The 230,686-nt window shown below is 62.3% G+C and carries 201 protein-coding genes, 14 pseudogenes and 1 riboswitch (1 of these 216 cut by a window edge); of the genes and pseudogenes, 88 read left to right on the top strand and 127 right to left on the bottom strand.

The window, feature by feature from the left end:
* Positions 1-946 carry the 3' portion of a M14 family metallopeptidase gene (locus B0G57_RS00540; RefSeq protein WP_018438601.1) on the top strand. 47 nt of this gene lie to the left of the window's left edge, so only the last 946 of its 993 coding nucleotides appear in the window; the start codon falls outside the window, past its left edge; it ends in the stop codon at positions 944-946.
* Positions 943-1,287: a cupin domain-containing protein gene (locus B0G57_RS00545; protein ID WP_018438602.1), complete on the top strand. Its 345-nt coding sequence runs from the start codon at positions 943-945 to the stop codon at positions 1,285-1,287. The genes B0G57_RS00540 and B0G57_RS00545 overlap by 4 nt, the downstream gene beginning before the upstream one ends.
* A gap of 55 nt (positions 1,288-1,342) precedes the next feature.
* Here the strand turns inward: B0G57_RS00545 and B0G57_RS00550 are convergent.
* Positions 1,343-1,837: pseudogene (locus tag B0G57_RS00550) on the bottom strand (virulence factor); the annotation flags it as partial.
* Positions 1,838-2,175: 338 nt separating this feature from the next.
* On the opposite strand from B0G57_RS00550, the gene B0G57_RS00555 reads away from it, so the two are divergent.
* The 3 genes from B0G57_RS00555 to B0G57_RS00565 all read left to right on the top strand — a co-directional run bounded on the left by B0G57_RS00555 (position 2,176) and on the right by B0G57_RS00565 (position 4,317).
* Complete coding sequence (locus tag B0G57_RS00555) at positions 2,176-3,366, top strand: L-talarate/galactarate dehydratase (RefSeq protein ID WP_018438604.1); 1,191 nt, start codon at positions 2,176-2,178, stop codon at positions 3,364-3,366.
* Positions 3,367-3,535: 169 nt separating this feature from the next.
* Positions 3,536-4,036 (top strand): DUF4142 domain-containing protein, encoded by a 501-nt coding sequence (locus B0G57_RS00560; protein ID WP_051089950.1) that lies wholly within the window; start codon positions 3,536-3,538, stop codon positions 4,034-4,036.
* Positions 4,037-4,122: 86 nt separating this feature from the next.
* Positions 4,123-4,317 carry a hypothetical protein gene (locus B0G57_RS00565; protein ID WP_035468098.1) on the top strand — a complete coding sequence of 65 codons (195 nt, stop codon included), beginning with the start codon at positions 4,123-4,125 and terminating at the stop codon, positions 4,315-4,317.
* A gap of 119 nt (positions 4,318-4,436) precedes the next feature.
* Here B0G57_RS00565 and B0G57_RS00570 read toward each other — a convergent pair whose 3' ends face one another.
* The 5 genes from B0G57_RS00570 to B0G57_RS00590 all read right to left on the bottom strand — a co-directional run bounded on the left by B0G57_RS00570 (position 4,437) and on the right by B0G57_RS00590 (position 10,253).
* A complete protein-coding gene (locus tag B0G57_RS00570; RefSeq protein WP_018438607.1) occupies positions 4,437-5,387 on the bottom strand; it encodes a choline ABC transporter substrate-binding protein in 951 nt (316 codons plus the stop codon).
* 99 nt (positions 5,388-5,486) lie between these two features.
* Complete coding sequence (gene betA, locus B0G57_RS00575) at positions 5,487-7,193, bottom strand: choline dehydrogenase (protein WP_018438608.1); 1,707 nt, start codon at positions 7,191-7,193, stop codon at positions 5,487-5,489.
* A 100-nt stretch (positions 7,194-7,293) separates the two neighbouring features.
* On the bottom strand, positions 7,294-8,763 hold the full coding sequence (betB, locus tag B0G57_RS00580; RefSeq protein ID WP_018438609.1) for a betaine-aldehyde dehydrogenase: 1,470 nt from the start codon (positions 8,761-8,763) through the stop codon (positions 7,294-7,296).
* A 49-nt stretch (positions 8,764-8,812) separates the two neighbouring features.
* Positions 8,813-9,415, bottom strand: coding sequence for a transcriptional regulator BetI (gene betI, locus B0G57_RS00585; RefSeq protein ID WP_026229284.1), 603 nt, complete (start codon positions 9,413-9,415; stop codon positions 8,813-8,815).
* Positions 9,416-9,542: 127 nt separating this feature from the next.
* On the bottom strand, positions 9,543-10,253 hold the full coding sequence (locus B0G57_RS00590) for a TorF family putative porin (protein ID WP_317615646.1): 711 nt from the start codon (positions 10,251-10,253) through the stop codon (positions 9,543-9,545).
* Between B0G57_RS00590 and B0G57_RS31525 the strand changes: the two genes are divergently transcribed.
* Positions 10,237-10,503 (top strand): hypothetical protein, encoded by a 267-nt coding sequence (locus tag B0G57_RS31525; protein ID WP_223258581.1) that lies wholly within the window; start codon positions 10,237-10,239, stop codon positions 10,501-10,503. The two genes, B0G57_RS00590 and B0G57_RS31525, sit on opposite strands and share 17 nt — an antisense overlap.
* Positions 10,504-10,717: 214 nt before the next feature.
* Here the strand turns inward: B0G57_RS31525 and B0G57_RS00595 are convergent, their stop codons facing one another.
* The 10 genes from B0G57_RS00595 to B0G57_RS00640 all read right to left on the bottom strand — a co-directional run bounded on the left by B0G57_RS00595 (position 10,718) and on the right by B0G57_RS00640 (position 23,591).
* Positions 10,718-12,274 carry a DHA2 family efflux MFS transporter permease subunit gene (locus B0G57_RS00595; protein WP_018438612.1) on the bottom strand — a complete coding sequence of 519 codons (1,557 nt, stop codon included), beginning with the start codon at positions 12,272-12,274 and terminating at the stop codon, positions 10,718-10,720.
* The gene (locus B0G57_RS00600) at positions 12,271-13,518 is read right to left on the bottom strand and encodes an HlyD family secretion protein (protein ID WP_018438613.1); all 1,248 of its coding nucleotides are present in this window, start codon (positions 13,516-13,518) and stop codon (positions 12,271-12,273) included. The genes B0G57_RS00595 and B0G57_RS00600 overlap by 4 nt, the downstream gene beginning before the upstream one ends.
* Positions 13,519-13,553: 35 nt before the next feature.
* Positions 13,554-15,038, bottom strand: a complete 1,485-nt coding sequence (locus B0G57_RS00605) for an efflux transporter outer membrane subunit (RefSeq protein ID WP_018438614.1) — start codon at positions 15,036-15,038, stop codon at positions 13,554-13,556.
* A gap of 245 nt (positions 15,039-15,283) precedes the next feature.
* The gene (locus B0G57_RS00610; RefSeq protein WP_018438615.1) at positions 15,284-15,721 is read right to left on the bottom strand and encodes a MarR family winged helix-turn-helix transcriptional regulator; all 438 of its coding nucleotides are present in this window, start codon (positions 15,719-15,721) and stop codon (positions 15,284-15,286) included.
* A gap of 272 nt (positions 15,722-15,993) precedes the next feature.
* Positions 15,994-17,799 (bottom strand): FAD-dependent oxidoreductase, encoded by a 1,806-nt coding sequence (locus B0G57_RS00615; RefSeq protein ID WP_018438616.1) that lies wholly within the window; start codon positions 17,797-17,799, stop codon positions 15,994-15,996.
* A 173-nt stretch (positions 17,800-17,972) separates the two neighbouring features.
* Positions 17,973-19,874, bottom strand: coding sequence for a DUF3857 domain-containing transglutaminase family protein (locus B0G57_RS00620; RefSeq protein WP_018438617.1), 1,902 nt, complete (start codon positions 19,872-19,874; stop codon positions 17,973-17,975).
* Between the two features lie 92 nt (positions 19,875-19,966).
* On the bottom strand, positions 19,967-20,962 hold the full coding sequence (locus B0G57_RS00625; protein ID WP_018438618.1) for a sodium:calcium antiporter: 996 nt from the start codon (positions 20,960-20,962) through the stop codon (positions 19,967-19,969).
* A gap of 55 nt (positions 20,963-21,017) precedes the next feature.
* Positions 21,018-21,201, bottom strand: a riboswitch (yybP-ykoY riboswitch).
* 141 nt (positions 21,202-21,342) lie between these two features.
* Positions 21,343-21,744 carry a DUF6795 domain-containing protein gene (locus tag B0G57_RS00630; protein ID WP_018438619.1) on the bottom strand — a complete coding sequence of 134 codons (402 nt, stop codon included), beginning with the start codon at positions 21,742-21,744 and terminating at the stop codon, positions 21,343-21,345.
* A 60-nt stretch (positions 21,745-21,804) separates the two neighbouring features.
* Positions 21,805-22,413 carry a ProQ/FinO family protein gene (locus tag B0G57_RS00635; protein WP_018438620.1) on the bottom strand — a complete coding sequence of 203 codons (609 nt, stop codon included), beginning with the start codon at positions 22,411-22,413 and terminating at the stop codon, positions 21,805-21,807.
* Between the two features lie 212 nt (positions 22,414-22,625).
* Positions 22,626-23,591 carry a GlxA family transcriptional regulator gene (locus tag B0G57_RS00640; protein WP_018438621.1) on the bottom strand — a complete coding sequence of 322 codons (966 nt, stop codon included), beginning with the start codon at positions 23,589-23,591 and terminating at the stop codon, positions 22,626-22,628.
* Positions 23,592-23,709: 118 nt separating this feature from the next.
* On the opposite strand from B0G57_RS00640, the gene B0G57_RS00645 reads away from it, so the two are divergent.
* From B0G57_RS00645 to B0G57_RS00675, 6 genes are all read left to right on the top strand, one after another.
* Entirely contained in the window at positions 23,710-24,510 is an 801-nt protein-coding gene (locus B0G57_RS00645) for an SDR family NAD(P)-dependent oxidoreductase (protein WP_018438622.1), read from the top strand.
* Positions 24,511-24,612: 102 nt separating this feature from the next.
* On the top strand, positions 24,613-25,026 hold the full coding sequence (locus B0G57_RS00650; RefSeq protein ID WP_146013331.1) for a hypothetical protein: 414 nt from the start codon (positions 24,613-24,615) through the stop codon (positions 25,024-25,026).
* Positions 25,027-25,242: 216 nt separating this feature from the next.
* On the top strand, positions 25,243-25,560 hold the full coding sequence (locus tag B0G57_RS00655) for a DUF4148 domain-containing protein (protein WP_018438624.1): 318 nt from the start codon (positions 25,243-25,245) through the stop codon (positions 25,558-25,560).
* A gap of 353 nt (positions 25,561-25,913) precedes the next feature.
* Positions 25,914-26,615, top strand: coding sequence for a cytochrome c biogenesis CcdA family protein (locus B0G57_RS00665; protein ID WP_020565964.1), 702 nt, complete (start codon positions 25,914-25,916; stop codon positions 26,613-26,615).
* A 1-nt stretch (position 26,616) separates the two neighbouring features.
* Complete coding sequence (locus tag B0G57_RS00670) at positions 26,617-27,159, top strand: thioredoxin family protein (protein WP_102606759.1); 543 nt, start codon at positions 26,617-26,619, stop codon at positions 27,157-27,159.
* 29 nt (positions 27,160-27,188) lie between these two features.
* The gene (locus tag B0G57_RS00675; RefSeq protein ID WP_018438628.1) at positions 27,189-27,614 is read left to right on the top strand and encodes an organic hydroperoxide resistance protein; all 426 of its coding nucleotides are present in this window, start codon (positions 27,189-27,191) and stop codon (positions 27,612-27,614) included.
* A gap of 169 nt (positions 27,615-27,783) precedes the next feature.
* On the opposite strand, the gene B0G57_RS00680 is transcribed toward B0G57_RS00675, so the two are convergent.
* Genes B0G57_RS00680 through B0G57_RS00690 form a run of 4 tightly spaced genes read right to left on the bottom strand, consistent with a single transcriptional unit; the run spans position 27,784 to position 30,353 of the window.
* Entirely contained in the window at positions 27,784-29,103 is a 1,320-nt protein-coding gene (locus B0G57_RS00680; protein WP_018438629.1) for a sensor histidine kinase, read from the bottom strand.
* Positions 29,100-29,843, bottom strand: a complete 744-nt coding sequence (locus B0G57_RS00685; protein WP_018438630.1) for a response regulator — start codon at positions 29,841-29,843, stop codon at positions 29,100-29,102. The genes B0G57_RS00680 and B0G57_RS00685 overlap by 4 nt, the downstream gene beginning before the upstream one ends.
* A 7-nt stretch (positions 29,844-29,850) precedes the next feature.
* The gene (locus B0G57_RS32075; protein ID WP_018438631.1) at positions 29,851-29,973 is read right to left on the bottom strand and encodes a hypothetical protein; all 123 of its coding nucleotides are present in this window, start codon (positions 29,971-29,973) and stop codon (positions 29,851-29,853) included.
* The gene (locus B0G57_RS00690; RefSeq protein WP_018438632.1) at positions 29,970-30,353 is read right to left on the bottom strand and encodes a GFA family protein; all 384 of its coding nucleotides are present in this window, start codon (positions 30,351-30,353) and stop codon (positions 29,970-29,972) included. The genes B0G57_RS32075 and B0G57_RS00690 overlap by 4 nt, the downstream gene beginning before the upstream one ends.
* A 330-nt stretch (positions 30,354-30,683) precedes the next feature.
* On the opposite strand from B0G57_RS00690, the gene B0G57_RS00695 reads away from it, so the two are divergent.
* From B0G57_RS00695 to B0G57_RS00710, 4 genes are read left to right on the top strand one after another with little or no spacing between them, the layout of a single operon-like run.
* On the top strand, positions 30,684-31,811 hold the full coding sequence (locus B0G57_RS00695; RefSeq protein ID WP_018438633.1) for a substrate-binding domain-containing protein: 1,128 nt from the start codon (positions 30,684-30,686) through the stop codon (positions 31,809-31,811).
* A 49-nt stretch (positions 31,812-31,860) separates the two neighbouring features.
* Positions 31,861-33,411, top strand: coding sequence for a sugar ABC transporter ATP-binding protein (locus B0G57_RS00700; RefSeq protein WP_018438634.1), 1,551 nt, complete (start codon positions 31,861-31,863; stop codon positions 33,409-33,411).
* A 4-nt stretch (positions 33,412-33,415) separates the two neighbouring features.
* Entirely contained in the window at positions 33,416-34,435 is a 1,020-nt protein-coding gene (locus tag B0G57_RS00705) for an ABC transporter permease (RefSeq protein WP_018438635.1), read from the top strand.
* A gap of 7 nt (positions 34,436-34,442) precedes the next feature.
* Positions 34,443-35,438 carry an ABC transporter permease gene (locus tag B0G57_RS00710; RefSeq protein ID WP_018438636.1) on the top strand — a complete coding sequence of 332 codons (996 nt, stop codon included), beginning with the start codon at positions 34,443-34,445 and terminating at the stop codon, positions 35,436-35,438.
* Here the strand turns inward: B0G57_RS00710 and B0G57_RS00715 are convergent.
* Positions 35,432-37,183 carry an FAD-dependent oxidoreductase gene (locus B0G57_RS00715; protein ID WP_018438637.1) on the bottom strand — a complete coding sequence of 584 codons (1,752 nt, stop codon included), beginning with the start codon at positions 37,181-37,183 and terminating at the stop codon, positions 35,432-35,434. The genes B0G57_RS00710 and B0G57_RS00715 overlap by 7 nt on opposite strands.
* 177 nt (positions 37,184-37,360) lie before the next feature.
* On the opposite strand from B0G57_RS00715, the gene B0G57_RS00720 reads away from it, so the two are divergent.
* Together B0G57_RS00720 and fusA are read left to right on the top strand one after the other, a co-directional pair.
* Positions 37,361-37,903, top strand: a complete 543-nt coding sequence (locus tag B0G57_RS00720; RefSeq protein ID WP_018438638.1) for a DUF488 domain-containing protein — start codon at positions 37,361-37,363, stop codon at positions 37,901-37,903.
* Between the two features lie 187 nt (positions 37,904-38,090).
* On the top strand, positions 38,091-40,142 hold the full coding sequence (fusA, locus tag B0G57_RS00725) for an elongation factor G (protein ID WP_018438639.1): 2,052 nt from the start codon (positions 38,091-38,093) through the stop codon (positions 40,140-40,142).
* A gap of 66 nt (positions 40,143-40,208) precedes the next feature.
* Here fusA and B0G57_RS00730 read toward each other — a convergent pair whose 3' ends face one another.
* Positions 40,209-41,564, bottom strand: coding sequence for an MFS transporter (locus tag B0G57_RS00730; protein WP_018438640.1), 1,356 nt, complete (start codon positions 41,562-41,564; stop codon positions 40,209-40,211).
* Positions 41,565-41,732: 168 nt separating this feature from the next.
* Positions 41,733-42,578: a sulfotransferase family protein gene (locus B0G57_RS00735; RefSeq protein WP_051089952.1), complete on the bottom strand. Its 846-nt coding sequence runs from the start codon at positions 42,576-42,578 to the stop codon at positions 41,733-41,735.
* Between the two features lie 289 nt (positions 42,579-42,867).
* Here B0G57_RS00735 and B0G57_RS00740 point away from each other — a divergent pair, with 289 nt between their 5' ends.
* Positions 42,868-44,454 carry a DHA2 family efflux MFS transporter permease subunit gene (locus tag B0G57_RS00740; RefSeq protein WP_026229287.1) on the top strand — a complete coding sequence of 529 codons (1,587 nt, stop codon included), beginning with the start codon at positions 42,868-42,870 and terminating at the stop codon, positions 44,452-44,454.
* Positions 44,455-44,752: 298 nt separating this feature from the next.
* A complete protein-coding gene (locus B0G57_RS00750) occupies positions 44,753-45,871 on the top strand; it encodes a zinc ribbon domain-containing protein (protein WP_018438645.1) in 1,119 nt (372 codons plus the stop codon).
* Positions 45,872-45,969: 98 nt separating this feature from the next.
* On the opposite strand, the pseudogene B0G57_RS00755 reads toward B0G57_RS00750, so the two are convergent.
* Positions 45,970-46,392, bottom strand: a pseudogene (locus B0G57_RS00755) (ComEA family DNA-binding protein); the annotation flags it as partial.
* A 233-nt stretch (positions 46,393-46,625) separates the two neighbouring features.
* On the opposite strand from B0G57_RS00755, the gene B0G57_RS00765 reads away from it, so the two are divergent.
* A complete protein-coding gene (locus B0G57_RS00765) occupies positions 46,626-47,222 on the top strand; it encodes a nitroreductase family protein (RefSeq protein WP_018438648.1) in 597 nt (198 codons plus the stop codon).
* A gap of 31 nt (positions 47,223-47,253) precedes the next feature.
* Here B0G57_RS00765 and B0G57_RS00770 read toward each other — a convergent pair whose 3' ends face one another.
* The 3 genes from B0G57_RS00770 to B0G57_RS00780 form a co-directional block, all read right to left on the bottom strand.
* Complete coding sequence (locus B0G57_RS00770) at positions 47,254-47,988, bottom strand: TetR/AcrR family transcriptional regulator (RefSeq protein ID WP_018438649.1); 735 nt, start codon at positions 47,986-47,988, stop codon at positions 47,254-47,256.
* Between the two features lie 135 nt (positions 47,989-48,123).
* Positions 48,124-49,677 (bottom strand): carotenoid oxygenase family protein, encoded by a 1,554-nt coding sequence (locus tag B0G57_RS00775; RefSeq protein WP_018438650.1) that lies wholly within the window; start codon positions 49,675-49,677, stop codon positions 48,124-48,126.
* 143 nt (positions 49,678-49,820) lie between these two features.
* Positions 49,821-50,855 (bottom strand): LacI family DNA-binding transcriptional regulator, encoded by a 1,035-nt coding sequence (locus B0G57_RS00780; RefSeq protein ID WP_018438651.1) that lies wholly within the window; start codon positions 50,853-50,855, stop codon positions 49,821-49,823.
* 286 nt (positions 50,856-51,141) lie between these two features.
* On the opposite strand from B0G57_RS00780, the gene B0G57_RS00785 reads away from it, so the two are divergent.
* Positions 51,142-52,383, top strand: coding sequence for an ABC transporter substrate-binding protein (locus B0G57_RS00785; RefSeq protein ID WP_018438652.1), 1,242 nt, complete (start codon positions 51,142-51,144; stop codon positions 52,381-52,383).
* 79 nt (positions 52,384-52,462) lie between these two features.
* Positions 52,463-53,806: a sugar efflux transporter gene (locus B0G57_RS00790; protein ID WP_018438653.1), complete on the top strand. Its 1,344-nt coding sequence runs from the start codon at positions 52,463-52,465 to the stop codon at positions 53,804-53,806.
* A gap of 26 nt (positions 53,807-53,832) precedes the next feature.
* Here the strand turns inward: B0G57_RS00790 and B0G57_RS00795 are convergent, their stop codons facing one another.
* Positions 53,833-54,822, bottom strand: coding sequence for a GlxA family transcriptional regulator (locus B0G57_RS00795; protein ID WP_018438654.1), 990 nt, complete (start codon positions 54,820-54,822; stop codon positions 53,833-53,835).
* Positions 54,823-54,997: 175 nt separating this feature from the next.
* Here B0G57_RS00795 and B0G57_RS00800 point away from each other — a divergent pair, with 175 nt between their 5' ends.
* The 3 genes from B0G57_RS00800 to B0G57_RS00810 all read left to right on the top strand — a co-directional run bounded on the left by B0G57_RS00800 (position 54,998) and on the right by B0G57_RS00810 (position 59,572).
* Positions 54,998-55,684, top strand: coding sequence for a DJ-1/PfpI family protein (locus tag B0G57_RS00800; protein ID WP_018438655.1), 687 nt, complete (start codon positions 54,998-55,000; stop codon positions 55,682-55,684).
* Positions 55,685-56,056: 372 nt separating this feature from the next.
* Entirely contained in the window at positions 56,057-57,751 is a 1,695-nt protein-coding gene (locus tag B0G57_RS00805) for a porin (protein WP_083925471.1), read from the top strand.
* Between the two features lie 237 nt (positions 57,752-57,988).
* On the top strand, positions 57,989-59,572 hold the full coding sequence (locus B0G57_RS00810) for an inorganic phosphate transporter (protein ID WP_018438657.1): 1,584 nt from the start codon (positions 57,989-57,991) through the stop codon (positions 59,570-59,572).
* Between the two features lie 90 nt (positions 59,573-59,662).
* Here B0G57_RS00810 and ppk2 read toward each other — a convergent pair whose 3' ends face one another.
* Both ppk2 and B0G57_RS00820 read right to left on the bottom strand, forming a co-directional pair.
* On the bottom strand, positions 59,663-60,589 hold the full coding sequence (ppk2, locus tag B0G57_RS00815) for a polyphosphate kinase 2 (protein ID WP_018438658.1): 927 nt from the start codon (positions 60,587-60,589) through the stop codon (positions 59,663-59,665).
* A gap of 191 nt (positions 60,590-60,780) precedes the next feature.
* Entirely contained in the window at positions 60,781-61,209 is a 429-nt protein-coding gene (locus B0G57_RS00820) for a VOC family protein (RefSeq protein WP_018438659.1), read from the bottom strand.
* 196 nt (positions 61,210-61,405) lie between these two features.
* Between B0G57_RS00820 and B0G57_RS00825 the strand changes: the two genes are divergently transcribed.
* Positions 61,406-62,548 (top strand): patatin-like phospholipase family protein, encoded by a 1,143-nt coding sequence (locus B0G57_RS00825; RefSeq protein WP_020565969.1) that lies wholly within the window; start codon positions 61,406-61,408, stop codon positions 62,546-62,548.
* A gap of 86 nt (positions 62,549-62,634) precedes the next feature.
* On the opposite strand, the pseudogene B0G57_RS31530 reads toward B0G57_RS00825, so the two are convergent.
* Positions 62,635-62,742, bottom strand: a pseudogene (locus tag B0G57_RS31530) (carboxymuconolactone decarboxylase family protein); the annotation flags it as partial.
* 2 nt (positions 62,743-62,744) lie between these two features.
* Between B0G57_RS31530 and B0G57_RS00835 the strand changes: the two are divergent.
* Positions 62,745-63,524, top strand: a pseudogene (locus tag B0G57_RS00835) (helix-turn-helix domain-containing protein); the annotation flags it as partial.
* Between the two features lie 28 nt (positions 63,525-63,552).
* On the opposite strand, the gene B0G57_RS00840 reads toward B0G57_RS00835, so the two are convergent.
* Together B0G57_RS00840 and B0G57_RS00845 are read right to left on the bottom strand one after the other, a co-directional pair.
* The gene (locus tag B0G57_RS00840) at positions 63,553-63,951 is read right to left on the bottom strand and encodes a putative toxin-antitoxin system toxin component, PIN family (protein ID WP_233215958.1); all 399 of its coding nucleotides are present in this window, start codon (positions 63,949-63,951) and stop codon (positions 63,553-63,555) included.
* 16 nt (positions 63,952-63,967) lie between these two features.
* Positions 63,968-64,273 (bottom strand): type II toxin-antitoxin system Phd/YefM family antitoxin, encoded by a 306-nt coding sequence (locus B0G57_RS00845; RefSeq protein WP_223258568.1) that lies wholly within the window; start codon positions 64,271-64,273, stop codon positions 63,968-63,970.
* A gap of 198 nt (positions 64,274-64,471) precedes the next feature.
* Here B0G57_RS00845 and B0G57_RS00850 point away from each other — a divergent pair, with 198 nt between their 5' ends.
* On the top strand, positions 64,472-65,560 hold the full coding sequence (locus B0G57_RS00850; RefSeq protein ID WP_018438665.1) for a catalase family peroxidase: 1,089 nt from the start codon (positions 64,472-64,474) through the stop codon (positions 65,558-65,560).
* Entirely contained in the window at positions 65,557-66,108 is a 552-nt protein-coding gene (locus B0G57_RS00855) for a cytochrome b (protein ID WP_026229291.1), read from the top strand. The genes B0G57_RS00850 and B0G57_RS00855 overlap by 4 nt, the downstream gene beginning before the upstream one ends.
* Positions 66,109-66,130: 22 nt before the next feature.
* On the opposite strand, the gene B0G57_RS00860 is transcribed toward B0G57_RS00855, so the two are convergent.
* Entirely contained in the window at positions 66,131-67,054 is a 924-nt protein-coding gene (locus B0G57_RS00860; protein ID WP_018438667.1) for a LysR family transcriptional regulator, read from the bottom strand.
* 132 nt (positions 67,055-67,186) lie between these two features.
* Between B0G57_RS00860 and B0G57_RS00865 the strand changes: the two genes are divergently transcribed.
* From B0G57_RS00865 to B0G57_RS00880, 4 genes are all read left to right on the top strand, one after another.
* Entirely contained in the window at positions 67,187-68,488 is a 1,302-nt protein-coding gene (locus B0G57_RS00865; RefSeq protein ID WP_018438668.1) for an MFS transporter, read from the top strand.
* A 33-nt stretch (positions 68,489-68,521) separates the two neighbouring features.
* Entirely contained in the window at positions 68,522-69,424 is a 903-nt protein-coding gene (locus tag B0G57_RS00870; RefSeq protein WP_018438669.1) for an amidohydrolase family protein, read from the top strand.
* Between the two features lie 42 nt (positions 69,425-69,466).
* Positions 69,467-70,351, top strand: a complete 885-nt coding sequence (locus tag B0G57_RS00875; RefSeq protein WP_018438670.1) for an isocitrate lyase/PEP mutase family protein — start codon at positions 69,467-69,469, stop codon at positions 70,349-70,351.
* Between the two features lie 79 nt (positions 70,352-70,430).
* Positions 70,431-71,660, top strand: a complete 1,230-nt coding sequence (locus B0G57_RS00880; protein ID WP_223258567.1) for a YbfB/YjiJ family MFS transporter — start codon at positions 70,431-70,433, stop codon at positions 71,658-71,660.
* On the opposite strand, the gene B0G57_RS00885 is transcribed toward B0G57_RS00880, so the two are convergent.
* Positions 71,588-72,589, bottom strand: a complete 1,002-nt coding sequence (locus B0G57_RS00885) for a LysR family transcriptional regulator (RefSeq protein WP_018438672.1) — start codon at positions 72,587-72,589, stop codon at positions 71,588-71,590. The genes B0G57_RS00880 and B0G57_RS00885 overlap by 73 nt on opposite strands.
* 137 nt (positions 72,590-72,726) lie before the next feature.
* On the opposite strand from B0G57_RS00885, the pseudogene B0G57_RS31535 reads away from it, so the two are divergent.
* Positions 72,727-72,837, top strand: a pseudogene (locus B0G57_RS31535) (VOC family protein); the annotation flags it as partial.
* Between the two features lie 10 nt (positions 72,838-72,847).
* Here B0G57_RS31535 and B0G57_RS00895 read toward each other — a convergent pair.
* The 4 genes from B0G57_RS00895 to B0G57_RS00910 form a co-directional block, all read right to left on the bottom strand.
* On the bottom strand, positions 72,848-73,735 hold the full coding sequence (locus B0G57_RS00895; RefSeq protein WP_018438673.1) for a LysR family transcriptional regulator: 888 nt from the start codon (positions 73,733-73,735) through the stop codon (positions 72,848-72,850).
* 185 nt (positions 73,736-73,920) lie between these two features.
* A complete protein-coding gene (locus B0G57_RS00900) occupies positions 73,921-75,030 on the bottom strand; it encodes an NAD(P)H-dependent flavin oxidoreductase (RefSeq protein WP_018438674.1) in 1,110 nt (369 codons plus the stop codon).
* On the bottom strand, positions 75,023-75,817 hold the full coding sequence (locus B0G57_RS00905; RefSeq protein WP_018438675.1) for a LysR substrate-binding domain-containing protein: 795 nt from the start codon (positions 75,815-75,817) through the stop codon (positions 75,023-75,025). The genes B0G57_RS00900 and B0G57_RS00905 overlap by 8 nt, the downstream gene beginning before the upstream one ends.
* Positions 75,818-76,052: 235 nt before the next feature.
* Positions 76,053-77,564: a CoA-acylating methylmalonate-semialdehyde dehydrogenase gene (locus tag B0G57_RS00910; protein ID WP_018438676.1), complete on the bottom strand. Its 1,512-nt coding sequence runs from the start codon at positions 77,562-77,564 to the stop codon at positions 76,053-76,055.
* A gap of 110 nt (positions 77,565-77,674) precedes the next feature.
* Between B0G57_RS00910 and B0G57_RS00915 the strand changes: the two genes are divergently transcribed.
* Positions 77,675-78,616, top strand: a complete 942-nt coding sequence (locus tag B0G57_RS00915) for a LysR family transcriptional regulator (RefSeq protein ID WP_018438677.1) — start codon at positions 77,675-77,677, stop codon at positions 78,614-78,616.
* Between the two features lie 59 nt (positions 78,617-78,675).
* Here the strand turns inward: B0G57_RS00915 and B0G57_RS00920 are convergent, their stop codons facing one another.
* The 6 genes from B0G57_RS00920 to B0G57_RS00945 form a co-directional block, all read right to left on the bottom strand.
* On the bottom strand, positions 78,676-79,053 hold the full coding sequence (locus B0G57_RS00920; protein WP_018438678.1) for a superinfection immunity protein: 378 nt from the start codon (positions 79,051-79,053) through the stop codon (positions 78,676-78,678).
* Positions 79,054-79,274: 221 nt separating this feature from the next.
* Positions 79,275-79,814 carry a GNAT family N-acetyltransferase gene (locus tag B0G57_RS00925; RefSeq protein ID WP_018438679.1) on the bottom strand — a complete coding sequence of 180 codons (540 nt, stop codon included), beginning with the start codon at positions 79,812-79,814 and terminating at the stop codon, positions 79,275-79,277.
* Positions 79,815-79,953: 139 nt separating this feature from the next.
* Positions 79,954-81,702 (bottom strand): acid phosphatase, encoded by a 1,749-nt coding sequence (acpA, locus tag B0G57_RS00930; RefSeq protein ID WP_018438680.1) that lies wholly within the window; start codon positions 81,700-81,702, stop codon positions 79,954-79,956.
* A gap of 287 nt (positions 81,703-81,989) precedes the next feature.
* Positions 81,990-82,952, bottom strand: coding sequence for an SOS response-associated peptidase family protein (locus B0G57_RS00935; RefSeq protein WP_018438681.1), 963 nt, complete (start codon positions 82,950-82,952; stop codon positions 81,990-81,992).
* Between the two features lie 58 nt (positions 82,953-83,010).
* Positions 83,011-84,201 carry a TIGR03118 family protein gene (locus tag B0G57_RS00940; RefSeq protein WP_018438682.1) on the bottom strand — a complete coding sequence of 397 codons (1,191 nt, stop codon included), beginning with the start codon at positions 84,199-84,201 and terminating at the stop codon, positions 83,011-83,013.
* 136 nt (positions 84,202-84,337) lie between these two features.
* The gene (locus B0G57_RS00945; RefSeq protein WP_051089953.1) at positions 84,338-84,940 is read right to left on the bottom strand and encodes an isochorismatase family cysteine hydrolase; all 603 of its coding nucleotides are present in this window, start codon (positions 84,938-84,940) and stop codon (positions 84,338-84,340) included.
* Positions 84,941-85,407: 467 nt separating this feature from the next.
* Between B0G57_RS00945 and B0G57_RS00955 the strand changes: the two genes are divergently transcribed.
* The 5 genes and pseudogenes from B0G57_RS00955 to B0G57_RS00970 all read left to right on the top strand — a co-directional run bounded on the left by B0G57_RS00955 (position 85,408) and on the right by B0G57_RS00970 (position 92,841).
* Complete coding sequence (locus B0G57_RS00955) at positions 85,408-86,631, top strand: MFS transporter (protein WP_020565972.1); 1,224 nt, start codon at positions 85,408-85,410, stop codon at positions 86,629-86,631.
* 305 nt (positions 86,632-86,936) lie between these two features.
* Positions 86,937-87,797, top strand: a complete 861-nt coding sequence (locus B0G57_RS00960) for a TetR/AcrR family transcriptional regulator (protein ID WP_051089954.1) — start codon at positions 86,937-86,939, stop codon at positions 87,795-87,797.
* Positions 87,798-87,939: 142 nt separating this feature from the next.
* Positions 87,940-88,095 (top strand): hypothetical protein, encoded by a 156-nt coding sequence (locus B0G57_RS32315; RefSeq protein ID WP_018438687.1) that lies wholly within the window; start codon positions 87,940-87,942, stop codon positions 88,093-88,095.
* Positions 88,096-88,122: 27 nt separating this feature from the next.
* Positions 88,123-89,843, top strand: a pseudogene (locus B0G57_RS00965) (acyl-CoA dehydrogenase domain-containing protein); the annotation flags it as partial.
* Between the two features lie 433 nt (positions 89,844-90,276).
* On the top strand, positions 90,277-92,841 hold the full coding sequence (locus tag B0G57_RS00970) for an RNA-binding domain-containing protein (protein ID WP_018438688.1): 2,565 nt from the start codon (positions 90,277-90,279) through the stop codon (positions 92,839-92,841).
* Positions 92,842-93,107: 266 nt separating this feature from the next.
* On the opposite strand, the gene B0G57_RS00975 is transcribed toward B0G57_RS00970, so the two are convergent.
* A complete protein-coding gene (locus tag B0G57_RS00975; RefSeq protein WP_020565973.1) occupies positions 93,108-93,848 on the bottom strand; it encodes a DUF2971 domain-containing protein in 741 nt (246 codons plus the stop codon).
* 186 nt (positions 93,849-94,034) lie between these two features.
* Between B0G57_RS00975 and B0G57_RS00980 the strand changes: the two genes are divergently transcribed.
* Positions 94,035-94,805, top strand: a complete 771-nt coding sequence (locus B0G57_RS00980) for a hypothetical protein (protein WP_018438690.1) — start codon at positions 94,035-94,037, stop codon at positions 94,803-94,805.
* A gap of 438 nt (positions 94,806-95,243) precedes the next feature.
* Here B0G57_RS00980 and B0G57_RS00985 read toward each other — a convergent pair whose 3' ends face one another.
* Complete coding sequence (locus B0G57_RS00985; RefSeq protein ID WP_018438691.1) at positions 95,244-95,618, bottom strand: hypothetical protein; 375 nt, start codon at positions 95,616-95,618, stop codon at positions 95,244-95,246.
* 31 nt (positions 95,619-95,649) lie between these two features.
* Complete coding sequence (locus B0G57_RS00990; protein WP_018438692.1) at positions 95,650-97,227, bottom strand: FAD-binding oxidoreductase; 1,578 nt, start codon at positions 97,225-97,227, stop codon at positions 95,650-95,652.
* A gap of 449 nt (positions 97,228-97,676) precedes the next feature.
* On the opposite strand from B0G57_RS00990, the gene hfq reads away from it, so the two are divergent.
* Positions 97,677-98,168 (top strand): RNA chaperone Hfq, encoded by a 492-nt coding sequence (gene hfq, locus B0G57_RS00995; RefSeq protein ID WP_018438693.1) that lies wholly within the window; start codon positions 97,677-97,679, stop codon positions 98,166-98,168.
* 60 nt (positions 98,169-98,228) lie between these two features.
* Here the strand turns inward: hfq and B0G57_RS01000 are convergent, their stop codons facing one another.
* Positions 98,229-98,468, bottom strand: coding sequence for a hypothetical protein (locus B0G57_RS01000; RefSeq protein ID WP_018438694.1), 240 nt, complete (start codon positions 98,466-98,468; stop codon positions 98,229-98,231).
* A gap of 250 nt (positions 98,469-98,718) precedes the next feature.
* On the opposite strand from B0G57_RS01000, the gene B0G57_RS01005 reads away from it, so the two are divergent.
* Positions 98,719-98,934: a hypothetical protein gene (locus B0G57_RS01005; protein ID WP_083925474.1), complete on the top strand. Its 216-nt coding sequence runs from the start codon at positions 98,719-98,721 to the stop codon at positions 98,932-98,934.
* Between the two features lie 159 nt (positions 98,935-99,093).
* Here the strand turns inward: B0G57_RS01005 and B0G57_RS01010 are convergent, their stop codons facing one another.
* From B0G57_RS01010 to B0G57_RS01075, 14 genes are all read right to left on the bottom strand, one after another.
* Positions 99,094-99,864: a DUF2968 domain-containing protein gene (locus B0G57_RS01010; RefSeq protein ID WP_026229293.1), complete on the bottom strand. Its 771-nt coding sequence runs from the start codon at positions 99,862-99,864 to the stop codon at positions 99,094-99,096.
* Between the two features lie 57 nt (positions 99,865-99,921).
* Positions 99,922-101,316, bottom strand: a complete 1,395-nt coding sequence (locus B0G57_RS01015) for a sigma 54-interacting transcriptional regulator (protein ID WP_018438696.1) — start codon at positions 101,314-101,316, stop codon at positions 99,922-99,924.
* A gap of 21 nt (positions 101,317-101,337) precedes the next feature.
* Positions 101,338-102,966, bottom strand: a complete 1,629-nt coding sequence (locus B0G57_RS01020; protein ID WP_026229294.1) for a TadG family pilus assembly protein — start codon at positions 102,964-102,966, stop codon at positions 101,338-101,340.
* Between the two features lie 75 nt (positions 102,967-103,041).
* Entirely contained in the window at positions 103,042-103,437 is a 396-nt protein-coding gene (locus B0G57_RS01025; RefSeq protein ID WP_085952702.1) for a DUF3613 domain-containing protein, read from the bottom strand.
* A gap of 20 nt (positions 103,438-103,457) precedes the next feature.
* Entirely contained in the window at positions 103,458-104,399 is a 942-nt protein-coding gene (locus B0G57_RS01030) for a tetratricopeptide repeat protein (protein WP_146013330.1), read from the bottom strand.
* Between the two features lie 72 nt (positions 104,400-104,471).
* Positions 104,472-105,566: a type II secretion system F family protein gene (locus tag B0G57_RS01035; protein ID WP_018438700.1), complete on the bottom strand. Its 1,095-nt coding sequence runs from the start codon at positions 105,564-105,566 to the stop codon at positions 104,472-104,474.
* A 1-nt stretch (position 105,567) separates the two neighbouring features.
* Positions 105,568-106,566, bottom strand: coding sequence for a type II secretion system F family protein (locus B0G57_RS01040; RefSeq protein ID WP_018438701.1), 999 nt, complete (start codon positions 106,564-106,566; stop codon positions 105,568-105,570).
* Positions 106,559-107,899 (bottom strand): CpaF family protein, encoded by a 1,341-nt coding sequence (locus B0G57_RS01045; RefSeq protein WP_018438702.1) that lies wholly within the window; start codon positions 107,897-107,899, stop codon positions 106,559-106,561. Before B0G57_RS01045 ends, B0G57_RS01040 begins: the two co-directional genes overlap by 8 nt.
* Before the next feature lie 3 nt (positions 107,900-107,902).
* Entirely contained in the window at positions 107,903-109,213 is a 1,311-nt protein-coding gene (locus B0G57_RS01050) for a fimbrial protein (protein WP_026229296.1), read from the bottom strand.
* 76 nt (positions 109,214-109,289) lie between these two features.
* Positions 109,290-110,645: a type II and III secretion system protein family protein gene (locus B0G57_RS01055; protein WP_083925487.1), complete on the bottom strand. Its 1,356-nt coding sequence runs from the start codon at positions 110,643-110,645 to the stop codon at positions 109,290-109,292.
* A gap of 272 nt (positions 110,646-110,917) precedes the next feature.
* Positions 110,918-111,829 (bottom strand): Flp pilus assembly protein CpaB, encoded by a 912-nt coding sequence (cpaB, locus tag B0G57_RS01060; RefSeq protein WP_018438706.1) that lies wholly within the window; start codon positions 111,827-111,829, stop codon positions 110,918-110,920.
* 10 nt (positions 111,830-111,839) lie between these two features.
* Complete coding sequence (locus B0G57_RS01065) at positions 111,840-112,307, bottom strand: TadE/TadG family type IV pilus assembly protein (RefSeq protein ID WP_018438707.1); 468 nt, start codon at positions 112,305-112,307, stop codon at positions 111,840-111,842.
* Positions 112,304-112,804, bottom strand: a complete 501-nt coding sequence (locus B0G57_RS01070; protein ID WP_018438708.1) for an A24 family peptidase — start codon at positions 112,802-112,804, stop codon at positions 112,304-112,306. The genes B0G57_RS01065 and B0G57_RS01070 overlap by 4 nt, the downstream gene beginning before the upstream one ends.
* Before the next feature lie 126 nt (positions 112,805-112,930).
* The gene (locus tag B0G57_RS01075) at positions 112,931-113,125 is read right to left on the bottom strand and encodes a Flp family type IVb pilin (protein ID WP_018438709.1); all 195 of its coding nucleotides are present in this window, start codon (positions 113,123-113,125) and stop codon (positions 112,931-112,933) included.
* 621 nt (positions 113,126-113,746) lie between these two features.
* Between B0G57_RS01075 and B0G57_RS01080 the strand changes: the two genes are divergently transcribed.
* The 4 genes from B0G57_RS01080 (at position 113,747) to B0G57_RS01095 (ending at position 119,202) form a co-directional block, all read left to right on the top strand.
* The gene (locus tag B0G57_RS01080) at positions 113,747-115,171 is read left to right on the top strand and encodes a collagen-like triple helix repeat-containing protein (RefSeq protein WP_026229298.1); all 1,425 of its coding nucleotides are present in this window, start codon (positions 113,747-113,749) and stop codon (positions 115,169-115,171) included.
* A 149-nt stretch (positions 115,172-115,320) separates the two neighbouring features.
* Complete coding sequence (locus B0G57_RS01085; RefSeq protein ID WP_051089956.1) at positions 115,321-116,511, top strand: collagen-like triple helix repeat-containing protein; 1,191 nt, start codon at positions 115,321-115,323, stop codon at positions 116,509-116,511.
* A 194-nt stretch (positions 116,512-116,705) separates the two neighbouring features.
* The gene (locus B0G57_RS01090) at positions 116,706-118,451 is read left to right on the top strand and encodes a ShlB/FhaC/HecB family hemolysin secretion/activation protein (RefSeq protein ID WP_018438712.1); all 1,746 of its coding nucleotides are present in this window, start codon (positions 116,706-116,708) and stop codon (positions 118,449-118,451) included.
* Between the two features lie 265 nt (positions 118,452-118,716).
* Positions 118,717-119,202 (top strand): DUF2147 domain-containing protein, encoded by a 486-nt coding sequence (locus tag B0G57_RS01095; protein WP_026229299.1) that lies wholly within the window; start codon positions 118,717-118,719, stop codon positions 119,200-119,202.
* A gap of 78 nt (positions 119,203-119,280) precedes the next feature.
* On the opposite strand, the gene B0G57_RS01100 is transcribed toward B0G57_RS01095, so the two are convergent.
* From B0G57_RS01100 to typA, 6 genes are all read right to left on the bottom strand, one after another.
* Positions 119,281-119,685, bottom strand: coding sequence for a transposase (locus tag B0G57_RS01100; protein ID WP_020565974.1), 405 nt, complete (start codon positions 119,683-119,685; stop codon positions 119,281-119,283).
* 131 nt (positions 119,686-119,816) lie between these two features.
* Positions 119,817-120,914, bottom strand: coding sequence for a cell division protein ZapE (gene zapE / locus B0G57_RS01105; protein ID WP_018438715.1), 1,098 nt, complete (start codon positions 120,912-120,914; stop codon positions 119,817-119,819).
* 129 nt (positions 120,915-121,043) lie between these two features.
* Positions 121,044-122,474, bottom strand: coding sequence for a dihydrolipoyl dehydrogenase (gene lpdA, locus B0G57_RS01110; RefSeq protein WP_018438716.1), 1,431 nt, complete (start codon positions 122,472-122,474; stop codon positions 121,044-121,046).
* A gap of 12 nt (positions 122,475-122,486) precedes the next feature.
* Positions 122,487-123,761 (bottom strand): 2-oxoglutarate dehydrogenase complex dihydrolipoyllysine-residue succinyltransferase, encoded by a 1,275-nt coding sequence (gene odhB, locus B0G57_RS01115; protein ID WP_018438717.1) that lies wholly within the window; start codon positions 123,759-123,761, stop codon positions 122,487-122,489.
* A 131-nt stretch (positions 123,762-123,892) separates the two neighbouring features.
* The gene (locus B0G57_RS01120) at positions 123,893-126,748 is read right to left on the bottom strand and encodes a 2-oxoglutarate dehydrogenase E1 component (RefSeq protein WP_018438718.1); all 2,856 of its coding nucleotides are present in this window, start codon (positions 126,746-126,748) and stop codon (positions 123,893-123,895) included.
* Positions 126,749-126,999: 251 nt separating this feature from the next.
* Positions 127,000-128,826, bottom strand: a complete 1,827-nt coding sequence (typA, locus tag B0G57_RS01125) for a translational GTPase TypA (RefSeq protein WP_018438719.1) — start codon at positions 128,824-128,826, stop codon at positions 127,000-127,002.
* Between the two features lie 304 nt (positions 128,827-129,130).
* Between typA and B0G57_RS01130 the strand changes: the two genes are divergently transcribed.
* From B0G57_RS01130 to B0G57_RS01145, 4 genes are all read left to right on the top strand, one after another.
* On the top strand, positions 129,131-129,607 hold the full coding sequence (locus B0G57_RS01130; RefSeq protein ID WP_051089957.1) for a MarR family winged helix-turn-helix transcriptional regulator: 477 nt from the start codon (positions 129,131-129,133) through the stop codon (positions 129,605-129,607).
* Between the two features lie 26 nt (positions 129,608-129,633).
* Positions 129,634-131,133 carry an efflux transporter outer membrane subunit gene (locus B0G57_RS01135; protein WP_026229300.1) on the top strand — a complete coding sequence of 500 codons (1,500 nt, stop codon included), beginning with the start codon at positions 129,634-129,636 and terminating at the stop codon, positions 131,131-131,133.
* A 79-nt stretch (positions 131,134-131,212) separates the two neighbouring features.
* The gene (locus B0G57_RS01140; protein ID WP_018438722.1) at positions 131,213-132,475 is read left to right on the top strand and encodes an HlyD family secretion protein; all 1,263 of its coding nucleotides are present in this window, start codon (positions 131,213-131,215) and stop codon (positions 132,473-132,475) included.
* A gap of 36 nt (positions 132,476-132,511) precedes the next feature.
* Positions 132,512-134,074, top strand: coding sequence for a DHA2 family efflux MFS transporter permease subunit (locus B0G57_RS01145; RefSeq protein ID WP_018438723.1), 1,563 nt, complete (start codon positions 132,512-132,514; stop codon positions 134,072-134,074).
* 85 nt (positions 134,075-134,159) lie between these two features.
* On the opposite strand, the gene truB is transcribed toward B0G57_RS01145, so the two are convergent.
* The 7 genes from truB to scpB form a co-directional block, all read right to left on the bottom strand.
* Positions 134,160-135,113, bottom strand: coding sequence for a tRNA pseudouridine(55) synthase TruB (gene truB / locus B0G57_RS01150; RefSeq protein ID WP_018438724.1), 954 nt, complete (start codon positions 135,111-135,113; stop codon positions 134,160-134,162).
* A 22-nt stretch (positions 135,114-135,135) separates the two neighbouring features.
* Positions 135,136-135,504 carry a 30S ribosome-binding factor RbfA gene (rbfA, locus tag B0G57_RS01155; RefSeq protein WP_018438725.1) on the bottom strand — a complete coding sequence of 123 codons (369 nt, stop codon included), beginning with the start codon at positions 135,502-135,504 and terminating at the stop codon, positions 135,136-135,138.
* Between the two features lie 181 nt (positions 135,505-135,685).
* Positions 135,686-138,607, bottom strand: a complete 2,922-nt coding sequence (gene infB, locus B0G57_RS01160; RefSeq protein WP_018438726.1) for a translation initiation factor IF-2 — start codon at positions 138,605-138,607, stop codon at positions 135,686-135,688.
* Positions 138,608-138,754: 147 nt separating this feature from the next.
* Entirely contained in the window at positions 138,755-140,230 is a 1,476-nt protein-coding gene (gene nusA / locus B0G57_RS01165; protein ID WP_018438727.1) for a transcription termination factor NusA, read from the bottom strand.
* Positions 140,230-140,685 (bottom strand): ribosome maturation factor RimP, encoded by a 456-nt coding sequence (gene rimP, locus B0G57_RS01170; RefSeq protein WP_018438728.1) that lies wholly within the window; start codon positions 140,683-140,685, stop codon positions 140,230-140,232. The genes nusA and rimP overlap by 1 nt, the downstream gene beginning before the upstream one ends.
* Positions 140,686-141,070: 385 nt before the next feature.
* Entirely contained in the window at positions 141,071-142,732 is a 1,662-nt protein-coding gene (rluB, locus tag B0G57_RS01175) for a 23S rRNA pseudouridine(2605) synthase RluB (protein WP_026229301.1), read from the bottom strand.
* Positions 142,733-142,791: 59 nt separating this feature from the next.
* The gene (gene scpB / locus B0G57_RS32320) at positions 142,792-143,718 is read right to left on the bottom strand and encodes an SMC-Scp complex subunit ScpB (protein WP_018438730.1); all 927 of its coding nucleotides are present in this window, start codon (positions 143,716-143,718) and stop codon (positions 142,792-142,794) included.
* Between the two features lie 812 nt (positions 143,719-144,530).
* Between scpB and B0G57_RS01190 the strand changes: the two are divergent.
* A pseudogene (locus B0G57_RS01190) lies at positions 144,531-144,926 on the top strand (transposase); the annotation flags it as partial.
* A gap of 198 nt (positions 144,927-145,124) precedes the next feature.
* Positions 145,125-145,403 carry a hypothetical protein gene (locus tag B0G57_RS01195; protein WP_018438732.1) on the top strand — a complete coding sequence of 93 codons (279 nt, stop codon included), beginning with the start codon at positions 145,125-145,127 and terminating at the stop codon, positions 145,401-145,403.
* A gap of 271 nt (positions 145,404-145,674) precedes the next feature.
* On the opposite strand, the gene B0G57_RS01200 is transcribed toward B0G57_RS01195, so the two are convergent.
* On the bottom strand, positions 145,675-145,971 hold the full coding sequence (locus B0G57_RS01200; protein WP_026229302.1) for a hypothetical protein: 297 nt from the start codon (positions 145,969-145,971) through the stop codon (positions 145,675-145,677).
* A 253-nt stretch (positions 145,972-146,224) separates the two neighbouring features.
* Here B0G57_RS01200 and B0G57_RS01205 point away from each other — a divergent pair, with 253 nt between their 5' ends.
* From B0G57_RS01205 to B0G57_RS01215, 3 genes are all read left to right on the top strand, one after another.
* Positions 146,225-146,950, top strand: coding sequence for a YdcF family protein (locus tag B0G57_RS01205; protein WP_018438735.1), 726 nt, complete (start codon positions 146,225-146,227; stop codon positions 146,948-146,950).
* 203 nt (positions 146,951-147,153) lie between these two features.
* Complete coding sequence (locus tag B0G57_RS01210) at positions 147,154-147,396, top strand: hypothetical protein (protein ID WP_018438736.1); 243 nt, start codon at positions 147,154-147,156, stop codon at positions 147,394-147,396.
* Positions 147,397-147,616: 220 nt separating this feature from the next.
* Positions 147,617-147,874 (top strand): hypothetical protein, encoded by a 258-nt coding sequence (locus B0G57_RS01215; protein ID WP_018438737.1) that lies wholly within the window; start codon positions 147,617-147,619, stop codon positions 147,872-147,874.
* Positions 147,875-148,809: 935 nt separating this feature from the next.
* Here the strand turns inward: B0G57_RS01215 and bamC are convergent.
* The 3 genes from bamC to B0G57_RS01230 form a co-directional block, all read right to left on the bottom strand.
* The gene (gene bamC, locus B0G57_RS01220) at positions 148,810-150,039 is read right to left on the bottom strand and encodes an outer membrane protein assembly factor BamC (RefSeq protein WP_018438738.1); all 1,230 of its coding nucleotides are present in this window, start codon (positions 150,037-150,039) and stop codon (positions 148,810-148,812) included.
* A 186-nt stretch (positions 150,040-150,225) separates the two neighbouring features.
* Entirely contained in the window at positions 150,226-150,462 is a 237-nt protein-coding gene (locus B0G57_RS01225; RefSeq protein WP_026229303.1) for a hypothetical protein, read from the bottom strand.
* Positions 150,463-150,626: 164 nt separating this feature from the next.
* Positions 150,627-151,052: a hypothetical protein gene (locus B0G57_RS01230; RefSeq protein ID WP_035468129.1), complete on the bottom strand. Its 426-nt coding sequence runs from the start codon at positions 151,050-151,052 to the stop codon at positions 150,627-150,629.
* A gap of 667 nt (positions 151,053-151,719) precedes the next feature.
* Between B0G57_RS01230 and B0G57_RS01240 the strand changes: the two genes are divergently transcribed.
* Positions 151,720-152,940 (top strand): tyrosine-type recombinase/integrase, encoded by a 1,221-nt coding sequence (locus B0G57_RS01240; RefSeq protein ID WP_018438741.1) that lies wholly within the window; start codon positions 151,720-151,722, stop codon positions 152,938-152,940.
* Positions 152,941-153,075: 135 nt separating this feature from the next.
* Here B0G57_RS01240 and B0G57_RS01245 read toward each other — a convergent pair whose 3' ends face one another.
* Positions 153,076-154,032 (bottom strand): nucleotidyl transferase AbiEii/AbiGii toxin family protein, encoded by a 957-nt coding sequence (locus B0G57_RS01245; RefSeq protein ID WP_026229304.1) that lies wholly within the window; start codon positions 154,030-154,032, stop codon positions 153,076-153,078.
* Positions 153,995-154,420 (bottom strand): DUF6088 family protein, encoded by a 426-nt coding sequence (locus B0G57_RS01250; protein ID WP_018438743.1) that lies wholly within the window; start codon positions 154,418-154,420, stop codon positions 153,995-153,997. Before B0G57_RS01250 ends, B0G57_RS01245 begins: the two co-directional genes overlap by 38 nt.
* 1,038 nt (positions 154,421-155,458) lie before the next feature.
* Between B0G57_RS01250 and B0G57_RS01255 the strand changes: the two genes are divergently transcribed.
* The 8 genes and pseudogenes from B0G57_RS01255 to B0G57_RS01295 all read left to right on the top strand — a co-directional run bounded on the left by B0G57_RS01255 (position 155,459) and on the right by B0G57_RS01295 (position 163,529).
* Positions 155,459-155,752, top strand: a complete 294-nt coding sequence (locus B0G57_RS01255; protein WP_083925488.1) for a hypothetical protein — start codon at positions 155,459-155,461, stop codon at positions 155,750-155,752.
* 179 nt (positions 155,753-155,931) lie between these two features.
* Positions 155,932-157,812: an ATP-dependent nuclease gene (locus tag B0G57_RS01260; RefSeq protein ID WP_018438745.1), complete on the top strand. Its 1,881-nt coding sequence runs from the start codon at positions 155,932-155,934 to the stop codon at positions 157,810-157,812.
* A 2-nt stretch (positions 157,813-157,814) separates the two neighbouring features.
* The gene (locus B0G57_RS01265; protein ID WP_026229305.1) at positions 157,815-159,224 is read left to right on the top strand and encodes a DUF2130 domain-containing protein; all 1,410 of its coding nucleotides are present in this window, start codon (positions 157,815-157,817) and stop codon (positions 159,222-159,224) included.
* Between the two features lie 144 nt (positions 159,225-159,368).
* Positions 159,369-160,166, top strand: a complete 798-nt coding sequence (locus B0G57_RS01270; protein WP_146013329.1) for a hypothetical protein — start codon at positions 159,369-159,371, stop codon at positions 160,164-160,166.
* A 413-nt stretch (positions 160,167-160,579) separates the two neighbouring features.
* On the top strand, positions 160,580-160,936 hold the full coding sequence (locus B0G57_RS30735) for a hypothetical protein (protein WP_146013328.1): 357 nt from the start codon (positions 160,580-160,582) through the stop codon (positions 160,934-160,936).
* Between the two features lie 238 nt (positions 160,937-161,174).
* Positions 161,175-161,686: pseudogene (locus B0G57_RS31545) on the top strand (tyrosine-type recombinase/integrase); the annotation flags it as partial.
* A gap of 120 nt (positions 161,687-161,806) precedes the next feature.
* Positions 161,807-162,349 carry a hypothetical protein gene (locus B0G57_RS30740; protein WP_146013327.1) on the top strand — a complete coding sequence of 181 codons (543 nt, stop codon included), beginning with the start codon at positions 161,807-161,809 and terminating at the stop codon, positions 162,347-162,349.
* Between the two features lie 442 nt (positions 162,350-162,791).
* A complete protein-coding gene (locus tag B0G57_RS01295) occupies positions 162,792-163,529 on the top strand; it encodes a hypothetical protein (RefSeq protein ID WP_018438753.1) in 738 nt (245 codons plus the stop codon).
* 900 nt (positions 163,530-164,429) lie between these two features.
* On the opposite strand, the gene B0G57_RS01300 is transcribed toward B0G57_RS01295, so the two are convergent.
* From B0G57_RS01300 to B0G57_RS01315, 5 genes and pseudogenes are all read right to left on the bottom strand, one after another.
* Complete coding sequence (locus B0G57_RS01300; RefSeq protein ID WP_018438754.1) at positions 164,430-164,747, bottom strand: hypothetical protein; 318 nt, start codon at positions 164,745-164,747, stop codon at positions 164,430-164,432.
* 23 nt (positions 164,748-164,770) lie between these two features.
* Positions 164,771-164,965: a hypothetical protein gene (locus B0G57_RS01305; protein WP_018438755.1), complete on the bottom strand. Its 195-nt coding sequence runs from the start codon at positions 164,963-164,965 to the stop codon at positions 164,771-164,773.
* A gap of 264 nt (positions 164,966-165,229) precedes the next feature.
* Entirely contained in the window at positions 165,230-165,478 is a 249-nt protein-coding gene (locus B0G57_RS32080) for a GlcG/HbpS family heme-binding protein (protein ID WP_324603235.1), read from the bottom strand.
* A pseudogene (locus B0G57_RS32085) lies at positions 165,456-165,653 on the bottom strand (GlcG/HbpS family heme-binding protein); the annotation flags it as partial. The gene B0G57_RS32080 and the pseudogene B0G57_RS32085, both read right to left, overlap by 23 nt.
* 25 nt (positions 165,654-165,678) lie before the next feature.
* Complete coding sequence (locus B0G57_RS01315; protein WP_018438756.1) at positions 165,679-166,692, bottom strand: zinc-binding alcohol dehydrogenase family protein; 1,014 nt, start codon at positions 166,690-166,692, stop codon at positions 165,679-165,681.
* 97 nt (positions 166,693-166,789) lie between these two features.
* Here B0G57_RS01315 and B0G57_RS01320 point away from each other — a divergent pair, with 97 nt between their 5' ends.
* Entirely contained in the window at positions 166,790-167,728 is a 939-nt protein-coding gene (locus B0G57_RS01320; RefSeq protein ID WP_020565981.1) for a LysR family transcriptional regulator, read from the top strand.
* 248 nt (positions 167,729-167,976) lie between these two features.
* The gene (locus B0G57_RS01325) at positions 167,977-168,348 is read left to right on the top strand and encodes a YciI family protein (protein ID WP_018438758.1); all 372 of its coding nucleotides are present in this window, start codon (positions 167,977-167,979) and stop codon (positions 168,346-168,348) included.
* 346 nt (positions 168,349-168,694) lie between these two features.
* Here the strand turns inward: B0G57_RS01325 and B0G57_RS01330 are convergent, their stop codons facing one another.
* The 10 genes and pseudogenes from B0G57_RS01330 to B0G57_RS01370 form a co-directional block, all read right to left on the bottom strand.
* Entirely contained in the window at positions 168,695-169,348 is a 654-nt protein-coding gene (locus B0G57_RS01330; RefSeq protein ID WP_018438759.1) for a glutathione S-transferase family protein, read from the bottom strand.
* Between the two features lie 167 nt (positions 169,349-169,515).
* Positions 169,516-170,024, bottom strand: a pseudogene (locus tag B0G57_RS01335) (tyrosine-type recombinase/integrase); the annotation flags it as partial.
* Positions 170,025-170,031: 7 nt separating this feature from the next.
* The gene (locus B0G57_RS30745; RefSeq protein ID WP_146013326.1) at positions 170,032-170,682 is read right to left on the bottom strand and encodes a hypothetical protein; all 651 of its coding nucleotides are present in this window, start codon (positions 170,680-170,682) and stop codon (positions 170,032-170,034) included.
* A gap of 299 nt (positions 170,683-170,981) precedes the next feature.
* Positions 170,982-171,686 (bottom strand): SGNH/GDSL hydrolase family protein, encoded by a 705-nt coding sequence (locus tag B0G57_RS30750; protein WP_146013325.1) that lies wholly within the window; start codon positions 171,684-171,686, stop codon positions 170,982-170,984.
* Between the two features lie 25 nt (positions 171,687-171,711).
* Positions 171,712-172,569, bottom strand: a complete 858-nt coding sequence (locus B0G57_RS01340) for an MBL fold metallo-hydrolase (RefSeq protein ID WP_104489560.1) — start codon at positions 172,567-172,569, stop codon at positions 171,712-171,714.
* A 301-nt stretch (positions 172,570-172,870) separates the two neighbouring features.
* Positions 172,871-174,541 carry a GAF domain-containing sensor histidine kinase gene (locus B0G57_RS01350; RefSeq protein ID WP_018438762.1) on the bottom strand — a complete coding sequence of 557 codons (1,671 nt, stop codon included), beginning with the start codon at positions 174,539-174,541 and terminating at the stop codon, positions 172,871-172,873.
* 341 nt (positions 174,542-174,882) lie between these two features.
* Positions 174,883-175,731: a sugar phosphate isomerase/epimerase family protein gene (locus tag B0G57_RS01355; protein ID WP_018438763.1), complete on the bottom strand. Its 849-nt coding sequence runs from the start codon at positions 175,729-175,731 to the stop codon at positions 174,883-174,885.
* Positions 175,732-175,785: 54 nt separating this feature from the next.
* Positions 175,786-176,949: a dihydrodipicolinate synthase family protein gene (locus B0G57_RS01360; RefSeq protein WP_018438764.1), complete on the bottom strand. Its 1,164-nt coding sequence runs from the start codon at positions 176,947-176,949 to the stop codon at positions 175,786-175,788.
* Positions 176,950-176,965: 16 nt separating this feature from the next.
* Positions 176,966-177,736: a 3-ketoacyl-ACP reductase gene (locus B0G57_RS01365; RefSeq protein WP_018438765.1), complete on the bottom strand. Its 771-nt coding sequence runs from the start codon at positions 177,734-177,736 to the stop codon at positions 176,966-176,968.
* Between the two features lie 202 nt (positions 177,737-177,938).
* The gene (locus tag B0G57_RS01370) at positions 177,939-178,625 is read right to left on the bottom strand and encodes a TetR/AcrR family transcriptional regulator (protein ID WP_018438766.1); all 687 of its coding nucleotides are present in this window, start codon (positions 178,623-178,625) and stop codon (positions 177,939-177,941) included.
* A gap of 225 nt (positions 178,626-178,850) precedes the next feature.
* Between B0G57_RS01370 and B0G57_RS01375 the strand changes: the two genes are divergently transcribed.
* From B0G57_RS01375 to ligD, 5 genes are all read left to right on the top strand, one after another.
* Positions 178,851-180,362, top strand: coding sequence for an acyl CoA:acetate/3-ketoacid CoA transferase (locus tag B0G57_RS01375; RefSeq protein WP_020565982.1), 1,512 nt, complete (start codon positions 178,851-178,853; stop codon positions 180,360-180,362).
* Between the two features lie 45 nt (positions 180,363-180,407).
* Positions 180,408-181,181 carry an enoyl-CoA hydratase/isomerase family protein gene (locus B0G57_RS01380; RefSeq protein WP_018438768.1) on the top strand — a complete coding sequence of 258 codons (774 nt, stop codon included), beginning with the start codon at positions 180,408-180,410 and terminating at the stop codon, positions 181,179-181,181.
* Positions 181,165-182,016: a shikimate dehydrogenase family protein gene (locus tag B0G57_RS01385; RefSeq protein WP_018438769.1), complete on the top strand. Its 852-nt coding sequence runs from the start codon at positions 181,165-181,167 to the stop codon at positions 182,014-182,016. The genes B0G57_RS01380 and B0G57_RS01385 overlap by 17 nt, the downstream gene beginning before the upstream one ends.
* Before the next feature lie 92 nt (positions 182,017-182,108).
* A complete protein-coding gene (locus tag B0G57_RS01390; RefSeq protein ID WP_018438770.1) occupies positions 182,109-183,413 on the top strand; it encodes an MFS transporter in 1,305 nt (434 codons plus the stop codon).
* A 152-nt stretch (positions 183,414-183,565) separates the two neighbouring features.
* Positions 183,566-184,528: a non-homologous end-joining DNA ligase gene (gene ligD, locus B0G57_RS01395; RefSeq protein ID WP_018438771.1), complete on the top strand. Its 963-nt coding sequence runs from the start codon at positions 183,566-183,568 to the stop codon at positions 184,526-184,528.
* An 18-nt stretch (positions 184,529-184,546) separates the two neighbouring features.
* Here ligD and B0G57_RS01400 read toward each other — a convergent pair whose 3' ends face one another.
* The 4 genes and pseudogenes from B0G57_RS01400 to B0G57_RS01415 form a co-directional block, all read right to left on the bottom strand.
* Positions 184,547-184,762, bottom strand: a complete 216-nt coding sequence (locus tag B0G57_RS01400; RefSeq protein ID WP_018438772.1) for a hypothetical protein — start codon at positions 184,760-184,762, stop codon at positions 184,547-184,549.
* Positions 184,763-184,991: 229 nt separating this feature from the next.
* A complete protein-coding gene (locus B0G57_RS01405; protein WP_018438773.1) occupies positions 184,992-185,273 on the bottom strand; it encodes a hypothetical protein in 282 nt (93 codons plus the stop codon).
* Positions 185,270-185,752: a DUF2778 domain-containing protein gene (locus B0G57_RS01410; RefSeq protein ID WP_083925475.1), complete on the bottom strand. Its 483-nt coding sequence runs from the start codon at positions 185,750-185,752 to the stop codon at positions 185,270-185,272. The genes B0G57_RS01405 and B0G57_RS01410 overlap by 4 nt, the downstream gene beginning before the upstream one ends.
* 182 nt (positions 185,753-185,934) lie before the next feature.
* Positions 185,935-186,460: pseudogene (locus tag B0G57_RS01415) on the bottom strand (YdeI/OmpD-associated family protein).
* Between B0G57_RS01415 and B0G57_RS01420 the strand changes: the two are divergent.
* Positions 186,425-186,994: pseudogene (locus B0G57_RS01420) on the top strand (SDR family oxidoreductase); the annotation flags it as partial. The pseudogenes B0G57_RS01415 and B0G57_RS01420 overlap by 36 nt on opposite strands.
* Positions 186,995-187,109: 115 nt before the next feature.
* On the opposite strand, the gene B0G57_RS01425 reads toward B0G57_RS01420, so the two are convergent.
* The 3 genes from B0G57_RS01425 to B0G57_RS01435 all read right to left on the bottom strand — a co-directional run bounded on the left by B0G57_RS01425 (position 187,110) and on the right by B0G57_RS01435 (position 191,624).
* Entirely contained in the window at positions 187,110-188,276 is a 1,167-nt protein-coding gene (locus B0G57_RS01425; RefSeq protein WP_026229308.1) for a lipocalin-like domain-containing protein, read from the bottom strand.
* 4 nt (positions 188,277-188,280) lie between these two features.
* Positions 188,281-190,857 (bottom strand): FtsX-like permease family protein, encoded by a 2,577-nt coding sequence (locus B0G57_RS01430; protein WP_018438778.1) that lies wholly within the window; start codon positions 190,855-190,857, stop codon positions 188,281-188,283.
* Positions 190,858-190,937: 80 nt separating this feature from the next.
* Positions 190,938-191,624 carry an ABC transporter ATP-binding protein gene (locus tag B0G57_RS01435; RefSeq protein WP_026229309.1) on the bottom strand — a complete coding sequence of 229 codons (687 nt, stop codon included), beginning with the start codon at positions 191,622-191,624 and terminating at the stop codon, positions 190,938-190,940.
* Positions 191,625-191,988: 364 nt separating this feature from the next.
* On the opposite strand from B0G57_RS01435, the gene B0G57_RS01440 reads away from it, so the two are divergent.
* The gene (locus B0G57_RS01440; protein ID WP_018438781.1) at positions 191,989-192,612 is read left to right on the top strand and encodes a LolA-like protein; all 624 of its coding nucleotides are present in this window, start codon (positions 191,989-191,991) and stop codon (positions 192,610-192,612) included.
* Positions 192,613-192,720: 108 nt separating this feature from the next.
* Here the strand turns inward: B0G57_RS01440 and B0G57_RS01445 are convergent, their stop codons facing one another.
* Entirely contained in the window at positions 192,721-193,470 is a 750-nt protein-coding gene (locus B0G57_RS01445; protein ID WP_018438782.1) for an SDR family oxidoreductase, read from the bottom strand.
* Positions 193,471-193,567: 97 nt separating this feature from the next.
* Here B0G57_RS01445 and B0G57_RS32325 point away from each other — a divergent pair.
* From B0G57_RS32325 to acnB, 3 genes and pseudogenes are all read left to right on the top strand, one after another.
* A pseudogene (locus tag B0G57_RS32325) lies at positions 193,568-193,657 on the top strand (AraC family transcriptional regulator); the annotation flags it as partial.
* 107 nt (positions 193,658-193,764) lie between these two features.
* On the top strand, positions 193,765-195,555 hold the full coding sequence (locus B0G57_RS01450; RefSeq protein WP_026229311.1) for an FAD-dependent oxidoreductase: 1,791 nt from the start codon (positions 193,765-193,767) through the stop codon (positions 195,553-195,555).
* 179 nt (positions 195,556-195,734) lie between these two features.
* On the top strand, positions 195,735-198,320 hold the full coding sequence (gene acnB / locus B0G57_RS01455; protein ID WP_018438785.1) for a bifunctional aconitate hydratase 2/2-methylisocitrate dehydratase: 2,586 nt from the start codon (positions 195,735-195,737) through the stop codon (positions 198,318-198,320).
* Positions 198,321-198,508: 188 nt separating this feature from the next.
* Here the strand turns inward: acnB and B0G57_RS01460 are convergent, their stop codons facing one another.
* A complete protein-coding gene (locus B0G57_RS01460; RefSeq protein WP_026229312.1) occupies positions 198,509-199,294 on the bottom strand; it encodes an AraC family transcriptional regulator in 786 nt (261 codons plus the stop codon).
* Positions 199,295-199,455: 161 nt separating this feature from the next.
* On the opposite strand from B0G57_RS01460, the gene B0G57_RS01465 reads away from it, so the two are divergent.
* The gene (locus B0G57_RS01465) at positions 199,456-200,244 is read left to right on the top strand and encodes an alpha/beta fold hydrolase (RefSeq protein WP_018438787.1); all 789 of its coding nucleotides are present in this window, start codon (positions 199,456-199,458) and stop codon (positions 200,242-200,244) included.
* A 206-nt stretch (positions 200,245-200,450) separates the two neighbouring features.
* Here the strand turns inward: B0G57_RS01465 and aroQ are convergent, their stop codons facing one another.
* From aroQ to B0G57_RS01495, 6 genes and pseudogenes are all read right to left on the bottom strand, one after another.
* Positions 200,451-200,891, bottom strand: coding sequence for a type II 3-dehydroquinate dehydratase (gene aroQ, locus B0G57_RS01470; protein WP_026229313.1), 441 nt, complete (start codon positions 200,889-200,891; stop codon positions 200,451-200,453).
* 21 nt (positions 200,892-200,912) lie between these two features.
* Positions 200,913-201,749 (bottom strand): annotated as a pseudogene (aroE, locus tag B0G57_RS01475) (shikimate dehydrogenase).
* Positions 201,750-201,755: 6 nt separating this feature from the next.
* The gene (locus tag B0G57_RS01480; protein WP_018438791.1) at positions 201,756-202,970 is read right to left on the bottom strand and encodes a CaiB/BaiF CoA transferase family protein; all 1,215 of its coding nucleotides are present in this window, start codon (positions 202,968-202,970) and stop codon (positions 201,756-201,758) included.
* A complete protein-coding gene (locus B0G57_RS01485; protein WP_026229314.1) occupies positions 202,970-203,428 on the bottom strand; it encodes a MaoC family dehydratase in 459 nt (152 codons plus the stop codon). The genes B0G57_RS01480 and B0G57_RS01485 overlap by 1 nt, the downstream gene beginning before the upstream one ends.
* A gap of 2 nt (positions 203,429-203,430) precedes the next feature.
* Complete coding sequence (locus B0G57_RS01490) at positions 203,431-203,823, bottom strand: VOC family protein (protein ID WP_018438793.1); 393 nt, start codon at positions 203,821-203,823, stop codon at positions 203,431-203,433.
* The gene (locus tag B0G57_RS01495) at positions 203,820-204,770 is read right to left on the bottom strand and encodes a ketopantoate reductase family protein (protein ID WP_018438794.1); all 951 of its coding nucleotides are present in this window, start codon (positions 204,768-204,770) and stop codon (positions 203,820-203,822) included. The genes B0G57_RS01490 and B0G57_RS01495 overlap by 4 nt, the downstream gene beginning before the upstream one ends.
* 106 nt (positions 204,771-204,876) lie before the next feature.
* Between B0G57_RS01495 and B0G57_RS01500 the strand changes: the two genes are divergently transcribed.
* The gene (locus tag B0G57_RS01500) at positions 204,877-205,788 is read left to right on the top strand and encodes a LysR family transcriptional regulator (RefSeq protein ID WP_018438795.1); all 912 of its coding nucleotides are present in this window, start codon (positions 204,877-204,879) and stop codon (positions 205,786-205,788) included.
* Positions 205,789-205,897: 109 nt separating this feature from the next.
* Here B0G57_RS01500 and B0G57_RS01505 read toward each other — a convergent pair whose 3' ends face one another.
* From B0G57_RS01505 to B0G57_RS01525, 5 genes are all read right to left on the bottom strand, one after another.
* Complete coding sequence (locus B0G57_RS01505; protein ID WP_018438796.1) at positions 205,898-206,275, bottom strand: LuxR C-terminal-related transcriptional regulator; 378 nt, start codon at positions 206,273-206,275, stop codon at positions 205,898-205,900.
* A 369-nt stretch (positions 206,276-206,644) separates the two neighbouring features.
* Positions 206,645-208,126, bottom strand: coding sequence for a cysteate racemase (gene cuyB / locus B0G57_RS01510; protein WP_018438798.1), 1,482 nt, complete (start codon positions 208,124-208,126; stop codon positions 206,645-206,647).
* Positions 208,123-209,400, bottom strand: a complete 1,278-nt coding sequence (locus B0G57_RS01515; RefSeq protein ID WP_026229315.1) for a dicarboxylate/amino acid:cation symporter — start codon at positions 209,398-209,400, stop codon at positions 208,123-208,125. The genes cuyB and B0G57_RS01515 overlap by 4 nt, the downstream gene beginning before the upstream one ends.
* Before the next feature lie 185 nt (positions 209,401-209,585).
* Positions 209,586-210,500 carry a LysR substrate-binding domain-containing protein gene (locus B0G57_RS01520; protein WP_018438800.1) on the bottom strand — a complete coding sequence of 305 codons (915 nt, stop codon included), beginning with the start codon at positions 210,498-210,500 and terminating at the stop codon, positions 209,586-209,588.
* Between the two features lie 42 nt (positions 210,501-210,542).
* Positions 210,543-211,580: a LacI family DNA-binding transcriptional regulator gene (locus tag B0G57_RS01525; RefSeq protein WP_018438801.1), complete on the bottom strand. Its 1,038-nt coding sequence runs from the start codon at positions 211,578-211,580 to the stop codon at positions 210,543-210,545.
* Positions 211,581-211,896: 316 nt separating this feature from the next.
* On the opposite strand from B0G57_RS01525, the gene B0G57_RS01530 reads away from it, so the two are divergent.
* From B0G57_RS01530 to B0G57_RS01545, 4 genes are all read left to right on the top strand, one after another.
* On the top strand, positions 211,897-213,132 hold the full coding sequence (locus tag B0G57_RS01530) for an ABC transporter substrate-binding protein (RefSeq protein ID WP_026229316.1): 1,236 nt from the start codon (positions 211,897-211,899) through the stop codon (positions 213,130-213,132).
* Between the two features lie 17 nt (positions 213,133-213,149).
* Positions 213,150-214,097 (top strand): carbohydrate ABC transporter permease, encoded by a 948-nt coding sequence (locus tag B0G57_RS01535; RefSeq protein ID WP_018438803.1) that lies wholly within the window; start codon positions 213,150-213,152, stop codon positions 214,095-214,097.
* Positions 214,098-214,112: 15 nt separating this feature from the next.
* Positions 214,113-214,964, top strand: a complete 852-nt coding sequence (locus B0G57_RS01540) for a carbohydrate ABC transporter permease (protein WP_018438804.1) — start codon at positions 214,113-214,115, stop codon at positions 214,962-214,964.
* Between the two features lie 96 nt (positions 214,965-215,060).
* On the top strand, positions 215,061-217,064 hold the full coding sequence (locus B0G57_RS01545; protein WP_018438805.1) for a beta-galactosidase: 2,004 nt from the start codon (positions 215,061-215,063) through the stop codon (positions 217,062-217,064).
* A gap of 57 nt (positions 217,065-217,121) precedes the next feature.
* Here the strand turns inward: B0G57_RS01545 and B0G57_RS01550 are convergent, their stop codons facing one another.
* The 3 genes from B0G57_RS01550 to B0G57_RS01555 are packed head-to-tail and all read right to left on the bottom strand — an operon-like array spanning position 217,122 to position 219,713.
* Entirely contained in the window at positions 217,122-218,408 is a 1,287-nt protein-coding gene (locus tag B0G57_RS01550; RefSeq protein ID WP_018438806.1) for an NAD(P)/FAD-dependent oxidoreductase, read from the bottom strand.
* Positions 218,405-218,536 (bottom strand): hypothetical protein, encoded by a 132-nt coding sequence (locus B0G57_RS32090; protein WP_018438807.1) that lies wholly within the window; start codon positions 218,534-218,536, stop codon positions 218,405-218,407. Before B0G57_RS32090 ends, B0G57_RS01550 begins: the two co-directional genes overlap by 4 nt.
* Positions 218,537-218,564: 28 nt before the next feature.
* Positions 218,565-219,713: a branched-chain amino acid ABC transporter substrate-binding protein gene (locus B0G57_RS01555; RefSeq protein WP_018438808.1), complete on the bottom strand. Its 1,149-nt coding sequence runs from the start codon at positions 219,711-219,713 to the stop codon at positions 218,565-218,567.
* A 400-nt stretch (positions 219,714-220,113) separates the two neighbouring features.
* On the opposite strand from B0G57_RS01555, the gene B0G57_RS01560 reads away from it, so the two are divergent.
* Positions 220,114-221,535, top strand: a complete 1,422-nt coding sequence (locus tag B0G57_RS01560; RefSeq protein WP_018438809.1) for an aminotransferase-like domain-containing protein — start codon at positions 220,114-220,116, stop codon at positions 221,533-221,535.
* A gap of 27 nt (positions 221,536-221,562) precedes the next feature.
* Here the strand turns inward: B0G57_RS01560 and B0G57_RS01565 are convergent, their stop codons facing one another.
* A complete protein-coding gene (locus B0G57_RS01565; protein WP_018438810.1) occupies positions 221,563-223,191 on the bottom strand; it encodes an L-lactate permease in 1,629 nt (542 codons plus the stop codon).
* Between the two features lie 262 nt (positions 223,192-223,453).
* Between B0G57_RS01565 and B0G57_RS01570 the strand changes: the two genes are divergently transcribed.
* Complete coding sequence (locus tag B0G57_RS01570) at positions 223,454-223,795, top strand: DUF4148 domain-containing protein (protein WP_018438811.1); 342 nt, start codon at positions 223,454-223,456, stop codon at positions 223,793-223,795.
* 72 nt (positions 223,796-223,867) lie between these two features.
* Positions 223,868-224,203 carry a DUF4148 domain-containing protein gene (locus B0G57_RS01575; RefSeq protein WP_018438812.1) on the top strand — a complete coding sequence of 112 codons (336 nt, stop codon included), beginning with the start codon at positions 223,868-223,870 and terminating at the stop codon, positions 224,201-224,203.
* A gap of 120 nt (positions 224,204-224,323) precedes the next feature.
* Here B0G57_RS01575 and B0G57_RS01580 read toward each other — a convergent pair whose 3' ends face one another.
* From B0G57_RS01580 to B0G57_RS31235, 5 genes are all read right to left on the bottom strand, one after another.
* Positions 224,324-224,713: a type II toxin-antitoxin system VapC family toxin gene (locus tag B0G57_RS01580; protein WP_018438813.1), complete on the bottom strand. Its 390-nt coding sequence runs from the start codon at positions 224,711-224,713 to the stop codon at positions 224,324-224,326.
* Positions 224,710-224,979 carry a type II toxin-antitoxin system Phd/YefM family antitoxin gene (locus B0G57_RS01585; protein WP_020565984.1) on the bottom strand — a complete coding sequence of 90 codons (270 nt, stop codon included), beginning with the start codon at positions 224,977-224,979 and terminating at the stop codon, positions 224,710-224,712. Before B0G57_RS01585 ends, B0G57_RS01580 begins: the two co-directional genes overlap by 4 nt.
* 108 nt (positions 224,980-225,087) lie before the next feature.
* Entirely contained in the window at positions 225,088-225,831 is a 744-nt protein-coding gene (locus B0G57_RS01590; protein ID WP_018438815.1) for an SAM hydrolase/SAM-dependent halogenase family protein, read from the bottom strand.
* Between the two features lie 69 nt (positions 225,832-225,900).
* A complete protein-coding gene (locus B0G57_RS01595) occupies positions 225,901-227,103 on the bottom strand; it encodes an ammonium transporter (protein WP_018438816.1) in 1,203 nt (400 codons plus the stop codon).
* A gap of 1,091 nt (positions 227,104-228,194) precedes the next feature.
* The gene (locus B0G57_RS31235; protein ID WP_189595311.1) at positions 228,195-228,572 is read right to left on the bottom strand and encodes a hypothetical protein; all 378 of its coding nucleotides are present in this window, start codon (positions 228,570-228,572) and stop codon (positions 228,195-228,197) included.
* Positions 228,573-228,582: 10 nt separating this feature from the next.
* Between B0G57_RS31235 and B0G57_RS01600 the strand changes: the two genes are divergently transcribed.
* Positions 228,583-230,223, top strand: coding sequence for a hypothetical protein (locus B0G57_RS01600; protein WP_018438820.1), 1,641 nt, complete (start codon positions 228,583-228,585; stop codon positions 230,221-230,223).
* A 153-nt stretch (positions 230,224-230,376) separates the two neighbouring features.
* Here the strand turns inward: B0G57_RS01600 and B0G57_RS31240 are convergent, their stop codons facing one another.
* The gene (locus B0G57_RS31240) at positions 230,377-230,535 is read right to left on the bottom strand and encodes a hypothetical protein (RefSeq protein ID WP_018438821.1); all 159 of its coding nucleotides are present in this window, start codon (positions 230,533-230,535) and stop codon (positions 230,377-230,379) included.
* Positions 230,536-230,686: the final 151 nt, after the last annotated feature.

Consider the following 230,686-nt stretch of genomic DNA (forward strand, 5'->3'; position numbering starts at 1 on the left):
TGCGCCCGGCAATACGGGCGTCCCCTACGTCTACACGTTCGATTCCGGCGTGGCCGGTCCGCACGTGATGATCAACGCGCTCACGCACGGCAATGAAGTCTGCGGCGCGATCGTCGTCGATGAATTGTTGCGCGGGCAATTGCGCCCCCGCCGCGGCAAACTCACGCTCTCGTTCGCGAACGTCAATGCCTATGCGCGTTTCGATCGCGCGATACCCGACAAGGCGCGCTTCGTCGATCAGGATTTCAATCGCGTATGGACCGCCGCGAAGCTCGACGATCTCGCGACGCGCTCGTCGGAGCTCGATCGTGCACGCGCGATGCGACCCGTGGTCGATACCGTCGATCTGCTCCTCGATCTGCACTCGATGCACGAGAAGAGCTTGCCGCTGATCGTCGCGGGTCCGCTGAAAAAAGGCATCGAGCTTGCGGTGCGCCTCGGCACGCCTGCCACGGTGATCTGCGACGAGGGCCATCCCGAAGGCCGCCGCATGCGCGATTACGAAGGCTTCGGCGACGAAGCTAGCCAGAAGAACGCCCTTCTCATCGAATGCGGCCAGCACTGGGAGAAAAGCGCCGTCACGGTGGCTCGTGACTGCACCGCGCGCTTCCTGTTGCTGGCAGGGATCGTCGACGAAAACGATCTACCGTCCGGATGGATCGTGCCGCTGCCCGATGAAATGCGCGTCGTGCGCGTGACGCAACCGGTCGTCGCGAAGAGCATGGATTTTCGTTTCGCGGCGCCGTACACGGGCCTCGAAGTATTCGACAAGGCCGGCACGGTGATCGGCTGGTCCGACGGAGAACCCGTCGCCACGCCTTACGACGATTGCGTGCTAGTGATGCCGTCGCTGCGCCAGTTGCGGCCCGGCGTCACCGTGGTCCGGCTGGGCCGAATCGAACAGCGTATCGATCTCTCCACGCGCAAACAAGGAAAAGCAACGTGAAAGTCCAGCAAATCAAGCAAGCCGTTCGACTCGATGCGCTGGAGGACTGGGGCGTCGCCGGACTACCGGGAACGGAGCCGGCCCGGGTATCGGGCCGTCAGTACGTGATTCCGGGCAGCGAAGCAATCGATACAGGCGTCTTCGAGTGCACGCCCGGCACCTATCGGCGCTCGGTCAAGCAGGCGGAAGTGATGCACTTCATTGCCGGCTCGGGCACGTTCACGCCCTATGGTGAAGAGACGATTCACTTTCGCAGCGGCGATACCTTGTTCTTCGAAGCGAACACCGAAGGACTGTGGAAGGTCGACGAAACGATCCGGAAAGTCTATGTGATCTTTTAAAGGCTGAGTCTGGCGACCGCACGACCCATTACGTCGCTCATGTCGCTCCCCGTTGTCACCAAGACAATCCCTGGCGGTTGCCGTAGGTCTGGTCGTAGCGACGCCCCCACCAGGGCAGATATACGTCGTCCCCACCTCGCGCCCTGAACCAGTCGGCTTCGGGATCGATCGGGTTCAGCTTCTCGGGAGGAGTGATCACAACGGCGACTGGTTCGTCTGAATTCGTCGTGCCCGCCACGAGGACATTGCCGCCTAAATGGTTGACGCGCCCGATCGCAAGGACAACGTTGGTGAGTGCCGTCCCCGCGCCCATATAGCCAAGCAGGCCAGCAGTGTTGAATGTCTGCTTCTGGAACTCGAACTCCGGCAAGGTTTCCGTGAGCGTACGGCCGAGCGTGCCGATACGCTGCGACGCCTCGTCGCTGCCCTTGCCTGCGTCGTGAATGACGTAGTCGATGTCATTCACCGATACGTTCGCGTTGTTTGCCGCCGCCGCAATCGCCGCTTTCCACGCCTGGATTGCTCGTGTCGTGCCGACCGTTTTTTCGTAATTGCGCATATGCGAAACGCATGAAGCGATCGCATATGAACGAGGCGAACGATGCGCCGCGAACGCTATCGCGATCTTCTAGTGCGATCAAACTAGGACGAAATAACGGGAGGGACGACTCGGGTCCGCATCAACACGGGCGATGCGGATTGGGTGAGAGAACTGGCCTACCTGCTTCATTCGAGCGGCTCTTTCAATAGCGCGCTAGTCTACGTAGGAGGGCACGGGCTGGTTGCAGCCGGCTCGTATCTTTTCATCGTCGGCAGGATTCGCCGCCTCACGCCCGACGAACTGTGCCGCTAGTCCGCACACACTAATCTGTACTCGGGAGACTCAATATGGCTGACCAGACGCAAACTTTCAATCCGCCCGGAATCGCGAGCCTTCAGCCTGGCGAAGCGACGACAGACCGCATTGCATGGGTGAAGGTATCGCTGACTTTCCTGCCGCTCGCCGCGCCCATCAGCGATGCCAAGGTCCTCACCGGAAGACAGAAACCGCTCACGGAAATCGCGTTCATCTTCGCCGAAATCGAGAGTGAGCAGGGCCATCGCGGCATCGGATTCGGTTACTCGAAGCGTGCGGGCGGACAAGGGATGTTCGCGCACGCCAAGGAGCTGGCGCCCGCGCTGCTGGGCGAAGATCCCAACGACATTGGGAAAATCTTCAACAAGCTCCTGTGGGCCGGCGCGTCGATGGGGCGAAGCGGCCTCACGACACAGGCCATTGCCCCTTTCGATATCGCACTATGGGACCTCAAAGCCAAACGCGCGGGGTTGCCGCTCGCCAAGCTGCTTGGCGCTCATCGCGATTCCGTGCAGTGCTACAACACGTCCGGTGGCTACCTGTCGATGTCGCTCGATACCGTTCTGGAGAATGTCGACCGTTCGCGCGGCAGCGGCATCGGCGGCATCAAGATCAAGGTGGGGCAGCCCGACACGCGCGAAGACTTCCGGCGCGTGAAGGCCGTGCGCGATCTTCTCGGACCGGACTTCCCACTCATGGTCGACGCCAACCAGCAATGGGACCGGCTCAAGGCGCAGCGCGCGTGCCGCAAGTTCGAAGAGCTGGATCTGACCTGGATCGAGGAACCGCTCGACGCGTACGACTTCGAGGGGCACGCTGCACTGGCCGCATCGCTCGACACGGCTGTCGCCACCGGCGAAATGCTGACGAGCTTCGGCGAACACGCACAACTGATCGAAACCCGAGGAGCCGACTACGTCCAGCCCGACGCACCGCGGGTCGGCGGCATCACGCCATTTCTGCAAATCATGCATCTTGCCAGTCTGCGCGGACTGAAGCTTGCCCCGCACTTCGCGATGGAGATCCATCTGCATCTGGCAGCCGCGTATCCGGAAGAACCGTGGCTCGAGCACTTCGAATGGCTGGAGCCGCTCTTCAACGAGCGGCTCGAGTTGCGCGGTGGGCGAATGCACGTGCCCAGCCGGCCCGGCCTCGGCTTCAGCCTGAGCGAACAGGCGATCGCGTGGACGGCCGCGGGCGAAGAATACGGCAAGCGCCGGTAAGCCGCGGGACACGGCCATTGCGCCCGCTGCCTCCTCCGGCACGTTCGTTGCGACACAGAGATGCGCCTGCGTCTTCGCAGGCGCTAACCGCTTTGCGTCCCCGCAACCACGCTTCGAGGAGCTCGAATTGAAACTTCCGACATTTGTTCTCGCATGCTGCGTCGCACTGATGCCTGTTGCGACGGTGCATGCGCAGGAAAGCCAGGCCGCATCCACGACGGAGGCCAATCCGCTGCCGGCGCCCGATCGCGACTTCGTGCAGGCGGCCTCGATGTCCAGTTCCACGGAGATCGACGCAGCCAAGCTCGCGCAAAAAAACTCAAAGGACAAGGACGTCAAGTCGTTCGCGCATCACATGCTGCTGGATCATACGAAGATGACAGTGGAACTCAAGGCTGCCGCGCCGCATGACGTCAAGGTGCCGAAGGACAATTCGGATACGAGCGTGCTCGATTCGCTGCGCCCGTTAAAGGGCAAGGAGTTCGATGACGCCTATATCGACAAGGTCGGCCTGCAAGGCCATGAACAGGCGATTGCCGCGTTCAAGAAGGAAATCTCCGACGGGAAAAACGCCGACTTGAAAAAACTTGCGCAAAAGGGCCTGTCCATCATCGAGGAGCATTACCGCATGGCACAGTCGCTCGCCAAGAAGAAGGGAGTCAGCGGTTGAGCATGCCGGCGCCGCCAACGCCCGCCGGCGAGCGCGATCGAAAGGCGGCACGGCGAAAACGAAATGCAATGTGCAAGGAGCGAATCATGGCGACTGACCAGAAAGGACCGATTACCAAGCAACCGGACAATCCGGACAAGGACCAAGCAGCGGACGACTCGGAGACGTTCGAGACCGATATTTCAGAAACCGGCGAGGACGGAACCGAGGTCCGTCAGGCGGAAGTCAGGAAGGACGATCTATCGGAAACGAAGCCCTCGTCGGACGACAAGGGAAGTTGACGCTCGCGAGACGCCGCTGAGTTCGCGAATGATGCTTCGCGGGGGTGCGGGAGATCCTCCTCCGCGGGGCGCCCTTACGCCAACTCGAGCGCCGCCGCTTCCCGCTTTGTATTGCACGCTCAGTGCAAGGCGATATACGACTTCACGGCCTCGAGCCCATTCTTGCCGTCGAACGTCGTCACGCCCGCGAGCCATTTATCGAGCACTTGAGGATTCCGCTTAAGCCATGCTTCGGCGGCCTTCGTCGGCTCTTCCTTGTTCATGATCGGCACCATCACATGGTTCTCGATTTCCGTCGTGAACTGCAGATTCGACACGAGCTTGGCCGCGTTCGGGCAGCGCGCCGAATAATCAGGCGGTGTCGCCGTGAAGACTTTCGCCTCCCCGTAGTTCGGGCCGAAGACGTCATCGCCGCCGCTCAGGTAGTCGAGCTTCATCTGTACGTTCATCGGATGCGGCTCCCAGCCGAGGAAGACGATCCATTGCTTTTCGCGAATCGCCTTGTTGACCTGAACGAGCATGCCCGCCTCGCTCGATTCGACGAGCTTGAACTTGCCGAGACCGAATTGATTGTTCTTGATCATCTTGTCGATCAGCGCGTTGCCGTCGTTGCCGGGCTCGATGCCGTAGACTCTGTCGCCGAGCTTGTCCGCGTATTTCTGGATGTCGGCGAACGATTTGAGGCCGGCGTTATAAACGTAGTCGGGCACTGCAAGCGTGTACTTCGCCCCGGTCAGATTCGCGGGCTGCAGCACCTTGATCTGCCCCGCTTTCACGAACGGATCGATGATCGGATCCATCGTCGGCGACCAATAACCGAGGAACACATCGATCTGCTTACTCTTGATACCGGCGAACGTGATCGGCACTGAAGCGATCGTCGTCGTCGGATGGTAGCCGAGGCCTTCGAAGATCGTCGACGCAATGCCGGTCGTCGCCGCAATATCGGTCCAGCCGACGTCCGCAAAGCGCACATTGCGGCAAGCTGCCGCGTCGCCCGCGAACGCCGGTGCCGCCAACGCCGCGGTGGCAATCCACGCGCAACCGGCTTTGATCAAGAGCTGCTTCATCACCTTCTCCTCATTTCACTTTGGTTAGTACGTAGATTGCCCGCGTATCCGTAGGGCGATGGTTGTTACACACGTGTCGCGTCGAAAAACATGTGTCGCTCAGCTGGCGGGAGTCGTGGCCTCGCGCAGTGCGGCACCCCGCGCCGGCGCGCCATTCGCGACGTAGTACGGCGCGCTCGCGGGCGGCAGCGGCGCGCGGCTACGGATCCGGTCGGCGATCTTCTCCGCGATCATGATCGTTGGCGCGTTCAGGTTGCCCGTGGTGATCAGCGGCATGATCGATGCATCGACGACTCGAAGCCCTTCGAGCCCATGCACGCGACCTTCCGCATCGACTACCGACATTTCGTCGCTGCCCATCGCGCACGAGCACGACGGGTGATACGCGGTCTCCGCGCGTGAACGCACGAACGCATCGAGCTCCGAATCGCTCATGCATTGCGCCCCCGGATTCAATTCCTCACCCCGGAAGCGATCGAGCGCGGGTTGCCGCATGATTTCGCGCGTGATGCGGATGGCGTCGCGGAACTCGCGCCAGTCGAGCGGCTCGGCCATGTAGTTGAACAGGATGGACGGATGATCGCGCGGATCGCGCGAACGCAGCTTGACGCGCCCGCGGCTCGGCGAGCGCATCGAGCCGACGTGCGCCTGGAAACCGTGCATCTTGATCGCATTCGTGCCGTTGTAATTGATCGCGACCGGCAGGAAGTGATACTGGATGTTGGGCCACGGGTCGTCATCGCGCGTGCGAATGAAGCCGCCGGCTTCGAAGTGATTGCTGGCGCCGATCCCCGTGCCCTTCAGCAGCCACTCGAGGCCGATGCCCGGCTGGTTGTGCAGCAGCAGCGCGGGATAAAGCGACACGGGCTCTTTGCACGCGTACTGCAGATACATTTCCAGATGATCCTGCAAGTTCCTGCCGACACCGGGCAGATCGAACACCACCGGAATGCCGAGTTCTCGCAGCCATTCACCGGAACCAACGCCCGAGCGTTGCAGAATTTGCGGCGATGCAATAGCGCCTCCGCACAGCAGAACCTCGCGCCGGGCATGGGCGATCTCGATCGAGGCCGAATTGCCTTGCAGGTACGCGACGCCGCTGGCACGCTTGCCGCTGAAAAGAATCCGGTCCGCCGTGGCATGCGTGACGATCGTGAGTTCCCGGCGCGAGCGCGCCTGATCCAGATAACCGCGCGCGGTACTCGCGCGCCGCCCTTTCGCCGTGACCGTGCGGTCCATCGGCCCGAAGCCTTCCTGGCGGTAGCCATTCAGATCGTCAGTGCGCGGATAGCCCGCCTGGACGCCGGCCTCGACCATCGCCTCGAAGAGCGGATTGACGCCTGGCTTGCTCGTCATCACATGTACCGGGCCGTCGCCGCCATGGTAGTCGTTCGGACCGACGTCGCGCGTTTCCGCCTTCCGGAAATACGGCAGGCAATCGAGATAGGACCAGGTTTCGAGACCCTCGCGTTGCGCCCAGCCGTCGTAGTCGAGCGCGTTGCCGCGGATGTAGCACATGCCGTTGATAAGCGACGAGCCACCCAGCCCCTTGCCGCGTCCGCATTCCATCCGGCGGTTGTTCATATGCGGCTCAGGCTCCGTCTCGTACGCCCAGTTGTAGCGCCGGCCTTGCAGCGGATAAGCGAGCGCCGCCGGCATCTGCGTGCGGAAGTCGAAGCGGTAATCCGGGCCGCCTGCTTCGAGCAGCAGCACCGTCACGCCGGCGTCTTCGGTCAGCCGCGTCGCGAGCACATTGCCCGCGGAACCGGCACCGATGATGATGTAGTCGTATTCGTTCGAACCCATACTGAGTTGCCTCAACACGTTGGGCGTCACAGACCCGCTTCGGCCTGCCGCGCCGACGAGCGTGAAACGATGCTCATCGCCCGACCTCGATCTGCCTTGCTCAGAACAGCGGCTGATACCTGCCCAGTTCGATCTGGACGGACTTCAGCCGCGTGAAGTGCTCGAGTGTCGCGAGGCCGTTCTCGCGCCCCACCCCCGATTGCTTATAGCCGCCTACCGGCATCTGCGCGGGCGATTCGCCCCAGGTGTTGACCCAGCAAATGCCGGCCTCGAGCCGATGGATCACCCGATGCGCACGTGCGAGGTTTTCCGTGACGACACCCGCCGCGAGACCGTAGCGCGTGTCGTTCGCGCGTGCGACGACCTCGTCCTCCGTATCGAACGAAAGCAGACTCATGACCGGACCGAAGATTTCCTCCTGTACGATCTTCATCTCGTCGCGACAATCGGCAAAGACCGTCGGCTGCACGAAAAGGCCGCGCGCAAACTCGCCGTCGACGATGCGCGCCCCGCCTGCCACGAGCCGTGCGCCTTCGCGTCGACCGCTCTCGATAAAACCGAGCACCTTGTCGAGCTGCGCACGGCTCACGAGCGGACCGAACTTCGTCGCCGGGTCCGATGGCTTACCGATGCGGATCCGCTTCACGCGCTCGCCGATGCGTGCTTCGAAGGCTTGCTGAATCGAGCGATGGACGAATACGCGCGTGCCGTTCGTGCACACTTGCCCCGCGCTGAAGAAATTGGCGCCCATCGCGATATCGGCGGCGCGATCGAGGTCCGCGTCCTCGAACACGATCAGCGGAGACTTGCCGCCGAGCTCCATCGTCACTTCCTTGAGCGACGATCCGCCGGCGAGCGACATCACCTTCAGGCCGGTCTCGACACTCCCGGTGAACGACATCTTTGCGATATGCGGGTTAGCGCTCAACATCGCACCCACGCGGCCATCGCCTTGCACGACGTTGAACACCCCGGCGGGCACACCGGCTTCGATATAGATCTCGGCGAGCTTCAGTGCCGACAGCGGCGTCACTTCACTCGGCTTGAAGATCATCGCGTTGCCGGCGGCCAGCGCGGGCGCGGACTTCCAGCATGCGATCTGGATCGGGTAATTCCACGCGCCGATGCCGGCCGTCACGCCGAGCGGCTCGCGCCGGGTATAGACGAACGATTCGTCGCGCAGCGGAATCTGCTGACCCTCGATCGCCATGACAAGACCCGCATAGTATTCGATCACGTCGGCGCCAGTGACGATATCGACGGCACGTGTTTCCGCGATCGGCTTGCCGGTATCGCGCATTTCGAGCTCGGCAAGCTCATCGTTGCGGACACGCAATAGGTCGACCGCGCGCCGCAAAATGCGCGAGCGATCCATCGGGCTCAGTGCCGCCCATGCGCGCTGACCTTGCTGCGCCGATCGAACCGCGCGATCGACATCGGCCTCGCTCGCCTGCTGAACCGTCGCGAGCTTTTCGCCCGTTGCCGGGTCCAGCGTGTCGAAAGTCGCGCCGCTGGTGGCATCGACGTACTCGCCGCCGATGAAGAGTCGCTGCAAACCGTAGTCTGGCATCAGGGGTTTCCTCGCAAACCGGTAGGACGGCGCGGCCATGCCGCGCGGATCATTCGCGTGAGCCCTCGCGCTGCGCGAGCAGCAAGTCGATGTACTCGTTGGCGAGCCGCAACGCGGCTCGCGTATCGAACGGCTCGCCGCTGAGCGCGCCGCGCAGCCACAAGCCGTCGATCATCGCCGCGAGCCCGCGCGCGGCGCGGCGTGCGGCAGCGAGCGGCATCACTTTTCGAAACTCGGCGCACAGATTCGAGTAGAGGCGCCGCGTGTTGACACGCTGCAAGCGGCGCAGCGCATCCTCGTGCATGCTTTGCGCCCAAAACGCCAACCACGTTTTCATCACCGGCGTGTTCACCTGCGAGACGTCGAAGTTGGCCGCCACGATCGCGCGCAGCCGCGCGCGCGGGCCGGCCTTCGCGGCGACGAGGCGGCGACGCCTCGTCGCCGCCCAGAGATCGCGAAGGATATGGCGCATCGTTGCTTCGAGCAGCCCGCTCTTATCGCCGAAGTAGTGGCTGACGATACCCGTCGAAATGTTCGCGCGCTGCGCGACCGACGCGAGCGTCGTGCCTGACAGGCCGCACTGGTCGATACACAGCAGGGTGGCGTCGATCAGTTGCGCGCGACGCACTTCGCGCATTCCGACTTTAGGCATGGGTCAGCGGCCTCGGGATTCGATGCGGATACTCTAGTGTTTTTTGTTTGAACGATCAATCAATAAAGATGGGGACGATCTGCTGATGTCGTTTCGGGAAAGCATGGAATGAGCCCTGGGAAATGAATCAGAACGTCTTGGTCAGCGTCGCGAAAAACGTCGTCCGCAACGGATTCGAAACCGCGATGTTGCCCGCCGAATCGCGCGCACCCGTCGTGTAGTGGTCGTACACGTTCGTCGCGCCCCACGCCTTGGTGACCGCCCCTGTCAGCGTCCAGCCGCCGTCGAACGTCTTCGAGACGGCCACTTTCCCATCCTGCCAGTTGTACGCGGAGAAGTTTTGCACGCGCTCCCAGCCGTAATGGAGCAGGAGCGAAAAGCCGTGCGTGAGATCGATGTTGGTGTTCAAGTCGAGGTAGCCGGAGCCGCGACTGCCCTTGTCGTTGCCGATGCCAAGCGACTGGCTGTCGTAGCCGAAGTAGTTCGGCGTGTAAGTCAGCCAATAGCGCGCCGTGAACCACTTGTAAGTCAGCGCGGCAACGAATTCGCCGTAGTTGTAGTTCGTTGCGCTCGCTTCCATGCGCGCGCCGGGATACACGTAGTAGTAGACCGTGCCGGTGTAAGTCAGATCGCCGAGGGAGCCGCCGTAGCCCCCGTAGAGATCCCATTCGACCGTGCCGCCTTCGATGAATTTGCTGCTGACCGTGGACAGCCAGGTGCCGGCAAAGAGGCCGCTCGAGTGCGTGTAGTCGAAGCCGCCTTGAATCGCCGGCTTGCCCCATGTCTGACGAAACCCGCGCGAGACGTATTGCGAGGCCAGCGTGACATTTGCTGTCAATGGTGAGGCCGCCGGCGCCGATGCCGAGGCCGGAGCACTGGCGGGCGTCGGGGGATCCACGGCCGCGGTCGTTGCGGGAGCAACGCTCGCCGCGCTCGACGAATTCGCCGTGTTTGCTGAATTCGCAGTATCGGCTGCGCCCCTGGCGCCCGCGCCCGCGCCTGGGCTTGCGCTTGCCTGCGCGAACGCGCTTGCCGCGTACAGCGAGCCGAGACATAGAGCGGCGCAGCTAATGGCTGTGCCGAGTTGACGTGACTTCCCGTTGAGGTGGTCCATATGCGCTCCGTCGTCGTTGAAATCGATCGCTCTTCGAGTGGCGTTCTGTCATTCGCGGCCACTCTATGGTTTTTTTGTTTGAACGGTCAATCAATAAAAAAACGATGATGGGCTCGTGTCGCTTTTGGAAAAGAGAACGTCGGATGAGCAATCATCCGACGTCGTTCGCCGCTCGTGTTGCGGTGCGATCAGTGCGCGCCCGCGGCCGCCGCGCCACCTCCGCCCTTTGCCGGCTTGGTCAGCCAGATGAGCGGAATGATCGCGACAAAGATCCCGGCGGACAGCCAGAAAATGTCGTTCAACCCGAGCATCGCCGCCTGCGCGTTCAGCGAACGCTCGAAGAAAGCGACCGCCTGATCCACGCTGCCGCCCAGGACCGCATGCACATTCGCGATCGCCGCGCCATATGTGGGATTGTCGACACTCGACTGCTCGGCGAGTTGCGCGTGATGCAGAATCGTCCGATCGTTCCAGCCGGTCGTGATGAGCGAAGTGCCGGCCGCGCCCGCGAACACGCGCGCGAAGTTCGATACGCCGGCCGCCGCGGGAATCTTCTCCGCGGGCAGGCCGGACAAGATAATCGCCGTCAGCGGGACGAAAAAGAGCGCGGTCGGGATGCCCTGCAAGAGCGTCGGCAATACGAGGGTCCATTGATCGACGTCCGTCGTGTAGTGCGAACGCATCAGGAAGACGCCGGCATAGCCGACGAACGCCAGCGTCGCCAACACGCGCGGATCGGACTTCGGCATGATTTTCGCCATCACGGGCGCAAGCAGCACGGCGAAGATGCCGAGCGGCGCCGTCACTAGACCGGCATCCACGGCGCGATAGCCCAGATAGCCCTGAATCCACTGCGGAAGAATCACCAGGTTCGCGAAGAACACGGCGTAAGCGACGGAGATCGCAATCGTGCCGCCCCGAAAATTGCGTACCGCAAAAAGCCGCACGTCCACGATCGGGTTTTTCGCCGTGAACTCCCAGATCAGGAAGAAGACGAAGCTGACAGCGGCCACGGCGGCTAGCGTGCAGATGACAGGCGAGTTGAACCAGTCGAGGTCCTTGCCCTTGTCCAGCATGATCTGCAGCGATGCCACCCATGCAATCAGCGACAGCAGTCCGATTTTGTCGATCGGAAGCTTGCGCTTCGGCGATTCCCGGTCCCGATAGATCAACCACGTCACCCCCGCCGCGAAGAGACCGACTGGCACGTTGATATAGAAGATCCACGACCAGCTATAGCTATCGGTGATCCATCCGCCCAGCGCGGGGCCGGCGATCGGGCCGACCGTCGCCGTCATTGCCCACAACGCCAGCGCCGTGGAGCTTTTCTCTTTCGGATAGGATCCGAGCAGGATCGCCTGCGACAGCGGGATCAGCGGTCCAGCTACCGCGCCCTGCAATACGCGCGCCGCGAGCAGCACCATCAGGTTCGGTGCCACGCCGCACAGCCACGAAGAGAACGAGAACAGCAGGATCGCGACGACGAAGAGCTTGATTTGGCCGACTCGCTCAGTCAGCCATCCTGTCAGCGGAATCGCCACCGCATTGGCCGCGGCGAACAGCGTGATCACCCAGGTGCCCTCGTCGACCGATACGCCAAGATTGCCCGAGATCGTAGGGATGGCCACATTGGCGATCGAAGAATCCAGGACGTTCATGAACGTTGCAAGCGCAACCGCGATCGTCGCCAGAATCAGCTTGCCGCCTGTCAGCGGCGGCGGTGCGAGTCGAATCGGGGAATTCATGATGCGCTCCGATCAAGTTGCCGGACAGGCCTCGTGTTTTGCTCGATGATCTTTTCGATCTCGGCATCGGCCTGCGCGCCGTAGTTCGCGAATACATCCGTGCGGTAAGTCGTGTTCGAGGCTGCGCCGAGTTGCGCGCCGGCGTCGTCGTGCGTGTCCACGTCGACGTTCATCGATAGTCCGATACGCAGTGGATGGGCGTTCAGTTCTTTCTGATCGAGTTCGATGCGTACGGGCAGACGCTGGACCACCTTGATCCAGTTCCCGGTCGCATTCTGCGCGGGCAATGTGGCAAAGGCGCTCCCCGTACCCGCCGAGAAACCGACCACGCGGCCGTGATATTTGACCTTGCCACCGTAGACGTCCGCCTCGAGCGTCACAGGCTGGCCGATGCGCATGCCGCGCAGCTGGCTCTCCTTGAAGTTGGCATCGACCCACACCCCGTCGAGCGGCACAATCGCCATCAGCGGAGTACCCGGCGACACGCGCTCGCCGACTTGCACGGAACGTTTCGCGACATAGCCGGTGACTGGCGCGGGCAGCGTGTTGCGCGCGTATGCCAGGTACGCGTCGCGCACCTTCGACGCGACCGCCAGCACGCTCGGATGCTGCGTGATTGTGGTGTTGTCGGTCAGGACGTGGTTGGCTTGCGCCTGTTGCCGCACGGCATCGAGCGCCGCCTGCGCGGCCGTGACGGTGTCGCGCGCGTGAGCGATGTCTTCGGCCGACACGGCCCCCGTGCCGGCCACTGCCTGGCGGCGGCGCAGGTCGTCCTGGGCGCGGGCCAAGTCCGACTGCTTCTGAGCGATGTTCGCGGCGTAGAACTGGTTGTCCACGTAGAGTCTGCTGACTTGCCTCACGGTCTGCGCGAGTGTCGCTTCCGCGTTGCCGAGCGCGACTTTAGCGTCCGCGTCGTCGAGTCTCACGACCGGGTCGCCCTGCTTGACGATCTGCGTATCGTCGGCATTCACGGCGACGACGGTGCCCGTCACCTGCGGCGTGAGTTGCACGAGGTTGCCGCTAACGTACGCGTCGTCAGTGGATTCGTGATAGCGGGCGTAGGTCATGTAGTACGCGCCATAAGCTGCCGCCGAAACCACGATGGCAGCGCCGAGCAGGGCAAGTAGCAACTTCCTCGTTTGAAAGTTCGATTCGTTCGAGGTAACGGCTTTCGCCGATGTGGTCTCGCGTTTGGCGCTCGTCGCTTGCGACGATTCGAGCTCCGAGGTGTCGATTTCGCTCATCTGAGTTCTCCGAGTAGATGGGATGGGTTTGCCGTTCAACGTGGGGCAGCAACAGCCGGTCGCATCGAGGGAGCGCGGCCGTCAGGCAATGCCGCCGCCGGATAGGGCCGCGCGTCTTTTCCCGAGTTGGACGTATCGACAAACCCACCGCCGAGCGCGGAAGCCAGCGCGATTTGTTTGTCGCGGCGATCCATACGGAGATTGGCGACCGCCTGATCAGCCAATAGCGCGTTGACGTCCGCGTTCAATACTGTCAGTTGATTTGTGAGGCCCGCGTTGTATTGGATCAGCGCGAGTTCGTCGGCTTTGCGCGCGGCGTCCTGCGCCGCCTGCGCATCGACGAGTTGAGCCTCTGTCGAACGAACGCCGGCGAGTTGCGTGGCGACTTCGCTCAGCGCAGTCACGAGCGTCTGGTTATACGTCGCGACGGCATAGTCGAAGTCGGCATAGCGGCCCTTCAGGTTGGCCCGCAGTTCGCCCGCATCGAAGATCGGCAAATGGACCGCCGGGCCGACGGAAGCTGTCCGGCTCGCCGCCGTCAGGAATCGGCCGAAGCCGAATGCGTCGAGGCCGATTGCGGCGCTCAGGTTGATGTCCGGATAGAACTCGGCCTTCGCCTCCTTCACGTCGTGCGTCATCGCGTCGACGCGCCAGCGCGACGCAACGATATCGGGGCGGCGGCTCACGAGATCGGCCGGCAGATTGTCCGGCAGGCGAACGTCGTCGCCCGGGCCCAGTGTCGGCTGGGCAAGCTGCAAGCCGCGATCGGGACCGGCGCCGAGCAGCGCGGCGATCTGATAGCGCGTCGTCACGATTTGCCCATCGAGCGCTGTCAGCGCGGCGCGGCTCGTCGCCAGATTGGCCTGCGCGGTCTTGCGCTCGACTTCGGTATCCAGCCCCGTCGCAATCCGCCCTGCGGTGATGCGCTCGATCTGCTCCCGTCTGGCGACTTCCCGCTGCGCGATGTCGCGCAGCGCGTAGAGGCGTGCGAGCTGGTTGTATGTCCGAGCAATGGATGTCGTCAGCGTCAGTTTGACGACTTGCGCGTCGGCCTCGCTCGCCTGAAGCTGAGAGATAGCCGCCCTCAGCGCCTCACGATTCTTGCCCCACAAGTCGAGATCGTACGAAGCGCTGAGCAGCCCCTTGTTTTCGGTCTGCCAGGAGCCGCCGTAGGGCGGCGGCACGAGCGCCGTGCTCGAGAATTGCTGGCGCGTGAGCGAGTAGCTGGCATCGACGCGCGGCATCGTGTTGGCATTCGCCGTTTCGCTGTAAGCAGCAGCAGCCGCTACGCGGGCACGCGCCTGATCGAGCGTCGGGCTATCCTTCAACGCTTCGACGATCAGCGCCTTCAGTTGCGCATCGCCGAACTGGTCAGCCCAGTCGGCCGCAGGCCAACGGCCCCCGTCAGCGGAAATGCTTTGCTGCGTGGCGTACTGTTGCGGCTCGGCAGTTTTCGCATCGCTATGGATGCCCGCATAGTTCGCGCACGCCGATAGCACTGCGGCGAATATCACTGACATACCGATGCTCAGTACGGCTGAAACGCGCCGCCTGGGGTTCGGTTGAGCGTCATTTTTCCGACTTGTCAGATATCTGCGTAAAAAAATCGTGCCGGACATGTTCTCTCTCCAATCTGTGCACGCACAATAGTTGACCTGTCAGATATAGTCAACGGCGCGTTGATAACTCACAGTTTCGGTGGGATGAACAATCCGTCCTATTCGATGAGACCGGGGATGGTCTGGTGATGACCCGCGGTGTCCGGTCAGTCGCCGGCAAACTTGTGCAGCAGCCTGCGCAACTCGGCGACCTCGTCCTTCGTGAAAGCCTTCAGGCGGGCGTTCAGCACTTCCACGGCAACCTCCGGCACCTGGTCGGCGACGGCCGTCCCATCCTTCGTGAGTGATAGGTTGACGACACGCCGGTCTTGCTGATCTCGTGAACGAACGAGGAGCCCTTTCGCTTCGAGCTTGTCGAGCATCCGCGTCATCAGGCCCGTGTCCATTCCGAGCATCTTCGACATCTCGAAAGGTGTCGTTGCCAGCTTCCGCCTGAGCACCAGCAAGATACCCATCTGTTGGCTTGAAATATCGAATTCCTTAAGCGCGCCGTCCATCTCGGCGATGATGAGATTTCGCGCCCTGACGAGTTGGAAGCCAACGCTTTCGGTCACATTGAAGGTTGCTTTCGTGTAATGGCGCACGTGTCGGCTCCTATCGGTATCGCAATGCGACTGACCAGTCAGATACTAGCAGATCAGCTTTCGTTCGCACGCCGATGTGACCCTGCCCTCTCACAGACGCTGACCTACAGCTCTCGGATCTTGCCCTTTGAGACCATGCCCCATGGGAATGGCAGTTATGCCCGCTGGCTCCTATCCGCGCCGTTTGCGTTTCACCGATGATCGAGCCACGACGAATACAGATGTCGTGACTGCCGTAACGAAAGCCGCTGTGAACTACATCGCGTCACGCGTTACCGAACGTTGGCGGCGACTGCCGACGCACCGGTTGCTTCGGACTGCGCGGTCAAAAACTGGTGAATCTGCGCGACCACGGCGGCCCCTTCCCCTACGGCCGCCGCAACGCGCTTCGTCGAACCCGACCGGACATCGCCGATCGCGAACACGCCCGCGACGCTGGTCTGGAGCGGCAGCCGCGAGGCGCTCGGGCTGTCTTCCGCCCCCAGGTCAGCGCCTGTCAATACAAAGCCTTTCTTGTCCACCGATACACCGCAAGTGCGGAGCCAGCTCGTATTAGGCTCGGCGCCGATGAAGAGGAACAGATGATGAGTCGCGATGCTTTCGAGCGCACCGTCGCGCCGGCGATAACGGACGAGCTCGAGCCGCTCCTCGCCTTCGAGCGCGGCAACTTCGCAATTCGTATGGATCGTGACGTTCGGCAGCGATTGAATGCGATCGATCAGATACCGGGACATGCTCTGTTCGAGATCCGGGCCGCGGACGAGTAAATGGACATGAGCGGCGTGCGAAGCAAGAAACACCACCGCCTGCCCCGCGGAGTTGCCGCCGCCGACCAGCAGCACCGATTCGTTGCGACATAGTCGCGCCTCGATCGGCGTCGCCCAGTAGTAGATGCCGCGACCTTCGAAGCGCCCGAGGCTATCCACGGCCGGACGCCGATACTCCGCACCGCTCGCGATGATGACGGTGCGCGCCGTGACACGGCGTGAACCCGTCAACTCCACCTCGAGCGGATACTCTCCGCAATGCAGGGCCTTCACCTCTACCGGAATGGCAATGTGCGCACCGAATTTTTGAGCTTGAACGAACGCCCTCCCGGCCAGCGCCTGCCCGGAGATCCCCGTCGGAAAACCCAGGAAGTTCTCGATGCGGGCGCTCAAACCCGCCTGACCGCCTGGCGCGCGGCAGTCGAAAGCGGCCACCGACAGGCCCTCGGACGCGGCATACACGGCCGCCGCCAGACCAGCCGGTCCCGCGCCGACGATCGCGACGTCGTATAGGTGGGCGCGATCGAACTCCGGCAGGAGTCCTAAACAAGACGCGAGCTGCCCCTCGTCGGGATTGCGCAACACGGTGCCATCCGGACATACGACGAGCGGCATGTCATCGCACTGCGGCGTCAAGCGCTCGAGCAAGGCAATCGCATCGGCATCGCCGACGTCGAGCGCCATGTGCGGATACGCGTTGCGCCGCAGAAAGTGCTGCAGCGCGAGCAGGCGGGGCCCATCGGGCGAGCCCACGAGCACCGCCCCCTGCCCGCGCTCGATCGCCGCGACACGCCTCAAAATGAGCGCGCGCATGATCTTTTCGCCGAGCTCGGCCTCCGCGATCATCAGCGCGCGCAGCCTGTCCGGCGGGATTACGAGCGCTTCGACCTGCTCGATGACTTCAGCATCGACGAGGGCTGGCTTGCCGGACAGCATGCCGATATCGGCCGTGAATTCGCCGCGCAGAACATCCTCGCGAATCAAGCGTTGACGACCGAGGCCGTCGCGCGCGATGTAACGAACCTTGCCCGACAAGAGGACGAACATGCCAGGACTCGAGCTGCCCGTGCTATAAAGCATGTCGCCCGCCGCGTAGCAGCAGAGCGCACCAAAACGATGCATCCGATCGATCTCCGCATCGGTCAGCGTCGGAAAGATCTGGTGGAAACGCAGACTGCTGAACGGAGACTGCTCGTCTCCCGCGGCGGCACGACCCGCGCCGCCATTCGTACCGATTTGGCCTGGGTTCGCGGGGGCGCCGCTTTGCGAAGAACCGTCACTGATCATCAAATGCCTCTTGACCGCGAACATGAATCCTGTCGATGAGCTCAATGTGGGCGTCGTCGCGGTGTTCGAAACCCCCGAGCAGCTTAATACATCACGGCGAAGAGCGCTTCGGCGTTGACCTGCCGGGAACCGATTATTCCCGCACTCTTTAAAATCGCACGGTGATCGATACGTTCGATCGTGCATGTACGCGATCGCTATTGGCCACTGCCTTGCACGATGACCTGCGCCATGGCGTCTCGCTCGATTCGTTCGAGCGCGACGCGCATCTGCGCAAATTCATCCGGCGTGCAAACCTGTTTGCCGAAATCGGCCTTCAGCCAGCGCGTCACTTGAACGACGCGTGTCTGAGGATCGAAAATGTAATCGGACGCATAGGTCAAGCCGCCCGCGCTTATCGAAAGTGCTTCGGGGACATAGATCGTCTTGACGTTCGGCGGCAGATCGATCTGCCCTTCCTCTTCGAACGTGCCGCCGATGCAGACATAAGGTCGAGTTCGCCGCGGCACCGCGAGCCAGTCCTCGACCTGTGTCTCGATCCCGCCCGCCAGGCTCGAGAGCGCCGGCACGCCCGTCATGCCGTCGGGCCAGACGATATGCTCGATCGTGCCCGTCATCGTGACCGCAAACGGGCCGGCCGTCGCCGATACGTCGTCGGTGGACAGCGTCGCCGTGCCGCGTAGACCCGCTTTCTGCAACCGCTCATAGGCGATCTGCTGCACGCGCTCGCGCGTCGCGCGCCGGAAGGCGTTGCGCTCGAGTTCGGCGGTGAAACCGCTGTCCTCGACATGATAGGCGTAGCGCCCCGTGCCGCTCGAGTCAATGCCGATCTGCACGCGCGCATCGCGCGAGCGTTGTTGCGTCGCCGGCGTACGTACGAGCACGCCTTCGTCGACGAGCAGCGCCGGCCTATCCATGAGGCTCGACGGCAGATCGCCGAACGCGATGCCGCCCGCGGTGGTATCGGCGAAGCGCCCAAGCTCGGGAATCCATACGATCGCGTGATTGATCGCGCCCGCTCCGTAACCGGGCACCGAGGGTAACGTGTAGACGGGCCCGAGTGCGATCAGCGCAGGCTCGCTGCGTATGCCGACGGCCGCGAGCAGTGCGCCATAGAGCGCGACATGGTCCTTGCAGTCGCCATAGCGGTTGCGCAGGATGTCGGCGACATGGTGCGGCCGCGTCGCCGCTTCGCCGACGAACAGGGCCACATAGCGGATGTTTGCGCGCATCCAGTCGTAGAGCGCGCGCGCTTTCGACCAGGCATCGGGCGCATTGGCCGTCAGTGCGTGCGCGAAGGCAACGATCGCTGGATCGTTCGCGGTCGGATCGACGGCCCCCTCCTCGTAACGCTCCGCGAAAGCGGCGAAGCTCGGCGTCGTGGTGACCATCAGCCGATCGCCATACTGCGCATACCCTACCGCGCCGTGCTCGATCGGCGCATAGGGGCCGTGACGGTAATCGAACTCGTATCGTGTCCGCCCGCCCTCGGTCACAGGCGGCTTCGCCGCGTACCCGCGAGCGTCGGCATAAAGCGGCATGTCAGCCGGCAGATCGAAGACGAGTTGCTGATTCTCGACGGGAACGCGCTCAGGCTCGACGAAGTAGGCGAACGTGCCCGGCTCTATCGCCTTGAAGCGCGACTTGCGAAACGCGACGTGAATGCGCCACCCGGGCTCCACGCCGGGAAAGATCACGGTGCGCAGGATACCGTCCTCGAACATCGGCGCGCCGGCCGCGCGCGGTTCCTGCACGTCGCGAATTGCGTCGGGCCCCACCGGATGCCGATTGCCATCGGGATCGATCGATTCGGCCGCCACCAACGTCAATCTTTCGGTGTCCTTATCGAACCAGACATAGTGCTGCGCAATCGCATCGACGCCGGTTGCGGTGTTGGCGCGCAATGTCGTGTCGTCGTACTCCTCGAGCGTGCCATTGTGCTGGACGACAAATCGATGAACGTCGGACTCGATCGTCATCGGCGCCGCATCGTCCGCCTGGGCTCGCGCGCTCGGGATTCCGCCGATGGACAATGCCACCAGCAGCACGCATGCGAACGTCGCGCTTAGTCCCGGTGGAAGAACGGTTGCAACGAGCATTGGAGCGACACGTGAATCGCGCACGCAATAGATGACGGCATATATTGATGCCGCGTCTTGCCCGTTGCAAGCTTACGCTCGAACGCTGACGATCAAAATACGAGCAAAAGCGCCGCGAATACCGCGTACAGCCAACCGACGCGGACCAACTCCCGGCTATGCACCTGCGGCGCCTTGAAGGCTCGTTGCAAGAAAACGATGGCAACCGCCGTGACGCCCGCGGCGATGATCGACTGCGTGGCGAGATGCCAACTCGTGAAGAAGAGACCGAACGCAGTGGGCACAGTCGCTTGAATCATCATTGCGCCGCTGATGTTGGCGAGAGCAAGACGTTCCTTACGCTGCCGCACCCAGATTACCGCGTTCATGATTTCGGGCAATTCGGTCGCGATTGGGCTGAGCAGCAGCGCGGTGAGTTGCGGCGCAAGACCTAGCCAAGGTCCGATCACTTCGATTTGCCGCACGAACAGCCGCGACGCCAGAAAGATCACGGCCAGCGCACCGAGCGTCTGCACGGCGATCCAGAACATCGCCGGACTTGAATCATGCGGACGCAATTTAAGCGGTTCCAACTCATCGAGCCCGTCGATATCGTCGGTCGCCGTGAGTTCTTTCCAGCAATAAACGGCGTACGCCAACAGAAACGCGATACCCAGCACGGGCTTGAAGGAGAACACCACCAAGCCCAGCGCGATCTTGAAGACGAAGATCGCGAGAAACCACAATTGATCGCGCCGCAGTCGGCGCGTGTCCGCCTCGACGTGTGCCTTGTCCCGACCGATACGGCGCGCCGTTGCGAGAAGCGTGATGCCCACGACGGCATAGGCGACGGTGCTCAGGGCGAGCGGTCCGCCGATCGCGGCGCCGACACCGATCTCCTTCTGCGCGGCCGTACCGCCAAACGCAACCGCAACGAGTGTAACGACGCTCTCGGGCAACGCAGTGCCGAATGCGGCAAGAATGGTGCCGGTGGCCGTTTGACTCACGCGCAGTTTCTGGCCGAGCCATTCGACACCGTTGACGAATGTCTCGCAGGAAAGGTAGATGATTGCGGCGGAGGCGATGAGCAGTGCGACAGTCCAGATCATGACAGTCGCCCCGTGGCGCGGAGTTGGGAAAGCAGGCGCATCTCGGTGATGTTCCACGGGCCGGGACAAGAGAACCCAATGACGTCTCGCCTTCGCCCGGCCCGGGTAAGAAGGGATAACGTCACAGGTCTCGCCAAGCCGAGAAACGGCCGTCATCACCATGGCACAGGCGCGCCAATTATGTTGATGATGACGCTTCACCACGCTGGTGAAGCAGACTACTCCCCCACGACGGGGCAGATTATAGCGCAAGCCGGCATCGCGATACTTCGCAACTCGCGATCAGCGGCGTCAGAACCACGAGGAATGCCAACAAGAAAGAGAAAAAAGCCCCTTTTTCGATTGGCGCCATCGCACATCAGCCAAGCCGTCAGCAGATGTCAACGGGCCTCGCAGATTCCATAATGCGTTCCTTCGTGGCCAGGCTCTCGATTGAGCTCACATACGAGCTTGATCGGCCGGCCGTCCAGTTCGGTATTCGCATCCCAGCCGGTCTTGCCGTGCCGCCAACCGATATATTCGACGCCTTGGTAACGGATGACGATTCTCTGAAGCATCACCGGCTGCGATGGAACGAGCCTGTGCAGCCCTGCCCTGCGCTCAATAGCAGGGAACCAGAAAGCGCCGCTTGCGTCGGTCAGACAGCTTTGCGGCGGGATTTCATTCTCGTTTTCGGACCAGATGACTTTCTGAACCAGCTCGGCGCCTTTCACCGGCTCGCCGTCCATCAGCACAGTGCCGTGCACTTCGGAAAAAAGCACCAGACGATCGAACACCCGCATGGCCCGTTCCTCCGGACATACTTGGCTCGAGGCGGAATGACGGTGACGCTGGCGAAAATGTCAGGCGGCTCGATCCGACGCGGCTTGGTCGATAGACGGGTCTGCCGCCGACGGTTGTTCAGCCGACGGTTGTTCCGCCGACGGTTGCTCAGCCGCCGCATTGGCCGGCTCGGCTGCCCCTTCTTTGGCTTGCCGACGCGAAGCATGGGCGCCGTGCGCCTGCCTGCGCGCGAACGCCGCGTCGCGCGCGGTGACCGAGCCCGCCGCCGCGCCAGTCAGGTCGACGCGGGCCGCTCCGTCGACCAGGCATGCCCAGTAACGGCTGCCGCGGCACCAGGTGCTGACCGCGAGGCGGATTTCGTCTTCCTTGAGCTTGAGCTCTTCCGCGTGGGCTAGAAGGTCCGCCAGAATCCCGATCTTCAGCGGCACCTTGGGCGCCGGCTTCTTGGGGAAAGCCGCCGGAAAGCGCTTCTGCAGCTTGCCGATCGTGCGCAGAACCGGATCGACCGGCTCCGTCTTCGCGGCCGCCCGGGCGTTCGCCTTCGGCGCGGCGGCGGGCCGTGGGGGCCGAACAGACTTCGGCTTGGCCGCCTGCTGTTTCGCTTCCCGCTCTTCCTTTGCCGCTTTTTTCAGCTGTTGCTTAAGAACTGCCAGTTGCTCAAAACCCATGCTACGTCCCGTAACCGTCCTCCAAGAACTGGAATAGTACCGCCCTTTGCCAACTGACGTCGATCACGGCCCGCCGCGCGGGCCCGCGCTGGGGGCGTTGCTACGCCGAATCATCTGCTGCGCTCGACGCTGATCAGATCTCACTCGATACGTCACGCCGCTCCACCTCCGTACTCTTCGCTACGCCAGACCACGGCACAGGTCGTGGCTTCTCAACCACCACCGCCCGAAGCGGTCTCGACGCGCGCATCGCGTCGCACAGCCTGCGGCGGCAAACCAAAGCCGCGCATAAACGCCTCCCGCATATGTCGGCGATCGCGGAAACCCGTTTCCTTCGCGATCGTATCCAGCGGATGCCGGCTTTGCTCGATCATCAGGCGCGCCGCTTCGAGGCGTAGTCCTTCGATCGCCTTGGCCGGCGATTTGCCCGTTTCGAGCGTAAACACGCGGCTGAATTGACGCGGGCTCAAGTGGACAGCCTCGGCCAATTCCTCGACGGTCAATGTTCGGCTCAGGTTCTTGCGCGCATAGTCCAACGCGCTCTGGATACGATCGGACTTCGGCGCGAGATCCAGCATTTCAGAGTGCTGCGACTGCCCGCCCGACCGCCTCTGATGCATGACCAGCTTGTGGGCGACGGATCGCGCGACATCCGCACCGAGATCCTTCTCCACCATCGCGAGCGCCAGGTCGAGGCCCGCGGTCATCCCGGCAGACGTCCAGACGGAACCGTCCACGATATAAATGCGATCGTCTTCGACGCGAATGTCAGGAAAGCGCTTCTGCATTTCTCGCGCGAAAGCCCAGTGCATCGTTGCGCGCCGCCCGGCGAGCAACCCGGCTTCGGCCAGCACGAATCCGCCCGTGCAAATGCCCGCGATGCGCCGCGCGCGCTGGCCCGCTTTGCGCAGGAATGAGAGGACCTCGGCCGGCGCGGATGAAGTGGTCGGATCGATGACGCCCGCCACGATCCACGTATGAACTTCGCGGCGCTCACGCACCGACCGGGTGCCGACAACCATGCCCAATGACGAGCGCACGTCGCCTCCGTCGACCGAAAAATTGTCGAGCTCGTAGAACGGATCGCCCGTCGCCACATTCGCGCACTCAAAAACGGCCTGTGTGGCGAGCGCCATGACCTGGAAGCCGTCGCTCAGAAGAAAGCCAATCCGATGCATGTCCGTTCTCCCGCCCCTGTGTCTTGAATCAATACCTTATACGTCATTTACGCCACAGTCAAACCGCGTCAAAGTGTCCTCACGCAATTCCTTGCAACGTTCTAATCGGAGAAACGACATGAAGCAAGCACATCAAGGCACAGCCGTCATCACTGGCGCATCGTCGGGCATCGGCGCGGTCTACGCGAACCAGCTGGCCCGCCGCGGCTACGACCTCATTCTCGTCGCGCGCAACCGCGACCGTCTCGCCGCGCTCGCCGCGCGCATCGGCGACGAGACGCGCCAAAGCGTCGAGATCGTCGATGCAGACCTGAGCGACCGGAACGACCTCTCCGCCGTCGAAGCGAAACTCAGGCAGGACGCGAGCATTACGCTGCTGGTCAACAACGCCGGCGTGGGCACGCACACTCCACTGCTCGAGAGCGACGTCGAAGCGATGACGAAGATGATCGATCTGAACGTGACGGCACTCACGCGTCTCACTTATGCCGCGGTACCTGGCTTCGTGGCGCGCGGCAAGGGCGCCGTGATCAACATCTCATCGATTGTCGCGATTGCGCCGGAGGTTCTCAACGGCGTCTACGGCGGCAGCAAGGCCTTCGTGCTGGCCTTCAGTCAATCGCTGAACCACGAACTCGCCGACAAAGGCGTGCAAGTGCAGGCGGTTTTGCCGGGCGCCACGGCCACCGATTTTTGGCAGACAGGCGGTCTGCCGCTCGAAAACCTTCCGAAGGAAATCGTCATGTCGGCTGAAGCGATGGTCGACGCGGCGTTGACCGGCTTCGATCGGCGCGAACTCGTCACGATCCCGTCGCTGCATGCGGTGGAAGAATGGGACGCTTACGAGGCGGCGCGCTTGACCATGTCGCCGCATCTCACGAGCAACGTCCCCGCACCGCGCTATACGGTCGCGCAATGATGCTGCTTTCCGCAGTCGTATGAATCCCGCCGAGAGCGGTGCCCGGTGCGGCGTTGGCAACGCAACCCTTTATCGGCACGCCTTCGGCTCAACTAGAGAACCATGATGGAAAACGCTAAACGATGGATGACGGCGCTCATCGCAGCGCTCGTCACAGTGACGTTCCAGGCTGCCGAAGCTGCCGACGTCGAACGGCACGATCCGGCTCCGACGACGGTGGCGCGTCACGCTTCCGCGAATTCGCCGATCAGGTTGCGGGTCGAAGCTCCCACTGGGCGCATCGAGCAACTCGCCTATCGACCCGGACGAGGTTGGAGTTCCTCCGCGCCTGCTGGTTCCGACGCCGGGGCGGCCGCCACCCGCGCCGTACATGCGGATGCGGAAGGACGCGATCGGAACGCGGGCGGAAGCCAGCCCATGAGCGTATTCATCGACGGTCCGACTGGCTACACCTACGTTTGGAATCGCGACAAGGGCTGGACATTCGTGGGCCGCATCAGCAACCGCGTCGAGTAATCGGCGTGGTCGCGGCCAGGAAGCGGAGCGCTACGACGGCAAAGGCTGAAACGCCAGCGCTCCCTGCACGGCATCGGCCGGGATTGTTCTGCGCCGCGAGCCAGTGATTTCACGCAGCAGGTATTTAACTCATAAGCGAGCGTGCTTAGACTGCGAAGCACCTGCTGCTGATATCGAATCACAGCTCACTGGAAACAGAACTTAGGAGGTTACATCATGAACTCGCTCATCAAAGCCGTTGCTGTCGCGCTCGCCATCGCCGCTCCCGTCGCGTCATTCGCGCAATCGAATCAACCGGTCACGCGCGCACAAGTTCGCGCCGAACTCGTGCAACTCGAGAAGGCCGGCTACTCGCCGCTCCGTGGTGACGATCCGTACTATCCGGCCGACATCCAGGCTGCCGAAGCGCGCGTCGCCGCGCAAAACGGCGGCGTCGCAGGTACGACCGACATTGGCGGCGTAAGCGCGGGCGCGGCTGCTTCGGGCCATGCGGCCAATGCAACTGGCACGAAGTCCATTTACTTCGGGCAATAACCGCGTGGACGCAACAGCGGGGCGACTAGCCCGCCCTGCTCTCGCCCGCAACGTTGCGGCGCGGATTCGATACTAGAGGCCGGCACGGAGCGACCGCTCCGTCGCCGGCCTTTGCCATTTGGCTCATCCGTCGGGGTACGCAAGCATCCATCTCATCAACGCTTCGCTACTCCTCCTGTCCATCATTCGATTGACCAAGTCGGCCCCAAACACCTGGGCACACGCCGGATTGTGTCGCAATGTATCCGAGCCGAGTATCGATACAAAGCATTGCAACGAAGCGGCGTCGGCGACACAAGCGAGATACGTAAGGGCGCTCCAATACAGCATGCGCAAAACGAGGAGCGCCAATCATGCACAATCTGCTCGAACCCCCTCTGGCCCTGCTCGCAGGCCTCTTCACAGTAGCTTCGCCCTGTGTCCTGCCGGTCATGCCGATCCTGCTCGGTACGTCGGTGGAAAGGCCGAGCCGCGGGCGCCCGCTTCTCATCGTCGCGGGCTTCATCGTTACATTCACGTCCGTCGCGCTGATGCTCGGTGCCGTCTCTAGCGCGGTTCACGTCGCGCAGAGCGCACTGCGCGATACGGCTATCGCTTTGCTGGGATTGTTCGGACTGTTGCGCCTCTGGCCTCGCCCGTATGACTGGCTGGTCGCACGCATCGCCCCTTTGTTGCAAGTCGGCTCAGGCACGTCAGCCGGCAACGGCAACGCAGGCGGCTTCGTGCTGGGCATGTCGCTCGGCGCCGTATGGACACCGTGCGCGGGCCCGGTTCTCGCATCGATCCTGGTGCTCGTCGTCAAAGCGCAGAACCTCGAATGGTCCGCGCTGTTGCTGACCCTGTATGCCGTCGGAGCCGCCATTCCGATGCTCGCGATCATCTACGGCGGCCAATACATGTTCCGTCATGTACGGTTCGTCGCGCGGCACGCCGAGCGTCTCCAGCAATTGTTCGGTGTACTGATCATTCTCACTGCGCTCGCGATCTATCTGCAATACGACGTGCTCGTCTACGGCTGGATCTCGTCGTTCTTTCCTTCGTTCAAAGGAGTTTGACATGCTCGCTCGATTCAAGGCCCTCGCGGCGGCGGCGGTTGCCGTCGCGATCGCGGCCGCGGTAGCCACCGCCGGAGGCACCGCGACAGCCGGCCAGGCCGGCAACGGCAAGACCGCGCCCGAATTCACCGGCATCGACAACTGGATCAACAGCCCGCCGCTGACGCAGCAACAGCTTCGAGGCAAGGTCGTGCTCGTCGATTTCTGGACTTATAGCTGCATCAACTGCATTCATACGCTGCCGTACGTCAAGACCTGGTACCAGAAATACAAGGATCAGGGCCTTGTCGTGGTGGGCGTGCATACGCCCGAATATCCGTTCGAACGCAGCACCGATAACGTCAAAACCGCGATCAAGCGCTTCGGCATCGAATACCCCGTCGCGCAAGACAACGAGTACGCGACCTGGAACGCGTACAGCAATCAATATTGGCCCGCTTTCTATCTGATCGATAAGGAAGGCCGTGTGGTCTATACGCACTACGGCGAAGGCGAGTACGCCCAGACCGAGCAGCAAATCCGCAATCTTCTTGCACAAAAGTAAGCACCTTCTCAACACCCAACCAACGAGGAATGACAATGACCACGACTGTCCTTTACACAGCCAAGACTCACACGACATCCGGAGGCCGTGACGGCACATCGCGCAGCGACGACGGCCGGCTCGACATCGCGCTTTCGTCTCCCGGCAGTGCCGGCAACGGTACGAACCCCGAGCAATTGTTCGCGGCCGGATGGTCGGCTTGTTTCATCGGCGCAATAGGGCTCGCGGCCAAGAAAATGAAAGTGGCGTTGCCGCCTGATCTCGCCGTCGATGCCGAGGTCGACTTATGCAAGGCCGGCGACGCCTACTCTTTGCAGGCCCGCCTCAACGTGAGCATGCCCGGAGTCACACGAGACACCGCGCAGGCGCTCGTCAACGCCGCCCATGAAACGTGCCCCTACTCCAAAGCGACACGGGGCAACATCGAAGTGACGCTGAACGTCGTGGCAGCGTAGGACTCGTTCTTCCCACGCGAGAGTGTTTTTCCGCGTTTGTCCGCCGTGGGTGTTCGAAGTCGGACCCGGCGCGCTTGAAGTTCGATCCACCGAATCGATCGAATCGATCGAGTCGAACCATTCGAACGGCAAGCAGCCAAGTCCAATTCACTTCTTCAGCTTGCGATCTTCAACTAGCGCTCTTCAGTGTCAGCGTTGCAGCGAGCCCGCCCTCGGGCCGGTTCGCCAGGCTCAAAGTCGCATCCATCGCGCGTGCGAGTTGGCGAGCAATTGCGAGTCCGAGGCCGGTGCCGCCCGTATGGCGGTTGCGCGACGTTTCGAGCCGGTAGAACGGTTCGAAGACCGCCTCGAGCGATTCGGCCGGTATTCCGGGGCCGCTGTCGAGCACCGAAATGGCGACACGCCCATCGGGCAACGCGCTGACGTCGATGGTGGCGCCCCCCCCGAACTTGAGCGCGTTGTCGACAAGGTTGCCGACGATGCGACGCAACGCCTGCGGCCGCGCCGTCACCGCAAGCGCGGCGCGGCTGCCCATCGATACCTGCGCGCCTGCGTCCACATAGTCGTAGACGATGCTCTCGAGCAGCGCGTCGAGGTCGATCTTGCGGGGCTCCTCTCCGGTGCCGTGGAGCGTGCGCGCATAGGTCACGCCCTCCTTCACGAGGTTTTCCATTTCCCGCAGGTCCTGCTGAAGCTTGCCCGCCCGCTCCCCATCGTCATCGACGTCGAGCCGCAGGCGCATCCGCGTGATCGGCGTTTGTAGATCGTGCGAAATAGCCGCCAGTATCTGCATCCGCTCGGCCGTGTAGATCGCGATGCGCTCCTGCATTGCATTGAACGCCCGAGCCGCGCGCGCCACCTCCGAAGGCCCTTCCTCCGACAGCTTGGTCGGCTTCAGCTCGGGTCCGAGCGCATCGGCCGCGCTCGCAAGCGCCGCGAGGGGTCGCGTCGCGACCCGCACCGCGAGCCAACAGCAAGCAAGGAGCACCGCAAGCTGCAGGATCAACCCGAATGGCAACCATCCCGAGAGCGGGAGGCTCGACATGGGGTGGAAATCGATCGTGAGCGGCGTGCCGTCCGTGAGCCGCAGATGCACTTGCAGATGATCGTGCTCGCCAGGGACTGCGTTGGCGGTCACCGGATATCGGGTGCCGACGCCTTCTTCGATCGCTTGCGCGATTCGCGCCGAAAGCTTCTCGTCAGGCGTGCTGCCCGCGATGCCCGGGCCGAGCACGAAACGGTAGGTGCGTCTCGCGAGCCGCGGCAGCCACGCCTCCCTTTCATCCGGCCGCATCCGATCGAGCAAGGCGACTGAGGTCGTCACTTCCCTGTCGATGTAGCTGACCATCATGCTCGTCGTGGTCTGATCGCGCTCGGTCACCGTCAACCAGAACGACATGCCCTGGGCCAGCGCGAGTCCGATCGAGAGAATCAGCGCCAGTCGCGCGAATAGCGTGCGCGGCCAATGCCAGGCGCCGAAAAGCTTCATTGCCCCGGCCCGTCCACGGCCGTCACGGCCGCGGAGAAGACATAGCCTTCGCTGCGCAGGGTCTTGATGTAACGCGGCTCGCGCGCGACGTCGCGCAACCGCTGGCGCAACCGGCTGACGAGCAGGTCGATCGAGCGATCGAACGCGTCGGCCTGCCGTCCCTGCGTCAGATTCAATAGCTGGTCGCGCGTCAAGACGCGCTGAGGGTGATCGAGAAAGACGCGCAACAGACGATACTCGGCGCCGCTCAGCGAGACCATCATTCCTTCCGAATCGAGCAAGTGGCGTGCGGTGGTATCGAGCCGCCAATCGCCAAACGCGAGCATGTTCGCCGTTTCGGTCACCTGCATGCCCGGCGGCAGCATGCGCGTGCGGCGCAAGACGGCACGCACGCGCGCTAGCAGCTCGCGCACGGCGAACGGCTTCGCGAGGTAATCGTCGGCGCCCATCTCGAGCCCCACGATGCGATCGGTCTCTTCGCCGCGCGCCGTCAGCATCAATACGGGCGTCGCGCGGTGCTTGCCAGCACGCAGATCGCGGCAAAGGACAAGCCCGTCTTCGCCAGGCAGCATCAAGTCGAGCACGATCAGGTCAGGCGCTCCGCCTTCGAGCACCTGACGCATCTCGCGACCGTTCGCCGCCAGCGACACGCGCATGCCGTTTTTCTCGAGATAGTCGCCCACGAGCTCGCGGATACCGCGATCGTCGTCGACGACGAGCACATGATCGATTTTGTCCATGAGCAGATCATACGCCGCGCCGCTTGACGCGCACGGGACTGGCGCTGAGCAGCATGCACTGCACGGGATGCGCGAGCTCAGCGGCGAGGCCACCCACGAGCAACGCAGCGATCGCAAGGAGGCGTTTCATGCGTCCTCCGCGACAGACAGGCTCGCGCCATCGGCAACGGTAGCTTCGAGCGCATAGGGGTCGACGCCTTCCAGACAGCCCACATTGACGCGCCAGAGCTTCGGGTTCATCCGCGTCTGATGAAATGTATAAACACCGCAATGCCGGCAAAAATAGTGCTTGGCCACGTGCATGTTGAATTGATAGAGCGTCAGCGCATCGTTGCCGCGGACAATCGTCAGATGGTCCGCTTCGAACGGCGGCGACATCAGCGCGCCCCGGCGTCGGCAGAGGCTGCAGTTGCAGCGCGTCGCGGGCTGTAGCGCGGTGCGCACCTCGAACTGCACGGCCCCGCAGTGGCAGGATCCGTGCAGCGGCGCATCGTCATCGGTATGGCTCATAACACTCTCCAATGATGGTGATGCTCGCTTTATACCGCGAAGGCCGCCGCGGTTTGTATCTCCGTGTATCCGGCCGATCCGCCGACACAAAACGTTGCACTTGCCCGGCGAGCAAACGACTGGAGGTCCGTCCGGCTAGCGAAGCGGCGAACTCGCTACGCCTCGAGCCGAGCTATGGCGCCACCTTTCGATCACGCCACCTTTCAATTTCAGGGACGTCCCATTAATTGGTAGGGTTGCGGTGCCGCTTGACAGGTCTTTCGCCACTCATCTAACGTTTTCGGATCAGGCGGTACTCACCTGGTCGATGGGGGAAAATCAATGAGAAGCATGCAGAAAGTTCTGTATCCCACGGCAACTGCAATACTGATGACGGTGGCATTGTCATTATCGACGCCGGCTTTTTCCGCGGGTCCTAAGGTAGTCAATGGGCCCGGCGCGGAGCCAGGCTGCTTCAAGCCGGAATCGGCCAGCACGAAATTCTTCCAGTGGCCAGCGAAGCCGGGGCCTTACCGAATCGCGCTCGTGAATGGGTTCATCGCCAACGACTGGCGCGTCCAGATGATCCGGGTCGCCAAGGCCTATGTCGCCCAGCCCGCGGTGAAGAAGGACATCAAGGAATTCAAGGTCGTCTCGGTCGGCCAGGACGTCGCCGCGCAGATCGCCGCCGCCAACAATTTCATCGATCAGGGCTTCGACGCGATCATCGTCGACGCCAATAGCGCCGCGGCCTTCAAAAGCGTGGTCCACAAGGCGAATGCGAAGGGCGTGGTCGTCGTATCGTTCGACAACGTGATCGACAGCCCGGACCAGATCTCGGTCAACGTGAACCAGCTCGGTCTCGGCGAAATGGCCGCAAAGTTTCTGCTGGAAAAAGCCAAGAAGGCGGGCGATCTCACGTTCCTGCACGTCCGCGGCCCGTCCGGTCAGCCGGTGGACCTCGCCCGGGACAAGGGCTTTCATGACGTGCTCGACAAGTCGGGCCGCAAGGTCAAGGTGGTCGACGTCATCGGCAACTGGGCGCCCGGGGATGCGCAGAAGGCGACCGCCGACGCGATCGCAGCGGGTGGCGTGTTCGACGGCCTCTACGTTCAGGGCGGAACGCAAGGCGCGGTGCAGGCGATGCTCGACGCCAACAAGTTCAAGGCGCCGATCTCCGGCGAGACGGAGAACGCTTACCGCATGCTTTGCGACAAGGCCGATCTCACCTGCCAGTCCGGCGGCACGGGCCCGGCGCAAAGCGCCGTGGCCATCAAGACCGCGATTGCCGCGCTTAAGGGCGACGCAATCCCACAAAGCATCGCGCTGCCCACGTCGGTCGATTACTCACCGTTCAAGCCGGGCGAGAACGTCTTCCCGAAACTGCCGGGCAGCTTCTTCGCCGGCAACAACTTCCCAAGCTGCAATATCGGTTTCTCGGCCGAGGAAATCGCGACGCAGAGCGGCACGAACAACTGAACCGGAGAGCGGCGGCGATCGCCGCCGCGCGGGAGGGAGACGCGACACGATGGTGGAGCAAACGCCGGGCTCACTGCTACGGGTCGACGGGGTATCGAAGCACTACGGCGGCGTCCGGGCGCTGCAGGACGTGCGATTCTCCTGCCGCGCGGGCTCGATCCACGCCCTTTTGGGCGAGAACGGGGCGGGCAAGTCCACGTTCATCAAGATCCTCTCCGGCGTGGTGCGGCCGGACAGCGGCCGCATCTTTCTCGGCGGCGAGCCGGTCAGCTTCGAGACGCCCAAAGCCGCAGCGGACGCGGGCATATCCTGCATATTCCAGGAGCTTTCGCTGCTGCCCGATCTGACCGTGGCCGACAACATCTGCATCGCCGACCGGCGGCGCCGGTTCGGGCTGATCGATCGAGCGGCCGAGCGGCGGCGAGCTGAAGAGATGCTGGCCATCATCGGCGGGGAGGACATCCATCCCGCCGCCCCGGTCGGCAGCCTGCCTCTATCGCGCCAGCAGATGGTCGAAATCGCCAAGGCGCTGGCGCGGCGGCCCAAAGTGCTGATCCTCGACGAAGCGACGTCGGCGCTGACGGCCGCCGATGTGGCGAAGGTCTGCGCGCTTCTCAAGCGGCTCAGGGCGGAAGGGATGGCGATCATCTACATCTCTCACCGGATGCACGAGATCGCGGAGCTCGCCGACGAATGCACGGTTTTCCGCAATGGCCGCTACATCGAGACGTTCGCGGCCGGAACGCGTTCGGACGATGCGATCGTCGAAATGATGATCGGCCGGGAATACTCGAGCGCATTTCCGCCGCTCGGCGGGACCCGGCGCGAAGGAACGCCGGCGCTTGCTGTCCGCCATCTTTCCTGGGCCGGCGAATTGAACGATGTCTCCCTCGAAGTTCATCCGGGGGAGGTGGTCGGGTTAGGCGGGCTCGACGGTCAAGGCCAGCGCGAGTTCCTGCTGGCGCTCTTCGGCGCACTGATCGGTGTTGGCGGCGAGATCGAAGTGGCCGGCAAGCCGGTGAAGATCACGAGCCCCCGGCGCGCGAAGTCGGCTGAGCTCGGGCTCGCGTTGATTCCCGAAGATCGAAAGAACGAAGGCCTGATGCTGCCGATGACCGTGCGCGAAAACCTGTCCTTCGCCGCGCTCGACGCGGTCAGCCGTTTCGGCCGGATCGACCGCAAAGCCGAAGCCGCGTTGATCGACGCGCTGGTGCGTCAGCTCGCGATCAAGTCGGACGGGCTCGATGGTCCCGTGGCCGCGCTTTCAGGCGGCAATCAGCAGAAGGTCGTGATCGGCAAATGGCTGATGACTAAGCCGCGCGTCGTGCTGCTGAACGACCCGACGAGAGGCATCGACGTCGGCACGAAGCAGGAGATCTACCAACTGCTGCGGCGGCTGGCGGAGCAAGGAACGGCCATCCTTTTCTATTCCACCGATTACGATGAACTGATTGGATGCTGCGACCGCGTGGCCGTCTTCTACGATGGCACGATCACGCGGATGCTGGAAGGTGCCGAGCTGACCGAGCACAATCTGATCGGCGCCGCGCTGAACCTGACGTCGGCGGCCAGGCGGCCCGCTTCGTCCGTCGCGAGGTAGCCGAATGAGCGTCGAGCGAGGAATGATCATGACGAGCAGGCGGCGCGAGGGAAGCTGGCGCTACTGGTTGGCGGCGCATCGCGGCGCGCTTGCCGCCGCGGCCATCTTCGTCGCCATGTTCGGCGTCTACGGGGCGGCCCAGCCGATGGGGCTCACCGTCGATGTCGTCAATACGGCGGCCAACAAAGGCGCGCTGCTTGCGCTCGTGGCGATGGCTCAGACGTTGCCCGTGCTGACCGGCGGGCTCGACCTTTCGGTCGGCATGATCTTCATGCTCGCCAATTGCCTCGCATCGACGATCGTCACCGGCGATGCGGCGACGACCGCCCTCGGCATCGTCGGTGTGCTGGTCGCGGGCCTCGCTTGCGGCGGGTTGAATGGATTGATCGTCGTCTACGGCCGGCTGCAGCCGCTCATCGCGACGCTCGCGACCAGCGCAATTTATTTCGGCGTCGCGCTCGCCCTGCGTCCGCAGCCGGGCGGCGACATCAACGGCGATTTCGCCGACCTGATGACGCGCTCGACCTACGGCATCCCCTCGTCCGTGCTGTTGATCCTCGCCGCTCTCGTCCTCGTCTGGATGCCCTACCGCAATTGCACGCTCGGACGCGCAGCCTATGCCGTGGGCTCCTCAGAGCAGGCGGCCTACATGTCCGGTGTTCCGATCGCGCGCGCGAAGCTCTGCGCCTACACCCTTGGGGGGCTTTTCGCGGCGCTGGGCGGGCTTCTGCTCACCTGCATCACCTATTCGGGCGAGGCGCGAGCCGCGCTCGGCGGCGACTACACGCTCAATTCGATCGCCGCCCTCGTGATCGGCGGCACGTCGCTCTTCGGCGGCTCGGGCGGCGTGGTCGGCTCCGTCTTCGGCGCGTTCGTCATGCGCACGGTGGGCGATCTGCTCATCGTCTTCAACATCAATCCGGTGCTGCAGCCGCTGTTCGTCGGGGTCGTCCTGCTGTTCGCGGTCAGCCTCGGCTCGCTGCGCCTGCTGCGCATCCGCAACAAGCTCGACCTCTATCGGTAGAAGCCACATGCTTCGCTCCTTGCCCAAGATCGACGCCGCGACGCTGATCGCCTTCGGCTGCATCCTGCTGCTGCTCGCGGTGGGCGCCGCCGCCAAGCCGGGGTTTCTCTCAGTCGGATACCTCGCTCAGCAACTTCAAGTCGCCTCCTTCCTCGGCACGATCGCAACCGGGGAGATGATCGTGATCCTGATGGGGCAGATCGATCTCTCGATCCCGTGGACGATCGCCATGGGCGGCATGATGGCCACCGGTGCAACGGGCATTCTCGGCCCCGGCGTTGGCGTACCGCTCGCGATCCCGTTCGGGATTTTCTGCGGTATCGTCGTCGGCCTCGTGAACGGCCTGGGGGTCGCCTATCTGCGCGCGCCTTCGATGATCTTCACACTAGGCATGAATGCCGTCGCGCAGGGCCTGATGGTCTATCACACCGGCGGCTTCGCGCCGCAGGATCGCGCCACCGGCCTGATGATCGAGCTCGCCGGCGGCCAGCTCGTTCCCGGCATTCCCAATCCGCTGCTGGTCTGGATCGCCGTCGGGGCGGTCACGGTCTATATGCTGACGCGCACGAAGCTCGGCCGGCAGATCTATGCGATCGGCAATCGGGAGCGGGCCGTGTTTCTCTCCGGCGTCGACAGCCGGCGCGTGACGCTGATCGCCTTCGCGCTCTCCGGCGCCTGCGCCGCGGCCGGCGGCGTGCTGCTCGCCGGCTGGGCGAATCGCTCTTACCAGGCGATGGGCGATCCATATTTGCTGCCTACGATCGCGGCAATCGTGCTCGGCGGCACGAACGTGCTCGGCGGCCGCGGCACTTATCTCGGCACCATCGCCGGCGTGATCCTGATCACGCTCTTGCAATCGATCCTCTCTGTGCTGCAGCCGCAGGATTATTTCGCGGAAATCGGCGTCCGTCTGCCCGCCGATGTCTTTCGCCAAGTGGTGTTCGGACTCGTGATCATCGTGATGATGATGCTCTACGGTCGCGAGAAACTGATGCGTCAATGAACGGCGCGCTCGCCCTGCCTTTCGGCCAGGAAACTGTGAATTTGCGAGACCACGGCGGCGCCTTCGCCGACTGCCGATGCGACCCGCTTCGTCGATCCGGAACGAACGTCGCCGATCGCGAAGATCCCCGCCACGCTGGTCTGTAGGGGCATCAACGGCGAACCCTCGGCGCCGGTGCACGTGATGACGAACCCCTTTGTATCGACCGACACGCCGCAAGTGTCGAGCCAGCCGGTGTTCGGCTCGGCGCCGATGAAGACGAATAGATGATGGATCGCCACGCTGGCCTCCATGCCGCCGGCGCCGCGATAGTGGACGCGCTCGAGACGCGCGTCGCCCTCGAGCGACGTCAGCTCGGTGCGCGTATGCAGCGTTAGATTCGGCAGCGAGGTGACCCGCTCGATCAGATAGCGCGACATGCTGTGCTCGAGGCTCGCGCCGCGAATGAACATGTGCACATGTTCGGCGTGCGACGCGAGAAACACCGCCGCCTGCCCCGCCGAGTTGCCGCCGCCGACGAGCAGCACCGGCTCCTTGCGGCACAGCCTCGCCTCGAGCGGGGTGGCCCAGTAGTAGACGCCGCATCCCTCGAACTGCGCGAGACCGTCGACGACAGGACGCCGATATTCGGCGCCCGTCGCAATGACGACCGTGCGCGCGGTGACGCGCTTGTCGTTGGCGAGCTCGACGACGAACGGTTGCCTGTCGCAATACAACGCCTTCACCTCGCACGGAATGCCGATATGCGCGCCGAACTTCTGCGCCTGGACGAAGGCGCGGCCCGCGAGCGCCTGTCCGGTAATGCCGGTGGGAAAGCCCAGATAGTTTTCGATGCGTGAGCTGGTGCCGGCCTGGCCGCCCGGTGCGCGGCAATCGAATACCGCGACCGACAATCCCTCGGATGCCCCGTAGACGGCCGCCGCGAGTCCGGCCGGGCCGGCGCCGACGATCGCGACGTCGTAGATATGGGTCGGATCGAATTCGGGAATCAGACCGAGGCACGAAGCGAGTTGGCCCGCGTCGGGGTTCCGCAGGACCGTGCCGTCCGGACAGACAGCAAGCGGGAAGTCGTCGGCCTGCGGGGTCACGTGCTCGAGCAGCGCGATGGCTTCCGCATCCTGCTCCGCGTCGAGAACCGTGCTCGGAAAACCGTTGCGGCGTAAAAAGCCCTGCAGTGCCAGGAGTCGCGGGTTGCCGGCCTCACCGAGAAGCACGACACCCTGCCCGCTCTCGATCACCCAGACGCGCCTCAAGATCAGCGCCCGCATGATCTTTTCACCAAGCTCGGCTTCACCGATCATCAGCGCGCGCAGGCCGTCGGGCCGAACCAGCAAGACCTCGACATCTTCGACGACGTGCGCATCCACCACTGCCGGCTTGTTCGAGAGCTGACTCACGTCGGACGTGAATTCTCCGCGCAGCGTATAGGTGTGGATCAGGCGTTCGTGGCCCAGTCCATCGCGGCCGACTATGCGAATCTTTCCCGACAACAAGACGAACATGCCGGGGCAGAGGCTGCCGGCGCGGTAGAGCAGTTCGCCTTTCGCGTAGCGCGATAACGTGCCGAAGCGACGAATCCTGTCGAGCTCCGCATCGCCCAGGACCGGGAAAATCTGGTGGTACCGAGGATGCTCGCGGATGCCGGGGCCGTCCCCGGATTCAACGTCATCCGCATCCGGCGGGCCTGCATTGCCAGCCGGCCTGTCGACGGGCATCCCGCCGTCGGGCGTCGATTCGCTGCTCATCGTGGGTTCTCCGAGCGTCGTCGAATATCGAGTATCGCGGCCGATTCTGACATCTTTGTTTGTCGCCGGATAGCCGAGAATCGGCCGGCGCGCAGCGGCGCCGTTGCGAAACGGCGGGAATCAATCGTAGCTGGGATCGACAAACACTATGTGTCGATTCGACGAGCGCTGACCGCTATGTCGCAGCCCTTTTTCACGATCGGACATTCGACCCGGAGCCTGAGCGAGTTCATCGACTTGCTCAAGAACTCCGGGGTGGAACAGCTCGTCGACGTGCGCAGCTTCGCCAGGTCGCGCACGAACCCGCAGTTCAATGAAGAAACGCTGCCGGGCGCCCTCCAGCCGGAGGGGATCGGCTATCTGCATCTGAAACAGCTCGGCGGACGCCGTGGCAAGGCCGCGGGAGCGCCCGCTTCGCCGAACGCCTATTGGACCCATCCGGCGTTTCGCAACTATGCCGACTATGCGACGACCGAGGCGTTCAGCGAGGGGCTGCGCACGCTGATCGAGCTCGGAAGCAAGCGTCGTTGCGCGATTATGTGCTCGGAGGCCGTCTGGTGGCGCTGCCACCGTCGCATCATTGCGGATTACCTGCTGGCTCGTCACAAGGACGTCCGCCACATCATGGATGCGCACCACGTCACGTCCGCCACGATGACCCCGGCCGCTCGCCCTCAGTCCGACGGTACGCTGCTGTATCCGCCGGAAGAAGAGGAGTGACGCCTGGCGAGCCGTTACCGAGGCGCCCTTTCGTCTGAACAGAACCGCATGCCGGCAATCGTCTCGCCGCCGGCCTTTGTATTCGCGATCGAGGCGCGAGGTTCGATCAGGCACGAATACCCTAGCTAGCCGGCCGCGTCTTTTTCACCAATAATGCGCGATAACGATTGCAGGATGAGGGGAGGACATGGAATACCAACCCGAAGCCATCCGTACCATCGCATTGGTCGGCCACGCCGGTTGCGGCAAAACCTCGCTCGTCGAAGCGCTGCTGCACGAGGGCGGCGCCGTCCATACGGCGGGCAGTGTGGAGCGCGGCAGCACCGTCTGCGATTTCGATCCGCTCGAGCGCAAGTACCACCACTCGTTGAGCTCCGCGATCACCCACCTGCACTACCGCGACACCCGCATCTACCTTCTCGATACCCCTGGCTACCCCGACTTCTCCGGTCTCTCGATCGGCGTGCTGCCCGCTGTCGAAACAGCCGCAATCGTCATCGACGCGCGCACCGGCATCGAGATGACCACGCGCCGCATGATGGCCTCCGCCGAGGCGCGCAAGCTCTGCAAGATCATCGTCGTCAATGGCATCGACGCAGAGAAGATCGATTTGCCCGAGCTCCTCACGCAAATCCAAGAAACTTTCGGCAACACGTGTCTGCCGATCAATCTGCCAGCGCAGGGCGGACAGGCCGTCGTCGATTGCTTTTTCAATCCGTCGGGCGAGTCCGACTTTCTGTCCGTCGAGTCTGCGCACAACGCGCTCGTCGATCAGGTCATCGAGCTCGATACGAAGCTGATGGAGCTGTATCTCGAGCAAGGCGAGGCGATTCGCCCCGAACAGCTGCACGAGCCTTTCGAGCGCGCGCTGCGCGAAGGCCATCTCGTCCCCGTTTGCTTCGCGTCCGCCGCGACGGGTGCGGGCATAAGAGAACTGCTCGACGTGTTCGTTCGATTGCTGCCGAATCCGCTAGAGGGCAACCCGCCCCTCTTCTACCGCGACGTCGATAGTCGCCGCGAGACGGTGCAGGCCGAACCGGCCCCCGACAAGCACGTGCTCGCGCACGTCTTCAAGATCGTGATGGATCCCTACATCGGCAAGATGGCCGTCTTTCGGATTCATCAGGGCACCGTGCGACGCGACAATCAGCTCTATATCGGCGATGCGCGGCAGCCGTTTCGCGTCGCGCATCTGATGTTGCTGCAGGGCAAGGACCATGTCGACGTCGCGCAAGCCGGCCCCGGCGATATCTGCGCGACGGCGAAGGTCGACGAGATCGACTTCGATGCGGTGCTGCACGACGCGCCCGAAGACGGCAACATTCATCTCGCTCCCCTCGCCTTCCCGACGCCGATCTATGGGCTTGCGATCGAGCCCGAACGTCGAGGCAACGAGCAGCGTCTTTGGGAGCTTCTTCAAAAGCTGGCCGCGGAAGACCCGTGCCTGAGGATCGATCACCCGGTCGGCACGAACGAAACGGTCGTTCGCGGGCTCGGCGAGCTGCACCTGCGGCATATGCTCGAGCGCCTCACCGATCAGTACAAGCTCGCCGTCGTCACGCGGCCGCCGAAAATCGCCTACCGTGAGACGATCGGCACGAAGGCCGAGGGACACCATCGGCACAAGAAACAAACCGGCGGCGCCGGCCAATTCGGGGAGGTCATGCTGCGCGTGGAGCCCCTGCCGCGCGGCGTCGGCTATGAGTTCGTCGACGCCGTCAAGGGCGGCGCGATTCCGGGCCAGTTCATGCCGGCCGTCGAGAAAGGCATTCTTCAGGTGATCGATAGCGGGCCGCTCGCCGGCTTTCCGATGCAAGACGTGCGCGTGACGGTCTTCGACGGCAAGAGCCATCCCGTCGATTCAAAAGAAGTCGCGTTCGCCACCGCGGGGCGCAAGGCATTCATCGATGCGGTACTGAAAGCGCAGCCGATCCTGCTCGAACCGATCGTCAATATCGAGGTCATGGCGCCCGAGGCGGTGATGGGCGATATCATCGGCGATCTGTCGTCGCGGCGTGCGCAGGTTCAGGGCACGCGCAACCTGGCCGGTCACATGTGCGTCGTGATGGGGAAGGTGCCGCTATCCGAGCTGGCCGACTATCAATCACGTCTCAATGCGCTCGCGGGCGGGCACGGCAGCTACAGCATCGAGCTCAGCCACTATGACCCGGTGCCGCCGAACCAGCAGGAACGAATCGCCTCGCAATTCAGGAAGCAAAGCGAAGCCGCCGCCCAGTGAGTGCTCTTGCAACGGGGCCTCAGCCACTCATCGATTCGATGGCAGCGGCTGACGCCCCATGAGGACTCACGTATCGAGAACCCTTTTGTGACCTCCTTCGTCATGTCCCGCCGGTTCGCCGGCTCGGCCCTCGAGCGCGGAATCGTGATGCAGCAGCAGCGCCGCGACGACGCCGACCAGGCCCGCGCCCGCGAGACAAAGCAATCCCGGGCCGAAGCTGCCCGTACTGTCCTTGATCCAGCCCATCGCATAAGGGCCGAAGAACCCTGACAGGTTGCCGATCGAGTTCACGACCGCGATACCGCCCGCGGCGGCGGCGCCCGACAGGAACGCGGCCGGCAAGGTCCAGATGACCGGCAGGCAGCCGAAGATGCCGAAGCCCGCGATCGAGATCGCGATCATCTTGGCGACAGGATTGTCGATCACTGCCGCGCCCGCGATGCCGGCTGCCGCGATCAGCAACGCGACGGCGACATGGCGCTTGCGCTCGAGCTTGCGATCCGAGCGGCGTCCCCAGAAAATCATGCTGAACACACCGACTGCGTACGGCGCCGCGGTGACGAAGCCGGTCTGCAGGTTCGTGAGGCCGAAGCCTTTTACGATCTGCGGCAGGAAAAAGCTGAGGCCGTAGTTGGTGGCGACGGCACCAAAGTAGATCAGCGCAATGACGAGGACGCGCGGGTTAAACAGGGCCTCCACTACGTTGAACTTGCGCACTGCCTCACGTTGGCTGCGCTCACGCGCCAGCCGGGAGACCAGCCATTCGCGCTCGTCGGATTCGAGCCAGGTCGCATCGGCAGGCTTGTCCGTCAGGTAGAGCACGACGACGAACGAAAGCAGCAGCGCCGGCAACGCCTCGATCAGATAGAGCCACTGCCAGCCGGCGAGACCGGCAATGCCATCCATCGACAGCAGTGCCCCCGAAATCGGACTGCCGATCACCGTCGAGAGCGGAATCGCCACCATGAAGTAGCCCACCATCCGCGCGCGATACTTCGCGGGAAACCAAAGCGTCAGCAGGAAGATGATCCCCGGAAAGAATCCCGCCTCTGCGATGCCAAGCAGAATCCGCAATATGTAGAAAACGTGCGTGGTCGATAGCCCCGTATAGCGAGCGATGTTGGGGATGAATGCCATTGCGCCCGCAACGACACCCCATGTCAGCATGATCCGCGCGATCCAGCGGTGAGCGCCGAACTTTTCGAGCAAAAGATTCGACGGCACTTCGAAAAAGAAGTACGCAATGAAGAAAATGCCCGCGCCGAAACCGAATGCGCTCGCGGTAAGCCCGATGGCCTTGTTCATCTCCAACGCCGCGAAGCCGACATTGACGCGGTCGAGATAAGCCACGAAATAACAAAGGATCAGGAACGGGATGAGGCGCGCCGTGACGCGCGCGATAGTGCGTTTCTCTAAATCCATTGGTTGTCTCCTCTGGTTAGCGCGTCGAACGCATTGTCTCTCGACGCTTCGGTCGATGGATGGACCGGTTCCAAGACTAACCCCTCGCACGCGCCGCGGGAAGAACTGGTTTCCCACTAGTTGCCGGGCGTCGCGGGCGAAATGTTCAAATAGTGAGACGGCGCGGATTTAAAGCGCACCGAGGCCGGCTGCCGGTGGACGATCGAGCGGTCCCTTCGATGCATCCGCATAGCCGAGGTGAATGGCACCCGGTCCCGCGAGCTGAAGAAGACGATCGTCGTCCCGGTTGGCCGCCGGTATTGCGTAAAGGTCCGCGATATCGGTGATAGGCTCGCTGAACGGCGTCGGCAGCTCGCGCTGGCGCGCAAGGAAGTCGACGATCGGCGAAACATCGGCCAGATCGAGAAAATGCCCGATGCTCGTCGCTGTCGTTTGGGGGCTTTCGATCAAGTCCCTGTACGAAAACGTCAGTGCCTGTTCCTCCGGCAACTCGCCGAAGAATTCGACGATTTCGGAAACGTATTGCGCCCAGACGCGCACGCCGTCTTCAACCGACCCGATCCAATGCTTTCGAACCATCGATTTCGCGACATGCGCGGGATGGCGATGGAGGTGAATGAAGCGTGCCTGCGGCAACGTCTCGCGAATTAGGCGCAAGCATGAGCCGGACATAGGCAGATGCGCGACGGCGCCGGTGCGCGCCGACAGTATCGTAGGGTCGGCGTAAGGCGGATGCTTGTCGCCCCAGATCGGCGTGCTGACGCCAAGCTCCTCGCGATAGAAGCGCTCGACCCACGCGCCGAGCGTACGGCGACTGAAACGCTCGAATCGCTGCAGATATGTCGGCGTGAGCAAATCCGCTCGCCGACTGTCCACTTCCACCATCTGCTTCAAAAGCGCGAAGATCCGGCATTCGTTGGTCAAGTGAATAGACGGATGCACATTGAGCGTGGAGCACAGAAACGTCGTTCCCGATCTCGGCGCACCAATGATGAAAAGCGGGCAGGATTGCATCGTCGGCTCCGAGGCTCTCGCGAAAAAGGGGAGGTTCCGCCACGAATGAAGCATAGATGAAGCCAAGCGCCAGGTCGAAGCGTTGTCGCGCGCAAAACTCAATTGCGCTCCGCGGTGGGAGCACTCTGCTTACATTAGGTTGTGCACAGCCACCGCCACCCCATCGGCGATCTTGTCGCAATCCGACGGGCCGTACCCCTTTCCCTCGGCCCGAAAGTTGCTCGCGCAACCAACGCCGCTGGCGCATTCGCGCGCGCCCGCCGCGTTTTTCTCGATGGAGAACTCCCCGTTGAGCCAGCCCTCCACCGCAACGCCCGCTCCCTCATCGGCGCCGCCGCCTGCGCCTCCGCCACCGATGCACGGCGGCCAGCTCGTGCTTGCAACGTTTGCCGTCGCGCTCGCCACCTTCATGAACGTGCTCGACACGTCGATCGCGAACGTCGCGATTCCGACGATCGCCGGCGACCTCGGCGTCTCGGTCGACGAAGGCACCTGGGTCATCACGGTCTTCGCCGCGGCCAACGCCGTGTCGATCCCGCTGACGGGCTGGCTGACGCAGCGAATCGGCCAGATCCGTCTCTTCGTCGGCGCGATCCTCATGTTCGTGCTCGCGTCGTGGCTCTGCGGCATTGCACCGAATCTGATCGTGCTGCTCGGCGCGCGGGTGCTGCAAGGCGCCGTCGCGGGCCCGCTCATTCCGCTCTCGCAATCGATTCTGCTCGGCTCTTATCCGAAAGAAAAATCGTCGATGGCGCTCTCGCTCTGGGCGATGACGGCAACGGTCGGTCCGATCGCCGGACCCGCGCTCGGCGGCTGGATCACGGACAGCTATAGCTGGTCATGGATCTTTTTCATCAACATCCCCGTCGGGCTGTTCGCCGCCGGCGCCACGTGGATGCTCTATCGCCATCGGGAAACGCCAGTCCGCAAGCCGCCGATCGATGTCGTCGGGCTGGCTTTGCTGATCGCATGGGTCGCGCCGCTGCAGATCATGCTCGACAAAGGGAAGGACCTCGACTGGTTCGCCTCGCCCGTGATCGTCACGCTGGCTATCACGGCACTGGTCGCCTTCGCATTCTTCCTCGTATGGGAACTCACCGAGCGGGACCCGGTGATCGACCTGCGCCTTTTCGGCCAGCGCAATTTTCTCGGCGGCACGATCGCGATCTCCGTCGCCTATGCCGTCTTCTTCGGCAACCTCGTGCTGCTGCCGCAGTGGATGCAGGAGTACCTGAACTACCGCTCCGTCGATGCAGGCCTCGTCACCGCGCCGCTCGGCGTGTTCGCCGTCGTGCTGGCGCCGATCATGGGCCGGGTCCTGCCGCGCACGGACGCGCGGATGATCGCGACGCTCGCCTTCATCGGCTTCGCGGTCGTGTTTTTCATGCGCTCGAAATATGTCATCGAGGTCGACACGTTCCATCTCGTTCTGCCGACGCTGCTGCAAGGCATTCCGATGGCGCTCTTCTTCGTGCCGCTCACCGCGATCATTCTCGCGGGCCAGCCGCCGCATCGCATCCCGGCCGCGGCCGGGTTGTCGAATTTCGTGCGCGTCTTCTGCGGCGCCATCGGCACCTCGATCGCGACCAACGAATGGAACAACCGCACCGTGCTCCACCACGTGCGACTGACCGAGGTCGCCAACGCGGACAACCCCGTTTTTCGTCAGCAGATGCAATCGACGCAATCGCTGCTGCACATCGGCAATCCGTCGGCGAACGCGCTCTTCGACTTCACGGTCAATACGCAAGCCGCGATGATGGGACTGAATGACATCTTCTACATCTCCGCGGTCATCTTCTTGGTCATCATTCCGCTCATCTGGATCACGCGCCCCGTCAAGGGCGGTAAATCGGATGCGGGCGGGGCGCATTGACCCGTGAATTTTTCCGAGTCGTGCCCGCGCGCGCCGAACAGCGGCCATTGCCAGCGAATCGGCGCGCAGCGGCTAAGTTTTGACCGATGCGCGCTGCCTGGAACGACCCGCGGCGGTTGACGCTCGCGGGCTGCTGGCCGATATTGGCCACGTTGTTCGATTCGATTCCGATCGTCATAACGATCAGGCGACTTGTCTGCTGAATCGAGCCCGTACATGTGCTCGCGCACCGCGTCATGCACATCGTCCACCTCCGACGCATCGTTCGCGTCTTTCAGAGACAGGGGATAACTCAACGATGAGCGATCAAACCGCTCGCGGCCCGGCCATTGGCGGTACCACTTTTGGTGGCCCCACTTTTCCGACGACCTGCGCGCGCTGCGGCGGCAAGTTATCGGGGCCGGTTGCATTCTGCCCGCATTGCGGCACACCCGCGCGGCTCGCGTTCGGCGAACGCACGCCGCCGACGAGGCAGGATGCGGTCCGCTCACCGGTGCCGCCGCCGAACGGCACGGCCGGAACGCGGGCCGGCGCCTCGCGCGCCGAAATGCTCTGGCCGTCCCGGCCCACGCCGTTGTTCGCCTCCGCCGACAGCGACCCTTACGGCGACGCGCAGACACCGTCAGCCGAGAGAGCAGGCTCGGTTCGGTGGGGCATCGACCGCTGGGCCGGCACCATTCGCCGCGCCATCCATCGCTGGACTGCTGCCCATCGCTGGACTGCTACCCACCACTTGGCTGCTATCCATCGCTGGGCTGCTATTTACCGCTCGGCTGCTATTCATCGCTGGGCTGCTATCGGTCGCTCGAGCGACAGTGCTCGCTGGAGCGACAGTCGCTGGGGCATCAAGCGAGGCACCGCGCTGACGCTGCTGGCGTTCTTCGCTCTCTTCGGAGGAACCGTGCTATTGCACCGGTACGACGACGCCGAGACTCGCGAGCAGCAACAGCAGCAGACATCGGTGCAAGGCCCGGTGCAAGGCACGGCTGCCGTCCAAGGCACCGATGCGGCGCAACGCCCGGCGAGCGCGCCGACGACCGCACCGACCTCCGCCCATATCGCGCGCGAAACGAATCGCGCACCGCAATCTGTCGCGGCACCCGCCGTGCCGCAAGCGGCACCGCCGGCGCGTATCACGCAGCAAGCCGCCGAGCCGTCGCCGTCTCTCTCGAGGAAGGAAAGCTCGGCGACGAGCGGCAAGTACAGCGCCAAAAATCAGCGGCTGATATCGCTCGCGCTCGCGCGAGCTCATAGTGGATTCGAGAAAAACGACCTGCGCATGGCGCGCTCGGGCGTCTATTGGGCGCTCTCGCTGCAGCCCGACAACAGCGAAGCACTGTCGCTGAAGCAGGAATTGCTCGCACGGGAACGGGGGCATGTCGCCGCGTCGAAGGCCTTCGATAGCGGCGAAGAATGATCGAAAAGCCGCACGAACGCCAAACGCGCCCGTGCGTGCCGTTCGACGGCGGGCAAGTGGGCCGCACCGCCGCTTGCCTCTGCTTGCGCCGCTGGCTAGGCTCCCGACGCAGCCGCTGCCGATGCGGCCTTGCCCTTCTTGGACTTCTTCTTCCCCGTGGCCGGAGCCGCCGGGGACGAAGCGGCTGTCGCGGGCGCCGTTGCGGCGGGCGCGGCGCCCTTGGCCGATGTCGTCTTGCCGCTCGGCGGTTTCGCGGAGCCGTTGATCGTCAGGCCCGCCGCTTCGAGCTTGAGCACCGACTTCGGCCCGATGCCTTTTACGCGATTGACGAGGTCGTCCGCATCCTTGAACGGACCGTTCTTCGTGCGCTCGTCGATGATCGCCTTCGCGTGGACGGGTCCTATCCCCTTGACCGATTCGAGCGCGGCCTGATCGGCGGTATTGACTTCGACCGCCGAGGCGAATGCGGCGCACAGCGACAGGGTTAGGGCAACGCACAACATTATTAGCTTTTTCATCATGGCAATCGCTCCGTTAGACGTTAACCCGGTGCATTACGATATTGTTGCGTTCGCAGGATAGCTCAGTTTCGTGACTGGACAAAATCGCCGCTATTGCAAAAAGCAAATGACAAAATGTCCTATAACGTTGCCTATCCATTTTCGATGTAAAGTCACGTAGCTGCCGCGCGCTGCGCCGCGCGATGGCCGCACGCTTCATCGCCATGTCCTGAACCTTTACCATCGACACCTCTATGACGACATCGAATTCGCGCACAGCGGACCACGCGATCGACCGGCAGTTTCTCGATCGTTGGTCGCCTCGCGCGTTCACACCCGACCTGATCCCCGAATCGACGCTGCTGACTTTTCTCGAGGCGGCGCGTTGGGCGCCCTCCTCGTACAACTCGCAGCCGTGGCGCTTCGTCTACGCTCGGCGCGACACGGAGCACTGGACGCGCTTTTTAGGATTCCTCAACGAATTCAACCGTAGCTGGGCGCAACATGCGGCCGCGATCGTGATCGTCCTGTCGAAGCGCACGTTCACGCCGCCGGGCGCCACGGAAGAACGGCCGGCGCCGTCACACTCGTTCGATACCGGCGCCGCATGGGGCTACTTCGCCCTGCAGGCGAGCCTGTCAGGCTGGAAAGCGCACGGACTCGCCGGCATCGAGCGCGAGAAGATCCGCGCCGAGCTCGGCATTCCCGAAGGCTATGCCATCGAGGCCGGCGTCGCCCTCGGCCGGCCCGGCGACAAGGCATCGCTGCCCGAAGCGCTGCAGGCGCGGGAAGTGCCGAGCTCGCGAAACCCGCTCCCCGCCATCGCGAGCGAAGGCCGATTCGTCGCCTGACGAGAGCGCAACACGCGCGGCTTGGCTGAGTTCAGCGTCGGCGAGCGGTGCGAGTCGGTGCCCGCTCGTCGCGCTCGGTCAGCAAGCCGTTCAGCAACATATCGGTCTGCACGCGGATCAGCTCGTCCAACGGCTCCCATGGGAAGTGCGGGCGCGGCCGCGCGATCAGGATCGCGACGAGCCCGTGAATCGACGCCCACAGTGCCTGCGCGACCAATAGCGGCGGCCCGAGATCGGCGCGCACGACACCGGCCTCGATGGCCTGCTCGATTCGCTTCGTCAGCTGCATGAACACCGGCACGCCGACGCGCGTGCCCTCGCCAACCTCTTCGTTCTCGTCGAGTTGCTCGGCGTTGTAGGGCTTGCGGTAAGCCTTGATCACCATGAAGGCAAGCCGGTATTCGTCGGGATGGCTGAGCCCGAACGCGACATAACCGGTGACGCAACGGCGCATCCAGTCGCGCTCGTCGGTCGCGGTCCGATCACACTCGGCGAGCGCCTGCGCGAGCTCGCCGAACGCGTCGCGAATCAACTGGCCGAAGATGTCGTCCTTGGTCTTGTAGTACGCGAAGAGCGCCGTCTGCGAGATTCCCACGCGTTCGGCGATCTTGCGCGTCGAGACGTTTTCGAATCCGTGCTCGAGGAAAAGCGCCTTTGCCGCGGCGAGAATCTCTCGGAGCCTCTCGTGGCCCGATCCCCGCGCTTTGCGGTTCGCGAGCGAAATCGTATAGGTCTTGGCCGTCGTTCCGGTCTTCCTGGTCGGCATCTGATCTGTTATCGCGTCGAGGCATCGTGAATGAAGCCTCAACGATACGGCAAATCACCGCTTGCGCACAAAATGCATCGATGCGCAGGCCGTCGAAACGGCAACGCCGCGCTCCTGCCACGCGGGCGAGAGTGCTCAAGTTTGCGCCGCGTCCCACCAGCCGTGGAAGCTGAACGGCAGTGCATGGTGGAGCCGGACCTTCGCGAGCGGACCGTCGGCAAGCGCGTTCGCGTCGAACACGGCAATGAAGCTCGTGCCGCTGGCGCCTTCGAGCACTTCGGCGAGCAGCCACCCCGTATCGTGTTCGCCGTCGCCGCGCGCGGCCGGGTCGGGCGCGAAGACCGGCTCGCCGACGTAATACCCGCTGCCGAAGTGGAACGCCTGCTCCTTGCCGGACGTCACGTCGATCCGCGAGATACCGTCATGAAACCATCCTTGATCGGAGACGCGCGACGACGAAACATAACCATACCGATACGGCTGCCCGACACGGCGCTGTGGAACGAACGGAAATTCGTAGCGGCCTGCGAGGATCGTTTCGACTCGTGCTCGACGCGCCGCCAGGTCGATCGTCATGCGCCGCAGCGTGCCCGGCGATTTGGCGACACCCTCTCGGCCTTGCATGATTGCGCGGAAGCTCGCGTCGGGTCCGAGAAAATGATCGGGCGTGTCGTAGCCGACGAAGTCCGCGACGATCGTGTTTCCCGCCACGTGCGCGTTCAATGCATGCCACATCCACGACGCCGGGATATCGAGCACGAGCGGCGGCCTCGCACCGGTCGTATCGACGACGAACAGCATGCTGCCTTCTTCCGGTCGCCATTCAAGGCTCTCGGCAAACGTACGGGTGCCGATCAGCATCGGCAGCGGCGACAGCATCGCCGGTTGCAGGTGGAACACCGCGTAGGGATCGGCCCAGAAGAAATCATGAAAATACGCGCGGCCACGGGGGCTCGCATACGCAATGTGCCGCGTCTGATGTCCGGCGCTGTTCTTCACGACGACATGCAGTTCGGGTTTGCGCTGACCTCGCTGCCCCACGAGCACCCAGTCGCCCGTTTTCGCGTCCGTTTTCGTGTGCGCCTTGTAGTTCACGGGCCCGGTCCCGGCTTCGCCTTCGTACGGATTGGTTTCGCGGCCGGCGTCGAGCGTGCGCGGATCGATCGGATAGGGGCCGCCTACCTCGTCGAACGCATAGAGCACGCCGCCTTTGACCACCGGCGTGACACCCGCCTGGCTGCGGCTCGGGATGCAGGGGATGTTCGAAAAAAAGCCGGGCGCGGGTGTCGTCCACGTCGGGTAGAGAAACTCGCCCGCCGACTCCTCGGCCACATACTTCGTAGTCCGAACGAACCGATTGCGGAAGCGCACGCCGCCATCGCTGAACCGCGTCGCGCGGATCATCCCGTCGCCATCGAGAATCGTCCGCTTGCTGAAGCCGTTTCGCGCGAACATGCCGGGCCCGTTTCGGTACAGGGTGCCGGTCAGCCCGACAGGCAGCCGCCCTTCCACATCGGCCGAGTGGTCGTATTCCTTGTCCATCCCCTTGGCCAGTAACGTCAGCCATTTGCGGTCGGCCGGCAGCGGCGGCGCGCTGGATGCGTCGCCCATGTCGGTCCCGCAATCGGCGAGCGCGGTTGCGGCGACGCCGCCGGCGGCGGCTCGGATGAATTCACGACGGGTGAGCATGTCAGTGCCCTCCTTCTGTGACGTTTTCGCGGATCGAGGATCCCGGAACGGGACTGGACGGCAGGATATCGACCGTGTCCGTTCAACGATAACAGAGCATCGCTCAGTTATCAACGAACATTTTTGAGTGCCCGAGCATTCCGCTAGGTCGCGGATTTGCGTCGTGCGACGGGCGCGGGCCCGGTCGATTCGCGCACGACGAGCTCCGGCTCGCCAACGGTATAGACGCTCCGAGCGGCTGAACCGCCCTCGATCATCTCCAGCGTCAGCGCGATCGTTTGCGCGGCGATGCGCTGCGTGGGAAACCTGACCGTGGTCAAGGCCGGCCGGAACTGGTGGGCGAGATGAATGTCAGTCAACCCGACGACCGAAAGATCGTTCGGAACGCGCTTGCCAAGATCGGCGGCCGCCTGCATCGCGCCGATCGCCATCAAATCGTTGGTCGCGAAAAGCGATGTCAACGTCGGCCTCGCACGCAGCAGCGCACTCGCCGTTTCGTAGCCGCTTTCTATCGTATCCCGCGACTCCGCGACCGCGAGCGCTCGTTCCGGATGACCGCGTGCGGCGAGGGCCTGCGCGAAACCACCCAGCCGTCGCGACTGCGGCCCTCCCGACCCCACGCCCACGAGCGCGCCGAACTTCCTGTGCCCGAGTTCGGACAGATGCTCGGCGGCAAGCGAGCCGGCCGCCGCGAAATCGGCTGTCACGCAAGGCAGCGTGCGCGACGCCCTCACATGCTCCCACATGCAGAGCACCACTGCGGCGCCGTTGCGCGCCGTTTGGGCCAGCTCCCGCTCGCCCAGATCAGTGTTCATCACGATGACGCCCGCCGCGAGCGTGCCTGCGATCTGCTCGAGATAAGCCCGGGTAGTCGCCGGATCGTCGTCGGTATTGCAAACAAGCAGGAAGTAGCCGCGCTTGCGCGCTTCGCGCTCGGCCGCCAGCACGAATTCCGGGTAGAACGGGTTGGTGACGTTCGAAAGCATCAGCGCCAGCGTCGAGGTACGGCCCGAGGCAAGGGCGCGCGCGGTCAAATTCGGGCGATAGCCGAGCTCCCGGATCGCGGCCATCACGCGCTCGAGCGTCGCGGGCTTGACCTTCTGGGGGTTGTGCAACGCGTTCGATACTGTCGCGGCCGTTACCTTGGCCCGCCGTGCAACTTCGGCAAGCGTCACCATGACGGCCTCCGAGCGTCGGGGCCGTTCACGGTCGCCCGGGTGACCGGCAGCGTCAGCGGCGGCGCAAAACCATCGGCTCGGTGATTGCTCATTTGGTGGGACGATGTCTCAAAAGTTGCGCGACATTGATCGCTGCGCTAATGTCGTGAGCCATCACTATCGATGGCGCAGCGTCATGGTACGTCCATGAGGGTGCTTGATGCCATAAGAATTTAAGCGCTTAAATTCGCCGCGCTGCACTGATCGGACACGGCGCGGCATATAACGCCAAGTCAAGGAGACGGAGATGAGATTCGACGCACGCAGGCTCGCGCTCACCTGTATTGCCGCAGCGACGCTTTGCGCCGCGACCAGTGCCATTGCGGGCACGCTCGCGGTCAACGTATCGGCGCGCGGCAGTCAACGCGCCACCTGGCAAAACCTGTTCGATCAGTTCAAGAAGGCGAACCCCGACGTCGACCTGAAAGTCACGTATGTGGGCGAGGAAGCCTACAAAGTGCAGATCTCGGGGTGGCTTGCGACCGATCCGCCCGATGTGCTGAGCTGGCACAACGGAGAACGCATGGCCTACTTTGCCAAGCGCGGGCTGCTCCAGGACCTCAGCAGCGACTGGCAGAAAAACGGCTGGGACCAAACCTACGCGTCGGTGAAGCAATCGTCGACGTGGGCCGGCAAGCAATACAGCGTGCCGCTTGGGACCGATGCCTACGGGTTCTTCTATCGCAAGGACCTGTTTGAGAAGGCCGGCATTTCGGGCGAGCCGGCCACATGGGCTCAATTCCTCGACGACTGCAAGAAGCTGAAGGCTTCGGGCGTGGCGCCGATCGCCGTCGCCGCGCGCGATTCGTGGACGCTCGCCGCCTGGTTCGACTATCTGGACCTGCGCATCAACGGCTATGCGTTCCATCAAAAGCTGATGGCCGGCGACGTACCCTACACCGATGCGCGCATACGCAAAGTCTACGAGACGTGGAAAACCCTGATCGACGACAAGTACTTCATTGACAACGCGCTTTCGTACGACGTCGATTCGGTCGGGCCGCTGCTCGTCAACGGCAAGGCCGCCACCATGCTGATGGGCACGTTCTTCTCCGCTGTGTTGCCGGAGGCGACGCGTGGCGAAATGGGTTATTTCCGCTTCCCCATCATCGATGCATCGGTGCCGGTTGCCGAAGACGGCCCCGTCAACGTGCTCGTCGTGCCCGCGAAGGCCAAGAACAAGGTCGACGCCCGACGCCTCCTCGCCTTCATGGGCCAGCCCGAGATCAACGGCGAGCTCGCGAAAGGCTGGGGTCAACTGCCGTCGAACAACAAGGCACCCGAGCCGCAGGACCCGATTGCGAAGGTCGGTTTCCAGACTTTGTCGGGCACCACAGGAGGGATCGCCCAATTCTACGATCGCGATATGACGAAGGAGATGGCGGACGAAGGCATGAAGGCGATGCAGCGGTTCTTCTCCGATCCGACGCAGCTCGACGCAATCCTTCAACGCCTCGAGCAGACGCGCAAGCGCATCTACAAGAAGTAAGCAGCGTGCAGCGGCGAGCGGTTGTTACCATCGCGATAGACTTGGCCGCTTGTATAGTCGATTGAACACATATCGATCAGTGCATTCTCAACTGAGCCGCCTCGCGCGGATTCCGCATTTCCCGTCGCTTGCGATCGCCACGCTGATGCTCGGCGTGGCGATGTCTTTTACCGCGCCGTACCTCTCGCTTTTCGGTGTCGAGGAAGCGTCGATGTCGCCGGTAAGGCTCGGCATCTTCATGACGCTCATTTCCGCGAGCGGCGTATTGGCCAGCACCGCCGCGGGCCGCTGGTCCGACCGCCGCGGCAGGCATCGCGCACCGCTCATTCTTTCCCTCGTGGCGGCGGCGCTCGGCTTTCTCTCCTTTTGCTTTCTGCGCGACTATCGGTTGCTGACCGCGAGCGGCGTGCTGTTGCTCGGCACAGGCGCGGCTTCGTTGTCGCAGGTGTTTTCGTTTGGACGCGCGGCCTTGCCTGTCGCGGACAACGCTGAGCGCGATTTCGCTTCCGCCGCGCTTCGCACACTACTGTCGGTCGCATGGGTCTTCGGTCCTGCCGTCGGAGCGCTGATTCTCGCTCAGGCCGGCTTCAACGGTCTGTTCGGATTCGCCGCCGCCAGTTTCGCCGTGAGCGCGGCACTCGTCTCGCTTATCGTCGAGGCCCCGGCTGGGCGTCACGGGGAGGCAGCGGCGAAGGCTCCCGACGCGGACGTTGTACCTGCATCGCAAACCACGTCTACTTCGAATGAACATCGACACGCAAGCCGCCGCGTTGCGCTGCCTACGTCCGACGAGGTATCTCTCGGCCTGCTCTGGCGCGCACTTTTCGCATTGACGCTGATCGGACTCGCCGCCAGCGCGACGATGATCGTCCTGCCGCTCTATGTCGTTCATGCGCTCAAAGGCACACGCTTCACGGTATCGGCCACGCTCGGGCTCGGTGCGTTCCTCGAGATTCCGATGATGCTGTGGCTCGGCGCGCGCTCGTTGAAGTTGAACAAGCAGGGCTGGTTGACGACGAGCGCGGCCGTTCAGGCGGCCTATTTCGTCGCGGTGGCGGCCGTTCGCGAGCCGGCCGCCGTTATCCCGCTGCAGGCGCTCAGTGCGTACGTCGTCTCGGTCACATCGTGCCTCGGCATGACGTATGTGCAAGACCTGATGCCTCGCCAACCCGGCGCCGCGACCGCGCTCTTCTTCAATGCCTGGCGCGTCGGCTCGATCCTCTCGGGCGTGCTCTCGGGAACGATCATCGGCGCATTCGGATACCGGTCAGTATTCCTGATGTGCTTCGGCATCGCGCTCGTCGCATTCCTGCTGCTCGCGATCGACGCGCTGCCCGCGATGCGCTCGCGCGCGACGAGCTTGCTATTGCGGCTCTTTCGGCTAGCTGCCCGGTTGCGCGTAGGGTCGCGGCGCTCAAACTGAGCGGATGGCGGATCGTCACTCGACCCTCACGCCGAAGGCGTCGATCCCCCCGCAAACCGCTCCCGATACACCTGCGGCGTCACGCTCAGCACGCGCATGAAGCTACGCCGCATGGTTTCCTCGACGCCAAACCCGCAGCGGGCCGCGATGCGCTTCACCGGCCACGAGGTTTCGGCCAGCAACCGCTGCGCCGCCTCGACGCGAAATTGCTCGACGGCGCGCGCGGGCGTGCGGCCTGTTTCCGCACGATAGTGACGCATGAAGCTGCGCTCGCTCATGCCAATACGCTCGGCGAGCTCGGGAACCGACAGGTCGGCCGTCAGATGCTCGGCGATCCATGCATGCAATTCGCCAAAACGATCGCCCGCCTTTTGCATCGACAATGTCGCGCTGAACTGCGCCTGCCCGCCCGGGCGCTTCAAAAACACGACGAGCTCGCGAGCGACATCGAGCGCCATTGCGCGGCCGAGATCGTCTTCGACGAGCGCGAGCGCCAGGTCGATTCCCGCTGTGACGCCGGCCGACGTCCATACGTCCCCTTCGCGGATGAAAATCGGATCCGGCTCCACCCGCAGGCTCGGATAACGCCGTGCAAGCTCGTCGCAGTGGAACCAATGCGTCGCCACGCGGCGCCCATCGAGCAATCCCGCCTCCGCCAGCAAAAACGCTCCCGTGCATACGGAAGCGATACGCCTCGATCTCGCTGCCTGCCTGCGCACCCAATCGAGGAGCTTCGGCTCCTTGGACGCGGAATGGACACCTCGACCGCCAGCAATGATCAACGTGTCGGCTTGCCTGCCCGCCGATCGAAGCGAATCGGACATCAACGCAACGCCCGCTGATGTCGTCACGAGCCCTCCTTCGAACGAGACGACACGCGGCGCATACGGCCTCGCGAGCCCCTGTAGCACGGCAAGCTCGTTCGCTGACGCGAAGACCTGGAGCGGGCCCGTCACGTCGAGCAGTTGAGCGTTCGGGAACGCGAGAACGAGGATCGATCGCTTATCGGAATGCATGCTGAGGCAGTGGCAGAAATTGTTGGCGATATGGCATTTCCGCCAAACACTACGCGCATAGAATCGATTTGTCCATCGATGGCCGGGCGCGCCAGCCGTCGTCGATGGCCCACCCTCGCTCGTCGGCCGCCACCGGCGGTTGACGATACTCCCCGCATCCCCATGAGGTATCGATATGGCATTGCAAATCGGCTTTCTCGTATTCCCGCGTATTCAGCAACTCGACCTGACCGGGCCGCACGAAGTATTCGCTTCGTTGCCCGACGCAACGGTCCATCTGATCTGGAAAACGCTCGAGCCCGTCGTTTCGAGCAACGGCCTTGTCCTGACGCCAAACATGACATACGGCGATTGCCCGCCGCTCGACGTCATTTGCATCCCCGGCGGCAGCGGTGTCACGCCGCTGCTCGAAGACCGGGATACGATCGAATTCGTTCGCAAGCAGGCCGACAGCGCCCGCTATGTCACGTCCGTCTGCACGGGCTCACTGCTGCTCGGTGCTGCGGGTTTGCTGCATGGCCGCCGCGCCACGACGCACTGGGTATCGCATGGTTTCCTCGAACCGTTGGGCGCCATTCCGGTGCATGGCCGAGTGGTTCAAGACGGGAATTTGATCACGGGAGGCGGCGTGACGGCCGGTATCGACTTCGCCTTGTCGGTCGCGGCCGAACTCGCGGGTCAGCAAGAAGCTCAGGCCATTCAGCTCGAGCTCGAATACGCGCCTGCACCGCCGTTCGATGCCGGGAGCCCACAGACAGCGCCGAGGTCGGTCGTGGACCTCGTCAAGCAGCAATCGGCGCAGGAGTTCGCCAAACGCGAGCGCATCGTCAGCCGGATTGCCACCACGCGTGCCGGCCAATAAGCACCAGCAGCAGGAACCGAGGCGCTCGCGAGAGACCGCGAAGCGCCTGCGCACCACAATGGAACAAGCGATCCGCACCATCACGGAACATTTCGAAGTCCTAATAGAACCCATAAAAACGTTTGACTTTCCAAAATATTCCGTTCGTCCCAGACTGGCTGCCACGTCGTCGTAACAAATCGCAGGATCTCAATTCTTTATCCGAGCGAATTCTTCGCGATGCGAACGATTCGTATCCCTCGCATTCGCTCGCAAAATAGCAAGCGAATGAAAAGGTGCTCGGCCTACGGGAGGCGTCGGTCATACCTGATTTAACCATCATTCATTTCAAATAACTTTCTATACCGTACAAGAGATACGGAGGAGACATCGATGAAATCGCGAAAAAGGCCGCTTTACGCGGCGTGCCGGCTATTACTTTTTGCAGCCGGGGGGACCGCCCTTTCAGGAACCGCGCTCGCCCAAGCTTTGCCCGCGACGAACGAGAATCAGGAAATCCAATTGTTGAAGCAACAAGTGGACATGCTGAGCAAAAAGCTCGATTCGCTCATGGCAAAGCAGCAGCAACAACAGCAGCAGGCGGTGACGACCAATCAGAAGCCGGCCGTAACGCCCGGCGCGACTTCCAATCCCGGCGAAGTGCACGCGTCGAATGTACCGCCCGAGCCGGCGCCGAATGTCTCCTCGTCGGGCTGGGGCGCGGGCATGCCGCCCAAGCTGAAGTCGTTGTTGTCGTTTCTTGGCGAGGTCGATTTCTATGGCAACCTCGACCTTTCCGTCGACTATGCGACGAAAGGCTTGGCGAGCTCGTACACGCTGCCGGACGGCACGGTCGTCTCTCCGAGAGGTCACATGGGATGGCAGCCCGACATTTCGTCGAATCTTTCCTACATCGGTGTGCGCGGTAAGCGTCCGTTCGGCTCGTCTTCCGATCTGTCGTTCGTTTATCAATTGGAAACGCAGCTCGACGTATCGGCGACCTCCGGCACGGCGAATTCCAATTCCGCGCAGGATTCGACCGTCAAAGGCGCTTTGACTTCGCGCAATAGCTATATCGGCATCGCTTCCGCGAGGTGGGGCGCAATCAAAGCTGGTAAAACGGATGCGCCCTACAAAACATCCACCGCGCGCATGAATCCGTTTACCGGAACGCTCGGCGATTACTCCTCGATAATGGGTAATACAGGCGGCGATAATCGAGTCGAATTCGGCACGCGTCTCGATCATGCGATCTGGTATGAATCGCCGAATTTCCATGGTTGGTCCTTCAACGCGCTCGTTTCGCCGGGACAAAACCGCGGGTACGAGAATTCGACGCAGGCCGCCGGCGAATCCGACTGCACGGGCGGCAATGTTCCCGGCAGCGGCGGCAACCCGGTGGCCTGTAACGATGGCAGCTACGGTTCAGCGTATAGCGCGAACCTCGCGTACGCGAACGGCCCCTTCTATTTCACCACTGCCTATGAGTTGCACCGCGACGTGAATCGTTCGAGCGACGTGACAGCGAGCCCCGCCGCGCTTGCCTCGCCGGACGGCACCGATCCGAACGACATCGGCAACGAGTGGGCGTTCAAGGTCGGCGCGCAATACAAGCTTCCGACCCACACGATCTTGAGCGGCATCTACGAGTGGATACGCAGGGAGGTGCCCGCCTACCTCGAGGTGCAAAACGAGCGCAGCAGAAATGGCTTCTGGCTTGCGATCACGCAGGAGTTCACGCCGAAGGACAGCGTGAGCATCGGCTGGGCGCATGCCGGCCGCACGCCGGGCGATCCGGGGCAACACAACACGCCGCCGCTGACCAATGCGCTCGGCACCGCCAACCCTGACAATGCCGCCAACATGTTTACGGCCATGTACAAGCATGCGGTCGACAAGCACACGACCGTCTACGCCGACTACGCGCTCGTGCTCAATCACCCGGCCGCGCACTACGCGATGGGCGCGGGCGGACGCAGCGTGACGATCGATTGTCACGATGGCAGCTCGATCTCGCAAGGCGCGCCGTTTTGCTTTGCGGGCGGCAGAGAGATGGGGGTCTCGGTCGGCCTCGACTATAAGTTCTGAGAACGCTTACCTCCTCCAAGCGACGCCAACCGCCCTACCTCCGCGAGATGCAATCCTCGCGGGGGTTTTGGCGGTTCCAGCCTACCGAGCCTGCCGGCGCCGCATCGACCGGCCCGAACGCCAGCTGATTCCACCTTGCCAACCGCTGGCTGGAAGTTTCGTCATCGTGCTGTCATCTTAACGACACACGCGCCACGCAGCATGGGTTCTCCCTGCGACTCAACTCGGAGAACCGGCATGCCGGAACTTTCGTATCCGCAGTCCACCGCCACCCCGGCGCGCCGCGGCCTCGGCCTTCTCGTCTTCCTGCTCGCCATCGCGCTCGGTCTCGCCTATTGCACGACCCGTCTCGTCACCGATTTGCAGCCCGTGCGACTGCCCTCGGCGCTGCCGTACGTGCTGCTCGGCGTGGCCCTCTTGATTGCGCTCGGCTTCGAGTTCGTGAATGGATTTCACGATACGGCGAATGCCGTGGCTACCGTCATCTATACGCATTCCCTTGCGCCGATCCCGGCGGTGATTTGGTCCGGGACCTGGAATTTCCTCGGCGTGTTGACATCGACCGGCGCAGTCGCGTTCGGCATCCTGCAACTGCTGCCTGTCGAGCTGATCTTGCAAGTCGGCAGCGGCGCGGGATTCTCGATGGTGTTCGCGCTTCTCATCGCGGCAATCATCTGGAACTTGGGCACCTGGTATCTGGGCCTACCCTCGTCGAGCTCGCACACGCTCGTCGGCTCGATCATCGGCGTCGGCCTCATGAATCAACTCATGCACGGGGCTTCCGGTACGAGTGGCGTCGATTGGGGCCAGGCGCTCGGCGTCGGAAAGTCACTGCTCTTTTCGCCAATCGTCGGGTTTTTGCTCTCGGCGCTCCTGCTCGTCGTTCTGAAAGCCGCCGTGCGCGTCCCGCAACTCTACGCGGAGCCGGCCAGCAACGAGCCGCCGCCGTTCTGGATTCGCGCCTTGCTGATCCTGACCTGCACGGGCGTCTCGTTTGCGCACGGCTCGAACGACGGACAAAAAGGCATGGGCCTCATCATGCTGATTCTGATCGGCACAGTACCCACGGCCTATGCGCTGAATAAAGCGGTGACGCCCGCTCAAACGCAAACGTTCCTCGCCGTGGCGCAGCAAACATCGGCCGTGCTCTCGAAGTACACGAACGGCGTGCCGGCGCCGGCGGATGTGCGCGGTGGCGTCGAAGACTACGTACGGACCCGGCACTTGACGCCGACCACACTGCCCTCGCTGGAAGCGCTCGTCACGCGTATCGGCCAACAGGTCGGCAGTTCCGGAGCGATGGCCAATGTGCCGACAAACACTGTCAGCAACGCGCGCAACGATATGTACGTCGCCTCCGAGGCGATCCGGCTGATGGAAAAGGCGAAGCAACCGGCGTTTTCCGCGGACGATCTCAAGGCGGTCGACAACTTCAAGAAGCAGTTGGACGGCGCAACCAAGTTCATCCCAACCTGGGTCAAGGTTGCCGTCGCCATCGCGCTGGGGCTCGGCACGATGGTTGGGTGGAAGCGTATCGTCGTGACAGTCGGCGAAAAGATCGGCAAGCAGCATCTGACGTATGGGCAAGGCGCTTCAGCCGAAGTCGTCGCCATGCTCACGATCGGCGCGGCCGACGTTTATGGGCTGCCCGTCTCGACCACGCACGTGCTGTCGTCCGGCGTAGCGGGAACGATGGCCGCAAACGGCTCCGGTCTGCAATGGAGCACGGTACGCAGCCTCTTGCTGGCGTGGGTGCTCACGCTGCCCGCTTCGATTGCGCTCTCGGCCGGGCTCTACTGGGTGCTCAGACAAGTGGCTTGATCGAACGGTGCTCGAGGCCGGCATGCGTGGGCCTCGAGCACATCGTCTATGCCGGCACCATCTCAGTAGAGCCCCGGTGCCGGCAACGGCTCAGTAGATCTCGGGCACGATCATCGACGCCGGCACCGGCTGGCGGATGTAATCCTCGTTGTGCACGCGCTCGGGCAGCGTGACGACCGGGTGCTCGACCTCGTGGTACGGCACCTGGCTCAACAGGTGGTGAATGCAGTTCAGGCGCGCGCGCTTCTTGTCGACCGCCTGCACGACCCACCAGGGCGCCTCGGGAATATGCGAGCGCTGCAGCATCACCTCTTTCGCCTGCGTATAGGCTTCCCAGCGGCGCCGGCTCTCGAGGTCCATCGGGCTCAGCTTCCATTGCTTGAGCGGATCGTGGATGCGCGCCTGGAAGCGGATCTCCTGCTCCTCGTCGGTGATCGAGAACCAGTATTTGAGGATCTGGATGCCGCTCCTCACGAGCATCTTTTCGAACTCGGGCACCGAGCGGAAGAATTCTTCGTACTCCTCATCGGTGCAAAAGCCCATGACGCGTTCGACGCCCGCACGGTTGTACCAGCTACGGTCGAACAGCACCATCTCACCGCCGGCGGGCAGGTGCGCGGAGTATCGTTGAAAGTACCATTGCGTGCGCTCGCGGTTGCTCGGCGCGGGCAGCGCGGCGACGCGGCACACGCGCGGGTTGAGCCGCTGCGTGATGCGCTTGATCGCACCGCCCTTGCCCGCCGCGTCGCGGCCTTCGAAGATCACCACGAGCCGATGGCCGGTCGCGACGATCCAGTCCTGCAGCTTCACCAGCTCGCCCTGCAGGCGGAAGAGCTCGCGGAAATAATGCCTGCGGTCGCTGCGTGCCTCTGGAGTGAAAGCCGACGAACCATCGAGGAGGCGGTCGTCCACCTCCATTTCGAGTTCTTCGTCGTAGGCATCGACGAGATCTTCCTCGAAACGGCGCTGCCGCTCGGCGACAAGCTCCGCGTCGGATTTCCTGTCCTCTTTGTCCATCGTATCCTCCAAGGCAACCGGTAGGCGCCAACGGCCGCCATGCTGGCGGCGCAAAGCTAGTGATTATCGTTACGCCTGGTGTCAACCGTATTACTGCGAGCGGGCGCGCTCCGCCTCCCGTCGACCGGCCGCCACGCCGTTTACAGCCATGCCGGGGCGGACCCGCCGTTACGGCGGAGGCCGACGGCCGGCTAGCCAAGCGGTCTCGCAAAGCTGATTTCATGGCCGTCCGGATCGACGATATGAAAGTATCGCTCGCCCCACGGCGCGTCGAGCGGCGCGAACTCCGGCTCGAGTCCCGCGGCGAGCGCTTTCCGGTAAAGGCGATCCACGTCGGAGACGTAGACGATCACACGCCCCCACCATGCCGCCGGCGCGCGCGCGTCGGCGATGAGATTCAAAAACGTACCGCCGAATTCGAACGATGTGAAGGTTTCCGATGGCCCGCCATACTTGAGCGGGAAGCCAAGCGCTTCGTAAAAGCGCACTGCACGGGCCATGTCGCGCGTCGCAAGCGTCACCGCGCTCAGCGTCAGAATCTTGGGCTGCTGCGCCGCAGCCGCTGCATCGTCGTCTTTCGCCGCCGTGCCGACACGTCGGTTTCCCGCCTTGTTCGCCATCGTCAGCCTCCGAAAGCCCGGGCCGTCGAACAGTCTTCGAGCTACCCTGGGCAGCCGCACGCATCATGCCATGGCGATTCCGCACGCACGAACGAACGAAGCCTTTAATTCTTTGACTGCGACGCCGATTCCCGCTAAAAGATGATTGGTTGTCGCTGTTGCGTTCACGAGAGTGGAGCCCACGATGAGCACGAGAATGCGGACCACGAGCCCCGAAGCGGCTTCGGACCACACCAGCGCCTGCGCGCCGATGCCCGGCCAGGTCGTGCTCGTCTTGCAGGGGGGCGGCGCGCTCGGCGCCTATCAGGCCGGCGTCTACCAAGCACTGCACGACGCGCGAATCGAACCGGACTGGATCATCGGCACCTCGATCGGCGCGATAAACGGTGCTCTCATCGCGGGCAATCCATTCGAAGACCGGCTCACGCGGCTGCGGCAGTTCTGGGACGGTGTCTCCCAGCGCGGCATTTCAACGCCAGGCTGGCTGCCCGGCTTCGAAAACTGGTCGCGCGATCTCGCGATCGTCACGCAAGGCATCGCCTCGTTCTTCACGCCACGTCTTGACGTCTGGGCTGGCCTTCACCAGCGCGTCGGCGTCGAGCACGCCGCGTTTTACTCGACCGCGCCGTTGCGCGAAACCCTCACTTCGCTCGTCGATTTCACGTACCTCAACGAGCGAAAAACGAGGCTCACGGTAGGTGCCGTCAACGTCTGCAGCGGGCGCATGCATTACTTCACGAATCGCGACGCGCCCATGGATCCCGAACATGTCATGGCATCGGCGGCGTTCCCGCCCGGCTTCCCGTCGGTGCGGCTGGAAGGCGAGCCGTATTGGGACGGCGGCATCTATTCGAATACGCCGCTCGAGGCGGTGCTGGACGACAAGCCTCGACGCAGCTCCATCATTTTCGCGGTGCAGTTGTGGTCGACGGACGGCCCCGAGCCGGACTCGATCTGGCAGGTGCTGAGCCGTCAGCGGGACATCCAGTATGCGAGCCGCTCGGAAAGCCATCTCGCGCGGCAAAAGCAGATCCATCGGCTTCGGCACGTGATTCGCGAGCTCGGACGTCATGTTCCCCAAGAGCAGCTCGAATCGCCCGAGGTGAAAGAGTTGCTCGGCTGGGGATGCAACACGACGATGCAAGTCGTCGAGCTCGACGCACCGCGGTCCGATGGAGACCTCAACAGGGACATCGATTTTTCGGCGAGCGGGATCGAGCGGCGCTGGAGCGCCGGCTACGAGGACACCAAGCAAATGCTCGAGCTCGCGCCCTGGCAAGAAGAGCCCGACCCGATGGAGGGAATATCGGTCTACCGAGCAAGCGCCGCGGTACGTTGACGGCGCTTGGTTAGTACTCCCAAAAGACTGCCATGATGAATAGAGCGTGAACGCGCTCATGATGCAGCGCGTTCACTCGTCGCCTATTACCGCACCGGCGGGAAATCCACGTCTGTATCGTTGATTCGATTGAACGTATTCGTGAATGTGATCAGTGCAATGGCGAGCGAAATGTCGGCCAATTGTGTGTCGCTGTCCTCACGGCTCGGCTCACGTCTTGCACGACGGGAGCGCGCGGCCGCCGGCGCCCGTTCGCGTAACGGAAGGGGCCAATGTCATCGTCAACGAAAACACAGGATCGGGCGAGCGTCTCGACATGCTCTGCGGTCGCTTCTTCGTCGAACCGCCGCATGACAGGCTCGTTCGCGACTATCTGCCCACTACGTTGATCGTCCGCACGCCGAACGCGGTTCGTGACGCGGAGAACGCGCCGGCCGCCGATCAGCTTGCCAGCCTCGTGCGAATGATGAGAGTCGAGGCCGTGGGAGAGAAGCTCGGCAGCCATGCGATGCTGAATGTGCTGTCGTCGGCCCTCTTTGCATTGACGCTGCGCGCGGCGAGCGAATTGCAGCAGACGCCGAAAGGGCTGCTGGCATTGGCCGGACACCCACGCCTCGCGCCGGCCGTGACGGCGATGTTCGGCGATCCCGCGAAGCCCTGGACGTTGCCGGAACTGGCACAACTTTGCAATATGTCGCGCGCGACGTTCGCCCGTCACTTCGAGGACGCACTCGGGCGCTCGGCGCACGACCTGTTGACCGATATCAGGATGAGCCTGGCGGCCAACGCCCTGAAGCATCCCTCGATCACGACCGAAGCGGCCGCTGAACTCGCCGGCTTCCAATCGATCGCGGCTTTTCGGCGCGGCTTCGCGCAATGGATGGGCGTGACCCCGGGAGAATGGCGGCGTGCCGCACGGCGGTCAGAGGCGGCCGGCTCGGTTGTCGTTGAAGATGCGGGTGCACGTGCAGGCTAGGCATCGTTCGCCCCAGGATATGACGACCCTATCCTCCGTGCCGTGCCCAAAACGCCGCCGGCGACACGATCGGATAACGCTCTCCCAATACGAGCAGATCCTTGTCACCCGTAATCAGGTAATCCGCCTGGGATGCCAGCAGTGTTGCAAGCACCGGCTGGTCTGCCGGATCGCGCAGGGCCACCTCGTGACCAGCGACCGGTTCGACGATATCAGCCAGAAACATCAAGCTCTCAGTGAGATCGCGAATATCGCTGGCGCTCAACTGAATGCGAGAAAGGCGGGGCAAGACGCGCGCGGTTTCATCGAGGATGTATCGCGATAAGACGACGTCCAATCCGCCTTGCCGCCAAGCCCCAACGATCCGTCCCGGCACACTGGCGGGATAGGCCAACCCGGATACCAGTACGTTGGTATCGAGCACCACTCGCAACGCCGACATATCAGCGCTTGCTTCGGCGTTCTTTGGCGACGGCTGCGTCGATCTCGGCAAGGCCCTCTTCCACCGGCACGTCGGAATAGGCCTTCACGATTCGGTCGCTTAGCGCGTCGAAGCGCTCGCGCATGCGACGGATCCGTGCAAACAGCTCGGCATCCACCAACGCAGCCACTGGCTTGCCGTCCTTGTTGATCACGATGCTATCGTGGCGGTATTGCACCTGTGTCAGCATATCGCCGAGGTTTTGCCGGAAATTCACTGCGCTCACTTCTGTTATCATTTCAATCACCATAATGGTCGTTATGGTCATTATGGCATCGTTCGCAGGCCTCGTCCACTCAGCCGCGCGGCGCAAAGAAAGCGCCCCGCGAGCGCTCAACCCTTGAACCTCGGCTCACGCAGCCGGCGCACGCCATCCAGCCCCCGCGCGGCATGAAATCCGCCGATTGCTGGAATAACCGACTTCCAACGGTGTTCTCCCCGAAAGAATCCCCATCAAGGAGCACCCGTGACCGCACCTTTCTCCTCGCCGCCCGGACGCATTTGCGTGCCGTGCCGCCTATCGGCGATCGGCGTCGTCGTCGCCCTGCTTGCGAGCGGCTTCGCCTATACGGCGGGCTGGCTGACGCCGTCGCGTCTCACGACGACCAAACTCATCGATACTTTCGAACGGAACGGCGGCGTGCATGCGGGCTTTCGCCGCAACCATGCCAAGGGCTTGTGCATCGAAGGCTACTTCCAGAGCAACGGTCGTGCGAGCGCATTTTCGAAGGCGGCCGTGTTCGCGCAGGGACGCACGCCTGTCATCGGGCGCTTCGCGATTCCCGGCACCAATCCCGAGGCGCCCGATAACAGCGTGCCGATTCGCAGCATGGCGTTGCTCTTCAACGAGCAAGACGGCCAGCAATGGCGTACGGGGATGAACTCGGTGCCGCTCTTCCCCGTGCATACCCCAGCGCAGTTTTACCAGCAGCTCGTCGCTTCGCGTCCTGATCCCGCGACGGGCAAACCCGATCCGGCGAAGCTGAAGGCCTTCTACTCGGCCAATCCCGAAGCGCAAGCCTTCATGACCTGGATCAAGCAGCATCCACCTTCGTCGAGCTTCGCGAACGGCGCTTACTACAGCGTCAACGCGTTTTACCTCGTCGGCGCGGCGGGAAAGCGCAATGCGGTACGTTGGTCGATGCAGCCGGAATTGCCCTATACCCCGTTGACCGCCGCTGAAAAAGGCGAGTCGGCGTACCTCGCGTCCGAGCTGTACGACCGGCTGCTGACGGGCCCTCTGCGCTGGCACCTGATCCTGACACTGGCCGCGCCGGGCGATCCGATCGACGACGCGACGAAACCCTGGCCGGCCGATCGCCCGCAAGTCGACGCCGGCACGCTCGTGGTCGAACGCGCCTCATCGCAAGAGAGCGGCGCGTGCCGCGACGTCAACTTCGACCCGACGATCGTGCCGGCAGGCATCGAGCCGGCGAACGATCCGCTGCTCGCCGCGCGATCCGCCGCTTACGCCCTTTCCTATCAGCGACGCACGCACGAAGAAGCGCTGAATCCCGCGCTGCACAGCGACACGCACAAGGCCAATCCCTCATGAGCACCCACCGCCCTCATATCCACTTCAGCGTTTTGCAAAGGCTGCTTCATTGGCTGATGGCGGCCATGATTTTGTCGATGCTCTTCATCGGCATCGCGATGGTCACGACCGTTTCGAGAGCGCATGAGACGCTGATCGCCATCCATCGTCCGCTCGGCATCGCGCTTTTAGCACTCCTGATCATTCGTACGTTCGTGCGCGTCACGCGCGGCAGCCCGCCGCTGCCTGACGATATGCCCGCCGCGCAGCGGTTCGCCGCCAAGGCTTCGCACCTCGTGCTCTACCTGCTCATGGCCGCGATGCCCTTGATCGGCTGGGGCATGCTGTCGGCAGGCGGATACCCCGTGACGATGTTCGGCGCGTTTCATCTGCCACCGATTCTCCCGCATGACACGCGTCTCTATGCGCTGCTGCGCGCACTTCACACAGGGCTCGCGTTTGCCTTGTTCGCGACGGTCCTGCTGCATCTCGCCGCTGCACTGTTGCACGGCCTGATTCGCCGTGACGGGGTCTTCGCCAGCATGACCTGGGGACGCGGCCGAGCTTGACGTCGGCGCGAGCGTAGTCGAACTATGCCTTTTTGCGAGCGGCCGCGCGTGGACGACTGACCGTGTCGCCCAGCAACGAAGCGAATCTGTCCGCGAGCGTCGGCCGCGAGCGTTGCGGCCAGATTGCGCTCAGCTCGAACGGCGGCAAGTACTCCCCGTCGCGCACCTCGCAGAGACGCACGCCCGCGAACTGCAGCGTCTTCGTCGAATGGGGCAGAAGCGACGCGCCGCAGCCCGCCGCGACGCACGCAAGCACCGTCAAGGAGCGATTGGCGTCCTGGACGATGGTGGCTTCGCGGCCCGCCTTCCTGAAGGCGCTCAGTATCCCGGCGCGAATGCCGGGAAGCTGGTCTTGCGGAAACCAGACCAACCCGATGTCCGCAAGCTCGGCCAGGCTGACCTTGCCGTCGTCGGCCACCGGAAAAGATTCGTGAACGACGGCGAGAAGCGGCTCGCTCGCGATCAACTTTTCGTGCATCTTGCCGCCGACGGTCACCGGGGTATGAAGCAGCCCAAGGTCAATCTCACCTTTTTCGAGCGCGCTTGCCTGCTCCGCGTTGCTCATTTCTCGCAGAGACAGCTTCACGTTCGGCGCGTCCTTGCGCAAGGCACCGATCGCGGCCGGCAGCACTTCGAAGAGCGCCGCCGAGACGAATCCGATCGCGAGCCTGCCGCCATGCTGCGTGCCGATATCGCGAGCACGCGTTTGCGCGGCCTCGATGCGCGAGACGCTGAGCCGGATATCGTCGACGATGGCCTCGCCCGCCGCCGTCAGGGTGGCTCCGCGGCGTGTGCGCTGAAACAGCTTCACGCCCAGTTCACGCTCCATCCTCGTGATCGCCTGGCTGAGCGCCGGCTGTGCGATGCCGAGCACTTCAGCCGCGCCCGTCACGCTGCCGGCATCGGCAACGGCCAGAAAGTAGCGAAGGTTCCGCGTGGATTCCATATCATTCTGTGATGAAAGATCAACAGTTTCATAGTATCGCGCTACTGCAATGCTTTTTAGAATCTGTTTCGATCGTGTCGTGGGCGAGCGCCTCTTTCCACCCATTGCACGCGATAAAAACGGGAGACATTGATGCAGTGGTATGGAGATATTTCGCAGTCCGAACGACGCACGCTATGGAGTTGCTTCTCCGGCTGGGCGCTCGACGCAATCGATACGCAGGTTTTCAGCCTCGTCATCTCTGCGTTGCTCGCGACATGGGGCATCAGCAAGGGGCAGGCAGGGCTCATAGGCGGCGCGACGCTCGTGGCCGGATCGCTGGGCGGACTGCTCGGGGGGATTCTGTCGGATCGCATCGGCCGCGTCCGCGCGCTTCAACTGACGGTCGTCTGGTTCTCGCTCTTCACTTTTCTGAGCGCATTCGCGCAAAACTTCGAGCAGCTTCTCGCGCTGAAGGCGCTGCAGGGCCTTGGATTCGGCGGCGAATGGACAGCGGGCGCCGTGCTGCTCAGCGAAACGATCAACGCCAGGCATCGCGGCAAGGCGATGGGCGTCGTGCAAAGCGCCTGGGGCTTCGGGTGGGGCGGCGCCGTGCTGCTCTATACGATCGTCTTCTCGTGGGTATCGCCGCAATGGGCATGGCGTGTCGTCTTCGCGCTCGGCCTGCTGCCCGCGCTACTGGTGCTCTATTTGCGCCGTAACGTCGAGGAGCCGCCGCGTCCGAAAGCAACTTCGGCGCAGCCCGGAAAAAAGCCTGGCGTCTTCGCCATCGCGGCGGGCATCTTCGATCGCTCCGTCGTCCGCACGACCCTCGTGGGAGGTGTCATCGGTCTCGGTGCGCACGGCGGCTACCACGCGATCACGACGTGGCTGCCGACGTACCTCAAGACCGAGCGCCATCTGTCTGTGCTCGGAACAGGCGGCTATCTCGCCGTCGTCATCGTCGCCTTCATCACCGGATGCTTCGTCAGCGCGTGGCTGCAGGATCGCATCGGCCGGCGCCTCAACGTGATTTTCTTCGCGCTTTGCTGCGTCGTGACCGTCAACCTCTATGTGTTCCTGCCGATCGGCGATACGGCGATGCTCATCCTGAGCTTTCCGCTCGGCCTTTTCTCCGCGGGCATCCCGGCCACGCTCGGCGCGCTCTTCAACGAGCTTTATCCACAGGGCGTCCGAGGGACGGGCGTCGGCTTCTGCTATAACTTCGGGCGGATCGTATCGGCAGGCTTTCCTGTGCTGATCGGACATATGAGTGGTTCGATGCCACTCGGCGCCGCGATCGGCATCGACGCGGGCGTGGCCTATGGTCTCGTCGTCATCGCTGCCTTGCTGCTGCCCGAGACGCGCGGCCGGCGAATCGATGCGGCAACCGCATCGGCCGCGCGCGGCGGGTCTTCATCGTCGGCGGACCCCGCGCCTGCCGCGCGCGGATAAGTGCATCGTCCATTTTTTTGCTCACTACGCGTCATGAACGATCTCGACGTCAACGCAGCCCGCGACACGGAGACGGCTGCCCCGTCCATTCAGCACCATGCGGATTGGCTGGAGCACCGCGCGCCTGACATCACGGCCGTCGATTCGCATGCTCACGTCTTTACGCGCGGTCTGCCGCTCGCCGCGGTTCGGCGCCATGCGCCCGATTACGATGCCACGCTCGATGCCTATGTCGCGCATTTGAAATCGAACGGCGTCTCCCATGGCGTGCTCGTGCAGCCGAGTTTCCTCGGGACCGATAACTCCTTCCTGCTTGCCGCGACGAAACGCTATCCGCGGCGCTTTCGCGGCGTGGCGGTCGTCGATGTCGATATCTCCGAGCATGAGCTCCAGGCGCTCGATCAGTGCGGCGTGGTCGGCATCCGGCTCAATCTCATCGGTCTGTCGCTGCCCGACCTGCGGACGGGTGCATGGCCTCGCCTTCTTGCCCGCGTGAACGCGTTGCGCTGGCACGTCGAAGTGCATCGGCAGGCGGCCGATTTGCAGGTCGTCGTCGATGCGCTGCTGTCGCAAGGGTGCACGGTCGTCGTCGATCATTTCGGCCGCCCCGACCCGCACGCCGGCGCCGCCGACCCCGGCTTCCGTTATCTGCTTTCGACGGCCGATTCGGGCCGCGTTTGGGTCAAGCTGTCCGCGGCCTACCGCAGTGCGTCGGGCAGCGATGGCCTGGCGCTCGGCAAAGCGCTTACCGAGCGCTTGCTCGATGCGTTCGGCGAGCAACGGCTCGTCTGGGGCAGCGACTGGCCCCACACGCAGCACGAGGAGCTGATCGATTATGCTTCATCGTTTGAAGCACTCGAAGCCTGGGTGCCCGACGTTTCGCGCAGGCGGTCGATACTGACGAGTTCGGCCTGTACGCTATTTCGCATTCCTTGACGATTGCGTCCGCGCCGTCGTCCCACACACGAGGATTACTCCATGAGCTCATCCGCTGCCTCCCGTAGAGAACGCTTTCGCGCCGAGATCGGCAAGAAGCAAGGCCTGCTCGTACCCGGCGCGTTCAACGCCATGAGCGCGCGTCTCATCGAGGATATGGGTTTCGGCGCCGTCTATCTGACGGGTGCCGGCGTCACCAACATGTCGTTCGGGCTTCCCGACCTCGGTTTCATCGGCCTCACCGATATCGCCGAACACGCGGCGCGCGTTCGCGATGCCGTCGAGCTGCCGCTCATCGTCGATGCCGATACCGGCTTCGGCAACGCGCTCAACGTTCGCCAAGCGGTGCGTACGCTCGAGCGCGTCGGTGTCGATGCCATTCAGATCGAAGATCAGGTCATGCCCAAGAAATGCGGCCACTTCTCCGGCAAGGAAGTCGTCAGCGCCGGGGAAATGGTCGGCAAGATACGCGCCGCCGTCGATGCGCGCACCGACGACAACTTCCTGATCGTCGCCCGCACCGATGCCGCGGCGGCGCATGGAATCGACGCGGCTATCGACCGCGCGCATCGCTTCGTCGAAGCGGGTGCGGACGTGCTCTTCATCGAGGCGATGGAGACGCGCGCCGATATCGAGCGGTTGCCGGGTCTCTTCGAGAAGCCGTTGCTCATCAATATCGTCATCGGCGGCAAGACGCCCGTCCAGGATCGCGACGCGCTCGCCGCGCTCCGTTATGGATTGGTGCTCTACGCGAATGCAGCTCTACAGGGTGCCGTGCGCGGCATGCAACAGTCGCTCGGCGTGCTGCGCGAGCGGGGACGCGTGGATGAAGACCCGGCCATCGTCGCGCCGTTCAAAGAGCGCCAGCGTCTCGTTCAGAAACCCCTCTTCGATAGTCTCGACGCGCGGTATAAAGAGGACGACTGACGGAGGACCGCATGATCGCCGGCGGGAAAAAGAGTGTTTACCGGCCGGCGATTGTCGTTCGCCTATCCACGAACCAATATTGAACGAACTGAAGGCTCGACGTGACGAGCCGTTCGATTGGAAGATGGGTGGGTGGACGCAAATGGAAAACGCATTAGTACGAGCGCGCGGCGCTCCCGTACTGGAGTCGATTGCCGGCGCATTGATTCTTGCCGTCGGAATGGGATTCGGCCGTTTCTCGTTCACGGGCATGTACCCGCTGATGGTGAAGGAAGCGGCCATGACCGTGTCGGGGGGCTCGCTCGCGGCGTCCGCGAACTACGCCGGCTATCTGCTCGGCGCACTCGCCGTCAGCCGGATCGATCATCGGCATGCGGTGCGCCTCTGTCAATTCGCCACTATTGGAACAGTCGTTTGCCTGGCCACCCTTGCGCTGCATCCGTCGATTGCGCTCATCATCGGCGCAAGGTTCATCGCGGGCGCCATGAGCGCACTCGCGCTCGTTGCCGTATCGGTATGGCTGTTCCATGTGGTCGGACACCATCACGGCGCGCCCATCCTCTATTCGGGCGTGGGGACGGGCATTGCCATTTCGGCCGAACTGATTGCGTTCGGTCATGCGGGAGGGCTATGGACCGCGGCGCTTTGGCTTCTTCTTGCCGCCGCATCGGCAATTCTCTCCGCTATTGCTTGGCCGGCGGTGGCACGCAACGTTCGTTCGTACTCCGAAGGAGATGAAGGAGCAGGAGGCGCTTCGAGCACGAATGATGCGGTCATCGCCCCTCGGGCCTTAATCGCCATTTATGGTCTCGCCGGCCTCGGCTACATCGTCACGGCAACTTATCTGCCGCTACTCGTCAGAAACGCCCTGCCCCAGGTCAATCCCGTCCACATCTGGGCAGCGTTCGGCTTGGCCGCCGTTCCGTCGTGCTTCCTTTGGCACTGGCTCCATCATCGCTGGGGCAGCCGCACCACCTTGGCCGCCAACCTGGCCGTGCAAGCCGCCGGCGTCATCCTGCCTGTTCTCGATCACTCGGCGTTCGCATTCCTCGGTAGCGCCGTGCTCGTCGGCGGCACGTTCGTCGGCACCGTGACCGTCGTCATGCCCGCGGCGAAGCGCGTCGCTCATGCGGTGAAGTTCAATCTGATGGCCACCCTCACAGCCGCCTACGGGCTCGGGCAAATCGTCGGCCCGCTGTTGTCGGATCGACTCGTGGCGCACACGCACTCGTTCGATCAACCGCTCGTCGTCGCGGCCGTAGCATTGTTCGTCGCGGCAGCGGTCTCTTGCGGACGAGGCCGCGCATGAGCGGCCCACGCGAGCTCATTGGTGCGAAGCACATCACCGCTCCACGCTCGGAGGAATTCGATCCACGTTTTAATCTTCGCGTCGACGTATTGGCGCGATGCATACACCGCATAGATATTGAGCGTCTGCAAATGGCACTCAGGCAGGACCCTGACGAGCGATCCGCTACGAAGGAACGCACGGGCCACGAACACCGGCAATGCGCCGATGCCCATCCCTTCTTGCAACGCAACGGCCATCGCGTCGGGAACGTTCACTTTGAATCGATGGTCGGGCAAACGAAAGAGGCGTTCGCCGTCGGGCCCGACAAGTCGCCAGTGATCGGCGGGGAAGACAGACGGCAACGCCACCTGCAAACAAGTATGCCGCGATAGATCCTCGACCGTCTGCGGCGTGCCGCGCGCCGCAAGGTACTGCGGAGCGGCGCAGAGGATGCCTTGAGCCGACCCGAGCTCATGGGAAATGTAGTTTGAATCGGGCAGCGTATCGAGCGACACGCGCAGCGCAACGTCATACCCGTCCTCGAGCAAGTCCGGTACGTTCTGCGTTAACGTGAGCTCGATCGTCACTTCGGGATAGCGCTGCTGGTAGGCGGCGATGGCGGGCATGACGAAGTTCTGTCCGATGCTCGACATCGCATGCAGTCGCAGCGTGCCCGATGGCTTCGCATGTGCCTCGGATGCCTCCGCTTCAGCTTCGTCAATCGAAGCGAGAATGGCGCGGCAACGATTCAAATAGCGTTCACCCGCCTCGGTCAGCGCGATGCGGCGCGTCGTCCGGTTCAGCAGCCTTGTGCGCAGGCGCGACTCGAGCTCCGAAATCGTGCGCGAGACATATCCTGTGCTCGCGTCGAGTTCGAGCGCGGCCGCCGTGAAGCTGCCCGATTCCGCGACCGCGATGAAAATCTTCATGCTGCGCACGACATCCATGATCAGGTTCCGCGCCCCGCCCTATTCCAGAGCATGCCGATTGTTGCCTCGTTGACTAGTACCAACTTTAGCAACGTTTGCATGGCACGCTGGCGGTTTGTTCAGATAGGGGTATCACAAAGCGCGATACCCGTCGGGGTGTCATCGTCGAATTCGCGCCCGAACTGCTCCGCAAAGGACTGAAGCGCCACACGATGATCTACGAGCCTGGTGGCATCAGGATAGAGTTCGATGTCGTTCCTGCCTGAACCGTAATACTCAAGCCGCGGCTATGACGGGTCCGAGCTGTGAACGGGCAGTGTCGACGAACGAGCGCATCGCGCTCGATACGTACGCATCGTGTCGGCGGATGAACAGCGTTTCGACGTCGGCGATTTCCGGCGGCACAGTGTGGATGGTTACCAGATTCTGATCGGCAGCAGCCGACACCACGCCCCTCGGCAACAGGGTAACGCCGATACCCGCCGCCACGCAGGCGACGATCGCATCGAGCGAGCCGAATTCGAGCGGCGTCGCCGTCACGATGCCCATGTCGGCGAGCAGTTCATCGAGCCGCTGACGATAGGAGCAGCCGAGTCGGAAGACGATCGTCTTGAGTTCACCGATCGCGTTGAGCGCTTCGCGTGAGCGAATCGCGCGCGCAGTGACGAGCACCAATTCTTCGCGGAAAACCGTTTCGCAGTGAAGATCGGGATGATCGACCGGCCCCGCCACAAATGCGGCGTCGAGACGGCAATCGGCCACGTCCGCCGTCAAGCTGCAACTCGTGCCCGTGGTCAGCGAGAGGCGAACTTGCGGATACATGCGAGCAAAGCTGCTGAGAACGGGGGCCAACCGAAGCGCTGCCGTCGTCTCGAGCGTTCCGAGCGTGAGCGTGCCACCCGGCGCGCCGTCGTCGAGCGCCGCCAGCTTTGCGTCGGCCACGAGCTTCGCGATGCGCGCGGCGTACGGCAGCATCCGCTCGCCGGCCGGCGTCAGGCTCACCCCGCGTACATGCCGCTGAAACAAGGCCACGCCGATCTCACGCTCGAGCGACCGGATCCTCGCCGTGACATTCGACTGCACGGTATGCAGTTCGGCGGCAGCGCGGTTCATGCTGCCATGCCTCGCCACGGCTTCGAATACCTTGAGGTCGGTCACGTCCATGCTTTGCCCCTCGGGGAAGTGGAACACATCGCAAGCATCGCTGCTAATGCTACACCACCGTGTGTTCCCGCCGATGCAAGGAACGAGCCCCCCCGGCATCGTTTCCAGTGCCGGCCGCCTACGGCAGCGATAGAGGGACACGGTGCGCTCGCCATGCGACCGGCTGCGGCGACCGTTTCACGCTTTCAGATAGCGCATCGGTCGCAAAGCCCGCTAACGGCGGCCTTGAACTCCTCCTCCAGTTGCGCGACGAGTTCCGCCGCAGGCAAATCTCGTGCAAGCGCGGCGGCTTGCCCTGCCCATTGCGCACCGTATCCGAATTCGCCCTTCGCCTTCGCGGCAGCATGGAGCGCCTTGCCAATGTCATAGGTGATGGGGTAAGCCGGGACCTGCGGCGCCTCGGCATCGGCACCGAGTTCGGTGAACTTGTTCACGATGCTTCGCGCTCGACGACCGGAAATGGCCTCGGTAAATGTCGTGCGACGCGCGTCGTCTCCGAGCAAAGCACGCCGGTAACCATCGTCGATCGAGGTTTCCGGGCATGCGACGAAGGCGGTACCGAGCTGAGCCGCCGCGGCGCCCAGCGCGAACACCGCTGCGATCCCCGCGCCGTCCATGATCCCACCCGCGGCGATGACCGGCAGATCGAACTTCGATGCGAAGAGCCGCGTCAGTGCGAATATGCCGAGCTCTTCGTCCTGTCGTGGATCGAACGCGCCGCGATGTCCGCCGGCCTCGATTCCCTGCGCGACGATCGCATCGACGCCCGCGGCCACGACCTGCTCAGCTTCGCCGACGTTCGTTGCCGAGGCCAAAAGCCGAATGCCGGCACCTTTGAGCGCGTCGATCGCGCTGCGCGAAGGCAATCCGAAATGGAAGCTGACAATAGGCGGTTTTTCTTCGAGAAAGACGTTGAACATGTCCTCGTCGACGAGAAAGCTCTTGTAGATCTCGTTCAGCTTCGCAGGTGGTGTGGCGCCGAATCGCGCGAAATGCGGCGAGAGCCATGAGATCCACTGACGCTCGACCGCATCGTCCGCCGTCGCCGGCTGGTGGCAGAAGACATTGATGTTGAACGGTTTGCTCGTGAGCGCTCGGATTTCGCGGATGGTCTTGCGCGCGTTATCGGCGTTCATCGCGCCCACGCCATATGAGCCCAGCGCGCCAGTGTTCGAGACCGCAGCCGTCAGCGCCGGCGTGTTGACGCCCGCCATTGGCGCTTGAATAATCGGCTTGTCGACGCCGAGCAAGCTCAACAAGGCTTTTTGTCTTTGGTTGCCGCTAACGCTATTCATTCGCTTCCCCTTTATCCGGATTCAGATAGGACGTGGTGTACCGCGGACGAACGTTTGCTTCCGATTCAGCCGATACCGCCGGGCGTCGATATCTTGGCCGAAAAGCGTGGCCCGTGCGCCGAAGGGCGTGCACGAACTCGACATAAGCCGCACTCATGAACCCTTCGCGGGCGATCAGGAAAGTATCGACCATTCCGAGCGAATGCGTTCGAACATAGGGCATCGTCTGCTGCGCCTCGAGTACTGAGCGCGGGCATAACGCAATACAGCAACCCGCCGCCACGGAGGTCAGGATTCCATGATAAGAGGTCTGCTCGACGACGTCCCAATGCCGTGCATGTGCATTATCGCCAGCGGTTGACGCGAGCCAGCGCTCGAGCACGCGCCGATACGTACATCCCTCGGCAAAGACGGCTATCGCCGCGATTGTCAGGTCATCGACCGCGCGGACATGAGGGTGGCTTGGCGGAAGCACGAGCAGCAATTCCTCAGTGTAGGCGTACGTCGCGGCGAGACCGTCGTTCGCACCCGCTTCGCGGCATGTCTCGTTCGAGGAGACAGTCGATGCCGGTTCGGGACGGGCGACGAATGCACAGTCTATTCGGCCGTCGTGTACGCCGTCCGTCAGCGAAGCCGATGTACCGAGCGATATCTCGAGTTCGACTCGCGGCCAGCGAGCGTGGTAGTCGGCGACGAGCGGCGGCAATCGCGTCGACGCGGTGCTTTCCAATGCACCGATTCGTAGCCGGCCGGCCAACCCATCGCGGTCGCGCGATGACAGATCCATCCGTTCCCGCCTATGTGCCCCTGCACGTGTATCGTCCAGAGAGATCTTCGTTTTTGCGGGGATGCGGGTCAATCGCCAACCGGCAAAACAGCGTTGACTGCGAGGAAAAAGCGGAAGTCTTGCAGCGTCCCAATGCGCGATGCGCCGCGACAATGCGCGGCGCATCCTATTTCCCGAGGCGACACAATGAATGGCATTGGTTCCCCGCGGGAAACCAATGCCTCATCGATCGCGCTCAGCGAGCGGTAGGCATCGCGAACTCGGCGCCCTTCCCTACGCTCTCGGGCCAACGCTGCATGATCGACTTTTGCTTCGTGTAGAAACGCACACCTTCCTCGCCGTACGCGTGCATATCGCCGAACAGGCTGCGCTTGAAGCCGCCGAAGCCGTGCCACGCCATCGGCACCGGAATCGGCACGTTGATGCCGACCATCCCCACGTCGATCCGGCGACCAAACTCGCGTGCGACATTGCCGTCGCGCGTAAAGCACGACACGCCGTTGCCGAACTCGTGCGCGTTGATCAGGTCGACGGCCTCGGTGAAGTCGTGCACGCGAACGCAACTGAGCACGGGCCCGAAGATCTCTTCCTTATAGATGCGCATTTGCGGCGTGACATGGTCGAACAGGGTGCCGCCCGTGAAGAAGCCGTTTTCATGGCCCGGCACTTTGTGTCCTCGGCCATCCACGACGAGCGTCGCCCCCTCTTCGACACCCAGTGCCACATATCCTTCGACGCGCTCGAGCGCCTGGCGCGTCACGAGCGGCCCCATCTCGGCATCCGTCTCCATGCCGTTCTTGATGACGAGCGAGCGCGCGCGCTCGGCCAGCTTCGGGACGATCTTGTCGGCGACGTCGCCGACGAGCACCGCCACGGAGATCGCCATGCAGCGCTCGCCGGCCGATCCGTAGGCCGCACCGATCAGCGCGTCGACGGCCTTGTCGAGATCGGCATCGGGCATGACCACCATGTGGTTCTTCGCACCGCCGAGCGCCTGCACACGCTTGCCATGCTTCGCACCCGTCTCGTAGATGTAATTCGCGATCGGCGTTGAGCCCACGAAGCTGACCGCCTTGACGTCCGGATGCGTCAGCAGTGCATCGACGACGACCTTGTCTCCCTGCACGACGTTGAACACGCCGTCAGGCAAGCCGGCCTCTTTCAGCAGCTCGCCCATGAAGAGCGATGCCGACGGGTCGCGCTCGCTAGGCTTCAGGATGAACGTATTGCCCGCCGCGATCGCGACCGGGAACATCCAGCACGGCACCATGCAGGGGAAGTTGAACGGTGTGATGCCGGCCACGACGCCGAGCGGCTGGCGCATCGTCCAGTTGTCCATGCCGGTCGAAACCTGCTCGGTGTAGTCGCCCTTCAGCAGCTGCGGAATGCCGCACGCAAACTCGATGACGTCGATACCGCGCTCGACTTCCCCTTGCGCATCCGAGAACACCTTCCCATGTTCGGCCGTGATGATGGCCGCGAGCTCGTCGCGACGCTTGTTCATCAGCTCGAGGAAACGCAGCATCACGCGGGCACGGCGGATCGGGGGCGTATCGCTCCACTTCGGGAACGCGGCCTTGGCCGACTCGACCGCCGCAGCGACGTCGCCCGATTCGCCGAGGATGAGCTTGCGGGCTTCCGCGCCCGTCGCGGGATTGAAGACCGCCTGCGTGCGCGTCGCCGCGCCGCGAACCCGATTTCCGCCGATGAAATGCGTGACGTCAGCCGTATCGTTGAAGGCTTTCATTTGCGCCCCTCCAGTTGAGTTGATCTATGCCCCAAAGTTTAAGAACCGCAGCCTCAGCCGCAAAGGCGGTAACATTGAAATGATTGTTTTCATTCGTGAACAATGGGGATATGGATACGCAAAAGGTGGAGGGGCTCTGGGTGCATTTGCACTGGCTGACAGTGCTTGCCGACCAAGGCAGCTATACGGCCGCGGCCAATCGATTGGGCGTCAGCAAAGCAGCGATGAGCCAGCGTATCGCCGAGCTCGAGCGCGCGGCGGGCGTGGCGCTTGTGCAGCGCACCACGCGCAGCGTGCGGTTTACGGAAGCGGGCCAGCGGCTCGTCGAGGCGACGCGCGCGCACTATGAAACGATCGCAAGCAGCTTCGAATCCGTGCGCGACATGGCGGGACTGCCGCGCGGATTGATCCGGTTGACCGCGCCGGTCTCACTCGCGCGCCAGCAAATCGTGCCTCGCCTGTCCGCGTTTCTCAACGAGCATCCTCAGATTCGCGTGCAAATGGAAGTATCGGACAGGCTCGCTTCGCTTGCGACGGAAGGCTTCGATCTCGCGATCCGGCACAGCGCCCGTCCGCCGGAAACCCATGTCGCCTGGAAGCTTTGCAAGACGCAGTCGGTGCTTGCCGCAACCCGCGCCTACATCAAGCGGCGCGGCCTGCCCGAGACGCCTCACGATCTCGCCAAGCACGACTGCCTTTTCTATCCGAGGGGATCGGGTCCGGCCGTTTGGTCGTTCGAGCGCGGCACGGCAAGAAAGAGTTCGGGGGAGCCCGTCGCCGTCACCGTCAATGGTCCGTTTTCGGCGAACAACAGCGAAGCGCTGCGCGATGCCGCGCTCGGCGATCTCGGCATCGCGTTGTTGCCCGACTTCAGCGCACAGGCGGCCGTGCAGTCGGGAAAGTTGGTCGTCGTGCTGCCCGAGTGGCGCACGTTGGGTGCGTTCGCCGAGCAGCTTTATATCGTGCGGCCTTATGCGCATCACGTACCGCAGGCCGTGGCGCTTTTCATCGCTTATCTGCGCTCGGCGTTTGCCGATGGCTTTCCGCTCTGATCGTTGCGCCCGCAACTAAATGTCGTCCGGGCGCAACGGGTTTCCTTTCAAGGCCGGCTTTACTTTTGCCGAGCGTGCTCGCGACCAGCGTTCACCGTCACAGGCACCGGTTGATGCGAGAGCGGGTTCCGGGCAAGTCCGCCGGTCAGCGCCACGCCGCCTTTCGCATGCGCGACGAGCTTGGCGATCGTCGTGCGGGCCCATGCCTGGCGACGCCGCGCGACCACTTGCGCGATCGGGCGGTCACTCGCCGGGCGATGGGCCCATACGAACGCCGCGATCCATCCGATGACGGTCCAACCGAGCAGAACATTGACGAGCGTAATCGCCAGCGCGTCGTCGCGCTCGTTGGCGTCCGCCAAGATCGAAGGCGCCAAGTAGAAGCTGAGCGCCGCAAGCAGAGCAAGACCTTCGAAACCTTTCACAATCGTTAGCATTCCGCCACCTCACATTCATTCGTAGATAAAGCTCGCCCCGCATTGACGAGGCTCGGCTCGGGATGCCGACGCCGCATCCGTCGCGCTTCGAGCGCAACGCGTCGATCCAATGCGTCGACACAACGTTAGAAGTGAGTTTAGGCCTTTACTATCGTAAATCTATGCCGATTGGAACGAATTCACCGTTGCGGTTGCGCTAACAATCGATCGTGGCCAGGGCTCTAGCCCGGAGCGTCACCACGGCGAATGTGATAGCGCTCGTAGTCGCTTTCGCCGCCGCTCATGTCCGTCACTTGCTTCATGCCGATCTTTTCGGCGACACGACGAGACGCGATGTTCTCCGACGCAATATCCGCGATGACCTCATCCAGATGCACCGTCTCGAACGCATGCAGCAGCAGCGCCCTCGCCGCCTCCGTTGCGATTCCTCTTCCCCACGCGCGGCGGACGAGCCTCCATCCGATTTCGACTTCGGGGCCGACGCCATGGTCCGGAATCAGCAAGACCCAACCGAGAAACTGACTCGGCGAACTCATCTCGCGAATCGTCCAATAGCCGAGTCCCGGTGGGTACGGACGCGTGGTGCGCAATTCAACCAAGCGCCGATGCGCGATCGGATCGTTCCAGGGGCCCGCGATGTACCGCGTCACTGCGGGATCGCGATCCATCTCCATGCAGGCATCCACGTCTTCGAGTGTGCGTTGTCGGATAAGAAGACGCGGTGTGTCGAGCGACGGCAGGCGAGCGAGACGGGTCGGCATGGCATTCGAGGGCGAAGCGCGAGCGGTAACAGAACGCCAATATGATGGCAGACGTTCTGCTTTGCCGTTCTACGCCGTCGCCGTCAAGCGCCGGTGGCATGGTGCCGCCGGCGTCCCGTCACGGTGGCGCGCCACTAACTCAGGCGGACAAGTTAAGCGCGTTGGTCAGATCGCCCATCGGCGCCTGGCCGCGCTCGCGCATCGCCGCGTCGCGCGTGCGCAGACCGTCGAGCAACTCGAGATCGAACACGCGCGTGATGAAGCGCAGGATCGACCCCGTGTCGTAGACCGTATGGTCGACATAGCCCTTCTTCGACAACGGCGAGACCACGAGCGCCGGGATGCGCGTGCCCGGCCCCCAGCGGTCGCCCTTCGGCGGCGCGACGTGGTCCCACCATCCGCCGTTCTCGTCGACCGTCACGATGACGACCATGTTCTCCCATTGCGGACTCGCGCGCAGCGCCTTCACGGCATGCACGATGTGGCGATCGCCCGAGGCGACGTCCGCATAGCCTGCGTGCATGTTCAGGTTCCCCTGGGGCTTGTAGAACGTAACCGGCGGTAACCGGCCCGCACGCGCGTCGGCAAGAAAGCGGTTCGTGCTCTCATCGTCGCCGAGGCCCGCGTCGCGCAGATGTTTCTGGCGCGCGGCGGTGCCGGGCCCGAGATTCGCGAAGTAGTTGAACGGCTGATGGTGATACTGGAAGTTCGGAATGACAGGCGTGCCGTCGGTCAGGTTCTTGCCGCGCATCTCGAGCGTCTGCTCGAACGCTCCCGCGTACCACGCCCAGTCGATTCCGCGCTTGCCGAGCTTGTCGCCAATGTGCTCGTGCGTCTGCGGCGGTACGACCATCGCATTGCTGTCGCGCGCGAGGTCGACTACGCCGTCCGCATCGACCGGATAGGGCGTAGGTGCATACGGCGGCATCATCGTGTTGACCGCGTAGCTGACGGTACGGCCGTCGGCGATTGTCTCCGGCGGCGTCAGCGCGCTTGGGCCGAACTTCGGGATGCCCTCCATCGCGCTTTTCGGCGATACGTCGAGCGGCTTCAGGTTCGGGTCGTCCGGCCGTCCGCTGACGGTCGTCGCTATCTGGTGCTTGGCGATGCTACGCGCCGGGTCTGGGTAGACCGGCGGCGTCGCCGCGGCGAGGTATTGGTGATTCAGGAACGAGCCGCCGAATGCGCCCTGGAAGAAGTTGTCGCAAAGGACATACTCGCTCGCGAGGTCCCACATCCTCAAGTCGTAGCTCGCGTTCGCATAGTGGCCCATCGTGAAGCCGCCCGAGTCCGCCCAAGCGGCGAACATGTCGTTCTTGCCGCCGTTGATCTGCATCTGGTTCTGGTAGAACACGTGCCAGAGGTCGTGCGTGACGAGCGACAGCGGCAGGTTTTCGCCCTGTGGGCCCTTGAGGGCGAACGGTGCGTTCGGCAGGTCGAGCTGGTACTGCTCGCCGGCTTTGTAGGTGACGCCGTCCGCGACCTGGTCCTTCAAAAGCCAGCCGCCAGGGACTTTCGGCAGCTTGGGCAACACCGTCGTGCCGTCGCGATCGCGCTGCAGATAGTCTTCCGGCTTCAGCGCTGAGAGCGGACGCTCGACGCCCGGGTAGTCGCCGAAAAGATTATTGAAGCTGCGATTCTCCGCGAAGATCACGACGACTGTCTTCACCTTGTTGCGTAGTGGGTGGTCGAACTCCGGGCCCACCGCGACGCCAGTGACGGCGGCGTTGCGAGGCGTAGAAGGCACCGCGCAACCTGCCAACCCGCCGCCCATCGCGACGGCTGCGACGCCGCCCAAAAAGTGGCGCCGGCTGGGGCGCTGCGGTGTTTGCGTGGGCTCGGAGTCCTTGTCCTCTGGGTGGGAAGTCGGCTGTTCAGGCTTTTTCATTCGTATTCCGTTCGTTGTGAAATCGTCGATGGTGCCGGTCGGATTCCGGGCCTAGGCCAAGCAGAGCGGTAGTGTAAGGCCCGCGCGCCCGCCAACGGCCAACCCGCCCATACTTTGGGGCGATATCTTTGCGGAATTATGGTGACGTTTGCGTGACAGAGGACGCGAGGGTGTCCAACCGCGCATGTATAGCGCAGCTCATTGTGCAGTTGGCGAATGTTGCTGGGATCGCCGATACCCGCGCGCTCGCGCAGCGGCGATATGCCCAGCGTCGCGGACACCGCCCGTTACGCCGCCAGCAAGTGCTCGTAGTACGGCCGTTCACGGTCATCGAGAACGGCATAGAACTGCGCGAGATCGGCGGCGTCAGGGCGAAGCCATGCATCGACGTTATTCGGCTTGATCGGGATGATGCAGCGCGTGTGGCCGACAGCGGCGATTTCGGGGGGAGGCTCGTCAGTAATCGCGGCAAACGAAAGCAGACTCGGTTCGTCCTTTCCCTCCCAGCGCGACCAGAGGCAAGCGAGCAGCATGTCTTGAGCAGAGCTCGGTTTGAATTCGAGAATCACATTCTCGTCTCGCTCGCCCGGCTTCAGTTCGCGCCGCTCGAGCCGTGCCTTGCTGACATGCTCGTAAAAGGCAGTCGCGACCAAGAGACCATGCGAGTACCCGAAGAGCGTCTTCCAGAAGCCTTCGAGGTTGTCCCGTCGAGCAATGTACGTCCCGGGATATTTCTTGTCATAGAAAGCGGGCTTTCCAGCCAGACGACATTGGTATCGCATCGGCTTCACGACGCGCTCCCCACCTTCCATGACGACGACCGGTGCGTAGTGGCCCGGAAAAATTCGCGCGTCCCGTTCTCCGTCCAGCTCAGTCCGGCGCAGATCGTCGAGCCGTTGGAGCGCAGCCTCGATCTTGTTCGTCGCAATTCGCTTGCTTTCGGTTGCGGCCTTTGTCGCCTTGGCCTGCAGGCTGCGCTCCGCATCGGCCAGGCGAGCGCGCTGCTTGAAGATCTCCTGCTCCAGCTTCGCCGCCTGCGCCTTGTTGAAACGCGCGATCATCTCCTTGATGCGCTGCTCTTCATTCGTCTGCGGCTCATCGAACAGCGCATCGATAGCTTTCGGTATCGAGATCGCCCTTCCCTGCTCTCGCTCCCAATAGAGCTGGACGAACTCTCGCAGATCGATGCGTGCGCCGAAAGTCCTGAGGAATTTCCGGTAGTCCGCCTTGATCTGCGCCGAATAGCACATGGTCGCCCTCCTGGTTCGAGCGTCCATGATAGCGCCGCCTCGCGAGCCGCACCTCCCGCTATTGCCTCGGCTCAGCCGACGCCTGTGCCTTGGAGGCGTTCACCGGACCGATCATGCCGAACAGCCCATTGACCTCCTTGTTGGGACCGGCCGAGAAATACAGCGCGTCCGAGCTCGAGTTGCGGCCGCCACCGAGTGTAAGCGTCCACAAGCCGTCGATCGATATTGGATTGCCGTTTGCGTCCTCCAGCTGATCGACGAACGTGCCGTCATTGTTGAAGACGTTGATTCGGCCGTCGCCGAAGTTGCCGATCAGGATTTTTCCACTGAAGCGGCCGAATGCAAACGACGCGCGCGTGACTCCCCATGGTGAGTTGAGCTTCCCTCGGCTGGCAAAGCGGCGCAGCAGATGCCCGTCCGTATCGAAGACATCGACGAAGCCGTTACCGTTGCCAGCGACGTCGTCGTGCTTCTCTTTGTTCTGTTTTGCATAAGTGACGAAAAGGTCACCATTGATGTTGGCGATGCCAAACGGAGCATATCCGGCAGGGATGTGCGGGTCGACGAAGCCACCGTCCGTCGTTGCCGGCGTGAAAAGGCCTTTCGTGCCGCCGCTCGGCCCGAACACATCGATATGCCCAGAGCGGAAGTTCGTTGCAAACAGGAATCCGCCTTTCGCGTTCACGCCGAAGACGAGACCCTTGTATACCGCCCCATTGTCGGCGGACGGAACGGAAGAATTATCAACCGCGATCACGGCGTTGGTCGCCGGATTCAGACCGCCGGCCCAAGCGGAAATCGTGCCGTCCTCGGTCGCGAAGATGAACACGGCAGGGATCGTGGTGCCTGGCACGAGAAACGCCGGTGACGGATTCCATACCATCCCGGTCGGCGCCGCGGGTGCCGTTTGCGGTGGATTGTTCGGGAAGAAAGGATGACAGGCGCTGGCCAGTATAACGTTGCCTGGCAGCGGGATGGAGACCTGTAGCGCCACCTTCGTCCCCTCGCCGTCATACAGCGTGGCGCAGCCTGTCGCATTGTCGTTGACCCAGAATGGGCTTCCCGCGGGACTGAAGGCGATACCCCAAGCGTTCTGCAGTACGCCGTCGACTTTCGGGGCAGCGCCTGCCAAGTTGGACACAAGTGGTGTGACGACATAAACATCATCGTCAGCGGCGTGCCCGATCGAGAAACCGGCCGCGAGGACAAGTGCGGCCGCCGTTTTGAGACCCCAAGACACCTGACACATGACGCCCCTCCTTCGTCTGACTGCTGAGGAATTGCTCCGCGAGTAAGCAGCAGAGAAGCGTAAACGACCGGTGTACTTCGAAAATTCCCGCTCTACTTCCAGAATTCCAATTGCTACCGAACGATGCCAGGGCCGACTAAGCAAGCAACGATAAGGCATCAGCGAGCGACAGCACCGTTGTGCGGGAATCGAACGCCGTTGAGAAAAGATGGTCGTGCACAATTGGATCAGGGTCGTAGCAGCAGTCCTTGACCGTGAACAGGCGAAAGTCCGCATCGCTCGCGTACGCCACCGACGACAGCACGACACCGGTCGACGCGATGCCCACCATCATCAGTGTATCGATACCCTGCGCCAAGAGCCGTGCCTGCAAGTCGGTACCAAAGAACACGCTGGCACGATGCGCGATGATGAGCGGTTCAGTGGGCTGCTGGTTGAGCTCCGGCGCGATCTGGTCGTCGACGAAAAGACCCAGTTGCTTCATTCCCTGCCCATTCCGATTCAATGGACTTACCTCCGGATAGCCCGGACTAAAGTGGATCTTCGCGAAATAGACGTTGACGCGCTTGGCCCGCGCAGCGTCGCACAGCTCGCGCGTATTGGCGAGCAAAGTGGATGCGACCGATGGAAATAGGCGCAGGATGTCGGTCTGATAGTGCATGACCACTAGAGCGGTTTGCGCTGGAACAATCGCCGGAACCTGTGTGTTCACACTGTGCGCCTCGCCGGCGCGTTCCATGCCCTGTTGATGGCCTGCCGAATCGACGGGCCCAAGCTCAATGCGTGGCGGCATAAGGCTACGCGAGAAAGAATGACGCTCGACTCTATCACGGTCACCTCGATTGGATACCCGGGTTGCGACTTGATAACCGCGAGATCATCGGCGCGCGTCCGGCATCGCCGGAGGAGTTGGACGGCATCGCGCTAACAGGGGCAGTCGCAGCGCATGTACGCGGAGAATCTCTGCTGATAGTTTGCCCCCGCGCATTAAAACAACTTTCACAATTCTTTCGTTTCGACTACTAACTAAGATACCCAGTGACGCATGGCGCTATGCGCAGGCGGTAAGGGATTACCCCTTCAAAGGCGCACTTAACCCTGCACTTGCTTAAAGACCCTGTAAACTCGCCTTGCCAACCCAACGGGGGTGCCCGCGGGGCGCCGATCGGCCTTGCGGAAGATTCTGGAGACACAGGAGAAGAAACAATGGCTTGGACACGCGAACAGAGGAATGTGACGATCGCCGCCTACCTGGGCTGGACGCTCGACGCATTCGATTTCTTTCTGATGGTTTTCGTCCTGAAAGATATCGCAGCCGAATTCAATACGAAGATACCCGAAGTCGCGATCGCCATCACGCTCACGCTTGCCATGCGTCCGCTCGGCGCGCTGATTTTCGGCCGCCTCGCCGACCGCTTCGGCCGTCGGCCCACGCTGATGGTCAACATCGCGATCTATTCGTTGCTCGAGCTGGTCTCGGGCTTCTCCCCCAACCTCGCGACGCTCATCGTCCTGCGCGCGCTCTTCGGCGTCGCGATGGGCGGCGAATGGGGCGTCGGCTCGGCGCTGACGATGGAGACGATTCCCGCGCACTCGCGCGGCATCGTGTCAGGCTTGCTGCAAGCGGGCTACCCGAGCGGCTACCTGATCGCCTCGATCGTATTCGGCGTGCTCTACCAGTACGTCGGCTGGCGCGGGATGTTCTTCGTCGGCGTGGTCCCCGCACTGCTCGTTCTCTACATCCGGAGCAACGTGCCCGAATCGCCAGCCTGGCAGGCGATGGAGAAAACCGGTCGCCCGCGGCTCGGCGATACGCTGAAGCGGAACTGGGCGCTCGCCGTCTATTCGATCATCCTGATGACGGCCTTCAACTTCTTCTCGCACGGCACACAAGACCTTTATCCGACCTTCCTGCGCGAGCAGCACAAGTTCGATCCGCACACCGTCTCGGCAATCGCCATCGTGCTCAATATCGGCGCCATCATCGGCGGTCTTTTCTTCGGCGCGGTCTCCGAGAAAATCGGCCGCCGCAAGGCAATCTGCATCGCCTCCCTCATCGCCCTCCCCGTACTGCCGCTATGGGCGTTCTCGAGCGGTGCCATTGCGCTCGCCATCGGTGCCTTCCTCATGCAGATTTCGGTGCAAGGCGCATGGGGCGTCGTTCCAGCGTATCTGAACGAAATCTCACCCGATGAAATTCGAGCGACGTTCCCCGGCTTTGTCTATCAGCTCGGCAACCTGATCGCGTCGGTCAACGCCACGCTGCAAGCAGGCGTCGCGGTGAGCCACGGCAACAACTACGCCTTCGCGCTCGCCGTCGTGGCGGGTGTGGCCGCCATCGTCATTGCCATCCTGATTCTCTTCGGGCGCGAACGGCGCGGTGTGGACATGACCCGTTCCGCCGCGCAAATCGGCGAACCAGTCAGATAATCGGCGAATCATCGATCGCGCTGCCAAGGCGTCGCAATCCGACGCCTTGGTTCCGCAGGCAGTGGTTCGTCCCGCCCCAATCCACGCGCCATGCAATCGTCACAACGAAACTTCCGCGCACAAAAGGGGCGCCAGCGCCTAAGATTCGAAAAAGCACAGACGTACGCCACTAGAGGAGTCCATCCACAAAGAATGCTTGCCGCGGCAACAGCCTGTTTTTATCGTTGCCGGAATAAAAAGAGTTTCAATCAACAACCTGAATCGATCGCTTGTTCGCGGCCGGGCCACCGGCATGGGAGGCGCACATGGCAGTTCGTACAACGAGCCGGACCACCGGCGATACCAAAACACGCATACTCGATGCGGCCGAAGACATCTTCGTCGACCTCGGTTTCGAGGCGATGTCGCTGCGGCAGATCACATCGCGTGCCGACGTGAACCTCGCCGCCGTCAACTATCACTTCGGCAGCAAAGAGGCGCTCATTCACGCGATGCTCGCGCGGCGTCTCGATCGGCTCAACGAAGAGCGGCTAGCGCTGCTCGATCGCTTCGACGCTCAGCTCGGCCCGCGGCTCACGTGTGAGCACGTGCTCGGTGCGATGTTCATCCCGGCCTTGCGCCTCTCTCGCGATCCGCACGCGGGCGGACGCGCATTCCTCAAGTTGCTCGGTCGAGCCTATACGGACCCGTCCGCCTTCATTCACGATTTCCTCAATCGCCATTACGCCTCGGTTGCGGAGCGATTCTTCGATGCGTTTCAGCGAGCGTTGCCGCATCTGCCGCGCGAAGAGCTCGGCTGGCGTCTTCATTTCGCGATCGGCGCCCTTTCGGGCGTGCTCGCGGGCACCGATACGGACAATCTGCTCGCCGAGTTTTCGCAAGGGCGGTCGATGAACGATCTGCAGTTGATCGCGCGTCTCGCTTCACTGATGGTTGCCGCGCTCAAAGCGCCGTTGCAGGACCCGGCGCAACTGAACGCGTTCGCGGCCGTGCTCGGCGAGGCCGCCGACGGCAGCGATGCGGCCGCCGGCATTAGCGCCTGCGGAGCACTGGACCGGCAACCACGCAGCGATGGTGGCATGGATAGTGGTGCGCCGTCCCAGCCCGCAGCGGCGACGCGGCCCGTCGTCACGCAAGCGCCAACGCAGGCACGTCAAACGCACTGAGACGGCTTCGGCAGCGGGAGGTGGAGCCGCACTAGCGTATTGCCGCATCGAGCTGCGCAGAGCCGTGTCGAGCGATCCGGCATTCGGCCATGCCGCGAGCCATGCCATGCACCGATGAAGCGCATGGCGAGGAGGAACGGACATGGGATGGCTCGTCATCTCGCTCGTCGTTGCGGGGCTGATCGCATGCCTGTTGCTCGCGAAGCTGCTACGCCGTCGCGTACTGCCCGGGCCGATGCTCGCGGCGCTGCGCAAGACGTTACCCGACATGCCACAGACGGAGCGCGATGCCATCTAGGCCGGCAGCGTCTGGTGGGACGTCGAAATCTTCACGGGGCGCCCGCGCTAGGATGCATTGCTCGCCCACGGCGCGCCGAAGCTCACCAGCGATGAGCGTTGTTTCATCGATGAGGAGTGCGAACGACTTGCCGAACTCGTGAACGATTGGGAAGTCACCACTCTTGTGCAGGATCTGCCGGAAGCCGCATGGCGGTACATCAAAGAAAGCGGCTTCCTAGGCATGATCATCGGCAAGCAGCACAGTGGCATGGCGTTCAGCGCGTACGCCCATTCGCAGGTGGTCATGAAGCTCGCGTCGAGATCGCCGACGGCCGCCGTATCGGTGTTGGTGCCAAACTCGCTAGGTCCTGCCGAGCTGCCGCTTCATTACGGCACGGAATCGCAAAAGTCCCGCGATTTGCCTCGGCTCGCGCGAGGCGAGGATATCCCCTGTTTCGCGCTGACGAGCCCCTATGCGGGCTCGGATGCGGCGGCGATTCCTGATGTCGGCATCGTCTGCCGGGAGGGGGCGGTTTTGCGCGCAAGCCGTCGACCTCGGCGAAAAGCCGGCCGTGCTTTCGGCGATGGCCAAGTACCACGTGACTGAGCGCGCACGCATGATCGTCGATGACGGCATGGATATCCTCGGCGGCAAAGGCATCTGCCTCGGACCGTCGAATTTTCTCGGCCGCGTCTATCAGCAGATGCCGATATCGATCACCGTGGAGGGCGCGAACATCCTCACTCGCTCGATCATCATCTTCGGCCAAGGTGCGCATCGCTGCCATCCGTACCGAGGAACTTGCTGCCGCTCGGGCCGCGGACGCCCAAGCGGGATTGATCGCCTTCCACGATGCCCTTTTCCGTCACGCGCGCTTCACTGCATCGAATGCGCTACGCAGCCTTCTTCATTCGCTGACGGGCGGCCTTTTGATCGCAGCGCCGAAAGCGGCAAGCCCGGCGCTCTCGGGTTATTACCGCGCGGCCACGCGGCTCGCGATCGCTTTTGCCTTAGTCGCCGATGTTTCGCTGCGGCTGCTCGGCGGCTCGCTGAAGCGCCGCGAGCGCCTCTCGGGCCGCCTCGGCGATGCGCTCTCGCAATGGGTCCTGATCTCGGCCACGCTCAAGCGCTTCGAGGATGAGGGACGGCCCGAGGCAGACCTGCCGCTCGTGCGATGGGGAGTCGAAGATGCGCTTCGCCGCGCGCATGAGGCCTTCGAGGGCCGTTTTGCGAACTACCCGAATTGTTTCGTCGCGGGCCTGCTGCGCAGGCTCACTTTTCCGTTCGATTTGCGCCGCCCTGCACCGAGCGATGCGCTCACGGCCGGCAACGCCCGATTGCTGCAAGCACCCACGCCGACGCGCGAGCGACTTCTCGCGGGCTCGTATGTGTCGGCCGACGAACGAGATCCGCTTAATTGCGGCGAACGATTATTGCGGCTCGCACCGCAAGTAGCGGCAATCGAGCTCAAGTTGCGCAGGGCGGTGCGCGAGGGCCGGCTTTCAGCGATGCCTCAGAGCCTCGCCCACATGCCGGCATGGGCCGCTGCGGCGGAGCGCGACGGATACATCGACACGATCGAGCGCGCGACGCTGGACACATATGCACGCGATGGCGCCGCGTTCATGAAGGTGGATGACTTCCCTGCTGATTTCGGCACGAGCGCCGAATCAAGAAGCATCAGCAATAGCAACAGCGTCGGCAGCAGCGCGGCCCGCAAAAACCAGCGTCCTGCAGAGCAATCGACTTCAATGAATATCGATTAACACTGATGTCGAGATTCACTCAACGTTGAACTTTGTTCGCTTAAGTTGGAACTCCCCGAGCTGGGGGCGCGGGCCGCCTCCCAGCGGCTTCTCGCCGAACGCCGAAGCCCATCATCGAACGACGGTCGATCTTCCCAGCACGGCCCGGAACTTCCGCTGTCGGACCCGAAGCTGCCAGTCGGGCAACTGGCCCACCAACGGCTGCTTCAAAACGTGAAACCGCCGGTCGGCCTTGCGGTCAGCGTGGTCACGACAAGCGCGAACTGTCAGTCGTTCGGGCACCGTACACACCCTATCGGACCCAACTGCTTTATGGGCACGACGAGACCAATGTGATACATTTTCTAACAGACCAATGATGAAGTAACAGCGCGGCAGATTGTGCTCAAACGAGCCAATACGCGCAAATTTGAGAAAATTGTGGGGCGGGGCTATGGCTACCTTTGAGATAGAAGAGGTCCGGCGTCGGATTGGCGACTTTCTGGATCGCGGCAAGAACGACGATGAACTGATCAGCCTGCTACATCAGGGTATTCACTTTTGTGCAATCGAATGCGAGCTTGTGGACTACAAAGAGTCTGCCTTTGGGGATGCTATTGCGTTAGCTAAGGGCATCAAGCACATTGTTGCACTTCATAATACATATGGTGGTTATCTGATATTAGGGGTTGCGGAAATCGCTGCCGATCAGCTTTTTGAACTGAAAGGCTTCGATTCATCACGGTTCGATCTCAAGCAAATAAAAGATAAGATTTTTAGCTATACTGGATCTCACATTAATATTTCAGTTCACAATTTTGATGCGGATGGACGCAGTGGGCTTTCTTTGTATGTGCCGAAGCGGGCAGCGGGCGTAAAGCCCGTGGCATTTGGAAAGAACGGTCCCACGATAGAAAAGAAAACTCCCGCATTTGAATCTGGGGACGTAGTTTTCAGATCCGGCGACAATACGCGGATAGCGCGCGGTGACGAGTTTGAGTTTTTGTACGGACCTCGACAAAACCCTTACGTCGACTCGAAGCGCCTCTTTAATATGTTCAGCGAGGTTGCGAATCCACTCCCACACAATCTTCCGGATAGAAATTTTATATGCCCAAAGTTTGTTGGCAGAACTGATGTATTGCGAAGGCTTTGGACATGGCTGTCCGATCAATTCTCGTATGCGAAGGTGCTTGCGGGAGAGGGCGGACTCGGCAAGACGTCGATCGCGTATGAATTCTGCGAAAAAATATGTCGTGTCGCGCCCACCAATATCGAGCGCGTTATCTGGGTGACCGCCAAAAAGCAACAATTTTCAGGGGATAAGAATGATTTCATTGGGGTTCCAGAAACTCATTACACCAATTATAAGGAGCTGTTGATTGTTCTTTGTCGAGAATGCGCGATTCGAGAAGAGGAAGTCGATGGATCGGATGAGAGCTTGCTGCAATCTTTCCTTCGGGAGGCCATTGCTATTGTGCCGACGCTGTTTGTCGTCGACGATGTCGATTCGTTATCTTTAAACGATCAAAAGCGAGTTATGGAACTGGCGTGGCAGTTCGGAAGCCAGGGGTCTCGATTTCTTTTAACTACTCGGCGGAATCTTTCATTCTCCACAGATTTAACTATCGAGCTGGAAGGGTTGGCTGGACAAGAGTTTCTCGACTATGTTTTGACTCTTAGGGAGCGATATAAGGGGCCGGAGCTCAAAGAATCGGACATTCGCTCTTTAAGGGAAACCACTAAAGGGTCGCCTCTTTTTACAGAATCATTGTATAGACTGGTGCGGCGTGGAGTCCACTTTTATTCTGCAATCAAGGAGTGGAAGGGGAAGTCCGGGAATGAAGCTCGCGCTGCGGCACTAAAGCGAGAGATTGAAGCGTTGCCTGAAGAGGCAAGGCGCGTCCTGTTCGCCGCATCAATTTTTCGGAATTGTTCGCGTACTGAACTCGAAGAGGCGACTGGCTATACTGGTGAAACCATTAGCGACGCATTGGATGAGTTGTCTTCGCTGTTTCTCGTCCATGCCCCGCTTATCTCAGAGGAACCCCGATTTGAAGTTTCCAGCGCTACCCAAAGCGTGATACAAACGATAAAGACAAGCCTTGTCCCTGACCATGCGAAATTTGAGGCGCATGTGCGCTCGCTGCGTCGGCACGACGCCGAGATTAAAACTCAGAAAAACAATCAGATCGTGGCCGCTGCAATCAATGAGGCGCTCGCATTTTTGCGTGTCTCTGATGTGCCCAGCGCCTTGAAGACAGTAGCCGCAGCACAACGGAAAACTCGATATCATGCCGATCTGTACGTACTACAAGCTCGCTGTCTCATCTCCGCAATCCCTAAGCGCGCAAGCGAAGCCAGAGTTGCCGCACGTAAGGCCTATCACGGCAATAATCGCAAGCCCCTCTTGTTCGGCGTTTGGTACGACGCTGAAATGTCGTTGAAGCACTGGGTCGGCGCAGCAGATGTCTGCGATTTGGCACTAACTAATTCCATAGAGCCAAGCGCAGATTGGCGGCTCAAACGAGCTGCGGCCAACTTTCAGTTGGGAGATCAACAACAAACGGCAAGATCTCCGGAATTGGCGTTGCGTTCGTTTTCTCGAGCGGCCGACGATATTTCTATGGCTATGACAATAGCCCTCCAGTCAACTGATCGACAAAATCCTTCAAGTGCGGAAATTCTGCACGCCACGCACGATGCTATGTTTTCAACCATTGAATCGAATGGCGGGGAGGACGCGATGCCGGCACTCCTTGACGAACTCTTACTTGCGATCAAGCGTGGTGATCGTCGCTGGCGAGTTTTCGACCGTCTGGCCAGGACGTGGTCAACTTTATATAAATCTCAAGGCGGTCGGCAAGGACGCGACATAGAGTTGCGGAATTTACTTCACGATCGGTCGTCACATGTTCGTCGCGTCTTTGAAGAGTTGGTCACCTCTGGCAACGGAGGAGGTCCTTTCGGTAAGCTGTATGCCCCGATAAAGGAGAGTCTAGAGGAAGCGGCAATTTGACCTCGCATAATTCTTCGTTCGACGGCGACCCCGGTTACTGCTGGGCTTGAAGTGCTCGGTGGACGAAGTGGCCAGTTATCGGATGAAATGAGACTTCCGATCGTCTGAGCGGTGAAGTCAGCGTACGGTGCCTAGTGGCCGACTACCGGCCCGACGCGACCGGCCGTAGCCGACCCGTTGCTGCCATCTGGGCTGCATTAAATTTTGACCGGTTAGCGGTCGACAGCAGACAGTCACGTCACGGGAATTCTGCCCGAAATACGGGCTTATAGTGGCACTTCCCTGAGTGTAATGCGGAATAGATCGTTATCCGATCTGACTGCCTCCACCAAGTTACAGTCTGGGTAGTCTTTTGCTAGTTCTTTTATCCGTTCTCTGTCAGCATTAGATGTGCGCAAGCCGAAGCAAATTTGTTTGAGCCAAGCACGATCGAAAATGTGTAGGCCGGGGTTAAAGGAAATCAATCTCGATTCGCGCTCGTACTTCCATTCGGGCGCCTTCGTCGTAAGATAGGCGGTGATCACGGGCTTTAAATCGGCCTCGAAATCTGGCCTCTTCGATAGATCCAATCGCTTGAGAGCATCAAACAGAGAATCGGAAGAATAGTCAACCGGTGCAGTGCCGACCAGACTTTTAATTACGAAAGCGTACGGAATGGTGAAAGTCAAGCATACGCCCGTATGATTTGCTGCGTAGTGAGCCCAAATGAGGCGCTCATCGTCGCCATCGATTGACCCACAACAAATACTGAAAACGCCACAAGTTTTGGCACGCTCCTCAACCTCTCCTGCATATCGAACAAACAACTCTTCTGCTTGCGCAGCATAATTGGTGCTTTGATTGGCCCGCGCTAACCGAAAAGCTTTTTCGAGGTCTATTTGACAGTCAGCAGGGTCATTTAGCCTGGCTGGTTCCGGGAAATAAAATGAACTGCTCTCCAGACTCTCCCAGAAATACTGGTCCAGCGGTTTGAACTTGTGGCCGGTGAAGCTAGCTGATTCGTCCATGATACGGTCCTTGTCGCCATGTCTTGCCGACATCAGTATCTAGGAAAAGACGAGTATGCCGCAAGGAACTACGCGGTTCGCCGACGGCCCTGTTACTGTACACGGGATCGGAGTTCCGGCGGCTCCCACCTCGCCAGCCGGTGAATGACGGATAGGTGAATTCACGAGAACCGGCAAAGGGGCGCAATGAAGAGCACGAAGACAGCGTTCAAGGACTCAGCAATCGCACGAATGATGTACGCGACGGGAGCGTTCATAAGGAAACTTGATGCGGTGCCCGGCTGGCACGAAGCACGCGTGGCGAATCTAATGGTCGCGATGGACCTGGACGGCATGCTCTCGGGACCGAGCGACAAGCCGGGGCCGATAGCACTGCCTCCCGAGATTGACCGGGAGCACGCGGTCGTCACTCGCTACCTCGAACTGTACGACCTCGTGCTGTCCGTCAAAACGTGCGAATATTACTTTCGGCGTTACCCGTTCAATGGCCTGCCCGTGTCTCGGCATGACCATCTGAGTAACGCCTGCGAGCTTTACTTTAACCGCATCTATCAGTTCAAGGAACGCCTAAAGAACCTGGTAGATGCAGTGGATGCGCTGGTGCCAAAACATGGCATGCAGTTCGGACCGTTCATCAAGCAATTTGCGAAAGAATTCGACTTGGAGATTCGGGCGCGCAATCAGATACATCATTTCGAAAAGTTCAGGGATCTTGATATCGAGCGCGTTTTCCTGACAGGCATGCATGACACCGTGTATCCGAATAAGGGATGGAAGGACGAGCAACGCGCGTATTACCGAAAGGTTACGAAAGAGTGGGCGCAGCGGATCCGCGCCCGCGGGGCGCTACTCGATGCCTTTCTTGAGGCGGTCGCCGAAGCACTGTTGCGTGGTTGCCCGTTTCTTGCCGAGATGTCGGCAGAGATGATGGCTGACCTCGACAACTCGCCGAGATAGCTCCATGCGAATGCCGCTGATGAAACGGAAACCAGCACTAGCCCGATCGTCTTGAGCCTTTCGGTTCGAGGTTCACGGGTCGTTCCGTGCGCCCTTCCGTATGATAGTGTTGCCAGTGAGCGCTTCATCGATGGCATATTTCTCACCGACTGCCACAGTCGATGGCGTTCGGGACTTCTTCAGACGTCCCGTCTTGCGTACAGAGCGGACTTTCAATGAGATCCGTCGGTTGACTGCTCATGGCCGACGGCGGAACTACCCGTAGACTAACGGCCATCGTCATGAATAGATCGCGGCCAGCATGCCAGAAAGTTCAAAGTTCGATGGATCAGCGGTTCAACGTTCGCCGAAGCGCCCTCGAAGGGCCGTCCTGCCGCAGGTGTCAGTTCGACGTTGAATGAATCTCGACAACTGATCCGCCACGACTCCTGCAGTCGCTCAGGACAAAGCGTCGATGCGAAACGCAACGACGCCGGCGCTGCCAGATTCATGGACTACCGTTCGGCCCTCGCTTCGCGCCAGATACCGAACTACGAAGAAATCGGACGCACGCAACGCACCGACCACGGACACGCGCGCGCCTGTCAGTGCCCGATACCAAAGCGCGCCGACGTCATCGCCGCCATCGATCACCGATGCGCCATACGCGATGGCAGACCGCGCCCATGCGACGCTCTCATCGAGCGACGCATCGACGATGGCGACGACAGGCCCGGCGGCTACTGAATGCCGATCGCCCAGCGCGATCGCGCGCCCGAACCCTCCGCTAGCCGCCAGCCCGGCGCTTGCGATCAAGAAAATGCGTCGATTCATGCTGCCACCGTCCTCTACATCGCCTCACACGTTAGGTATAACCGCGCCTGCTACGCCACATACGAGGCCAAATCCCCGACTTGCCCGGCGCGAGGATCCCTTGCGGATCGAGCGCATCCTTGATCGTCTCCGAAAACCGCAGCAACGCGCCGTCGTTGAAATCGTACTGTGCGGCGGCGAAATCCATATACGCAAGGTGAGCGCGATACTCGCCGTACCCTTCAGCGCGCGCGTCGCTCATCAGCACACGCAGCAAGTCCTCGGCCGCATCGCTTTCGAGCGCGTCGTCGCGATTGAAAATGATCGCCATGATGTGATGAAGATGGCGAGTGCCGGCTGTAAATCCACCGTAGTAATCAAACCCATACTCGGCCGCGCGCGTCTTCGCGACCAAATACTGGCGCATCGCATCGCCCCCCGTGAACGGACAGATCGGCGAAAAATCGACATGCGCCCCATTGCCGCCGCGCCAATCGAGCATCCGAAAAGCGGCCATCGTCGGAATGCCGGCCATGTTGCGGTCGCCGCCGGCCGCGGGCTCTTGGTCACCCGAATACCGTGCCGCGTCGATCTCAGCCCCTCTCACACGCAGCAACGCACGCCGCACGATCGCATACTGCGCTTCGACGACCTCGGGCGCGCCATAGAGCCCGAACCGCAGATTCCACCAGCCGATGCCAAGCTGCTTCGCCATCGCGGCCACGGCACCGTCAGGCATCGGTCCGCTGCCGTGGTACCACTGCGAGCGCGACGAAATCCCCGCAGCAAAACGGATCGCCCCCTCAATGACGGCATGATTGCGGATCGTTTCATCGAGCTTGAACGGACGCAACGCTTCAACAATCGCTACAAGATCCGCTTCCTCGCGAAATCGCGCGTGAGCAAGCAGATAGGAAGCCGGTCTCGGCATCAACGCGATCCCGAGCTTCGTGACGATTCCGAAGTTCGACTGCATAAACATCGCATCGTACGAAGGCCCGAAACCGGGCTTATAAAGCTGCCACGCCCTGCCAATCTCGATGCCGCCCATGCCGGTCCGAATGACGTCGCCGTTCGCGAGCACGACTTCCATCCCGCACTGCATCGCCGCGTGATCGCCGTACGGCGTGTAGCCAAAGCCCCGCTCTAGCGCATTTCCGACAACGCTCCCCCACCCCGCCGCGGCCGGATCGATCCACAACTTCGAGCCGCGCTCGCGCAAGTGAGCGTAAAGATCGAAATACGTCACCCCTGGCTCCACGAGCGCGTAGGCAAGCGTCTCGTTCACTTCGAGCACGCGGTTCATCCGCTTGAGATCGAGAACGACCGAACCGGTCAAGCGCGGCGCGGCGCCCCCGTACGCGAAGTTGCGACCGGTCGAGACCGGCCAGAGCGGCAGAGCATACGCTCGCGCCACGCGCAACACTTCGCGGATTTCATCGACGCTGCTCGGCAGTACGGCCGCCGACGCCGCGAACCGTTGCTCCCGCGGCCCCGGCACGAACGGATCCGCGTACTCGGTCAGCGCGTCCTCACTGGCGAGCACGTACGCGTTGCCGACGATCGACGCCAACTCGTCCAACGCCGCGCGAAAACGAGACTCGGAGAGATTCGGGGGAAGGACTTTCATGGTCGTTGCCGCTCGTCCGAAATTTTCGATTTCATCTGGCTCTCGCGAACATTACGGCCTAATGTGTGGGAGTCGAGCATCGAATCGATGTTCGACCTGAGGCCGGACTGTCGTGGTGCGCCAACGCACCATCGCCGATCGGCCGATACGGACTGACCAACCGCGGATTGACGAGCAGATTGTCCCACGAACGAAAGCGACGCCCCGACCCGCCGATATCGACCGGTCGGGGAGAAACCGTGTGCAGCCGCCATCGAACGGAGGGCGGAACTCGGCCGCGCGTTCAGCCTCTATCGAACTCGCGTCGGTCACGTGTCGCATCGAGCGAATGTGGGTCCACCGGCCCTTATTCGCCGGACACGGGTTAAAATCGCGGCCAGCCCCGAATTGCGCGCCTAGTCGCGCCCCTCACTAACTCAACTGGAGCAGCTTGCGCTGCCGTCCTTGCAATGCCGAATCCGTCAGAATCGCATCCGCAGAACGACTTCATGAATGCCGCGCGCAAAGAACGCAAGCGCGTCGAAATCTATCTTGTCAACGGCATTCGCCTGACGGGATGCATCGAATCGTTCGATCAATATCTGGTCATGCTGCGCACGCCCGTGGGGCTGCAAGGCATCTACAAACGGGCCATTTCGACGATCCAGCTCGATACGGGTACCCGTCCCGGGCCGCGCGGCCCGCGCCCCGGCGGACACGGCGAGCGCGAGCGGCATGGCCCGCGCGAGGGCTCGGGACCGTATCGCGAGTCGCGCGAACCCCGCGAACCCCGCGAGCCGCGTGAACCGCGCGAAGCGCACGGCGCGCCCACGCCTTCTCATTCGGATCGGACGACCAACGAAGGCCCCGTCGTCGTGACGCGCCGGCGCCGGCCGTTCAGTACCGCGCCCCATAACGGTGAGCACGGCAACAACGGCGGCGACAGCAGCAACAACGAGTAAAAAACGTAGGGGCCTGCTCACACTCGTGGCAGGCCCCCGAGACGACGCTCGCCGCAGTGCCTACAAGGCAGGTTCCCCGTTGCGCTGGGCGAGCCTTTCAAGAATTGCCTCGACGCGCGCGCGTTGCTCGCGCGTCAGTTCAAATTGATGCCGGACCGACAGGACGCGGCGTTCCCAGTATTGGGCGTTGAGCATGCGATTGTCGGGTTCGCGGATCGCTCGCTCGAGATGATCGAGGTCGGCATCGACAAGATGTAGCGCATGCACCCTGCGGGGCTGTTCCGTCTGCTGAATTCCCATTGCTATCCCAAAAGTGAAGACGCGAGAGTAGTGGCAAATTTGGTGCCTTCAGCGGCGCAAGAAGACTAGGTTGTATAGATGGCGGGCGTTTCGCCCCGATCCAAGCCGTCGACAAATAGTCAGAAGATTAGGCGGAAGCAAGCAGCAATTACAAGGTAGCTGCAGATTATGCAGAGAAGATGGCGGAAGCAGCAGCAATCGCATCGGTGCGCTATGCTGGTCCTTCACTTCTCGTCAAGCGGAGACCGTCATGTCCAAGACTCACCCGCCCGCCCCTCGTCCTATCGAATCATCCGATGAAAGGCTCGACGAGGCGCTAGGAGAGACGTTCCCCGCGAGCGATCCGATCGCTGTCGATGCGGCGGAGCCGGAAGGCGAAGCGAAGCACGGTAAGACCGCTCGAGCCGGCGGCTCGGCGAAAGATAAGGAGCCCCAAGCAAAGCGGCCGCCGCCGCCCGCTCGATAGCGATCAAGGACGGAAATGCCGATGTTTCGCCGGACAAGGCTTGCCTGGCGAAGTGGGACGACTGACCCTATTGCTCCATTGTGGTGCACGGCGCCACGTTGCCCTCTAAGGACGGCGCGGCGCCGTGGCCGAATCGGCCGTTTTCAGTAAATTAATAAATCAGTGAATGCTGTGCGGCAATCCCTGCTCGGTCTCGCGTTGCAGTGACTGAACCTGGCGCCGCAAATCGCGGAGTTGATCCTGCGCGGCGCGTTTCTGCATGTCGAGCGCGGCCGCTTCCTCGCGCGTTTCTTTCTGGCGGCTCGCGAAGAGCGTCTGTTGCTGATGCGCGACGTCGAGATCGGCTTGCAAGCGATCGGCGCGCGCCTGCTGCGCCGCAATTTGCCGCTCGGTGTAGGTCTTTTGCGCGGCGAGCTTCGCGCGACGCAATTCGACATCGGCAAGCTGCGCACTTTTCTTGACGAAGTCGGCGTAGATCTGTTCGGCACGCGCGTCGTCGTGCGTCTTGATCACGCGCCAGAAGTTCTTTTGCTGAAAGAGCGCGATGTAGTACGTCAAATCGTCGCCGTGGAGCAACAGGCTCGCCCCGTAGCTGCCGTTGTAGCTCGTGCGCAACTCCGTTAGCTCGTTGTTCCGCATCAGGCGACGCAGTTCGGCAACGTTGCCCTGCGCTTCTTTCGTGTCGTCGGACGTCGTCGCCGACGCCGATTGATCCGGCGCAATCGTTGTCGCGGCCGGCAAAGCGACAACCGGCGCAGGCGCGGCCGCTACGACGGCCGCCGATGCAGCCACGGCAGGCGCCGATAGCGACGGCGTGGCCGATGCGACGTCCGCGGCCGACTGTGCACCGGCACAGCCCACCATCCCGATTCCCCCGATGACGACAAGCGCGGCAAGCGCTGTCCCCCGCATACGAGAAAAATTCCTCATTGTCAATTCCTGGCGCTAGTAGTTCTAATTGGAACAGGCTACTTCAGCGCGTCATTATTACTCAGTTTCTCTTGTTTCGGGCTCCTCATCGAATATTTGGTATTTCCGCATCTTTTCCCACAACACTTTGCGGCTGATGCCGAGGTACTGGGCGGTATCCTGGCGTCGCCACGCGTTGGTCGCGAGCGCGGCGAGCACGCGGCTGCGCTCGGCCATGTCCCACTTGCTGCGGTCCACGATGAGCTCGCTCGCGCTTTCAGCCGGTACCGGCTGGGCATTGCGCGCGTGGGCGAGCAAGCGCTTGAGCCGCGCCGCATCCCAGCTGCCGATCTGCCGAACGGTCACGCCGATGCGCTCGGCCAGGTTGCGCAACTCGCGCACGTTGCCGGGAAAGTAAGTGTCGGCAACGGAATCGGCCAGCCAATACGGAATCTCGGGGAGCGTGGCGAGCCGGTCGGCGCCTACCACGGAAGCGATAAAGGCATTGAAGATCGCGATCTTGTCGACAGCGCCGCGCTCCTCGAGCGACGGAATCCGTAACTCGATGACGGCCAGCCGGTAAAAGAGGTCAGCCCGAAACGTGCCGTCCTTGACGAGCTGCGGCAGATTCTTGTTGGTCGCGGCGACGAGTCGGAAATCGACTTTGACCGGCGTGGCCGAGCCGATCCGCGTAACGGCGCCGTCTTCGAGCACGCGCAGCAGCTTCACCTGCTGATAGAGCGGCAGGTCGCCGATCTCGTCGAGAAACAGCGTGCCGCCGTCCGCTTGTTCGAAGTACCCTTTGTGCGCGCCGATCGCGCCGGTGAACGAGCCCTTCGCATGGCCGAAGAACAGCGACTCGAAAAGGCCGTCGGGGATGGCGCCGCAATTGACGGGTACGAACGGGCCATGCCGGTAGCGCGAATGTTTTTCGTGCAGCAGTTGCGCAATGCGCTCCTTGCCGACGCCCGTCTCGCCGCGAATGAGCACGCTCGTGTCGCAATCGGCAAACGTATCGACTTCATGCAGCAGCATCTGCATGGGCTCGGAATGCGCGACGATCTCCGTCGACGCGGCCGTCCCGGCCGTATGCGCCCGCAACTGGGCGGCGAGTTTCGTCACCATGCCGCGTAACTCCGCGCACGTGAAATCGAGCGGCAACACGTGCGAATATTCGGGCGGATAGATGGCGGGATCGCGCTCGCGCGGCACGGCGCCAACCCAGATGACGGGCATGCCGCTCGTTGCCTGCCAGTCGTGCAGCGCGCGCGAGCCGCCATCGATCACGCTCACGCTGATGATCGCCAACGCGGCTCGCGAGGGGCTGCTGCGTTCGGGCGCCGTCGCGCCGTCGGCGCGGATGACCTCGACGTCGAAGCTCGCCATGCAGCGAATCACGCGCTCGACGATATCGGCCTTCCCCTCCCAGACATAGATGTCCAGTTCCTCGATCGTATTGTTGGCGGCTCTCATTGTTCGATTTCGAATGTCTTGTCAGTAAACCAGTTTCGGCACGCCGCAAGTCAGCGACAGGTCATGAATCGTCGTCACGCCGGCTTGCACGCCGAGCAGTTGCAGCAGCGGATCGATGCCGATATCGGCAATTCCCTCGAGAAGCGGCCCGAGCGCGGAGGTCACGATCGACCCGTCGATGCCGTCGACCTGCAAGCTGCTCGACAACGCGTTCGTGAGCGCCTCGCCGATCCCTGTTCCGAAGGTGCCGTATCCGCCGCTCGCGGCGAACGTCAAGGGAGGATCGATCGGGTTGCCGGTCAACGAAGTCGAAGCGTGGGCGGTAACAACGGGGATGCCCGCCACCTCGAGGATCGTCGCCGGTTGCGTAGGACAACTAAATGCCTGGGAGGCGGCTTGGGGATTCGCGGCCTGAGCGGCGATACAGAGATTCGCAATCCCGGTCTGCCCGCCAACGACCGAATTGCTGGTCGCCTGCGACGACGTGCAGTTCGTCGATTCGAGCCACGCCTGACCTTGCGCCGCTTCGAGGGAAATCGGCACGCTGATGTTGGCCACGCCGAGTTTCAAGTAAAGCCGCACCTGCGCGGCGCTTGCTTCCGTCCGCCATGCTTGCGTTCTCGGATCTCTCCCTGCTTCGCCCACGGCGAGGACGGGCGGCTCGACGATCTGCACCTTGACCGTCGCACTGGCCAGCGCCCCCAGGTTCAGGCCCGTCGTGATATCGATCGCGGGCTGCCCCGCATGCGCGATTTCGGCCGCGACGATGAGCGCATCGAGCGGACTGATCGTCGCATCGACGGCGCTTTGCGCATTCGATACGCCGAGTGACAACAGGCCCGCGCTGCCCGCCGTGTTGCCGACCGGGAATGTCAAGGTGTCCGAAATACCGCCATCGAGGATGGTCTGCAGCGTGGCCACATCGGTCTGCAAATTCGCATCGGCCGCCGATGTGCGCGACAGCGCCGTCAACATCAGGTGCGCGAGCTGCCGAACATCGACCTGTGTCGCGAGCAACTGATCGACGGTTCCGACTCCAGCCGCCGCCATCAGATCGCCGATCTTGATGCGCGCATTCGCAAGCGACTCATAAGAGACGAGCGAGAGATCGAGGTTCGTTCCGAGCAGTGCGTTCAGCAGGCCGTTGACGGCTCCGCCTTGCAATTGCGCGAGTACCGTACCGACGGAAAATGCGCCGATGTTCGTCGCCTGCGCCGTCGACGTTGCGCTGACGGTGCGGACCGGTCCGAGAAAGAAGTACGGCACCTGGCGCGTCGCGGTCACCTGTAGCGCATTGAGCGGCGCTCCCGCGTTCGTGCTCGCGAAGTAGCTCGGCGCGCCATTGGTTTTCGTATCCCATCGGCCGCATGCGACGGTGATCGTCGCGGCGCCTGACCCGTCGGTCGGAAAGCCGTTCGCCGCGGCGTTCGCCGTTGCGCTCGCGCTAGCCGCGCCGCAACCGCCGCTGATCGTCTGCACACCGGCCAGAGCGGCCAGGTCGGCGATCCGCTGCAGCGAGCGCCGCGCGAAAAAGACGTTGCCGACGTCGAGCGCGCCGAGCGCCGCGATGGCGATCGTCAGAAAGAGCGCCACCATGACGACGATCGAGCCGCGCTGACGCCGGGCGGCCGATGACCGAACCGCGCGCATGCGCGCGGAGGCCGCCGCTCGCTTGCGGCCGGATAGCGTCGGGAAATTGCGCTCAGGCGCCACGTTCGGGACTCGTCAATTCGAATTTGTCGAGGCACCGGCACCGGCGCCGCCGCCGTTCCCGTAGTCGCCCAACGAGGGACCTCTCGTTTCGATCGGCGAAGCGAACGATGCCGGAATCTTCGTCTTGAACGAGTCGAGGTAGCGATCGTAGGCGAGGCCCGCTTCGGCGCCGAGGGTCGGCAATGCGGGGGCCGCCGCTTTGTTGCTGCGCTGTAGCTCGAGCCACGCGCTCGTCGCGTCGCCGACTTCGCTCGCACGTGCCCTATTCGCGGCTTGCGGCGGCGTCTCTTCAGCCGCACTCGGCGATGACGTTGCAACGGTCACGGCGGCAGCCGCGACGACGACGGCAATCGCAAAGAGCGGCATCCGGGCTGCAGTGCGCATTGCATCGAGAGTCTTTAGTTTCATTGGCTGCTCCTCGTGGCTCGTCACTGTGCAAACTGTTGCAACAACGGCGGCGGTGTTTGATCGATCGGCGCGGCAGCGGACCCTCGCAGTGAGTCGGCCACCGTGGCGTCGGCGTGCGCGCGCGCCAGCATCGTCGGTTCCAGCCGGCTCTCCGGCCGTTGCTGTCGCTTGGCCGACGACGTCTGCGTTATCAAGCGACGTGCGCGCTCGGCGGCAGCCACCCTCGACGCATCGGTTCGAATGGCCTCGCGCACGTCCGGCGAGAAATGCTGGTCGTCCATCAGCGCACGCGCCTCGCGCATGCGGCCTTGCGCAAGCAAGAGCAAAGCGATGTTCGACAGGATCCGCGCGTTGTGCGCGTCGAGCTCCGCGGCCTGCATCAGCGGCACGCGCGCCCCGGCGACATCGCCATCCCTCAGACGTGCATAGCCGAGATCCGACAATGTCGGTGCATCGGTCGGCGCAAGCTCGCTCGCATGCGCGAGTTCACGGTCGGCATCGGGGAAGTCACCCGCCGCGCCCGCGAGCAACCCGAGACCGCGGTATCCGCGCGCCGCGAGTGGCGTCCCGAGCAGCGACCGGTAAGCGCTTGCGCTCGCATCGGCTTGCCCCGTGATGCGCAGCGCGTCGGCACGCAGCAGCGTCGATTCGGGCGTCGCGCCGTACTGCTTCTCATAGGCATCGATATGCGCGAGCGACGCATAGTAGAGCCCTTCCGCCTGCATCCGGTCGATCAGCGCGAGATAGACGCCGGGCGTGTCGGGCTTGCTTTCCCGCTGCGCGTTTGCCGCCGTTTGCAAGGCTGCGGCGCGTTCGGCCTGCGTGCCGATGCCGTAGCCCGATTCCTTGAACGCGCAAGCGCTGGCGGCAAGCGTCGTGATCGCGCACACCGCGAGCGTGAAATAGCGGGAATACCTCGTTCGATCTGTGGTCTCGATACACACGCGTAGGAGTCGCTTCATTTTTTCCCGTTCCGTTTACTGTCCGTCGTTCATCCGTATCGTCACCCGCGCTTGATTCGTCTCTCGCATCGATCAATGCCGTTGTGTCCTCAAACTGTGCGTGGCCGTGACCACGCCAGGCCCTGCCGTCACGATCAAGAGCGCCGGCAGCAGCGTCAAAATCATGACGCCCGTCATCTTTACGGTGAGGCGTCCAATCCGCTCGCGCAGCATCGCGCGGCGCGTCTCGCGCAACCGGTCGCCGAATTGCTTGAGCGGTTCCTGCACCGCGCCGCCGTGGCGGTCGACCTGAATCATCAGCCGTACGACGGCGCGCAAGTCCTCGTTGCCGAAGCTCGCGGCGAGCCGCTGCAGCGACTGCTCGCGCGTGCGCCCCGCCACGAACTGGCGCTGCGCGATCTCGACCTCCCGCGACAGCACGGGCAGCATCGAGCGGAAATCGTTGGCCATCACTTGCAGGCTTTGATCGAGCGAAAGGCCAACGCCTTGCAATAGCCTTAGCAAATCGACGAATCCGGGCAATTCCTCGATGACGCTTCGACGTCTCAGCGACGCCCTGCGCGCGAGGACGAGCTTCGGCAGCATGAAGCCCACCGTCAGCGCTACGGCCGCGGCGGCGAGCCACGGTCCGCCGCGCACCCCTGTGTACCAGCCAGCGGCAACCGCAAGCACGGCGGCCCCGCCGAGCCGCGACATCAGGAAGAGACCGCGTGCGTTGGCATCGACGAAACCGCATTGATCGAGCAACCGCCTGTCCTCTTGCGCGACAGCATGCCTGCCGAGCGGCGTATCGAGCCAGCGCGCACCAAGCCGCCCCAAACGCTCGAGCGGCGTTTCCCGGCGTTTCAGCGTCCGCGCGTTGGCCGCGCTCGCATGGCCTGGCTGTCCGCCTATGTCGCGGGCCATGGCACCGGGCTCGAGCTGGGTGGGCGCTCTGCGCGACGACGCACCGCCCTGCTGAGCTGCCAGCGAAGCGGAACGCGCCGCCGTCGCGGCATCGGTTGCGGCTCGCGCCGCCATGGCCAACGCGCGGTCTTCGAGCGCCTTGGCCAACACGCGTGCACCGCGACGCGCCACGACGAGTTGCGCGACGATGACGGCCGCGAACATCAGCAAGCCGAGCGCGGCAAGCGCGAACGCGAGAGCGGCGAGGCGATCGGCTGGCATGTCAAGACCTCAACCGCGTCAGGCGGTACAGCATGTAGCCTCCTGCCATCTGCAGGCCGAATGCGACGTAGATGAGCGCACGGCCCGTGGAATCCGCCCACATGGCACCGAAGTAGGTCGGATTCGAGGCGATCAGAAAGCCGCCGATCGCGAGGGGCAGTACCGCGAGCACCCAGGCGGACATGCGCGTCTCGGCCGACATCGCAACCAGTTCGCGCTCGGCCTGCTCGAGATCGCGCATGAAGAGCGACATCCGTTCGAGCATGACGTCGGCCCGGCCGCCGTACTTGACCGACAAGCGCAGCACCGAGCCGACGAATTCGAACTCGCGCACGCCGTAGAGCTCCGCGACCTGACCGAACGCGCGATCGATCTCGATGCCTGCCCGCATCGCGCGCGAAATGCGGTCCATGCATTCGCGCAATGGCGCCTCGGTCGTTTGCAGCGAGGCCTGGAACGCGGCGGGAACGCTGTTGCCCAATGTCACGAGCCGCACGATGCCGTCGAGGAGCGTCGGCAATTGCTGCACGATCGAGAGCCGGCGGCGTTGCATGCGCACGCTGATCACGAAGCATGCCGCCGACAAGCACGCCACCGAGGCCGCCGTTGCCGCGAGTGCGCCGGCATCGAGGGCCACCCATGCCGAAATCGCGACTGTCGCCGCGCACAGTGAGACGGCGAGCTTGCGCGCGTCGCCAAGGCCGGCGCGCGTGGCGACATCGTCGAACGCGCGGGCGATGCGTGCGGCCGCTCGTGCTCCGATTCCAGGTTCGCTGACGTTTGTCGCCGGACGCCGCGCGTCGGCGGTCGTGCGTCGCGTATCCGCCGTAGTCGTACTCGTGCGCTGCGCAACCGGCGACTTGGGCGCAACGACGCTGCTCTCGATAAAGCGGGCGGCGTTGGCCTCGTGCTGCGAACGTGCGCTGCGCTGCCAAAGCAGAATGGCCATCGCCGCGCAAACGAGCGCGAGCGCGGCGATCCCTGCGAGGAGGCTAGACACGGAAGCCCCCGTCCCGCTCAAAGCCGCCCTCGAACGGGCCGGCACCGCCGAGCACCTGTCTGAAGCGAGCGAGCTTCGGCGAATGCGGGTGAATGCCGAGCGATACCCAGTTGTCGACCTCCTCGCCCTGCTCATCGACGAACGGCTCGTAGCGATAGAGCTCCTGTGTCGCGATGATCGTATCTGAGAGGCCGGTGACTTCGGTGATCGACTGAATCCGCCGTCTGCCGTTCGACAAGCGGCCGATCTGCACGATGAAGTCGATCGCGTTGGCGATCTGCCGCCGCAAGCTCGACTCCGTGCCCTGAAAGCCGGCAAAGCCAGCCAGCATCTCGAGCCGGTACAGGCACTCGCGCGGCGAGCTCGCGTGGACCGTGCCCATCGAGCCGTCGTGGCCGGTATTCATCGCCTGCAGCATCTCGAGCACTTCACCGCCGCGAACTTCGCCGACGATGATGCGATCGGGCCGCATCCGCAACGAATTGCGCAGCAGATCGCGGATCGTGACGCGCCCGGCGCCATCGAAGCCGCCGGGCCGGCTTTCCAGGCGCACGACGTGCGGATGATTCAGCGAGAGTTCAGCGGTGTCCTCGATCGTCACGACGCGCTCGGGCTCGGGGATATGAAATGCGAGCGCGTTGAGCAGCGATGTCTTGCCGGAACTGGTGCCGCCCGAGACGAGGATGTTGCAACGCGCGGCAACCGCGGCTTCGAGCAGCGCGCTGATTTCCGCGTTATAGGTGCCGTTGGCGAGCAAATCCGATGGCCGTAGCGGGTCCTTGCGAAACTTGCGAATCGAGACGATCGGCCCGTCGAGCGAGAGCGGCTCGATGATGACATTGACACGCCCGCCGTCCGGCAAGCGCGCATCGACCATCGGGTTCGACTCATCGAGCCGCCGGCCGATCGGCGCGAGAATGCGGCGCACGATGCGCAGAAGGTGCGCGTTGTCGGTGAAGCGCACGGGCATCTTCGCGAGGATGCCGTGGCGCGATACGTAGACGTCGCGGTAGCCGTTCACGAGGATGTCTTCGACAGCCGGATCGTTGAGCAGATCCTCGATCGGACCGAATCCGGCCAGCTCCTTGGTCAGCGCCTGAGCGATGAGCCGCACTTCGCTCTCGTTGATCGGGATATGGCGCAGTCGCACGAAGCTGTCGATTTCCAGGTCGACAAACTGATTGATCGCGCCGCGCGACCATCGGCCGAACTCGGCGCCCAACTCCTCGATGCGCGTGAGCAAGTGCTCGTGCGCCGCATTCTTTACGTCGTGAAACTGCTGCGTGTGGATGAACGAAGAGGCGTCGTCGGCGAATTGGATCTCGTTTGACATCGTCTATGACCGCTTCTGTGGAAGGTGGAGGAAACGCTTGATGCGCGCGAGGCGCGCCGCCGCCTGCATTGGGGCAACGATCGCGCTGTCGCTGTCGCTGTCGCTGCCGCGGCGAACTTCATGCTCGCGACCCGGGTCGGTGCCGCCTTCGTTCGTTCGCGTCGAGAGCCGTTGCGCGAGCGCGGCGATCGCGCGTACGTAGGGATCGCGCTCGGCGGCGTCCACGATCAGCTTGCCCTGGTTCGCCGCGCGCCCAAGCGGCACCTGCCGCGAGGGCAGCGTCGCGACGAGCGGCAGGTCGAGCCGCGAGGCGATCTGATCCGCCGCGAGCCCGAGCCGCGGATCGAAACGGTTCACGACGAGCCCGAAGCGGCTCGTATCGACCTGCGCGTCGGCAAGCTCGCGCAGCAGATCGATCGCGGACACGACCGATGCGATCGACGGGTCGCAGACGAGCCAAATCTCGTCGGCCGCACGTGCGACTTGAGCGATGAAGTCGTTGTTGGAGAAGCCGCCGAGGTCGACGATCTGGCGATCAAAAAAGGCGCGCAGCCGATTGAGCAGCGCGACGGCCGACGAGAACGAAACCGTACGCAACAGCGACAGGTCGGGCGGCAGTGTCGTCAATGCGAGTCCGCTTGCATGACGCGTCAACGCGGTATGCACGAACGTCTTGTCGAAGCGCCGCAAGTTGCGCACGGCCTCGACGAAATCGAATTCGCTGCGCGTGTTGAGATAAAGCATCGAGTCCCCGGCCGGCAGGCCGAGATCGACGATCGCCGCATGCTTGCCGGTAGCGGCGCCTTGCTTTTGCAGCAACACGGCCAGATTGGCGGCGAGCGTCGACACGCCCACGCCAACGCGCGCGCCGAGCAGCACCGTGATCCGGCCATGCCGCGCCTGCGGCTCCGTCACGTTCTCGAGCACATGGCGCGCGATGCGGATGGCCTCTTCGGGGCCGGCGCGCACGTCGATGAAATCGCGCACGCCGGCGCGCAGCGCGGCGATGGCGCCCTCGGGCTCCGCGACCGTGCCGACGGCGACGATCTGCAACTGCGGCGAATGGGCGCGTACCGCTTGCACGGCGGATGCGGCCGCATCGACATCGCTACCGGAGAAATCGACGAAGACGAGCGAAGGATGGAGCGCGGCGATCCGTGGAAGCAGCGCCGCCTGCTCGAGCGATACCTGCTCCAGCCGTCCGGTCGCCGCCAGCGTGTCGGCCAGCCAACGTGCGTTCGACTCGTGCGACGACGCGAAAACGAAATGATCGACGACATCCCTCTCGGTCAACGGTTCAGCCCGTGCATTCATGCCGTTCTCCTGTCGCCAATGCGATGCTTCCTTTATGTTCAGGGACTGCGTTCGGCGCACGTTCATGGCGCCGCGTTCACTGCGAAAACCCCGGCCCGGCATCGCGCGAGATCGCGCCGCCGAGATAGCTGCGCCAGACTGGCGCGTTGCGCTGCTCCGACTGCTCGCCCGGCGTCGCCGGCAAACGCGCGCCCTTGGCCAGCGGCGACACGAGATGCGGCGTGACGATGATGACGAGCTCCTCGTCGCTTTGCGAATAGTTCAGCTGCTTGAAGAAGGCGCCGATGATCGGCAGATCGCCGAGCAGCGGCACCTTGCTGACGTTCGAACGCGTCTCCCGATCGACGAGTCCGCCGATGACGAAGCTTTCGCCGTCGCCGAGCTCGACCGTCGTATCGGCGCGGCGCGTCGTGATGGCGGGCACCGAAACGCCGTTGATCGTGACGGCGTTCTGAAAATCGAGCTCGCTCGCTTCAGGCGCCACTTTCAGAGCGATGCGCGTGGGGCTCAGTACCGTAGGTGTCAGCGTCAGCCCGACACCATACGGCTTGTATTCGATCGACGTCGTGCCGAGACCTTCGGGCACCGGCACCGGGATCTCGCCGCCTGCGAGAAAGCTCGCGCTCTGCCCGGAAAGCGCGACCAGCGTCGGCTCGGCCAGTACACGCGCGAGGTTGTTGTTTTCAAGCAAGCTCAAATCCGAAAAAATGCCGTGCGTCGCTGAGCTGAAAACGAGATTGAAGGCCGACGAGATCGACGACGTGATCGCAGGGCCGATCTGCGTACTCGTCGCCGACGAAACCTGCGTCGGCGGAACCGTCACGCTCGTCGGCGTCGATGGACTGAACGTGCCGAACGAAAAGCCGTTGTTTTGGCGAGCGAAGTTGAACCCCGCTTGCTTCAGCACCGTCCGGCTGAACTCCACGACTCGCACATCGACCTGGACGACGCCCGGCGTCGCGATCGTCGAAATGTCGATCACGTTCCCATCCGCCTTTCCCTTCGCCGCCCTCGCCGTGGCGAGCGCGCGCTGATGCGACCGCATCGTCGGCGTGGCACCCGAAATGAGGGTCTCGGCGCCGAGCGTTCTCACGCGCGGCGTGGAACTGTCGAGCAGCGCCGCGGCCACACCCGGGCGGACTTCGACGGCGTAAGTCGTCGGGGCCGGGCGGCCTTTGGTCCATAGCATCAAATTCGTCGTACCGGCCGATTTGCCGACGAGCAAGACGGCACCTTTTTGCGCACCGCCCTTCACGACGAGGACGTCGACCACGGCCGGATCGCCGATTGCTACGCGCGCGAGCGGTCCTCCCGTTCCGATCTGCCGCTGGTCTCCCACCGCGAGCGAGATCGTCCGCCGTGCCGGTTCGGCGACTTCGCTGGCGCCCGCGCCCAATGCGCCCAATGCGCCCGATGCGTCCGTTGTCTCCATTGCCTCTTCTGCTTGCGTCGCCGTGCCCGCGAGCGAAGCCGCGCCCGCCACACTCGGGCCGACCGCGAATGCGATTCCGTATACGAAGACGCATGCGGACGCGCCCCGGCTGCTTACCGCCAATATGCTTGCCATGTAATCGGCCCCTCGCGCCAGGCCTTTTGCTGTTTAGTGTTCTTCGTCGACCGCCGTCGAATCGGCGCGGGTCCTCGAATCCCGCCACCCATGTGCCGCCCGTCCCGGCGCACGCGCCGCCGTCCGCCCCGCTCGCCTCAATAAGCGAGCGTTTCGGCGCGCCCCCCTCGTATCACTTCGATCTGCCGCTCATCGGCGCCGCCAGCATGACGAACCGCCGGCTGGGCCGCCCGCGTTCCCTCGCTGCCCGAGAGCGCGCTCAGCGTGATGCCGGCCGCCGCGAGCGACGAAGGCGTCGGGTCCGCGCGCCCCCTTGCCCCTAACGCCGCACCGGGGTGCGCGAACCACTTGGGATCGGCAATCTCGTCATCGCGCGGATTACGCAACGCAAGCAGCAGGTGGCCCGCGCTATCGGCAAGCGCTAGGCGGTCCACCTCCGCAGTCGGCACGGCCAGCACGGCGGTCCGCGAATGGACCGCGCGCTCGCCCGGATTGCCGCCGCCCGGCAGCGCATCGCCGTACGCGAGGACGCGCACTCGAGAAAGAAGCAGCCGCGCTTGCGAGCGCGTGATTTCCGAATGTGCGTCGCCCCCGCCGCTCTCGCGCTTCAGCGTCAGGAAGACATCGACGAAGTTGCCAGGACGCACGCGTTCACCGACGGCACTGGCATCGTCCACGCGCACGGCCACCGCTCGCTGGCCGGGCTCGATCTGTTCGGCGAAGCCAGACGACAACTGAACCTCGAAGAGAGGTGTGCCGGGCTCGATATCGGCGAGCGGCACGCGCTTCGCCAGCAGATCGGTTTCCGCAAACGTGCCGCTCGGCCGCACAGGCAGCCGTTCGATCCGAAGCGCATCGGTGCCGATCGGTTGCCCGGCCGGTAACCGGCGAGCCGCGACGACGACAGGAAACGTGACTTGCGCCGTCGGCGCGACACGCGCGACAGGCGCCGGCTGCACGGGGCGACGGCTCAACGTCCATGCGAATAGCGCGAGAACGAGTGCGGCCGCGATCAGTACACCGGCAAGAATCTTCGTGACGTTCACCATGTCGCGGGCTTCAAAGTAGGTTTTCCGGATCGATCTGCACCGTCGCCACACTCGTCAGCTTTTGAGGCACCGCGAGCTCGAGGAGCGGCAGCGTCGGGACGAGCGGATGATTTACGTAGTCGTAGCTGAGGGTGACCTCGATGCAGTCCATACTTGAGTCGTAGCTGCATGCGCTCGCCTGCGTCGAGCAAGTTGCGTTGGCGGCAACCCAGGCGGCGACATTCTTCGCGACCTTGCACGCGTTCTGCCCGCGTGCCGTGAGCGCCGCACCCGCGTCCGAGGCGTTCTGGTAGTTGAGCGCCGCGCGCGCGCCTTCCTCAGCCGCGAGCGTAAGGTTCTGCTGGGCGACGAGAATCACGCTGTACGTGACGAGGCCATAGAGCATCGCGAAGAGCAACGGAAAAATCAGCGCAAATTCGACGACCGCCGAACCGCGCGCCGCCCCCGGATGACGACTGTCCCGTCGCATGCGCCTCATGCGTGCCCCCCGGGAAACGGATGACCAATCATTATCAGTGCGGCGGCAGCCACGAGCAGCGCCGCGTAAGGGGCCCCGCGCCGCGTGCCGACCGTGAACGTAGGCTGACCTCGACGCCAAAGCGCCGAAACTGGCATGCGAGCCGCAACGAGCAGCGCCACCGCATGCAGCGCGGCAGCGATGCTCGCCATGCACCAAACGTCGATGAGCGCGGGAATGCCACACCACGCGCCGAGCACAGCGAACACCTTGACGTCCGCCGCCCCCATCACGCGCATCAGAAAAAACGGCAATACCGCGACAAAGCCGAGCGCCGCTCCTTGCGCCGCTTGCGCGGCGGTGATGCCGAACGGACTTATCCGCATGAGCGAGCAAGCCGAGGCAACCGCGAGACCAGCGACCGTCAATGCATTGGGAACGCGACGCGTCCGGCAATCCCAAATCGCAACGGCCGCAGCCCACGCGGTAAAGACGATAGCTCCGGGCGCGATCGGCATTTAATCAAACTCAATAAACGAAAAATAAACGGAGAAGCGGTAATCGACAATGCCATGAAACATCCGCCGCAACCATTCTTTGGGATTGATCGACTTACTGGATCATTGTGTGGTGCCGAAGCCAGCTCATGAACCGGACCCTGAGCTTTTCGCCTGCACGGTTATGTAGCCCGCGATGTTTGTAAATGCGGTGGATAGGCTCGAACTAAGCGTACCCAACGAGGTAACGATCGCTATCGCGACCAGCCCTGCAATCAGAGCGTATTCGATCGCGGTGACACCTCGTTCTTCCTTGATAAACCGACGGATCAAGCTGGCCATTCTGCATTCCTCGCAAATGTTGCCGTGGGCGTGCGAAATCGATTCTTAAGGGCGCGTCCCCGCCGGCCAGACGCACTTCACGCGCGCTACGCCACCGCTGGTATTACCCCATCATGCGAATTCTTGTCGACGCCCCACCGCTTATGGATGGTTGGTGGTTCAGGTCTAGTCGAAGCATCACAAATGAAAGGAATCGATAGCAGCCTCCGTTCTATCAGGACCCTTGCTCGGGCGAATCCGGCCTGCGGCAAACGATACATCGCGACTTTACCCTTCTGTATCGCGGCTTGGCACCCCCTAAGTTGGGAGTGACGCCAGTTTAGATTAAAACCACTAAATTACTAGTGCCCTGTCCCTAGCCCCTCCACGACGTTACGTTCCTGGCTAGTAACACGGCTATTAGGTCGTTACGTTACGAGCATCCAAACGAGCCCATAAAAACGGCCGCCGCGAGTCGCTCACTCCGTTCATCCCGCTACGCTTTTTATCCTTCAAAGCCTTTAACGACGGGCACAGCTTCGGTCCTCGCTTTTCAGTGCACCGTTTTATACCTGCCATTGGCATAGGGCTTGCGGACGGGGGGCTCGCAGCAATCTCAACCAATGACAAGCGAGCGACATTATGCGGATTCCAACGAGTGACGGGGTACTCAGAATTACATCGACGGCCACGGCCATAGCCGTCGCATTGACTCTCACGGCATGCGGAGGCTCGGGCAGTTTGAGCCAGGGTCTCGGTGCAAATGGAGGCGGAGCGGGAGAGACACTTTCGACGACGGGCGGCGCGAACGGCACGCCATCGCCGGCGCCGAGTCCATCGCCCAGCCCGTCGCCTTCCCCGTCTCCTTCGCCTTCACCGACGCCGACACCCACGCCTCAAGCCAATGCAGTCGGCAAAGCCGTCGGCGATGCAGGCGGGATCGTGAGCGCCGCGGGCTCCACGGTCTCGGGCATCGGCTCGACGATCGGCTCGCAGAGCCTGCCGGGCGTCAGCCCACAAACGACGCAAGACCTCGGCGGCGTCGTCCAGAGCGTGGGCGCCGCTGTGTCGACGCTCGGCAACGGCGTCTCGCAGGGGCTCGGGCAACTCGGCGCAACGCAGAATCCGATCGGCACCACCGTCGCGAGCACAGGTCCCACGGTGGGCCAGCTCGGCAACGCGGTCACGGATGCGGGCAATCTCGTGACGAGCCTCGGCTCGAGCGGTGCGCTGTCGCCGCTTTCACCCGTCACCACGCCGCTGGGCACCGCCTTGTCGACGGCCGGCGGCGCCGTCACGAACGCGGGCGCGACGCTCGGCAACGCGTTGTCGACCGGCCCGGTCGAGCAACTCACGCAACAGCTCAGCACGACGATCACGCCCATCACGTCGACGCTCGGCACAACGACGCAGAACGTAGGAACGACGACGGGCGTCGGCCCGCAACTCTCGAACCTTTTGACGACGACGGGCAATGCACTCACTCAGGCGGGCGCTACCGTCGCGGCCGCGGGCGGGGGCAACCCAGTGACCACCGGCGTCGGCGGCGTGCTGTCGGCGACGGGCAACACGGTAGCGGCGGTTGGCGGTCTCACCACGGGCGGCACGAGCGGCAACCCGCTCGCGCCGGTCACCGGCGCGCTGGGCGGACTGACAGGAGGAACAACGGGCGCGAATCCGTTGGGCGCGCTCGGCACCACGCTTTCGAGCGTGAGCGGTGCGCTCGGCGGCACGAGTGGCGCGAGCAATGTTCTCGCCCCGGTCACGGGAGCGGTCACGTCGATCACGAGCGCGGCAGGCAACGGAACGGCAGGCGGAGGCAACCTGCTTGGGCCGGTCACGGGCACCCTCACCGCGCTCACGGGCACGTCGGGGAACGCGGTGGGCGGCGCTGGAGGCGGCACATCGAAGAGCGGTTCGCCTCTCGCGCCCATCACCGGCTTGCTGTCGACCGTCACCGGCGCGCTGACGAATACGGTCGGCGCAGGCGCCACGGGGCAGACAAACCCGCTTTCGGGCCCCACGTCGCTGACCGGAGTGCTGACGGGCGGCCTAGGCAAGAAGTAGCGGCCGCGCGAGCCGCCGGGCCGCGAGGCGCTTGCGGCTTGGCACATCCGGCCTTCGGCGGGCACGAAGCACGAAAGACGAAGCCCGCCATTTCCCCGCGTGCGCCCAATCAAGCAACGCACGCGGCAGCAGACCACGAGGAGAACATCATGTTCAAACCGCATCGTTCATTCGTTCGCGCAGCACGCACCAAGGCATGGCGCGCGCCGCTCACTGCTATCGCCTTCGCCTGCGTGCTGGCCGCATGCGCCGACGACGGCACCAGCTTGCCTGCTTCCACCGGCCCCAGCACGAACAGCAACAGCGGCGGCGGCTCGCAGCAGACGACGAATTCGCAAGGCACCCAGGGCACGGTGACGACGGTCGGCAAGACAGCAACCGATCTCGGCAGCACGATCGCAGCGACGACGATTCCGGGCGTGAGCCCCGGCGTCACCCAAGGCCTCGGCAACTCAGTCGGCGCGACGGGCTCGGTGATCGACAGCGCCGCCAACGCGCTCGCGAGCGGCCTCGGGCAAACGGGTACCGTCTCTGATCCAGTCGGCACCACGGCAGCCGGCTTGGGTTCGACCGTCAGCTCGACGAGCGGCGTGATCGCGGGCGCGGCCGCGGCCGTCGATGCGCTCGGCACCGGCAACCTGTCGGCGCTCTCGCCGGTCACGACGCCGACCGCCGGGGCCCTTTACACGGTCGCCAACGGCGTCAATGCCGCAGGTCAAATCCTCGGCAGCCAGCTCGCCTCGCCGGCCATCCAGCAGGTCACCCAGCCCGCCAGCGGCGCCATCACCCCGCTCGTCATCACGCTCGGCCAGACGACCCAGGCCGTCGGCACGACGACCGGCCTCGGTGCGCCGACCGCCAATCTCCTCGGTCAAATCGGCGGCGCCGTGCAGGCCGCGGGCGCGCAACTGAGCACCGCCACCTCGCCGAACCTGCTCGGCGGCGACCTCGGTCAACTCGTGACGAGCGTCGGCCAGACGGTGATGAATGCGGGCGGGCTCGTCGATCCGCAGGCGCCAAACGGTGTGGCGCCCATCCCCGGGCTGATCACGAGTCTCGTCGGCAGCTCGAACACGACGGTCCCCGCCGGCACCACTTCGAGCACGGGAACGAGCGCATCGCTACCGCTGCTTGGCAGCCTGCTCGGCAGTTCGAGCAGCGGCCCGCGCGCGGTCACCTCGCCGATCGGCGGAGGCTCGGCGGGCGGATCGAATCCGCTCGGCGGCCTCACGAGCGCGGTGGGCTCGCTGACGGGCTCCGCCTCAGGTGGCGGATCGAACGTCGGCGGCGTGCTCGGCTCACTGCTTGGCAACGGCCTGCCGCTCGGCAAATTGCCGTGATGCTCGGGTAACGCTGGACAGCGCTGCAGCCGGCACGCCGCTCTCTCGCGTGCCGGCAAGGCTGGCGACAAAGCGCGCTTCGCGCGACGCAAGAGCGAGCGAAGCACGCATCAGCTCCGCACAAGAGCCGGAGCCGAGAGAGCACAGAACGAACAAAGAAGATTCGATAAAAGACGGCCAAACGAGGAATATAAATGGTTAGGATTGCTAATGAAACAATCGCGCTCGTGCTGATTGCGGCAAGTGCGACGATGACGGCCAACGCACAAACGAGGCCGGCACCGGGCGGCGCTTTGCCGGGCGGCTTAACCGGCACGCCGACGGTAGGCACGCCGGTCACGGGCAATCCGCTGCTGGCGCTGCCGCAGGTCACCGAGCCACGGACATCGCCGAACGTGACCGTTCAGGTCGAAAAGCAAACGTCTCAGCTTCAGCAGTTGCTCGCCACGCATCTGACGCCTTCGAAGATTCAAATCGACGGCGTAAAGGCGATCCCGTTCTCCGACGTTGCTCAACGCTTCGCGGCGCTCGTTGGCAAGGACATCACGGTCGGCCAGCTGATCGAGACGGCCAACGATGTCACGAAGCTCTATCAGCAGCGCGGATACGCGCTCTCGTTCGCATTCGTTCCCGCGCAAACGTTCGAAAACGGCGTCGTGCGCGTGACGGTCGTCGAAGGATACGTCGCCTCGATCAACGTGACGGGAAAGCCGGGCCGCGCGGAGCGCAAGATCCGCGAGATCGCGGAACACATTCGCAACGAGCGTCCATTGCGGCGCGCGACGTTCGAGCGCTATATCAATACGCTCGGACTACTGCCGGGCATCACCGTCGCGGCCACGGTGCCGCCGCCGAAAACGACGGACGGCGCGACGACGCTCGATCTCAACGTCGATCGCAAACCGTTCAACGTCGGCACGGGGATCGACTTCCACCATCCCGGCGTACAGGGTCTCGTCACGGCCACCGAGACGAGCCTCACCTCGCTCGGGGAGCAGTTGAGCGTGTCGGCGCTCGTGCCGAAGGGGCGTGACAATCAAACGTATTACGCCGCGAGCGGCGCGTTGCCGATCGGGAGTAACGGCCTCGTTGCGCGCGTCGACGCATCGCACTACCACGGGAACCCTGTCGACAATCCGGGCTTGCCGTCATACGTCCAACGCACCGTCGTCAACGACAAGCTCGGGGTGTCGGCCGCCTATCCGCTCTTTCTCAGCAACGCGCACAAAGTCATCGGCACGGTGAGCGGCTACGCCTCGCACGACGAGAACAGCTACCTCAACACGCTCAACGGCGCCGAAATCGGACTGCGCTCGCAAGTCCGCGTCGTGCAGGCCCAGATCGACTACACCGAAGTCGAGACGAATCAGGTGCGCCGTGCGAGCGTGAACGTGGCGAAGGCATTCGACATCCTCGGCGCTTCGAAGTCGGGCGATACGAACGTTCCGGGCGCTATCGAGACGAATCCCGTATCGCTGACATTCGTGCGCACCGGCGTGAGTTTCTCCCAGACGAATCAGTGGCCGCTGAAAATTGGAACCGCCGTATCTTTCACGAGCCAATACAGCCCCGATTCGCTGCCGACGTCGGAACAGATCGCCTTCGGCGCTCAGCGCTTCGCGCAGGGCTATCAGCCGGGTGAAGCCTCGGGCGATTCCGGCTGGGGCGCCTCATTCGAGGTCAATCGACCCATCGCAATCGGCATGCGTTACTTTCAGACATTCACGCCCTATGTCTCGTTCGATATGGCGCGCGTTTATCTGCACTCCGGCGCGCCGTCGCCGAGCAAGCTCTCGTCGGTCTCGCTCGGGTTGCGCCTCAGCGACAGCAAGCACTACAGCCTCGATCTCTCGATTGCGAAAGCCGTCGCCGATGCGCCGATCGAGAGCCCGTCACGCAGCCCGCGCGTCAATGCGACGTTTTCTTATCAGCTCTTTTGATGGCAGTGGCGCCGGCAATGGTGCCCGGTCGCCCGCAACTGCGTGCTCGTCCGAGGACAATCGAGATCAGATTAGAGCATCCACTTTAGCCGATGACCGATCGCCAGCGCGTATCCTGCGCAGATTCGAAGCAAAAATGAAAAGAAGAGAAGCGCCGCGTGGCAGCCGATGAGCTGGCGCGCGGCAGCCCTGACAAAGGATCGACCCAAGGGAGGAAGACATGGCACATTGGAAAAACGATGGCGAAGCAACCGCGCTTGCCGCAATGCGGCGCATGGGCTTAGGTGTAGCACTCGCTGGCTTGCTGCTGACGGGCACCGCCGCGGCGTTTGCCGACACGGCGACGGATAGCCCCGTCGGCGTATGGCAGACCATCGACGATCACACTCACCAGCCGAAAGCACTCGTGCAGATCACGAAGAACGACGACGGCACGCTGTCGGGCAAAGTGATCAAGGGGCTGAACCCGGCCGATTCGCCCGATCGCCGCTGCACCGAATGCACCGACGACCGCAAGGACCAGAAGATCCTCGGCATGACAATCATCAAGGAGATGAAACCCGACGGCGACCACTGGGACGGCGGCAACATCCTCGATCCCGAGAATGGGAAGGTCTACCGTTGCAGGATGCACCTCGAGGAGGGCGGCCAGAAGCTCGTCGTTCGCGGTTACATCGGCGTCTCGCTGCTGGGCCGCTCGCAGACATGGAACCGCCAGAGCGATAGCGCCGCGGCGCAGGCGCAAAACTGATCATTCGCGAGCAAGCCTCGAATGCGGCGCTCGCACCGGCAGCGCCGCGCTCCGCTCGAAACCCTGTGGTACGTGCCCTCAAGCTGCCTGCTGCATGGAAGTGAGATACGCAATCGTCGAGGGATCGACTCTCGTAAAAGCCGGCGCAGCATCGTTCCGTGGCTTGACGTTCACGCGCATGCGTAACTGCATCGACTCGCAGAGAACCTTCGCCGCATCGCCGTAGAGCTGATCGAGCACGCGCCTGAAGACGCCGGACAGATACCAGCTCTTGAAGCGCCTGTGGCACGTCTGGTAGGAAGGGTAACGGCTCGGCAGCGAAGACCAGGCCGCGCCGCTGTAAATCACCCAAAGGACGCCGTTGAGCACCGCGCGCGTATCGGCAAGCGGACGCCCGCGCGATTGCACGCGCCGCTGAAGCTCAGGAAACAGCGCGACCACGCCGTGCCACTGTTCGTCGGTAATATCGCGATAAGGGGTCATGAGCGCCTCCTCCGTGAGAACAGGAAGCAAGATATGCCCCGACCGCGCCGGCGAGTATCAGAATATTCTGAATGTGCAAATCGGCGTGAGCCGTTCTCGGCGCGCCGCGTTCGCCGCGCGCTCGTCCAAGCTCAGGTCAGCGACGTATCGACGAGCCGCCGCGGCGCTTCGAGATACTCGCGCGATTGCATTTCCAGGATGCGCGACACCGTCCGGGCGAATTCGTTCGCCATCGGCCCGTCGACATAGAGCACTTCGGGCGGCACGGCCGCCGACATCAGCAGTTTGACCTTTTGGTCATAGAGGACGTCGACGAGCCACGTGAAGCGGCGCGCTTCCGATGCCATGCGCGGCGACATCTGCGGCACTTCGGAGAGGATGACGGTATGGAAGCGCGTCGCCAGCTCGAGATAATCGTTCTGCGAACGCGGGCCGCCGCAAAGCGTCGCGAAATCGAACCATACGACGCCGTCCGCGCGCCGCAACGCCTTCAGCTCGCGCTTTTCGATATGGAGAATCGGGCTTTCGTCGGGCACCGCGGCCAATTGCGCGAAAGCGGCGCGCAACGCGCGGTCGGCAGCGGCCCCAAGCGGCGTATGGTAGGCGGCCACCTGCGCCAGCGTGCGCCGGCGGTAATCGATGCCCGCGTCGACGTTGACGATGTCGAGCTGCGCCTTCAGAAGCTCGATCGCGGGCAGCACGCGGTCGCGGTGCAAGCCCTCGGGATAGAGCGTGTCGGGCTCGTAGTTCGACGTCATGACGAACTGCACGCCGTTCTCGAACAGCCCCTTCAAGAGCCGATAGAGAATCATCGCATCGGCGATGTCGGAGACGTGGAACTCGTCGAAGCAGATAAGCCGATAGCGCTTCGCCACGCGCCGCGCGAGCTCGTCGAGCGGGTCGGCCTGCCCCTTCAATTCCTCGAGCTGGCGATGCACCTCGCGCATGAATTCGTGAAAATGCAGGCGCGTCTTGCGCTGCAGCGGCACGACCGCGTAGAAGCTATCCATCAGGAAGCTCTTGCCGCGCCCCACGCCGCCCCACATGTAGACGCCGCGCGGCAAATCCGGATGCAGGATCAGCTTGCGCAATGCGTTGGAGCGCCGCGCCTTGTAGGCCACCCATTCGGCATAGCATCGCTGGAGGCGCTCGATGGCTCGTAGCTGCGCGTCATCGGCGCTATAGCCGCGCTGCGTAAGCTCGTTTTCGTAATATTCGGTGACGTTCATCGCGCACTGGAAAGAACGAAGGCGAACGGGAAGCACCCCGCCCGCCTTCGCGCGCAGCAACAATGAAGACGCGGGCGAGTGCAGCGGCCCTCGAGCCGCCGCCCCACGCCACACGCCTATGAGAGGTGCTTACTTGTTGAGCGAGCGTTTCTCGACGCCGAGCGCCGCCTCGCGCATCACCTCGGACAGCGAGGGATGCGGATGGCAAATACGCCCGATATCTTCCGATGCCGCCTTGAACTCCATCGCCACGACAGCTTCGGCGATCAAGTCCGAGGCGTTCGCCGCAATGATGTGCACGCCGAGCAACTCGTCCGTCTTCGCGTCGGCGATCATCTTCACGAACCCGTCAGGCTTGGCGATACCGAGCGCGCGGCCGTTGATCGAAAACGGGAACTGTCCGGTCTTGACCTCGCGGCCTTCCGCTTTCAACTGCTGCTCGGTCTTGCCGACCCACGCGATCTCAGGCTCGGTGTAAATGACCCAAGGGATGCAGTTGTAATCGATATGCGGCTTTTGCTCGTCGATGAGCTCGGCCACCATCACGCCCTCGTCTTCTGCCTTGTGCGCGAGCATCGGCCCGCGCACGACGTCGCCGATCGCATAGACGTTCGGCACTGTCGTGCGGCAGTGATCGTCGACGTCGATGAAGCCGCGTTCATTCGCCTTGAGCCCGATCGATTCGAGGCCGAGATTGTCCGTGTTCGGCACGCGGCCGACGGAGACGATCAGCCGATCGGCTTCGAGCGTCTTCGCGTTGCCGTCCTTATCGGTATAGGCAATCGTGACGCCCTCTCCCGTCGTCTTCACCTCGTTGATATTGATACCAAGATGGATATCGAGGCCTTGCTTCTTGAAGAGCTTCGCGGCTTCCTTGGCGACCGCTTCGTCAGCGGCGCCCAGGAACTGCGGCAACGCCTCGAGCACCGTCACCTCGGCGCCGAGCCGGCGCCAGACCGAGCCGAGCTCGAGCCCGATCACGCCCGCGCCGATCACGGCGAGCTTCTTCGGTACCGCATCGAAAGCCAGTGCGCCTTCGTTGTCGGCCACGATCTTGTTGTCGACGGGTACGTTCGGCAGGTGACGCGCCTTGGAGCCCGTCGCGATGATGACGTTCTTCGCGACGACGACTTCAGGCTCGCCTTCGCCGCTCACCTCGATCCGCAAGCCGGCGTCGCTATTGCCGACGAACTTGCCGTGGCCCTTCAGCCACGTGATCTTGTTCTTCTTGAAGAGGTATTCGATACCGCTCGTCATCTTTTCGACGATGCCGTCCTTGCGCGACATCATCTTCGCGATATCGATCTTGACACCTTCTACGTCGATGCCGTGCTGCTCCAAATGATGCGAGGCGTTCTCGAACTCCTCCGACGACGCGAGCAGCGCCTTCGATGGAATACAGCCGACGTTGAGACACGTGCCGCCGAGCTTCAGCGCGCCGGCCGGGTTCTTCCACTCTTCGATACAGGCGACGGTCTTGCCGAGCTGCGCCGCGCGGATGGCGGCGATATAGCCGCCGGGGCCCGCGCCGATCACGACGACGTCAAATTGTTGGGACATGGGTATCCTCTTTTACAGGTCGAGCAGCAGGCGGGCAGGATCCTCGAGCGCATCCTTCATCGCAACGAGCGACAGGACGGCTTCGCGGCCGTCGATGATGCGGTGGTCGTACGACAGCGCGAGATAGTTCATCGGGCGAATCACGATCTGGCCGTTTTCGACGACCGCGCGCTCCTTCGTGGCGTGCACGCCGAGAATCGCCGACTGCGGCGGGTTGATGATCGGCGTCGAGAGCATCGAGCCGAACACGCCGCCGTTCGAAATCGAGAACGTACCGCCCGTCATTTCCTCGATCGACAGCTTGCCGTCCTTGGCCTTCTGGCCGAACTCGGCGATCTTCTTTTCGATCTCGGCCAGGCTCAACTGGTCGGCGTTGCGCAGGATCGGCACGACGAGGCCGCGCGGCGAGCCGACGGCGATGCCGATGTCGAAGTAGCCGTGATAGACGATGTCCGTGCCGTCGATCGACGCGTTGACGAGCGGGAATTTCTTCAGCGCGTGAACGGCGGCCTTGACGAAGAACGACATGAAGCCGAGCTTCACGCCGTGCTCCTTCTCGAACTTGTCCTTGTACTTGTTGCGCAGCTCCATCACGGGCGCCATGTTCACTTCGTTGAACGTGGTCAGAATGGCGTTCGTTTGCTGCGACTCGAGCAGACGCTCAGCGATGCGCTGACGCAGACGCGACATCGGCACGCGTTGCTCGGGGCGATTCTGGAGCCAGGCCTCGCCCGAGGCGGGCGCCTTGACGTCCGGCAGCGACGGCTTGGCGGCACGCGCGGCCGGCGCGGGAGCCGGTGCGACGCGGGCGGCCGTGACCGCGCCCGGTGCATTCGCGGCGAGCACGTCGCCCTTCGTGATGCGGCCGTCGCGGCCCGTGCCGGCGACCTGGCCGGCCGACAGGTTGTTTTCCGCCATCAGCTTGTTCGCGGCGGGCGACGCGGGCGCGCCTGCCGTGGCCGGTGCGGGCGCCGCGGCGGGCGCCGGTGCGGCGGCTGCGGCCGGCGCGGCGGCGGCTGCGGGCGCGGCGGCGGCGCCGGCCTTCGCTTCCGTGTCGATCTTCGCGAGCAATTGCTCCGAGGTCACGGTCTCGCCATCGCCGACGACGACCTCGGAAAGAACGCCTGCCGACGGAGCGGGCACTTCGAGCACGACCTTGTCGGTCTCGATCTCGACGAGCGTTTCGTCCTGCGAGACGGCTTCACCCGGCTTCTTCTTCCATTGCAGCATCGTGCCTTCCGAAACCGACTCCGAGAAGACCGGGACCTTGACTTCAACAATAGCCATTTGATTTTCCTGAAACTCGTATCTAGTGTGGGTGCGCGAATCGGATCCGTGGCGTTTGCGCCCGCTCATTCGCGGATACGCCAAACGACACGGGAAAGCGTCGTAACGCTTTCCCGATCCGGTTCATTTCGTTATTTAGCGATCGATGCGCTCTTCAAGCGGCCGAACGCGCCTTCGACGAGCGCCTTCTGTTGCTCGTAGTGCTTCGCGTAGTAACCGACCGCCGGCGAGGCCGAAGCCGGACGTCCGCTGTAGGCCAGCTTCTGCCCTTCCTTCATGCCTTCCCTCAAGTGATGCTCGATGTAGAACCACGGGCCTTGGTTTTGCGGCTCGTCTTGCACCCACACCACTTCCGTCGCGTTGTCGTACTTCTTCATTTCCGTTTCGAACTGCTTGTGCGCGAACGGATAAAGCTGCTCGATACGAACTATCGCGACGTCGTTCGCTTTTGCTTCGCGGCGATGCGCGACGAGGTCGTAATAGACGCGGCCCGAGCAGACGACAACACGCTTCACCTTCTTCGCGTCGATGCCCGCATCGACTTCGCCGATGACGGTCTGGAACGCCCCGCTCGCGAGCTCCGACAGATCAGAGATGGCCTCCTTATGGCGCAGCAGCGACTTCGGCGTGAAGACGATGAGCGGCTTGCGGAACAGGCGGATCATCTGGCGGCGCAGCAGGTGGAACACCTGCGCGGGCGTCGTCGGCTGCACGACCTGCATGTTGTTCTCGCCGCAAAGCTGCAAGTAGCGCTCGATGCGCGCCGACGAGTGCTCGGGGCCCTGACCTTCGTAGCCGTGCGGCAGCAGCATCGTCAGGCCGGACACGCGGCCCCACTTGACTTCACCCGACGAGATGAACTGGTCGATCACGACCTGCGCACCGTTCGCGAAATCGCCGAACTGCGCTTCCCAGGCGACGAGCGTATTCGGCTCGGCCGTCGAGTAGCCGTATTCGAAGCCGAGCACGGCTTCCTCGGAGAGGACCGAATCGATGACGGCGAACTTCGCCTGACCCTCGGCGACGTTTTGCAGCGGGATGTACGTGCCGTCGTTCCAGCGCTCGCGGTTCTGATCGTGCAGCACCGCGTGACGGTGCGTGAACGTGCCGCGGCCCGAGTCCTGACCCGTGAGGCGCACCGCGTAGCCCGACGCCACGAGCGACGCATAGGCGAGGTGCTCGCCCATGCCCCAGTCGAGCGGAGCGTCGCCGCGACCCATCGCGCGACGATCGTTGATGACGCGCTCGACGAGCGGATGGACCTTGAAGTTGTCGGGAACCGTCGTGATGCGCTCGGCGAGGCGCTTGAGCTCGGCGAGCGGAACGGCCGTATCGGCCGCGTCGGTCCACTTGCGGTTCAGGAAAGGTACCCAGTCGACCGCGTACTTGCTCTTGTAGTTCGAGAGCACCGGATCGATGGTGTGATGACCCTGATCCATCGCCTCGCGATACGCCTTGACGAACGCATCGACGTCTTCGGCGCGGATCACGCCCTGCTGCACGAGCTTTTCGGCGTAGAGCGCGCGCGTGCCCGGATGCTGGGCGATCTTCTTGTACATCAGCGGCTGCGTGACGGCCGGCGTGTCCTGTTCGTTGTGGCCGAGCTTGCGGAAGCAGACGATGTCGACGACGACATCCTTTTGGAACTGCATCCGGAAATCGATCGCGAGGCGCGTGGCGAGCACGACGGCTTCGGGATCGTCGCCGTTCACGTGCAGCACGGGCGCTTCGATCATCTTGACGACGTCCGTGCAATAGAGCGTCGAGCGCGCATCGCGCGGATCGGACGTGGTGAAGCCGATCTGGTTGTTGATGACGATGTGCAGCGTGCCGTGCGTGCCGTAGCCGCGCGTTTGCGCGAGGTTCAGCGTTTCCATCACGACGCCCTGGCCCGCGAACGCGGCATCGCCGTGAATCTGCACGGGCAGCACTTGCGCGCCCTGGTCGTCGCCGCGGCGGTCCATGCGCGCCTTCGCCGAGCCTTCGACCACCGGATTGACGATTTCGAGGTGCGACGGGTTGAACGCGAGCGACAGGTGCACCGGGCCGCCTTCGGTCGAGACGTCGGACGAGAAGCCCTTGTGGTATTTCACGTCGCCGGCCGGCAGATCGTCGACATGCTTGCCCTCGAATTCGGCGAACAGATCCGACGGCATCTTGCCGAGCGTGTTCACGAGGACGTTCAGGCGGCCGCGGTGGGCCATGCCGATGACGATTTCCTGCACGCCCTTCGCGCCTGCGTGATGAACCACTTCATCCATGGCCGCGATGAAGCTCTCGCCGCCTTCGAGCGAGAAGCGCTTCTGGCCGACGTAGCGCGTGTGCAGATAACGTTCGAGCCCTTCGGCGGCCGTCAGGCGGTTGAGAATGTGCTTCTTCTTCTCGACCGTGAAATTCGGCGTGGCGCGGATCGATTCGAGCCGTTCCTGCCACCAGCGCTTTTGCTCCGGATCGCCGATGTACATGAACTCGGCGCCGATCGTGCCGCAGTAAGTGTCGCGCAGCGCCTTCACGATCTCGCGCAGCGATGCCTGCTCGAAGCCGAAGTAGAGGTTGCCCGCGCTGAACGTCTGGTCCAGATCGGCTTCGGTGAAGTCGTAGAACGCGGGTTCGAGTTCGGGGATCGCGGGGCGCTCGCGCCGTTTCAGCGGATCGAGATTAGCCCATTGCGAGCCGAGGAAGCGATAGGCGCTGATGAGGGACTGAACGTGGACTTGCTTGCGCGCGGTGGAGAGATTCTCGCCGGCTTCGCGCGGGATGAACGCGTTGGCCTTGGCGCGCTGGGCGAACGATTCGACGATGGGGCCGTGGGCCACGTCGCTCGCGTTCGTGCCGTCCGAGGCGGGAACGTTTTGCAACGCGTCGAAATATCCGCGCCAGTTCTCCGGCACCGATGCCGGATTGTCCAGATACTGCTCGTACAGTTCTTCGACGTACGGAGCATTGCCGCCGAACAGATACGAGTTCAGCTGAAATTGCTTCATCATGTTTACGCTCACTTTTCTTCGAGCTTCTCGAGAAATAGCGGGTTACTCAACCTTCCGCGACACGGCCTGACCGTTTAGCGGATTGCGCGAATCAAGTCTTGCTTGGAAGGACCTAAAACTAGCAACGCGCAGCATAGCACAGAAGGGTGTTCCATATCGGGACAACTGTGCCGCTCGAACGACAAAAAGCCGCTTCAATGAGCGGCTTTTTGTCGTTTTCTTCATCGTTGGTGAAACGTGGACGATCAGTCTCAGTCGAGCACGGCCTCGCGGCTCGCCCGGCGACGCTCGTGCTCCTTCAGGTAGCGCTTACGCAGACGAATCGACTGCGGCGTGACTTCCACGAGTTCGTCGTCGTCGATGAATTCGACCGCGTATTCGAGCGTGAGCTGAATCGGCGGCACGAGCCGGACCGCCTCATCCGTGCCCGAGGCGCGGACGTTGGTGAGCTGCTTGCCCTTGATCGGATTGACGACGAGATCGTTGTCGCGGCTGTGAATGCCGATGATCATGCCCTCGTAAAGCGCGTCGCCCGGCTTCACGAACATGCGGCCACGGTCCTGCAGCTTCCAGAGCGCATAGGCGACGGCCGCGCCGTCGTCCTGCGAAATCAGCACGCCGTTGCGCCGCTCGCCGAGCGAGCCGTCCTTGACCGGCGCGTATTCGTCGAACACATGGCTCATCAAGCCCGTGCCGCGCGTGAGCGTCATGAATTCGCCCTGAAAGCCGATCAGGCCGCGCGCCGGTATCCGATACTCGAGCCGAGTGCGGCCACGGCCATCGGAGGCCATGTCCTGCAGCTCGCCCTTGCGGCGGCCGAGTTCCTCCATGACGCCGCCCTGGTGGCCGTCTTCGAGGTCGACGGTCAGCAGCTCGTACGGTTCGTGCTTCACGCCGTCAACTTCATGCATGACGACGCGCGGACGCGAAACGGCGAGCTCGTAGCCTTCCCGGCGCATGTTCTCGACGAGGATCGTGAGGTGCAGCTCGCCGCGGCCCGAGACTTCGAAAACCGTCTCGTCGCCCGTGTCGCGCACGCGCAGCGCCACGTTGTGATTGAGCTCGCGCATCAGACGGTCGCGAATCTGCCGGCTCGTGACGAACTTGCCCTCTTTACCCGCGAGCGGCGACGAGTTGACGAGAAAGTTCATCGTCAACGTCGGCTCGTCCACCGTAATCATCGGCAGCGCTTCCGGCGTATCGGGCGCGCAGATCGTCGCGCCAATGCCGATATCCTCGATGCCGTTCACGAGCACGATATCGCCCGCTTCAGCCTCTTCGACCTGCACGCGCTCGAGCCCGCTGAACGACAGCACCTGATTGATCTTGCGGTTCAGCAGTTCGCCTTCGGGGCCGAAGCGCACGACGACCGGCTGGCCCGGCTTGATCCGCCCGCGCGTGATGCGGCCGACGCCGATGCGGCCCACGTAGGTCGAGTAATCGAGCGACGTGATCTGGAGCTGCAAGGGCGCGTCGGGATCGGCCGGGCGCACCGGCACGTGCTCGAGAATCGCCTCGAAGAGCGGACGCATGTCGCCTTCGCGCGCGCTCGGTTCGAGCGACGCATATCCATTGAGGCCCGATGCATAGACGATCGGAAAGTCGAGCTGATCTTCCGTCGCGCCGAGCTTGTCGAAAAGGTCGAAAGTCTGATTGATGACCCAGTCGATGCGCGCACCGGGCCGATCGATCTTGTTGACGACGACGATCGGCTTCAGGCCGAGCGCGAGCGCCTTTTTCGTCACGAAGCGCGTCTGCGGCATCGGGCCTTCGACGGCATCGACGAGCAGCAGCACCGAATCGACCATCGAGAGGACGCGCTCGACCTCGCCGCCGAAATCGGCGTGGCCCGGCGTGTCGACGATATTGATGTGCGTGCCTTCATATTCGACCGCGCAGTTCTTGGCGAGGATCGTGATGCCGCGCTCACGCTCGATGTCGTTCGAGTCCATCACGCGCTCGGCGATCTGCTGATTGTCGCGGAACGTGCCCGATTGGCGGAGCAGCTGGTCGACGAGCGTGGTCTTGCCATGGTCGACGTGGGCAATGATTGCGATGTTGCGGAGGGCGCGAGTCATAGGAGGCGGATCTGAAGGTGGCGCGCACGACTGAGCACGCACTTTGGAGAACTGGAAAGTATAGCACGCTCGGATGATGAGAATTGCTGCGGCGTGATCCGCCGACCCCACTCCATTGATGCGCAGTTGCGAGCAGACTTTTTCGCGAGCTGCGAGAATACACGTTCTCCGCGTTCGTTTAATGCGCCGGGTGGCCCGCGGAGATCGTCCCTCGCTGTGCTCGTGCAACGAAATAGTTGCCGAGGCAGGTTTTTTTTGACTAAAATCATGCCTAGGCAACTATTGCAATCTCATGAAAACTGACATGACGAATTCGCCGAACCCTGTGCCGCGCGTGGTATGCGACTTCCAGCTCGAGGAGGCCGTCGGCTACCTGCTCGCACGCACGAAGTCGAATCTCTCGAACCTCGTGACGCAGCGTACGATGAGCGAGCTCGGCATCACGAGCACGCAGGGCAGCATGCTCTTCATGATCGGCACGGGCCGCTGCCAGCTCGCCGCCGATCTCGCCCGTCACTACGGCATCGATGCGAGCGCGGTCACGCGGCTCATCGACCGCCTCGAAAAGCGCAAGCTCATTTCGCGCGTGCGCAGCAGCGAGGACCGCCGGGCCGTGCGTCTCGAGCTCACGCCCGAAGGCTATGCGATCGCGGCGCGCATGCCCGAGCTCTTCGGCGAGGTGACCGACAAAGCGCTGGCCGGCTTCACGTCCGAGGAAGTCGGATTTCTGAAGACCATGCTGAGACGCATCCTCGCGAACACGGGCGAGCAATGTCCATGACTTCAATTCCAACAAAAGGCGGTGCAATGACATCTCTTCGGCGTTCGTCAAGTCGATTCGGCCGTCGCGGCGGGGTGGCCGCGGCGATAGCGGCGCTCGTGCTCGCCGGCTGTGCCAACTACGCCGGCATCAAGAGCGACAAGACCCTTCAGCCGGCCACCAGCTTCGAGACGCGGCAAAGCCTGCCGTCCGAAGGAGGGCAATGGCCGTCGCTCGACTGGGCCAGCCAGTTCGGCGATCCGCAGTTGCCGAAGCTGATCGCCGAGGCGCTCGACGGCAATCCCACGATCGCTCAGGCGCAGGCTCGTATCGCGAAGGCGCAGTCGTTCATCGAGAGCTCGCGCTCGAATCTCTCCCCGAAAGTCAACGGCAGCTATTCATACACGCGCGAGCGTCTTTCCGCGAACGGCCTCTATCCCCCGCCCTACGGCGGAAATTGGTTCTCGGAAAACAACCTGCTCGCGAGCGCGTCCTGGGACCTCGATCTGTGGGGCAAGAATCGTGCGCGGCTCCAATCGGCCGTCTCGCAGGAAAAAGCCGCCGAGGCGGATTTGCAGGAAGCGCGCATCACGCTTGCTTCGTCGGTGGCGAGGGCCTATAACCAGTTGGCACAGCTCTATGCATTGCGCGACATCGCGGTGCGCGAAATCGCCAATCGCAAGGACGTCAGCGCGATCACGAATGGGCGCGTCACGGCCGGCCTCGACACGAACGTCGAAAAGCAGACCGCGCTCGGCAACATCGCGACGAGCCAGACCAACCTCTCCGATCTCGACGGCCAGATCACATCGGTGCGTTATCAGTTGGCGGCGCTGCTCGGCAAGGGGCCCGACCGTGGGCTGCAGATCGCCGAGCCTGTGCTGTCGCCGGGCGGCGCCGTGACTCTGCCCGACAATTTGCCTGCCGATCTCGTCTCGCGCCGGCCCGACATCGTCGCGGCCCGCTGGCAAATCGAAGCGGCGTTGCACGACGTCAAGGAGGCGAAAGCGGAGTTTTTCCCCGACATCAATCTGGCCGCGACGCTCGGCTTCGACACGTTCTGGTGGAGCCGCTTTCTGACGGCCGGAAGCCGCCAGATCCAGGCGGGTCCCGCGATTCACCTGCCGATCTTCGACGCGGGCGAGTTGCGCGCGCAACTCAAGGGGCGCTACGCCGATTTCGACCTCGACGTGGCGAACTACAACCAGACGCTCGTCAACGCGCTTTCGGACGTGGCGACGCAAGTCGCGTCGATCCGTGCGATCGATCGTGAGATGGGCGATGCGCAGCGGGCGCTCGACGCCTCGGCTGAGGCGTATCGGCTCGCCGTGATTCGCTACAAGGCCGGCCTGTCGCCGCAGTTGCAGGTGCTGACCGCCGACGACAACCGGCTCGCCGCGGAGCAGACAGTGACGAACCTGAAGATGCGGCGTCGCGACCTGCAGCTCGCCTTGATCAAGGCGCTCGGCGGCGGCTTCGACGCACAGGCGGCCGGCGTGGCCGTCCCCGTCGCCGACGAGCGAACGATACGAACCCAAGATCGATAACTGAAATTCGACCAGTCGAACCTCAGAGCAAAAGGGCCTGAAGGCCCGAGGCGAGACCCGAGAACCGGAGAGCATTTCCATGAGCGAGACCCAACAAACCGCCGCGCCCACTCAAGCGCAAACGCCGCCGTCGGGCAACGGCAAGCGAAAATTTTTGATGTTGCTGCTCGTCGGCGTGATCATCGTCGCCGCGATCGCGTACGGCCTCTACTACTTCCTCGTCGCCCGCTACCACGAGGCGACCGATGACGCGTATGTGAACGGCAACGTCGTCCAGATCACGCCACAGGTGACGGGCACCGTCATCGCCGTCAATGCCGACGATACGCAAAACGTCAAGGTCGGCGATCCGCTCGTCGTGCTCGACGGCGCGGATGCGCGCGTCGCGCTGGAGCAGGCCGAGGCCAATCTTGCGCAGACCGTGCGCCAGGTTCGCGGCGTTTTCGTCAACAACGATCAATACCGGGCGCAGGTGGCCGAGCGCCAGGCCGATCTTTCGCGCGCGCAGGACGACTTGCGCCGTCGTCTGACCGTTGCGCAGACGGGTGCGGTCTCGCAAGAGGAAATCTCGCACGCGCGCGACGCCGTGAAAGCCGCGCAGGCCGCGCTCGACGGGGCCCAGCAACAGCTTGCCTCGAACCGCGCGCTGACCGCGAACACGACGATCGCCACGCACCCGAACGTGCTCGCCGCCGCGGCGAGGGTCCGCGACGCCTATTTGAACAACGCGCGCAACGTGCTGCCGGCCCCCGTGACGGGCTATGTGGCAAAGCGTTCGGTCCAGGTCGGCCAGCGCGTCTCACCGGGCACGGCGCTCATGGCCATCGTGCCGCTCAGCTCGCTCTGGGTCGATGCGAACTTCAAGGAAGTGCAGCTCAAGCACATGCGCATCGGCCAGCCCGTGACGCTGACCGCCGATGTCTACGGCTCGTCCGTCGTCTATCACGGCACCGTGGTCGGGTTCTCGGCCGGCACGGGCTCGGCGTTCTCTCTCCTGCCCGCTCAAAACGCGACCGGCAACTGGATCAAGGTCGTGCAACGGCTGCCCGTGCGCGTCGCGCTCGACCCGAAGGAATTGCAGGCGCATCCGCTGCGCATCGGCCTTTCGATGCAGGTCGACGTCGACATCAAGGACGACAACGGCAGCCAGCTCGGCAATGCGCTGAACACGGTCTATCAGACGGACGTATTCAAGAAGTACGGCGACCAGGCCGACGCCGAAATCGCGCGCATCATCGCCGAAAATGCCGGCCCGAACGCGAACGTGCCCGCCGCGCAAGCGAAGGTGCCCGCGGCGCGCGGCACGGCCGCCAAGGTCGCGAGCGGCGCATCGTTGATGTAAGCACGCGAACGGACTTCTATCGAAAGAGAAAGCGCAATGGCTCAGCAGCAAGTCACGCATCCGCCGCTAAGCGGTGCGCAGCTCGCGATCGGCACTGTCGCCGTCTCGCTCGCCGTGTTCATGAACGTGCTCGATACGTCGATCGCGAACGTGTCGATCCCGACCATCTCGGGCGACCTCGGCGTTTCCTCGGACCAGGGCACGTGGGTCATCACGTCGTTCGCCGTCGCCAACGCGATCTCGGTGCCGCTCACGGGCTGGCTGACCGATCGCATCGGCCAGGTGCGGCTCTTTCTTGCGTCGATCGTGCTGTTCGTCGTCTCCTCGTGGATGTGCGGCCTTTCGCCGACGCTGCCTTTCCTGCTCGTTTCGCGCGTGATTCAGGGCGCCGTGGCCGGGCCGATGATTCCGCTCTCGCAAACGCTGCTGCTCGCGAGCTATCCGCGCGCGAAGGCGCCGCTCGCGCTCTCGATGTGGTCCATGACGACGCTGATCGCGCCCGTCGCCGGCCCCATTCTCGGCGGCTGGATTTCCGACAATATCTCGTGGCCGTGGATCTTCTACGTCAACATTCCCGTCGGCGTCGTCGCGGCCATTGCGACGTGGGCGATCTTCCGCAAGCGTGAATCGCTCATCAAGAAGGCACCGATCGATACGGTGGGGCTCGCGCTGCTCGTGGTATGGGTCGGCTCGCTGCAAGTCATGCTCGACAAGGGCAAGGACCTCGACTGGTTCTCGTCGGCGACGGTCGTCGCCCTCGCGCTGACGGCGCTGATCGGCTTCGCGTTCTTCGTCGTCTGGGAGCTGACGGCCGAGCATCCCGTCGTCGATTTGTCGCTCTTCAAGAAGCGGAATTTCACGGGCGGCACGGTCGCGCTCTCGATCGGCTATGGGCTCTACTTCGGCAATCTCGTGCTGCTGCCGCTCTGGCTGCAGACCGACATCGGCTATACGGCGACCGACGCCGGCCTCGTCATGGCACCCGTGGGCGTCTTCGCGATCATGCTGTCTCCGCTGACGGGCAAGCTCCTGCCGCGCATGGATCCACGCCGGATCGCGACGGCCGCTTTCTGCGTGTTCGCGCTTTGCTTCTGGATGCGCTCACGCTACACGACGGGTGTCGATACCTGGTCGCTCACACTGCCGACGCTCGTGCAAGGCATCGCCATGGCCGGGTTCTTCATTCCGCTCGTGTCCATCACGCTGTCCGGGTTGCCCGGTCATCGAATCGCGGCCGCTTCCGGGCTGTCGAATTTCGTCCGCATCATGTGCGGCGGCATCGGCACGTCCATCTTCACGACGGCCTGGGACCATCGCACGAGCTTCCATCACGCGCAACTGACCGAGCGCGCGAGCACGTTCGATCCGACCTTCACGCAATCGATGGCGCAGATGGGCGCGGCAACGGGCACGGATCCTTCGCAGCAGTACGGGCTGTTCGATCGGCTCGTGACGCAGCAAGCCGCGCAGCTCGCCGTCAACGACCTCTTCTATCTGTCAGCCGTCATCTTTATCGTGTTGATCGGCCTCATCTGGATCACACGGCCGGAACGAGCCGGCGGCGGCTCCGCCAGCGCGGCGGCATCGGCGGCGCACTGATCAGGGCGCACAGAGGCGGCGCACCGAGGGGACCGAGACAGCCCCTTCAACGAGCGTACTGAGCGTTGGGGGCTGCGGTTCAGATTTATTTCACCGTGACGAGGCGCTCCGGCGCCAGCACGCCGGCCACGGCGCGCGCCACGCCGAGCAGCGCGCCGTCATCGGCCCGATACACGCGAACCCGCGCGCCCTCGGCCGGATCGCCTTCCGTTGTCGAGCCGGCGAGCTCAGACATTTCGGCGAGGCGCAGCCGCTGACCGTGCTGAAAGCGCCGCGCTTCTTCCTCTCCCAGCCGAACCGCCACGAACGTCGACAGCAAGGCGTCGACGGGCCGCAGCACTGAATCGCGCGCGGAGGCTTCCATCATCGACAACGCGTCGAGCGTCACCGCATGCTCGAGCGTCAGCGCGCCGACGCCCGTGCGCCGCAAGGCGACGAGATGCGCACCGCAGCCGAGCGCTTCGCCGATATCCTCGGCGAGCGTGCGGACATAAGTGCCCTTGCTGCAGGTGACGCGAAACGTGATGTCGGGCAGCGCGCAACCGAGCACCTGCAGCGACCGGATCGTCACGGTGCGGCCCTCGCGCTCGACGACCTGCCCCGCCCGCGCATACGCATAGAGCGGCTTACCGTCACGCTTTAGCGCCGAGTGCATCGGCGGCACCTGAACGATCTCGCCGCGAAAGCGCGCAAACGCGGCCGCAAGCGAAGCGTCGTCGACATCGACGACCGCGCGCGTTTCGAGCACTTCGCCCTCCGCATCTCCGGTCGAGGTGCGAATGCCGAGGCGCATCGTCGCCTCGTAGGTCTTGTCGGCGTCGAGCAAGTCCTGCGAAAACTTCGTCGCCTCACCGAAGCAAAGCGGCAGCAGACCCGACGCAAGCGGATCGAGCGTTCCAGTATGACCCGCTTTCTGCGCGAGAAAAAGGCGCTTGGCGGCCATCAGCGCGTCGTTGCTCGAGAGCCCGATTGGCTTGTCGAGCAGCAGTACGCCGTCGAGCGCGCGGCGCGGCACGCGCGGGCGTTGAGGTTGGTTCATGGCGAGGGCGGAGCGTGCGAGATCAGTCGTCCTTCGCACGCGTCGCGTTCGCCTGATCGATGAGGCGCGACATTTCGACGGCCTTTTCGATCGTCTTGTCGTAGTGGAAATGCAGCGTCGGAACGGTGTGGATGTGCAACCGCTTGAAAAGCAGATTGTGCAGGTGCCCCGCCGCATGGTTGAGCGCCGCCTGCGTCGCTTCGGGGTCGCCGGAGAGCGTCGTGAAGTAAACCTTCGCGTGCGCATAATCGGGCGTCAGCTCGACGCTTTGGACTGTGACGAGCCCGATGCGCGGGTCCTTGACCTCCCGCATGATGAGTTCCGACAGATCGCGCTGGATCTGATCGGCGATCTGCACATTGCGGTTCGGGGTATTACGTTTCTTCGACATGGCGAATTCCTGATGCCAATTCCTGATTCGATCGATGCGCGCTCGGCTGTTCGGCCGTTAGGCCATACGGCGGCGTTCCGGTTTTCATGCAGCCCGTTCCGACTCGCAGCCGCCACAAAAGCAACGGGCGGGACGGGCCACGAAGCCCATCCCGCCCTTACCTTCTTTCAGCGCGCCGGGCTTACAGCGTCCGTGCGACTTCGGTCACTTCGAACACCTCGAATTGATCGCCTTCGACGATGTCGTTGAAGTTCTTGACCGACATGCCGCACTCGAAGCCCTGCTTCACTTCCTTCACGTCGTCCTTGAAGCGCTTCAGCGAATCGAGTTCGCCCGTGTGGATGACCACGTTGTTGCGCAGCACGCGCACCGACGACGTACGCTTCACCACGCCGTCCGTCACCATACAGCCGGCAACGGTGCCGACCTTCGGCACGCGGAACACCTGACGCACCTCGACCATGCCCGTGACGACCTCGCGCTTCTCCGGCGCGAGCATGCCCGACATCGCCGCCTTCACTTCATCCACGGCGTCGTAGATGATGTTGTAGTAACGGATATCGATGCCGTTCGACTCGGCAACCTTGCGCGCCTGAGCATCGGCGCGCGTGTTGAAGCCGATGATGACCGCCTTCGATGCCGTCGCGAGGTTGACGTCCGATTCGCTGATGCCGCCAACGGCGCTGTGCACGATCTGCACCCGCACTTCGTCGGTCGAGAGCTTCTGCAGCGCCTGCACGAGCGCTTCCTGCGACCCTTGCACGTCCGCCTTGACGATGAGCGGCAGGTTCTTGACCTCGCCTTCGCCCATCTGCTCGAGCATGCTCTCGAGCTTCGCGGCCTGCTGTTTCGCAAGCTTCACGTCGCGGAACTTGCCCTGGCGGAACAGCGCGATCTCGCGCGCCTTGCGCTCGTCCTGCAGCACCATGACCTCTTCGCCCGCCGCCGGCACTTCCGAAAGCCCTTGAATCTCGACCGGGATCGACGGTCCCGCCGTCTTCGTCGCCTTGCTCGTTTCGTCGAGCATCGCGCGGACACGGCCGTAGGCGCTGCCTGCGAGCACGACGTCGCCACGCGTGAGCGTGCCCGACTGCACGAGAATCGTCGCGACGGGGCCCTTACCCTTATCGAGCTTCGCCTCGATGACGAGACCCTTCGCCGGCGCCTCGACCGGCGCCTTCAACTCGAGCACTTCGGCCTGCAACAGAACGTTCTCGAGCAGATCGTCGATGCCATCGCCCGTCTTGGCCGAAACCGGCACGAACGGAGAATCGCCGCCGTACTCTTCCGGCACGACACCTTCGGTGACGAGCTCCTGCTTGACGCGCTCGGGGTTCGCCTCCGGCTTGTCGATCTTGTTGATCGCGACGACGATCGGCACGCCGCCCGCCTTCGCGTGAGCGATCGCTTCCTTCGTCTGCGGCATGACGCCGTCATCGGCCGCCACCACGAGAATGACGATGTCCGTCGCCTTCGCGCCGCGGGCACGCATTGCCGTGAACGCTTCGTGACCCGGCGTATCGAGGAACGTGATCACGCCGCGCGGCGTCTCGACGTGGTAGGCGCCAATGTGCTGCGTGATGCCGCCCGCCTCGCCGGCCGCGACTTTCGCGCGGCGGATGTAGTCGAGCAGCGACGTCTTGCCGTGGTCGACGTGGCCCATGACCGTGACGACGGGGGGACGCGGCAGTTGCTCCGCGTCGCTTGCCTCGCCTTCGACGAGCAGCGCTTCGGGATCGTCGAGCTTGGCCGCGACCGCATGGTGCCCGAGTTCCTCGACGACGATCATCGCCGTCTCCTGGTCGAGCATCTGGTTGATCGTGACCATCTGACCGAGCTTCATCATGATCTTGATGACCTCGGACGCCTTCACGGACATCTTGTGCGCGAGATCGGCGACCGTGATCGTTTCCGGCACGTGCACCTCGCGGACGATCGGCTCGGTCGGCGCCTGGAACGACGTCGCCGCTTCCTGATGCTTGCCGCGCCCCTTCGGGCCGCCGCGCCAGCCGCGGTCCACACCGCCGCTCGAATCGCCGCGCGTCTTGATGCCGCGCCGCTTGGCGGCGTCGTCCTGCCAGCCGCCCTTGCCGCCGGGCTTCTTCTTGTCCGCGGACGGCTGAGCCGCCGGAGCGGGGGTCTGAGCCGCACCCGGTGCCGCCTTGCGCGCGGCCGGACGGGACGCCGCGGCGCCTTCCGGGCGCGCGGGCTTGTGCAGCGTGCCCTTGCCTTCGGCCGTCTTCGCCGCCGCTTCAGCGGGCTTCGCCGCCGGTGCCGGCTCGGGCGCCTTCACCTGGGCCCGGCGCGGGGTATTCATCATTTCGCGAATCGCGCGCGCTTCGGCCTCGGCCGCCGCGCGACGCTTGGCGATTTCCGCCTGCTCGGCGCGCGCCTTCTCGGCAGCTTCGCGTGCCGCATCCTCGGCCTTCTTCGCAGCCTCGCGCTGCGCGGCCCGCTCGGCGGCGGCACGCTCTTCCGCGGCCGCACGCTCGGCGGCGGCGCGCTCGTCGGCCGCGGCGCGTTCGTCCTCGGCCGCGCTGCGCTCGGCTTGCTCGCGCGCAGCCACTTCGGCGCGTTTTTGCGCCGCTTCTTCCTCGGCGCGGCGGCGCTCGGCCTCCGCGGCCTGTTCGCGGGCCTGACGCTCGGCTTCCTCGCGCTCGAGGCGTTCCTGGCGCTCCTTCAATTCCTGCGCCTGCTTCTCGAGCAGCTCCGCTTCGCGGCGGGCTTCTTCCTCACGCCGCTGCAGCTCGGCGCTTTCGTCCGCCTGGCCGGCGACATCCGCCGCGGCCGCTTCGCCCGGCTCCTCGCGCTTGACGAAGACCCGCTTCTTGCGCACTTCGACCTGAATGGTGCGAGCCTTGCCCGTCGCGTCGGATTGCTTGATCTCCGACGTGTGCCGGCGGGTCAGCGTGATCTTGCGCTTGTCCGCATCGGTCGAACCGTGTGCCTTGCGCAAGTGGTCGAGCAGGCGCGCCTTGTCCGATTCGGACAGGGCATCGTCTTCACTCGCTTTCTGTACACCCGCTGCCTGAAGCTGCTCGAGGAGCACTCCAGCAGGCATTTTCAGTTCCGCGGCAAATTGGGCTACGTTGTTACTCGCCATTCATTCCTCTTAGTGCAAGGACCGATTCCTTGCGGTTAGCATCGGGGTGTGCGGCCAACCTCTCGGGGACAGCGAACGATCGTACGCGATGACAGAGATCGTTCTGACTGCGGCCGCTTTACGTTTCAGTGCGTCATAGTCGTTCACTCACTGAAACCAATGTTCACGTGCTTTCATGATCAACGCCTTCGCGGCTTCCTCTTCCATTCCGGTCAATTCGACCAATTCGTCGACAGCAAGCTCCGCCAGCTCGTCGCGCGTTTGAATCCGGTGCGCCGCGAGCCTCGCCAGCAGGTCCGAATCGACGCCCTCGAGACTCTTCAGGTCGAGCGACGCATTTTCGACCTTCTCCTCGTTCGCGATCGCCATCGTCAGCAGCGCATCGCGCGCGCGGTTGCGCAGTTCGTGGACGGTGTCTTCGTCGAACGCCTCGATCTCGAGCATTTCGTTGAGCGGCACGTAGGCAATCTCTTCGAGGCTCGTGAAGCCTTCGTCGATGAGAATGTCGGCCACTTCCTCGTCCACGTCGAGCCGCGCCATGAACAGGTCGCGCAAGAGACCGCGCTCCTGGTTCTGCTTTTGCGCAGACTCGTCCGGCGTCATGATGTTGATCTGCCAGCCGGTCAGCTCGCTGGCGAGTCGGACGTTCTGGCCGCTGCGGCCGATCGCGACCGCAAGCTCGCTTTCGTCCACGACGACGTCCATCGAGTGCTTTTCCTCATCGACGACGATCGACTGGACCGCTGCCGGCGCGAGCGCGCCGATCACGAACTGGGCGGGATCTTCGGACCATAGCACGATGTCGACGTTCTCGCCACCGAGCTCGTTTCGCACGGCCTGCACGCGCGAGCCGCGGATGCCGACGCAAGTGCCGATGGGGTCGATCCGCTTATCGTAGGCGACGACGCCGATCTTCGCCCGCACGCCCGGATCTCGCGCCGCGGCCTTGATCTCGAGCAGCCCCTGCTCGATCTCCGGCACTTCCATCTCGAAGAGCTTCATCAGGAACTCGGGCGCGGTGCGCGAAAGCTCGATCTGCGGGCCGCGCGCGGTGCGGTCGACCTTGGCGATATAGGCACGCACGCGGTCGCCGACGCGCAAATTCTCCTTCGGAATGAGCTGGTCGCGACGCAGCAGCGCTTCGACGCGGCCGGACTCGACGATGAAGTTGCCTTTGTCCAGGCGCTTCACCGTTCCCGTCATGATTTTTTCGCCGCGCTCGAGGAAATCGTTCAGGATTTGCTCGCGCTCGGCGTCGCGCACCTTCTGCAGAATGACCTGCTTGGCGGCCTGCGCGCCGATCCGGCCGAACTCGATGGAGGGAATCGGCTCTTCGATGTATTCGTCGATCTGAATCTCGGGCTGCTGCTCGCGTGCTTCGAACAGGAGAATTTCCTGGTCCGGCTCTTGCAGGCCGGCCTCGTCGGGAACGACGCGCCAGCGGCGATACGTTTCATGCTCGCCGCTCTCGCGATCGATGTGCACGCGAATGTCGACGTCTTCCTCGAAGAGCTTTTTGGTGGCCGAAGCAAGGGCGGCTTCCAGCGCAGCGAACACGACATCCTTGTTGACGTTCTTCTCGCGCGCCAGCGCATCCACCAGCATCAACACTTCGCGACTCATTATTTGCGGCTCCTAAAGTCAACGTGCGGGACGAGGCGTGCACGATCCATATCCGCGAGCGTGAAATCGAGCATCGCGGCGCCCTCCTTCCCTTCAAATTCCAAACCGATCGTTTCGCCGTTCGGTGCATGAAGAATGCCCCGGTACGTCTTGCGTCCGTCCAACGGCTTTTTCAGCGTAACGACAGCCTCGCTGCCTGCGAAGCGCGCGAAATCCGCCAGCTTCTTGAGCGGCCGATCGAGCCCCGGCGACGATACTTCGAGCCGTTCGTAGTCGATATTTTCAACCGTCAGAACGTGCTGGAGCTGACGCGTGACCTTTTCGCAGTCCTCGATGGCGATGCCCGACGGCTGATCGATGTAGACACAGAGGGAGCCCCGTCCGGTCCGTTCGAGGTCGACCAGCTCGTAGCCCATGCCCGAGACCGTGGTTTCTATCAGTTCCGTCAGTTGCACTGTGCCCTCTAAGGTGTTCGCGCGCGCCACACGAAACCTCACGGGGCCGCACGCCTTGCCGGCGCACGGAGAAAGACGTGCTACCCGAGATGCCGAACCCGGATTGTCAACGCTTAACGCCAAAAAAAAATGGGCTGAACGCCCATCTTCTTACCGGTGGTCGCCACCTGAGCCGCACAAGTGAAGCCGTACGCCCAGCGACTTTGCGATTCTAGCATTTTCTGAGATTGCTTGCAAAGCGAAGTGGCCCCGCAAGCCGCGCTCGGCGCAGCGCGCGATCGTGAGGCGGGCGGCGCTCAGCGCGCCTTCCCGCTCCGGCGCCGGCTCTCGCACGGCGAGGCGTGGCAAGCGGGGGTACCGGCCGCTGCCGGCGCCACGGCGGCTGCTACCGGCCGCGAGTGCGATTGCGCGGCCCCGGCCGCTGCCCGCCCGGATTGCCGGCGCGGTTGCCGTTCGCGTTGCCGCCGAAACTGCGCTTGCCGCCCGCGGGCGCAGCCCGATTGCCGTCGACGTCGCGCGGCGGGCGTGCCCCCTTCTTGCCGGGCCCGCCTGCGGCGGCACGGTTGCCGTAGCCGCGGGGAGCGTCGCCGAAGCCGCCCGCGCCACCGCCCGCGAAGCCGCCGCCGGGCCCGCGCCGTCCGGGGCCACGCCCCGGCTGCTCAAAGCGGCCGTGCGCCGTCAATACCGGCTCGCGGCTGATGAAGCCCATCGACGTCTGCATCGGATCCGGCTGGCGCCGCTCCTGCGTCGGGCGCCGGGCGCCCTTATCCTCGGATGGCGCCTTGAGGCCGACCGCCGCCATGAGGCCGCGGACCTCGTTGTCGTCGAGTTCTTCCCAGCGGCCGCGCCGCAAGCCGCGCGGCAGTGCCATCGGACCGTGCCGCGTGCGGATGAGCCGGCTCACCATGAGACCCACCGCCTCGAACATCCGGCGCACCTCGCGGTTGCGCCCTTCGGCCAGCGCGACGTGGTACCAGTGATTCGTGCCTTCGCCACCGCCGTCGCGAATACGCAGGAAATTGGCGGGCCCGTCCTCGAGCTCGACGCCCTGCAGCAGCTTCTGGCGCGAGCTTTCGGAGAGCTCGCCAACCACGCGCACGGCGTACTCGCGCTCGACGCTGTAGCGCGGATGCATGAAGCGATTCGCGAGATCGCCCGAGGTCGTCAGCATCAGCAGACCTTCGGTGTTGAAGTCCAGACGGCCGACGGCCAGCCACTTGGCGCTCTTCATCGGCGGCAGCTTGTCGAACACTGACGGACGCCCCTCCGGATCGGCATGGCTCACGATCTCGCCGGCCGGCTTGTGGTAGACGAGCACGCGCGGCGGCTTTGTCTGCACCCGGCGCTTGACCGGCTTGCCGTTGATGCGGACCTGATCGGTCGGCATGATCCGCTGCCCGATGTGAGCGGGCTCGCCGTTCACCGATACCCGGCCCGCGACGATGAGCTCCTCCATCTCGCGGCGCGATCCCAGGCCGGCCTCGGCCAGCACCTTGTGCAGTTTCGGCGCGTCGTCGTCCGGCGCGAGCACGCGCTTGCCCGGGGCCGGCCGCCCGCGCCTCAGCATCGGCGCGCGCACGCCGCCCGTCGTGCTGTTGTCGGCATCGAAAGCCGGCGAAGTCACGTAGGAGAAAAGATCGTCCTCGGCGCCGGGCGCGTCCCCGCGCTTTTCCTCGGCCGGCGCACGCTCGGGCCGGCGCGCCGTGCCGTTGCGCCCGCCTTTGCCGGGGCCCTTCTTCGGTCCGCGGGCCTGCGCCGGCGCGGCGTCGCCTTCGGTCTCGGGGGCTTCCGCCGCCTCGGCGGGCTGCGCCTGCGCGCCTTGCTCGCCCTTCGTCTTCGCCGCCGCGCGCCGACGCGCGATCAAACTGCGCGGCCCGCGCCGCAACCCGCGCCGCGGGCGTTCCTGATCGCCCGCTTCCGCGATTTGGGCGTGCGGCTCGCGCTCGCCGGCAGCCTGCGCCTCATGCGCGCCGGGCGCCTCTTCGCGGCCCGCGGCTTCGACGGCATGCCCCGATGCGGACAATTCGGTATCGTGGGTATCAGTCAAAACAACCTCGATGTTAGATGGCGCGCGCCCGTCTCGGGCGCGAAAAAATTTCGCGGCGATCACGCACGGCGCGATTCGGCTTCGTCATCGGAGGACGTATCGTCATCCTCGTCCGCACCGCCGGCGGGATCGTCGTGTTTCATACGGACCGGCAGCGGCTCGACCACGTGCAGCAAATGTGCACGCTCGCCCACTTCGCCGACGCCCGGGTCCACCGCATCCTGCGCGGCGCTGGCGTCGTCATCGTCGTTTTGCGACGCAGCCTCTTCGGTCTGGTCCGGCGTGCCCGGGGCAACGTCGCACGAACCGTGCTCGGCTTGTTGCGGATCCTCTTGCTGATCTTCTTGCGCGGCATCGAGCGGCGCCTCGGCGGTCTCTCCACCTTCGGCGGTCTCCCCACCGAGGCCGCCGTCGGCGCCGTCGTTCGGGAAGTCGATCGCATGCTGCGCGAGCGGACTCGCATCGAGCTGGCCCGCTGGGTCTTCGAGCGGCGGCAGCTCGTCGAGCGCTTTCAGGCCGAGATCGTCGAGAAACTGCTTCGTGGTCGCGTAAAGCGCCGGTCGCCCCGGCACGTCGCGATGCCCGATGACCTCGATCCAGTTGCGATCCTCGAGCTGCTTGATCACCTGCGTATTCACCGTGACGCCGCGAATCTCTTCAATGTCGCCGCGTGTGACGGGCTGCCGATACGCAATGATGGCGAGCGTCTCCAGCACGGCGCGCGAGTACTTCGGCGGCTTTTCCGGATTCAGGCGGTCGAGAAAGCCGCGCATCGCGGGCTTGCTCTGGAAGCGCCAGCCCGACGCCAACGCGACGAGTTCGACGCCGCGGCCGGACCACTCGTTCTTCAAATCCTCGAGCAGCGCACGGACCGTATCCGCCGAAACGCCGTCGGCGAAAAGCCTGCGCAAGTCGCCGACCTTCAGCGGTTCGTGCGCGCAAATCAAAGCAGTCTCGAGGACGATCTTCGCCTCTTGGGTATTCATGCAGCTAGGCCAGACCCTGTGTGGTCAAAGAACCGGATCAAACAGACGAAATGGAACTGAAGACGCGCTCGCCCGATTTTGATCGGTCATATTGATGGGAGCACGGACCGGGGGGCGGCGAATCGGACAGCAATCGAACCATGCCCAGCCGGACGGGGCGGCGGTATTCCGTGGAAGTCGCCGCGCGATTGAACGTCATCTTACGCAAAATCCGAGGCTCCGTAAACGGGGGAACCCGAACGCCGCAATGCCGATACCGTGCCGCCTCCATGCCACCACGGTGCCACTGCACGCGCCTGCCGCGCGAATCTCCGCTCCGGCGGCGCCCGCGCCTGCCGTCAAAACCTCTCTTCGAAGCGCCGACCGATATTTTTCGACGCAGCGCCCGAGTCGCTCCCATGCTGCAAGCGCAAAGGCGTCTTCGAGCCGGCTGGCTCTCCGTTTCACCAAGCTGACGGCGACCGCGGCGATGCGTCGCCCACCCTGCTTGCGGCATCGCAATATTCGAGCGCGCTCGCACCCGCGACGGGCTGACCGCACAAGATTGGTGATTGCCCTGATTTTCGGGGCACGCATTTTGAAGTCAGATACGCGCCTAGCTGACATCCCGTCGGGCTTGATGCGACGCGGCTTTACGGCGTTTGCTTCATAAGTGGCACGCTTCCTGCGTTGCTCGGCGCGACGCCGGCATGATCCGCGACCCGATCGTTCGCGGCAAGAGCCGGCTCGTGGGACGTTCGTACATCGAATGTCTCGGGAGTGCGCGGCGCGGGGCGGCGCACCGGGGTTAGTTTCGCTGAGGTGAGGACATGATGCTGTTCGACGATTTGAGAGATAACGAATGGGCGCTGGTCGAGGCGTTGTTCTGTGCCGAGCCGGCACGGGCCGAGCGGCGCGGACGCCCTCGCGTGGAAGCGCGCGCAGTCGTCAACGCCGTGCTCTGGGTGCTCTCGACGGGTGAAGGTTGGTCGAAGCTGCCGGGCCGCTATCCTTCTCCGCCGACGTGTCGGCGCCGGTTCGACGAGTGGCAGGCCGACGGCACGCTCGCCGAAATCGTGAAGCGCCTCAGCGGCTGCGGACGCCAGATCTCGCTGCGCGGCCGCATCGGCACGGCGGCGGTCAAGCCGCCCGCGCCGCCGAGCCGCGACCGCCTGCGCGGCGCGTTCTGGACCAATCCGGAATCGTGGCGCGCCCCCGTCAAAATGGCCTGATTCCACCCTCCAGCCTCATTCAGTCGCATCGCCGCTGCCGGCAAGGTTCGCCGCCGGACGGCAGGCGATGCGCGTTCGATAGCCGCCGTCCGGCGAAACATCCTTTTACGAATCATTACAGCGGAGCGCGACGCGTCCGCGTAGGGTGATTCCATGCAATCGAGCCGCATCGGCGGCTCTGCCTGGAGCGCCACTATGAAGCGAGCACCTTGGATGGTTTCGGGTGCGATCGTTTCGTTCGTCGTCGCAGCGACCGTCCAGCCCGCGGCCGCCGCTGATCCGCAAGCAGCCGCGATTCGCAGCGCATTGTCCAGCCAGCCGGGCGCAGGCGAGCGAAGTCACTCCGCGACCAACGTGCCCCGCGGCAATCTGCGCGGGGACATCGTCAACAACGTACGTTCGCACCCGGAGGCGCCGCGCGGCGGCAACGAGCGGCCACCTCCACCGATGAGACCCAGGCAAAACGCGCGTTGAGCGACCGCCGCGCATTCAGCGCGGAGGGCATTCGGCGTTTCTGCGAGCAAGAAGCCGCAAACGCAGGGAACCGCCGCGCGGCTAGCCAGTCGGAGTAATTGCCATGACCACGGCGTGGCAGCAGAAATGCACCGGTTACGGCCCGTGCCCGAAAGGGTACGGGCTTTTTTTTCAGGCCGCGCGAGAACGCTGAGGACGATCAGCCACGGCGAGGCGTCGAAGTCAACGCTCGCGCGAGCTTCGATCGACTCCGAACGAGGTGAAAACAGCGCTAGAGCGCCAATTCGGCCCGGCAAACGTAACCATCGGCCCGGTGCGACGACCAGGCAACCGACCGCTCCTCGCGGGCGAGCCGGGCAAATTCCGCGCGACCCCGCTCGGTCAAGACGGCGATGTCGACCGGCGCATGAAAGCCAGCGCCGGGAGAAACGGTGCGCTGGCGCGCCGTTTCCATTAAACCGAGGCCGCGCAGATACTCGAAGACACCTGGGCGACGCGCCCATGGAACCTGACGATATTGAACACGACGCAGAGCCTCGAGTACCGCTTCGTTCGAATACATGGTCATCTCGACCCTTTCTTCATTCAAATACGGATATGATGCAGAACGGTCACGGCGGAGCCGTGGCCGAGCCGCCGCCTAAAGCGCCGGCAATGAATCGCGGCGGCAACCCTTCCCGCCAGTCGCCGCCGTATTATCGCTAACTCGAGATTCGGAGCTGTCGCGGCCCCCCCGCAATCGGACGTTGTCCGATGCGCCGCGACCGGCGCAGGTGCCGGCTCGCTCTTCTATCCAGAACCCATACGTTACCGCATCCGAATTGATCGTATTCACTTTATTCGCGCTTTTTTTCGCACTTTTTCTACTTTGGCGCCGCGCACGCATCGCAGTCGCCGTTTCGGCAGCCGCCGTTTTCTGGCTGCTGGCGGCGGGCTGGCTCGCCAACCCGCTCCTCGATTGGGCGCAGCGCGGCGCGCAAAACACGCCGCACGTCCGCTTCGGTCACGACACCGTCATCGTCGTGCTGGGAACGGGCACCGAACACAACGATGAAGGCGTGCTCGTGCCGAAGCCCGACGCCCTCATTCGCATCGCAAAAACCGCAGCGCTCTACGACGCCTGCAAACGCAGCGCGCCGAGTGCGCAATGCACGGTCATCGTCAGCGGCGGCAATCCCCAACGACACGAGACCAGCGAGGCCGACAACTACGCGCCCTATCTGCTGCGCCTTCAGGTCGCACCCAGCGATCTGCTGCTCGAGAGGACGAGCCTCAACACCTATCAGAACGCCGAGCAGGTGGCCCGAATTTTGCGCGCCAAACATTACGACTCGTTGATACTCGTCACATCCGCGTATCAGATGCAGCGTGCCATGCTCGATTTCGATCGCTTCGGCCTCGCCCCGCAGCCGGTGGTTTCGAATGCACGCAAGAATAGGACGGGCGTTATTCCTCGCCTCGCCAATCTCGTCAACGCGAACATCGCTTTACACGAGGTGATCGGCCGCGCGCAATTCCATGTCTATCGCGCGTTCGGCTGGTTCTAGAAGAATCGCGCGTTCTGCTGATTGCGGAAGACTGACCGATAGTGACGAGTAGCGGCAATCATATGTAACAGCACGTTACGAAACGTCGCTTTTGTCGCATATGAAAGCCCGGCAACGAAAGAGGCCCGATAGAATTCAGTGTCCCGCGGGACCGCAGCGTCGGGCCATCACGATCGATCCACTTCATCGCACGGAGGCAAATAATGAACAAAGTGTCCCTGACTGTCTTGGTTTCCCTCTCGGTGCTGGCCGGCGCCGCGTACGCGCAAGAAGGCGGCGTGACGGTAAGCACGGATCCGGCGAAGTCCGCCGAAGTCGAACAACGCGCGCAGGCACTGCAGCAACAACAGGAACAGCAGCCCGAGGAGGAGATGCCCGCTCACAAGACGATGCATCACGAGAAGGGCATGCGCCATCACCACAAGGCCGCGCCGAAATCCGAGTGAGGCGTTGACGAGCGCGCTTATGCGGGCGCCGCCCGTGCTTCGCATGAGATCGGAGTCAGCGTCGCAACAGGCACTCGAGTAACAGCGTCTTGATAACGCCGAAACCGGCTCCGCCGGCTTCGGCTTTTTTATCGGCCTCTCGCCCAAAACCCCGTATGCTAAAGTCGCGCTCCGACGATTTCCCGCAATTCAACAAGCGCACTTCGGTGCGGAGGACCCAATGAGCAACATCCAGCTCGATATCGAATGGACCGAGGCCGCTTCTCGCAAGATCGAAAAGCTGATGCCGCGAGGCTCGCAAGACGCGTTTCTCGCGTTGCCGCCGATCGAATGCCTGCCGATGGAAGGCGACGTGCTCTTTTTGGGACCGGCGGGCAAGCAGCAGCCGTTCGTCGTAGTGGAACGGCAATACCATCACGATGGCGATGCGGACTGGACCATTATCCTGATTCTCGATCTGCCGAACTCGGCGCATTGAGGAGGCGGTCTTCGAACGAGACCGTCCACTCCGCGCTTCCCTTTCGGTGCCAAAAAAAGACCCGCGTTCCGAAGAACGCGGGCGAAACCGTCGCCCTACGAGGATAGGCGACGGGGCCAGCGGGGCTCTTACGCGTCACGCGTGAGCCATGATCGTTGAAAGACCGGACCGCGAAATAGTTCGGAGTCCTTTCTAATCACCAGCCTTTTATCGTCTGAGCGCCGTTGCCGCATTAAGCCAATCGAGCTCAGCCCTCCGCCCTCCCCCGTGTTTTGCTGGTTGGGGGCTGAAAGAGCAGCTTGTGTGCCAAGCGGTGTGCGGCACCCGAAGCCGCTGATTCGTAAAGGAAAAAAGGCTGTGGTGCGCTGTACGCGCATCGCGCCGTACGCGCGTGTTACGGCGTAACGTCACGTGACATCGCGAAGACACGGAGCGGTTGCGGCCGTGAGGATCGCTGTGGCCGGTTCACGGATGGCTTGGTCGCCTCATCGCTTGCGAGTGCACGTAGCAGGACGATTTACTTTAGCAAAAATGCACCCGCGAAATGACCAATTGAAAACCGTAGCAATCTCGAATTTGAGATTAATCTTACATGGATAAAAACACGCCGGAAATTCTTATTGACTTGAGAGGGTATAGACGTTACACAAGGGGCTGTATGTCGGCGCAAGACGCATGTGGGCAACGTGAAGCAATGGTCTTATTTACATAGCAATCCCGCGAAGCACGCCCGACTTTGCGATCCCGGCAAATCCGCATATTAAAAGTTTTGCCATATTCGCGGAGACAGCATCGGCATTCGGTAACGACTTCAGCCACATTTTTTATAGCGTAAATTCGTCATTTCCTATCTCCCGGGGCGACCAGAAAAAACCCGCCTGTGCGGCGGGTCCGGGATGATCGAATCTGCGGCGGCGTGAAGCCGCCGTCAGTCATCAACGCAATTGGTCGACGAGCAGCGCCATGATCTGCTTCGCCGGCGCCGACGAATCGACGGCGCCCTTGTCGTCCACGACTGCAACGCGCGTCTGGTCCTGCGTAATCGCACGAACGTTGACGCGGTAGACCTTCGCGACCTTTTCCTTATGGCCGTGGAAGACCTGGCTCCAGAAGCCCTGTTCCTCCGAGCTCAGGTCCTTCGGGTCGACGTAACGAATGAAGTAGAGGCCACGCGTGCGGTCTCTGTCGTCGACGGTGAAATTGCTTCGATCGAGCGCAATCCCGACACGCAGCCATGCGTTGTCATAAGGCTCGGAAAGCGTCAGCTCCGTCAGCGCATCCTGGACATCCATCGCAGCGCCAGGCCCGCGCCCCGATTGCGCCGATTGCGCCACGTTTTGCGCGGCGACGGCCGCGGCTTTCGCATCGCTCTTCGTGTTTGCATTGTCGGCGGCAACCTTGGTTGCGTCGGGGCTTGCAGCCGAGTCGTTCGCCGCTTGCTGCCCGGCCGAGCCGCCGCGCGAATCGGCCAGCGCGAGCGTCGCCATGATTCGCTTCAGATACTCCATTTCGAGTGCCGGATCGTTGGGCTTCGGCGTCCACTTGGTCGAATCGTTGTGGACGCCCTCGAGCGCTTCGCCCATGCCTTTCTGGCTGACGAAGACATACGTGCCGCCGTTCGGGGACGCTTCGAGGCGCGTGCGGTACTTGTTGCGCTCGGCCGCCACGTACGAGTTGCCCATGGCCTTCGTAAGCGTATTGCGGATCAGGCCCTGGTTCACTTGCGGACGCGTTTCGTTCCAGTCGGTCTCCATCAGATGCTTGTCGCGTTGATCGACGACGAGCAGGAAGCCCTGCTCCTGCCAGAAACGGCGCACCTGCGGCCAGACCTGATCGGGCGTTTTATTGTCGATGACGAGCCAGCTCTCGCTGCCGTCGCGCTGAAGATGCATGCCGGCAACAGGCGGGATGACGGCGTTTTCGGGCGGCGCCGCCTTTTGAACCTTCTGCAGCGAAGAAAGAGACGCTTCTCCGCCTTGCGGAGGCAGCGAACGCTGATCGGACGTTTCCTCGAGCAGGTTCGGCGGCACGGCGAGCGAGGCCTGCTTCGACTTCGAATCGCTCTTGTAGTCGACCTGCGTGGGCGACGGCGAGCTGCAGCCAGCCACGAGGCCTCCGGCCAGAACGAGGGCTGCGAACCGCGAGGTAAAACGAAGATCAGTCATGTCGAGGGAATCCTTCCGCTTTCTTGCCACGGTCGCATCGCCGTGGATCAGCCGCGCATTTTACCGGTCCCGGCGACCCGTGTGCAAAATCGCGGGTTCCCCTATATTTCGCGACTGCCGCTTCCCTCGTTTTCTTCGCACTCCTGAGGACCGCCAGCCGATCCGCCGATGCGGTCGCGCTCGCGGTCAATGTCCCTGCGAACCGTGCTCGAGAATTCGCGTGAGCGCGGCCGATTTCGCCGCCTCCTCGGCCTGCCGACGCGTGGAGAACGGCCCCTGCGTCAGATGAACGGCATGCCAGTCCGGCTCGTCGCCGGCATCGCCGAAAATCCTGAAGCGGGCCGTGAACCCTTGCGGCGCGGCAGGGATGACCTCGACGTCGACCGATACGCCTTCTATCCGGTGTCTCACGAAGCCGTCCATTTTTGCCTCCGTCATGTGGGTGGCCGACGCGATGATGCTAGCACCGTGGGGCGGGCACTGTGTGCGGTGTCGATGCTTCGATTGCCGCGCGTGTGTGGTTGGTCGGGGCGCTCCTAGACTGGGCAAGGCTGTTGCTCATAAGCCTGCGATTGGCGTTGCTTGGGTTACGGAGCGGACGCAGCGGCAGCGGCCGACGCGGTAAGCTCGGGGGGATTGAACCAACGCATGGAAGTCAACGACTCGCCGTCGAACAGGCACTCAGCCGCGGCGGGACGCTTCGTTTTCTTCGGTTTCGCCGCGACAGCCGGCGAGGTGGCGCCCGGCGCGGAAGCTACGATGGGTGCACTCGCCTGAGTGGCCGCAATGGCCGCCGCTGTTGGGCCCTCGACCGTGCCCTCCACCACCACGCGGGAGCCGCGGATACCGACGCCGACGTGCGATACCGAAAGCTCGTTGTTCGGCAAATTCCGAGCGACTGTCTCGCGCATCCGCGCCTCGCAAGCATTCGGATTCTTGTAGAGCGAGCAGCCGGCTATGAGAAGCGGGGCCAGCAGCGCGCAGCAGAACGATGCAATCGAAAGTTTCTTCATGAAAAGGTCGCGTTCTTGGGCGGCGGCCATTTTAACGTAGCCCGCCCAGGTGCATGACGGCCGCTCGACCGATGGTAGAATCGCGTCCACCCTGCCCGGGTGATGAAATTGGTAAACATAGCGGACTTAAAGCGTTTGAGTGCCCGGTTGGAAACGGTCGGTGCAGAACCCTTCAAATTCGGCGAACCCCCTGGCTCCCATTCGTGCAACGCTTCGTGAGAGCGAAAGCGCGCGCGATCGTACCGAGGCAACGCCGAGCCAAGCCCTTCGCACGCGGTATTCGCCGCGCGCGTCGCGGAAGGTGTAGAGACTAGACGGGGGGCGCCTAATGCGGCGAGGCAGACACGTGCTGTCTGCCGCGATGGCGAAGGCATAGTCCAGCGCACGAACGGCAATGACGCGATCGCGTGATCAAAGCCGGCATCGAAAGATGCAGTGTGATGAAAATCCGCCGCCGAAAGGCTTGCCGGTTCGAGTCCGGTCCCGGGCACCAGGGATATGTTCCGGTTTGTGCCGGTGTGTTCCGAACAACCCCGCCAGATCAAGGTCTTGCGGGGTTTTTTCTTCCTTTTTGGACCGGCTTGGTCCTTCGACAGCCGGTGGTATGCGGTGGTATTTTTGGTGGTATCTGGGGCGCTGCCGCCCTGCTCCGATCGGAGATACCACCATGCCGCTTACCGACGCTCAAGTTCGCAACGCGCGCTATAACCGGGATGGTACCGGCAACCGCTTGTCGGACGGCGGGCGCATGTATCTTCAACTCGACAAATCCGGCGCGAAGTACTGGCGAATGAACTATCGGTTCGCCGGCAAGGACAAGACACTCGCGCTCGGCGTCTATCCGGACGTTTCGCTCGCGGCGGCACGTAAGAAGCGGGAGCAAGTGCGAGAGAAACTGGCTGCGGGGATTGATCCTGGGACGGCCAAGAAAGCTGAGAAGCGTGCCGCACGGATCGCCGCCGCCAACTCGTTCGAAGTCGTCGCCAAGGGCTGGATGGAAGAGCGAAAGACGGTTGTGGAGATATGTCAATACGAAAAGACGTTGGCCCGTTTCAAGAACGACGTTTTTCCATGGCTGGGTAAGCGACCGATCACCCAGATCGACGCGCCGGAGATCCTTGCTGTACTGAAACGCGTCAATGGTCGAGGAGCGCGATTTACCGCGCATCGGATACGCAGCGAGATCAGCCGGATTTTTCGGTACGGTATCAAAGAAGGGCTTTGCAAGTCCGATCCGGCCAAGGATCTGATCGGCGCCATCCCAGCGCCGGTCGAGAAGCATTTCGCGTCCATCACCGAGCCAGTCAAGGTGGGCGAGATGCTGCGGGCGTTTGACGGGTTCTCCGGCACGTTCACCGTGCTTTGCGCGCTTAAGTTAGCGCCGATGCTATTCGTCCGGCCAGGCGAGTTGAGGCAGGCCGAATGGCCGCAGTTCAATTTGGAAAAGGGAGAATGGCGCTACTTCGTCAGCAAGACGAAGACGGAGCACCTCGTGCCGCTCGCCACGCAAGCGATTGCGATTTTGCGCGAACTGCATGCCCTCACGGGACAAGGACGATACGTGTTTCCGGGTGCACGGTCGAGACTGCGGCCGATGAGCGAGGCAACTATCAACGCCGCACTACGCCGGCTCGGGTATGACACTCGCACGGAGATTACCGGTCACGGCTTTCGGGCAATGGCTCGCACGATTCTGCACGAGGAGCTCGGGCACAAGCCTGAGGTAATCGAGCATCAGCTCGCGCACGCAGTTCCAGACAAACTTGGGTCGGCCTACAACCGGACGAAGTTCATCCGAGAGCGGCGCATCCTGATGCAGGAGTGGGCTGACTACCTTGATCGGGTCAAGGCCGGGGCGGAGATCGTTTCAATATCCACACATCGATAAGCCGCCTAAGAGCACCGACACGCAGGGTTGTCTCGTACCACTCCGTTGACATCTCAATCCTGGCTTCACAAGTGGACTCGCGCGAAGCATAAGAGCCGGTATTCGCGGTCGCACCAAGCAGTCTAGATCCGCTCGTCAGAGCGCCCCCAGAAATGCCAATGCCGCCGGCTTGAACACGCTGAACGCTTCAACAAATGTCGGCCTTATCGGCCCGTAAATCAGCGGCATCAGTACATCCTGATATTCCCGGTGCGTCTTCTCTTCGGATTCTGCAACCGTCAATGCGGCCATCAAGCATCGTTTCGGGTCTTCGACGAATGCCTCATGAAGGCGGAATTCCTTCCGGTCAAAATCGACGAGATCGCCAAAATGAACAGCTGCTCGCTCAACCAACGCCGGATCCGATCGAACCATGCAGTACGTGTCGTAGACGTGGCGAACGAGAGCACTATCCCACTTTTCTCGAACACCGGCCCGGTGTTCGGCATGCCGGCGCAGGAAGGACAATACCTTTTCCGCCAGCGTCTCTTCGATTGCAATACACGCCATCTCAAAGGATTCGCCTGACCGATCGGCAAGTTGATCGATCAGATAGCCGATACGCTTTTGTTCGACCGCGAAACGCGGGGATCGCGCCGTGAACTCGAGACTCAAATGCGGGCGCAAGCTGTTATGCGTGGCGTATCGCGTCTCGTAGAGCCAGCCCGATGCGAAATAGCGATTTTCGTTCAGCGCCCGCTGCTCTTCATCAACCACAGCGAAGCCCAATGCAGTCATCACATCAACGACGGCATCCTTCAGCTTGCCGAGATGCGCCCTCAAGCCGTTCTTCGATAGGCCATGATCCGCATCCAGCACTACCTTCAGGTCGACGTCTTCTGACATCCGCTCGATCAGGCCATACGCCTTCGACAGACTCGTTCCTCCGCAGAACACGAACGTGACGTTCGGATGCCGCAGTGCGGCCAGCGCACGTAACGCGTCAGTGACGTGAACATCCTTCTCAAGGACAGCCGCAGAGAGGTTTCCGGCAAGCCCCTCTGCAACTAGAGCATCAATAAGCTCCTTCCGTTCGCTTGAGATTGTTTTCATATTGAATCGTGTTCTTACCGAAACCTAGTTTCCTGCCGATGCGGCGATTCCCTGTGTTGATCACTACTCCCGCCGGCAGTTGGGTCGTCCTGCCGGAGTTGTACCGCTCCGCCTGCCTGGACGGGTAGATCTTCACCCCCATCCTGGTCAGTGCCTGCTCGGCCAGAACTTCCACCGGCTGCGTAGGAATGGGCTGACCGGACAAGGCGCTACGCTTTGCTTTCGCATACACGCCCACCCCAAGCTTCACGATAACGCCACCCTCAACGAGTTTGCGCAGCGCGCGACTAACCTGGGCTTCGCTGCCAAAGCGCGCAAAGTCTGTCCGCAAGAACACGTCGGCCATCTGTTTGGCGATCGATATCCTCAGGCGGTCTTCCAGGTACATGACAATCTCCGATCATCGGGTTTTCAATCATTCTACTCCAACTTATTGATATTGCTGAGAGAATCTTGTCAGATCCCGATCATTCGGTAGGCCCCCAATCTAGCCTGGCACCCGAAAATTGCCCCGCGAAGCTTTGCTGCGTCGGTAACAATACCGGCCGCAGGAGTCGACCCGCGGTTTGCCCCCCAAAATTCGGACGATCCCCTGTTTCAGGCACTCGAGTTGGCGCGCCACCTCTGGCGCGAGAGCCGGCGCCCCGCAACCGCCCTCTCGCTTTGCACACTCGCTCGGCCATTCTGACTAACTCGACCGAATACCTCCGCGAACCGGTGCGCACATCGCAAATCGACAAACTGGGCTAGCCGACACCGGGTGGCAACCGGTCAGACTCGGGCGGCACGTCGACGTGACGCTCGCCCTTACCCCGCGCAAATTGTCGCAACTACCTTGCGAACTGCGGTCACGGAGGAAACAGACTGGTACCGCCGATCTAGCAAACTCGGCCGGCGCAACAGCCAACACCGACTGGCATGCTCGCTGTCTTTGGATATGGGACCAACGGAATCGCATGGGTGATCTCACAAACTCTGTAGATTGACTTCACGGAATGGTACCGAACTGCATGCACGAAAAACGATATGGAAAAGGTGACTGCAGGATAGGCTCGCGCCGGTTTTGGGCACCGTGCACGTCGCGAAGTCGAGTCATCACCGCGTCGCCCCTCAATTCTGGCCGTGTATGGCTCGTTACGAGTCGATACGACGCGCCCGCAAAGGCAGCGCCGTGCTAGAGGCCGCATCGGCCGGAAGAAGACATTCAGGAGACGCCGGCCACGGACCGCTCCAAATTCGTATTGCCGATCGGCGTGTACCGAACGTGCCGCTTTTTCAGGCGATCGGCGCAATTTGCTCTAGCTTAGGCAACGTTTACCGCCTACATTGGACATACGATTGATTTGGCGGCAAGTATTGCCTATGCGACGCCGACTGCTGTCCTCGACGTGATGTAAGCTTGTCCGCTGACAAAAACGGGGGTCACATGGAAAAGCTGATACTCGAAGCTATCGCAAACAAGCAGTTGATAGAGTTCTATTACCATAATCTTCCGCGAATTGCCGAACCCCATGTATTTGGCGTCACAAATGGAACGAGGCAACTGCTCGGCTATCAGACGGGCGGGCAAAGTAGCAACGGTAGGCTCCCTGACTGGCGACGTTTCGACGTCAACCAACTGTCACGACTTGCGATCCTCGCTCAAACATTTCCCGGACGCCGCCCCATCCCCTCCGGAAAACATAGCTCTTGGGATTTGCGTATAGCCATCGTTGATTAGATGGCCGCGGATACGCGTGAACAGCTTCCACTGCGCCATAAAACCGGACTGTCGTAGGTCGCCAGGTAGCGGCGTGCTCATCGTTAGCGAACGATCCGGCGAGAGACTACTTTTTCTGGCAGCGCGTCGGTGTTCACGACTCAGTCTTCGGCGAAACCCACAAGAAACTTGAACGTGCAATGAACATCCAATCCGTTCGCATAAAAAACTTCCGCACGTTGAAAGACGTGACGATCCCCTTCGATACCGTCACGACGTTCATCGGGCCGAACGGTGCCGGCAAGTCAACCGTGCTTCGCGCGCTTGACTGGTACTTTAACGGCAAAGCCGGTTCGCTGACCGAGAAGGACTGTTCCTTCGGAGCGACCGGCGAAGACATCGAGGTGCAGGTCACATTCGCTGACCTCACCGAAAAAGACCGCGATGCACTTGGCAAATACGCGCCAGACGGAGTCGCAACCTTCACCGCATGGAAGCGCCGGTCACCTGATGGCTCCGATGTGCTTTCTGCCAATGCAAAGGGCTTCCCGGATTTCAACGCGATCAAGGCTGCAAGCGGTGCTACCGCGAAGAAGGATCTGTACGCCGATCTCCGGCGTAGCCGCTCAGACCTGAATCTCCCAGCGGCAAATACAGGAGCGGCCGTTGAGCAGGCAATGACGACTTGGGAGGCATCTCACACTGACCAACTCGTCGATGCTCCCGAGGCGCTGCAAACCAACTTCTTCGGCTTCAACAGCGGCGGCAAGATGAGTGGCCTTTTTGACTTCGTCCTTGTCACTGCGGATCTTAGGGCGAGCGAGGAGTCGCTCGACGGGAAATCGAGCATCATCGGTCGAATCCTTGAGCGTTCCGTCGATCGTGCTGCGGCTGACGATGAGATCGCGAAAATCGTCGAGGAGTCACGCGCAAAGCAGCAGCATGTCTACGAGGAGAAGTTCAAAGCGCAGCTAGAAGCTATAACGACACAGCTCAACACGGTCGTCACCTCCTATTCGCCTGGTCGCGCTGTCACGGTCTCCCCTGCAGAGGTGGAACTCAAGGCCCCTAGGACCACATTCGAGGTGACAGTGCTCGATGGCACAACCGAGACTGCTGTGGAGCGACAGGGGCATGGCTTTCAGCGCACGCTTCTGATTTCGGCGCTCCAACTCTTGGCGCAATCAGGCGCAGCGTCGACCGAAGGTGTCATCTGCCTGGCGATCGAGGAGCCGGAACTTTTTCAGCACCCGATCCAGGCGCAGACGTTCGCGAAGGTGCTCCGATCGCTCGCCGAGGACGCCAGTAAGCGCATCCAGGTGACATATGCCACTCACAGCCCTTACTTCCTTGAAGCCCGACATTTCGACCAGGTGAGGAGGCTGACGCGGTCAACTGGCGAGATGCCGGTCGTTGCTGTCCATCTAGCGACGGTTGGTGACGTAAAGGCCAAACTGGACGGTGTGGTCAGCGCCGATACGGTTGACCGCCAGCTGGACGGCATCGTGGCGAATCAGCTTGCCGTGGCACTCTTCGCGCATCGCGCTTTCCTCGTGGAAGGTACGACAGAGTCGTCAGTGTTCTACGGCATTGGTGACAAGACTTCTCTCGGATCGCTCGAGGCCGCTGGCATCTCCATCGTTCCCGTAGGAGGCAAGGCATCCATCCCGCTCACGCACGCGATCCTGACATCGATCGGTATCCCGGTCTACGCGCTATTTGATGCGGATGGCGGGTTTGAAGCGCGTGCCAAGGCCAAAGGGAAGGACCCAAGCAAGATCGACGATGAGAGGAAGGGCCATATAGCGGCAAATCGCGCGGCGCTTAAGTACTTCGGTCGCCCTGAGGAGGACTTTCCATCTACCGTCATTGCTGATCAGGTAGCGATCTTTGAGGATCATCTTGAACCCTTCCTATCGGCGAACTGGGCAGAATGGATTACAGCCTGCAAAAACGTCGAGGCGGCGGCAGGTATCAGTCTCGCGAAAAATCAACTCGCATATCGAACGGCAACACTTAAGGCTGAGGGCGCGGTGCCAGAAATGCTCACGCGGATCCTGGCCAAGGTAAAGGGTAACTAGTGATGCATGAAATCATCTGCCCGCACTGTGGGAAGGCATTTAAGATCGACGAGGCTGGGTACGCGGATATTTTGAAGCAGGTTCGTGATAAAGAGTTCGAGAAACAGCTGCACGAGCGGCTTGAGCTGGCCGAGCAAGACAAGCGAAACGCCGTCGAACTTGCCCAAACTAAAGTCGCAAACGAATTGCAGAAGGCTGCGGCAGCTAAGGACGCCGAGATTCAGGAACTGAAGTCCAGGCTCGATACGGGTGAGGTTGCACGAAAGCTCGCCGTGACAGAGGCCCTAAACGCTGTGGAAAAAGAGCGTGACGCGCTTGCGAACGAACTTGAGCGCGCGAAGCACGACAAGGAAGCCGCTGCCAAGCTAGCCGAGGCGCGGCTCACGAGCGAACTGACGAGCGCCGTCGCTACGAAGGACTCGGAGATCCAGGACCTGAAGGCCAAGCTCGACACCATCGAGGTTGCGCAGAAGCTCGCCATCACCGAGGCACTCAGTGCAGTCGAGAAGGAGCGCGACGAACTGAAGAACGGGCTCGAGCGAGCGGAGCTTGAGATGCAGCTTGCAGAAAAGTCGCTCAAGGACAAGTACGAGACACAGATCAAGGATCGCGATGACGCGATCGAGCGCCTCCGAGACATGAAGGCTCGTCTGTCGACCAAGATGGTTGGCGAAACTCTCGAGCAGCACTGCGAGACTGAGTTCAACCGCATTCGCGCGACGGCGTTTCCCAGAGCATATTTCGAAAAGGACAACGACGCGCGGACTGGCAGCAAGGGCGACTTCATCTTTCGCGACTCGGATGAGGCTGGCACCGAGATCGTCTCGATCATGTTCGAAATGAAAAATGAGAGCGATCGCACCGCCACGAGGAGCAAGAACGAGGACTTCCTGAAGGAGCTCGACAAAGATCGCACCGAGAAGGGCTGCGAGTATGCGGTGCTAGTCTCCCTGCTCGAACCTGACAGTGAGCTTTACAACACCGGGATCGTCGACGTGTTCCACCGCTACCCGAAAATGTACGTCGTTCGACCGCAGTTCTTTCTCCCAATCATTACGCTTCTGAGGAATGCGGCGATGAACTCGCTCAAGTACAAGGCGGAGCTGGCTCTCGTTAAGGCTCAGAACATAGACATCACAAACTTTGAAACCGAGCTCGAGACGTTCAAGACTGCATTCGCGAAGAACTACGATCTTGCCTCCAGGCGCTTCCAAACGGCGATCGATGAGATCGACAAGTCGATCGATCACCTGCAGAAGACGAAGGACGCCCTGCTCGGCACCGATCGGAACCTTCGTCTCGCAAACGACAAGGCGCAGGACGTGACGATTAAGAGACTTACCCGCGGCAATCCGACGATGGCGGCTAAGTTCGCCGAGCTCAAGAATGATGGTCCTTCCGGTGCTGAATAAGTCAGATCGACCATAGCGAGGGCCGGCGTTTCGTCGGCTTCCCACGTACTTCCGCGTTCGACCGTTGCGGTCAATCGACGGCCGAGGCCAAATCGTTGACAATAGCGGCAACCATATGCCGCAATTTCACCAGTGGGGCTAACGTTGTCTTCATCACCTATCTCACACGCGAACGCTTCTTACGAGAAGCGTGCCATTGCGTTTCTGGACATTCTTGGCTTCTCTGACCTGATAAAGGAAGGTGGGCATGAGCGAGAGATAGGCCAGATCTTTGACCAACTAAAGATTCGTGCAGCACAAGCTGAACGGCACCACGGGAAGGGCCGTATGCAGTTCACCGCGTTTTCAGACTGCATAGTTGTATCCGAGGAGTTTCTCGGTGGCTTCGGTGCACTCCGCATCGCGAATTACGCTGGATACCTTGCGCTCGAACTCTTGGGATACGGCTTTCTGGTTCGAGGTGGACTAACGGTGGGTGATCTTTACCATCGTGAGGGTGTCGTGTTCGGCCCCGCGATGAATGAGGCCTACAATCTCGAAAGCAAGATAGCTGTCTATCCTCGTCTCGTGGTGACAGAGCCATTCAGAGCAGCAGCGTTCCAAGGCGTACTCGCGGAAGTTAATGGGCAAACCGACCATATGCGCGTTCGATGGACAATGTCGCAGTACCGGAGTGACTTTGATGGCGTAACGCACTACGATATCTTCCACCCCCTGGCTCCAACACCTGATCGATTCATATCAATGGGTGGTGCCAAAGGTACTTCCAACGATATGAGAGGACGAGCTTCCATAGCGGCTGTTCGTAACGTTCGCCAACTACGTTTCAAGGACGCCGTCGCGCAAAAGTACGACTGGATGGACAACTACCTCGAAGTCTGCGTTAAGCAATACGGCTGGCAACCTCTGCTCGCAGAGGCCGACACTCCACCAACTCCATAAAGAAGGGGAGCAAGCGCCCCCTTCTCTACTACTATTCCAGCAACACTTATGCGAAAGCTAATCGATTCTCTCTATCGCGCGGCGCAATTTCCAGGAATAGAAACGGCACCGATTGCAACCACGGTGAGCCAATAACAAACTTACTGCCGTGTATGACGACCAAAGAAAAGCTAACTACTGATTGGCCTGCATGGCTAGTTCGAGCACTACAAGGTCTGACGTACTGGACAGGCCATCGCAGATGCTTATATCGAAACTACCCGCTGGCAGAGGCCGCTTTCGTCGCAGAGTTTTGCAACTTGATCCATGCAAACCTTCCCGACAGGTACAGTCTTCATTGCGAAGAGCAGTATAGCGACTTGATTCATCGAGATGTTCGTCCGTCAATCCTTACGGAAAGAGCGCGAGCCGACTTGGTCATTTATGAAAAGGTCAAAACGGGAAATGGCGATAGAGACCTCCGCCCGAAATTCATAATCGAAGTAAAGCGTGCATCCGCGCCAAAGGCGCAGATTGATGCCGACTTGAAACGCCTGATCGCGGTGCGAAAAGCCTGTCCTGATGTCAAGACATACCTTGTGATCGTTGCCGAAGCACATCGACCGTCTCGGTTCGTATCCGATGCGGGCGCGTCAATCACAAAGCGTCAAAGGCTTGATGGTGCTTCCGGGTATTTCAAGGTACGTCGAACCCTCAAGGCTGCGCACGCGTATACCCAGATCGAACGGTCGCAGTATGCGTGCCTCATCGAGGCATTCGCTGATGCGTAACCCTTCCGTCGAGAGGGGAGCTGCGCTTGTGGAACACCCCTGAACTCAAAAGTTGAACGTCCGCTTGGGAGAAAAGCAAAAGACCGGTTTGGGTCGATCTGCGACATCCGCCTCCAGCGACGACCGGCCAAGTTGAGCATCGGCCGGCACTTCGGGGCCGCCCTCGTGACTCCCACGCTCCCTGGCAACCGATGATCGAGCCGCTGGCGGGGGATTTAAAGGTCGCATATCGTCACGCGTGCGGTATCTGACCATGTTCAACCTCGCTATCGACAGCACGGTCAGGGCGTGCGATCTGACGACGCTGCGGGTGCGAGACGTCTGTCACGGGGAGCATATCGCCAGCCGCGCGACGATCATGCAGCAGAAAACGCAACGGCCGGTACAGTTCGAGATTACTGAGCAGACCCGCGACAGCGTGGCGGCATGGATAAGGCATGGGGGCTGCGCGCAACCGACTTCCTGTTCCCGAGCAGAATTCACGACTCTCCGCACTTGTCGACGCGACAATACGCCCGGCTGATTCATCGGTGGATCGCCTCAAGCGGCCTGGACGATACCGCTTACGGTACTCACGCGATGCGCCGGACCAAGGCGTCGCTGATCTAGCGTCGGACGAAGAACCTGCGCGCTGCCCAGTTATTGCTTGGCCACCCGGAACTGGAAAGTACAGTCCGCTACCGCGGCATCGAGGTAGATGACGCACTTGAAATGGCGAACAGACCGAAGCGTGGGATGCAGCCCGGTTAGCGAGGGGACTGACCGGCCAGAACAGATCATAGGCTGGCTACCGCTGAGTGTCCGCTGCCAGAAGGGAATCGGACGGGATTGGACCTACAATGACGGAACTCTGTTGATCGCCAACTGTGTATGAACCAGCTCATTGTCGGACTCAATTCTTGGATTATCCAAGATGGAAACTATGATGAATTTAGATGCGGCGATTCATGCAGGTTTGCACTGGAGTTTGGTAGTTTTTCGTTGACTTATTCTGATAAGACGGCAATGCAGCGCCAACACAAAGGGACTTCTAAATACGACGTAGTTGCGAGAGTTATTTTCTCGACGCCTCAAGTGTGGGTCATCGACTTCGGAGTCAAAGTTTTTTCCGAATCGAGACCACCAAGGTTTGCGACTGTCGGACAGTGGGTGCAGGGCGAAGTATGGATCGGTGTCGACCCTTATTTTTACAAAGAGCGTTTGCATCGAATGCCTGGTATGCCGGATCTCTTTGTCGATTGGCGGGTCGCTCGAATTCAGGTGGAAATCACGCCTTGGATCGAAAGCGCGCTAGGGGGAAGGACGCTACGAACGCGTGATAGGACACGCGAAGCATGGATCGACCGTACGGCGACAGATGCGTGGAACGATGACAGTGGTGGAGCCGACTATCTCCTGTCGCTGTCGCGATAGATGCCGGTTATGCGTTCAAAAGTGGACGCTCGGCCGTCATCTCTCAATGTCCGCAACGGGGTGGACTTCGGAAATTAGGCCGGCTCGGCGATGCGCGATAATCGACGAGCCTCGAACTTCCGGGACCCGCCATCAACAGACGTTGGCACCACATCTAGCGTGGACGTTCAAACGTCGGCTTCCGCCAACGCAGCAGACCGTCGCGCGCTGAGCCCGCCCATCGCGTTGTCAGTCATAACTGACACACAAAAGCACAACCGAAGGTTGGCGAACGTCCGCCATCGAGAATCTGATCGTTTTAGTTTGGATCCGGAGATCCATGCTGATATGATCTCGAAACCGCTGGTCGTGGCAAATAACGGGGTTTCTCAGGATTTGCTCACGAGATGCCCCCTCTATTATCGTCATGGCACATCCATCATCGATCCACCCCCGATATGAGTTGGAACCGTTTGAGAGTATCTTCTCGCAACGGGTGAAACAGATTCTTGAGCTTATCTGGGTGACGGATTCTGCGTTGAGAGGCGCAAACGGCGCTGCCCGTTTAGCGTCCGTGTTAAAACATCCTGCGGAGGCCGTTGAACGCGCTCGGGAGATGGAGAACTTGGCGGCAAGGGAGGTCTCAGGTGATTTCCCGCTCCTGCATAGTGCATCAACGGTACTTGTCTGGGGCGCGCTTGAAGCTGCTTTTCGCGATTTTCTGGTGCGCTGGTTTGTTGTTTATCCGTCCAGTCGAACAGCTTCGGAATTCAATAATGTGCGTGTTCGTATTTCGGAATACGAAGCGCTCAGTGGAGAGGATCGCATGCGCTATCTCGTCGGGCATCTCGAGCGGGAGTTCGCTGCGGCACTAAAACCGGGCGTGGGCAGGTTCGAATGCCTTCTAAAGCCATTTGGCATTTTTCCGAAAATCACCGACGCTCAACGGCGCACACTTTGCGAGCTGGCCGCTGTGCGTAACGTAATTGTTCATCGCGCGGGTATCGCTGATTCGCGGCTACTGGAGCTCTGCCCTTGGTTGGATATTGAGGTGGATCGCCATCTCGTTGTTGGTCGAAGAATGTTTCTCGGGTATGTTGAAGCCGCAAATGCATATGCAACCTCGCTGGTGAATGCGGCCAAGGCTGTCGCAGAGAGGATCAAGGACCTGGACCCTCCAGATTTTGGGCCGGCTGTTTAATTTCCCGTTCGAGACTGGGCGAGATGCCTTTGGGTGGAACGCGCATCTGCGGCGCTTGCTCACCGGCCTTGCCGTTCTGATCGGCAAGGCACCGTTTGGGCCCTTTCCAGACTGAACTTGCATGTCGAGGCGAACGACCGGTTGGCATCAGGTAACTGCCATCATGAAGGCGCGGGAGCGAGGGTCCGGAACGGACCGATCAGCGACATCAACTTCCGGACATGCGGGGCTTCTCACCGGGCAACCAACTCGGATACATGAGAGCTTTCGCCGAGGCGAGACCACACGGTACATTGTGCAGCAAGCTGCTGCACAATTGCCATAGTTCCACCTGTTGCATACTGCTCGTACAGCTGAAGGGCAACGGACAGAAGCCCCGCAAGCGTACTGATCCTCGATCACTTCGTGCCAAGTCCGACCGAGGTCACCCAAGCGGTCTCGGGAATTGGTGACCGCGCAGCCTTGTCGTTCATGCAAGCACGTGTCGATCCGCCATGGCTAGGAGTTGCATGATCGACCACGCTGCATCGCTGATTTCTCCAGCTCGACCGATGAAGCTCTGGAGCATCACATCGCAGCGAGGCTAACAACCCACGCCCGGTGGTATTTCTGGTGGTATCTCCGCCCGAAAAATCGTGCCGACCCGCTCCAGCCAAGCGATAGCAAGAACTTTCCCATTCCGGTCCCGGACCACTGGTATGTTCCGGCGCATGGAAGTGATGGCGGGCGCCGCTGCTCCGCTCGTGCGTCGCTCGAAGGTCGGGACGATACCGAGGAACACAACGCTGCCGCGAAGCCTCGAAATTTTGTTGCCGCCCGCGTCTTGACTCGAAAAACTCTCCGTCCGCTCGAAAAGAGCGCTCGCTTTTCGCAATCTTCGCTGGGACGATCGAAATATCGTTATTCGCCAGACCCACCGTCGCTCGGCTGTCCCTCGCCGGGCTGAAACGCCGCGGTGACCAACTCTTCGATTCGGTCGATGACAGCGGGCGGAAGGTAGTAGAACTGCTTGCGCTTTCCGGCCGACAGCTTCCCCTGATTCGAGCGGATCATCCAGATAAGCGCTGACAGGTCACTGCGGGGAATGTCGAATTCCGCTTCTACGTGCTGAAAGGCGCGATCGTATCCGCGCAGCCAAGCGAGCTCGCGCGGTATCTCATCTTCCACGGCGCGTTGAATCATGCTGTGCAGAAAGGAGACCTCGCGGCTCAGTTCCATAAATCGATAGGCTCGCCCGGAGTTTACACCTCATGCCTGAGCGCGAACTCGAGGTGACCGACGATGGAATCTTCGATGGCCACACCGCGTGGAAATAAGGCCTGGGTTGGCGTGTCGATCCGGCGATTGACTGAGCCGCTGATGGCCGCCGGGGTGCGCAATGGGCGCACACGCAGAGCAAGCAGCTCGACAAGGCGGGCGTAGCCGATTGTGACCATCGGGACTCGAAGTTCTTTTACGGGAATCGAAAATTTATACTAAACGCAGCACTTCAAGCCGATCGAATCGAAAAACCTTAACGCCAACCGTAGGTGGCCCATAGTCGAGCATCGTTTCCGCAACTCCCTGCCCGTCCCTTCGTAGACTGCACGTGGGTTGCAACAGTCTTGCACCAATCCCGAAAAGGATTTGCGGCTCCGGTCCCGGCACCAGAAATACGGTGAAATCTCGCCTAGCCAAGGCGATCGCTCATCGGCCAAGGCTTACTGGTTAAACCCGGCGTGGCGCAGCGCTTCCTCAGCGGCCTCGTGGTCTTGAGCCGATGTTCCGCCAGAAACACCGATGCCCCCGACTAGACGCCCTTCGTGAAAGATCGGTACGCCACCGCCGACCGGCGTCAGTCGCGGATGGTGCGAGCGGAGCAACGGCGGGCTCGGCCATGTACTGATTCCATTGGTGCGTGGACATGCCGAACGACGCGGCGGTCCATGCTTTATCGATGGCGACGTCAACAGTCAGGAACGGGGCGGTATCCGCCCGCTCGAACGCGCGCAAGTGACCGCCTGCATCGGTAATCGCGATGGTCGCGGCGAACCCTCGCGCGTCACACGCGCGGCGCGCTTCGGCCATCAATGCTTGTGCGGCTTCCAGACTGATCGTGGTCGTGCTGATGATTGGCGATGTCATGTTGATGCTCCTTGTCAAAAAGGGCTTAGTGGTTGGCGACGACGACCTTGCCGATCATGTTGCCGGCCTCGACCAACGCGTGCGCTTCGATGAGACTTGCGGCGTTGATGCCGTCAATGCGTCGGGTCAGGGTGTGCTTGAGGCGGCCCTGGTCAACCAGCTGCGCCGCGCGGCGCAGCAAGGCGTGTTGCTGTGCGATGGTGTCGGTGGTGAACATTGCGCGGGTGAACATCAGCTCCCAGTGAATCGAGATGGATTTCCCCTTGAACGGACCGATGTCCAGACCCACCGGGTCGTCGATGAGGGCAAACTGGCCTTCCGGGCACAGCGCGGCGGCGATCTGAGGCACGTAGGCGGCGCTGTTGTTCAACCCGGCAACGTGGGTGACGTGCTCGATGCCGAGCGCGGCCAGCTGGGCTCCCCAGGGCTGATGGTGATCCAGGACATAATGCGCGCCATGAGCCAGCACCCACTCGCGGGTTTCCGGGCGCGAGGCCGTGCCGATGACGGTCACACCTGTCAGCTCACGTGCCAGTTGGGTCAGAATCGAGCCGACGCCGCCCGCCGCTCCGATTACGAGCAGCACGTTGTTGTCGGTCGGATCCGCCGCTTGAACACGCAGACGGTCGAACAACAGCTCCCATGCGGTGATCGTGGTTAGCGGCAACGAAGCGGCTTCAGCGAAATCCAGTGAAGTCGGCATGGGGCCGACGATGCGTTCGTCGACGGCATGCAGTTCGCTGTTGCTGCCTGGCCGCTTAATGTCGCCGGCGTACCAGACACGGTCACCAGGCTTGAAGCGTGCGGCCAGCGGACCGGTCGCGCGGACGATTCCCGCCGCGTCCCAGCCGGCGATGCGCGCGCCGCCTTCCGGAATATCTCCGCCGCGCCGGATTTTGGTATCGACCGGGTTGACCGACACCGCTTTCACTTCCACCAGCAGATCGTGGTCGCGCAGTTCCGGCGTGGGCAGCTCGATGTCCTGCAGCGCCTGCGGGTGGCTGATGGGGTGGTTCTGATAGAAGCCGATCGCTTTCATACACGTGATCTCCAAAGGGGTATGGGACCATGTTATCTTTCACCGATATGCGGATAAATACCGGCAGAGACCAAACAATTTCTGCATTTCAATGAAAATGATCCGACTCGATGACGTTCAGATCTTCGTGCACACGGTGGACTACGGCAGCTTCTCGGAGGCGGCGCGCCAGTTGAATATCGCGCCCGCACATGCGAGTGCATCTGTGCAGCGGCTCGAGAAGGCGTTGGACACGCGCCTGTTCACGCGGTCTACGCGAAGCATGCAACTGTCGGAGGCCGGGGAGCGTTACCTGCCGCATGCACGGGTCATGATTGGCGCGCTGGAGCAGGGCGAGCAGGCCCTGGCAAGCGGCCGGGGGGCGTTGAATGGACCGCTGCGGCTGTCCGCTCCGTCTGACTTTGGTCGAAACCTGCTGTTGCCGTGGCTGGATGAATTTCAGCACCTGCACCCTGGCTTGTCGCTGCACGTCAAAATGAGCGACCGTGCGGCCGACCTGATCCGACAGCCGCTCGATGCAGTCGTGCGCTACGGAGCGCTGCCCGATTCGTCTCTTCTGGCTCTGAAACTGGTCGACAACAATCGACGCGCATTGTGTGCCGCGCCGTCATACCTCGAACGACATGGCGCACCGGTCAAAGTCGAGGACCTGCGGCGACACAACTGCCTCCGGTACGTCTGGAGCGAGCAGATACACGAACGGTGGCGCTTTACGCCGCCTGGTGGCGAACGCACTGTGGCAGTCACGGGCAATCGCATCAGCGACGATGCCGATGTCGTTCGGCGCTGGGCGATAGCCGGGGAAGGCATTGTCTACAAGTCGCGACTGGATCTCATCGACGATTTGAAGGCAGGCCGACTGGTGGAGTTATTTCCCCCAAAGTATTGCGAGCTCGCGCCGCTGCACTTGATTTGTGCTCACCGTGCGCAACTGTCGCCGGCGATTAACGCGTTGCATGCTTTCTTGCGGGAGCGCTGCGCTGCATTGCTTGCCAGTCATCCATCGGGGGGCACTGAGGCTGTACTCGCGATTTAAATGGCCGCCTCCAGGGCGCAACGGACGTCTGAATGTCAGAACCCCGTTGCCAGCGAAGGTCGTCTGTTGGTCGCACCTTGCCCCACGGTCGTGCGCGGCGATCGTGTCGGGCACGCATCTCATGCACGAGGCATGACCCGACCCAAAGCGGACTGGCTTGCGAGACACATCGCAAAACTTTCCCCGAGCATTGTCGATTTCCGATCATCAGCTTCGTCGTCAGTACATCCCCACCCAAAGGACCTCCCATGAAATACCTCGGCCTGGCCTACTTCACCCCCGAAAAAATCGCCGCGATGGCGTCAGACGACGTCAAGGAATTGGTGAGCCAATGCCCTGCATTGGACAAGAAGATGCGCGCTACCGGCAAGGTTCTGATTTCCGCGTCGCTTGGCGATCTGGACAACTGGAGGACGCTTCGCCCGCGCAGTGGCAAGACGCACGTCACCGACGGGCCTTACACCGAGTCCAAGGAAGTCGTGGGCGGCCTGTTCATCATCGAAGCGGATAGCCGTGACGAGGCATTGCGCATCGCGTCCATGCACCCGGCCGCCACGCTGGGCGAAGAAGTCGGATGGGCCGTCGAGCTTATCCCCATGGACTTCTACCTGGCCCGATAAGGGCCTGGACGCCTGTCTCAAGTTTGCGCTGGCGCTCCTTTCTTCACAAACACCTTCGCGGCTCCATGAGTCATCGCGGCGATGTCCCCTTCTGGCCCGCACCTTGACTCACGGTCGTGCGCGACGATCCTGTCGGGTGCGTGTCTCATGCAAAAGGCACAGCCCGACCGATTCTGCGAGGGAGCCTTCCGATGTATGGGCCACGATGGCCGACTAGCGTCCGACGACCGAGCGCGGTGAACTCCTCGGGCGCGATTCTGATCCAAACGGCATAATTCGACCCGAAGCGGTCTGTTGAACTTCTCAAAAGCGGTCGGTCACTCATCGGCGACGAGGCCACATTGTCTTACACCAATGGAGCTTCAAGCCCTTCCGTTTTGATCACGCGCTGGATCGCAGGTCGCGCTAGCATCCGTTGCAAGTACTGACCGAGCAGTGGCCATACGCGCGCGGGTTTCGTGAAACCCCTTGTCCACCGGCACAGCATGAACGCGTAGGGATCAAGGATCGTGTATTGCTCCCCCAGCAACCATGGGCCATCGCTCGATTGAAGTTGCGACTCCAACTGGTCAAGCAAGGTGCCGATCTTCGATTCAGCGTGAGTTTGCACTTGGTTAGCGCCCAGCGGGTTGTCGGCATCCACCCAACGCTCGGGATAAAAATAGACAATCAACGCCGTTTGCAGTGTATTCGTCAACCACATGAGCCACTTGTAAAACTCCGCACGTTCCGGCGTTGCCAGTGTGGGCGCCATCCCGCTTTCTGGATGTGTGTCGGCCAAATGCAGGCAAATGGCAGCCGTCTCATACAACACCATGTCGCCATCAACCAATACAGGAATCAATCCGTTGGGATTCAGTCGGAGATAGTCTGCCGACTTATGCTCATCTAGCGTGCGATCGACAAGCACTAGCCCGAAAGGCTCACCGATTTCTTCCAGAACGATGTGGGGGGCCATGCTTGCGTTGCTGGGGTAATAGAACAGTTTCTTGGTGGTCATGTTTAACGCCGATTGCTGGTGCCTGGATTGTCTTACGCATGATGACGCTGCGGTAATTCGCGTGCTCCCGTTGCGCAATACGCCGGGCAATTGTCGACGATCTACGCACCGGTGTCGACCGGCCGCTCTTGGCCGGTCAGCGTCCCCTCGCTAACCGGCCTGCCATCCTACACCTCGGTCTGTTCCGCCATTTCAAGTGCATCATCTACCTCGATGCCGAGGTAGCAGACCGTACTTCAAGTTTCGAGTGGCTTAGCAAAAACTGGACAGCCCGGAGGTTCTTGGTGCGACGATAGATCAACGACGCCTTGGTCCGACGCATCGTGTGGGTACCGTAGGCGGTGTCGTCCAGGCCGATTGAGGCGATCCACCGATGAACCAGCCGGGCGTATTGTCGCGTCGACAAGTGCGGAGAGTCGCGAACTCTGCTCTGGAACAGGAAGTCGGTTGGATGCAGCCCCGCATGCCTTATCCATGCCGCCACGCTGTCGCGGGTCTGCTCGGTAATCTCGAGCTGTACCGGCCGTTGCGTCTTCTGCTGCATGATCGTCGCGCGGATGGCGACGTGCTCCCCGTGACAGACGTCCCGCACCCGCAGCTTCGTCAGATCGCACGCCCGCAGCTTGCTGTCGATGGCGAGATTGAACATGGCCAGATCCCGCACGCGGGACGTTACGCCTCAGTCACGGAAGGCCAAAGATCAACCCTCGAATAGCGAAGTTTTCTGGCTGTGAGTCGAGTTCCATGTATCGTGAGACAACGTTGCCTCTACTGATGCCGGGATTTTTAGAAAGAAATAAATCGAGGTCTTTTTCGCTATGATTTGTGGAAAACAAGAGCCGAAAATTTCGGCCTTCACTAATCAAATACAGCTCGCCCAGATAAGCGATTTGTCCATTCTTGACTGAGAACCGATATATTGGTGCTTTGGTCACATTGAAATAAGCATTCCCTGAATGAGGGACGAAGTAGTACGTTCCGGCCGGAAGGCTTAGCGTTCTTAGGTTGCAGTGCTCACCATTGAAGTCGGACGGGAATGGATAGTCCAAGTTAATTAGCACTTGATCATATTTTTTTCGCGACTCCCCGTTGACTAGCCAGAGTGTGGTCGATACGACTGATCGTGTTTCACGAGCACATGTAGAAAAGAGAGCAATCCCCTTGTCATCAGGTGCATTGTTTATATTTGTTACATACCCTCGACCCGTGTGGGCGCAGCCGGAAAACATCAAGAGCAGGGATAGCACGAAGGCTACTATTGGTCTATTCCGCTCCACTTCGGGCCAAGCCTGACTGCTGACGGAGATCGACGCAATTCCAGGATTGTTTTTCATGAACATAAATTTACCCGTGCTTTTTGGGGTTGTTAGGTTAGTTAAATGAGTGAGACTGCAAATGCCCGAGACCCCTGTTTGATCGATGTCAATTAATTGCATCACAAATTAAAGATTGATTGTCAACTATCCAGAGGTTGATGTCGGTTGACCGCTCATGGCCGACTCCTACCTCATGCGGTCGGCAGAGCCGATCCTTAGCTGGCTTTTCGCAAACCTAAAACTACCGTTCGACGCGCAGTTGCACGCTTTCCGCTCTTGCAGCTTGGCGCTGCGTAGACACCGTCTCGTTGAGCTAATTATCGGCCGGCATGGCTTGCGGCCGTCCTACACACCTCATGGAGTAAATTCCGGTCGATCGTGCTCAAGGTATTTTCGGCTGACGTTTCGGGGACTGCCTCAATGTCGGCAAACGAAAAAAGGTGAGTGCACGCCACTAAATATGACCCTACCATCGATGGATGACTTCCATCAGGTTCATATAGGTCGATTTCAGGTCGGAGTCTGCGAAATTGATCCCAAGCCAGGCCAACTGGAATAACTCTGGCTCCGGTCGCTTCAGCCAAACCCCGAAACGCGGTAACAATATTTGCCTGCGACGCCGGATCATTCTTCCGAGCCCATGTCATATACAAATATGGCTTCGCACCAGCAACTTGAATCGCATCGACGAATCTTCGCACATGTTCTTGCATGCTTTTCAATGCACGGAGCGGTCGAGTGCTTTGGTCCTGCAACACGACCGCATGCCATCTCTGGGCAGTTAGACGCTTTTGAACTTCGCCTCGGTTCCAATGCGCCGCAAGAGATGCTCCGCCAAATGCGATCACATCTGTCTTCACCTGCATGCCGGCAAAGCTTGCCTCAATGAGGCTGGCAAGCATCGTCGGCATATCGTTTCTAGTTGTATAGCTATTGCCAACAAAGAGAACTCGAAACTCGCTGCTCATGGTGATGGGAGATAACGACTTGTCCGCCGATCGATGCGATGACTGCAACGGCATTTCAATGCTCCTCCACCTCGTCCCTTCAGCCTTTTCGCATGCGTGCTACCAACGCGAGCAAACGAGCACTCATTTCCTTGGCCGGCAAGTGCGCGAGCCAGCCGTGACCAGGAAGCAGCCATTCGAAACGATACGCGGCCAGCTTGCCGAGCGATTCGGTGAGCTCGGTCCATGAGTACCAGCACGCGTCCCTGAATGCGACGAGGTCCTGCTCGCGTGGGCTCCAGGCAAGCGAATCACCCGAGAAGAGCACGCGATCCTCAAGCAGGTACACAACGCTACCCCGAGTGTGCCCGGGCGCCGAGATTGCCCGCACGCCGGCCGTGATGCTCACTGCTGACCCGTCGTCGAGCAGATCCGTGGCATATGGGGCAGCCGACCTGTCCTCGCGGTGGATCCAGACACGAGCTCCGAACCGGCGCGCGTATTTTTCTGCGTCGGCGACGTCGTCACGATGCGACAGAAGGATATGCGCAATACCACCCGAAGCATCAAACCAATTCGCCAGTTCCGCGGCATACCTCGGTGAGTCGATTAGCAGATTGCCGTCCGGCCTCTCGGCAAAATAAGAATGTGCGCCAAACGACGACCGAGCGTTGAATCCGCAGCGCCACACACCCGATGTGATCTGCTGCGGAAAGATCGCGGCGTTCGGGCGAGGCTGCTTTACTTCGCTGCGTACCGATGCCGTAGGACATACCAACACCGCACGCCAGGCAGCAAGCTGCTCTTCCGGCGTGACGGGCTGCCGAACGAAGACACTCTTGTCGTTTCGTTCCTCAATGAGTCCAGGCGCGACGTGACGCGATGCACCGCAATTGATGCACGCTGTGTCGATGTACCACTCCCCTGGCACGGAGTCGGTATTGCGTGGTGGCTTCATTAGATGCTCGGGTCCTGAGAGCGCATGGCAACCTCACAGCTCCCATGATAGACCTTTCAACCGCCCAGACATGGCAGGAGCAAAACACGGAAGTCGGAGGCTCGAGCTTCGTACCGCTTTACCTCTTGACAGCGCTGGCCGGCTTCCGGGCGAAAGCCAGGACGGCGGGCGCCGGGACGTTGAACACGCCGTCGGACAGATACGGTGCCGCCCTTTCGGCAACCGACTTTTCAATTTTGCAGCAGGCCGTTGCACAATTGCCTTGGTCTCACATCGTGACCTCGGCACCGGACCCTGGTTGTTATGGGCACTGCGGTTGACACGAGTCATTGTCACTTTTGTTGCTCAACGCCCCTTCGTGAGCCGCGCTTGGCCCAGATGCGCCGTCTTGGTCACCGGGCACGGTGAACTGAAAAACAGCGCCGCGAGGCACGTTCGCGCTCAGCCGTAGCATTCCCCCGTGCGATTCCACAATCGAACGACAGATGGACAGCCCCATGCCCATTCCCCCAGCCTTCGTCGTATAGAACGGCTCGAAGAGGCGCTCGACGTTTTCTGGGCTGACACCCGGCCCGGAATCGCGCACTGTAACAAGGACTGCATTCGACTCATCCTTGCCGGTGCTTATCGTCAGTTCGCGCGGTCCGTCGTCAACCGCGCTCATCGCGTCGATGGCGTTCATGATCAGGTTCAGCATCACTTGTTGCAGTTGCACTCGATCGCCTTGAACGAGCGGTAGGTCCTCCGCAAGCTCCATCCGCACAGAAACGCTGTTTTTCTCGGCCTCAGCGCGCGTCAGGGTAATGACCTCGCGAATCGCCTCGTTGATCTGCACCCACTCCTTATCCGTCGGGGCGTTTCTGACGAGCCCTCGAATGCGGTTCATCACTTCGCTAGCCCGCCTTGCGTCTTTCGAGATACGTTCAAACGCCTGCCGAACCTCCCCCAGATCCGGCGACGGTGCGCTCAGCCAGCGTAGACCCGCCTCGGCGTTGGTGGCGCACGCGCCGATCGGTTGCCTGATTTCATGGCTGATCGAGGCTGTGAGCTGCCCCATGGTCATCACGCGGTTTGCGTGCGCCAGCGCGGTCTGGATCTCGCGGTAGCGGCGCTCGCTTTCACGTGCTTCGGCCTCCGCGCGCTTGCGCTCGGTCAAATCGAGCACGAAAGAGACACCTTGGTCCCCGCCTTCTTCGAAGCTCGCCGCGCCGATCAACACGGGCACCCGGCTGCCGTCTTTCCGGAAATACTCCTTTTCGAACGATTGCAAGTGGCCGGTTCGCTTGAATTCGGGCACCCATTGGTGGACGTCGCGGTCGAGCCATTCCGGCGGCGTCAGGTCTGTCCAGCGGACGCGACCCGAGATGAGATCCTCACGCTCGTAGCCCACGATGCGCAGAAACGCGTCATTGGCCTCGATGATCCGGCCTTCGAGGTCCCAGATGAAGACCCCAATAATGTCAGCGTCGAATAGGCGCCGGATCTTCGCGTCGCGCTCTTCGAGTTGCCTGTCCAGTGTCGCTAACGTTCTCAAGTCAGCCTGCAACACGTCCCGCCACATGAGCAGAAGTCTGAGGAAAATCTCGCTGTAACTGTTCTTCTTCCTGTCAAGAACGCAGATGGTTCCGAATATCTCGCCGTTTGGCCAACTGATCGGGACACCTAAGTAAGAGATCATCCCCAGTTTGATGTCAGGGTTCGATTTCCACGCTTCGTCCTGCAGAGCGTCAGGGACAAGCAGCGGTTGACGCGTCTTCATCACCGTCTCGCAATAAAGGCCCGTGTTCAAAGCGGCGGTTTCTGCCGGCTCGTAAGGGTTCCCCTTGGACTCGCTAGACACGAAGACTTTGATGTTCGGAGGCTCTACTTGCATGATCAAGGCGGAAGGAACGCGCATGATTTCGGCGAGTAGATTAACAATCTCTTGCCACTTCCTAACCGTTTCCGGGGGTACTTGGGTGAGATGTGACATGGCCGCGATTACGCTGAAGAACGATCGATCTCGTCAGATCATTTTCTTGCGACAGGTGAACGCGCCGTTGCGCGTCCCACACCCTATAACTGGCGGGCGGCTCCTCCCCAATGACGAGCGCCTATCTCGTCTCAAATGGTAGACCTTATTCGGGCCGATTTCGACGCGACGCAGAGGCGCTTCAGCGGGAACCCCACCTTCGATAGCCTCGTCCGAAAGCCCGAGCGAGACTATCCGCTCTCATGACAACACGATGGGCCGCGAATACCGGTTGATCATCTGAACGGCGAAGTTGCTACGCGTGTCGTCGAGCCGACCGACCCAGCTTCGACCTCTGACTTTCAGCAGACGCTTTGCAGCCGATCGGCGCAACATTTCAGAACCTCATCCGGCGGCGCTTTCCACCAGACGTCTTTAGAGAAGATCTCCACCTCGGTCATGCCGCTGTATCCCGCCGTTTCAACCAGGCGTCTGATCTCTTTCAGATCGATCACGCCGTCACCCATCATTCCGCGATCGAGAAGCATGTCCGTGGTCGGCGTCAGCCAGTCAGACACGTGATATGCGGCGATCCGTGCCTCGCTCCCGGCCGCGGAAACCGACTCTGCGAGCTCTGGGTCCCACCAGCAGTGGTAGACATCGACCGCAATGCCAAGAGACTCGTTTTTCGGGTCCAGTTGCCGACAAAGTGCCAGCGCCTGTCCGACGGTGTTGATCACCGAGCGCTCAGCGGCATACATGGGATGAAGCGGTTCAACAGCGAGTCGTACGCCGACGTTCCTGGCCTCGGCCATCAACGCGGCGATTCCATCAGAGACCATTTCACGAGCCGCGGAGAGGTTTCGACTGCCCGCAGGCAGTCCACCCACAACCATGACGAAGCATTCCGCGCCCAGTTCGGCCGCGTCATTGACCGCGCGAATGTTCGACTGGACGTTTGCCGCCCGCTCCTCAGCTGACGGTGCCGGGAAATAAGTCGAACGACAATAGCCCGTCACCTTGAGTTCGAGGGCGCGAATCTGACGGGCAATTTGCGAGACACCTGCTGCCCCCACTTCGTGTCGCCAGGGGGCGATGCCACCAAACCCCGCCCTCGCTATGCGGTCGATCGTCACGTGCAACGGCTCACGATGCCCCAGCGTTGCGGTGTTGATCGCGCAACGGTCCAGCTTTCCCCGCAACGTGTCCATTTCTGCCTCAACCGGTTACTCAGTTCCCGTGGCGCCAGAAGCGCGCTTTCGTCTCTACGCACTGCAGCCCAGCGTAGCCATCAGCCCTTGCATCCGCGCTACCGCCAGTTCAGGGTTGCGCAGCAGATTGGCCTGATCGGCGAGCCGAAAGACATCCGCCAGGTAGACGGGAGGCCTCATGCCGTGATGTCCGCCCAGCATGAAGAAGTGAGGTTGGAAGCCGTTCAGATAGGCGAGAAGGACGACCCCCGTCTTGTAGTACTGGGTAGGTGCGCGGAAGATGTGTCGCGACAACGGGACCGTCGGTGCAAGCAGTTGGTCGTAGCGCGTCATGTCACCTGCTGCCAGCGCGCCAAGTGCCTGCGATGCGGCGGGAGCGATCGCGTCGAAAATGCCAAGGAGAGCGTGTGAGTAACCGACCTCGTCGCCAGCAATGAGCTTGGGATAATTGAAGTCGTCGCCCGTGTACATCTTCACGGATGCTGGAAGGCGACGGCGGAATTCGATCTCTTTTGCGTCGTCCAGCAGCGATATCTTGATTCCGTCCACCTTGGCCTCGTTCGAGGCGATGACTTCAAGACACGCCTTTGCCGCACTTTCGTAGTCGGAACGGCCCCAATAGCCGGCCAGTTCCGGATCGAATGCTTCGCCGAGCCAGTGAAGGATGACCGGCTTGTCACAGGCCGACAGCACCTCCCGATAGACGCGGATGTAGTCGCCGGGATGATGCGCCACACGCGCAAGCGCGCGGCTCGCCATCAGGATAATCTTTCCACCGGCGCGCTGGACGCTCTCGATCTGCATCAGATAGGCCTTGATCACATCGTCGCACGAGCGCGCGTCGCTGACGGGCAGATGATCCGTGCCGCAACCGGACGCGACCCGCGGCCCTGGGATGTCGCGCGTTTCGTTCAATGTGCGGACGATCAGTTCTTTCGCCGATTCCCACGACAGCCCCATGCCGCGTTGCGCGGTGTCCATCGCCTCCGCGATGCCCAGACCCTGCTCGAGAAGGTAGCGGCGATATTCGATGGTCCGCTCCCAGTCGATCGCGCAAGCGTGCCCGAGTTCGCCGCTGCGAAGAGGGTCCGCAACGACGTGCGCAGCCGAGTATGCGATGCGGTTGAATGGAACTGCCGGCTTCAGGACTTTCAGCGGCGTGCCAGTCAGCCGGTAGTCAACAAGCGCGCCGGCCCGCGTGGGAAGTTTGATTTGCATGACTTGACTCTCGAAGTCAGTATTTAGAAACGAGAAGGCCGCCATCGACACGGATCGCCTGGCCAACGCTGAACGGCAAGCCGCCCGTCGCGAGCGTGCGTACTGCAATTGCGACTTCTCTTGGCGTACCCCATCGTTTGATGGCGGTGAGCCCGTTTTCCATGAGCGCGTCGTAGCGGGCTTTTGACGGAGCGGTCATTTCCGTTTCGATCAGGCCCGGCTGTACCTCGAAGACGCCGATGCCAAGCTCGGCGAGTCTCAGGGAGAACAGCGTGGTTGCCATCGAAAGGCCTGCCTTTGAAACGCAGTACTCGCTGCGTTGGGGCGACGCTGCAACGGCGTTGGACGAAGTAATCGTGATGATCGAGCGACTGACACCGCCCTGCCGCCCTTTGGCAACCCGCCGGCCGAACGCCTGCATCAGGAAGAACGTGCCGCGGGTGTTGACGTTAAGGCAGCGGTCATAGCTCTCAGGCGTAACGTCGAGCAGGTCGCCACGCGACATCACGGAAACACCGGCGTTATTGACGAGACACGTAACGGCGCCGAGCGAATCCTCGACAGTCTGGAGCAGCGCGTCGTGTTGCGCGATGTCCGCGAGATTCGATGTCAGCGCCATACATCCAACGCCGGCGCGCTCGATGTCGGAGCGCGTGGCTTCGAGCTCGTCCGAATGTTCGACGTCGGTGATTGCGATGTCGAACCCGGCATCTGCTAACTCGAGCGCGATCGCTCGTCCTATTCCACGGCGCGATCCCGTGACCAGCGCGACCTGGCGTTGCTTCATGTCTCTCTCCTGCATTGGCATCTGGTACGTCACGCGCTACGGATTTCTTCGCGGTGCGGCCGAAATCCTTAAGTAACGATCCAGTTCGTTATTTAACACTCGGCACCGCACGAAGTCAAAAAAGGGTTTTCCCTTGCCGAAGCGGAAAACCCTGCGAGAACGAAAGCTGAGGCGAAAGGGAAGGAGGTCGATGTCGCCGCGATCAGCGCGGCCGCAGGAGGCTGAACACCGTGTCGATGTTGAATTCGAGGCGCTTCTGAAGCGCCTCTTTCGAAACGAAGTCGAACCCAAAGATAACTTCGCCGGTGAAACGGTTCGTCAGATAGTAGTACCCGATGGCGGCCAGTGTGAGATGCAGCTGACTTGCATCGACGCCGGGCCGGAAGTCGCCCGATGCCACTCCCCGGTCCAGAATCCGCTGGAGCATGTCGATGAACCCTCGGTGCAACTCGCGGAACCGACGAGATTTCTTGATGTGGCGCGCCCGATGCAGGTTCTCGCTGTTGACCAGTGACATGAACTCGGGGTTCTTCAGGTAATACTCCCAGGTGAAGGTGATGAGCGTGCGAATGGCCTCGACAGGCGGCAGATGATCCAGTGCGAGCTTCTGTTCCTCGGTCCGGATGTCCGTCCACGCCTCTTCAAGCACGGTCGTAAACAGCTCTTCTTTTCCCTTGAAGTACTCGTAGATCATCCGCTTGTTCACGCCGGCTTTTTCAGCGATCGACTCGATGCGAGCGCCGCCGAGTCCGACCTTGGCGAATTCTGCTTTCGCCGCGGCGATGATCTTCGCCTGCGTCGCGATGGGGTCGCGCGTGCGCTTCGCGCGCTGCGGCAACTTTCCGGCAACGGGTACTTCGCTGAGTCCGTCGACTGTCGTCGTTGGCATCTTGTCTCTTCAACCACAAAAAATTGAACGGTAACTGCAGACCGACTGCAGCGCATTGGCGGTTCCATGTCACGCCCCCTTCGAGGCATGCGCCCACTATCGTAAACCCGATTATCGCTCACGGACCCTTGAAGACATCGACATCGCGTGACATCATTCGCAACAAGTAACGAACCGGTTCGGTTTTAACTGAACGAACCGGGATGTCGAGGATAGGGAGGCAATGTGAACAAGTGGATGAGTGCAGAAGCGGCGGCGGCTTCGATTCCTGATGGCGCAACGGTCGCGATTACCGGCTCCGGTGGCGGGCTCCTTGAACCGGATGCCGTGCTGGCCGCACTCGAAACGCGCTTTCTACAGACGGGCCACCCCTGCAATCTCACGGTGGTTCATGCCTTGGGTGTCGGCGATGGCCAGGGCAGCGGTCTTGGCCGGTTCGCGCACGCAGGCATGGTCAAGCGCGTCATCGGCGGCCACTGGGTGTGGTCGTCCGCCATGCAGGCCCTGGCGGAATCGGGGCAGATCGAGGGATACAGCTTTCCGGGCGGAGTCATCGCCACGTTGTTCCGGGAAATCGGCGCGGGCCGCCCGGGCGTAATCACGCGCGTTGGACTCAGGACCTTTGTCGATCCCCGGCTGGGTGGAGGCAAGCTCAACGCGGTCACCACTGAAGACCTCGTCGAACTCATCGAGATTGGCGGCGATGAGTATCTGCGCTTCAAGCCCATCAAGATCGACTTCTCCATCGTCATGGCATCGTCCGCCGACGATCGCGGGAATCTCTCCACGCGCCGTGAACCCGCCGACCTCGACATCTACGCCGTTGCACTTGCCGCGCACAACAGTGGCGGCAAGGTGATTGCGCAGGTGAAAGGCAAGTCCGCAGGTCACGTGCCGGCGCGTCTCGTTCGCGTGCCGGGTGTCATGGTAGACGTCACGGTTGAAACCCCCGCGCAACGGCAGTGCGCAATCAGCGATTACGACGCCACGCTCAGTGGCGAATCGCTCGGCGAGACAGCCGACCCGGACATGCCCGAAGGCATGCGGCTGATCGTTGCCGAGCGCGCAGCGCAGGAACTTGGCACGAACCAGTCAGTGAATTTCGGATTCGGGTTCCCGGGCGCCATCCCCGCGGTGCTGGCGCAGCAAGGTCGCGGCTCCGAATATTGGGGCTCGGTTGAACAGGGCATCCATCGTGGGGCCATGCTCGATGGCCCGATGTTCGGCACCGCGCGCAATGCTGACGCGATCGTGCCGAGCGTTGATCAGTTCGACTTTTACAGCGGGGGCGGCATCGATATCACGTTCCTCGGCATGGGCGAGTTCGACCAAGAAGGAAACGTGAATGTTTCCAAACTGGGTAGCACCGTGGTTGGCCCTGGCGGGTTCATGGACATTGCCCAAGGCGCCAGAAAGATCGTCTTCTGCGGCGCATTCGAAGCAAAAGGCCTGCGCGTCCAGAGAAAGAGCGACGACTCGCTCGAGATCGTCTCGCCCGGCTCGGTTCCCAAGGCGGTGAAGCGCGTTCGCCACGTGACGTTCAGCGGCCTTCAGGCTCGCCTCGACGGCAAAGAGGTTTTCTACGTTACCGAGCGCGCCGTTTTCAAGCTCGACCCGCTGGGCGTGCGCCTGATCGAGGTAGCAAAAGGCATCGATATGCAGAAGGACGTGCTTGCCCGGATGGAGTTCGCTCCGTTGGTCGATGAGCACCTTCTTGAAGCGTCAATCGCGCACTGAACTGCGAACCGTACGGGCTTTTACCCGAATCCAGAGGTATCTCTCATGCAGCAGGAATCCGACGTCATTTTCGCCATCGAAGGCGCGGTTGCAACGATCACGCTCAACCGGACAGCACGACACAACGCGCTGACGACGCGCATGCTGGACGACATTGATCGGTACGTCGCGACCGTTGAACGCAATGACGAAGTGCGCGTGCTCAAGTTCACTTCGAACAGTCAACGATTCTTCTGCAGCGGCGCGGACATCAACGAATGGGGCGACATCGATCCGCAACGGATGGGCACGCGATTCATTCGTGATGGGAATCGCGTCTTCCGAAGGATCGCAGAGCTTGATAAGCCCACGATCGCGGTGCTGTCAGGCAGCGCGCTGGGCGGCGGATTCGAACTCGCGTTAGCCTGCGACTTCCGCTACGCAAGCGTCGACGCGCGAATCGGGTTCCCGGAAGCGGCGGTCGGCGCGATTCCTGGCTGGATGGGCTGTGCCCGCCTCTCCGAACTTGTCGGTGCCACGCGCACTCGCGAATTGATTCTGTTGGGCGAGCCAGTCGGGGCCGCTATAGCTGCTCAGTGGGGCATCGTCAACGAAGCGCTCGCGGCGGATCAACTCGCAGCTCGGGTAGACGCCGTTTGCGCGACGCTCCAGAAGCGGTCAACCACTTCCCTCTCCGTTGGCAAACGACTCATCCGGATGATGGAGTCGGGACAACACGAATACGCACATGAGCTCGCAGCGTCAGTCTGCAAGGCGTCGCCAGACGCCGCGGAAGGCGTTGCTGCATTTCGCGAGAAGCGTCATGCGAACTTTGGTTGATCCGGCTACCGCCGGCTGTGCACTCTCGACCGGATGGATCGACGGCGATACCAGGATTGTGGTGATCGTCGCCGACCCGGTCTCACAGGTGAAGTCGCCGCAGTTCTTCAATTCGCATTTCGCACAGCAAGGCATCAATGCTGTTCTGGTGCCCGCGCACGTCACGCCCGACCGACTGCATGAGGCCATTTCGGGCTTCGCAGCTTTAAAAAACCTGGCGGGCGTCGTGATTACGGTTCCCCATAAAGTCACGGCAAGTACATTGCCTGACGTTCGGATGACTGAGCGTGCCGCGGCAATTGGAGCGGTGAACTGCCTCCGGAAGCTGGAAGACGGAGGTTGGCTCGCGGACAACTTCGATGGAGAAGGCTTTGTCATTGGCCTTGAACAGCAGGGTTTATCCGCGTCCGGGCGGCAGGTCCTTCTCGTCGGTGCAGCCGGCGGCGCGGGCCGCGCTCTCGCGAACGCGTTATGCGCGGCACAAGTTGCGGTGCTGAGGCTCGCCGATATTCGCGAGGAAGCGGTAGATGTCCTGGCGGCTGAACTTCGAAGCCGGTACGGGCACGTGGTTATCGAATTTGCAGAAGCCATCGCGAATCCCGCCGACGACCTGATCGTCAATGCGTCCCCGATCGGCATGAGTCCATCGGATTCCATGCCGATCGACATATCGAATTCCAACAGGAACGCCGTTGTTGCAGACCTGATCATGAAGCCGGAGCAAACCCTCTTTCTTCAGCAGGCTTCTGCTCTCGGTCTAAGGACACACCCTGGCCGACATCTTCTTCTCAGTTCCGTTCGGCAAATGGCGAGGTTTATTGGCCTAGTTCGTTAAGGCCGTGGCTGCCGGCACAGGATGCTCAAAGAACCGGCATATCGGCTCGATGCAAGCGCAATCAGGCGCGTTCAAGGAGACAGGAGTAAGACATGGAACTTTCGAAATATCGTTGGCGCGTTTGCGCGCTGCTATTTTTCGCAACGACGATCAACTATCTCGACCGCCAGGTTCTCGGACTGTTGAAGCCCTCGCTTGCCCTTCAGTTCAACTGGACTGAGACACAATACAGTTACATCGTCGTCGTGTTCACGGCCTGCTATGCGATCGGGATGCTGCTTTCGGGCAAGCTCGTCGATAAAGTCGGCGTGAAGATCGGCTACGGTGTATGTGTCCTGCTTTGGAGCATCGCAGCTTGCGGCCATGCGCTCGTGCGCAGCACATTGGGCTTCGGTGTCATGCGCGCACTCCTGGGCATTTCGGAATCCGGAAGCTTCCCGTGTGCCGTCAAAAGCGTCTCCGAATGGTTTCCTCGCAAGGAGCAGGCGCTCGCCGTCGGTATCCTGACGGCGGGAACCAGCATCGGCGCCGTCGCAGCGCCCGCGGTCGTCCCGTGGCTGGCGGCTACATACGGCTGGGAGGCCGCTTTCTTCGTTACGGGTCTGACGGGTTTCGTATGGCTCGGCTTCTGGTACGTCATGTACCAGGCGCCGCTGAAGCATACGAAGGTCACGAAGGCAGAGCTCGAATACATCAGCGAGGACGCCGCTTCGCCTTCCACCGTCGAACCGGCGAAGGTACGTTGGGTCTCGCTATTCAAGCTCCGCCCGACATGGGCCTTTTTCGCGGGCAAGCTGCTGACCGACCCGATCTGGTGGTTCATGCTGTTCTGGCTGCCGTCGTACTTCAATTCGCGTTTCCACCTCGATCTAAAGAATCTTGGCCTTCCTTTGGTCATCGTCTACATCTCCACGTCGATGGGTAGCATCGGTGGCGGCTGGGTTTCCTCGTCGCTGATCCGTCGCGGGTGGTCGGTCACGAAAGCACGGCAGACGACGATGCTCGTACTCGCGTTTCTCGTCACGCCGATTGCGATGTCTCCGTGGATCAACGATATGTGGGCGATGGTTACGCTCCTGAGCCTCGCCGCCGCCGCCCATCAGGGATGGTCGGCCAACCTGTTCACGACGGCCTCCGACATGTTCCCCAAGGCAGCGGTCGGCTCGGTGGTGGGTATCGGCGGACTCGCGGGTGCGCTCGGCGCAACGCTCTTCCCGCTCTTCGTCGGCGCCGTCCTCGATCACTTCAAGGCGCTCGGGCACATCAACGCGGGCTATAACATCCTCTTCGTGATCTGTGGTTCGGCTTACCTCGTCGCGTGGGTCGCCATGAAGGTGATCCGTTCGTCTAACCAGACAGTCGATATCGCGCAACTGTCGCCGAAGGCAAGCGTGTAACCGACTGGGGGCGATGTGCCGGGCACAGTTGGTGCGCAATCTACGCGGGACGGCCTACACGTTGCGGCGGGTGTGTCAGGAGGAAGCGTATGGGGAGATGGAGCAAGGCTCGTCCGCGACCCGCTCAGCGACCGCCCGATGTACCGGGTGAGATGCCGTCAATCATTGAGCCACAGCTCGCCACACTCGTCAGCGCCGCCCCGGGCTATGGCGATTGGTCATACGAGATCAAATTCGACGGCTACCGGATGCTGACGCGAATCGAGCACGGACAAGCGCGGCTCTTCACTCGCAACGGACATGATTGGTCGGCTCGGCTGCCCCATCTGCGCGACGTCGCCGCCGAGATCGCCGTTGACAATGCATGGTTCGACGGAGAGGCAACGGTACTCGACGCCGACGGAAAGCCCGACTTCAACGCTCTGCAGAATGCATTCGACCGGCATCGGACGCAAAGCATCATCCTGTTCGTCTTCGACCTGCTATGGCTCAACGGCCGAGACCTGCGCGACGAACCTCTCCGCGCGCGGCGGCGCGTCCTTCACGACATGATGGATAGCATCCAAACGCCACTGCTGCGGTACTCGGAAGACTTCGCCCAAGACCCGGAGTCTCTTATCGCTGCGGCATGCAAGATGAAGTTGGAGGGCATCATCGGCAAACGCGGCGACTCGCCGTACCGGTCCGGCCGTTCCACCGATTGGATAAAAATCAAATGCCACTTGCGGCAAGAGTTTGTCATCGGTGGCATCGCGCGTACGAAGGGCGCAAAAGCCGGCGTCCGCTCGCTGCTGCTCGGTGTCTACGAACCGGACGGAGGGCTACGCTACGCGGGCCACGTGCGACCGCATTTGACGCCGCGCCAAAGCGCGTCCTTCCAAGCTCGAATAGAGCGCATCCAGCGCGTGCGTGCACCATTTCGCAACCCGCCAGCACCTGATCGTGACCAGGAGCTTTTATGGCTGAAGCCCGAGGTCGTCGCCGAGGTTTCCTTTCTCGAGTGGACGCCGACCGGTGAGATCCGGCATGCGTCGTTCGAGGGAATCAGGGAAGACAAGCCGCCTCGTGCGGTCAACCGGGAATCGGCGGTTGCTTCGGCAAGCCGCAAAAGATGACCGAGTTGCGAGGCGTCATTACGCGGCGTCGCCCTTCAGTTCTCCATGCTTGCGTGAGTGTGTCGCCGCGTACTTCAGCTCGTAATGGGCACCCTTTCCGCTTCTGGTTGGCGGAAAATGCTCTCCCTCGACGCACGTCACTTCGAAAGTGCCTTTACCGTCGTCGTGGACGACAGAATAGATGCCAGACGTCTTGACGATCTCGCCCGGCTTGAAAGAGTTATCGCCTGCCATTTGATGCTCCTATCCGTGGTTTTCGCGCATGTTGATCAGCAACGGATATGCCTCGGCACGGATGATGCAGCCACGGACCTTTGTGCTACGGCGCCCCCCCCCGAGGAGCGTATCCGCTACCGCTAGAATCGCTGTGCTAGCCTAAGGAACATTCTTCGGATGTTGGCTCTGCGCGCGGAGGCACGTCCGCGACGCTCAGTGATGCGGTTTCTGCTCGTGCGTCTCACTCCTATGCGTTGTTTCGCTCTCGTCTTGCGCGTGTGATGCCGCAGGCGAGTAAAGCGACGATAGCGAGCGCGATGAGGAAGCTCACAACGAACATCGTCGTTTCCACGATCGCGCCGTCGTCGTGTATCCCGATCGCGTTGCCCGCGAGGAACAGCGGCTTAAAAACCGTCCATGCGTCGTGATACAGGAAAAGGTCTTCGAGCGGCTGGAAATTCGCCAGAGCAAGGTAGACGGGTAACGTCAATAGAAGGCCACCACCCACGAGTGCGAGTCTATGTTTCATCGGACGATGACCATTCCGTAGTATCGCACTTGCGTACCCGGGATGTTTTCTGGTGGGTATGCAGTCAGCCATTTTCGGAGCGTATCGAATTGGGATCGATGCGGCAGGGTGATGCATCCTTCGCTTCGTCCCCAGTATCCGACAGGATGTAGCCGGAATGACCCTCGGCGAACGCCGTTGATTACCGTATAGTCGGTTGGCGGTGAGCCCTCGCGAAATAGCGCGAACCATTGTGAGCGATGAGTCCCGTTCGCGATGTCTTCGATTGTTTCAACGATCTCTTGATGTTTTCCCCCCTTCGGACGGTCAACGATGTAATACACCCCCCTGGGTAAGGGGCCGTCGTCTGGTACTGCGGTCGCATCGGGATCGTTGACGAAGCGTCCATACCCCGAGAACGCGGCAATGGCACCCAAGCCGGGGCAGAGCAAGGTGGACATTTTTTGTCCGTTCAAGGTGAAAATGCAGGTCGCCGGCATTGGGCTTAGGTCCGAGTGAGTGAGCGACAATTCTGCCAGTGATTGTTGGCGGTGCGAAAGCAGGTAATCGTTTTCAGTTTGCAGGAGAAAATGCCGTGCGAGTGCACCTGTTCAGGTCGTTAGGAAGAACATTCTGTTCAATAGAGGCGCCGATTGGCCTCGTGCAGACCGACATGGTCAGTCTAGGGATAAATAGTTTCGCCGCGATTGAGCATGCCGATGAACTCCTCGATCTTGCGCGCCCGTGTTGCGGGCTTTTTGGCGTTCTGTATTCGAAATAGGATGGAGTAGCGGTTTCGGCCGTTCAGCGTCGAAAAGAATGCGCTGGCCTTGGGATTGGCATCCAGTGCGGCCTGCAGGTCGTCCGGCACGAGCGAGTTGCTGGCGGACGTATAGGCCGCCTCCCAGCGGCCATCCTCCTTGGCTTTCTCGATTTCTCGCATGCCCGAAGGGAGCATTCTGCCTGCCGCGATCAGCGCTTCCGCCGGTCTCTGTTGAGTCTGGACCAGATACTCTTTGCCGAGCGTCGAGTGAAACGCTGTAACCAGTATTCTTCACTTTCGGTCTGTTTTTGACCGTCGATCCAGCCATGACAAAGGGCACTTTCCAGCGCCTGCTGTAAGTCAAGGTCGGCTGCCTGGCGCCCTTTTTAGCAAGATCGAACAGCAGCGCGGCCGCGTGCTGGCGCTGCAAGCCGACGCGGCCGATGCCGCTGCGATGAGCCGCGCAATCGACGATGCGGCGGCGCGATTCGGCAAGATCGACATTCTCGTGAACAACGCGGGCGTGCTCGCGCTAGCGCCAGTCGACACGCTTTCGCTGGAGGACTTCGACAGAACGTTGCAAGTCAATGTGCGCGCCGTCTTCGTCGCGGTGAAGGCGGTGTTGCCGCATATGGGCGATGGCGGCCGTATCGTGAACATCAGCAGTTGCAACGCCGAGCGCATGCCGTTTCCTGGCGGTGCGGCCTATGCGATGAGCAAATCCGCATTGCGCGGACTGGTGCAGGGGCGCGATCTCGGTCCGCGCGGAATCACGGTGAACAACGTGCAACCCGGCCCGATCGATACCGACATGAACCCCGAATCCAGCGACTTCGCCTCGATGTTGCACGGTCTCATGGCACTTCCGCGCCACGGACGTCCAGAGGAAATCGCCGCGATGGTGGCCTATGTCGCCGGCCCGGAAGCGGGGTTCGTCACTGGCGAGAGCTTGACCATCGACGGCGGTTTCAACGCTTGATCGCCGAAGAAGATGGCGAAAGTCACGTGGGGCGGCTTCGCCTTCGAGGCTCCACGCGCTGACGGCCGACGCCCATCACGGGCCGCGGCCTAGTCTCGCACGGCAGTGTCGACTTCTAAAGCTCAACGCGCTGAACATATCCCGTGAGCTCAAGGTAGCCACGTCCTATCGGTTTTGCAGCGCTTGTGCTGGCCAAAACCGAATTGTCGGCTTCCGCACCACCTTGAAACGCCGTCACGGCTCCCTCCCAATACACCGCACCGGTGCTCGCGCGGCTGTCGAATTCCTGATCGTCCATGAGCGGCACGAGCATCAGATGCAGGTCCTGCGCATCGACGCGCATCGCCACTGGATAATCTGCGCCGGTATGCGGCGAACGCCACCGGCGTAGCGGCGTGAAGCTCACGCTGTCGGGGGATAGCGCATGCGTGCTTCCATCGGCGGCGCGCAGCGTGCCGCCTGCCCAGAACTTGCGGCCTGCCTTGTCACGGATCTGGAAGGCCATCAGCGCCCCGCCGTCATCGAGATCGATGCCGATCCAATCCCAGCCGACCGCAACGTCGGCGAGCGGTGCCGACGACCATTCGTGATCGAGCCATGCCCTCCCGCGTATGTGCTCACCATTCCCGGGTGAATGACGACTACGCTTGAGCATGCCGTCGACTCGCAGCCACGGCTCGCTGTAGTAGTAGCTGGCCTCACTCGCAAGCGGACCCTTGCGGCTATACCCGCCTGCACCGTTGAGAAGCACCGGTTGCGTCGGCTCTAAAGTGAAGGCGAACGCAAAGCCGGAGGTGGCGACGTTCAAGCGGTAGCGGCCGTCCGCGTTGCGCTCGAGCGACCAGTCGTCGATGTGAACCGCGGTGTCCGTCCCGCTCGCGTCGGCCAAACCGAAGCCACGGCGCGCAGCGCGCTGGTCATGCTGAAGGCTGCCCGCGCGCGGATCGCTCAGCGCCACGTTGGCGAACAGCAATTGATTCGGCGCAAAGCGGCTCGGGTTGGCGTCGTCGAGGGCCGGGCGCGAGCGAAAGAACGTCGCTTCGAAACCCAATGATGCATTGGCGGCGGCACTCGGCGTGGCATCCGCTGCCGGGTTGGCATCGGGTTGCAGCCAGCCGGTCACGTACCACCATTCGTTGCGATAGCTCGAATGCGCGCCATAGTCGCGCGGGAACACCAGCGGCTGTCCGTTTACCACCGTTGGAAATTCCGGCGTGCGCGCCCACGCAGCGCTTAGCACTTGGGCGGCTAGCGGCCATAACAGGAACGTGCGCCTTCTCATCGCGTTACCAGTCTTCGCGCACGGCGCGCACCGCATCGACCGACATCGCCGCGCGAGAACTCAAGAGCGCGGTGAGCGCGGCGGCAACGACGACCGCCGCCGCCAGCGTGGCCAGCAACCCCCGCGGCATATGCACGCTCATCGTCCAATGAAACGACTGAGGGTTGACGACATGCACCAGCACGATCGCGAGACTCGAGCCCAGCGTCAGACCGGCGAGCACGCCGAGGATCGCAACGAGCGCGCCTTCCATCGCGAGCATGACCGCGATCTGGCGCCGCAGGACGCCGATGTGCCGCAGCATGCCGAACTCGCGCTTGCGGGCGAGCGCTTGCGCGCCGAAGCTTGCGCCAACGCCGAATAGTCCGATGATGACCGCTACCGCTTCCAGCAAATAGGTCACGGCGAAGCTACGATCGAAGATCCGCAGGCTCGCCGCGCGGATATCGGCCGGCTGCGCGAACTCGAGACGCTGCCCACCGGGCACGCCGGCGCGCAAGCGTGAGATCGCTTGCGCCGGTGCCACGCCCGAGGCAAGCCACAAGGCGGCATCGGTCACGCGTGTGTCGTGAGTCAGCCGGCGATAGTCGCTTGCGTCGATCACGATGGCGCCGAACTGCCGTGCATAGTCGCGCCAAATGCCGGCCACCGTGAACGGCAAACGCTGCCCCGCCAGCGGCAACGTGATGCGCTGGCCCCGATGCATCCCATACAGATCGGCGACCGCCTCGCTGATCCACACCGGCGGCGGATCGCCGGCTGGCGGCACCAGAGGCGCAGTCGTCAGTGGCAGGCGAGCGGCGGGATGGCGCGGATCGATGGGCCGCGCGAGCAGGCTGACGGGCGGCAGGCGAGCGTCGAGCGATATTTGCGTGGCGCGAAGAAACTCGACGCGCGCAACGCCGGGTGTGGCGGCGATGGCCGCCTGATTGCCCGGCGATAGAAATGCGCTGTCGCCGCCGGACGAAGCGCGCAGATAGAGCGGCGCGGGAAGCAGCAGCTGCAGCCAGTCGTCGACCGCGAGACGAAAGCTCGACACCATGATCGCCATCGCCGTCATGAGGCTGAAGCTCGTGACGATGCCCGCCAAGCCGATCGTCGCGCGGCCGGGGGCATTGGCCAGCTGCGACAGCACGAGCTGCGGCAATGCATGGCTCGAGCGGGGCAGCAAGGCGAACACGGCGCGCGCGACGGCCGGCATCGCGAGCACGCCGCCCAGGAGCAACAGCGCGATCGAGAGATAGCCGAATACCGGCAAGCCGGCCACGGGCGGCAATAGCGCCGCTACGAGGCCGGCGCCGATCGCGAGCAGCGCCGCCGTGACGGTTCGCTTCGCGCGCAACCGTGCGGCGGGGGCTTCCTCGTCGCCCGCCTTCAGCGCTCGCGCGGGTCGCGCCCGCGCCGCTTCGAGCGCCGGCGCGAAACTGCCGAGCACCGACGCGCTCACCCCCAGCCCCCAAAAAATCGCCGCGGGCAGCGCATCGAAATGCACGCGCGGCTGAACGCCTTCGAAATAGCCGCCGCCGAGATCGCCGCCCGCATAATGGAGCACGGCGGCCGCGAGCGCAAAGCCGATGGCGAGACCCGCCGCCGCGCCGAGCATGCCGAGGAATGCCCCCTCCGCGACGACGAGCCAAAGCACGCCACGCTGAGTCACGCCAATCGCGCGCAGCAGCGCAAACTGCGCGCGGCGCCGCAGTACCGCTAAGGCCTGCATCGTGAAAACGAGGAATGCGCCCGTGAACAGCGCGACGAGCGCGAGTACGTTGAGATTCGCGCGATACGCACGCGAGAGCATCGACGTGCGGTGTGCGTTGTCACCTGGCGTGACGGCGGCGACGCCCGCAGGCAAAAGCGCTGCGATCGAATGCGCGAACACTTCGGCGTCAACGCCCGGCTTGAGCTTGATGTCGATGCGCTGAAGCATGCCGAGCCGCTGCAAGCGCCATTGCGCGGCGCCGATGTCCATCACTCCGACGCGCACCGCGTCGCCTGATGCGGACAGTACGCCCGCGATGCGCAGCGCGACCGAAGCGAGCCCGACCTGCACCGTCAGCGAATCGCCTGGCTTGAGCGCGAGCCAGGTCAGCGCGGCAGGCGAGAGAAAGACGGTGTCGGGGTCGAGCAGATCGAGGCTGGCGCCCTTCGTGCCCTTCGTGCCCTTTGTGCCATTGGTGCGATTGGCGGGATCCGTTTGCTCCACGCGTCCGACGAGATTCGGCGTGACGTAGCCTGCGCGAAACACATCGACGCCGAGCAGCTTCAATGACTCGTCGCGTCCCGCGACGCGCGCATCCACCTCGGTGACTGGGCTTGCCACCGCGACCTCGGGCAAGCTGGCAATGCGCGGGAACAGCGCTTCATGGAAGCCAGCGCGCGGGCCGCGCAGCTCGATATCGGCGTTGCCCATCAGCGAATTGACGGTGGCCGACAGCTCATTGAGTGCCGCGCGATTGATCAGCTGCACGGCGTAGCCCATGGCGACACCCGCGGCAATCGCGAGAATGCCGATCAACGTGCGCAGCGAATGCCCGCGCATTTCGCCGGCGATGAGCGCCGCGCCGACTCCGCCCGCCGTCATGCGATTGCCCGGGCGGCGCGACGAGCGCGGCGAAGCGGAGTCACGCGATGGACGTACGGTGCCAAGCCATCGCATCGCCGCTATGCTCCGCCCGGGCCCCGCGCGTACGGCTCGAGCCCATCTGGCGTGAGCCGCAGCACGCGGTCGGCGGCAGCCGCCACGGCCGCCGAGTGCGTTGCGAGCAGCACACCCGCGCCGTTTTTTTGCGCCAGCTCGCGCAAAAGCGCGAGGATGCGCATCGCCGTGTCGTAATCGAGATTGCCGGTGGGCTCGTCGGCCAGCACGAGACGCGGCTGATGCACGAGCGCACGGGCGATCGCGACCCGCTGCAATTCGCCGCCCGACAATTCGCGCGGCAGCGCGTGCTCGCGTCCGCCGAGCCCGACCGCGAGCAGTAGGCGCGACACGCGCGCGGGCACGTCTTTCGCGCGCATGCCGTTCAAGAGCAGCGGCAACGCGATGTTCTGCGCCGCCGACAGGTTCGGCAGCACATGAAACGCCTGGAACACGAAGCCCATTTTCTGGCGGCGCTGCAGCGTGGCAGCGTCGTCGTCGAGCACGGCGAGATCTTGTCCGTCAAAGACGATTTGACCGGCATCCGGCCGGTCGAGTCCGGCCGCGAGATTGAGCAGCGTCGATTTGCCGACCCCCGATTCGCCCATGATCGCGACGCATTCACCTGCCCGCAGTTCGAGATTTACACCGCGCAGAACGTTGCGCGGCGTGGTGCCGTCGTAGTGCTTCGACACGTTGGCGAGCGTCAGCATCATGGGCCGTCACTCCCTCAATCGCCGTTGTGACTCGCCGCGCCGGACCGTTAGCGCAGCAGAGTTCGGTGCTCGATTCGGAAAGCCAGACTCCGCCCGGACGGCCCGTCGTCTGGCTCACGTTCGCGTGGTTGCCTTGCAAGCACGCTGACGAGTTCGATTGTTGCACTTATCGCGGTTTGCCGCTGTACATCACGATTTGTCGACGCGTCGCTGGCCTCTGCCTCCAGCGCAAAGCTCTTGGCCGCGCACGTCGATGGTCACCAGGTGCTCTTCCTCCTTGTTTGCGACACGCTCCGCATATTCGCAGGACGGCCCAGGCGCATGCAGGTTCGCCCGCGCGAGCATTGCTTGGTGCGGAGCAATGCGCCAAAATCACCCGATGACGAACGCGCCACTTCCGGACCGGGATTTCGTTTCCGCTGCGCAATCATGCTTCGATGTGCTCGAAAACTATCAGGTCACGCTCAAATCGACATCGGCGGGAGCGGAACCGGTCGAAATACTCTATGGCTACCGCAAGCCAGGTTTCGTTCGCATGGACTTCATCCGTCCCCATGCCGGCGCGACACTCACTTACAACCCTGAAAGCCGGAAGGTCAAGCTCTGGCCATTTGGTTTCGACACCATTCCGACGCTCACGCTCAGTCCCGACAATCGCATGATCCTGAGCCCGCAGGGTCATCGCGTCGATCAGTCCGATATCGGCGCACTGCTCGTCAACGTCCATGAGCTTCAACTGCATGGCGACACGCAGGTCGTCGGCGCTGACACGATCGGCACACGTCGAGCGTCTCATGTGATCGTGACGTGCAGGCCCGGGCACTTAGCGACGGGCGTGTTCCGCTATGAGCTGTGGTTCGATGTCAGCCATGGGCTGCCCATCAAGGTCGCGAGCGAGGGCGCGTCACACGAGCCGATCGAGACGGTGCTGATGGAGGACCTGCGCATCGACGTGCCAGAGTCGCAGCTCAGGCCGTTTGAGTAGTCGCGCGGGCGAGCGGTCACCCGACCATGCATTACCCGGGGCGCGTACCGAAGCTCGGTACGGCACGGTATGGACCGATCTCAGCGGTCCCTCGTCCTGGCCGGCGCGCTATCGAGACCGCGCGTCGTACCACTCGATGGCGTCTTCGCCGGCTGGAATCATGAACGGACTCGACGCGTCGTTTGCGGCGAGCCACACCGCTTCGGCGACATCCGCTGCATGCGTGACAGTCGTCTCTTTCTGCCAGTTCGCGAAGATCTGCTGCACGATTGCGCTGTATGGCTCGGGAAAACCGTCCTTCATGCGTGCTTGCGCGTTCTCGCCAAAGCGCGTGGATGGTGCACGTCCCGGCAGCACCACGCGTACGCGCACATTGAACTGCTCCAGTTCGAGCGCGAGCGATTCGCTGAACGCGTTGACCGCAGATTTGCTGGCGGTATACACCGATAGCAGATGCAGCGGTCGACAAGTGACGGTCGATGTGACGTTGATGATCACGCCTTTCCGGCGCTCGCGAAACTGCGGCAATACCGCCTGTGTCATCGCGATGGTGCCGAGCGTGTTCGTTTCGAAGATGTCGCGCACAGTGTCCATCGGCGTGCCTTCAAGCGCGTTGAGAAAGCCGATGCCGGCGTTGTTGACAAGCACATCGATAGGGCCGGCAGCATCGATGACCCCACGGATGCTCTGCGGATCCTTCACGTCGAGCGCGAGGATGGACAAACGATCGGAACGTGGCAACACGTCTTCCCGCGGCGTGCGCATCGTGGCGATCACGCGCCATTCGCGATCCAGAAAATGCCGCGCAACCTCGAGGCCAAAACCGGACGAGCAGCCGGTGATCAATACCGTCTTCATGTCGACTCCTGTGTTGTAACAGTCTCAGCACGATACGTCGGGACAGGCTGGACTGGCTACAATCGAACGTCCACATTCCATTTGTGTTCGTCCGATCATGACCGATCCTCTCGCTGATGTCGTCACGCTGCTCCAGCCGACCCCGACGTTCTCGAAAGTGCTGAGTGGCGCAGGGCACTCGCGATCGCAAATCGCCCTTTGCTGACGATCAAGTGCAGCGAGCCAAGCTCGCTTTAGAATCCAGAAAAGACGATTCGCCAAGCCGACTGGCTGCCGGTAAGAAAAAAGGACGTCATGAAGAGACGATGCCTGCTAAAGGGTGTTGCCGCCCTGTCTTTCCTCCCCACCACCACGATCTTTGCCGACGTGATTCCTGCCATGGCTGGAATGGGCCGCGTCCGGCCTGGCGACCCTGCATGGCCGGAAGCAGAGGAGTGGGAAGCGCTCAGTCGCGCAGTCGGCGGAAATTTATTGCGACCGAAGACCATCTGGCAGGCCTGTGCGCAAGCGCCTCGCACGCCCGATTGTCTCGCCCGCCTGCAGGAAGCAAGAAACCCGATCGCGCTCGGCGACGATCCCGGCGGCACTCAGATCTCAGGCTGGCTCGACGCATGGACACCCCGCGCGAGCGCTTACGCCGTGGCGGCCCGCTCCACCGCCGACGTCGTTGCGGCCATCAATTTCGTGCGCCAACACAATTTGCGTCTGGTGGTGAAAGGCGGGGGGCATAGTTACCTTGGCGGCTCGAACGCGCCGGATTCCCTTTTGATCTGGACACGCGCGATGAATCGCATCGAGCTACACGATGCGTTCATTCCATTGGACTGTTCGATGCCATCGACGCCGGCTGTGACCGTAGAGGCCGGCTGCATGTGGGTCGATGTCTACACTGCCGTCACCACCCAGGCAGGGCGATACGTCCAGGGCGGCGGCTGTGCGAGCGTGGGGGTGGCCGGCCTCGTCCAGGGAGGCGGTTTCGGATCGTTCTCGAAGCGTTACGGATTGGCGGCCGCAAGCCTGCTTCAGGCCGAGATCGTCACTGCAGGTGGAGCGATCCGCACCGTGAACGCATCGCGGGAGCCCGATCTCTTCTGGGCGCTGAAAGGTGGAGGCGGCGGCAGTTTCGGCGTAGTGACAAAGATCACTTTGCAGACCCACGATCTGCCAGCGCATTTTGGTTGGGCTGCGTTCAAGGTCAAGGCGTCATCGCGTGACGCATACCGGCGTCTGGTCAAACGGCTCGTGGATCATTACGCCGAGAATCTGTTTAACCCCCAATGGGGCGAGCAGCTTGTTTTTCATGACGATGAAGTCCACGTTTCGATGGTCTGTCAGGGCCTCAACGACAGACAAGCCAAATCGACCTGGGCGCCTTTCATCGATTGGGTACGAGCTTCGCCGTCGGATTTCACGTTCAACACCGAACCTCACATCGGCGCCGGGCCCGCACGCCACTGGTGGGATTTCAAGGCGAACCCTGGACTGGTGCGCGACCCTCGGGCTGGAGCGGCCAGTCACCACGGTTGGTGGCGAGGCGATGAAGACGAGGCCTCGCTATTCTTGTACGGCTACGAGTCGCAATGGCTGCCCGCGACGCTTCTCGAACCTGCACAACGCGGTCGCCTCGTCGGCGCGCTCACGGAGGCCGCCTGCATTCAGACCGTGGAACTGCATGTCAACAAAGGACTCGCGGGCGCTCCCCCGGAAGTGAACGAGCAGGCGCGTCAGTGCGCCATGAATCCTAAGGTTGCCGACGCCTTCGCCCTGATGATTGTCGCTACGGGCGGTCCGCCGCCGATTGCAGGCCTCCCGGTCGCGCCCACTGATATGGCAGAAGCACATCGCCAAGCCGAGCGTGTGGCGAAGGCCGCGGCCGTTCTTAAAGCATTGTCGCCGGAAGGCGGCGCCTATCTTTCGGAAACCGATTTTTTTCGTCGAGATTGGCGCGAAGCGTTCTGGGGGGCGAATTATGCGCGGCTGAAAGCAATCAAGGACCGGTACGACCCCGAAGGATTCTTTTTTGTCCATCACGGGGTCGGCAGCGAGGACTGGAGTCCCGACGGCTTCACGCCCGTGCAGTTGTGATGGGATGCGCGATGGCAAACGCATGGCCGGCCTGATCGTTGCTTGCCACTCTTATATAAGATATAAGACATTTGACGCCGCATGCCATTGCCATTAGAATCGCGATCCGAAGCAGTGTCCGCTATACCGGAGTGCCTGATAAGCCTTCCCCTGAACCGCAAAAAAACAGCAGGTCCCCCATGCTTGAAAACTTTCGTGCTCACGTGGCCGAACGCGCCGCGCTCGGTATTCCTCCCCTGCCGCTGGCGGCTCAGCAGACCGCCGAGCTGGTGGAACTGCTGACGAAACCGCCCGCGGGCGACGAGCAGACCCTGCTCGACCTGATCACCCACCGCGTCCCGGCCGGCGTGGACGAAGCCGCTCGCGTGAAGGCTGGCTTCCTGGCCGCCGTGGCCAAAGGCCAGACCGCCTGCCCGCTGATCTCGCGCGCCCGCGCCACCGAACTGCTCGGCACGATGCTGGGCGGCTACAACATCCAGCCACTGATCGAACTGCTGTCCGACGCCGAAGTGGGACCCGTCGCCGCCGATGCGCTGAAGAAAACCCTCCTGATGTTCGATCAGTTCCACGACGTCAAGGAACTGGCCGAGAAGGGCAATGCCAACGCCCGCGCCGTCATGCAAAGCTGGGCCGACGCGGAATGGTTCACCAGCCGGCCCGAAGTGCCGCAAAGCCTGACGATCACCGTCTTCAAGGTCACGGGCGAAACCAACACCGACGACCTCTCCCCCGCCCCCGATGCCACCACGCGTCCGGACATTCCGATGCACGCGCTGGCGATGCTGAAGAACGCCCGTCCCGGCATCACCCCGGAAGAGGACGGCAAGCGTGGCCCGGTCAAGTTCATCGAGTCGCTGAAGCAAAAGGGCCACCTCGTCGCGTACGTGGGGGACGTGGTCGGTACCGGCTCCTCGCGAAAGTCGGCCACCAACTCGGTGCTGTGGTTCACGGGTGAAGACATCCCGTTCGTTCCAAATAAGCGCTTCGGCGGCGTGTGCCTGGGCGGCAAGATCGCCCCGATCTTCTACAACACGATGGAAGACGCCGGCGCCCTGCCGATCGAACTCGACGTCTCGAAGATGGAAATGGGTGACGTGGTCGAGTTGCGCCCATACGAAGGCAAGGCCCTGAAGAACGGCGAGGTGATCGCCGAATTCCAGGTGAAGTCCGAGGTGCTCTTCGATGAAGTGCGCGCCGGCGGCCGCATCCCCCTCATCATCGGCCGCGGATTGACGGCCAAGGCACGGGAAGCGCTGGGTCTACCGCCGTCGACCCTGTTCCGTCTGCCGCAGCAGCCGGCCGATAGCGGCAAGGGCTTCTCGCTGGCGCAGAAGATGGTTGGCCGCGCCTGCGGCCTGCCCGCAGGCCAGGGCGTCCGCCCGGGTACTTATTGCGAACCGAAGATGACCTCGGTCGGCTCGCAGGACACCACTGGCCCCATGACCCGCGACGAACTGAAGGACCTGGCGTGCCTGGGCTTCTCGGCCGACCTCGTCATGCAGTCGTTCTGTCACACCGCCGCCTATCCGAAGCCGGTGGATGTGAAGACCCACCAGACGCTGCCGAACTTCATCAGCACGCGCGGCGGCATCGCGCTGCGCCCGGGCGACGGCGTGATCCACTCGTGGCTGAACCGCATGCTGCTGCCCGACACCGTGGGCACCGGCGGCGATTCGCACACGCGCTTCCCGATCGGCATCAGCTTCCCGGCTGGCTCGGGCCTGGTCGCCTTCGCGGCCGCCACCGGCACGATGCCGCTCGACATGCCGGAATCGGTCCTGGTCCGCTTCAAGGGGAAGATGCAGCCCGGCGTGACGCTGCGCGACCTGGTCAACGCCATCCCGCTCTACGCGATCAAGCAAGGCTTGCTGACGGTTGCGAAGCAAGGCAAAAAGAACATCTTCTCGGGCCGCATTCTCGAAATCGAAGGTCTGCCCGATCTGAAGGTCGAGCAAGCGTTCGAATTGTCGGATGCTTCCGCCGAGCGCTCGGCCGCCGGTTGCACGGTCCACCTGAACCAAGCGCCCATCATCGAATACCTGAACAGCAACGTCACGCTGCTGAAGTGGATGATCGCTCAGGGCTATCAGGACCCGCGCAGTCTGCAGCGCCGCATCACTGCGATGGAGCAGTGGCTGGCCGATCCGCAACTGCTGTCGCCTGATGCCGACGCCGAGTACGCAGCCGTCATCGAGATCGACCTTGCGGACATCCACGAGCCGATCGTGGCCTGCCCGAATGATCCGGACGATGTGAAGACGCTGTCGGACGTGGCCGGTGCCAAGATCGACGAAGTGTTCATCGGCTCGTGCATGACCAACATCGGCCACTTCCGTGCGGCGTCGAAACTGCTCGAAGGCAAGCGCGATATCCCCGTCAAGCTGTGGGTGGCCCCACCGACCAAGATGGATCAGAAGCAGTTGACCGAAGAAGGTCACTACGGTGTTTTCGGCACCGCCGGTGCGCGTACCGAAATGCCCGGCTGCTCGCTTTGCATGGGCAACCAGGCGCAGGTGCGTGAAGGCGCCACGGTCATGTCGACCTCGACCCGCAACTTCCCGAACCGGCTCGGCAAAAACACGAACGTGTACCTCGGCTCGGCGGAATTGGCGGCCATCTGCTCGCGCCTGGGCAAGATTCCGACCAAGGACGAGTATATGGCCGACATCGGCGTGATCAACGCCAATGGCGACAAGATCTACAAATACATGAACTTCGATCAGATCGAAGACTTCAAGGAAGTGGCCGACACCGTCAATATGTAAGCACGCTGTTGGGCTGCGGCGTGAGGTATTCGTCGTAGCGCGATGCCATGGCGCCGGGGGCTGAACGCCCGCGGCGCTTTTTTTGTTCTTCGCCGATCTGAGGAGGGAACGCGAGCGCGTTTCATCCCAAATTCAGTGCATTCGACGACATGAGATTGCAGAGCAGCCGGAACCGAGCGGCTGTTGCCTCAAGCCGCTCGGCGTGCCTCTAAATACTGACTCGGCGTTTCCCCGAGTACACGACGAAATGCGGATGAGAATGCGCTGGGACTTGCGTAGCCGAGGTCCAATGCGACCCGGGTCACAGGTTGCCCTCCACTCAAACGCTCGATGGCTGTGAGCAGGCAGACCTGCTGGCGCCACTCGGCAAAGCTTACGCCGGTCTGCGCACGGAAAAGCCGGGTAAAGGTTCGCCTGCTCATTCCGACTTCGGCGGCCATCATGTCGAGCCCAACGGTAATCGATGGCGCATTAAACAGCCGACGGCATGCGCGCGCGAGACGAGTATCGCTCGGCAACGGTGCATGAAGTGACAGATGCGGCATTGACGCTATCTCCGCGACGAGCAGATTCATTAGCTTGCCGGCACGTCCATCAACGTCGTACATCGCCGGCAAGTCGACGGCCTCCTCTAGCAATTGCTTGAGAAGTGCCGACACACCGTAGACGCAGCAATGGACAGGCAGTTGCTCGGCCTCCGCTTCTTCCAGTGACACGAAAGCGTTGAGCATAGTTACTGGCCCACTCATCGTCATTTCGTGGGAAATACCGGCAGGTACCCAGCAAGCTCGCTGTGGTGGAACGAGCCACCGGCCTTCGGGGGTCGCCACGCTGATCGTACCGCGAGAGGCGAACGCGAACTGACCACGTCGATGCGCGTGTACTGGAAACGATGAACCCGCAGAGTAATCGTTCGCCGTCACGACCACGCTGCGCGGGATGTCTTCGAAGGGATCGACCAAGGTATTTCGCATGGCCCAAATTCTACAGCGAATGACCCGTTACCGAAGGCGGGCCTATCTCGGTCAGCTTACGATCTACCGCATCTGTCGCGTGACGGCGCAATGGCGTCTTCGGAAAGTTCGCGGTCGCGCCGAATGAAGACCACACACATCCCATTCGCATCGGAGTCTATATGCCTAATACGTTTCACAGCGTGGGGAACGGCCCTCACACCGTCCTCGTTCTTCACGGCTGGTTCGGTGACGCGCACTCGTTCGAACAGATTGAACCCTGGCTGAATGGCCACGCGTTCAGTTACGTATTCATGGATTATCGCGGCTACGGGGGCATGCAGGAGACGCGCGGAACGTACACGATCGACGAGATCGCGTCCGATGCGCTCGCGCTTGCGGATGCTCTCGGGTTTCAGGCCTTCAGCCTGATCGGTCATTCGATGGGGGGCATGGCGATCGAGAGGATTGCGACACGCGCCCCTGATCGGGTACGGGCACTCGTTGCGGTTGCGCCAGTTCCGTGCGGCGGCATTTCGTACGATGCCGAGACGCGGCGTTTGCTCGAAGATGCCGCCGCGCACGTGGACAATCGCAGAGCCATCATCGACCGCAGCACCGGCGGACGGTTGCCCTCGTCCTGGGTCGAATGGAAAGCGGCGTATTCGGCAACGCATTCCTCTCCGGAAGCGTTCGCTGCGTACGTCCATGCGTGGGCCGATACCGATTTCAGCGACGAGATTGTCGGGCGGCATCCGGTGAAGGTGCTGGTGGGGGAGCACGATCCAACATTCAATGCCGGGTTGATGGCCAAAACCTACCTTCGCCGCTATCCCCTTGCCACTGTTGAGGTCTTGCAGAACGCCGGCCACTATCCGATGAACGAAACGCCGCTCGCGCTTGCCACGGCCATCGAATCCTTCCTTGCCGAAACAGCCACGGTCGTGAATATGCAATCGCCCGCCCGGTGATGATCATAGGTCATGTCACTGCGCCATGTGGCCGAGTTCTACCAGCCCGGCTCGAAGAGGTCCTGGCGGCCAATCAAGCTCTGATGACGGTCTACGTGCTCAAGGACGATCTCAAGGCACTGTGGGACTACCGTCATCCGGGTTACGCCAAGCGCTTCTGCAAGACTGGTACAGTGTCTAGCCCAATTTCAATCCTGGTGCGTCGCTCAATCGCTGACCTCAGCATGGGCCGCCCGCAGTGCGAGAAGATAGCTGTCAACCCCGAAGCCACAGATCTGTCCTTTGACGATATCGGCGAACACCGAATGGTGCCGAAACGCTTCCCTCGCATGAATGTTCGACATGTGCAGTTCCACGATCGGACACGTGAGGATCGCGAGTGCGTCGCGAATGCCGTAGCTGTAGTGCGTCCAGGCACCGGCGTTGATCAGCACGGCGTCCTTGCCCTCTTCGAACGCACGATGAATGCGCTCACACATCGCCGCCTCGCTGTTCGTCTGGAACGATTCGACGTGCACGCCCAGTTCCGCGCCCAGTGCCTGCAGCCTCGAATCGATCTCGGCTAGCGTGACCGTGCCGTACTGCACGGGGTCGCGCTTGCCGAACATGTTGTGATTGATGCCGTGAAGCATCAGGATGCTCTTCATTTTCTTTTCCCCTTTTCGCACTCAGTCGAGCGGCACGGTGAGACGATCGATCACGGCGCTCGTCTCGGGACGCACACCGCGCCACCATGCAAACGCTTCGGCTGCCTGCTCGACGAGCATGCCGACGCCGTCCGCGACACCGAGCACGCCTGCGTTGCGGGCAAGCCGCAAGAACGGCGTGAGCCGCTTGCCGTACGCAAGCTCGTAGGCGGTGCCATAGGGGCTGAAGACGCTCGGCGGGACGGGTGGCAGTTCGCCTGTCAGGCTTGCGGAGGTCGCGTTCACGACGACATCGAAGCGCCCCATCGCCGCGAGATCGCCGTAGCCGCAAGCATGCAATCCCACGTCGTGCGGGCCGACTTGGGCTACGAGCGCCCCCCCTTTCGACACGTCGCGGTTGGCGATGACCAGATCGGCGGGACGCGCGGCGAGAAACGGCAGCAGCGCGCCGCGTGCCGCACCGCCTGCACCGAGCATCAAGACCCGTTTGCCGGCAAGCGGCACGCCGAGATTGACTTCTATATCGCGCGTGAGTCCGATGCCGTCGAAATTCTCCGCGACGATCCGCCCGTTCTCGAACTTGAGGGCATTGGCGGCGCCCGCCAACGCCGCGCGCTCGCTGCGCTCGTCGGCGAGCGCGAACGCCCTGAGCTTGAACGGCGCAGTGACGTTCATGCCCTTGCCGCCGTCGGCGGCGAACTCACGCACGATCCGCTCGAAGCCATCGTCAGGATCGAGCGGGCCTTCGATTGCAATATATGACATCTACTGCCGAGTCGTTTCGGCAAAGAGGCCGTGGATCAGCGGAGATTTCGTGTGTGCGATCGGATTGCCGATCACTGCATACTGGTCACTCATGATGTCTCACTTCGCGTAAAGAACGCCTTCGGTTTGCATCGCGTCGATCTCCGCAGTGGAAAAGCCTAGCGATTGCGCGACCTCCGCGTTGTGCTGTCCGAGATCGGGGGCGACCTCGCGGATCGTCGTATCACAATCAGAGAAGCGGAACGGCAGATTGGGCAGGCGCAGTGTCCCGTAACGCGGATGGTGCTGTTCGACCACCATGCCACGCGCCTGGATCTGCGGATCGTCGAGCACCTCGTCGATGCGCTGCACCTTCGCGCATGGCACATCGATGCCGTCCAGCCGTTCGAGCACCTGAGCGACCGGGCGCGCGGCGACCCACGGCTGCACGACGGACAGAATCGCCTGCCGATGCGCGTTGCGGCCCGCGCTATCGTGAAAGCGCGAATCGCTGCCGAATCCGGCGGGCCCGCCATGCGTTTCGATCAGCGATGCGAAGCGCTTCCATGCATCGTCCACCTGCGCCGCGATCACGAGGTCGCCGTCCGCCGCGCGAAACACGCCATAGAGGGTCGACGTCGGCATATCGTGGCCCGTCTGCTCCGGCAGCACGCCTCGCAGCGTGTAGCATTGCACCGCATACTCGTGCATGGAGACGAGCGTGTCGTACAGCGCCATGTCGATATGCTGTCCGCGTCCGCTCTTCACACGCCCGAGCAGCGCCGCATTTATCGCGGCGACCGCGTGAACGCCGGTGTACATATCGCCGAGCGATATCCGCAGCAGCGGCGGCGGCTCGCCCGGCGTGCCGACCATCTGCATGATGCCGCTCTTCGCTTCCGCGATCAGGCCAAAGCCTGCACGATGCGCATCGGGGCCCGTGTGGCCATATGCGGAGATCGAACAGTAGACGAGGCCCGGATTGCTCGCGGATAGCTGGGCATAGCCCAGCCCCAGCTTATCCAATGCGCCGGGGCGGTAATTCTCGACGAACACATCCGCCGAGTCGCACAGGCGCCGCATGAATTCCTTGCCGCGCGGGTCTTTCATGTTGACACTGACGCCGCGCTTGCCCATGTTGAGTTGCAGGAAATAGCCACTCTGCTGGTCGTCGAGCACCGTCGCGTGCTGGCGGCCGGCGTCGCCGCTGCCGGGACGCTCGACCTTGATGACTTCGGCGCCGAGCGCCGCGAGGCAGCGCCCCACGTAGGGGCCGGCGAGGAAGTGGCTATAGTCGACGACGCGTATGCCTTCGAGGGGACGGATCTGCTGCATCAATAGGCTCCCGGTCGGCGCGGCACCATCAGGCGATGCTCGCCGCGTTGAACGATCTGTCCATCCTGATTGATCAGCTCGGACAGCAAGACGACGATGCCCCAGCCGGGACGGCTGTTGCTCGGCCGCATCGCGCCGATGCGAAACTTCACGTGCAGGACGTCGTTGACCTTTATGGGCAGCAGGAAATCCCAGGTCCAGCCGAGCGACATGCCAGGTAGGAAGCGATAGTCGCTCTGCGTCTTGAGGCCGTCGGCAATCGACAGCCCGAACAGCCCATGCGCGACGAGGCAACCGAAGTGGCTCGCATTGGCATACGCCTCATCCACGTGCACGGGTGTGTGGTCGCCCGTAAGGTCGGCATAGGCAAGGATGCGCTCCTTCGTCACCGTGTAGTTCGGGCTTACGCACTCGTCGCCTTCGCGGGCGTCGTCCCAGTATTTTTCGATGATGGTCATGGTCATATCTCCGCGCGCGGGTCGATCTCGAGCGCCTGCGCGACGCAGGACGCAGGCCTGGCTTGGATCAGCTCGATGGCGAGTCCGTCGGGCAGGCGCAGCCAGTTGCGCCCTTGGGGCATCTCACTGACGGCATAGGGGCGAGCCGCGGCGAGTGCCGCTTCCAGGTCTTCGCACATGATCCCGAGGTGCGCGAGCCGGCCTTCGGAGCCCTCGTACTGCGGCGCGTGAATGAACTGCAGGCCGCCGAGCGTCCAGTACTGACGCGGCGCGTCGACGGTGCCGTCGACTTCGCGCATCGTCATGCCGAGCACGTCTTCGAAAAAGCGGATGTGCCAGCCGATGTCCTTCACCCAGATGGCCACGTGTTCGAGATAAGCTTTGGAGCCGCTCATGCCGTTGCCTCCTTGCGTTGTTGATCGGCCATCGCGCGTTCGATGCCCTTGATGCATGCGACCAGCGTCGCATTGACGGGCGTCGGCACGCCGAGCCTTTGTCCCCAGCGCACTACCGAGCCGTTGATGAAATCGACCTCCGTTACGGAGCCTTTTTCGAGGCTCTGCAGCATTGAAGTCTTAAACGCCGGAGAGAGGCCTTCGGCCGCGAGCGTCCAGGCTTGCTCGGGATCAGTCATCGAAAGCCTGACGCCAGCCGCCTGTGCCGCCGAGATCGCCTCGGATACGGCCGCCAGGGCGGTCGATTTGAGCAGCGGCTCTTCGTAGAGCTGTCCGTAAGTGAGCCGCGTGATGCCCGTGAGCGCGCCCGTGGCGACGTTGACGAGCAGCTTGTCCCACATCGTGCCCATGATGTTGTCGCTGACTGTCGTGATCAGGCCGGCTGCATTGAACGCGCCGGCGACGGCTTGCACGCGGGGCGTGAACTGACCGTCGAGCTCGCCGATGTAGGTCAGCTTGCCGGTGACGCCCGACTGGATATGTCCCGGACCTTGCAGCACGCCGCCGACATACGTCTTGCCCGCCAGCACGCGCTCGCGGCCGACGATTTCGGCGAGGATGTCCTCGTGCCCGAGTCCGTTCTGCAGCGAAAGCACAACCGTCGGCGGCCCGACCAGCGTAAGGGCGCCGCGCATCGCGGCGTCGGTGTGAAAGGACTTGACCAGTACGACGACCACATCAGCCACGCCGACTTCATTCGCCTGAGTCGTGGCGCGCACGGCAATGCGCCGCGAACCGTTGGCATCGTCGACCAGAAGGCCGTCGCGGCGCATCGTTTCCACATGGGCGGGCGAACGGCCCAGCAGCCACGTTTCGTGGCCGCCCTCCGTGAGAGCGGCGCCGATCGCGCAGCCTAATGCGCCGGCGCCGAGAATCGCAATCTTCACTTGGCTCCTCCTTGACGTGTAGTGACACGATAGGAGCTGCCATTCATAGCCGCAATGCAATGACTACAATGTCGTCATTGCCGGACGCAATAGTTCATCTACCGCCATGATGCCGACCGACCTGCCCGACCTCAAACTGCTACAACTGTTCGACCTGCTCTATGACACGCGCAGCGTCACGCGTGTCGCTGAACAATTGGGTCAGAGTCAGCCGACCGTCAGCATCTGGCTCGGGCGGTTGCGCGAGCATCTGCAGGATCCGCTTTTCATCCGGACACCCGGCGGTATGGCACCAACGCCGCAGGCCGACGCGTTGATCGGGCCGTGCCGCGCAATTCTCGAATCGCTGAGGCGCTTCCTCGCGTGGGAAATCGCGTTCGATCCCGCCACGGCGCAGCGGCGCTTTCGTATCTGCATGACGGACGCGAGCCACATCACGCTACTGCCCAGAATGCTCGCGCATGTGCGTGCTCAGGCGCCAGGCGTCCGGCTCGAGGCGGCGAGAATCGACGGCAACACGGAACGCGCGCTCGAGTCGGGCGAAGCTGACCTCGCGATTGGCTATGTGCCCTGGCTCAGCGGCGGCATCTATCAGCAGCAGCTTTACCAACAGGACTGGGTGTGCCTGACCAACCGGCATCACCCGCGCGTTCGCTCGCGGCTCGGCTTGAAGCAGTACCGCTCGGAGGGTCACGTCGCCATCGAATCGGGAACGGGTGCGCAATTGCTCGAACAGGCGCTGGCCCGTGCACGCATCGAGCGTGACGTCGTGCTGCAGTTGCCGGGCTTCCTCGGACTCGGGACGATCGTCCAGACCACGGATCTCGTGGCCACGCTGCCTCGTCACATCGGCGAAACGCTCGCGCGGGGCAACGATCTGGCCGTCCATCCGTGCCCGATTCCCGTGGACGGCTTCGCCGTCCGCCAACACTGGCACGCACGGTATCACCGTGAGGCAGGGAATCGCTGGCTGCGTGGTGTGGTCTTTCAGCTGTTCGGCGTTTCACCACGAAAGTGAATCTACGGGCGCGGCGATCCATTTCACGCTGAATGCGACGGCGCCACCTCATAACGACATCCCAGCCTCGGCGACCTTGCTCCCGTCCCGGCAGCGAATGGCGCAGGACTCACGCAAGCAGCCGCGCGATGAGGTCGGGTGTCCCTCGCACGCCGTATTTTCGCAGGAGGCTTGCTCGATGGATGTCGACCGTGCGCGGGCTGATGTTGAGCTCCTTGCCGATCTCCTTGCTCGTCAAGCCATGGACGAGAAATGCCGCGACGTCGCGCTCGCGCTCCGTCAACGTGCTCGCGACGTCGGGCTGCTTCCCGCTCTCCGATAGGTCGGCAAAGGTCCAGACCGCCAGCTCGAAAGGCCGCATTGGGTTATAGCCAAAGCCGCAAACGGTGACCCAGAAATGGGTCCCGTCGATGCGCCGCATGATGCGGTTATCGTTGAGCACCGCCCGATTTGCGATGAGCGGCGCGAGGCGCTGACCGATCGTCATAAAGTCCTTCTGTTGCGGGTAGAGCTTGGAGAACGAATGACCGATGATGTCGCTACGAGAGGCCCTGAACAGTTCCAGGGGCAAAGGCCGCGATGACGCGTCGCAGCGTTGCGGTATCGACTTCTCGCGGTGCTTGATTCGGCATGGTCCTCTCCCTTTCGCGTGTCGGTTGCCGTCCGATGTCGAAACGAGAGTAGGTCCTCAAATTACTTAGGTCTATACGTGTCGATTACCTAGGTAATTGGTGACTGCAATGGGCGGCTCGCGGTTCACTCACTCGGGCTTTTCACTGGGCGCGAACTCGACCGTGGCCGATCTCGGCCGGCGCATCCTGGCCGGTGCGGCTTACTCGAGGAGCAGGCTCCTTGCCTATTGAACGCGATGGAGCGTCGGTTCAGCCCCACGCGTCTTGGCGTAGCCAACGCACTTTCGCGCAAGCACTTCCGTCGGATCGATCAATTGCACGCGTGTACCGCGGCTGCCGATGAACTCGCCACTAGTAAGCAGGATGGGAAGTTCCGTACACCCGAGGACGATGACGCCGACGCCCTCTTCGATCAGCCCCTCGACGGCGGCGCGAATATCTTCCTGACACTGCCCCGATTTGAAGCCCGCCTTGACTCCCTGCTTTCCATAGATCGCTTCCATGACCCGCATCTGCAGCGCCGGCCCCGGTACAACCTGCCGCAATCCCTGGGACGCGAGCGCCTTCCGGTAGACTCCGCTCTCGATCGTGCCCGACGTTGCCAATAAGCCGACATCTCGAACATCGGGAAATGCTTCGCGCAGATAGCTGACCGTGACCGTGAGCATATTGACGATAGGTATCCCGAGATAGGGCTGAATTCGCTCGACGAACGCGTGAGCCGTATTGCAAGGGATCGCAATGAGATCCGCGCCGCCGTCTTCGAGCTTCTTGCACGTCGCATACAAGGAAACGGTCGGGTCCGCTCCTTCGCCGATGAGATTCTCGGTTCGATCGGGGATCTGCGGGTTTTGCTCGACGAGCAGCTTGATATGGTCTTGGTCGCGAGACGCAGGCGTATTGCCGACGATCTTGCCGAGAAAATCGACCGTCGCAGCCGGCCCTACGCCACCCACGACACCGATTTTGAAAACCGGCGACGAAGAATCGAATCGGCCCGACACGACAAACTGCGCGTAGGCCAAGTTGGAGTCGACAAGCGGTACCTCGGTCAGCCCGAGTTCGTCCGCGACGAGGGCAATCTCAGTCAAGCCGGGAACGATGACTTCCGCGCCCTGCCCTGCGAGGTCGTCGCAGGCCCTGCGCAACAACTCGACGGGATGGCCGCGAAGATTTCCGCACTTGATACCGCCCGCCCCATACACCGCGTCCGTCACAAGATCGATATCGTCGACACGTCGCGGGTGGACTACTTCGAATTGCGGCGCGGCAAAGTACCGCTCGAAGAGCCGCTTCTCCCGCATATAGTCCGATGTCAGCACACCGATGCGTTTCGCGTCCGGATACTTCTTTTGCACGTGAGCGCGAACGGCCTCGACGATATCCGCGATCGTCAAGCTCGTGTTCGCCTTCAGCTCGTCGACAAACGTATGACTGAGAAAGCATGGCAGCACGACGGTCGTCACGCCCCGCCGCTCGAAGTCTCGGATCATGTCGAAAACGTAGAGCTTGCGTTCCGTCGTCGCCATACTGCCCGCCCCTGAACCTCTGAACGGGTGCTGCTCGAATATGACGTCGGCATGCTCCACGTCGGATGACGCCGGCGTAGCTTTGATGAGCTTGAAGAACACGTCGGCGCTCGCCAGCGGTCCCAGCCCACCGATCACGCCATACTTGCGCCGGCTTTGCCCAACCACCGAGATCATCTTACGTCGAGCTCCGGTTGTGCGAATGACGCTTCAGTCACCTTCGACTGGCGCGCGCCTTCCCATTTGGCGATGACGGCGGTAGCAATGCCGTTGCCAATGACGTTCGTCATCGTTCGCCCCATATCGAGAATCTGGTCGATCGCGAGGACCATCGCCACGCCGGACGCGGGCAAATGGAACAACGGCGCAACGGCGGCGACCACGACCACCGATCCCCTCGGCACGCCCGCCATGCCCTTGCTGCTCAGCATCAGAACCAGCAGCATGAAGATCTGCTCGGTGAGCGGCATTTGGATACCAAAGGCTTGCGCGATGAAAATCGCCGCGAACGCTTGATACATCATGGAGCCGTCGAGGTTGAAGGCGTAGCCCAATGGAAGCGTGAATCCGACCACCTTCTTGTCCACGCCGAACTTTTCCAACTGCTCGGTGAGGCGCGGATAGGCCGCCTCGCTACTCGCCGTCGAGAAAGCGATGAGCGCGGGTTCACGCACCGCCTTGAGCAGGCTGCCGACACGTCGCCCGAGAAACAGCGAACCCACCCCGATCAGGATCGCCCACAGGATGAGCAATCCGAGGTAAAACGAACCGATCAGCTTTCCATAGGTATAGAGCACGTCGAGACCGCGCAAGGTGACCGCCGATGCAATCGCCCCGAATACGCCGATCGGTGCAGCGCGCATCACGTAGTTCGTCAATTTCAGCATCACCGGCACCATGCCATCGATCGCCTGAATGACGATGCCGACGCGCGCGTCATGCCTCAGCGCGCTGAGCGCGATCCCGAGGAAAACCGAAAACACGAGAATCTGCAAGATGTCATTGCGCGCCATCGCATCGAGCAGGCTCGTCGGGAACGCGTGCGTAATGACGTCTTTGGCGTTCAGGGCTGACGTATTGAGACCCGTGTTCGCCTCGCCGGCACTCGCAGTCAAATGCAGGCCCGTGCCGGGCTCCAGCAAATTGGCCATGACGAGGCCGAGGCAAAGCGAAATCAGAGACGCTGAGAGAAACCATCCTACCGAGCGAAAACCGATACGGCCCACGTCCTGGCCGCTGTCCATCCCGGCCAAGCCGGAGACGAGCGTCGCGAACACCAGCGGCGCGATGATCATCTTGATCAGCCGCAGGAAGATGTCGGTAACGATCGAGAAATAGCCCGCCACTGTCTTGAGCGAAGCCGGGTCCGAAATACTTGCGTGACAGGCATAGCCGGCAACGACGCCCAGTATCATGCCGACCGCGATCGATAGGGTAAGGCGATTTTTCATATCTGTCCGTCTCAGGCTGCGCTGAACGGGCAGAAGGTGCCCGGCATGCGCAAGATAAAGGCTGAGAGCGGCAGGAGGTGATCGCCGCTTTCGACCGTCAGACGGGATGGTACGGAGAGTCAAAAAAACGGCGATGCTTTTACCGCATCGCCATATGCGAATCGTGCATAACCTGCGCGAAACGCTTACCCGAGCGAAGCCGAGCTCGCGCGCAGATGCTGCCAAAGTGCGTTCAGGAGATCGTTGCGATTGGAAGAATCGCGATACACGCGTAGCTCGATTTGAAGCTTCCATGTCGCGGTTCCCGCCGCCACCAGATCCCCGGCCGCGAGTTCCGCGGCAATGGCGCTTTGCGGCAGCCAGGCGACCCCTTCCCCCTCGATGACGAGTTTCTTCAGCACCTCGGCCATATCGGACTCGTAGTGCAACTGCAGCGCGGGGGGCTCTGCCGCCCGGTCCAGAAGCAACGCGAGGCAACGCCCGAAGTAACTGGTCTCCGTGTATGAAATGAGCGGCAGCGGCTGTTGCTTGGTGCCCGGGAGGCGAAACGCAGGCGCCGAACGGGAGTTCGGCTTGCTGACGGGCATCAACGTGTCGATCCCGACTGTGACGTGCTCATACCTTTCGGGGTCGAGGTGAAGCGGAAGCTCGGGGTGGTGATAGGCGAACATCAGTTCGCAGTTTCCATTCACCAGCATCAAGATCGAGTCGTGAACGTTCGTCGGAATGACGCGCGCCCGCACCTCCCCGAAATGCGTCGAGAGCGCCTTCAGCCAGCCCGGCAGGAAATTCAGCGCGATGGTATGACCTGCCGCGATCTGCAGACTCTTGCCGGCGATTCGCTGTTCGGTCCGGATGATGGCTCGTGTGTCGTACAGCTTGGCGAGGACATCTTCCGCCGCTTCGCGAAACAGTTGACCCGCCGGCGTCAGGACAGGCGGAAAACCACTGCGGTCGATGAGCTCCGCGCCGACCCATTGCTCGAGCGACTGGATTCGACGGCTAAAGCCTGACTGAGTGACGTTGCGGAATTCCGCTGCCCGCGAAAAGCTCTGATATTGAGCTAGCGCGATGAAATCCTCGATCCACTTGATTTCCATGTCTTCCTTTCATATCGGGATGGTGACGCCGAGACTTCGCGCTCACCGCAACCGGGCCGTGGACCCCCGAACGACGAGCTTTGGTGCGGACGTATGCACGACCGTCGCTTCGGTCGCGCGTCCCGCCATGAGCTCGACGAGCAGGTTCACCCCTTTCTCCGCCATTTCGGCCGTGGGTATCGCGACGGTCGTCAGGCCAGGGCGAGATTGGCGGGCCGGGATGATATCGGTAATGCTGACGACCGATAGACCGCCGGGCACCGAGAACCCGAGATCGCTCGCCGCGTTCAACACACCCAAAGCGGGAAGATCGTTGGAAACGAAGATCGCGGTCAGGTCAGGGCGCGCCGAGAGCAGATCCTTCGCCGCCTCGTAGCCATGCTCGAACGAGTCCTCCGTGAAGCGCTCGTCAGCCGTCGACTGACGAATCTTCGCCGCTCGCACGACCTCGCGAAACCCGGCGTATCGTCCGCCATGGATGCCATGTTTCGGACTGCCGACAATCGCCCCGATACGTCGATGTCCGTACTCGACGAGATGCTGAGCCGCGAGCCTGCCCGCGCCTTCCGAATCGAACGTTACGCAAGGTATGCCGGGCGGCTCGTCGGGCCGCTCCCAAACGCTGATGACCACGGGAATACCCCGCTCCTGGAGCGCGCGCAGCTCATCGATCGGCAGGTCGGCGTTGTTTGCCACGAGGACGCCGTCCGACAGCGATCCTGCGACCTGCTCGAGAAACCCGGTGCCTCTATCAGGTTCATGATCCGTATTGCAGACGAGCAAATGACGCTCGTGCTTTAGCGCTTGCAAGTTCGCCGCAAGTGCGAATTCCGGATAGAAGGGGTTCGTGATGCAGCTCAGCATCAAGGCCAGAGTCGGCGCCTTGCGTTCAACGAGCGCGCGCGCCGTCAGATTGGGCCGATAACCCTGGCGCTCCGCCGTCTCGAGCACGCGCCGTCGCGTCTCCTCGCTGACACGGCCGCGGCCTCGCAGCACGTTCGAAACCGTCATGACCGAAACGCCCGCTTGCGCCGCCACGTCCTTGATGGTCGCGGCAGGGTTGAATAGTTTGCTGCTCATCCGAAGCACACCCGTCGATGGGAACTACAACATGTCGTTTTTAATGTTATGCGATCCGCCGCCGACTACGCCGCTTTCCCCTCGCCCTCGAAAAGCGCTTGCGCATGTGGCTTGTCGGGCGTAGAGTCTAGCGCAAATGCAAGTAGCGTTGCTCCAGGTCAGGCCCTCCGGCCTTTTTTTAAACGCCTGTGGTGTAACGTTAAACCAAGGAAGCGGAGACATGGCTGCCATCACACTGAAAGGCGTGACGCAGGCGTATGGAGCGCCGATGGCCGCGCAGTTCCGAGACTTCAATAAACGACATCCGGAGACATCCATGAAACGACTGCCTTTGCTCTCGGCTTTCGGTATCGCCCTTTCCTTTGCCAGTGCCGCCCATGCGGGCACGCTTCAGCTCAACGTCGCTTTCAAGGGCGGCGAGCAGCGCGCGGTATGGGAGCAACTGATCCAGCAATTCGAGAAGGCGAACCCCGATGTCACGGCAAAGGTGTCTTTCGTCGAAGAGGAGACGTACAAAGTCCAGCTTCCCAGTTGGCTGACTTCGGTCGCCCCGGACGTCATCAACTGGCACGAGGGCGAACGTATGGCGTACTACGCCCGCCGCGGCTTGCTCGAAGACTTGTCGACCGATTGGCAAAGGAACGGATGGAATTCGCAGTTTGCTTCATTGAAAACGCCTTCCTCTTACCAAGGAAAACAATTTGCGATGCCCACGCAGTATTTTGCGTGGGGTCTTTACTATCGGAAAGACTTGTTCGAGAAAGCCGGGATCAAGCATGAGCCCGCCACGTGGGACGAATTCCTCGAAGCGTGCCGCAAGCTGAAGGCCGCCGGGATCGCGCCGATCGCGGTGGGCGGCCGCGATTCCTGGACGCTTGCGGCATGGTTCGACTACCTCGACCTTCGCATCAACGGGTACGCCTTCCACATGCAACTCATGAACGGGGAAATTCCCTATACGGATGCGCGCGTGAAGAAGGTCTATGAGGCGTGGAAGACACTGATCGACGACAAGTACTTCATCGACAATCCGCTCTCGTACAGCCTCGATTCGGTCCAACCGCTCTATATCCAGGGCCAAGCCGCGATGATGCTGATGGGGACCTTCCTGTCGCCTGGCCTGCCAGCGGCGACGAAAGCGCAGACGGGCTTTTTCCGCTTTCCGACGATCGACACCAAGATTTCGGCGGCAGAGGATGGGTCCGCGGAGTGCCTCAACGTTCCCGCTCGCGCTTCAAACAAACCGGATGCCCGTAAGTTCCTGGCCTTTATCGGTCGTCCTGACATCGATGGACAGCTTGCAAAAGGCATCGGGACGCTGCCCGCCAACAAACAGGCCCCCATGCCCGAAGATCCGATCGCGAAAATCGGATTTCAAATTCTCTCGAATACCACGGGCGGCGTCGCGCAATTCTATGACCGCGACATGACGAAGGAAATGGCAGACGAAGGGATGAAGGGAATGCAGCGATTCATCACCGACCCGGCGAAGCTCGACGAGATTCTGCAGCACCTGGAAGAGACGCGTAAGCGCGTCTACCACCTGTCGTAACCGCATGAGGCTCGGCCATGGCTCCCGCCGAAACGAGAACGTCCGTCAGTAACGGTTCGCCAGCAGCTTCGCCTTATTCGATCCGTCACGTCTCGACATCCAAGCGGTCGGCCCCGCTCGCGAGCCGACGCAAGCGGGCCGCGATCCTGTTTTTGCTGCCTGCCTGCACGATGTTCTGCATCTACGTGATCTATCCGATCATCAGCAGCGTCTGGCTGAGTTTTTACAGCTGGGACGGCATGAGCGACAAGGTCTTTGTCGGGCTCGCGAATTACCAGGAGCTCCTGCATACGGACACGTTCTATACGGCGTTGAAGAACAACGTGCTATGGCTCGTGCTCTTCTTGCTGGCGCCGCCGATCGGCCTCGCGTTCGCCCTTTATCTCAATCAGAAAGTGCGCGGCATTCGGCTCGTCAAGTCGTTGTTCTTCTCGCCGTTCGTCTTGTCGGGGGTCGTCGTTGGTCTCGTCTTCAGCTGGTTTTACGACCCGGCGTTTGGTCTCCTGAAGCTCATCATCGGACATGGCATTCCCGTGCTCGGCGACGAGCGCTACGCGACGCTCGGCGTGATCGGAGCCGCGTTATGGCCGCAAATCCCGTTTTGCATGCTGCTCTATCTGACGAACCTCACGAGCATCAATCCGGAAATCATCGAAGCCGGCCGCATCGAAGGCGCGACGGGCTGGTCTCTGCTGTGGCATGTCGTGTTGCCTCAGTTGCGGCCCGCAACCTTTCTATCGGTCGTCCTGACCGTCATCGGCGCGCTTCGCAGCTTCGACCTCATCGCGGTCATGACAGGCGGCGGGCCGTTCGACAGTTCGACGGTGCTCGCGTATTTCATGTACGACCAGGCGATCAAGTACTTCCGATACGGCTACTCGGCGGCGATCGCGGTCGTGCTCTTTCTCATCATGCTCGTGTTCATCGTCTATCAGTTGCGCCGCCTGCTCCATACGGACCGGTAACGAGGAAAACCCGCCATGTATCCCACACCCATCGACAGATGGAGTCCGGTCGGACGAACGCTCTACAAGATATCGCTGCCGATCGCGCTCGGCATCTGGCTGCTGCCGCTCATCGCGGTGGTCGTCACTTCGGTGCGCTCGTCGAGCGAATTGATGATTGGAAACTACTGGGGCTGGCCCAGGCACTTCGGCTTGATCGAAAACTACCGAACGGTGCTTTTCGGATCACCGATGTTGCATTACTTCCTCAATAGCTGCCTCATTACAATTCCATCCGTGACCGGGGCCATCGCTCTGGCCGCGATGGCCGGGTTTGCACTCGCGACGTATCCGTTCAAGGGCAACCCCGCGATTCTGGGAACGTTCGTGGCCGGCAACTTCGTACCGATCCAGGTGTTGATGATCCCCGTGCGCCAATTGACGCTGCACCTCGGGCTCTATAACACTGTTTGGGGGCTCATTCTCTTCCATCTGTCATTTCAGACAGGCTTTTGCACGCTGTTTTTACGCAACTTCATCAAGGAACTGCCGTACGAGCTCATCGAAGCCGCCCGTATCGAAGGCGCCAACGAGTGGCAGCTTTTTTGCCGAATCATCCTGCCGTTGATCGCGCCCGCACTCGCCGCGCTCTCGATCCTCGTTTTCACGTTCGTGTGGAACGACTACTTCTGGGCGCTTTGCCTGACACAGGGTGACGAGGCGGCACCGATTACCGTCGGTGTCGCCGCGCTGAAGGGGCAATGGACTACAGCGTGGAACCTCGTCTCGGCCGGGTCGTTGCTGGCTGCCCTGCCATCCGTCGTGCTGTTCTTCGCGATGCAGAAACACTTCGTCGCCGGGCTGACGTTCGGCGCAACGAAGGGCTGAGCAAACGGACCTCCAGATCAGGTGCCGCGAGCGAGTCGACTCGACTCCCTCGCGAGATCGCTTGCGTCTGCCATTTCAAATGAAAGGACGAATTCAATGAAAGTCGGAGTCGACTACTACCCCGAGCACTGGGACCGCGCACTATGGGAGCACGACGCGCAGCAAATGAAGGATGCCGGCATCACGATCGTGCGCCTCGCCGAATTCGCATGGTCGAGACTAGAGCCCACCGAAGGCACATTCGATTTCGACTGGCTCGACCAAGCCATCGCTATCCTCTCGCGTCATGGTATCGGCATCGTGCTGGGTACGCCTACGGCGACGCCTCCCGTCTGGCTCACGCACCGCTATCCTGACGTACTGCCCGTCGACAACAAGGGGCACACGCATTACCCGGGCGTGCGCCTTCACCGCTGCTACAACAGCCCTTCGTTGCGTCAATTCGGCGAGCGGATCATCGACCGGCTAACGAAGCACTATGGTCCGAACCGCAGCGTCATCGGTTGGCAGACCGATAACGAGCTCGCGGCCAACGACTGCCATTGCGAGCATTGCACGCGACGCTTTCGGTCCTGGGTTCGAAGCAAGTACGAAACGATCGAGAATCTCAATCGCGAGTGGGGTACCGTCGTCTGGAGCGGCGAGTACAACGATTGGATGCAGGTCAGCACGCCGCTGGGCGGTTCGCCTCATCTCAATCCGTCGTTCCTGCTGGACTTCCGCCGCTTTTGCTCGGATTCGGTCGCCGAATTCAACCGGTTCCAGGCCGAGATCATTCGGCGGAACAGTCCGGGCAAGTTCGTGACGCACAACCTGTGGGGCTACCCGGTCACGGCCGACTACTACGATATGTTCGACAGCATGGACTTTGCATCTGTCGACTATTATCCGGCGACCGACCTCGTCGACGACTCGAAGTCGAGGATGTATCACGGCGCGCTGACGTTGGATCTGACGCGCGGTGTCAAGCGCAAGAACTTCTGGGTGATGGAGCAACTGAGCGGAACGCCCGGGTGCTGGTATCCGATGTCGCGGACGCCTTTTCCTGGGATGATCCGCGCGCATGCGTGGCAAAGCGTGTCCCGTGGGGCCGACGCAGTGGTCCAGTTCCGATGGCGCTCGGCCCGCATCGGCGCCGAACAGTTCTGGCATGGCTTGCTCGACCATCATGGCGTACCGGGCCGCCGCTTTGAAGAGTTCGTGCGGTTCAGTCGCGAAGCGGCGAAGCTCGCTCCGCTGCTGGAGGGCTCGACGTTGGATCACGATGTGGCTATGCTCTTTTCGCACGAGCAACTCACCGCGTTTCAGATTCAGCCGCAATCGGATGGCTTCGATTACCTCGGCAACTTCAAGCGGCTGCATTCGGCGTTCGTGCGAATCGGTATCGGCACCGACGTGATCAACTGGAAGGATGATTTCGCCAGTTACAAGCTCGTCGTTGCGCCGATGCTCTATCTCATCGATGACGACATCGCGGCTCGGCTGCGCGAGTATGTCGAGCGAGGCGGTACGCTCGTCCTAACGACGCGCTCCGGTGTGAAGAATATGAACAACGTGTGCCTGCCGGACCGCTTGCCGAACTTGCTGACGGAGCTCGCAGGCGTTGTCGTGGACGAATACGATCCTGTCGGCAACGACCGGCAGCGCGTCAAGTTCGATATCGGCGGTGAGTTCGAATGCGCGCAGTGGTGCGACGTCCTTTCGCCAACCACAGCCGAAACGTTGGCGGCCTATTCGAGCGAGTATTTCGCGGGCCGCGCGGCCGTGACGAGAAACGTCTGCCGTGAGGGCACCGTTTATTACGTTGGAACAGTGCTGGACGATGAAGCGACCAAGAGTCTGCTCCGTCGGATTGCGGCCGATGTGAAAGTCGACTGCATGCCCGACCTACCCGAAGGCGTGGAGACAGCAGTCCGAAGCTCGGCCACGACACGGCTGCGGTTCATATTGAACCTGACGAAAGAGCGCAAGCGCGTGGCCGTCCATGGCGGTGAATGGACGAGTGCACTCTCCGGCGAACGAGTGTCTACCGGGAGCTTTGAGCTTGCGCCAGGGGAGGTCGAGATTCTAGCGGCGCCACCGCACCGTTCGTGCACATAGCTCAAAAACCTCCCTCTACTACCTCGTGAGTCGTCAGCTAGTCGTCTACGGCCTCGATCAGAACCGGTATGCGCTGAACGGCGCGAGGTCTTGCTTTGTCGGCCGGCCGGCCACCATCTCGGCGATCAAACGTCCTGTCGTCGCACCGAGCGTCAGCCCGAGTTGGCCGTGGCCGAAAGCCATGAATGCATTGCTCAACCGTTGCGAGCGATCGATGATTGGCTTGGTATCCGGCAGGAACGGTCGGTAGCCGACGCCATACTCGAGCCCTTCCGTGCGCAGTTCGGGCAGAACCCGCTTCGCCTTCTCGAGGATGATTTCTGCTCGCTTGAAGTTCGGCTCCGCATCGCGCCCCGCGAATTCGATGGTGCCGCCGATTTGCAGGCCACGTGTGAACGGACTGAAGCAAAAGCCGCCGTCGGCATAGATGACCGAATGCCGAAATTCCACGCCCGGGTTGGGGAGCAAGGCCTGATAGCCCGCGATGCTCGCAAGCGGGACGCGCACGCCGAGCGCGTCGAAGAATCGACGAGACCCGGTTCCCGCCGCGACGACCACGTGCGTCGCGGCCAGACGCTCGCCATTCATGAGGGTTACACCCGTCGCACGCCCGGACGACTCGTCGATCCGGGCCGCTTCGGCGCGAACGCGGCGCCCGCCCTGCTCGACGAAGCTGTCGGTGAGCGCGGCGATGAATCCCTCCGTATCGCTCACCGCGCGCCAGTCCGGGAACAGTAGACCGTGAGAGAAGCGTCCGGCGAGCGCGGGCTCGAGATCGCCGATCTCGGCCGCATCGAGCCGCCGCGACTCGAACCCCAGCGACATGCGCAAATCCAGATGCGGCTTTTCGCGCGCGATGCCGTCCGGATCGTCAAAGACTTCGATGACGGGCTGCTCGCCCATCAGCGCCTTGTCGCCGCAGGCTTCCAGCAATGGCGCATAGTCCGCGTAGACATCGTGCGTGAGCGTTGCCATCGCTCGCGCGATCGACTCGATCTTCGAATGGCGTGCGCACGAGACGAACCGCAAGAACCAAGGCAGGATGCCCGGCAGCGCACTCGGCCGCAACGCGAGCGGCCCCTTCTGATCCATCAGCCAGCCCGGCACCTTCATCAAGATGCCGGGCTTCGACAATGGAATGATTTCGCTAACGGCCATTTGACCGCAGCTCCATTTCGCGGTGCTGTCGCCAGGCGCGGCCGGGTCCACTATCGTGACCGAGTATCCGCCACGCTGAAGGTAAAGCGCGCAGCAGACACCGACGATTCCGCCGCCCACGACGATGGCGGTCTCCTTCAAGGCAGGCCGCGTGGGCGAAGAAGCCGATGCGGGAATCGCATTCAATGGGTGAACTCCTGCGGAGGGAAGTCGAATAATGCCCGCGAAGCCCCGAACATCTCGCCGAACCGCGCCTTTTCCGCGTCGGTGAGCGGCTGCATCGGCAAGTTCGCGACTGCGCGGATCTGAGCCATTCGGGTGATCTTGCTTGCGCCCAACGCGTCAAACGCCGTTGCCGCCCACCGTCCGCAGACTCTTCCATTGCCCCTGCTGCACTTCGAAGAGCGTGTACGGCGGCTTGATCAAATCGCCATTCCCGTCGAATGCGATCTTGCCCGTGACGCCCGTGACAGTGACTTTCGGAAAAGCCGCGACGATCTTGGCGCGATCGAGCGAGTCGGCATCGTGAATCGCCTTGAGCATGGCAAGCGCGGCGTCATAGGCGAACGGCGCATAGAGCTCGACGTCCTGGTTGAAGCGCGCCTTGTAGCGCTTCGCGAATGCCTGAGCCGAGGGCAGCTTGTCCAACGCGGGACCCGGCTCGAGGTCTTGCGTCCCTTCCCCGGCGGAGCCGGCGATCTGAACGAAGGCATTGCTCTTGAGCGCGCCCGCGCCAAACAGATGGGCCGGCATGCCGAGCGAGCGCATCTGCTTGACGAGCATCGCGCCTTGCTCGTCGAGCCCGCCGAAAAAGATCATGTCGACGTTCTTCTGTTTGAGCGTCGTCAGAATGGCGCGAAAGTCGACGGCCTTGTCGTTGGTGAATTCGCGATCGACGACATTGCCGTTCGCGCCCAGGGCGCCTTTCTCGAACGCATCCGCAAGGCCTTGGCCGAAAGCGGTGCGATCGTCGATGATGCCGATCCGCTTGGCCTTCAACTGCTGCACCGCGAACTCGCCCGCGATCACCCCGCCGATGCCGTCGTGCCCCATCGTGCGGAACACGTTGGCGAAGCCCTGATGAGTCAACGCCGGATTGGTCGAGCCCGGCGTGATCATCGCGACGTTTGCCTTGTGGTAGACCGCCGACGCCGGAATGCTGCAACCTGAGTTGTAGTGTCCGATGACACCGACCACGCCGTCATCGACCATCTTCTGCGCCACTTGAACGGCAACGCGCGGATCGGCCTGGTCATCCTGGACGTCGAGCACGAACTTCACAGGCTTGCCGCCGATCGTCGGGTTCTTCGCGTTCTCCTCGTCGATGGCGAGCTGCGCGCCGTTTTCCAGGTCCTTGCCGACGCGGGCCACCGGCCCCGTCAGCGGTCCCGCGAATCCGATCTTGACGATCTCGGGCTCCGCGCCATACGACGGCGCATGCGCGCACAGGACCCCAAATGCGAGTGCGACAACCAGGTTTCGGCGTTTCATGATGTCCGTCCTCTTCGGTGCAGACTGCTGCGGTGGTGGAAAGCGACGCGGGCGATCGGGTTCGAGATCGATATCGGAATTGGTATGCAGGCGGCCGTGGCTGCGTCGGATTCGCTAACATTTGCGGCGCCGAAGTCGCGATCAGGCTCGGCAACGGGCGGCACCGCACAAACGACGCAACCATACTCACACAAAGATTTTTTGTCCGCAATTGATTTATCTTTGTGTGGAGGTAGGTGCTTTCCCCGACGGGGCAACGGATCACCGATTCTCTCCAGAAGAATCGGGCTTCGCATGGCATTCAAAAAGGGTTTAGTATGTGATCCGTGCAGACGAACCACCTTCCGACAAACAGATCTGAGCCGCCCCGCTGAGTACTTTGTGTGAAGACACCGCCCGAATGAAGATCGACTTGAACCACACAAACGGTGCAGAGGTTCCGCGTACAAAAGGACGCGAAGCCACCTATCTCGAGATATCGCGCAACCTCGAAGAGAAAGTCCGCAGCGGGTTCTACCCGCCCGGCAGCCGGCTGCCGCCGCAACGCGACCTGGCGCTGGAGCTCGGTATCAACGTGTCGACCGTTTCCCGCGCATACAAGGAATTGCAGGCGCGCGGGCTCATAGTGGCAAGCAAGCGGCGCGGTTCGATCGTGACCGGCGGCGCGATGCCCGCGGTGCACACGCGAGCGGAAAGCAATGGGAGCACGGTCAGCCCGAACGCGGTGATCGACCTGACCGTCAATCGGCCCGCGACCGGCGAATTCCTTTCGCAGCTCGCGCGAACGATGACGACGATCGCGCGCGACCCTCGCTATTCTGAAACGCAGGAGTATCAGCCGCCGCAGGGGCCTCAGTGGGCGCGAGCCGCGGGCGCGCAATGGATCGCCGCGCCGGGATTCGCGCCGCTCCCCGATAACGTCGTCGTCACCAGCGGCGCTCAGCACGGTCTTTATGCAGTCCTAAGCAGTCTGATGGGACACGAGGGTGTGATCCTCTCCGACCGGCTCACCTATTACGGCTTGAAGGCGCTCGCGCCGGTGTTCCAGTTCGAGCTCGTCGGCATCCCGAGCGATCATGAGGGGCTGCTGCCGGATCGCCTCGAAGCGGCTTGCAAGCGCATGCGGGTGAAGGCAATCTTCGTCGTGCCGAACCTGCAGAATCCGACTGTCACCACGATGAGCCTCGCGCGCCGCGCGGCGCTCGTCGACGTTGCGCGGCGCCATCACATCGCGATCATCGAGGACGATGTCTACGGCCCGTTGTTGCGCACGCGCTTGCCGACGATCGCGAGCCTGTGCCCGGAGTTGACGTTTCATGTCACGTCGACGTCGAAGATCCTGGCGCCCGGACTGCGCATCGGCTACCTGCTGACGCCGCCGCACGGTGCCGCGCTTGCGGCCGAGGCCGTCCGCACGACGGCCTGGATGCCGGCGCCCCTGTCGACGCTGATCGCCACGCGTTGGATCGAGGACGGGACCGCCCAGACGATCCTCGACGCGCAGCGCGCCGAACTGGCGGCGCGTCAGACACTCGCGAGCGAGCTGTTGCCGGCCGAGCATCTGGCGAGCGATCCGGCTTGCATGTTCGTGTGGCTGCGGGTCCCGCCGCCGTGGCGCTCGGACGATTTCGCGGCAAACGCGCTCGCGCGCGGCGTCAACACGATGCCGGCATCGGCGTTTGCGGTGGATCGCTCGACGGTCGAGCACGGCGTGCGGATCAACCTGGCGTGCGCCGCCTCGCGAGAACAGCTGACGAGAGCGCTGCAGATCCTCGCTCACACATTGCGTGATCGGCCGCGAGCGCTGTTCGGCAGCATCTAATGGAATGGCGGCAAGCTCGGGCCGCCGCTAACCGCCTGCCGCCGCAAGCGTCATGACCCTTGGCGCCAACAGATAGAACCCCACCCCGATGATGATCAGATAGCCCAACAGGATGAACGTCCATCCCATGTTGTGACGAATCACCTCGCCTTCGTTGCGCACGAAACGACTCGTCGATACGCCGACGCTCGTGGTTTGGGGCGCGACGGGCTTCCCTACCTCGGCGCCGATGGAGTTCAGCGACGGTAGCAGCAGAATCGGAAAGCCGAGCAAGCGGCCGACCGTCACCTGGAAGAAGCCGAACATGGCGTTGGTCGACGTATTGCTGCCGGACAGCGCGACACCGATCCAGCCAAGAATCGGCGCGACGACGATATAAGCGATCCCGATCTTCGAAAATCCCTCGGCGAGCGAGGCCGCCATGCCCGAGAAATTGAAGACGTAGGCGAGACCGAAAATAAAGATGCCGACGAGCAAAGCGCCCCACATCTGATGCCAGGTCCGGCTGAACGCTTCAGCGTACTGCGCCGGCTTCATGCCGATCAGCAATGCCGTGATCAGCCAAGCCGCGAAGATCGCCGTGCCGCCGATGAATGGCGCAAACGAGAAGACCGCGCTGATTTGCGTACCGGGGTGGATCGACGAGCCGGCGGCCGCGGACAGCTTGACCCAGACGATCTTTGGCAACGGAGACCACGGCCCGGTCCAAAGCACCACCACGACGATAAGCACGATGAAAGGCAGCCACGCACGGAACAGTTGCCCGCCCGTCAGCCCATGCGCCTCGCCGGCGACCCTGGCGGCCTCCGCTTCGATCGGCTTTCCGCCATAGCCAAGGGTCCGTTTCGGGCGCCAGAATTTGAGCAGCACGAAGAGCGCCGCAAAGCAGACGACCGAGCCCGTCACATCGGGCAAATAGGGGCCGAGGAATACCGCGACCGGATATTGCCCCGCGATATAGGCGAGCGAGCCGACGACGGCGAGCGGCCAACCGTCGCGCAGACCCGTTCGGCCGGTAACCAGATAGATCAGGACCCACGGCGGAAGCAACGCGAGGATGGCCACGATGTGCCCGACCGAGGCAGAAAGGGCGAGCACTGGAAGGCCCGTCACGGCCCCGAGCGCAATGATCGGCACGCCGAGCGCGCCGTATGAAACAGGCGCGTTATTGGCGAGCGCGGCGACGCGGATCGCGTCGAGGTCCGGAATGCCGAGCCCGATCAGTATCGGAGCCACGAACGCCCACGGATAGCCGAAGCCGACCAACCCTTCGAGCAACGCGCCGAATGCCCAGGCGAACATGATCGTCTGGACTCTCACGTCCGCGGTGCCCTGCGTGGTGAGCCAGCGGCGAAAGTCGTCGAATACGCCGGTCAGCGTCAGGGAATTGAACAGCATGACGCCCCAGAACGTAATCCAGTCGACGGCCCAGATGCCCGTCAACGACCCGTACGCGAAAACCCTGATCCCCGTCGTCACCGGCATCGTCCAGACCACCGCGGCGATGATGAAGGTGACGATCGCACCGATCAGTACGGAGATCCAGGCGGAAACCCGAAAGACGGCAAGCAGGACGAGGAGAACGACGACGGGCACAAGGGCGAGCAACCAGGAAACGAAAAGGTTGCCCGTGGGATTGAGAACTTGCTGGAACATGGATCAGGCTCCCTCTGATTATTGGGCTTTGCCAGGAGACAATTGATCACAATGTGACGTTCCTTCAGTGTAGGCGCCAACGCCTTGATTTACAACGTCAATTCGCCTGCGCGGCGCATCTCCCGCCAAAGCCGCGCGAGAGCGCCATTGGAATATCCGCGAGCGTTCCTCGGTATAGCTTCCCGTGAGCATCCTGAAGGTGAGAACCCTCCGGGCGCTCGCTCCACATCGCATCAGTCCGCCATTTAATTAGGAGTCCGAAATGATCAAGCGCAGCGCAATCATCTCCGTTTCAGTGATGATGTTCGCCGGATCGAACCTCGCCGGAAGTGCATCGGCGCAAGAGAAAACCCGCGAGCAAGTCCGCCAGGAACTCGTTGAAGCGAAAAGAAACGGTCTCGACTTCGTCACCGACACCTCTTATCCCGAGATCAGCCCGCTATTCGCGCAGCAAGTCGCGAAGCTCAAGGGTCAACGGCGCGATAGCGGTACCGGCGGTGCGATGCCCGGTAAGAGCGATGCCGGCACGACCGATAGGTCCATCGCGGACCCTGCGGTTTGCGCCGGACCTGTCAGTTTTTGCAACGTTTATTTCGGCTCCTGACCGGTAGCTCGACCAGAAATTTGCCACGACGAATCGGGCAAGCCCAATCCCCTCTCGCGAGGTAGACAGATCATGAAGCAAGTCGCAATTTGCATGCTGACGGTAGGCGCACTCGCCAGCTTCTCAGCCGCGTTCGCCGAGCCGCCATCGGCGCCGATCACGCGGGCTCAGGTGCGCGCCGATCTTCTGCGCATCGAACAAGCTGGATACAATCCCGCAGCCAACAACGATCCCTACTACCCTGCCGACATTCAGGCAGCGGAGGCGAAAGTGGCCGCTGAAGACGCGGCCCGGAAAGAACAGCAGTTGACCGTCGACTCCGTGGGAGGAACGCCGCGGTCCGGTGCGCCGTATGCTGGCAAGCGGGATAGCCTCAGCCCGGCGCGCTCGACGGGACTTGGACAATAACTACTTCGTAAGGCGGTGAATGCGCTTTTGTGAAAAGAGCCATTCCGACCGTCGCGCAAGATCTCTCGGATGGAGACATCCGAGACAAAAAGCCAAAAGCGCAGACTGATGTCGGCCCAGCTAGGCGCGAATCATCAGGGTGGGGTGATAGCGCCACACTTTCGGGTCAGCGCTCAACAGTGCGATTCCTTCGTGCAGCGCTTGCGCGATCATGACGCGATCGAATGGGTCCGCATGGTCATCGTGCAGCGGCAGCGCGGCCACGGCCTCCGCATGCTCGCCCGCAATGGGCAATTCGGCGAAGCCGGCCAGCCGAAACGCTGAGCGCGCGTCATGTGGATGCACGCGCAGGTTGCCCTTCGCATGTTTGATCGCGATCTCCCAGATCGCCGCAGCGCTAACCAGCAGCGAATTTGTTGGATCGTCAATCAAGCGAATCGCCTCCGACGATAGCTGCGGAGCGCCTTGCGCAGCCCACAGCGCGATATGGGTATCGAGTAGCACCTTCATGGCGCGAGCCCTCGTCGCGCGCTCGCCTCGAAGTCCGCGGCGACCGACTCGTCGCCCGCATTGAATGCTTCGACCGTGCTCGGTATTTCAAGCCCGGCGAGCAAGTGCCGCGCAGCGCCGATGCGCCGCGGCGCGGTAAAGGGCACCAGCCGGGCAACCGGTGTGCCATTGCGTGCGATGACGACCTCGTTCTCCTCCCCAAGCTCGAGCCGCTCCACTAAACTCGATAACTTTGATTTCGCGTCGTGCATGTTGACGGTAAGCATTGGCATCCCCTGGTTAGCTAATCATCGTTAGCTAGTATGCGGGTGTCGAGCGCCAAAGACAAGCTAGCCAAACGGCCGATGGATTGCGTGGGTCGCGTATTCACCCCGTCAGACGGTGGCCCGCACAAGGTCCCCGACGCGAACCGCCAGCAACGCCGCGGCGCTGCCGCGATTGACCGCGATTTCAACGAGCCCGATCGAGTTCACGTACCAGAACGCCTGGCCGGCCGCGACTTCCGCGAACACGCGTGCATACGCGACATCCGTGGATCCGACCCGCAGCCGCGCGTCGGTTGACAGCGCTTTCGCGCGCAACCCCGTCAATACATTGCCGTAGTGATCGACATAGATGACTTCCGCCAGATCGCCCTCTCCGAACCGCACATCGAGCTCAGACATTGCTTCGAGCTTGTCGAGCGGCAGCCGAGCGGCATCGCCGGCAACGCTGACCCATGCCGCTATCGGCGCAAACAGATCGCGACCATGAAACGACGATGAGAGTCCGGCCGGACGCCATGTCACGCGCCACGTCCGAGTCCGCGATGCGCGCGCCGCCACGACCGAGAGCAATCCGTTGTCGGGGCCGACGAACCACTGACTGTCCGCCTGCACGACGACCGCGCCCCGCTCGCTGCCGACGCCCGGATCGATGACGCAGAGAAACACCGTGCCGTCGGCATACCAGGCTCGCAACGCGGCGAGCAGATGCGCGCCCGCCCGCGCATCGAAATTGGGAACTTCATGCAGCACATCCACGATGGGCGTGCCGGCTGCCGCATGCCGCAGCAGGGCGACTTTCATTTGGCCGACGTAGATGTCGTCGGCACCGAAATCGGTAAATAGCGCAATCAAGGCCTGATTCCTTCTATCCCTTTCGATCGGGGGAATGAGCTTCTCAACCGCCTCGCGCAGGTTCGTCGATCAGACTACCGTCTCACGCTCCGGCGTGGCGCTGATCTTGTGAAGCGACAGGTCGGCCCCGTCGAACTCGTTTTCCTCGTCGAGCCTGATTCCCACCGTTGCCCGCAGAATGCCATAAACGATCGCACCGCCCGCCGTGGCAACGACGATGGCCGCCATCGTGCCGACGCATTGCGCCAAGAACGAAACGCCCCCTGCCCCGCCAAGCGCCTTCAATCCGAAAACGCCGGCGGCAATACCGCCCCATGCACCGCATAGACCGTGCAGCGGCCATACGCCGAGCACGTCGTCGATACGCCAGCGATTCTGCACGCAGGTGAACATGTAGACGAAGAGTCCCCCGGCAATGGCACCGGTCACGAGCGCACCGATCGGATGCATGACATCGGAGCCGGCACAGACGGCGACGAGCCCCGCGAGCGGGCCGTTGTAGCTGAAGCCCGGATCGTTGCGTCCCGCGAGCCAGGCGGTCAGCGTGCCGCCGACCATCGCCATCAGCGAGTTGACGGCAACAAGTCCGCTGATCTTGTCGATGGTCTGCGCGCTCATGACATTGAACCCGAACCAGCCTACGGCAAGCACCCAGGCCCCCAGCGCGAGAAACGGGATGTTCGAGGGCGGATGAGCCGCAATGCGGCCATCGCGTTGATATCGGCCGCGTCGCGCGCCGAGCAGCAGGACGGCCGGCAACGCCACCCAGCCTCCGAACGCATGAACGACGACGGAGCCGGCGAAATCGTGAAACGGCGCCCCCGCCACAGCGGTCAGCCAGGTCTGCAATCCGAACCGGTCGTTCCAGGCGATGCCTTCAAAAAACGGATAGACGAATCCAACCAGCAAGAACGTCGCGCAAAGCTGCGGATTGAACTTCGCCCGCTCGGCAATCCCGCCCGAGACGATGGCCGGTATCGCGGCGGCGAACGTCAGCAGAAAAAAGAACCGCACGAGCGAGTATCCGTTGTGCTCGGCGAGCGTCGTCGCATCGCCGAAGAACTCGACGCCGTACGCGATCGTGTAGCCGATGAAAAAGTACGCGATCGTGGAAACGGCGAAGTCCACGAGGATCTTCACGAGGGCATTGACCTGGTTCTTCTTCCGGACCGTGCCAAGCTCGAGGAACGCGAACCCGGCGTGCATGGCAAGCACCATTCCGGCGCCCAGCAGCAGGAACAAGGTGTCGGTGCCCGATTTCAGCTCATTCATAGGACAAAAGCTTGCGCAAAAAATGGGCGAAGCCAGCAAGGATCGTACCAAAGAGGGGAATCCAGGTACTATCTCGGTGCGCACGCGTTAAGCACCGGCTTACCGCGCACCGTTCGGGTCCAAGCGCGCACCCCGAAGCCATCGGAAAGCGCACGAATTCGGTGCTTTCAATGCACTAATGAAGGGCTTCATGCACTCTCGCTGCGCATTCCTTGCAGTCATACATCACGCGTTATACGCGACAGCCAGGCATCTTTGCCGATGTTTGTCAACGGCAAAAACAGCGGCAATTCAATATTGCTCACCGGCACCATTTACCTTCCAAAATCGGCACTTCGATAATCGATTTGGCGGAAAAAGGAAGGTGATCACAACATCTTTTCCTTTTTTCATCATATTTATTGCCTGTTTTTGCGCGTCCCCATTTTTTTCATTGATCCAGATCAAGTTTTCGCACGTGCCCTACAGGCTTAATTCGTCAGCCTTCAACACGGACGAAGCGAGGTCACAGTGCGGTCTTTTGTTTCTTTTTTTCCTTCCTCACCCCCAAAACCAGCCGAATCGATGTATAGATTACGGCTATGGATACTCATTTCTGTCGGGGTCGTATTTAATTTTGCGGGCCTTTGGCCCTCGAGTGCGCATGCACAAAGTACGCTGACCATCAGCGGCGTCACTTACAAGCAGTGTGCATCGGAAAATAGTTTCTGCTCATTCAGCGGCAGCGCGAAGGTCGTCTTCGGCACTGCAACGATGTACGACATCAACGGCCCGTTCACGAACGGCGTGAGCTGCTCGAACGGCGTCGTTTCCCAGACCGATCCGGCTTACGGGTACACGAAGTCCTGCTGGTACGCCAGCACGACGTCCGGCACGAGCACGTCGGGTACGACGAGCACCTCGGGAACGAGCACGTCGGGCACGACGAGCACGTCCGGGGCGTGGACGAAATGCGCGACAGAAGGCGGCTCCTGCTCGTTCTCCGGGACGAAGACGGTCCTCTACGGGGCGAGCACGACCGCCAACAACATGTCGGCGATCTTCACGAACGGCGTTGCCTGTAACAACGGATCGTTCGGCAACGACCCGGCCTACGGCTCGACGAAGTACTGCTGGATCCAGGCGTCGACGTCCACGACGGGCACGACCTCCGGCACCACATCGACGTCGGGGACCACCTCAACGTCCGGTACGACTTCGACTTCCGGTACGAGTTCGACTTCCGGTACGACTTCGACTTCCGGCACGACTCCGACTTCGGGCACGACCTCAACGTCCGGCTCGACGTCGACGAGCGCTAATTCGTCGACGAGCTCGACGAGCAGCTCGACGTCCACCTCTTCTGCCAGCGGCACGATCAGCTGCTCGACGCCGACCGCCTCCTCCGGCGGCTCCGCGAACGGCCTCATCAGCGCCGACGTCAAGACGGCTGACGGCACGCGCCTGTTCGCGCAAGGCAGCTCGTTCAACCTGTCCTTCGTGACGGCGGCTCCCGCGGCCGACAACGTCGTCTGGTCGATCCAGGATCACGTGGGCAACGTCAAGGGCAGCGGCACGTTCGCGGTGGCAAGCGGCACTCAGACGAACACCCTTTCGTGCAAATCGACGGTCGGCGGCTACTTCGCCGTGACGGCATCGCTCTCGAAGGCGGGCGGCACGCTGCCGCAAGCCGGCACGCGTCCGACCGGCATTGCGACGTTCGGCGTTCTGCCCAACGTTTCGGGCGTGATTCCGGCCGTCTCGTTCGCGCATCAGGAACAGCACCGCTTCGGCATGCAGGGCTTCAACAGCAACGCGGCGGCGCTCGCGGCGCTCGGCATTTCGCAGACGATCGACGATCGTGAGCTTTCGGCCATGGAGCCGAACGGCCCCAACACCTGGACGCCGTCGCTCTCGAATGTCGACCCGTCGTACACGAGCGGCAAGATCATGCGCCTTGTCCGCCTCGACGGCATCCCGGCCTGGGCGAGCCCGACCGGCGGCTTCCAGGACGACACCCACGCACCGTCCGATCTGAGCTACTACCAGAACTACATGGCGCGCGTCGGCACGGATACGGCCAACGTCCGGAAGACCTACTTCCCGACCCAGCAGAACGACTACTACCAGGTGACCTGGGAGCCGCAGTGGACCGATTCGCAGTCGAACTTCGTCGCGATGTATAAGGCCGTCTACACGGGCTTGCACTCGACGGACCCGAATGCGGTGGTGATGGGCACGACGAATCCGCTCGTCGCGAACTGCCAGACGGAGTGCACGAGCGGCTATCTGCAGACGTTCGCGGCGCTGGGCCTCGGTCAGTACATCGACGGCATCACGACGCACGGCTACTACAACGCCGGCACGTACCCGTCGCATCCGCCGGAGCTCTACGACACGGATCCGAATCCGGCGAACGTGGCCAATGCGCTCGATAAGCAGATGCAGCAGCTGCGCTCGCAAATGCAATCGGTCAAGCCGAACATGCGTCTGTGGTCGACGGAACTCGGCATCAGCTACGACCCGGGTATCTCGTACGGTGCGAACTCGCCGTCGTCGAACCAGCTCTACGCTCAGGCTGCGATCGCGGCACGCGCCCACCTGATCATTCTCGGCGAGGGCGCGCAGGTGACGTACTTCTTCTATGGCCCGGATTATCCGGATGAAGTCGGCTATGGATCGTTCTTCGACCTCTCCGATGCGCAAGGCGCATACGGTGCGACGAACCTGAGCCCGAAGCCCGAAGCGATGGCGTTCGCTGCGATGACGCGAATCGTCGACGGCACGCAGACGCTCGGACGGCTGAACGGCCTGCCGACGATGGTGTACGGCTACGCGTTCCAACAGCTCAACGGCGGCAAGGTCATTACCGCCCTCTGGACGCACAACAACGCGCAGTGGCCGACGTCGTCGGGTTCCTATAGCTCGACTTACAGCACGTCGTATGGGCTGCAGGTCGACTCGGCAGGCACGAGCGGCAACGTGACCGTCCTCGATGTCATGGGCAACGCGAGCACCGTGCCGTATTCGAACGGCGTCGCGACGCTCAAGCTGACGGAATCGCCGATCTACGTGGTGTCCACGAATGCCACCGTTGCTAAGGCGAACGCGACGGCACCCCTCGGATACACGGGTCAATAAAATAGAAAAAGCCCGCTTCGCGGCGGGCTGATGAAAAGAAGGGACCTCCGGCACCGCCAGGTGCCCGCGAGGTCCCTTTGCATTTCCCGATTGGTGTTTATCGCAGGCAGCGCTCTTTCGCGCGGCAAGCTTGTCGACCTTCGGTTCGCTCGCTCAGTCGACGAGCCGGATGCCGAGCATCGTGGCGCGCGCCGTGCGAATGCGCTCGGCTTCGCGATAGCGCGCCTGGAACGAGTAGTCGGAGTCGAGCGGCAGATGCGGCGACGCGAAAAGATCGTTGATCTTGTGGAACAAGGCGAGAACAAAGCTCATGGCGACTCCCTATTGAGTACGGGTTTTCCCTGAGTTGAATTCTAGGGTTTTCCCTAGGTCTCGTCTAGTGCATTGCAGCATTTTTTTGCAGCGCCCTGATTTATCCCGCTTCGCTGACCTTATGCGTTGCAGCAGCACAACACTTTTGACC

Origin of the sequence: Trinickia symbiotica (assembly GCF_002934455.1) — a bacterium.
In the GTDB taxonomy this organism is placed as follows: Bacteria; Pseudomonadota; Gammaproteobacteria; order Burkholderiales; family Burkholderiaceae; genus Trinickia; species Trinickia symbiotica.

Bases quoted from the DNA above. Each gene is read 5' to 3' on its own strand.
- B0G57_RS01545 (WP_018438805.1), top strand. From the start codon at position 215,061: ATGAAAGTCGGAGTCGACTACTACCCCGAGCACTGGGACCGCGCACTA.
- lpdA (WP_018438716.1), bottom strand. From the start codon at position 122,474: ATGTCCCAACAATTTGACGTCGTCGTGATCGGCGCGGGCCCCGGCGGC.
- B0G57_RS00560 (WP_051089950.1), top strand. From the start codon at position 3,536: ATGCCTGTTGCGACGGTGCATGCGCAGGAAAGCCAGGCCGCATCCACG.
- B0G57_RS01240 (WP_018438741.1), top strand. From the start codon at position 151,720: ATGCCGCTTACCGACGCTCAAGTTCGCAACGCGCGCTATAACCGGGAT.
- B0G57_RS00785 (WP_018438652.1), top strand. From the start codon at position 51,142: ATGAGATTCGACGCACGCAGGCTCGCGCTCACCTGTATTGCCGCAGCG.
- B0G57_RS01540 (WP_018438804.1), top strand. From the start codon at position 214,113: ATGTATCCCACACCCATCGACAGATGGAGTCCGGTCGGACGAACGCTC.
- B0G57_RS00640 (WP_018438621.1), bottom strand. From the start codon at position 23,591: ATGCATCGGATTGGCTTTCTTCTGAGCGACGGCTTCCAGGTCATGGCG.
- B0G57_RS01000 (WP_018438694.1), bottom strand. From the start codon at position 98,468: ATGGGAATTCAGCAGACGGAACAGCCCCGCAGGGTGCATGCGCTACAT.
- B0G57_RS01010 (WP_026229293.1), bottom strand. From the start codon at position 99,864: ATGAGGAATTTTTCTCGTATGCGGGGGACAGCGCTTGCCGCGCTTGTC.
- B0G57_RS01465 (WP_018438787.1), top strand. From the start codon at position 199,456: ATGCCTAATACGTTTCACAGCGTGGGGAACGGCCCTCACACCGTCCTC.
- B0G57_RS01245 (WP_026229304.1), bottom strand. From the start codon at position 154,032: ATGAAAACAATCTCAAGCGAACGGAAGGAGCTTATTGATGCTCTAGTT.
- B0G57_RS00955 (WP_020565972.1), top strand. From the start codon at position 85,408: ATGGCTTGGACACGCGAACAGAGGAATGTGACGATCGCCGCCTACCTG.
- B0G57_RS01535 (WP_018438803.1), top strand. From the start codon at position 213,150: ATGGCTCCCGCCGAAACGAGAACGTCCGTCAGTAACGGTTCGCCAGCA.
- betI (WP_026229284.1), bottom strand. From the start codon at position 9,415: ATGCCTAAAGTCGGAATGCGCGAAGTGCGTCGCGCGCAACTGATCGAC.
- B0G57_RS01035 (WP_018438700.1), bottom strand. From the start codon at position 105,566: ATGCCAGCCGATCGCCTCGCCGCTCTCGCGTTCGCGCTTGCCGCGCTC.
- B0G57_RS00650 (WP_146013331.1), top strand. From the start codon at position 24,613: ATGATGGAAAACGCTAAACGATGGATGACGGCGCTCATCGCAGCGCTC.
- B0G57_RS01380 (WP_018438768.1), top strand. From the start codon at position 180,408: ATGCAGCAGGAATCCGACGTCATTTTCGCCATCGAAGGCGCGGTTGCA.
- B0G57_RS00920 (WP_018438678.1), bottom strand. From the start codon at position 79,053: ATGCTAACGATTGTGAAAGGTTTCGAAGGTCTTGCTCTGCTTGCGGCG.
- scpB (WP_018438730.1), bottom strand. From the start codon at position 143,718: ATGAATACCCAAGAGGCGAAGATCGTCCTCGAGACTGCTTTGATTTGC.
- B0G57_RS00630 (WP_018438619.1), bottom strand. From the start codon at position 21,744: ATGCGGGTGTTCGATCGTCTGGTGCTTTTTTCCGAAGTGCACGGCACT.
- B0G57_RS01130 (WP_051089957.1), top strand. From the start codon at position 129,131: ATGACGAATTCGCCGAACCCTGTGCCGCGCGTGGTATGCGACTTCCAG.
- B0G57_RS00595 (WP_018438612.1), bottom strand. From the start codon at position 12,274: ATGAATTCCCCGATTCGACTCGCACCGCCGCCGCTGACAGGCGGCAAG.
- B0G57_RS00910 (WP_018438676.1), bottom strand. From the start codon at position 77,564: ATGAAAGCCTTCAACGATACGGCTGACGTCACGCATTTCATCGGCGGA.
- B0G57_RS01385 (WP_018438769.1), top strand. From the start codon at position 181,165: ATGCGAACTTTGGTTGATCCGGCTACCGCCGGCTGTGCACTCTCGACC.
- B0G57_RS01570 (WP_018438811.1), top strand. From the start codon at position 223,454: ATGATCAAGCGCAGCGCAATCATCTCCGTTTCAGTGATGATGTTCGCC.
- B0G57_RS01265 (WP_026229305.1), top strand. From the start codon at position 157,815: ATGCATGAAATCATCTGCCCGCACTGTGGGAAGGCATTTAAGATCGAC.
- B0G57_RS01515 (WP_026229315.1), bottom strand. From the start codon at position 209,400: ATGAAAAATCGCCTTACCCTATCGATCGCGGTCGGCATGATACTGGGC.
- B0G57_RS01090 (WP_018438712.1), top strand. From the start codon at position 116,706: ATGGTTAGGATTGCTAATGAAACAATCGCGCTCGTGCTGATTGCGGCA.
- B0G57_RS01100 (WP_020565974.1), bottom strand. From the start codon at position 119,685: ATGACCCCTTATCGCGATATTACCGACGAACAGTGGCACGGCGTGGTC.
- B0G57_RS00770 (WP_018438649.1), bottom strand. From the start codon at position 47,988: ATGCCGACCAGGAAGACCGGAACGACGGCCAAGACCTATACGATTTCG.
- typA (WP_018438719.1), bottom strand. From the start codon at position 128,826: ATGACTCGCGCCCTCCGCAACATCGCAATCATTGCCCACGTCGACCAT.
- B0G57_RS00750 (WP_018438645.1), top strand. From the start codon at position 44,753: ATGAGCGATCAAACCGCTCGCGGCCCGGCCATTGGCGGTACCACTTTT.
- B0G57_RS01255 (WP_083925488.1), top strand. From the start codon at position 155,459: ATGGAAAAGCTGATACTCGAAGCTATCGCAAACAAGCAGTTGATAGAG.
- B0G57_RS00625 (WP_018438618.1), bottom strand. From the start codon at position 20,962: ATGATCTGGACTGTCGCACTGCTCATCGCCTCCGCCGCAATCATCTAC.
- B0G57_RS01250 (WP_018438743.1), bottom strand. From the start codon at position 154,420: ATGTACCTGGAAGACCGCCTGAGGATATCGATCGCCAAACAGATGGCC.
- B0G57_RS00715 (WP_018438637.1), bottom strand. From the start codon at position 37,183: ATGAGCAGCGAATCGACGCCCGACGGCGGGATGCCCGTCGACAGGCCG.
- bamC (WP_018438738.1), bottom strand. From the start codon at position 150,039: ATGACTGATCTTCGTTTTACCTCGCGGTTCGCAGCCCTCGTTCTGGCC.
- B0G57_RS00885 (WP_018438672.1), bottom strand. From the start codon at position 72,589: ATGGATGTCGTGCGCAGCATGAAGATTTTCATCGCGGTCGCGGAATCG.
- B0G57_RS00990 (WP_018438692.1), bottom strand. From the start codon at position 97,227: ATGAAAGTCCTTCCCCCGAATCTCTCCGAGTCTCGTTTTCGCGCGGCG.
- B0G57_RS00900 (WP_018438674.1), bottom strand. From the start codon at position 75,030: ATGAATAGCGTTAGCGGCAACCAAAGACAAAAAGCCTTGTTGAGCTTG.
- B0G57_RS00695 (WP_018438633.1), top strand. From the start codon at position 30,684: ATGCAGAAAGTTCTGTATCCCACGGCAACTGCAATACTGATGACGGTG.
- betA (WP_018438608.1), bottom strand. From the start codon at position 7,193: ATGGGTTCGAACGAATACGACTACATCATCATCGGTGCCGGTTCCGCG.
- B0G57_RS01350 (WP_018438762.1), bottom strand. From the start codon at position 174,541: ATGTCACATCTCACCCAAGTACCCCCGGAAACGGTTAGGAAGTGGCAA.
- ppk2 (WP_018438658.1), bottom strand. From the start codon at position 60,589: ATGGACAAAGAGGACAGGAAATCCGACGCGGAGCTTGTCGCCGAGCGG.
- B0G57_RS00925 (WP_018438679.1), bottom strand. From the start codon at position 79,814: ATGCCGACCCGTCTCGCTCGCCTGCCGTCGCTCGACACACCGCGTCTT.
- zapE (WP_018438715.1), bottom strand. From the start codon at position 120,914: ATGAACGTCACCGAATATTACGAAAACGAGCTTACGCAGCGCGGCTAT.
- B0G57_RS00670 (WP_102606759.1), top strand. From the start codon at position 26,617: ATGCTCGCTCGATTCAAGGCCCTCGCGGCGGCGGCGGTTGCCGTCGCG.
- B0G57_RS01230 (WP_035468129.1), bottom strand. From the start codon at position 151,052: ATGAAGAAACTTTCGATTGCATCGTTCTGCTGCGCGCTGCTGGCCCCG.
- B0G57_RS00690 (WP_018438632.1), bottom strand. From the start codon at position 30,353: ATGAGCCATACCGATGACGATGCGCCGCTGCACGGATCCTGCCACTGC.
- cuyB (WP_018438798.1), bottom strand. From the start codon at position 208,126: ATGATCTCGGTGGTTGGGCAAAGCCGGCGCAAGTATGGCGTGATCGGT.
- B0G57_RS01075 (WP_018438709.1), bottom strand. From the start codon at position 113,125: ATGGCCAGCTTGATCCGTCGGTTTATCAAGGAAGAACGAGGTGTCACC.
- B0G57_RS01355 (WP_018438763.1), bottom strand. From the start codon at position 175,731: ATGGACACGTTGCGGGGAAAGCTGGACCGTTGCGCGATCAACACCGCA.
- B0G57_RS01135 (WP_026229300.1), top strand. From the start codon at position 129,634: ATGACATCTCTTCGGCGTTCGTCAAGTCGATTCGGCCGTCGCGGCGGG.
- B0G57_RS01410 (WP_083925475.1), bottom strand. From the start codon at position 185,752: ATGCCGGCGACCTGCATTTTCACCTTGAACGGACAAAAAATGTCCACC.
- B0G57_RS01065 (WP_018438707.1), bottom strand. From the start codon at position 112,307: ATGAGGCGCATGCGACGGGACAGTCGTCATCCGGGGGCGGCGCGCGGT.
- B0G57_RS00810 (WP_018438657.1), top strand. From the start codon at position 57,989: ATGCCGGAACTTTCGTATCCGCAGTCCACCGCCACCCCGGCGCGCCGC.
- odhB (WP_018438717.1), bottom strand. From the start codon at position 123,761: ATGGCTATTGTTGAAGTCAAGGTCCCGGTCTTCTCGGAGTCGGTTTCG.
- B0G57_RS01520 (WP_018438800.1), bottom strand. From the start codon at position 210,500: ATGGAAATCAAGTGGATCGAGGATTTCATCGCGCTAGCTCAATATCAG.
- B0G57_RS01500 (WP_018438795.1), top strand. From the start codon at position 204,877: ATGATGCCGACCGACCTGCCCGACCTCAAACTGCTACAACTGTTCGAC.
- B0G57_RS00685 (WP_018438630.1), bottom strand. From the start codon at position 29,843: ATGGACAAAATCGATCATGTGCTCGTCGTCGACGACGATCGCGGTATC.
- B0G57_RS01140 (WP_018438722.1), top strand. From the start codon at position 131,213: ATGAGCGAGACCCAACAAACCGCCGCGCCCACTCAAGCGCAAACGCCG.
- B0G57_RS01020 (WP_026229294.1), bottom strand. From the start codon at position 102,966: ATGCGCGCGGTTCGGTCATCGGCCGCCCGGCGTCAGCGCGGCTCGATC.
- B0G57_RS00570 (WP_018438607.1), bottom strand. From the start codon at position 5,387: ATGAAGCAGCTCTTGATCAAAGCCGGTTGCGCGTGGATTGCCACCGCG.
- B0G57_RS00855 (WP_026229291.1), top strand. From the start codon at position 65,557: ATGAGCACCCACCGCCCTCATATCCACTTCAGCGTTTTGCAAAGGCTG.
- B0G57_RS01530 (WP_026229316.1), top strand. From the start codon at position 211,897: ATGAAACGACTGCCTTTGCTCTCGGCTTTCGGTATCGCCCTTTCCTTT.
- B0G57_RS00675 (WP_018438628.1), top strand. From the start codon at position 27,189: ATGACAATGACCACGACTGTCCTTTACACAGCCAAGACTCACACGACA.
- B0G57_RS00655 (WP_018438624.1), top strand. From the start codon at position 25,243: ATGAACTCGCTCATCAAAGCCGTTGCTGTCGCGCTCGCCATCGCCGCT.
- B0G57_RS01045 (WP_018438702.1), bottom strand. From the start codon at position 107,899: ATGTCAAACGAGATCCAATTCGCCGACGACGCCTCTTCGTTCATCCAC.
- B0G57_RS00940 (WP_018438682.1), bottom strand. From the start codon at position 84,201: ATGTGTCAGGTGTCTTGGGGTCTCAAAACGGCGGCCGCACTTGTCCTC.
- B0G57_RS00730 (WP_018438640.1), bottom strand. From the start codon at position 41,564: ATGGATTTAGAGAAACGCACTATCGCGCGCGTCACGGCGCGCCTCATC.
- B0G57_RS01340 (WP_104489560.1), bottom strand. From the start codon at position 172,569: ATGAAGCCACCACGCAATACCGACTCCGTGCCAGGGGAGTGGTACATC.
- B0G57_RS01390 (WP_018438770.1), top strand. From the start codon at position 182,109: ATGGAACTTTCGAAATATCGTTGGCGCGTTTGCGCGCTGCTATTTTTC.
- B0G57_RS01445 (WP_018438782.1), bottom strand. From the start codon at position 193,470: ATGAAGACGGTATTGATCACCGGCTGCTCGTCCGGTTTTGGCCTCGAG.
- B0G57_RS00555 (WP_018438604.1), top strand. From the start codon at position 2,176: ATGGCTGACCAGACGCAAACTTTCAATCCGCCCGGAATCGCGAGCCTT.
- B0G57_RS01305 (WP_018438755.1), bottom strand. From the start codon at position 164,965: ATGGTCACAATCGGCTACGCCCGCCTTGTCGAGCTGCTTGCTCTGCGT.
- B0G57_RS00825 (WP_020565969.1), top strand. From the start codon at position 61,406: ATGCGGACCACGAGCCCCGAAGCGGCTTCGGACCACACCAGCGCCTGC.
- B0G57_RS00865 (WP_018438668.1), top strand. From the start codon at position 67,187: ATGCAGTGGTATGGAGATATTTCGCAGTCCGAACGACGCACGCTATGG.
- B0G57_RS01595 (WP_018438816.1), bottom strand. From the start codon at position 227,103: ATGAATGAGCTGAAATCGGGCACCGACACCTTGTTCCTGCTGCTGGGC.
- cpaB (WP_018438706.1), bottom strand. From the start codon at position 111,829: ATGGTGAACGTCACGAAGATTCTTGCCGGTGTACTGATCGCGGCCGCA.
- B0G57_RS01095 (WP_026229299.1), top strand. From the start codon at position 118,717: ATGCGGCGCATGGGCTTAGGTGTAGCACTCGCTGGCTTGCTGCTGACG.
- B0G57_RS01580 (WP_018438813.1), bottom strand. From the start codon at position 224,713: ATGAAGGTGCTACTCGATACCCATATCGCGCTGTGGGCTGCGCAAGGC.
- B0G57_RS00705 (WP_018438635.1), top strand. From the start codon at position 33,416: ATGAGCGTCGAGCGAGGAATGATCATGACGAGCAGGCGGCGCGAGGGA.
- B0G57_RS01425 (WP_026229308.1), bottom strand. From the start codon at position 188,276: ATGAGAAGGCGCACGTTCCTGTTATGGCCGCTAGCCGCCCAAGTGCTA.
- B0G57_RS01030 (WP_146013330.1), bottom strand. From the start codon at position 104,399: ATGAAGCGACTCCTACGCGTGTGTATCGAGACCACAGATCGAACGAGG.
- acnB (WP_018438785.1), top strand. From the start codon at position 195,735: ATGCTTGAAAACTTTCGTGCTCACGTGGCCGAACGCGCCGCGCTCGGT.
- B0G57_RS00915 (WP_018438677.1), top strand. From the start codon at position 77,675: ATGGATACGCAAAAGGTGGAGGGGCTCTGGGTGCATTTGCACTGGCTG.
- aroQ (WP_026229313.1), bottom strand. From the start codon at position 200,891: ATGAAGAGCATCCTGATGCTTCACGGCATCAATCACAACATGTTCGGC.
- B0G57_RS01430 (WP_018438778.1), bottom strand. From the start codon at position 190,857: ATGACGGCGGGCGGAGTCGGCGCGGCGCTCATCGCCGGCGAAATGCGC.
- B0G57_RS01405 (WP_018438773.1), bottom strand. From the start codon at position 185,273: ATGAAACATAGACTCGCACTCGTGGGTGGTGGCCTTCTATTGACGTTA.
- B0G57_RS00800 (WP_018438655.1), top strand. From the start codon at position 54,998: ATGGCATTGCAAATCGGCTTTCTCGTATTCCCGCGTATTCAGCAACTC.
- B0G57_RS32090 (WP_018438807.1), bottom strand. From the start codon at position 218,536: ATGGCTCAGATCCGCGCAGTCGCGAACTTGCCGATGCAGCCGCTCACC.
- B0G57_RS01555 (WP_018438808.1), bottom strand. From the start codon at position 219,713: ATGAAACGCCGAAACCTGGTTGTCGCACTCGCATTTGGGGTCCTGTGC.
- B0G57_RS00680 (WP_018438629.1), bottom strand. From the start codon at position 29,103: ATGAAGCTTTTCGGCGCCTGGCATTGGCCGCGCACGCTATTCGCGCGA.
- B0G57_RS01565 (WP_018438810.1), bottom strand. From the start codon at position 223,191: ATGTTCCAGCAAGTTCTCAATCCCACGGGCAACCTTTTCGTTTCCTGG.
- B0G57_RS01260 (WP_018438745.1), top strand. From the start codon at position 155,932: ATGAACATCCAATCCGTTCGCATAAAAAACTTCCGCACGTTGAAAGAC.
- B0G57_RS00845 (WP_223258568.1), bottom strand. From the start codon at position 64,273: ATGACCATAACGACCATTATGGTGATTGAAATGATAACAGAAGTGAGC.
- B0G57_RS01070 (WP_018438708.1), bottom strand. From the start codon at position 112,804: ATGCCGATCGCGCCCGGAGCTATCGTCTTTACCGCGTGGGCTGCGGCC.
- B0G57_RS00605 (WP_018438614.1), bottom strand. From the start codon at position 15,038: ATGTCAGTGATATTCGCCGCAGTGCTATCGGCGTGCGCGAACTATGCG.
- B0G57_RS01225 (WP_026229303.1), bottom strand. From the start codon at position 150,462: ATGGACGGCTTCGTGAGACACCGGATAGAAGGCGTATCGGTCGACGTC.
- B0G57_RS00635 (WP_018438620.1), bottom strand. From the start codon at position 22,413: ATGGGTTTTGAGCAACTGGCAGTTCTTAAGCAACAGCTGAAAAAAGCG.
- B0G57_RS32075 (WP_018438631.1), bottom strand. From the start codon at position 29,973: ATGAAACGCCTCCTTGCGATCGCTGCGTTGCTCGTGGGTGGCCTCGCC.
- B0G57_RS01490 (WP_018438793.1), bottom strand. From the start codon at position 203,823: ATGAGCGGCTCCAAAGCTTATCTCGAACACGTGGCCATCTGGGTGAAG.
- B0G57_RS01525 (WP_018438801.1), bottom strand. From the start codon at position 211,580: ATGAGCAGCAAACTATTCAACCCTGCCGCGACCATCAAGGACGTGGCG.
- B0G57_RS01025 (WP_085952702.1), bottom strand. From the start codon at position 103,437: ATGAAACTAAAGACTCTCGATGCAATGCGCACTGCAGCCCGGATGCCG.
- B0G57_RS00970 (WP_018438688.1), top strand. From the start codon at position 90,277: ATGGCTACCTTTGAGATAGAAGAGGTCCGGCGTCGGATTGGCGACTTT.
- B0G57_RS01450 (WP_026229311.1), top strand. From the start codon at position 193,765: ATGAAGAGACGATGCCTGCTAAAGGGTGTTGCCGCCCTGTCTTTCCTC.
- acpA (WP_018438680.1), bottom strand. From the start codon at position 81,702: ATGAAAAAGCCTGAACAGCCGACTTCCCACCCAGAGGACAAGGACTCC.
- B0G57_RS00980 (WP_018438690.1), top strand. From the start codon at position 94,035: ATGAAGAGCACGAAGACAGCGTTCAAGGACTCAGCAATCGCACGAATG.
- B0G57_RS01300 (WP_018438754.1), bottom strand. From the start codon at position 164,747: ATGGAACTGAGCCGCGAGGTCTCCTTTCTGCACAGCATGATTCAACGC.
- B0G57_RS01080 (WP_026229298.1), top strand. From the start codon at position 113,747: ATGCGGATTCCAACGAGTGACGGGGTACTCAGAATTACATCGACGGCC.
- rbfA (WP_018438725.1), bottom strand. From the start codon at position 135,504: ATGTCGAAGAAACGTAATACCCCGAACCGCAATGTGCAGATCGCCGAT.
- B0G57_RS00935 (WP_018438681.1), bottom strand. From the start codon at position 82,952: ATGTGCTATTCGGCGCAGATCAAGGCGGACTACCGGAAATTCCTCAGG.
- B0G57_RS00860 (WP_018438667.1), bottom strand. From the start codon at position 67,054: ATGGAATCCACGCGGAACCTTCGCTACTTTCTGGCCGTTGCCGATGCC.
- B0G57_RS00720 (WP_018438638.1), top strand. From the start codon at position 37,361: ATGTCGCAGCCCTTTTTCACGATCGGACATTCGACCCGGAGCCTGAGC.
- B0G57_RS00945 (WP_051089953.1), bottom strand. From the start codon at position 84,940: ATGGAACGCGCCGGCGAGGCGCACAGTGTGAACACACAGGTTCCGGCG.
- fusA (WP_018438639.1), top strand. From the start codon at position 38,091: ATGGAATACCAACCCGAAGCCATCCGTACCATCGCATTGGTCGGCCAC.
- B0G57_RS32315 (WP_018438687.1), top strand. From the start codon at position 87,940: ATGGGATGGCTCGTCATCTCGCTCGTCGTTGCGGGGCTGATCGCATGC.
- B0G57_RS01585 (WP_020565984.1), bottom strand. From the start codon at position 224,979: ATGCTTACCGTCAACATGCACGACGCGAAATCAAAGTTATCGAGTTTA.
- B0G57_RS01460 (WP_026229312.1), bottom strand. From the start codon at position 199,294: ATGCGAAATACCTTGGTCGATCCCTTCGAAGACATCCCGCGCAGCGTG.
- B0G57_RS00820 (WP_018438659.1), bottom strand. From the start codon at position 61,209: ATGGCGAACAAGGCGGGAAACCGACGTGTCGGCACGGCGGCGAAAGAC.
- B0G57_RS00895 (WP_018438673.1), bottom strand. From the start codon at position 73,735: ATGGACGTGACCGACCTCAAGGTATTCGAAGCCGTGGCGAGGCATGGC.
- B0G57_RS01485 (WP_026229314.1), bottom strand. From the start codon at position 203,428: ATGACCATCATCGAAAAATACTGGGACGACGCCCGCGAAGGCGACGAG.
- B0G57_RS01440 (WP_018438781.1), top strand. From the start codon at position 191,989: ATGCGCCAAAATCACCCGATGACGAACGCGCCACTTCCGGACCGGGAT.
- B0G57_RS01215 (WP_018438737.1), top strand. From the start codon at position 147,617: ATGAGCAACATCCAGCTCGATATCGAATGGACCGAGGCCGCTTCTCGC.
- betB (WP_018438609.1), bottom strand. From the start codon at position 8,763: ATGCCAGACTACGGTTTGCAGCGACTCTTCATCGGCGGCGAGTACGTC.
- B0G57_RS01120 (WP_018438718.1), bottom strand. From the start codon at position 126,748: ATGATGAAGCAATTTCAGCTGAACTCGTATCTGTTCGGCGGCAATGCT.
- B0G57_RS01085 (WP_051089956.1), top strand. From the start codon at position 115,321: ATGTTCAAACCGCATCGTTCATTCGTTCGCGCAGCACGCACCAAGGCA.
- B0G57_RS01435 (WP_026229309.1), bottom strand. From the start codon at position 191,624: ATGCTGACGCTCGCCAACGTGTCGAAGCACTACGACGGCACCACGCCG.
- B0G57_RS01200 (WP_026229302.1), bottom strand. From the start codon at position 145,971: ATGACCATGTATTCGAACGAAGCGGTACTCGAGGCTCTGCGTCGTGTT.
- B0G57_RS01315 (WP_018438756.1), bottom strand. From the start codon at position 166,692: ATGAAAGCGATCGGCTTCTATCAGAACCACCCCATCAGCCACCCGCAG.
- B0G57_RS01575 (WP_018438812.1), top strand. From the start codon at position 223,868: ATGAAGCAAGTCGCAATTTGCATGCTGACGGTAGGCGCACTCGCCAGC.
- B0G57_RS00620 (WP_018438617.1), bottom strand. From the start codon at position 19,874: ATGCTCGTTGCAACCGTTCTTCCACCGGGACTAAGCGCGACGTTCGCA.
- B0G57_RS00600 (WP_018438613.1), bottom strand. From the start codon at position 13,518: ATGAGCGAAATCGACACCTCGGAGCTCGAATCGTCGCAAGCGACGAGC.
- B0G57_RS01505 (WP_018438796.1), bottom strand. From the start codon at position 206,275: ATGACGATCGGTCAGCGCCTCGCGCCGCTCATCGCAAATCGGGCGGTG.
- B0G57_RS00780 (WP_018438651.1), bottom strand. From the start codon at position 50,855: ATGGTGACGCTTGCCGAAGTTGCACGGCGGGCCAAGGTAACGGCCGCG.
- B0G57_RS01360 (WP_018438764.1), bottom strand. From the start codon at position 176,949: ATGCAAATCAAACTTCCCACGCGGGCCGGCGCGCTTGTTGACTACCGG.
- nusA (WP_018438727.1), bottom strand. From the start codon at position 140,230: ATGAGTCGCGAAGTGTTGATGCTGGTGGATGCGCTGGCGCGCGAGAAG.
- B0G57_RS01480 (WP_018438791.1), bottom strand. From the start codon at position 202,970: ATGCAGCAGATCCGTCCCCTCGAAGGCATACGCGTCGTCGACTATAGC.
- B0G57_RS00645 (WP_018438622.1), top strand. From the start codon at position 23,710: ATGAAGCAAGCACATCAAGGCACAGCCGTCATCACTGGCGCATCGTCG.
- B0G57_RS01210 (WP_018438736.1), top strand. From the start codon at position 147,154: ATGAACAAAGTGTCCCTGACTGTCTTGGTTTCCCTCTCGGTGCTGGCC.
- B0G57_RS00960 (WP_051089954.1), top strand. From the start codon at position 86,937: ATGGCAGTTCGTACAACGAGCCGGACCACCGGCGATACCAAAACACGC.
- B0G57_RS31240 (WP_018438821.1), bottom strand. From the start codon at position 230,535: ATGAGCTTTGTTCTCGCCTTGTTCCACAAGATCAACGATCTTTTCGCG.
- B0G57_RS01015 (WP_018438696.1), bottom strand. From the start codon at position 101,316: ATGAGAGCCGCCAACAATACGATCGAGGAACTGGACATCTATGTCTGG.
- B0G57_RS30740 (WP_146013327.1), top strand. From the start codon at position 161,807: ATGAACCAGCTCATTGTCGGACTCAATTCTTGGATTATCCAAGATGGA.
- B0G57_RS30745 (WP_146013326.1), bottom strand. From the start codon at position 170,682: ATGAAAAACAATCCTGGAATTGCGTCGATCTCCGTCAGCAGTCAGGCT.
- B0G57_RS00765 (WP_018438648.1), top strand. From the start codon at position 46,626: ATGACGACATCGAATTCGCGCACAGCGGACCACGCGATCGACCGGCAG.
- B0G57_RS00805 (WP_083925471.1), top strand. From the start codon at position 56,057: ATGAAATCGCGAAAAAGGCCGCTTTACGCGGCGTGCCGGCTATTACTT.
- B0G57_RS01195 (WP_018438732.1), top strand. From the start codon at position 145,125: ATGAAGCGAGCACCTTGGATGGTTTCGGGTGCGATCGTTTCGTTCGTC.
- B0G57_RS00870 (WP_018438669.1), top strand. From the start codon at position 68,522: ATGAACGATCTCGACGTCAACGCAGCCCGCGACACGGAGACGGCTGCC.
- B0G57_RS30750 (WP_146013325.1), bottom strand. From the start codon at position 171,686: ATGCCGTTGCAGTCATCGCATCGATCGGCGGACAAGTCGTTATCTCCC.
- B0G57_RS01560 (WP_018438809.1), top strand. From the start codon at position 220,114: ATGAAGATCGACTTGAACCACACAAACGGTGCAGAGGTTCCGCGTACA.
- B0G57_RS00735 (WP_051089952.1), bottom strand. From the start codon at position 42,578: ATGCAATCCTGCCCGCTTTTCATCATTGGTGCGCCGAGATCGGGAACG.
- B0G57_RS01330 (WP_018438759.1), bottom strand. From the start codon at position 169,348: ATGACCACCAAGAAACTGTTCTATTACCCCAGCAACGCAAGCATGGCC.
- B0G57_RS00905 (WP_018438675.1), bottom strand. From the start codon at position 75,817: ATGGATCTGTCATCGCGCGACCGCGATGGGTTGGCCGGCCGGCTACGA.
- B0G57_RS00700 (WP_018438634.1), top strand. From the start codon at position 31,861: ATGGTGGAGCAAACGCCGGGCTCACTGCTACGGGTCGACGGGGTATCG.
- B0G57_RS00975 (WP_020565973.1), bottom strand. From the start codon at position 93,848: ATGGACGAATCAGCTAGCTTCACCGGCCACAAGTTCAAACCGCTGGAC.
- B0G57_RS00565 (WP_035468098.1), top strand. From the start codon at position 4,123: ATGGCGACTGACCAGAAAGGACCGATTACCAAGCAACCGGACAATCCG.
- hfq (WP_018438693.1), top strand. From the start codon at position 97,677: ATGCCGAATCCGTCAGAATCGCATCCGCAGAACGACTTCATGAATGCC.
- B0G57_RS00665 (WP_020565964.1), top strand. From the start codon at position 25,914: ATGCACAATCTGCTCGAACCCCCTCTGGCCCTGCTCGCAGGCCTCTTC.
- ligD (WP_018438771.1), top strand. From the start codon at position 183,566: ATGCCGTCAATCATTGAGCCACAGCTCGCCACACTCGTCAGCGCCGCC.
- B0G57_RS01145 (WP_018438723.1), top strand. From the start codon at position 132,512: ATGGCTCAGCAGCAAGTCACGCATCCGCCGCTAAGCGGTGCGCAGCTC.
- B0G57_RS01055 (WP_083925487.1), bottom strand. From the start codon at position 110,645: ATGGAGACAACGGACGCATCGGGCGCATTGGGCGCATTGGGCGCGGGC.
- B0G57_RS01320 (WP_020565981.1), top strand. From the start codon at position 166,790: ATGATCCGACTCGATGACGTTCAGATCTTCGTGCACACGGTGGACTAC.
- B0G57_RS01050 (WP_026229296.1), bottom strand. From the start codon at position 109,213: ATGAATGCACGGGCTGAACCGTTGACCGAGAGGGATGTCGTCGATCAT.
- B0G57_RS00710 (WP_018438636.1), top strand. From the start codon at position 34,443: ATGCTTCGCTCCTTGCCCAAGATCGACGCCGCGACGCTGATCGCCTTC.
- B0G57_RS00795 (WP_018438654.1), bottom strand. From the start codon at position 54,822: ATGCATTCCGATAAGCGATCGATCCTCGTTCTCGCGTTCCCGAACGCT.
- B0G57_RS01365 (WP_018438765.1), bottom strand. From the start codon at position 177,736: ATGAAGCAACGCCAGGTCGCGCTGGTCACGGGATCGCGCCGTGGAATA.
- B0G57_RS00615 (WP_018438616.1), bottom strand. From the start codon at position 17,799: ATGTTCGCGGTCAAGAGGCATTTGATGATCAGTGACGGTTCTTCGCAA.
- B0G57_RS01325 (WP_018438758.1), top strand. From the start codon at position 167,977: ATGAAATACCTCGGCCTGGCCTACTTCACCCCCGAAAAAATCGCCGCG.
- B0G57_RS00875 (WP_018438670.1), top strand. From the start codon at position 69,467: ATGAGCTCATCCGCTGCCTCCCGTAGAGAACGCTTTCGCGCCGAGATC.
- infB (WP_018438726.1), bottom strand. From the start codon at position 138,607: ATGGCGAGTAACAACGTAGCCCAATTTGCCGCGGAACTGAAAATGCCT.
- B0G57_RS00985 (WP_018438691.1), bottom strand. From the start codon at position 95,618: ATGAATCGACGCATTTTCTTGATCGCAAGCGCCGGGCTGGCGGCTAGC.
- B0G57_RS01370 (WP_018438766.1), bottom strand. From the start codon at position 178,625: ATGCCAACGACGACAGTCGACGGACTCAGCGAAGTACCCGTTGCCGGA.
- truB (WP_018438724.1), bottom strand. From the start codon at position 135,113: ATGAACCAACCTCAACGCCCGCGCGTGCCGCGCCGCGCGCTCGACGGC.
- B0G57_RS01005 (WP_083925474.1), top strand. From the start codon at position 98,719: ATGTCCAAGACTCACCCGCCCGCCCCTCGTCCTATCGAATCATCCGAT.
- B0G57_RS01400 (WP_018438772.1), bottom strand. From the start codon at position 184,762: ATGGCAGGCGATAACTCTTTCAAGCCGGGCGAGATCGTCAAGACGTCT.
- B0G57_RS00775 (WP_018438650.1), bottom strand. From the start codon at position 49,677: ATGCTCACCCGTCGTGAATTCATCCGAGCCGCCGCCGGCGGCGTCGCC.